This is a genomic window from Prochlorococcus marinus XMU1411 (genome assembly GCF_017696075.1).
Lineage (GTDB): Bacteria > Cyanobacteriota > Cyanobacteriia > PCC-6307 > Cyanobiaceae > Prochlorococcus_A > Prochlorococcus_A marinus_V.
The window spans coordinates 1-195,376 of sequence record NZ_JAAORI010000006.1; the positions used below are offsets into that span (position 1 = coordinate 1).

Here is a 195,376-nt window from a genome sequence, read left to right on the forward strand (position 1 = left end):
CCCGCTATTTTGAGATGATCAACGATTGCGTCGAAGCTTTTTTTGATTATCTGGGTCACTCTCATTAGTAATTCCCCATGCTCGCCACATGTGGAATATTCCTGAACTAATTTGAATACCGTTGTAGTTAGCACCAAGGTCAGCATTAAGCATTTCTTGACCAACGATTGCCCATACTTGCTGAGCTCCTGGTTTAACATGAGTTGGATCAGCTAACCAACCTGAGTAATTAGAAAATCTTGCTCCATGGAAAAATGCAGCACTCATCCATATAAAAATGACTGCAAGATGTCCAAAATGAGCTGAGAAGATTTTTCTTGTTGCTTCTTCAGCATCGCCTGTATGCACATCGAAATCATGTGCATCAGCATGCAAATTCCAGATCCAAGTTGTAGTTTTTGGACCTTTAGATAATTTACTTGACCAGAATCCTGGCTTATCTAATTTGGCAAAATCAATAGGTCTTGGATCGGCCTTGACAGGATCTTCCAAAACTTTTTTGTTTTTTTCTCCACTTTCTGGTGGGCTGATGGTCATCTAGCACCTCGAAAATAATTGACATTAAAGCCGATTGATCGGATCTTGAACCTATTTTTAATGATAATGTTCAAGAAAACGAATCCCTCGGAACTTTAGATATTCGTTTCAAAAATAATAAGGCAAAGATTCTTTCGTTATGCATTAACGTAACAAATGTTCTAATGATTGTTACTATATGAATATTTTGTTAAATTCTTGTCTATGACTATATTATGAGTATTTTTACTCAAAATTTATATAAATTTCTTAAATTTTTTTTTATATTTCAAAGAAAATTTTTAAAATCCAGCGACAGGATATAATTTCAAAGTTACTATCAATAGTTTCTGATTTGAAAGGTATTGCTATAGGTCTATCTAATAATTCAAAAGAAATTTTAAAAAGGCTTAAAAAAACCGAATTTGTCAACGATATATATATTGCAGGTTCTTCAAAAGATGATGGAAAGGAAAATGAAACTATTCAAGTACAAAAACCTAGAGACATCTTACTTAAAAAATGGCAGGAGGTGGATTTAATAATTTTTATAGGCTCAATTGCTGCATCAATACGCATAATAAATTCTTTTTTAACCTCTAAAGATCAAGATCCAGGTGTAATAGTTTTAGATAACAAATGTTCCAAGATAGTTCCTTTAATTGGCTTACATCAATCAAATACTCAAAATATTGCATGTCAAGTTGCTAATTTATTTGGTGGCGAAATAATAGAGACTAATAATTCTATTGATCAAAGCTTCTTAAATCTTGATGCATTTGGGAATCAATGGGGTTGGAAAAGATCTGGCAACATAAATGATTGGTCAAAACTAGTAATTAAACAAGCTAATTACAAAGAAATATTTTGCAAACAATTATCTGGTAATACTTTATGGAAAACTTCAGAATCAGCTGAGATTATTAATCAAATTTATGAAATAGAAACTGAAAAACCAGATTCAACATTTCATGTAAGCATATTCAAAAATCATGAAACTACTTGGCATCCGCCCGTATTATGGGTTGGTATTGGATGCGAGAGAAATACGAACAAAGAATTAATAGAAAATTCTCTAAATAATTTTTTGGAGTCAGGAAATTTATCACGGCAATCAATTGCTGGATTTGCAACTATTGATATTAAAAAAGATGAGAAAGGAATTTTAGAACTTGCGGAAGAAGAAAACTTACCTATAAAGTTTTTTAGTAAAGAAGATCTTTCAACAATAATTGTTCCAAATCCTTCAAGTGTTGTAGAAAAGGAAATTGGCATCCCCTCTGTAGCAGAAGCATCTTGCTTACTCGCAGCAGGAGAAGAATCAAAATTATTAGAAGAAAAAAGAATTTTTAAAAATCAATCTGGGGCAGTAACTATCGCTGTAGCAGAATCAAAAAATCAATATAATCCAACCCATGGCGAAATACATATTATTGGAAGTGGGCCTGGTGATATCTCCTTCCTAACCAGTAATGCAAAAAAAGCACTTTCAAGATGTACCGTTTGGATCGGATACAAAATGTATTTAGATTTAATTAAGTCATTAAAAAGGAGTGACCAAGTTTTAATTGAAAGTAAACTTACTGAAGAAAAAGAGAGATGTAGTAAAGCAATTAAACTAGCTGAGGAAGGAATAAAAGTGGCTTTAATTTCTTCGGGTGAATCTGGATTTTATGGCATGGCAGGTTTACTTTTAGAATTACTTCAAAAAATCAAAAAAGAATATAGACCTTACTTTGAAGTACATCCAGGTATAAGTAGTGTTCAATTAGCGGCTGCGATTAGTGGAGCACCACTTATGAATGACTTTTGTTCTGTAAGCTTAAGCGATAAATTAACTCCATGGTCTTTAATAGAAAAAAGAATTGAAGGAGCTCTTGTAGGTGACTTTGTAATAGCTTTATTTAATCCTCAATCCATTGAAAGAAATTGGCAGCTAAAAAGTGTAATTGATATATGTTTACAATTTAGGCATGGTGATACTCCAGTTTTAATAGCTAGACAAGTAGGGCGAGAAAATCAAACCAAAAATTTTTTCACTTTAAACACCATGCCTTTTAAGGAGATTGATATGTTATCAATCATTATTATTGGCAATTCTCAAACAACCTTAGTTGACGAAATATTTCTCACTCCCAGAGGATATTTACAAAATTAAGTTCAAATAATCCATAATTTTTTAAATAGAATGTTTTTCTTTGCTTTTTCTTTATAAGAATACTAATCTTTGGTAAAAGAAAAAAAAATTCGTTGGAAAAAATTGGTTTAATTTTATTCGATATAGATGGTGTAATACGCAGCGTAGAAAACAGTTATAGACTTTCATTAAAAAAAACAGTTCACAAATTTTCAGGATGGGAGCCAAGTTATATAGATATTGATAATGCAAAAAATGAAGGGATTTGGAATAATGACTGGGATTTAAGTTTAGAACTGATTAAAAGATTTATAAAAAAAGAAAAATTAAATCTTGAAATACCGCGCAGGGAAGTAATAGTAAAGTGTTTTGAAAAGTTTTACTTTGGAGGAGATCCCAGTAAAGAAAGTAAAAATTGGTTGGGTTTCATAACAAATGAGGAGTTATTAGTTGATAAAAAGTTTTTTGATTCATTAGAAATAAAAGGAATAATTTGGGGTTTTGTGAGTGGTGCAGAGTCTGCTTCTGCAAAATTTGTTTTAGAAAAAAGAATTGGATTAAAATCACCCCCATTAATATCTATGGGAGATGCTCCTGATAAGCCTAATCCTGAAGGTTTGATTAGATTATCAAAAAAGCTTATTGGGAATAAACTTGGCGCATCAAATATTCCCATTGCTTATGTTGGCGATACTATTGCAGATATTAATACGGTTATAAATGCCAGGAAGGAAATACCTTCTCAGAAATTTATAAGTATTGGAATAGCTCCTCCTCATTTACATTTAAATTCCCGATTAAAAGAACGTAATTCATACGAAAAAAATCTAGAGAAAGCAGGCGCAGACTTGATTTTAAATTCTATTAATGACCTAAAAAATATTAATCTTGAATTATTTTAAAAAATATAAATTCAAAAAATATTTATCAATTAATGAGAAGGAGGAGTTTAGAGTGAAACTATTTGAAAGCAATTAGAACTAGTTGGAGCTAAAGGGAAGTATAAAAAATAAGGAAGGAGGATTTTCTTCCCTGAATCCAACACCCTCTGCTTTTACTGCAATTTGGTCTACCTAATTTGAAAGATATAGGACGGTATAGTTCTCGCAGAATAATTTTCAAAAAGGAAGTTTGATAATATCAAAAATCAACAATAGCAGAGTCTCACTCTGCCGAGTAGATAAAATATTGCATTAAAAAAAAGGATTATCTCTTTAAAAATAGTTCCCTAATTTGATTACAATCATATCTAGGAATCTCAAATAGATTATTTTTTATAGTCTCCTTATTAATACTTCTTTGTTCTACTGAAATTGCATTATGGTAATTAACTTCTTTCAATAATCTTAAAGTATTTTGGTTATAACTTTTTCTCCCTCCATATGGATAACAAAATGAATTAATATCTTCTGAGATTAAGTCTTCAAGAAATTTCTTTGAACTAGATAATTCTTCTTTTTGGTTTTTTTTATCTAATCTTGATAATAAAGTATGTGATACTCCATGACTTCCTATCTCAAAACCCATTTCAGATATTTCTTTAATTTCATCAAATGAGAGATATAAATCCTCAGCTTTTTTTAAAATTCCTAATTTTCTTATTATTTCATTAAGTAAAACATCTCTCACTCCAATTGATCCATAAAAATTAATTAAACGTTTGAACTCTTTTATTTTTGTATTAGCATCAAATCTTGAATAAGCATTTTTATAATTTTCTTTTTCAATCTCATAATTATTATGATCTGTTATTGAAATATCTAAATGATTACATGCTTCAAAAAGCAAATCTAATGAATTTTCACCTTCTTTAGATAATATTAAATGTGCCTTATGAACATGGAGTATTTCATTATTTAAATAGGGTTGAGTAGGTATATAAAATGTACCTTTAGTAATACCTAAATTTTTTAAGATTTTTGCTGCATTTAAATGGTCTTTTAATCCATCATCAAAAGTAAGCAAAATGACTTTATTTAAATCTTCATCTTTTTTGAGAGAATTAATTGCCTCAGTTACATTTTTAAATTCATAACCTAAACTAATTAAATTTTTTATTTCTTTTGCGAAATCATCAATTTCCTTATGTTTTGAATAGGGAAAATTTAAATCAAATTTCCTTACATAATGGAACATTAATGCTTTCATAATTTCAAGTTTTAAGCCAATCTTGTTCCCTGATAGGTACATTATTGCATCTATCTTTTTGATTTAAAAGATATTGATCAAGCATACCGTTTTGAAAATTATTATACATTTTAATTACACTTTCCCTAGAAAAGTCAGATTTTTTATAAATTAGCCTTTTACTATTTTTATTAGTATTATTTTTTACAGGATCTTCTAAACCAAATTGCAAGTTTCTCTCAGCAATTTTTGAATAGGTCTTAAAAGAATGAATTAAGAATCTATTTGATAATTGATGAAATGAATCAGTAACATTAATTATTGGTCTTGTTTGATGTATGATTTCTCCAGTATCAATGCCTTCATCAAGATACATAAAAGTACTTCCTGCATATTCAGGCTCATTGTTTACAAAAGGAAAATAATTAGTACCTGCACCCCTGTAATAAGGACTTAAACCTAAATGGAGATTCAAAATCTTCCTTTTAAAGGTATTAATAATTTCGCCTTTTATTATTGACGTACCGAAAACCAAAATTTGCCTTGGATTTATTTCTTTTAGAATCTCAAGACAATCTTTACTTGAAAACCAAAACTTTGGAACAATATCTGAGATAGATTTTATTTTGTTTTGCATATTTATGTATAGTTCGAAGAAATCTTTTTCTGCAAGCGATCTTGCTTCTAAATGACCTAATTCAACAACATTATTTTTCCTTTTCTCTACCAATTCATTCAGAGGCGAACCTTCTTCATGAAAAACTTTTACTAAATCTAAGTTTATATTATTGTTTATAATCGCTGCAAATGCTTTATGTCTAAGTGAACTGGAAGTAAAAATTACTGTAGACATTAATTTTATAAATTAAGCAATAATAGCATTCAGAAGATTGTGAACATAAAAGAAGGTCTCTGATCTTTCTATTTATGGAAACATATCACTATAAATTGCTACTAGGGCGTATCATATACGATGCTCTTCAATAATACGGTGAGGGAGGAAATCGGACTGGAAATATTTGGCAACGCTAGGCAACCATAGGCAACGTTAGACAATCAAATTTATAAATTTTTATTTTTACTCACAACATTTCTCTGCAAAAGGATTACTATTACTTGAGAAAATAAAAATCTAAAAATTGTTAGCCTCACAACATAGCTCACAACATGATTTAGTAAATTATGGCATTGTGAGACAGCCATAGGCTTAAAGAATTATCAATACCCTCTGCTATTACTGATTTTTTTATTTCGTCACATCCTCAGGCAACAGATTGGGACGGAGAGGGAGGGATTCGAACCCTCGACAAAAGTTACCTCCTGTAACTCCTTAGCAGGGAGCCGCTTTCAACCACTCAGCCACCTCTCCAGTTCTTATACATTATCAATATTTTTGCAAACATTCAAAATTTTTTATTTAATCGAAATGTCTAATCAACCTGAACTCTTGGCAATCTATTTTTAAACGAACAAATAATTTCCCATGGAATAGTGTTAGATTCTCTTGCCCAGTCAACGGGAGAAATTGTTTTGTCTCCGTCAGATCCTAACAATAGCATCGTACTACCAATTTTAATATCATTTGAACCTGTTATGTCTACCATCATTTGATCCATAGTTATAGAACCAACTTGCGGATAAAGTTTACTATTGTGCATAACATTTATCTTTCCTGAGAGTTTCCTTGGGACTCCATCGGCATAACCAATACTTAATACAGCTAACTTAGTTTTTCTACTGCTAACAAATTTTCCTCCATAACTTACACTTACCCCTTTATCAATAATTCTTATAAACGCTACTTTGACCTTTAAAAATAAAGCTGGGTTAAGCGATAAATTTTTATGAATTGTCGAAATAGGACTATATCCATACATAGAAAGCCCAACTCTTACCATATGAAAATGAAAATCTTTATTTAGAAGCATGCCCGCAGAATTAGCCAAATGAATCTTAATATTGTGATTCCTATCAATATTTATTTGGTTTAATAATTCCTCAAACTTCTTTCTTTGCAATTGCGAACTACTTTTAGCTTCTGATGAGTTTTTATCATCTGCAGATGATAAATGACTGTAAATCCCCTCTATAGAAATATTTTCAAAAGATTTTATTTTTTCAAATTGCTGAACAAATTTATTATATTCAAACCCTAATCTTGACATTCCTGTATCAACTTTTAAATGTAAAGGAAATCTCAAACCAAAGTGGTTACCAATATTATTACAAATTAAACATTCTCTTAAACTACTGATAGTTGGCATAAGATCATTTTTAAAAGATATTATTAAATCCCTTTTCGTATAAAGATTACCAAGGATAAGAATTGGTTTTTTAATCCCAGAAGAACGAAGCTTAATACCTTCTTTTAAAGTTGCAACTCCTAGTTGGGAAGCCCCACCTTTGATAGCATATTCAGCAACTACTTTCGCATCATGTCCATATCCATCAGCTTTAACCACTGCCATAAATTGACAGCTTTTACTTAATTTTGATCTTAACTGTCTGACATTTGATTCCAATGCTTTTCCACTAACTTCAATCCATGCTCTTTGTTTCGGATCTATATCTTTTTCAAAAGTTGAATTTTTGTCAAAATTAAATCCCTGAATTGTTTGCTGAATTTGCATTAACTTTGCACAATTATATGCGTTTATTGAAATATACAGTTAGCATGACATGTAAATTGTATTTTGGCATGGGCCAGACTCTAGTTTTAAATGCATCTTATGAACCTTTAAACATTACTTCTTGGAAAAGAGCAGTTATTTTAATGATAAAAGGTAAAGCAGAAAGTTTAGAGGAAGATAAATCTTATTCAATACATTGCGGCAGAAAATTACCTACAGTTATAAGACTTCGTTACTACGTAAAAGTACCTTTTAGAGAAGTTTCCTTAACAAGAAAAAATATTCTTCTTAGGGATAATAATGCATGCCAATACTGTAACTATAGGGGTAGTGATTTATCAATCGATCATGTTCTCCCTAGAAGCAGAGGTGGGACTGATAACTGGGAAAATGTTACTACGGCATGTCTTAGATGTAACGTCCAAAAAGGTAATCGGACTCCAGAAGAAGCAAATATGCCTTTAAAGCGTAAACCTTACCGTCCACTAAGTAATCTTAATTTTGAGGCGACAAGACAAATTGATTCTGGCAGACATAAAGAATGGAGTAAATATGTAATAGGCGTTGCAATATAAATAAAATTTTAATCGACTTCATTATTAAAATTTTCCATCATTCTCTTTTGTTCTTGTGCTATGCATGCATCAATAACTTCATCCAATTGACCAGCAAGAATTGGTTCAAGTGAAAAATTAGAACCTAATCTATGATCAGTTGTCCTGTTATCTTTAAAGTTATAAGTTCTAATTTTTTCGCTCCTATCGCCTGTTCCAACCTGTGAAAGCCTCTGCGATCTCTCTTTTGCATTAGCTTCTTTTAATTGAATTTCATATAATTTAGCTCTTAAAATTTCCATTGCTCGTTCGCGATTTTGTAATTGCGATCTTTCTTGAGTACAAAATACTCTTATTCCAGTGGGCTTGTGGAGAAGGTCAATAGCAGTCTCTACTTTATTAACATTTTGTCCACCCGCACCTCCTGATCTTGCTGTACCAACTTCTAAATCAGTAGGGTCAATCTTAACCTCAACAGGATCAGCCTCAGGCATGACAGCTACTGTTGCTGTAGAAGTGTGTACTCTACCTTGTGATTCAGTAGCTGGAACTCTTTGAACTCTATGTACACCAGCCTCAAATTTCAGTTGACTATATACAGAATCACCCTTTACCGAGATAACTAATTCCTTAAATCCTCCCATATCCGCCTCGGAAGCACTAACAGGTTTTACAGACCATCCATTTTTTTGTCCGTATCTTTCATACATTCTCGCTAAATCACCCGCCCATATACAAGCTTCGTTACCACCGGCACCGGCTCTGATTTCTAACATTACACTTCTCTCATCTCTCGGATCTTTAGGCAATAAAGCGATTGTTGTTTTTTGAATAAGTTTATTCTTGGATTCCTCAAGATTAATTAACTCTTCATTTATTAAAGATTCCATCTCTTTATCATTTCTATTCTCTTTCAATAGATTTTTTGAATCTTCAATTTCCTTATCAGTATCAATCAACTTATTAAAATCAATCACCAAAGGTTCCAATTTTGATCTTTCTCTAGCTATTGATTCTAATTTTTTAGGATCATTAGCTACATCAGGATCTGCAAGCTGCACTTCTAAACTTTTAAAACTTTCCAAAGCAGTTTTCAACCTTGCGATTAGTGTTGAGTATTCCAATTGAAATTATGCTTAATTTTGAAAAATCTATTTATTAGAATCTTTTTCTTCTTTTTGCTCTTCAGATGTATTTGAATTAGCTGAACCCATTCCATATTTTTTCATAAACCTATCAACTCTACCTTCAGTATCAAGAATTTTCTGAGTTCCAGTAAAGAAGGGATGATTACCACTCCATACATCAACATGTAGTTCAGGCTGCGTTGAACCTGTCGTCATTACAACTTCTCCATTACAAATAACTTTTGCATCTGGATACCATTTTGGGTGGATTTCTGATTTTGGCATGATTGAAATTTCTTTAACGTTTGGAAAATTGTGGAGCTTTTCTAGCTTTTTTAAGACCATATTTTCTTCTTTCCTTTGCTCTAGGATCTCTACTTAGATGGCCTTCAGTTTTTAGAGGTTTCCTGTTGTCTGGGGATAATTCACAAAGTGCTCTTGCTGCACCTTGCTTAATAGCGTCTGCTTGACCTGTCAATCCACCACCAAAAACATTAACAAAAATATCATAAGAATTTTCTAGGCCTAACGTTTGCAAAGGGGCTTTTATTGAATTTAAGTGCAGAGGATTAAAGTTTAAGTAATCATCTCCAGAACGGCCATTAATTTTAATTTGTCCATTCCCTGGAATCAAGCGAACTCTGGCTACTGAAGTTTTTCTTCTTCCAGTCCCCCAATAAACAGCTTTGTTTTTTATTTGACTATTCATTTTAATAAATTAACTATTCAATAATACAGGATTCTGGGCAGCATGAGGATGATCAGCCCCTTTATAAACTTTTAGTTTTTTAAATTGCTGTCTTCCTAGAGAATTGTGAGGAAGCATACCCTTAACGGCTTGCTCAATAATTCTTTCTGGAATTCTTTCTTGAAGAGACTCAAATTTTTCAATTTTCATTCCTCCTGGTCTGCCAGAATGTCTTCTATATAACTTTTGTGATGCTTTTTTTCCAGTAACTTCAACTTGTTCGGCATTTATAACAATAACAAAATCCCCAGTATCTAAGTGAGGTGTAAATGTTGGTTTATTTTTTCCTCTTAAAACAGTTGCAATTTCAGTAGCAAGTCTCCCAAGTGTCTTATCTTTTGCGTCAACTAAAAACCAATTTCTTTTAATAGTTTCTAAAGACGGAGTAATTGTTTTATTCATTTACCAAACTTATACAAATAAATTTAATTCAGTTTTTAATTTTACCTTATTGGAGGAGTATTAAACAATAATTTTGGTTTTTTTTAGACAAAATAACTTGATTTAATCAAATTTAGTTAAGAAAAACCCTTAATTAAAAAAACTGGGAAAAAATCATGTTTATTAATCTTCTTAAAAACATTTACTTCATAAACAGCATTTACAAAGCACAAGCCCTTAGCTGGAGCAGATTCTTTAACATCATTTTTCCTCTTATTAACCCATCTATCTGTGAAAATTTCTGGAGATATTTTTTTTTCACCAACTAAAACTAATTGACCAACAATTAAACGGACCATTCCATAAAGAAAACCAGTAGCTTTAATGTCTATTAAAATTAAATCCTCCACTCTTTTAATATCTATATTTTTTATTTTTGTAATTGAGGTTGTCCTGTTGCTTCCAGTTTTCTGAAAAGCAAAAAAATCATGCTCTCCTACCATCTCCTTTGATGCATTTGACATAAGAACTTCATCTAACACTTTTTGATACCTATGCCATGACCAGTTATTTATGAACAAGTTCGAGAACTTACTGTTATTGATGACATATCGATAATGTCTATACATTGCTGTATAGCATGCATGCCAATTATCCTTAACTTCAACTGATTCCAAGATTCTTATTGTTGAGGGTAAAAGATTATTAAGTACATCTGAGTAACGATTGCCTGGAATAATATTATCAATATCAAAGTGAACTACTTGCCCTGATGCATGAACCCCAGCATCAGTTCTACCTGCTGCAAAAGTATTTACAGGATGGAGTGTAATTTTTGAAAGAGCTTTTTCTAGAGTTTCCTGAACTGTAATTGCATTTTTTTGTCTTTGCCATCCTGAAAATTTGGATCCATCATATTGAATTAATAAAGCTACCCTTTTCAAAAGTTTTATTTTCTAGAAAAGCCCTTTATTTATTAAATTAAACAAGCTCAATTATAGCCATTTGTGCATTGTCTCCCTTTCTAGAGACGGTTCTGACTATCCTTGTATAACCTCCCTCCCTGTCTCCATATCTTTCCTTTGCTTTTTCGAATAATGAATGAACTAATTTCTTATCATATATATATCCAATAGCTCTTCTTCTTGAAGCCAAACTACCGTCTTTAGCAAGAGAAATCATCCTTTCAGCCTCGTTTCTTAAAGCTTTTGCCCTAGCCTTTGTTGTTGTTACCCTACCTTCCCTAATTAACTGCGTAGTTAAACCTCTTAAAAGTGCTTTCCTCTGATCAGCAGGTTTACTCAATAACGGAATTCTAAGTTGGTGTCTCATAATCAAAAAAAATAGTTAAACGGAGGTTCTACTTTGTGGAATAGAAATGCCTATACGCTCAAGAGCTTCAATAACCTCATCTGCAGATTTCGAGCCAAAGTTCTTAATTTCAAGGAGGTCTTCATAGCTAAACCCCATTAAATCTGAAACTGAGTTAACTTGAGCCCTTTTTAAACAATTATACGCTCTAACGGACAAATTTAGTTCTTCAAGAGGAATTTGAGCTTCAGGGGATGGTTCAGGTTCCTCAGGGATTTCCTCAACCATTGTGACGGTGGCAAGTGGTTGAAAGAGCTCTATTAATTGGTTTGCCGCTTCAGCAATGGCATCATCTGGACTAGTTGAGCCATCTGTCACTACTTCCATTTTTAATCTCTCTCTACCAGTTCCACCCTCTGCAACAGTAGTTTCATCAATCGTAAAATTCACCCTCTTTACTGGCATAAATACAGCATCTATTTGAAGTAAATCAATAGCAGTTGTTTCTTCATTCCTACGATCTACAGGTCTATATCCAACACCTCTTTCCACATGTATTTCTAGCTCTAAGTTATGGCCCTCCTGAATAGTTGCGATAGGTTTTTCACCATCAACAATTTCAACTTGAGATGAGAATTGAATATCATTTGCCTTGACCTCCATAGGACCACTGGCAACTAACCTTCCGATTTCAAGTTCTGGATTAGAACTATTAATTGATAGTTGCTTACAATTGAGAAGAATATCTAAAACATCTTCTCTAACTCCAGGAATAGTTGCATATTCGTGGTTAATACCTGCTATTCTTACAGCTGTAACGGCACTTCCTTCAAGTCCTCCCATAAGGACTCTTCTAAGCGAATTACCCAAAGTTGTAGCTTGTCCCCTTTCTAAAGGGCCAATTAAAAAAGTTCCTGTTTGGGAGCGATCATCTGATATTTGATGGTCGATTCTGTCAATCTGGTATTGCAACACGGAAAAAAATAAGGTTAAAAGTTTTTTTGAGGGGGGGGTGGAGAATGATTAAGACTTAAACGCGTCTCCGCTTAGGTCTTCTACATCCATTATGAGGTAATGGAGTTACATCTCTTATTAGAGTTATTTCTAAACCGGCCACTTGTAAAGCTCTTATGGCCGTTTCCCTACCTGAGCCTGGCCCTCTAACTAATACTTCTATTTGTCTCATACCTTGATCGAGTGCTCTTCTTGCTGCTGCTTCAGCAGCTGTTTGAGCTGCAAATGGGGTTCCTTTTCTAGCCCCTTTAAATCCACTGGCTCCTGCAGAAGACCAAGAAATTACATGACCAGAAGTGTCAGTAATTGAGACAATCGTATTATTAAAAGTGCTTTGAATGTGTACCACACCATTCGGTACATTACGTTTGGATTTCTTTGAACCTGTTTTTTTTACTGTTGCTGCCATGATGTTTTAATAAAATACTGGTGTTGATGAATAAATTTAGTTAATTATTTTTTTCTTCCAGCAACTGTTTTTCTTGAGCCCCTTCTTGTTCGTGCATTAGTTCTAGTTCTTTGACCTCTTACTGGAAGACTCATTCTGTGTCTTCTTCCTCTCACACATCCTATATCTTGTAGACGTTTTAAGGCCATTCCCTCTTTTCTTCTCAAATCTCCCTCTAAAGTAAATTCCTCTGTAGCACCTCTAAGTTTTTGTACATCAGAATCTGAAAGATCTTTGACACGAATATCTGGATTTACTCCCGTATTAGCGAGAATTAGCTTTGATCTAGTTAGACCAATTCCATAGACGTATGTAAGTGCAATTTCAACTCGCTTTTCGCGAGGTATGTCAATTCCTGCAATTCTAGCCACGTTTTCTAAGTAAGTAAAAGTTTGAATTAGAAGGGTTGAAATTTAACCCTGACGCTGTTTATTGCGAGGTCTTTTCTTGTTAATAACATAGATTTTACCTCTTCTCCTCACGATCTGATCGTCAGGGCTAATTTTTTTGACTGAGGATCTGACCTTCATAGGGTTTTACAAATAAAACATTAATATTATATTCTACATCATCATCAAGCCATTTTTTGGTTGATATCAGAGGAAATGGTTTTTAAATCTCTATCAGCATCAATATATTCTAGCAATGAAAGATCTTTAAAATATTGAATCAATGGTTCTGTGGTTTTTTTATAAATATTAACTCTTGTCCTGATAGTCTCTTCTGTATCGTCTTTTCTCCCCCTTAAAAGCAAACGTTTAATTAGAACTTCTTCTGGAATATCTAAGAAAAAAACTACTTCTAAGGGTTGATTTATTTTAATTAAGACCTCATTCAATGAATTTGCCTGAGATAAATTTCTTGGGTAGCCATCTAGAATCCAGCCCTTATTATCCTTATCTAAATTTTGTTTTACTATCTCTAAAACAAGTTCATCACTAACAAGTTCACCTCGATTCATAATATCTTTTACCTGCCTACCAAGAATAGAATTCATTTCGATTTCTTTTCTTAATAATTCGCCTGTAGAGAGGTGTGTATAAGAATTAGTTTGACAAAGTAATTCTGCTTGAGTGCCTTTCCCTGCTCCAGGAGCTCCTAAAAATAGTATGTGTTTTTTCATTAATTATTTATTAGTCCTTCATACCTTTGAGAAATAACATAAGTTTGAATTTGCTTGGCAGTATCAATAGCCACACCCACAAGAATAAGCAATGAAGTTGCTCCTAACCCTTGAAAAGTCTGAACATTAGTAGCTCTCTCAACTGCTGCTGGGATTATTGCTACTGATCCAAGAAATAATCCCCCTAATAATGTCAATCTATTTTGTATCCCTGATAAGTAGTTTGCTGTATTAGTTCCTGGTCTAACTCCTGGAATTGCTACTCCTCCTTTCTTTAAATTTGAAGCGACATCAACTGGATTAATTGTAAGAGACGCATAAAAGTAAGAGAATCCCAAAATTAAAGAGAAGAATGTAAGAGCATATGGCCATGGATTTGAAGACCCTGGATTTAAACTACTTGCTAATTTAATTAAGACTGGATTACCTGTAACATTTGCAATAGTTATTGGTAGGAAAATTAAAGCAGAAGCAAAGATAATAGGCATAACTCCACCTGCATTTAATTTTAAAGGTAAGTAACTTTGCCTTGTAGGAAGTAATGTTGAATTTCCTATTTGCCTTTTTGCACTAACAATAGGAATACGTCTAGCTCCCTCCTGAACAAAAATTATTCCGACAATTGTCAGTAAAAATACTCCAAGTAAAACTGCTATTCCTAACACATCTCCACGATCTCCAGTTTGAGCTTTTTCAATCGTGGAACTTAGAGCTTTTGGTAAGGTCGATACAATATTCAAAAAAATTACTAGTGAAGCTCCTTGCCCAATACCTTTCTCTGTAATAATTTCACTAAACCACATTACCAACATTGAGCCAGTAACTAAAGCAATAGAGGTTTGCAAAACAAACGTAGTTTCACTTATCCCCTCAATTGCATATTGTCTAAGAATTAAAGAAAAAATAATACTCTGCAGAAACCCCCATCCTAAAGAAACATATCTCGTAATTTGAGAAATTTTTCTTCTACCTGCTTCTCCTTCATTTTTTTGTAAATCCTCAAGAACAGGCAATGAAGCTGTAAGAAGCTGAATGATAATTGAAGCATTGATAAAAGGAAGAATACCCAATGCGAATATTCCAAGGGTTGAAATCCCTCCGCCAGTAAATATATCTAAAAAACCTATTAATTGCCCCCCTTGATCTATAAAACTTTTAAATGCAACCCTATCAATACCAGGCATGGGGATATAGATACCAAGTCTTACTAAAAGAAGAAGGCCTAAAGTTGTTAAAACTCTACTCCTAAGCTCTTTATTTAAAAATAATTGAGAGAGAATTTCTGAAGCGCTAGGATTTCTACTTTTGTTTACAAACATTTTAAAGCTTAATTAAATTTAAATAAATTTATTTGTTATTTATAAGCTCGCAAGATCCACCCGCATCCTCAATTTTTTGTTTTGCAACTCTTGTGAATGCGTGAGCTTGAACTTTTAGCTTCACATTAATTTTTCCGTTACCAAGGATTTTTAAAGGAAATTTTGGCTTGAAGATCAATCCTTTCTTAACTAGTGAGTCTAAATTAACAGTATCGTTATCTTTGAAATCATTTAATTTTTCTAAATTGATTATGGAAAAATTCTTTTGATTAATTATTTCAAAGTGCTTTAATTTTGGAACTCTTCTATATAGAGGCATTTGGCCACCTTCAAAACCTGGACGAGTAGGTCTTCCAGAACGTGACTTTTGTCCTCTCATTCCAAAACCACATGATGCACCCTGACCGGCTGCAATTCCTCTACCCTTTCTTAGTTTTTTCTTTCTCGAGCCAGAGTTTGATTTAAGTGTATTTAGTGTTGAAGTCATAATTTTAAGAATAGAGCTGTTCAAGTGAGATGCCTCTCTCCCTTGAGGCAGATTTGTGTGTTCTTAATTGAGAAAGAGCTACCATAGCAGCTCTTGCATTATTCAAAGGTGTTTTACTACCCAATCTTTTTGCTAAGACATTTTTTATGCCGGCTAATTCTAAAACTGTTCTTATTGAACCACCAGCAATTACACCTGTACCTGGAGCAGCTGGTCTAATTAGTACATTAGCAGCACCATCTCGACCCTTAGATAAAGTCGGTATTGAATTATTTGGGGTCAAGGGAACCCTAACAAGATTCTTTTTACCATCTGAAACTCCCTTTCTCACAGCACCAATGACATCCCCTGCTTTACCAACTCCAACTCCAACTTGACCTTTCTCATTACCTACAACAACAATTGCTCTAAAACTCATTTTTTTTCCACCCTTAACAGTCTTAGAAACACGTCGAATTTGAACAACTCTTTCTTGCCAATCAGAATCTCTCTCAAGATTTTTTGAATCACCTCTTCTATTTCTTTTTCGATCATTACGATTATTCTTTTTTTGTTCTACGGGCATAGCTCCAGGAACGTTATCGTTCTTGGATTGAATTTCTTGTTTTGTTGGAGTGTCAGTCATAGTAAAAATTTAAGATTTAGAATTCTAGGCCAGCTTCACGAGCAGCGTCTGCAAGTGCCTTTACTCTACCGTGATATAAGTTACCTCCACGGTCAAAAATTACTTGCTTAATACCTTTTTTTATCGCTCTCTTTGCTAATAATTTTCCAACAATGGAAGAAGAATTACAATCAGCAGATAATTTCTCAGATTTTTCTCTCAATTCCTTATCAACAGTCGAAGCTGAGCAAATAGTTGTTTGAGCGCTATCATCTATGACCTGAGCATAAATATGGTTATTAGAGCGAAAAACAGATAATCTTGGACGCGTTGCATCCCCTATTAAGAATCTTCTTAATCTTCTATGTCTTTTTTGGGTTTGTAATTTCCTGGAAAGTTTGGTCATTTTTTTAATTCAAATTATTTTTTGCCAGATTTACCAGCTTTTCTGAGAATTCTCTCATCATGGTATTTAATTCCTTTTCCTTTATATGGCTCTGGAGGTCTAATTGATCTGATTTTTGCTGCTTCATTGCCAACAATTTCCTTATCAATTCCAGATACGGTAACGTTTGTATTACTGTCAACTTTGTATGTTATACCATCAGGGGGGATCATTTCTACAGGATGACTATATCCTGCACTTACAACTAGATTTTTACCTTTTACTTGTGCTCTTGATCCAACGCCAACAATTTCTAGTTTCTTTGAAAAACCTTGAGTAACCCCTTCAACCATATTTGCAATTAAGGCTCTACATAAACCATGTCTCTGCCTTGAATATATTTTGGTTGTAGTAGGACTTACGACAACAGTATTATCTTTCTTATCAAAACTAACTCCTTCAGGCATGAGACGTTTTAACTCACCCTTTGGGCCTTTCACTGTCACTGTTAATCCATCAAAATCAACTGTAACTTTCTCTGGAATAAGTACTGGTGTTTTTCCTATTCTTGACATGATTAATTCTCCTTAATAAACATAGCAGAGGACTTCGCCGCCAATGCCTTGCTTTCTAGCATCGCGATCACTCATAACGCCTTTAGAAGTTGAAATTATGGCAACTCCAAGACCTCCAAGAACTTTTGGTAAACCTCTGGTATTTTTGTATATTCTCAAACCAGGTTTACTAACTCTTTGCATAGATCGGATGGTAGGAAATTTGTTTTTACCACTATATTTGAGGCCGAGTATTATTTGTGATTTATAACCTTCACCTTCCTCATTAATATCAGAAATGAATCCTTCTTTTTGAAGCACTTTGGCGATACTTAAGGACATTTTTGAACCTGGGATTGTCGTGGTTGTATGCTTTTTTTGACTCGCATTTCTAATTCGAGTAAGCATATCTGAAATAGGATCGTGATTTGACATAGTTTTAATTTAATTCTTACTAAAAGGCATTCCTAACTCCTGCAAAAGAGCTTTACCTTCTTGATCTGATTTTGCACTAGTGACAATAGTTATATCCATACCTCTTATTGAATCTATTTTATCAAAAGAGATTTCAGGAAAAATCAATTGCTCTTTCACTCCAACGGTATAATTCCCTCTCCCATCGAAACTTTTTGGATTAACTCCTCTGAAGTCTCTTATTCTTGGTAAAGCTAGATTTATAAATCTCTCCAAAAAGGAATACATCCTGTCTCCTCTCAAAGTAACAGTACAACCAATCGGCATGCCCTCACGAATTTTAAAACCCGCGATAGCTTTTTTAGCCCTTGTTACAAGGGCCTTTTGTCCTGTAATTGTTGCCATTTCGTTTAAAGAGGCTTCCAAAGCTTTCGAATTTGAAGCTGCTTCACCAAGACCTCTGTTAACGTTGACTTTGACAACTTTAGGGACTTGATGAATATTTTTAAGACCAAGGTCCTTTAAAAGTTTTGGTCTTATTGATTCTTTGTAGCGATTTTTTAGAGTCATAATTTTTTGTTAATTCTGGTCTTTGTCAGAATTGATAAATTAGAAAAAGTTGAAATCTGGTTTCTGATGAAAAATTAATCAATTACTTCACCAGTTTTCTTCAATCTTCTTTTCTTAACCCCCTCTTTATCAATAAAGTATTCAATCTTACTTGTAAGATTTTTATCCTTTGAAAAGAACATTACATTTGATGCATGTAAAGATGCTTCTTCTGTAAGTATTCTTCCAGTTTCTCCTTCCTGAGTTGGTTTTACATGTTTAGTCCTAAGGTTAATTCCCTTTACAACTACTCTATTTTCAAGAGGAATAGTTTTTAAAACCTCACCAGTTTTTCCTTTGTCCTTGCCATTAATTACTTTTACCAAATCTCCAGTTTTGATTCTCATTTTTATTCTCTGGAAATTTTTCTTTTGCTTTAATGAATCCAACATTTAAATCACCTCCGGAGCAAGAGAAACAATCTTTGTATAATTTTTATCCCGCAGTTCTCTGGCTACAGGACCAAAGACTCTCGTACCTTTTGGATTCTTGTCTTCATTAATCAATACTGCCGCATTGTCATCAAATCTAATTGAATTACCAGTATTTCTTCTTAATGTTGCTTTAGTTCTGACGATAACAGCTTTAACAACTTCAGATTTCTTAACTCCCATGTTAGGAAGAGCATCTTTTACAGTTGCTACGATTACATCTCCGACATGCGCATACCTTCTATTAGAACCTAAAACCCTAATACATTGGAGTCTTTTTGCTCCGCTATTATCGGCAACTGTTAAATAAGTTTCTTGTTGAATCATTTTTTAACCTCCTTAGCCTGAATTGTTTTATTGAGAATTTCTTCTATTGCCCATCTTTTATGAGCACTGAGGGGTCTAGTTTCTCTAATTTTAACTCGATCACCTAAAACACATGTATTTTCTGGATCATGCGCCTTATATCGTGTAGTTCTACTTACAATTTTTTTATAAGTGGGATGTGGATATCTGTTAATAACAGCAACAACAACTGTTTTATCCATTTTGTCGCTGACAACAGTACCAATTCTTTCTTTAAGTGCCATAACTAATAATTAATCTGAAGTTGTTTTAGAAGCAGATTGACTCTTACTGAGAGTGAGTAATTGCGCAACTTGTTTCTTGATAAATTTAAATTTATGAGTTTCATTGAGCTGTCTTGTAGCTTGCTTGAATCTCAAGTCAAAAAGATCTTTTCGTAATTGGTCAATCTTTTCAGTAATTTGTTCAGAATTTAATTTTTTAAATTCCTTAAGTGACTCTGAGTTTTTCATTGTTTAACCTCCTCTTGAGATTTTTTACTATTTTCTTGGGAGGAATTTTCTAGATTTTTATCAATGGAGATAAATTTAGTTTTTACAGGAAGTTTGTATTGAGCCAAACGCATAGCTTCCTTTGCAATTTCCTCAGTGATATCTTCACCACCCATTTCAAAAAGTATTCTTCCAGGTTTTACAACTGCAACCCAAAACTCTGGATTACCTTTACCAGAACCCATTCTGGTTTCGGCAGGTCTCATGGTTACGGGTTTATCAGGAAATATTCTTATCCAGATTTGACCACCACGTTTGATATATCTGGTCATAGCTCTTCTGCTTGCTTCAATCTGACGTGCAGTTACCCAGCCACAGTCTTGAGCTTGAAGGGCAAATTGACCGAATGCAATAGTATTACCTTTTGAGGCTACACCCCTCATTCTGCCTCTATGTTGTTTACGAAATTTTGTACGTTTTGGACTAAGCATTTTTATACCTCCTATGAATTCTCATTTGAACGATCCTCAAATTGCTGAGGTCTTCTACTAGCTTTCCTCTTAGGGCTCGCACCCACAGGGATAGTTTGTTCTTCTTTAGGGAGAACTTCACCTTTGAAAACCCAAACTTTAATGCCAAGCACACCGTACGTTGTATTAGCTTCACGTGTGGCATAGTCAATTTCAGCTCTCAATGTATGTAATGGAACTCTACCTTCTCTAGTCCATTCAGTTCTAGCTATTTCAGCACCATTCAACCTTCCCCCTACTTGTATTTTAAGGCCTAGGACTCCAGCCCTTTGAGCCCTTTGTAAGGCCATCCTTATAGTTCTTCTAAAGGCAACTCTTTTTTCAAGTTGTTGCGCAATATATTCAGCTAGTAAAAAGGCATCAGCATCTACGCGTTCAACTTCTACAACGTTTATTCTAACTTGCCTTGTTCTATCCCCTATAGTTTTTTGAATGCCAGATCTTAATTCTTCAATCCCACTTCCCTGTCTTCCAACTATAACTCCTGGTCTTGCTGTTTTTAATTCAAGTTCCAGTTGGTCAGCTTTTCTAGCTATTAAAACATCGCTAATTCCTGCTGCTCCATATTTTTTTTGTATGAAAGTACGAATTTTAAAATCTTCTTGGAGAAGAATTGGATACGTTTTAGAAGTAGCAAACCACTTTGAGCGATGCTCTTGTGTAATTCCTAATCTTAGTCCAGAAGGATGTATTTTATGTCCCATTAGTTTTGTACCTCCGCATTAGTTTGAGTAGGAGCAGATTCAACAGAAATACTGATATGGCAAGTCTGTTTTTTAATTGAAAAAGCTCGACCTTGAGCTCTGGGCCTATACCTTTTCATTACTGGACCACTATTAGCCCATGCAGAGGAAATAACTAAGGTGGATGGATCCATTCCAAGGTTATGTTCTGCATTGGCCACCGCAGATCTTAGAACTTTAGTGATGGGGTCTGTAGATCTGTAAGGCATAAATTCCAACATAATCAATGCGTCTCTATAAGACCTACCCCTTATCTGATCCAAAACTCTTCTCACTTTAGAGGCTGATCCGCGAATGTAATTCCCATGAGCAATTGCTGTTTTTGTTGTTTCAGGTGTTTTTGTCATGATTTTGCTCCTTTCTTATCTCTTATATGACCTCGGTAAGTGCGTGTAGGAGCAAATTCACCAAGTTTATGTCCAATCATTTGTTCAGTAATAAATACTGGAATGTGAGTCTTACCATTATGTACAGCGATTGTGTGACCAATCATTAAAGGTAAAATCGTAGAGGATCTCGACCAAGTTTTGATAACAGACTTGTCATTATCAGTATTTTGTTTTTCTACCTTCTTGAGCAGGCTATCTGCTATAAAAGGTCCTTTTTTTAGTGAACGTCCCATGATTATGTAATAGAAATTGAAATAATAAATGAAGTAATCAAGAGTCTCTTCCTCCTCTACTCCTCTTAGAAACGCGACGGCGTCTTCGAACAACTAATTTATTACTTGGTTTGTTCTTTTTACGTGTCTTTAATCCAAGAGCTGGTCGACCCCATGGAGTAACTGGTCCTGCTCTACCAATTGGTGCTTTTCCCTCTCCTCCTCCATGTGGATGATCACATGGGTTCATTACACTACCTCTTACTTGAGGCCTTCTTCCAAGCCATCTTCTTCTTCCTGCTTTACCTAAGCTAGTATTTCTTATTTCAGAATTACCAACTTCACCAAGAGTTGCGTAGCATTCTTTTCTTACAAGTCTTACCTCGGTAGATGGGAGTTTTAAAGCAACATAATCTCCCTCTTTTGCCATAACTTGAGCACTAGATCCTGCAGATCTAACCATCTGAGCACCCCTACCTGCATATAACTCAACACAATGAACACTAGATCCTAATGGCATAACCGAAAGTGGCATTGCATTACCATCTTCAATTGGAACACTTTCTCCAGATATGACATTTTGTCCGACTTTTACTCCTGCTGGAGCGATAATATATCTTTTTTCCCCATCTTCGTAGAATAAAAGTGCCAGCCTTGCATTTCTATGAGGATCGTAGTGTATAGCTGCAACTTTAGCGTTGATGTTTCTTTTATCTCTTCTAAAGTCAACTAATCTATATTGCCTTTTGTGACCACCTCCACGATGACGACAAGTGATGACTCCACGATTATTCCTTCCTTTAACTCTATGTTTTGAAACTATTAGTGATCTTTCAGGTTTTGCACTTGTTATTTCACTAAAGTCAGTAACTACTCTCTGCCTAGTACCAGGTGTATAAGGTTTAAATTTACGGATTGCCATGATTAAAACTCCTTAAGATTCTGGAAATAGTTGGATTTTGTCTCCTTCAGCAAGACGCACAATTGCCTTCTTGACCTGAGAACGTTTACCGGAAAATTTCCCGACTCTTCTTGTTCTCCTAGGAGGATTCATAGTGTTAACTCCTATGACTTTAACACTGAATAAGGCTTCAACAGCTGCCTTTATTTGTGGTTTTGCCGCTCTATGATCTACTTCAAAAGTATATTGGTTAAGATCTAGCGCATTAGTAGCTTTCTCAGTAATAACTGGCTTTCTTATTACATCGGCTAAACGTGAATCGAATAATTTACTCATGATGCATAAACCTCCTGAATTTTATCAATCGCTGATTGCCCTATAACCAATTTATTAGCATTGAGAATATCAAATACATTTAATTGATCGGCGGCAATTAATTTTACTTTTTTAATATTATTGATGGATTTTTTTATAACATCGGACGGACTATCAAGAATAACCAAAACTTTTTCAGTTTTTTGTATACCTAATCGAGCAAGGCCATTGATGATATCACTTGTTTTAGGTTGCTTTAAAGTAGATCCAAAATCTTCAACGGCCTTCATATCAGATACTCTAGACATAAGTGCAGTTCTAAGAGCTAATCTACGTTCCTTACGATTCATATCAAGATTGTAAGAACGTGGCTTCGGTCCAAAAATAATTCCGCCACCAGGTCTTAAGGGTGTCCTTATTGATCCTTGACGGGCTCTTCCTGTACCTTTCTGTTTATATGGCTTTCTACCGCCCCCACGCACTTCAGATCTTGTCAAAGTTGATGCTGTCCCCTGTCTTTTATTTGCTAGCTGCCTAAGGACTGCTCTATGGATTAAGTCTGCCGAAGAAGTTTCTTTAGCAACTGCTAAATCAAGAGAAACTTTGCCGGATTTTTTACCATCCCACTTAAGAGTTTCAAGTGTTGTCATGATTTTTCACCTCCTTTTTTGCCTACAACATTATTTGGCTTAATGTTTATTATTGAGCCTGGCTTACCTGGGACAGAACCCTTTACCACAAGCAAATTTTTCTGATCATCAATTTTTAGAACTAACAAACCTTTTGTAGTAATCTGTTTTCCTCCATATCTTCCTGCCATTCTTTTTCCAGGATAAATTCTGCCTGGAGTTGTTCCTGCACCTGTAGATCCAGGTGCTCTATGATTTTTTGAACCATGACTCATTGGACCTCTGCTAAAACCATGTCTTTTCTGGTAACCAGCAAAACCTCTACCCATAGATTTGCCACTGATATCAACTTTTTGACCTACCTCAAAGTTTTTTACAGTTATTTGATTTCCGATTTCATAAGATGAAGTTTCTTCAACCCTATATTCTTTCAAATGCTTTAAAAGTTCTTCACCTGATTTCAACAAATGTCCCTTTTCTGGCTTACTTATATGCTTATCTTTGGACAAGCCATAACCTATTTGAACGGCAGTATAACCATCCAAAGCGGTTGTTTTTAATTGAGTGATACGGCAAGGGCCAGCCTCGATAAGAGTAACTGGGACTGAATTACCTTTTTCGTCGAAAAGTTGGGACATGCCCAATTTCTTTCCTAAAATTCCTATAGACATAAGACTAAATTAGGCTAGCTCGTAATGATTTTTAAATTAACTAAAACTTCAGTTATTAAGGTGAAGTTAATAAAAAAACAATTAAATTAAAAAGGTTGAGACTTATCTGAAAATCTAGATAGTTTCTCCTGGTTTTAAACCCACCTGTGTTTTTTAACGAAACGCTAAAAAATGTGAAATTTTATAGAGGCTCGGCTAGCTTGCGAGCTTAAAAATTCACTGAGTTACAATTGTACATCATCGAGTACCATAAAATAAAATAAAATAGAAATAAAGGGAATTTTTATGCCATTACTTCTCACAGGGAAAAAGTTTCATAACGATTTAAAAACTAACAAATGTCTTGCAATCTTTGCTCCTCTTGAAGGTGGTTATGAAACTCGTCTTTTGAGGAGAATGAGGGCCAAGGGCTTTAAAACTTTTATAACCTCAGCAAGAGGGCTTGGAGATCCAGAAGTCTTCTTGCTCAAATTGCATGGCGTTAGACCACCGCACCTAGGTCATCAAAGCGTAGGACGAAATGGAGCACTCGGGGAAGTTCAACAAGTTATCCCACAAGCTTCTGAGTTATTTAATGAAAATGATAAAAATAAATTACTTTGGTTATTAGAAGGTCAAGTACTGTCTCAATCTGAACTAGAGAGCTTAATAGAGATTTGCACTAACGATAATAAACTAACGATAGTTGTTGAAATGGGGGGTTCAACAAAACTTGAATGGAAGCCGTTAAGTAATTATATTTTAGATGAATTTGAAAGTTAAATTGTTTGATTATAACTAAGAATAAAAAACATAAATGGATTAAATTAATTTGTGGTGCCAGTAATGAAGATATTGTTGCCATAGAAGATTTATGTGCAATTTATACTGCTGCTGGTGTCGACTACATAGATGTTGCCGCAGAAGAATCTATAGTCCACGCCGCAAAAAAAGGAATCGAGTGGGCCAAAAAAGTCTTTAAAAACTCCCCTGGATTAATGATAAGCATTAGTGATGGAAATGATATCCACTTTCGTAAAGCAAAATTTGATCCATTGAAATGTCCCCCTAATTGTCCAAGACCGTGCGAAAAAGTATGCCCCACCTTTGCAATTGATAATTATGGGATAAAAAAGAGTAAATGTTATGGATGTGGAAGATGTTTGAATAGCTGTCCCCTAAATCTAATTAGTGAATATGAATATAATTTGTCAAAAGATGATTTAGGATCAATACTTCAGAAAATAAAGCCTAATGCAGTAGAAATTCATACAGAAATCAATCGCCTAGATTCTTTTGCAAAAGTTGTCAGTATCCTTAAAAGTTCTGGAATGAAATTAGACAAGATATCTATCAGTTGTGGATTAAATCAATCTTTCAAAAAATCACAAGAGCCCGAAGATCTGTTGAAAGCTCTTTGGGAAAGATATGAAATTCTTAAAAAACTTGATATTCCCCTTATTTGGCAGCTAGATGGAAGGCCAATGTCTGGAGATCTTGCTCCTTCAACAAGTAGAGATGCTGTTAATTTGTTTGAAAAAATCGGTTCAGATCTTCCACCTGGATTAATTCAATTGGCAGGAGGAACAAATGAAAAAACACATGAATTTTTGAATTCAAACAATCTCCCAGACGGAATAGCATTTGGAAGTGCTGCAAGAAAAATTATGCAGCCCCTTATTGAATTTGCTCACAAAAATAACAAAAAACTCTATGAGTATCCTGAAAGAATGGCTTTAGCGATCAAAAAAGCTAAGAAATTTCTAGAGCCATGGAAATCGAGCTCATTCAAATAATATTTTTATTTTTCAAAACTAGCGCCATGTTTATAAAAACTTTGTATTTTTTGGATAGAAAAAAATCTTTTCATGTATTAAAATAAAAATTCAATGGGCCGTCGCCAAGTGGTAAGGCATCGGGTTTTGGTCTCGACATTCCTAGGTTCGAATCCTAGCGGCCCAGTTCTAATATTCAATAGGTGTCTTCTCAAAAAATATTTCTATTTGATTTCGATGGAGTAATAGTCGATGGAATGCAGGAATATTGGCATAGTTCCTTGCTGGCCTGTGAAAGATATTTAAATTCACCCTGCATCTCTGTTGATCAAAAACTCTATACAAGAGTACCAAATTCTTTCAAAGAAATTAGGCCTTGGGTTAAATATGGATGGGAAATGATTCTAATTGTTCACGAAATTATAAAAACAGAAAATCCATTAAAAAATGATAATAAAGATGATTTCATTAATAATTATCATCAAAATTGCCAGAGGATATTAAATCAAAATTCCTGGATTGCCGAAGATTTACAAAAAATGTTGGATCAGTCGCGCAAGTACCAAATTGATAAAGATTTTAAATCATGGGTAAATTTACATAATCCTTTTTTTGAAATTATAAATTTTATGAAAGAATTAAAGAGAAGAGAAATAAAAACTGGAATCATAACAACTAAAGGTAAAATATTTGCAGAAAAACTTCTTAAACAATTAAATATTTTTCCTGAATTTATTTTTGGTTATGAATCTGGAACAAAAGTCAAAATAGCTGAGCAACTTACTCAAACTTATGAAATTTTAGGCTTTATAGAAGATAGAAAAAAAACTCTAATAGATATTAAACAAAATTCAGAAACTTCTCACATTCCATGCTTCTTAGCTGATTGGGGATATTTGAAAGAATCAGATAAGTATACTTTAGGTGATGAAATTAAATTATTAAAATTAGGTAACCTTGAGGAATTAGTTGCAATTTAAAGATAATCAGCTAGAGTACAGATGTACTATAGTTTGTATTTATGAAGTTTGGTTTAAATAAAAATTTCCAAATTTAGAATAATTACAAGAACTTTAACCGATAAATCAAACAATGAGCCTTGAAGAAAAGAAAAAAACTGAATCAAAAGAAAAAGACAAGGCATTAAGTCTTGTCTTAGGTCAAATAGAAAGAAATTTTGGACGAGGATCAATAATGAGACTTGGTGATGCCTCAAGAATGAAAGTAGAAACAATATCTACTGGAGCGCTCACCTTAGATTTAGCATTAGGAGGAGGCTATCCAAAAGGAAGAGTAGTAGAAGTTTACGGACCAGAAAGTTCAGGAAAAACTACATTAACGCTGCACGCGATTGCGGAAGTCCAAAAGAATGGAGGAGTAGCAGCATTTGTAGATGCTGAGCATGCACTCGATCCAGTTTATGCAGCCTCTTTAGGAGTTGATGTTGAAAATTTGTTAGTTTCACAACCAGATACAGGTGAAATGGCTCTGGAAATAGTTGACCAACTTATAAGATCAAGTGCAGTAGATCTTGTAGTTGTTGACTCGGTCGCAGCACTAACCCCAAGAGCTGAGATAGAAGGAGAAATGGGAGATCACGTAATTGGAAGCCAAGCAAGGCTAATGAGCCAAGCAATGAGGAAAATAACAGGAAATATTGGTAAATCTGGATGTACGGTAATATTCCTGAATCAATTACGCCTAAAAATTGGCGTTACATACGGCAATCCAGAAACAACCACAGGAGGTAATGCATTAAAATTTTATGCATCAGTGAGACTTGATATCAGAAGAATTCAAACTCTTAAAAGAGGTACTGAAGAATATGGCATAAGAGCAAAAGTGAAAGTAGCAAAAAACAAAGTTGCGCCACCATTTAGAATTGCAGAGTTTGATATTCTCTTCGGAAAAGGTATTAGTACAACAGGATGTTTATTAGATTTAGCAGAAGAGACTAATATCATAATAAGGAGAGGTGCTTGGTATAGTTATGAAGGAGAAAATATTGGACAAGGAAGAGATAATACAATTATTTGGCTTGATCAAAACTTAGAAATCAGGAATAAAGTAGAATCTATGGTTAAAGCGAAATTAACAGAAGGAACTGAAGTAAGTTCTAATTCAATGAAAGCATTAAATAGCAATCCTGCTAATACAATCGCTGTTAATGATATAAAAACAGTAGCTTAGATTTATAAAGAATCAGCTAAAGTCCACCACCCAGCAGCAGGGCCTATAAATCTCACTACAATCCATAAGATAACTAACCCTCCGATTCCAAACCAACTGGCCTTAATACTTAATTTAATTAGGTTATCTCTTTGGTTGATTGTAAAGGGAAGCCATTCAAATAATCTTGGAGACTCATCAATTTTAGTTTTAGTATTATTTTTTTTTGGAGGTAAACCAAGTGTTTTACGTCTTTTTGCTTCACCCATATTTCTTTAGTTATTTACAAAATCATAACCTAATCAAAAGGTAGCATAAAGTTAATTTTTTTTGAGGGTTGAATATTTTGCAAAAGTAATCTTCCCCAGTTTCTTTTATTTGCTCTTCCATCTAAAATTATTAACTTACCTGAATTTCTTCTTAAAGGAGAAATAGATCTTTCAAGTTTAATTCTTGCTTGAGGAAGAAAGAAGTCTCTAAACCAATCTTGAGAAAGCTTCTTTTTATGCGAGACTGTAATTGCATTAATAGGTTCTGACATATTCGGAATAGGAAGTAAAGGAATGATAATTTGTTCTGGAATTTGAATTAAATAAGAATTCATAATCCACCAGTCAAAACTAGAGCAAAGAATTTCATTTTTACCAGAGGGAATTGTCTCTAGCAATACCCTCTTCCCGTACTTAGAAGCTAATTCTGTAGCAATTTTAGTTTTTAAATCAATATCATCAGACAAAACTAAAGTTAAACCCTTTCTAAAAAGAATTAACTTTTTGCATTTATCCAAGATTGAATTGGTAAAAAGAGGATTATTTGGAAGCAACTGTTTAGAGGGTATATATAATGTAATCTTTTTCTCTTCAAAATTACTTTTAAAATTAATAACCAAGTCGATATCTAAACTGTGTTTTTTAAAGTACATTTGGAAAAAATTATCTTTTCTCAATGCTGATAAAAAAACAAATTTATTATTTAAAAAAAATTCCTTAATATGAGAAAGTTCATCTATTGGCTGCAAATACAAAGTCCAATCTAAATTTGTTTCGTTTAACTTTACCCAGCACGCCCAACCTTTAGATAATGCTTTGTTAACCCTTAAAAATTTATCAGAAAAAAAAGAATTTTCATGAAAAAAGTTTGAAAAAAAACTAATTTCTTTTTCATTTAAATTGATATAACTATTTCCTAAGACCTTTCTCATGAAGAACTTTTTCTTCAATGAATCATATACTTTTATAAATTTTTGATTTATTAATTCAAATTCATTAATATTTTTTGTCCAATCCTTTTTAAGCAAAGAAATTCTAAAATGATTTTTTAAATCCTGTTTTATATCCTCAATTCCAGAATAAACTATTCGATGATTTCTAAGATTACGAGAATTGGGATCATTAAGTAAATTTTGGATTGTTATCAAACGAATATGATGATTTGCAAAAATAAGTTGATCATTTTCCAAAATAAAATTAAAACCTAGATTTCTCAATGAATCAATCTGAAATTGGCTTATAAATTGAATTTTTTCTTTAGATAAAATAAAAGTTGAATCCTCTTCCTTTAAAAATAAAGAAATCAAAATTGGAGGTAACCAATCATAGCTAGAGAAAATTTCTGAATTAATTAGATATGTAGAATCATTTTCAATACATTTGGAAATTATTCTACCAAAAGAATATATGTGTTCCCACCTAATACTTTGATCCCTCAAAAAATTTTTCAAATATTGATGACTTAAAATTTCAAGCATTTATAATTAATTTAATTTCAAATTACATACAAAATTTATGAACCTAATATACAAAAAATTGTTATCAATATAAGAGGGTCTTGAATTAATCAATCTATGAAAATTGGAATAGTAGGATTAGGTTTAATTGGCGGTTCTTTAGGATTAAAACTCCAAAGTCTAAATCATACAATTTATGGAATAGCAAATAATGAATTTAATGAAAAAAAAGCTAAGGATAAAAAACTTGCAAATTTTGTTAGCTGTGATCTGTGCTTATTAAAAAAATGTGAGCTAATAATTTTAGCATTGCCTATCAAAGATTTGATCAGTCCGTCTCAACAATTAGTAGCATCAATACCGCAGGAAACAATACTAACTGATGTAGGCTCTGTAAAAGAACCAATTGTAAATACATGGGAAAATTTACATCCTCTATTTATTGGATCCCATCCAATGGCAGGAACAGAAAAAAAAGGAGTTGATTCAGGTTTTGAAGGTCTTTTTAAAAATGCAAAATGGATTATTACCCCAACAAAAAATAGTGATTTAAATTCAGTCAAAACTATTACCGAGCTCATCAAATCAATGGATTGTGAAATTTGCCAAGCTTCGCCAAAAGAGCATGATGAAGCAGTATCTCTAATTTCTCATTTGCCAATATTTTTAGCTTCTGCCCTCATAGAAACTGCGCAAATAAAAAATAATCAATCTTTATTAGATCTCACGCAAAAATTAGCTGCTACAGGATTTGCTGACACTTCGAGGGTTGGCGGAGGCAATGAACAATTAGGCTTAGATTTAGCTATTAATAATCAGATTAATGTTTTAAATTCCATAAATAATTTTAAAAATAAGCTAAATATACTGGAATCTCTTATTAAAGAAAAAAATTGGGATTTACTTTCTAAAAAACTTGCTGAAGCAAAAGAAAACAGACAAAATTTTATAAACTAAAATTTACTATACCTTTGGAAGCTAAAATTTGTCTTGAAACCATTAATGCAGACTGACTAACACCTGCAGTCCCCTCTCCTGGATAAATAGAATCTCCACATAACCATAAACCTTCAAAAGGTGTCCTACTTGATAATCCAAATAAACCAAAAATATCTGGATTTTGACCAAGCCCGCCTACTATTCCATTAGGTCTTTTTGTCCACTTTTCAAAGCCCAATGGAGTTGCTAATTCCCTATGTAGCCATTTTTCAGGATCAATATCAAATTGACTTTCTAATTCAAGGGATATTTTTTTCATGAAACCATTTTTCTTCTTTAAGTAAGTTTGTTTATCTAGATCAAACCAATCTTTAGTGTTAGTAAAGATACTGGCAATTAGAGTAACCTCACCTTTTGGTGCTCTTCCATCACCATCATCACTAATTGATACAAATAACGAACAAAATTCTTTCGAAACAAATTGATAATGATTGGAGAATGTTTTTTTAATATGTTCCTTTTTTAAGGCTGAATAAAAAACTACAGCTCCACTTGGATCAGGCAAATTATTAAGTCGATTTTTATAATCTTTTTTTCTTTCTAAAGGATCTTTCAAATGCTTGAGCAAAGATTGTGGAGGCGCGGTGTAAATCACATCTTTTGCTTGGTAAATAAATGATTTTTTTTTCGAATTAGCAGATACTTGCCAACACATATTTACTTCGTCAAAAGTTATAGAATTAACTTCCTGTCCAAAAATTAAATTAACTCCAGTTTTAATCAATGAACTTTCTAATGATTCACTTAATGACTGCATAGATTTTTTAAGATGCCACAGACCATGTGGCTGTTGACACATTTGAAGAACAGTAGAACCATACAATGCTGCGGTATTATAAACGTCCTCTTGAGAATAAAGTTTTAGTTGAAGATTTAAAAATTTAATCAAGCGCTCATTCTTGGATAATCCACATATCCGCAATAGATCAAAAATAGTAGATTTAAGTAAGATACCTGTGACAAGGTTTGAAGGTACTAGTGCTTTAAGAAGTTGAGAAAAATCCCAAAAATTACTTATCGGTAATACAGGATTATTATTAGCAAATATCCAATTACTTTCATGTATTAGGGTACAAAGTTTCCAAAATCTTTGACTCCCAGGAAATTGCATTTCTCGTTCAGCAATCCATTTACTTCTTTCATACCAAATAGATATAGGATTACCACCATCATTTAAATCAACAATGCAAGCGGGGTCTAAAATTGCAGCTTCTGGGGATGGAATATCTAAAAAATCAAAAATTCTAGAATGTATTCCTCCCTTCTCTAAACCAGCAACCTGAGTTGCGCCAACATCGAAAGTATAATTTTTTCTTTTAAAAGTCCCGGCACATCCTCCAGCTTGAGTATGAGATTCGATTAAAGTAACTGATAAGCCTTGTTTTGATAAAATCGCTGCAGAAGTTAGTCCTGCTATACCAGCGCCTACAACAATAACTTCAGACTTTCTCATTAAAATGCAAAAATTATCTCCTATTGAAATTAACGAAATTTGTGAAGAATTAGGTGAAACCTATCCAAAAAGTATTGAACAAGTACATGGTGGTGAAATTCATAGTGCATGGCGAATAGAATTCTCAAACAAAAAGTTATTCCTTAAAAGAAACATTAGAAACAAAAAATTTCTTGAATTTGAAAAATATTGTCTTCAACATTTAAAAAAGTATATTAATCAAGAAAACTTAATTATTCCTGAAGTTATTGCATATAAAAACATAAAAAATATAGAGATTCTTTTAATTGAATGGATAGATATGCATAACTTTGACCAAAAAAAACTTGGAAAAGGTTTAGGTGAATTACATCTAAAATCAGCTGAATCTAATCACAAAATGTTTGGTTTTCCTGTTGAGGGTTTTATCGGAACAACAAATCAGAAGAAAGGCTTGGAAGATAATTGGATAGATTGTTTTTTAAACTTAAGGATAATACCTCAATTATTAATTCTTAAACCAACGACATTAGATAAAGAAATCATAAATAAAGTTGAAGAAAAAATTAAATCAGAATTGCTTAGTCATAAACCAATAAATGCCTTAGTACATGGTGATTTGTGGTCGGGAAATGCAGGAATGGATAAAAGTGGAAAGGGGGTTATTTTTGACCCAGCATCTTGGTGGGCAGATAATGAAGTAGATATAGCTATGACAAAACTATTTGGAGGTTTTAGAAAAGAATTCTATGAAGAATACCATAGAATTTTTCCTATAAAACAAGGCTTTGAAAAAAGAATTATTATTTATAATTTTTATCACATATTGAACCATGCCAATATGTTTGGAGGAGGGTACTTAAAACAAGTTAAAGATTACGTAAAAGCGATACTCAATATGTAATCTTTTACTAGCCTAAATATGTCTTTTTAAGATTTTGCACCTTATCTAAAACAGCTTCACGATTTTCACTAGTACGAAGATTTTGCCAGCTCCATTGACCGACAACAATTACACCTAGTAGTTCAAGTAAACCAGGGAGAATTGGGAAAAAGTTTATCGTGTCAATGACAACTTTAATTATTATCTGAGCTATTACGACAACAGCAATTATGCCTGCCGCCTTGCCATACTTACCCATTTGAGTCCAATCAACATTACCTAAGGTTTCATTGACTTTTCCCATGACATCAGAGTACTTCTCTGAAAAGCTTTTGGTTTCTGAGCTTGTATCGGAGCCGGAGTCTTGGTTTGACTCTGGAGTGTTATCACTCATGAATTCAGTAAACTTAATATATGAACCAGACAGTATCGGAAAAAACGTCTGTTGACTACCTTTTTGTTGTGCAAAATTCCGAACCGAAACATTTTGTATTTTTTAGAAGCGTTGATATATAAAGTTTCTAGAGATATTTAAACTTAAAATTGATTTATAAAAACTTCACATTATCGTCTAGTTCTAACAAAAACATTAATAAATCACACTAATAAGAAATTTTTAAAAGGCTAAAATTTTTATTTTAATTATTATGTTTTCATAGTTTAGCTCTAAAAAATTAAAGGATCTATATGTCCAAAGATATCAAATTTAATTTCTTAAACTCTGATGAAGAAGAAAGATATCAAAAACATTTAACCCTTAAAGAGATAGGATATAAGGGTCAAATAGATCTTAAAAACAGCTCAGTATTATGCATTGGAGCAGGTGGTCTTGGGTCTTCAGTTTTGCTTTATCTAGCAGCAGCAGGAATTGGGAGAATTGGAATAGTTGATAACGATCAAGTTGAAAAGTCTAATCTCCAGAGGCAAATAATTCATGAAACGAATACTATTGGCAATCTTAAAATTGATTCTGCTAGGGATAGAATTAAAAAATTCAATCCTAATTGTGAGATATCAACCTTTTCAGAGAGAATTAATCCTAAAAATGCTCTGAAAATAATAAAGGAGTTTGATGTTATTTGTGATTGCTCTGATAACTTTGGCACAAGATACTTAATAAATGATTCATGCCTGATATTAAATAAACCCTTAGTCTTTGGAAGTGTACAAGGCTTTGAAGGGCAAATAAGTGTTTTCAATTTATTTAAAAATAGTCCTAATTTAAGAGACTTACTTCCAGAATCACCTTCAAAAAATGCTGTCCCTAGTTGTGCAGAATTCGGGGTTGTAGGTGTTTCAACAGGTTTAATAGGCATTCTTCAGGTTAATGAAATTATCAAAATCATTTTGAAAAAAGGTGAAATTTTAGATGGGAAGATTTTAATTTTTGATCTATTGAATATGAATATGAAAAAATTACATCTAAAAAGTGATCATTTGAATAAAAGAATAAAAAATCTGTCTCAGTTTGGGAGTTTTTATAATAGCGATGAATATTGTGAAAATAATCATGACATTAAAAGAATTAATGCTAATGACTTTAATAGTTTATACAAAGCAAAACCCAACAAAATTCTTTTAATTGATGTTAGAGAAAATGAAGAATTTTCTACTTCAGCGTTAGAGGGATCTATATCAATTCCCTTAAGTCATTTGAACCAAGAATCTGACTTAAAATTTATTCAAAAGGAAAGTTTAAGTAAAGAAGTTTTCACTATATGTAAATCAGGGAAACGTTCTGAAAAAGCGTCAAGAATCTTATCTAAATTCAAAATTCATTCAAGATCTATTGAAGGCGGCATTGAAAAGGTAAAAAAAATATTGTGCAATTAATAATTTTAAGAATATTTAGTAATCTACACCTCTTTTCAAATCAACTCCAACATTTGCATAATGTTTATGACAAACCATTTCAGAGTAGACATCAGCAAGTTCAAAGTATGAAGGCTCATTTTTACACCTCCCAGTAATGACAACTTCTGTATCTGATGGTTTTTTCAAGAGAGTTTGATGAATTGATTCCACAGGTAGCAGCTCTAAATCGACAGTTGGATTCAATTCATCTAAAATAATTGTTTTATACAAACCAGACAAAATAGCAGCTTTAGCAATTTCCCATGCTCTTTCAGCCTCGACATAATCAATTGGTTGTTGCTGACCTCTCCATACAATGGCATCTCTACCTGAACGCAAATGATCTACTAAATGGGGGTAACTCTCTCTCAAAGCTTCTATAGCAGCATCTTCGGTATAACCATTCCCACCTTTTAACCACTGTAATATTAAAACTCTATGACTTTTGTCTTGAGATATTCCTTTACCGATAGCTTGAAGTGCCTTACCAAGTGCACTTGTGGATTTACCCTTTCCTTCACCTGTATAAATCTCAATTCCACCACTAGAACTACTTTGTCTGGTTTGTGTTGATAAGTCTCTTGTCAAACGTGGTCTCATTTCTGAATGGAGTTGAGATATTCTTACCAAAGAGGAAGGAGCTGCCCTTCCAGTAATGATAATTTCTAATCCATCTGGACGATTTTGAAGAGAGTCAACTACTTCATTGATATTAAGCATTCCTAAATCAAGAACTGGGTTCAACTCATCTAATACAACTACAGAATAAAGAGAACTAGCAATTGCTCCTTTAGCAATATTCCAACCTCTCTCAGCTTCACCAACATCAAACTTTGTCACTTGGTCAGCAGTAAAGAATTCAGATCTTCCTGTCCTAACATGGTCAATTAAATGTGGAAAGCCTCTTTGCAAAGCCTCTATAGCTGAATCCTCGTCATATGGGCGCTCAGGACCTTTCAAAAATCTTAGAAGTAAAACCCTTGACTGTCTTTTTTCACATATTCCTAAACCAATTGTTCTGAGAACTACTCCCAAAGCAGCCTGACTTTTTCCCTTACCCTCTCCATCATAAATATGTAATTGTCCTTTTGATCTCTCTTGACTATCACTTGCAGTGACAATTCCAATACCTTTATTTCTACTCGAATTCGCCAATTGAACAAAATTAATAGATTTAATCTAATATATAAATAAGAATATTATTAAAGATTTAATAATAAATTCAACCTATTCATATGTTACTTGAATTTTAAAGTAATTAACATGTTCAATCAACTAGAAATTCTCTCTGATGAACAAAGTGAAAAGCTTTATACAATTAGAAGATACATAAAGAATCTTGAAAGTGTTTGTATTGCTTATTCCGGAGGAGTTGATAGTACATTAGTAGTATCATTAGCATTCGAGCAATTAGGTAGCAAAGCAATTGCAATAACTGGTATTTCTCCTGCATTAGCTAATACTCTTCGCGAAGAAGCAAGAAGTCAAGCAAAATGGATTGGGGTAAAGCATTTAGAAATTAAAACATCAGAATTAGAGCAATCAAGTTACAGCAATAATCCAAAGGATAGGTGCTTTGCATGCAAAAAAGAGCTCCACAAACATACAAACTACCTTTCTAAAAAACTTAATTACAAGATTGTTTTAGATGGAGTCAATCTTGATGATCTTAAAGATTACAGGCCCGGTATAAAAGCCTCAAAAGAAGCAGGAGTTATCTCTCCCCTTGCAAAATTTAAATTCTCTAAGCAAGACATTAGGGATATATCAAGAGCATTAGGTTTTCCTTGGTGGGATAAACCTGCTCAGCCTTGTTTATCATCAAGATTTCCTTATGGCCATGAAATAACTAGTGAGAGGCTAAAAATGGTAGAGAAAGCAGAAGAATACCTCAAAGAAGGTGGTTTGTCGGAGGTTAGAGTTCGATGCCAAGGCTCAACTGCAAGAATAGAAATTCCCCAAGATGAATTAAAGCATTTTTTTAACAAATATAATTTTAGTGAGTTGGTTCAATATTTTTCTAATTTAGGATTTAATTGCACAAGCTTAGATCTTGAAGGACTAATAAGCGGAAAATTAAATAGATAAATATTGTATTAAACAGCCGTTCTGATCTGATGAGGAACAGCTGAAGGTGGATTTCGCTCAATAACACGCAAAGAATGTTCTTTAGCCATCAAAGATTCAATTAAATATTGACTAGCTAGTTCAGGCATCATATTTTGACCACATGTAAAAATATCGATTGCACAATAATTAGATTCAGGCCAAGTATGTATGGAAATATGAGATTCTGCCAGTAATGCAATTGCCGTAACCCCCTGAGGCTCAAATTTATTACTTATCAAATTCAGAACTGTTGCATTTGCCAATTTTGAAGCTCTGTTTAAAATGCAGCGTAAAAAGGATTCGTCATTTAATTTTTCGCAATCGCATTTATAAAGTTCCAATAAAAGGTGCTTACTTTGATGAATCAATTTTTGATCATCACTAAACGAACTTAAATTTTGACTTTTTTTGTAGATTTCCATTTAAGAACATTATGTGAATTTAAGATTAGCTAAAAATCATTATTATTTGAATTATAAATGAATGATTTGTGACGAGCCTAATAAAGACTGATTAAATTTATCTAAATGCGTCGCACTTATAAAACATTGACTATCTTTGCCAACAGAATTCAATAACAAATTTTGCCTGGTTAAATCTAATTCCGCCAAGACATCATCCAATATTAATATTGGAGGGACATTTAATGTTTTAGTTAATAAATCTAATTCAGCCATCTTTAAAGCCAAGATGAAAGTTCTTTGCTGACCTGATGAACCATATTTTCTAACTGAAACATTATTAATTAGAAACTCAACATCATCACGATGAGGGCCAAAATTACATTTTCCAGTCAATGCTTCTAGTGAACGCTGATTTAATAGTTGTTCTGCTATTTTTTTACTAATAACTTCTTCTTCTTCTTCTTCTGGACTTATATTTTGTATCCCCGAAAGATAGTTTATGCTTATTTGCTCTTTAGATTTACTTAAATGATTATGCCAATATTCAACATAAGGTTTTATTTTTAATAAAGCTCTTCTTCTTCGCCTAAAAATTCTTGTACTTATTATTGACATTTGAATATCAAAGCTTTCAATAATCGCTGAGGATTGGGTTTTTGAGAAGCTTTCGGAACGCCAAAAATGACTTCTTTGCTTTAAAAGCCTGTTAAATCTACTTAATAGGTCTAAATATACTGGTTCAAGCTGAGATACAACTTTATCAATCCATATTCTTCGATAACTTGGTTCACTTCTAACAATATCTATATCATGAGAACAAAAACATACACTCCGAATATAATTCTTTATTTCACTCTGTTTTTTTAAGATTGATTCATTGATGTATATTCTTTTAGGGCCTTTTCTGAACAAATTTAACTTTAAATCGTCTTGAAAATTTATCTGTCCTATTACTACAGCCATATCACTATCATTCTCTATTAAGTCTTTATCGCTTAATGCTCTATTAGATTTTAATTGACTTAAAAATTCAACCGATTCAAGTAAATTTGATTTGCCAATACCGTTACAGCCAAGAACAATTGATCTTTGCTCTTTTAAATCAATTTCAAAACTTTTATGGTTCCGAAAATTTTTAATTTTTAATTTATTTAAAAAAATTTTTTTTGTGCATTCATTAATTAAATTAGCTAAGTTTAAAATATTTAGATTTTCTTTAAAGAAATTGAAAAATTAAAGGGCATGTAGCTCAGTTGGATAGAGCATCAGATTCCGGTTCTGAGAGTCGGGGGTTCGAATCCCTCCATGCTCGTAATATAATTTTATAGTTTATATCCCATTACTCTTATTCCATTTGGATCTAAGATAAATCCATTTTCCTCTAAACTTAAAAACGAAGAGACTGGAGCCTGTACAGAAATACTGCATCCAGGCATTTCTCTATTTATTTTCTCAAGAGTTAATCGAAGCAATATTGAATAATAAAGTTGTTGATTATCACCTGGCAATGCACTTAAATTCCACAAGTTAGCATTCAATCCCCTGTCGGAAGTAACCCTCACAAAGCCATATAATTTATTTTTTAATTCACTCTGTATGGTAAAAAAGAAATTACTTTCCTGAATAGCTTCAGAAAGAGGTTTTATTGGAAATGTATCACAACCACAATTCGCTAAGAGTTTATTAACTTCTTTAGCTAATGGTATTTGCGACGAGTTAACAAAATAACCTTCTGGAAGAACAAGTTTTTTATTAGAAAAATATTGCAATTATCAACCTGTATTTCTCATGCCAGCTGCAATCCCATTAATAGTTAAAAGTGCCCCCCTCAATAGTTCACTTCTACTGTAAGCTCTTCTAGATTCGTCTTTATCAATAAGAAATTCGCTTACAGGGGGTTGTCTTGTTTGGTCTCTTAGTCTTCTTAAAAGTGAAACCTGCAAAAACCCCAATGGAATGATTGTCTTATTTCTCAAGCTTACTGATGATTTCAAGTCCCTATCAGATTCGAGGAGCTTATTTTTACCAGTAATTTCAAGTATTAAAGATTTTGTAAGATTATATTCTTTTGAAATTACCTCAAAAATATCATCAAAAGAATCTTTATTTTCCTTACTGCCAAGAGTATCAACATAATATCTAGCAACTTCCAAATCCACCTTAGATAACGTCATTTCTACCTTAGATATAAGCATCCTGAAAAATGGCCATCTTTGATGTAAGACTCTTAATAATTCAATTTGTTGTGGGTCAGAATTTAATTCAGATGATAATGCAGTGCCTACTCCAAACCAACTTGGCAAAAGAAACCTACTTTGCGTCCAACCGAATACCCACGGAATAGCTCTTAAACTTGACAAATCTTTTGCACCTTTTTTTCTTCTCGCGGGTCTGCTAGATATCTGTAATTTACTTATTTCTTCTATTGGCGTAACTTCTTGAAAAAAATTTAACAAATTTGGATTCTCATGAACTAATTTTCTGTAGTGAGACCTTGATGTTTCTGCCAACCTAGACATTAGTTGATTCCATTCTGGAGTAGCATCAAGTCTATTGTTTACCAAACTATTTTGAATAACAGCTGTAGTTACAGTTTCTAAATTATATAGAGCTAATTCAGGAAGACTATATTTTGAAGCTAAAACTTCCCCTTGTTCAGTAATTTTTATTCGCCCTTTTAAAGTTCCACTTGGTTGAGCTAATATTGCCTGATAGGCGGGCCCTCCCCCTCTACCTACAGAACCACCTCTTCCATGAAAAAGTCTTAGCAATATATTATTTCTACTCGCAAGATTTTGGAGAGCTATTTGGGCTCTATGAATTTCCCAATTACTAGACACAAAGCCTGAATCCTTGTTGCTATCAGAATATCCAAGCATTAATTCTTGAAGAGGTTTAAAAGATTCTCCAACTTTTGGCAATAATGATCTATAAAAATCTAATTTAAACAATTTTTCCATTACTTCTGGTGCTCTTTTGAGGTCCTCAACTGTTTCGAAAAGAGGAACGACTAATAATTTTGACTTTTGTGAATTTTGATCAAGGAGTCCCGTTTCTTTTGCCAGTAATAGAACTTCAAGCAAATCTGATGCACTATGGCTCATTGAAATCACATAAGAATGACAAATACGACTTCCAAATTCTTGCTGAAGTCTCTTCACCATTTTAAAAACTGAAAAAGTTTCTTCTGTAGTTTTTGTCCAATTAACATCAGAGGGAATTAAAGGTCTTTTGGTATTTAATTCGTCAATAAGCCATATAATTTTCTCTTCCTCAGACATTTGGTCATATAGCACAGATAAATCAAGATAATTTGTAAGCTCTTGTATAGCTTCACTGTGCCTTGTACTTTCTTGACGAATATCTAAACTTGCTAAAGAAAATCCAAAAATATGAACCTGAGTAAGCAAGTTATTTACTGACTCACAAGTTAAATCTGTACTAATCAGACTATTTTTAATAAGTTCGAGATCATAAGTAAATTCGTTCACTGATTTGTAATATAAGCTTTCAACTTTGTCTATATTTTGAGTATCAATCTCTCCCTTTAAGTCAAATTTCCATCCGTTATCAGCTAATAAATTATTCCTTTCCTGCGTTAACCTTAATTTTTCTAAGATATAACTTAATTTTAATCTATAAGGTTCTGATCTATATCTTGTAGCCCTTGCTTCATAAATTTCTGGGAACTTAACCCTATCTGTTTCTAATGACTCTAATAGTGAAGAACTTACTTGACTCCATTGCATTGAGACACTTAATTGGTCTCTAAGATTTGATATTGCAATAATATATCTTTCCAACATCAACTGCCGTTGGAAGCATGCGGTTCTCCAAGTTATCTCAGGTGTAACCGATGGATTTCCATCCCTATCAGAGCCCACCCAAGAACCAAAGTTACAAAAAGATTCAGAGGGCATCTGCACATCTGGATAGTTCTCGGAAAGTGCTTCAGCGATTCTGCCTCTCAATTGAGGCATTGCATTAAATAAAACTTGCTGAAAATAATGCAAAGCATAATCAACTTCATCTAAAACTGAAGGTTTAAATTGATGTAATTCATCTGTTCTCCACCAAAGCCTTACCTCTTCTTTTAATTGAGTTTTGATGGAATTTTTTTCATCTTTTGTAAAAAATTGCTCTACCTGTATTTTTTTTAACAAATTTGCGACTCTAGTTTGCTTATGTCTAATCGTATGTCTTACTATCTCCGTCGGGTGTGCAGTAAAAACTAAACGAATATCCATTTCCTGCAATAACTCCTCTAATTTTCCTGGGGGTACGTTTAATTTCCTCAGCCTATAAAATAATTCCCTAAAAGTTACTGGAGCATTTTGCCTAGCCAATGCTGGAGCGAAAGGATCAAGATTATCAGGGGATTTTTTTACATCCTTATTAGTAAAGCTCTGAATATATCTATCTTCCTCAACTCTTTGTTCAAGAATATTAACTAGTTGAAAATACAATGAAAAAGCTCTTGCGGCTGCAATGGATTCTGCCAAATCCATAGAATTTACTATATCGACTATTTCATTTTTATAAGTTTTTGTACTTTCACCATCAATTTGTTTTGAATAACTTAACTCTTTAAGCTGTATCAATCTCTCAGCCTGATCTTCTGGGCATTCTTCTCTAAGTACAGATTCCCATAGTTCCTCTATTAAAAGACGATTTTTATCACGTGGATCATTATTACTTACCAAATCCACATTATTATTTTTAATCTGTTGAAAAGATTTCATATTATCATTATGTCACAATTGCAAATGATCAGATCAAATATTTATTTTAATCATCAAACACTTTCTTCTTCTTCCTTCATCATATCATCGATAGATATATTAATTATCTGCTCAATAGAAAGTCCTTTTTGATATTGATTTATCCATTTCATAGATTGATTACCTTCTTCAAGTACTTTATAGACAGGTTTCAAAAGATGTTGCATATTAAATTTTTCTGCCGTGGGTGATAAATCTGATAATAAATTTTCAATCCATTCTCTACAAATAACTTTTTTACCATCTTGCCAGTGAATCAACTCTGAATTCAAACTCTCTTTAGCAGCAATCATTTCATTTTGATCACATATTTCTATTAATTCATCAATAGAAAAAATACTCGAAGTCATGGGATCTAAAGTTTGTAAATTCTCAAAAAGATTTAAAATCCTTAGTTCCAGCATTGCCGTTATCCCTAACAGCAAATTTATATCTTGAACGAAATCACAAATTCTTAATTCCAACCGATCAAGAATTAAAGGCCTTTGAGGACCATTTGGTCGAATTGAAGACCAAAAATGCCTAATATTTTGCATATTTTTATTGGCTATATTTTGCTTGATCCAATCTATATAGCACTTATGATTAACAAAAAAAGGAACTTTGCTTGGTGTTTTAGGAAACTGAATCCATCTCTGAGAGTGATTTCCAGTAATTTTATTATTTAAAAAAGGTGAGCTAGCGCTTATTGATAGATACAAAGCAGCCTCTGATCTTATCAACCTTATAGCAGCAAAAAGTCTATCTAAGTCATCTATGCCTATATTTATATGTACACTAGATGTTGCAACAGAGATTCCGTAATTATCTTGTATAAATTGATGATAAGTATTATTAATATCAGATCTTTGAAATTCAATATCGTGTTTAAAACAAAGAGTTGATGAAGGAATGATTGTTAACCCTCTATTGTTTAACCATTGCCTTAAATTTTTTCTTGGCGTTATTAATTTCTCGTATAAAAACTTATAATCTTTTTCTGGTGTTGTAATGTATTCAACATTTCTTTTATCAGGCTCTTTAACAAAATCAGGAAATTTTTCTTCAACATCAGTTGAAACTCCAATATGGGAATTCGAAGAACCTGTAAAAAGTTCCACTTCAAAACCCTTATAAAGATTATTTTTAATCATTTATTTACCCAAACAAGCTAATGCTTTAAGTATTCCCTTTGCTTTATTTAATGTTTCTTGATATTCATTTACTGGAGAAGAATCAGCAACTATTCCAGCACCTGCTTGCACTGAAACATCATATTTTCCATCTTTTAAGGGTTTAACTATCATTGTTCTTATTGTAATTGCCGTATTTAATGCACCATTTATATCAATTGATCCGTATACTCCAGCATAAGGTCCTCTAGCATCTTTTTCAAAGTGTTTAATCAATTGCATGGCCCTTATTTTTGGTGCACCGGTTACTGTCCCAGCAGGAAAACATGCCTTAAGCAAGTCCCATACGTCAGTATTGTTTTTTAAGATCCCCTCAACTTCACTAACAATATGCATAACATGTGAATATTTCTCAATAACCATTAAATCTTTGACCTCCACAGTACCAATTTCGCAAACTCTTCCAAGATCGTTCCTACCAAGATCTATTAGCATTACATGCTCAGCTATTTCTTTTGGATCTTTTAATAAATCCTTTTCTAGTTCCAGATCTTGTTGACTATCAATACCTCTTGGTCTTGTCCCAGCAATTGGTCTTAAGCTTGCAACAATCTGATTATTTTTATTTTTTTCAGCTTTAACCATAACTTCAGGACTTGAACCTATCAGATACCATGAGCCAAAATCAAAAAATGACATATATGGAGATGGATTTACCATTCTTAAACTCCTATATAAATTAAAAGGATCGTTATTAACTTGAGTATTAAATCTCTGACTTATAACTATTTGAAAGATATCTCCTTTTCTTATATATTCTTTTGCAGAAAGAACTGCATCCTCAAAATCTTTTTTATTCCAATTACTTTTAAGATCTAAATTCAAATTCTCATTTTCATTCCAATCTAAAAACTCATCTTTTTTTAAAGGAACTTTCATTAAATTTCTAGTTTTCTGAATTTTAGAAATTGAATTTAGATAAACATCTTCAATACAAGACTCTTTTACAGAAGTTATATCTGCATAAACTACTGCTGTGATACATCTTTTGATTTGATCAAAAACAACTAATTGATCAAAAAACATCCAAGAACCATAAGGTATATTGCTGTCTTGTATTTCATTTATTGGAACACTTGGTTCTATTTGATTAATTAATTCATAACCCCAAGAACCATATAATTGTCCAATTGATGGCAAGTCATCAATCATGAATGATTGATATTGGTTTGTCCAAGTTCTTAAAATATTAAAAGGATCTCCTTTATATCTTTTTGTTTTTCCATCATTCCAAGTTTTAACTATTTCTTCTCCATAACAAATTGCTTCCCAAAGAGGTTTAGTAGCCACAATACTCCATCTGCCCAAATTTTCCCCGCCTTCAACAGACTCAAGGAAAACACCATGAGAATCGCGTTCTGATAGTTTCAAATAAGTAGATAATGGAGTCTCTAAATCTGCTGGCCAAGTTTGAGTAATAGGTATAAAATTTTTACCTTCTTTGTAGGCCTTTAAAAAACTATCTTTCTTTGAGCTGATCATATTAATAATGTCAACCCAAATTATAATTATATTCTAGTTTTATATCAACTTTTAGAAATTTAATCAAAAGTATTTTTAGTTGTGAATTTCAACCCTGCTGGATTAGGATTTTCACCAATTCTCCTGGGGTTATGGCCAACTTTTTCTCTACCCTCATTAACCTTCTCAGGGAAAACTCCATCTTTTGGATGTAAGAATTCAGTATCACCACCTGGGAAAATTCTATAGATTTTAAAATCTTCAATTCTTGGTTTGAAGGCTCTTAATTGTGTCCCTAATGCAAGGCATTGTTCTTTTCTTGCAAAATACATTAGATTATCACCTTCATGCATAATAGCCGCCCCACCAGTGGGCAATTCAAAGGCTTGTTCCTTGGAACTTTTCCATACAATTGCATATTTTTCTTCGGTTTCTGCTGAGTTTAATAAACCCCCAGTACTTCCTATATGCTTTGGAAATTGACCAACTAAAGTTTCAGTCATCCTTGATTTTGAGTTATTTCTTATAAGAAATTAGCATTCATATTTTGCAAAATTATAAATTTACAAGAAATTTTCTACATTATTTAATATATGGAAAAATTATTTCTCATTTTATTTTGAATCTGAAATCGGAAAAAAAACTGTTAAACCTGTATCACGCCTTTGTGTGACATGCCCTCCTAAGCTAGCCAACAACTTTTGAGTAGCATTTTGACTAAGTTGTAAACTACCCGTTTGAGGGTTCCAATTTAAAACAGGACCAATATCAGAACCGTTATCTTTTTTTAGAATTTCTTTTTGATTACTTCCTAATTTTTGCACTTTTAATTGAAGTTTAAGTTTTTGACCAGCTGGCCTTAATTCTAAAATTAATGTACTACCTTCTTTTAATCCTCTAGTATTTTTATTAATTAATCCAGTTAACATTAATTCCAATTTTTCAGAATCACTCAAAATTTGCGGAAGTTGATTGGGGATGTCAATCTTTAAAGAAATCCCACGTCGATTTAATTGTTTCTTCCATAAAGGAGCAAGCTTTTTAAAAATTTCGGCTAAATTAATTTTTGCCAAGTTATTTAACGAAGGAACTTCATTACTCACTAATTCTGCTGCATTAAAGATTAAACCAAACCTATCAATTTGTTCATTACATTCATTATCTATTTGAATCAAACGATTTTTCATTGATTCGTCCATCTTATATTTTTTTAAAGTAGAGCTTATAAGAGTTCTTATTGTTGCCAAAGGCGTTCTTACTTCATGAGATATTGCACGTAATAATTTTGCTTCAGTTATTTGCACATTTTTTTCATCGTTTTTTGAAGAATTCTGTATATTATGATTTGGAGAAATATTTGCTAATTTTGCCGATAATGTTGGCCAAAATAATTTTTCAAATTGATTATTAATATTAAGGTTACCTAAATTATTGATTGCATTACGAAATTTTACTCCTTCCTCATAATTTTCTTGGTTTAATTTTGCATGCATTAATTCAATTGAAAGTTTAAGGCTTTCTTCATCACACTTCATTAATAGAATTTTTTTATCTTTTTCTCCTGCAATTGATAATATGCATTGAAAATTTGGGGTGATTATCATCAAAAAAGGTTCATAACCATCTTCTTGACTAAGATTTAAGACTTTATAATTACTAACTAAATCGAAATCTTTTTTTATCTTATCTGAATTATTGACTGGTAAAAAACCTGCATTCTCATTCTGAAAATATGGAAAACCCTCAGGAGACCAAAGCCATCCATAAAATTGATTTAAAAATTTTTTATCATTAAAAGCAGGCAAAGGTGAGGCAACCCAAATTCCCCCATGTTTATAATTCTGAGATAGGAAATCTTTTTGAATAACTTCTAAAGAAGCCCACCACATTCTTCTGGATGAATCATCATCCACATGTATAGTTTGAACTCCTTTAATCAAAAGTTCTTGAATTTTTTTTATAGTAATTTGTGATTTCATCAATTTCTTAATGATCTAGAGCGTTTCAAAATAGATAAAACAAATCCAATAGATATAAAATTAGTCACTAATGACGTTCGTCCATAGCTCATAAAAGGCAGGGGAATCCCAGTCACTGGTCCTAATCCGATAGTCATAAATAAGTTAATAATTATTTGAAATAAAAAAGTTGAGGCTATTCCAATAACAATTAGGGATTCAAAATTAGTCCTAGCAATTGTTGCAGTATTAATAAGTTTTTTAATCAAAAAAAAGAACAAAAATAAAACTATTATGCACCCCACAAAACCCAATTCTTCGCCTAAAGCACTGAATATAAAATCAGTATGTTGTTCCGGTATAAATTGCAAATTAGTCAGCTTACCTTGTAGCAAACCAGTCCCAAATAATCCTCCAGAACCAATTGCAATTTTACTCTGTATCAAATGATATCCGCCACCTAATGGATCTCTACTTGGATCTAAAAATAAAACTAATCTATCTTTTTGATAATCTTTTAAGCCATATTCCCACAAAATTGGTGTAAATTTTGCCACTAATAAATGAAACGAAATAGCGAGAGCAGAAAAAATAATTTTCTTTTTTGAAGATCTATAAGCAAGATATCCTATAACTGGAATCCAGAAAATAAGAAGAGTTGGTAAGGTTAGATATAGTATTGATGTGATAATACAAAACACTAATAGCAAAATCCACTCTATGGGCATTTGAGACCAATAGAGCATTACACCTGTCAAAACAATTAAAACTAAAGAGGTACCTAAGTCCGGTTGAAAGAAAATTAATAACCAAGGAATAACTACTACTAGTAAGGGCAATACTAAATCTTTTATTGTTAGAATTATTTTTTTGTCGAGTACTAAAGCAAGAGTTAATACAGTACTAAGTTTAGCTACCTCTGAAGGCTGAAAAGAAAAGATGCCCAAGTTTAGCCATCTTTGAGCTCCAGAAACTGAAATCCCAAAAAAATAAATAAGTAATAAGGATATTAAAGTACAAAAATAAAATGGAACCAAATACTTTCTAATTCTCTCTAACGGTATATAAGAAATAAAAAATGCTAAGAAATAACCTAAACAACCAGTTAATATATGACCTAAATAGTTAGATACTAAAAAATCACCCTGAATACTTTTTATCAAAAAACCCGAAATAATAACTAAAAACAGGGGAATAATAAGTAGCGGAGAAAATAAAAAACCTCTATTAAAGTTATCTTTTTTTTGTAAAAAAACTCTGTTATTTAACAAAGAAATTCTCTTAAACATCAATTAAGCATTAACAAATTGATTCTTAATTAATTTAGCTAAATTACCAAATACGACAGAACTTTCTTTATTGGGCTGGCTTATTGAGATTGGTACACCTTTGTTACTATCATCAACAAGAGGGATTTCAATAGGAATTTGAGCTAATAATGGTAAGTCATTTTCGTTAGCTAATGTTTTTCCACCACCTTTACCAAAAATTTCATATTTTTTATCTGGCATATCTGGCGGAATAAATACTGACATATTTTCTACAATTCCCAGTAGAGGTACTCCGAGTTGTTTAAACATAGCTAATCCCCTCCTTGCATCTTGCAAAGAAACTTGTTGAGGGGTAGTGACAACTATAGCTCCAGAGATAGGAACAGATTGAGAAAGGGATATTTGAGCGTCTCCTGTTCCTGGAGGTAAATCAATAACCAAAAAATCAAGATTATTCCATTCAACTTGGTACAAAAATTGTCTGATAATACTATTAAGCATTGGCCCCCTCCATATAACTGGCTGACCTTCTTCTATAAGGAAACCCATTGATACCAATGAAATTCCATATTTATTTATCGGTATTAACCTTTGATCACTGCCACTTCCTTCTGTAACCTTTGGATTCTGTTCGGCGACTCCCATCATTGAGGGAGTATTAGGTCCATATATATCCGCATCCAGCAAACCAGTTTTCAAGCCTAATTTAGCTAGAGAACAAGCGAGATTAACTGCAATTGTACTTTTTCCAACTCCACCTTTACCACTGCTAACAGCTATGATATGTCGAATTCCATCAATCTTCTGCAACTCAGGAGCATTACTCTGATTTTGAGATTCTGTTTTGGGAGGATTATTATCTATCTCTATTTGGACATCATCAATATCTTCAAAATCCAGTAGTACCCCTCTAACCTCTTGTACAATTCTATCCCTCTGAGAATTTGCAAATGATGGTAATGATAATGTTACGATTACTCTCGGTATAGTTACTCTTACATTTTTAATCCAAGCTAATTCAATTACATTTTTCTGTGATCCAGCATCTAGAACTTTTTGTAAAGCAAAATTCGCATCTTCTATTGTGGTCATTAAATTTTTAAATATTTTGACAAGGTAGTCGACTGTTTAAAAGATTAAGAACTATGTCGAACTATCAAATAATAGGCAATAAGGTCCCCCTAAGAGAAATTATAAAGAGAAACTTATAATTAACCCAAAAATTTTTTTTCTTCAAGATTTACTAAATACATGTTGAAAGAACCTCCTAAAAACTCGAGAGAAAAAACTAAAAATCTCTTATTAACTCTGCAAGACAAAATTTGTTCGGGACTTGAAAATGTAGATGGCAAAGGGAAATTTACAGAGGAATCCTGGCTAAGAGACGAAGGTGGCGGTGGAAGATCAAGAGTATTGAAAAATGGTTCTATTTTTGAGCAGGCAGGCGTTAATTTCTCGGAAGTACAGGGAAAAGAATTACCTCAATCTATAATCTCTCAGAGGCCCGAAGCAAAAGGTCATGAATGGTTTGCTACGGGAACCTCTATGGTTTTACATCCTAGGAATCCCTATATTCCTACAGTTCATCTGAATTATAGATATTTCGAAGCTGGTCCTGTTTGGTGGTTTGGGGGAGGTGCAGACTTAACCCCTTTTTATCCTTATCTTTCTGATGTAAGGAATTTTCATAACGAGCATAAAAAAGCTTGTGAGAAAGTTAATCAAGATTTACATAAAGTTTTCAAACCATGGTGTGATGAATATTTTTTCTTGAAGCATAGAAATGAATCTAGAGGCATAGGAGGCATTTTTTATGATTATCAAGATGGTTCAGGCAATATTTATAGAGGAAATAATCAAAATGGAGAGGCATCAAAAGCTTCACAAAATATTGGCAGATCTGATTTAAATTGGGATAATTTATTTTCTTTAGCGGAAAACTGTGGGCAGGCATTCCTCCCTTCATATTTACCCATTATTGAAAAAAGAGCTTCTCAAACATTTGCATCGAAGGAAAGAGAATTCCAACTATATCGAAGAGGTAGATATGTCGAATTCAATTTAGTTTGGGATAGAGGTACGATTTTTGGACTACAAACAAATGGCAGAACTGAATCTATATTAATGTCCTTACCGCCTTTAGCTAGATGGGAATATGGATATAAAGCTAAAAAAGATTCTCGAGAGGAATTGCTCACATCAATTTTTACAAAACCCCAAGATTGGTTAAATGATAAAGAGTTAGAGAAATTCTGTATGGAGAATAATATTTTTGATTAAATTTATCGAATAAAATTTTAAGGTATCTTAAATAGGTGTTTTAAATAAAGAACCGTCACTTTTTAATTGAAGTTTTTCTCCAAGTTCATTTTCTAAAGAGATTAATTCATCCCTATGCGCTCTTAGTCTCATGAAAGTTGAATCATTTTCATTTTTGTTCATCAACCTTAATTCAAATTTCTCCTCTCTTGCTGATTTTTTAAAATAAACAATTCCAGACAAAGGGCCACCAATTAATCCCAAAAGAATAGGCCACCAACCTAATTCAGGATATATTTGAATAATTACTAATCCCAAAGCACAAGAACCAAAACCGCCAAGAAAACCTAAAAAAATTGCTAAAAATTTACTAGAAACAACTTGACCCTTGAATATTAAAATTCTTTGTTCAAAATCTCCTCCTGTTTGCTTCCATCCCCGCAAATTAAGCCATTCACATAAACCATTTAAAACCTTAACTGGCTGCTGAGAAGATGAAATCTCAACGATGGTAGTTCTATCTTTACTGGAAGCCCTAAGAAAAAAAAATAATCCTATGGCCAAGAGAATTGTTAGCAATAATGTTGAATTTAAGGAATAGGACATCAAAAAAATTTTTTCTACTAACTCTAGAATAAAAATTAAAGTTACATCATATTATAATTTTTTAAAATTATTCTGTAAAATATCCCTATTAGATAAAAATTCTTAATTAAATCAAATCTTAAGTAATATTCTAAATCTTAAATTACTTTAAGTACTTATTAACAATGACTATTGAAAATAAAAATATTGATCTTCTTTATAGCGATTTAACTAAGGATTTATACAATCTTTATAAAAAATCATCCTACCTAGCTATTGATACCGAAGCAATGGGGTTAATTCATGGAAGAGATAGACTTTGTTTAGTACAAATCTGTAATGAAATGGGTAAAACATCCTGTATAAAAATAGAACTTAATACCTCTTCTTCACCTCATTTAAAATCACTTCTTGAAGATGACAAAATTACTAAAATATTTCACTATGCAAGATTTGATGTAGCAGCTCTAAAATGCAATCTTGAAATTAGTACAAAAAATATTTTTTGTACTAAGATTGCTAGTAAATTGGCAAGAACTTATACAAATAAACACGGTTTAAAAGATTTAATAAATGAATTACTAGGCATAGAACTGGACAAAAGCTCTCAAAGTAGTGATTGGGGTAGCAACGAAGATTTAACAAAAAATCAATTAGATTATGCAGCAAATGATGTTAGATATTTAATTGAAGCGATGCATAAATTAAAAGTTATCTTAGAAAGAGAAAATAGATATGAATTAGCTCAAAAATGTTTCGAAACAGTTTCTGTACATGCTGATTTAGATATACTAAAATTTTCAAATATATTTGAACATTAAGAATCAATCTTCAGTTAAAAAATTATCTTCACCATCAAGAGTTTCCATAAGCTTATCAAGTATTCTTGAAGAACTTAATTTATCTCCATCATTTTTTTCACAAATTTTTAAGACATTTTGCGCAACTTTTATTTTTTCTTGAATAGTTTTCGAGCCTTCTTTTGCAATTTGAATTTCTACTTTCTTCTTCGCAGAAGATAAGCTTATACTCATAAGTTTTGCAATCTCTGCACAAATTTTTAGATATTGCCGATCATTTATTGGATACATAAAAAAATTAAAAATTAATAAACTAGTGCCATTTACTAAGATAACAAATAAAGATTTATAGCATCTACGATTTTCTTACTTGCTCCGGATTTACCCATTCTTTTTTTTCCAATTTTTACTTGTTCTAACCTATCAACTTTTCCTTTCAAAAGTAAACTTAAACGTTTTAAAAGAATTTTTTTGTTCTTGCAAACTAAAACACTACCTCCTAATAATCTTGATTGCCTTTTAGCAAATGATTTTGTAAATTGTGGTCCAGGTCCCGGTAGAGAAAGAGATGGAATTCCAAGGCCAGCAATTTGCTCTGTAGCAGTTCCTGCATTAGATAAGCCAACTTCTGCCAAACTGGCCCATGAATTGAATTTACCTTTTCCAATCACTACATATTGATCTTTCTTTTTCCATACTGAATCTTCATCAATTAGAAATTTAACTTTACTCTGTTTTATAAAACCATATTTATTTAAATAACTTTGAATTTGAATCACATTCGCATTAATGCTCAAAGGCAAAAGTATTACCAAATCCTTTGACAAATCAAAATCTTGCAAACAATTAAGAAAATTATCAAGATTTTTAAGAGCTTCAGGGTATCTACTTCCAACTAACAAAATAATCCTTTTAAAAGAAATAATATTTGATATCTTCTCGTTTGTTGCCTTAACAAAATCCATCATTGGATTACCTAAGTATTTTGCATCAATATTTTTTCTATTCAAATTATTAGCTGTAATTTTATCTCTCATAATTAAATTTTTACATCTTGGAGATTGCATTAAAAACATTTCCCATGGATCCCATTCTGAACCTTTCAACTTATGATAAAAATCGCTGAAATCCCAACCTGGTCCACTATTCCAAGTATGGTCACTTTTAGGAGTTCCAATAAAACTAAATTCGCATTCTGAACTCCAAGCGTAAAGTAATGGCAAGAAATCGCCTACTGCGATAATTTTGCAGTTATGTTTTGACTTCTGTTTTACAAGTAGAAAATTTCTTAAATTATCGATTAAAAATCCTGCAAAGAAATCAAGCACAAATCCCTTCAGACTTTGATTACTAAAACCTCCACTAGGCAGCTCTTTTAAATATCCTATTTTACGAAAATTCTTTGATTTTATGGAATTAAATACATCTCCATTTCCTACTAATGGCAAAACTTCAATATTTTTATTTTTTATTTTTTTTAGTAATCTTTTTATTATTTCCGATGCGATTACATCTTCTCCATGACCATTGCATATAAATAATAGAGAATGAGACACCTTACTGTTAAGATCATAAAAAGACTCAATCGAATCTTTTCCGGCGGCATGGCCAAGTGGTAAGGCAGAGGATTGCAAATCCTTTATCCCCAGTTCGAATCTGGGTGCCGCCTTATTGAATTTTTTTACGCATTTTATAATGAAGTTTTCGAAGAACTTCAATTTGAAATAAAGGGTATAAAGTTTCAATTACTTATTGAGATATAGAAAAATAATCTTTTCTTTATTATTGATAAATAATACCCCATATACATTAATAAATAAAATTAAATGGATTTATTAATTATTTCCATCGAATTATTTATATGTAAATTTGAATTATTTTAATAATCATTATCTGCTACACACATTCCTAAACATCTAACACCATTTGATGCAGTCCTTTTGCAATGATTACATAAAATGGGATCTTTCTCTGAAGTAAGGTTAATTTTTGAATTATTTTGATCTTTAAAACTTATTAACTCTTGTGTTGAATCAAATAGAGTCATTTTTAGAATCTTCACCTGGATCGATACTAACAACTAGTGAAGCATTAGTGTTGGAAGAGGGTATATCCATAATTTTCACAGTTTCTTTAGGCTCATCAATAATTTGATTTTCTTCAGTACTCTTACTCTCATCAACTGCACAAGCTTCAAGAGCCTCTCGAAGAAGCGAATCAAAAGTTGCTCCAGGCAATCTATGTCTAGCAACCTCAAGAAAAGTTCTCGGTAACGATTCAGATGCAGCATCTCGTAAAGCTGGGTTATTTTTTCTATGTTCTTGTTCTTCTTCTATTGATTTAATAAACCTCAGTGTGACATCTCTTTTGGTAGAAGCTTTTATCAGCGTATCGTTTTCAGGGTTACTAACATTAGGTTCATTTTCAAGATCACTAAGTCTTTTTTCCAAACTATTTAAAACTTCATTAGCTTCTTTACTAATATGCGCTAATTGACCATCAGATAAATTAGGTAGATCAGCTACAAAAACTTTCCCATGATCCCTTAATGTCAAGAAAGTTGGTCTTGGGCCTTGAGCCTGTCTACCAAATGATTCAGAATTATTACCTATCGGTCTTTTTGGAGGTGTAGGGCCAGCTGAACTACGTCTACGTGTAATTCTTTGATTATTTGCAAAGGGCATTGAATAAAAGGTTAAATCTTAATACTTAAACTTCCGATATAATTCGGCGGTAATTTTATTATATTACACCTAACTTTTTCATTTGGGTATAAAAAATAATTTTTTAAAACTCATTTTAAAAAGATAAAAAAATTTAAGTTAAAATTTCTGGCAAAAATTTACTAATTGTTGAATTATTTTTTCGAACTACCTTTCCAATTACCCAACTATCTATGTCATGATCTTCACAGATACTGAATATCGCTTCCTTAAATTGTTTATCAATAATTAAACAAAATCCCACTCCAAGATTGAAAGTATTCCAAAAATCTTTTTCAGGAATGGATCCTTCCTCTTTAAGGAATTTAAATAAAATAGGGATTTCCCAAGAACTGGTATTGATATATGGAATAAAATCAGAAGGGATACATCTTGGTAAATTTTCTGGAATTCCTCCTCCAGTAATATGAGACATTGCTTTAATTTCTATATTTTCAGATAAAATTTGATTAATTACATTATTGTAAATTTTTGTAGGTTTCAATAACTCATCATAAAAATTTAAGTGAGAAACTTTTTCAAATGCTTTATCTATTTGATTATTGTTTTGAATAATTTTTCTTACTAAACTAAAGCCATTACTATGAACTCCATTACTTTTTAAAGCAATTATTAAATCATTTTCAGATACTTTTTTACCATTAATAAGCTTATCCTCATCAACTATTCCAACACAAAATCCTGCAAGATCATACTTATTTTTTGAATAAAATCCAGGCATTTCGGCAGTTTCTCCGCCGAGTAATGAACAGTTGTTTTCTCCGCAGCCATGTGAAATTCCCTGAACAACCCTCAATAATTGTTTCTTATCAAGTTTACCAGTAGCAATATAATCCAGAAAAAATAAAGGTTTTGCCCCACTTGTAATGATATCGTTCATGCACATAGCAACTAAATCAATACCAACCTCAAAGTGAAAGTTTTTACTTTGGGCTAATTCTAATTTTGTTCCAACACCATCAGTGCCTGAAACAAGAACTGGTTTTTTAAAACTATCGATAGGTATTCTAAATAAACCTCCGAAGCCACCAATACCTTCAATCACATTAGATGTATGAGTTCCTTCAACTGCCTGTTTAATTTCGGAAACAAATTCTCGCCCAGCTTCTATGTCAACACCTGATGTTTTGTAATCCATGAAATAATAATGATAGACTTTCCCTATATAGATATTCCTCCTAAGATTGCTTTTGTCCAGTAATTATTTATCAAATAGATTTATTTTTTAAAAACAAAGTGAAGAAAATAATCATAAGGAAAACTGAAGAAATAGAAAATTGGAGGAAAAATATAAATAGTGAAATTAACTTCATTCCAACAATGGGTAACCTTCACAATGGACATATAAAACTAATATCAACAGCAAAAAATGACAATTCAAATGTTAATTTAATAAGTATTTTTATTAATCCACTTCAATTTGATAACAAGTTAGATTTAGAAAATTACCCTAAAACAATTGATAATGATATAAAAATCTCCTTTTCAAATGGAGCAGATGCCATCTTCATCCCAAGTAATGAAGATATATATCCACCGAATAATAAAAATATTAAATTCCTTAAAGCTCCAATAGAATTATCTTCTGCATTATGTGGATCAAATCGAATTGGACATTTTGATGGCGTTTGTACAGTAGTTTTTAGATTACTTAATCTCATCAAGCCAAAAAATCTTTACTTAGGAGAAAAAGATTGGCAACAACTTTTAATTTTAAAAAATCTTGTCCTAAGAAAGAAATTAAATGTTGCTATTAAATCTGTTCCTACACAAAGAGATTTTGATGGAATTCCTTTAAGTTCACGTAATGTGCATTTATCAAAAAACGAAAGAAAATTGATTAGGTTTTTTTCAAGTGAGTTATTAGAAGCAAAAAAAAATTTTCAACAAGAAAAAAAGATCAATTTAAACGAAATAATAAAAAAACTATCAGCAAAAAAAATTTCAATTGAATATTTAGAACATTTACACCCTCATACACTCGAAAAAGCAAGACTTGAGGATAATATTTCGTTACTGGCCGGTGCGATAAGATGTGGAGAGACAAGATTAATTGATCACGTTTTTCTAATGAAAAGAAGGCCGATTATTGCAATTGATGGTCCTGCAGGGTCAGGTAAAAGTACTGTAACAAAGTTAATAGCACAGAAACTTAAACTTTTATATTTAGATACTGGAGCAATGTATAGGGCATTGAGTTGGCTTATGCTAAAAGAAAGAATTGATTATAAAAAAGAAAATAAATTACAAAATATTCTTAAAGATATATCTATTGTTTTCAAGTCGAATACAAATTCACATCAGGATGTTTATGTTAACAACTACTGTGTTACTGAAGAAATAAGGTCACAAAAGATAAGTTCCATTGTTTCAAAAATCTCCTCAATAAAAGAAGTAAGAAAATTCTTAGTAGAAGAACAAAGAAAAATTGGAGAATCAGGCGGACTTGTAGCTGAGGGAAGAGATATAGGAACTACTGTTTTTCCTCATGCAGAACTTAAAATATTTTTAACTGCAAGCATCGATGAAAGAGCAAAAAGAAGAAAATCTGATAAAAATAGTAAAGACTCGCAAGAAATAGACATTCATACATTAAAAGAACTTATAAAGAAAAGAGATTTTGAAGATTCTAATAGAGAAATTTCACCTCTAATAAAAGCGAATGACGCAATAGAAATTATTACGGATGGATATTCAATTAATGAGGTAGTGGATAAAATTATTGATCTTTATTATGACAAGATTCCTAAAGAGACTGAAATTAAATAAATTCAAGAAATACTTTCCAAAAAACCTTTTACAGAGTCTTCTAAAATATCAAGGACATAATCGAAGCCCTCATCACCTCCAAAATATGGGTCAGGAACTTCTTGCTCATTAAAAACTGATCTAAAATCTTGTATTTTTTTAATTGATGCTAAACCAGTTGAAGCTGTTCTATTTTTAAGATCTTGAATATTTCTAAAATTTGAGTTGTCCATCGCAAGAATATAGTTAAATTCGTCAAAATCTTTGCTAGTAATTTGACGAGCCCTACTTAAGATATTTATATCTCTTGTTTCCGCTGCAATTCTCATCCTAGAGTCAGCTTTTTTCCCAATATGCCAACTCCCAGTTCCAGCAGAATCTACAATAAAGCCATCTGTTAATCCTTTCTTTTCTAGTAGACTTATAAAAATAGCCTCTGCTGCAGGGGACCTACAAATATTTCCCAAACATACAAAAAGAACAGAAATTTTTTTCATATGATTTGAATTTCAATAGAATTATAAGACTTTTAAGTAGTAAATAAAACTTCTTTAATTAAAGATTCAGTAAATTCTTTACCAAACAAACTCGACAACATTGGTCTTGCTGGATCGTTATCTCTTCTATAATTCAAATAATTATTTTGACCGTTTATTAATTCTTTTTGCAGTTCAATATTGACTTCTTTGCTTTCAAAAAGAATTTCCAAATACAAATCAAGATATTCCTTAAATGAGGTATAAAGCTGATTAGTAATTAAAAAATCACTTTTTTCTTCTTTTGGTAATTTTGACCATATTACTCCTGGAGAAAAAAATCTAGCTACATCCGCAGACATTTTTTCAGCTAATGGGAGTGATGAATGACAATTATTTTTGAGTTTTATAAGTTTTTCTAATAACTCATTATTGTATTGATTTTGTATTTTTAATGAAGGCTGAAAATCTAATACTAGTAAATGACTATTTGGTAGAGAAACAAAATCCACTCCAAAAAATGGGACGTTATAAATAGTATTAGGAATAATTAAAAAATTTAAAACAGAATAATTTGGACTATTTATACAAACTGCCCTTGCGAATTGAATTCTTTTGTTATGCGTTACACCCCAAGTAGATAGATTCACATTTTTTTTTGATTTTTTTGAACCATAATTTGAATCTTTATAAGAATATTCCGAGGGTATTGTTTTTTCTAAACAGTTATATTTACGTAAATTATTTGTTAAATATTTTAAAAAATTATGCCATCTCCAATCTGGCCTGTAAAAAATAGTATCTTGTATCAACATTCAATGAATAATCTCATTGTTTAATGTAAACAGAAATTTATTGATAAATTTTTTTGTCCATTTTTCTCCAAAAAAAGATTTAAACAATTTATCTGCTGGGTCTTTTTCAAAACTGTACTTATCATATTTAATTTGATTAATCTTTATTTCTTCTGCATTTAAAAATTGATTAACAGGATTCGATTTATAGATGTTCAAATAATTATTTACAAATAAATGGAATATATTATTTAAATCTCTATCAAGATTTAATTTATTTCCCCTACATATAATCACCCATGGGGAAAAATACTTTTTTGAATCATATATATTCTTCATTTTATTATTATCAAATGCAGAATATTTTTTCTTAATACTACCTAAACTTGAACAATATTTTTCAAGATATCTGCTTTCTTGAATTAAAGGTTGATAATCAAGTATTGCTAATAACTTTTGAGAAGTTCCAAACCATAAAATATCAGCTCCTAAAATAGGCAATTCACTATCAAAATTAGGATATGCGACCGTATTAAACACTTGCAGTTTTTTGCCACCATCTAATCTTGTTATTCGCCACTTTCTATATTCGGGAGATGAAAAAAGCCAATTTTTAATAATATATTGTGAGTCTTCATTGTGATGTTCTTTGAATTCACTAGATATTCGTACTTCATGTCCATTTAATTCATCAATATTGGTTTTAAGGAAATCAACTAATGAATCAAACATAAATATTAGGTCTCGGTACTTCCTTTCCTAACTTTTTTTGTAATGTAATTGAATACAATCTTGCCTAAAACAGCAATCAAGTTACCTTCAAGCTCCTTAAACATTTTCATATTGTAAGTAAAAGCTTGATTAGCTTCATCAATAATTTGATCAGCCATCGTTTGATTTATTGGAAGTTGATTCAAAGTAAGGGAATATTCTTCCTTAAATTTCTTTTCATCAGCAATTAACTCAAACTCATAAAAATTTAAACCATCATTTCCCTGCAAATTTAATGCTTTTTTAGCGATCCTTTTTAAGATTTGCCCCCCAGATAAATCTCCTATATAGCGAGTATAGTGGTGACCAACTAAGAGCTCTGGTGAATTTTTAGCGACCTCTCGGATTCTTTCAACATATTCTTTTGCTGAGTGAGAAATATTAATTTCATTCTTCCAGTTTTCACCAAAATAAAATTTAAGATCATTTACAAGAGTTTCTTTCCTGAATAATGATTTAAAACCTATAGGTTTTATTACGGGATGTTCCTCATTGACCAGTCTTTCAATTTCTTCTTCCATAGCTTCATAAACAAAATATAAATCACTAATTAATTTTCTATAAGATTTTTTTTCAACAACTCCTTTTAAAAAACAAGCTACAAAGCCAGTATTTTCTGCCATAGTATGGGATTTTTTTGTCCCTTCTCTTAATTGTCCTGCAAGAGCAACTGCCATATATTTTGAATTATTTTTGTAAGTTTATTTAATCTACAAGGAAAATACATAAAACAGCTAATTTTTGTTACCAGCGGATGTTGTAGAGAATAGCTTATAAAGTTCTTTACAAACCAAAAAAAGGTTATCTTTTTGTTCCTTTTGCGGTAAATGAGTACCAGTCATTTCCCAATCACCGATGGTAGCCACTCTCCATCTCTCGGAGGGAACAATCATACCTCGCATTATTATTCCTAACAATTTCGGAACTCTGCGATTATTATCATTTTCAATTCTTAATTGTAGGAGTATTGCTCTACATTCAATAAGGGGACTCCAACCAGGGAAATGGAAAGCAAAATCAATAGTATCTTGCATGGATTCATTATTTGAATTGTCCCAGGGACTAAAGTTTACGCTTGCATCTGGAAAATATTTCCGAAACAAAGCTGCAGTGGAAGCAATTTTATTAGCTATTTCAACATTACTTACATTTGAACTCGCATTCATAAGTAGCTGAGTATTTTTTTGAAAATGACATAATTTCCTTTAACTTGCTTATTAACTACTTTTTCTTTTAATAAAGATGTTGAAATGCTGATCAATAAACTATTCTCTATTCACATTTGAATAATAAATTTCTAGGTTTTAAAGAAAATAACTCATCGCAAATTACAATACGAGGAACTTCAATGAGTTATCTTTTATTAATTCTATGCTATGCCAAAATTTGAAAAATTAAGTTTACCTAATGAAGGAGAGATAATAACTTTTAATCAAGGCAAACCTAATGTTCCTAATAATCCAATTGTCCCATTTATTAGGGGTGATGGTACTGGAGTTGATATTTGGCCTGCAACTCAAATCGTTCTTGATTCAGCTATTAAAAAAAGCTATGGAGATGAAAGAAAAATTAATTGGTTTAAAGTCTATGCAGGCGATGAAGCTTGTGAACTTTATGGAACATATAACTACCTCCCTCAAGATACTATTGAAGCAATCAAACACTTTGGTGTAGCCATTAAAGGTCCTTTAACGACTCCCATCGGTGGAGGCATTAGATCTCTTAATGTTGCATTAAGGCAAATATTTGATTTATACAGCTGTGTTAGACCATGCAAATATTATTCAGGAACTCCAAGCCCTCACAAAAATCCCCAAAATTTAGACGTTATTGTTTATAGAGAAAATACTGAAGATATCTATATGGGAATTGAATGGGAAGCGGAGGATAATAATTGTCTTGAATTAATTAATCACTTAAATAACGTTGTCATACCAAAAAGTAAAAATTTAAAAAATAGATCTATACCTAATGGATCAGGTATTGGAATAAAACCAGTGAGTAAATCTGGTAGCCAAAGGCATATTAGAAAAGCTATTGAACATGCCAAAAGATTATCAGGAGATAAAAGGCATGTGACTCTTGTACATAAAGGGAATATTATGAAGTATACAGAAGGTGCATTTAGAGATTGGGGATATGAATTAGCAGTAAATGAATTTAGAGATGATTGCATTACAGAAAGAGAAAGCTGGATTTTAGATAATATTCAGAAAAATCCAGAAATTACAATTGAAAATAATGCTCGAAAAATTGAACCAGGTTTTGACAAGCTTACAAATAACAAAAAAGCATTCATTTGCGAAGAAATTAAAGAAGTTATTGCATCAATATCAAATTCTCATGGAAATGGAAAATGGAAAAAACTTATTCTTGTTGATGATCGGATAGCTGATAGTATATTTCAACAAATTCAAACTAGACCTCAAGAATATTCAATTCTTGCAACCTTAAATCTCAATGGAGACTATGTTTCTGATGCAGCTGCAGCAATTGTTGGTGGTCTAGGTATGGCTCCTGGCGCAAATATTGGAGATAATGCAGCAATTTTCGAAGCTACGCACGGTACTGCGCCAAAACATGCAGGCTTAAATAAGATTAATCCAGGCTCAGTAATTCTTAGTGGTGTAATGATGCTTGAATATTTTGGTTGGGATGAGGCAGCTAACTTAATTACTAATGGTTTAAGTAAGGCAATAGAGCAAAAAAAAGTCACTTATGATCTAGCACGCTTAATGGTACCAAAAGTAGAACCCTTATCCTGCAGCAGTTTTGCTGAAGAAATTATCTCAAATTTCTAATTTTAAAAATTATTTTTATTTTCAAAAACTTTCCAAATATTAACCAGTGAATCTTTAGTGCCAATGTTTCCAGGATGAGTAACAATTGGAAGTTTTGCGCCATTTTTTAGATTGTAAGTCACCACTGAAATGCCAGTTAAAATCTGTCCTTCAAGATAAACATAATCTGCATTAAGCCCTTTACTAAGAATCAAATTTGTTGTTATTCCACCTTTTGAAATCAAATATCCTATTTCATACTTCAAATCTGCGACTAATTCAGCAATAAAACAAGCAAGTAAATTATAAAAATTAAATAGTTCAGAAGCATCTAAAGACATAAATTTTCTTGAAGTAAACAAAACAGGAGTTTTTCCTTTCTCAAAAGAAAATCTAATTTCTTTCAACAATTTATTTTTAAAAAAATTCCTTCGCTTCTGATTATTATCTGATGAATTAATTTTAAAGAATTCAAAAACATCTAATTCAATTGGATTGCAATTACTTATCTCTAATAAATTATTCAATTGTATTGTTGAAAGTTCTACATAAGATCCAACAATTATCAGTCCTGGAAGAAAACTCTTTTCTTTCTTTCTTGTTCTTAAATTAGAGAAAAATATTTCACTCTGTGAGACACTTTTTTTTTCAGAAATTGAACTTATAAAACTTGCTGCAGTTCGAAAAAGGAATTTTTTTTGTTTAATTAATTTTTTAATTACTAAAGAAAATTTTTTTAGTTGAGAATAATTTTCTACATCTACAACTACATGTTTATTATTCTTCAAGTTCTTTAGTGTGTTAAAAACAATATTATTTTCTTTATCATTTAGCATTTCGATATCTGACAATAAGAGATTTTGAATATCTTCAAAATTTATTTGCGATTTACTCTGCTGAAATAAAAGACTCTTGACATTACTTGTCTCATATCCAAAAATTTTATCTGTTGCAAAAATTGTTTCACTAATAGGAGTTTTATCAACAAAATGAGATCCATTAATTGTTAATCTTTTACCCTCAATGAAAGCTGGAATATGAAAAGTAGCATCGAAAGGACCTAAGCAACTATTTAGAGCAATTGGCTCTAAAAAGTTATGTCCTCGAAGAGTAGAGTCTCCTCTACTTATAAAAATAATTTCTTCTTCATAGGCTTGAGAAGTAATTACAGTCTTAAGATTTTTGCAAATTTCCTCTATTGTTAATTTCGCATCATTTTCTGATAGTGACCTTGTGTTAGCCAAAATAAAAAATAAATTAGATTTAGATTCAAAACCTTTGACTAAAGTTGAGCAGTCCCACTTAAGCAGTAATAAGCAATCGTGAACAGTTTGAGAGCCTGTGGGATCATCATCTATAACGACAAATTTCATAAGTATTGCAAAATTACTTAAGTGATTTTATTTGTATTGAAGCATTTAACCTTTTACTATCATTTGAAGGAATCATAATGTTTCTGAATCCATCAACAAAAGAATTACGGGGACTAGTCCAAGGTTCGAGACATATCATTCTTCTTGGAGGATCACTCCAAATAACGCCTAAATCAAAAGGATATGGATGATTTAAAGTTACCTCTCTTTTAAAAATCTTATCTCTAAAAGAGCTTCTACCGGAAGTATACATAAGAAGATCAACTCCTAAATTAATTTTGTTTAATTCATCCAAAGTATTACTTATAGTATTTCTTTCTTGATCCTGACAATTAAGTGGATTATCAACAAACTCTAAATTTTTGAAATCTGAAACATTAAAATAAGGATGCAAACCAAAATTTATAGGCATAGCAAAATCTGTTTTGTTCTGGATTGTAATTTCAAATTCTAAAAAGTTAATTTTTAAAATAACTTCTATTTTTAGTTCGAAATCAAAAGGATAATATTTTTTGGTTTGTTTAGATGCATTTAAGAATAAGCATAAAAATTTTTCATTTTCATGGAAGGAGTATTGCCATTGCAAATCCCTAGCGAAACCATGTTGTGGTAATTGCAAATAACCATTTCCAAATACTGAACTAGAGGTATTAAGATTCCCACAAATTGGAAACAAGATTGGAATACCTCCTCTAATACTTTTTGTCTTGTCCATAAATCTTGTTTCATCGAAATAAAGGATTTCATTACCATCCGAAACCCAATTTGTAATAACGCCTCCTCTTTCAGGACAAAATTTAATGTAATTATTTTTATCTAATTGAAAGACAAAAATTCCTTGATCCTTATTAGATAATTCAAGCTTCACGATTATTACTTAAAGAGAATCAACCCAATCCAAAATATGCTGATTAACTAATTCAGGTATCTCATCATGAGGGCAATGTCCTGCATCAAGAATAATTTCTTTTGTATTCTTTGGTGTAAATTTTTTATATAGATTTCTTTTTTTTGGAGTGTTCATCCATGGATCTTTCCCTCCCCAAAGAAGTAATAATGGTGCATTTAGTTTTGCGAATAGCTTATCCAACGGCAATCCCTGAGGACCTGACGGGTTAAATACACTTCTAAAAACATTAAAAGCTCCGAAATCTAATGAAGGCTTCCTTATTGACTCAACTAAAAAATCATCAACATTTTTTTTATCAACATAAACTTGATTCAAAGTTTTTTTAATATTTTTTGGATTTCTCATATTTTCAAAAATCAAACGTTGAAGAATAATATTTTTCAAAAATATGCCGGCAACTGTTTCAATTGAAGTTTGCAACATATTCTTTTTGATAGTTTTTTCTTCACTAAAATATCCTGCAGCATTCAGTAATATCACTCCTGCATTTAGATCATTTAATTCTGCACCAGCTGCTAATGCTGCATAACCACCTAATGAATTTCCAACAACAACTGTGGGTTTTTTTATTTTCTCTTGTACATAAGCAACAACCTGATCCTTCCATAAAGATCCTGAGTATTCAACATCTTGGGGCTTAGGACTTTTTCCAAAACCGAGAAGATCCATCGCATGAACTTCATATTTGCTACTCAAAATAGGGATATTGAATCTCCAGTGATCCGTAGATGCCCCAAAACCATGAATTAATAAAATTGCACATTCTTTTGATGTTTGCTCAGGCTTAGCAGAAATAGTATGTATTGGGTAATTTAAAAAATTCCAGTCATAATTTACATCGCTATCTATCAGAGCTGATTTTTCCATTTAATGAAAATACTATATTAGTTAATACTAATAAAATTATTTCCTAAAGAAGACCTACAGGATCAGCTGCAACATCATCTGAAATTTTATTGCCATCATTTGGTGGCTTATCTTTTAGAACAATTCTCAAGAGAACAGGTGCAAGAAATGTAGTTCCTATAACCATTAATAAAATAGCTGCTTCAAGAGAAGGAGTTAACAACTTAGCGCTTGTTCCTAGCCCAAGGAAAATCAAACCAACCTCTCCTCTAGGCATCATGCCCAAACCTACAACTAATCTATTAGTAGGTTTATCACTCGAAAATACCCATCCTGCAGCAATTTTTCCAATAATTGCTACAACTAATAAAAATCCTGCAACTACAAGAGCTGACCTACTTGTTGGATCAAGTGGATTGATAACTGATAAATCCATTCCAGCTCCTACTAATACGAAGAAAATAGTTGCGAATAAGGATACTAAAGGTAAAACGGATTGTTGGATTGCGTGATTATTTTTAGAACTACTAAGAATTAGTCCTGCTGCAAAAGCACCTAAAGCTGCTTCCAATCCAATAGCTGTTGCGACAAAACAACACAGCACAAGTATCACAAAAGAAGCTACCACTACGGCTCCAGGAGCCTTTAATCTATCTAATAACCAATCAAACCCTGGGGCTGCTGTTCTACTTAATGCGATAGCAGCAATAACAAATACTACAGCTGCAGCAACTAATTTAACAATAGGAGCAATTTCTAAAGTACCTCCTGCAGCAAGAGCCACAACAACAGCCAAAATTACAATTCCCAAAATATCGTCTAGTACTGCTGCACCAATAACAATCTGTCCCTCTCTGGTTTTTAAATATCCCAACTCACCAAAAACACTAGCAGTAATTCCTATACTTGTTGCTGTCATAGATGCTCCAGCAAAAACTGCTGGAATTAGATCTACCTGGAAAATAAACATTAATCCGAGAGTTCCAAAGGCAAAAGGTAAAATTACACCAGCCATAGCAACTGTAAAAGCTTGAGCTCCTACAGCTACTAATTCCTCTAACTCACTTTCTAATCCTGTTAAAAATAAAAGAGCATATAAGCCGAGAGTTGCTACTGCTTGGAGGGATGGAAAACTTTCGAAATAAACTTCAGGTACTGCTTCTGGGGGGATTGACGCCAACGAGCTAATAACATTTACAAGTCCTTCATTTAGTTCGGTTCCTGCCGAGGGCGGTATCAACAAATGGAATCCTGATGCCCCTATTACAACCCCTGCGAGCAGCTCACCAACTATCGTTGGTAAACTTAGCCTTACTAATACTTCTGCTAATGCTCTTGCAGCTAAAAATATCAGGAGAAACCTTATAACTCCTATCAAAGTTTCAGCAACTTCTAAATCATGTGCACTTAATTCAGCAAGTAAAGAATACATATGAAATGAGAGAAAAAATAAACTATCTAATTGGAAGATAGTTTATAGAGGGCCCACTTTAAGAAATATGTAAGAAAAAAGCAAAAATACTCAACAAGTGTGGATCTGAAGTTACAACAAAGAAATTTTCAAAAAAATGGCTATTGTCTGATATATGGCTAATCCAATGAATTCCAACGAACCCTTCGATCTACGCTTGCCTACACCTGGCTGCTATTTAGATCCTGAGAAAGCTGGCATGGATTCAGATGCTGTTTTTCAAGGAATGACAGCTCATCTTTTCTACACTCTTGGAAAGTTAGCAACTTCTGCAAGTCCTCACGATTTGTATATGGCCTTGAGTTACGCAGTTAAAGATAGGCTAATGACAAGGTATTTAGCCAGCCAAGAATTAATAAGAAAAAAACCACAAAAAACTGTAGCTTACTTATCAGCAGAATTCTTAATAGGACCTCAATTAAGTAATAACCTTCTTAATCTAGGCATAACTCAAGAGGCAGAAGATGCTTTAAAAAGATTTGGTATTGAATCTTTATCAACAATCCTTGAAGTAGAGGAGGAGCCTGGATTAGGTAATGGTGGTCTTGGCCGACTTGCGGCATGTTATATGGAATCATTAGCATCTCTACAAGTACCAGCAGTTGGTTATGGTATTCGCTACGAATTTGGCATATTTAATCAATTAATTAGAGATGGATGGCAAGTTGAAGTTACTGACAAATGGCTAAAAGGTGGATGGCCTTGGGAACTCCCACAACCTGATGAATCATGTTTTGTTGGTTTTGGAGGAAGAACTGAAAGTTATAGAGACGACAAAGGAAATTACAGATCAAGATGGATACCTTCTGAACATGCAATAGGTGTTCCCCATGATGTTCCAGTCTTAGGATACAGAGTAAATACATGTGACAGATTAAGATTATGGAGAGCTGATGCAACAGAAAGTTTTGATTTTTATGCTTTCAATATTGGTGATTACTATGGAGCAGTAGAAGAAAAAGTTGCATCTGAAACTCTTTCAAAAGTTCTGTATCCAAATGATGGAACTGACGAAGGCAGAAGATTAAGACTCAAACAACAACACTTTTTTGTAAGTTGTTCTCTTCAGGATATGCTTAGAAGCCTTGAAAAAAGATCAATACCAATAACAGAATTCCCTGAGCATTGGACAGTCCAATTAAACGATACTCATCCTGCTATTGCAGTTGCAGAATTAATGAGACTTCTAATTGACCAATATCAAATAGGTTGGGATAAAGCCTGGAATATAACAACTTCCTCAGTTGCTTATACCAACCACACATTACTACCAGAAGCTTTAGAAAAATGGGATTTAAGTTTATTTAATGATCTTCTTCCTCGTCATCTAGAAATTATTTATGAAATTAATTGGAGATTCCTACAACAATTAAGACTACGTTATCCAGGTGATGACAAAATCCTTCAAAAACTCTCAATAATTGATGAAGAAGGCTCAAAATCAGTTCGTATGGCTCACTTAGCTACAATCGGGGCGCATCATATAAATGGTGTCGCAGCTCTTCACTCAGATCTAATTAAAAGACAACTTCTTCCAGAATTCGCAGCTCTATGGCCTGAAAAATTTACAAATGTAACTAACGGGGTTACTCCAAGAAGATGGGTTGCACTATCTAATCCATCTTTATCTAACCTTCTTGAAGAAGAAGTTGGTCCTAATTGGATAACAAATATGGAACTTCTTAAGAAGTTAGAAGAAAAAAAAGATGACAACAATTTTTTACAAAAATTTGAGGAAACCAAATTAAATGGCAAAAGAAAATTAGCTAGTTTTATCCATTCGAAAACTGGAATACTCGTAGACCCATCAAGTTTATTTGATGTTCAGGTAAAAAGAATTCATCAATATAAAAGACAACATTTAAACGCACTACAAATTATTGCTCAATATCTAAGAATCAAAAATGGTAAAAATAAGTATGAAGTCCCAAGAACAATAATATTTGGAGGTAAAGCTGCGCCAGGTTACTTTATGGCAAAGCTAATGATTCGATTCATTAATGGTATTGCTGACGTAGTTAATTCTGATCCAGATATGGATGGTTTATTAAGGGTTGTATTTCTACCAGATTACAACGTAAAACTTGGTGAAATAGTTTATCCCGCAACGGATCTTTCAGAACAAATTTCAACTGCTGGTAAAGAAGCCTCTGGAACTGGAAATATGAAGTTTGCTATGAATGGAGCTTTAACTATTGGAACCTTAGATGGAGCTAATGTGGAATTAAGAGATCTTGTAAAAAAAGAGAATTTCTTTCTTTTTGGTAAAACTGAAAGCGAAATTATGGATTTAAAAAATAATAATTACTCCCCAAAAACTTTTATTGATCAATGCCCAGAGCTTAAAGAGGTAATACGCCTAATCGAAATTGGGCACTTTAGTAATGGGGATAAAGAATTATTTAAACCTTTACTAAATAGCTTAACTGGATATGACCCATTTTTTGTTATGGCTGACTTTGAAGACTACTTAAATAAACAGGATGAAGTCAGTAACTGCTGGAATAATAAAAAATCCTGGAACAAAATGGCATTATTAAATACTGCTAGGTCAGGATATTTTTCTTCAGATAGATCTATTAGAGAATACTGCAAATCTATTTGGAAGGTATTTCCAATGCCTGTAGAAATTACTTGTGATGTCGAAGAATTAACTAATTAATATTTTTCTTATCTGGTGAATCTGGGGTTTGATGAAATAATCTATTCAAAATTAATCGATCAATATTTAATGGATCTGGAGCTAATTCATTAGCAATTTCCTTAAATTTTGATTCAATATTGTTTGAAATTTTTGTATCCAATATTCTTTCCATTAATGCTTCAATTGAATATAAATAGGCATTAACACTTTCAAGTTCATCTAAAGCTTCAGTAATTTCTATATCAGAAATATGTTTTTGTTCGGGACTGATATCTTTATTTGATTCTCTTTGAGATAATTCACTCTGCAACTCATGAGTAACTTTGATACAAAGTGTTCTGAACGATTGAATAGATGCCCAATTCAATTCTTGTTGCTGCTTAAAAGTAGGAAATTCCCTAATAAGTCGATCATGCTCCTTATAAAATCTCTGACAGTCAGAGCATTGACATGGTTCTTCAGGCAAAAGAAAATATAATTCTTCTTATATCATCTCACTATTTAGGCAAAATTGTCGGACCATCCAATAATTCGTCATTTTCATCAAGTGAATCCGGACTATCTGGCAAAGGTATCTCAATACTAGTAACCAAATTAATAACATCTCTTAGTCTCATAGAATCAGCAAACCATCCCATTGCTTGCTCAGCATCTCCTCTTTTTTCAGCATCATTTGCTTGGTCTTCGTGAGCTTCCGCCAATAAAGCAAGCCAACACAGGCATCTTGCTTGAACTATAGAAAGATCTAAATCATTAGGTTGGGATTTAGAAATGCGTTCATGCTCTTGTTGAATTAAGAGCTTTAAACGCATATCATGCAACTTAGCCATAAAAGATTTATTACTATTTATACGCTAGCTAGAGAGTAGCAAATTTGCACACATACTACATATAGTTTTTTATTTTTACGGGACTGGCGGGATTCGAACCCACGACCTACGGTTTAGGAAACCGTTGCTCTATCCTGCTGAGCTACAGCCCCAATAGATGATTTTTGGAGTATTAAGCATTATGCTAAATGAAAGCAGGAGAGGCAATCGCAAAAAAGTTTTATTTTGTTTCCAAAATAAAACTTTTTTGAGGAAAGTCCGGGCTCCCATATGGTCAAGCTTGCTGGGTAATTCCCAGTGCGGGTAACCGTGAGGATAGTGCCACAGAAACATACCGCCTAATACTTCATGTATGGCAAGGGTGCAAGGGTGCGGTAAGAGCGCACCAGCAACATTGAGAAGTGTTGGCTAGGTAAACCCCGGCTGGGAGCAAGGCTTAGTAGATTTATGACCATTAGACAATCTACTATTAAGCGCCGCTTGAGACTGTGAAGTAATTCCAGTCCTAGATAGATGATTGCCCATCTAAATTAAGATGAACAGAACCCGGCTTATGACCTGCTTTCTAATTCTTTTGATTATTCTAATCAGATGACAAATATACTTAACACAAAGAGAATTAATCAAATAACTACTTTTTTAAAGTCTTTAAATATTAAATCAAAAAGATTTTCTGAAATAATTAGAACACAAAATATTTCAATGATTCAAAATTTTAATAAAGCATTTATCCATTCCTCAGAGGACAAAATAATAAATTACGAAAAACTGGAATTTTTCGGAGATGCTGTACTTAGATTAGCTGCTTCTAATTTTATTGAAAAAAAATATCCTCAAATGAGTGTAGGAGAAAGATCAGAGCTAAGAGCACAAATTGTAAGTGATCAATGGTTAACTAAATTAGGGGGAGAAATTGGTATAGAGAAATTAATAATTAAAGGACCTAAAGCTCTTGGTGATGAAAATTCAAAAAATACTATAATTGGTGAAGCTACAGAAGCTTTAATCGGTGCTGTTTACAAGTGCTTTGATTCAATTCAGGAAGTAAATCTATGGTTAGATGATATTTGGGAGGAAGATTCAGAAATATTTTTAAAAGCTCCATATAAATTCAAATCTAAGACAGTATTGCAAGAATGGTGTCAAAGTAAAGGTTTTGATTTGCCAGTTTATGAAATAATTGAAGTCTCAAAGAAAAATGGGGATCCCAAGAGATTTTCTTGCGATATATTTATCGAAGGATTAAAAAAATCATCTGCATATGGCAAATCTCATAAACAAGCAGAAACAAATGCAGCTAGAGTTTTGATAGAAAAATTTATTACTATGGGTAAAATTTAATATTTATGCAATTTCTAAATTCTTTAGCTGAAAAGTTATGAGTTTATCCCAATTGCCCCCTTCAAAAAGAACAGCTGCTCTTTTATTTGTAACTCTCTGTACAAATCCTTTATATCCTCTATATATAGAGTTAGTGTCTTTTACAACAACAAAAGAACCTGGAAGTATGGGTTTAATAGATAAATTCATAAAATACTCTTACTAATACAATATATGATAAATAAGAATGAATGGTTGATTGTTGGACTAATAACATCCTGTCATGGAATTAATGGACAGGTAAGAGTTAAATCTCTAAGTGATTTTGAAGAAAGATTTTTAAAGCCAGGAATGAGATGGTTACAAAAAGAGAATGAACCTCCCTCTAAAATTGAACTTTTATCTGGTTTCAAACAGCCGGGTAAAGAAATTTTTATAGTTAAGCTCCAAGGAATAAATACAAGAAGTCATGCAGAGCAATTTAAAAATTTTAAAATTCTCGTAAAAACTGATAAGCTACCAAAATTAAAAAAGGAAGAATTCCACTTGTTGGAACTTATAAATCTGGAGGTTAAGACTTTAGAAAATGATGAACTAAAACTAATTGGAAAAGTTATTAATTTAGAAAATGAGAAAAATAATTTGCTTATTATTGAACTATTTAACAATCAAAAAAAAGTTCTTATACCTTTTGTCAAAGAAATAGTTCCATTAGTAGATATAAAAAATAATTTTTTAATCATCAATCCTCCTAATGGACTTTTAGAGCTATAAATTTAAAAAAATAAAAATTTGTAAAAAACTAATCATTCCACAGTTACACTTTTAGCTAAATTTCTTGGTTGATCCACGTCAAGGCCTCTATGAGCTGCAATATGGTAACTCAATAATTGTAAAGGGACTATATTAACCAGAGGTGAAATCCATTCATTTGAGGTGGGTACTTTCATTAAATAATCAAAGATTTCTGTTCCATTACATTCAGGAGCAATCCCAATCAAATATGAATCTCTAGCTTTTGCTTCTTGAGCATTGCTTATAACTTTATCAAAAACCTCACCAGGGGAGGCAATTGAAATTACAGGTACTTTTTTATCTAATAAAGCTATTGGACCATGTTTCATTTCACCAGCAGGATATCCAGCTGCATGTATGTAACTAATTTCTTTAAGTTTTAACGCGCCTTCGAGAGCAATTGGATAATTTATTCCTCTTCCTAAAAAAATAACATCTTTAATATTAAAAAAGTCATGTGCAAGTTTTTCTGAAGATTTATTATGTTTCTCTAAGAGATCTTCCAGTAATGGTGGAAGTTCTTTAAGTTCATTTATTAATTTACCTATTTCAGCAGGACTTTGATTTCCTTTAATTTGAGCAAATTTTATGGCTAATCCATAAAAAGAAAGTAATTGAGCAAAAAAAGTTTTTGTTGCTGCAACTCCAACTTCTATTCCTGCACAGATATCAATTATATTTGAAACCTGCCTTCCTATGGAACTCTCTTTTCTATTTGTTATTGCAATAAGATTGGGTTGAAATTTTTTATCTTCAATTGAAGAACGTCTTTTAATTTCCATATCGATAGCCGCAATTGTATCAGCAGTTTCACCAGATTGAGTGACTCCGATAGTTAATGTATTTGGCAATAGTGGAGGTGGTGAATATCGAAATTCGCTTGCATAGAAGACATTTGTAGGAATACCTGAAAACTGTTCTAATAAAAAGCTGCCCACCATTGCAGCATGTTTACTTGTGCCACAAGCAATAATTTCAATTCTTTCAATTGATTCAAAAAACTCTGTATCAAAAGGATAGTTGATTTGATATTGGTCATTATCTAAGTTTTTAATTAAATAATTATCCAACCAGTTTTGTGCTGTTTCAGGCTGATCATATATCTCTTTTAGCATATAGTGTTTGAAATTCATCTTATCCATTATTTGCTCTGAGACTTTTAAAGAAACTGGATTTCGGTATTGTCTCTCGTTGTTTGAATCATATATTTCAATTCCAAGCGGAGTTAATAAAGCTATTTCTTCATCCTCCATAGGCAGAATAATATTAGTAAAGTTTGCAATAGCTGGAGTATCACTAGCACAAATAAATTCTCCTTCACCCAAACCAATAATCAAGGGCGCTTGTCTTCTTGCAACTACCAAAGAGGTTGGAGCACCAGCCCATAAAACTGCCAAAGCATAAGATCCCTCTAAATCAGATATTACATTTCTCACAGCTATTAATAATGTTGAACCATTATTCTCAAGATTAAGTTTACTTAATGTATTTAACTCTCTTTGAATGAGATGGGGAATTACCTCGGTATCAGTATCAGAATTAAAAATAATACCCTCTTCCTCTAATTTATTTTTTAAATCTTGGAAATTTTCGATGATGCCATTTTGAACAACTGCTATGGTTCCTGAGCTATCGGTATGAGGATGTGCATTTTTAACCTCAGGCTTTCCATGAGTTGCCCATCGAGTATGACCAATACCTACAGTTCCAGGAATATTATGATCATTAAGATTACTTTTCAAATTTTTCAGTTTTCCTTCTGCTTTATTACAAGAAATACAATTTGTTTCAGAATTTATAATTGCAATACCCGCAGAATCATAACCTCTATATTCAAGTTTTTCTAAACCATTCATTAATAATGGTAAAGCCTTTTTATATCCAGTTACAGCTACTATTCCACACATACGAATTTTTTTTTCAATTATATTGAAATAAAATGCGTATTTATTAAAACATGGACTCTCTTAAAACTGCACTATAAAAAATTAATATGCTAAGCCCATACTCCTAGAAGTTTCATCTCCTAAATAAACACGAATACTTAAGAAGTCTGTTGGACATGCCGTTTCACATCTTTTGCAACCTACACAATCTTCTGTTCTAGGAGATGAAGCTATTTGGCCAGCTTTACAGCCATCCCAGGGAACCATCTCTAAAACATCAAGTGGGCAAGCCCTTACACATTGGGTACATCCAATGCAAGTGTCATAAATTTTAACTGCGTGTGACATGTAAAAATTGTCTTTTGAACCTCGTTTTATAATACTATTGTCTTACAAAGAAATTAAAAAAATTAAGATATGCTTCACTCTTGTTAACTCTAGGGCATAAAATCATATAGATAATTAGTAATTTTTCATAAATTATGTCACAAGAAATCCTCGAAAAAGTTTGTTCTATTGTTTCAGAACAATTAAGCGTTGAATCAGGAGAAGTGAAATCAGATTCAAATTTCCAAAATGATTTAGGTGCCGATTCTCTAGATACCGTTGAACTCGTAATGGCTTTAGAAGAAGCATTTGATATTGAAATTCCTGATGAAGCAGCTGAAGGAATAGCAACTGTTGGCGATGCAGTAAAATTCATCGAAGAAAAAAAAGGTTAATAAAGAATGCCAAATTTCCATCGAGTAGTTATTACTGGTATCGGAGCAGTAACTCCAATTGGTAATAACATTGATGAATATTTAGTCGGTCTTCAAACAGGAACTAATGGTGTTTCAGGTATTACTCTCTTTGATCCTGAACAACATCCTTGCAAATTTGCTGCAGAAGTAAAAAATCTTCAATCTGAAAACTTTATTGAAGCTAAAGAATCCAAAAGATGGGATCGTTTTTCCCAGTTTGGAGTTATTGCTGCAAAGCAAGCCTTTAATGATTCTGGACTTGAAATTACCGAAGCTAATGCATCAAGAATTGGAGTGATTATTGGTTCTGGTGTTGGAGGCTTACTGACTATGGAAAGTCAAGCTCAAACATTGAGTCATAAAGGTCCCAAAAGAGTAAGTCCATTTACAGTCCCAATGATGATTCCAAACATGGCAACTGGATTGGCTGCCATAGCTTTGGGTGCAAAAGGACCAAGTTCCGCAGTTTCAACCGCTTGCGCTGCTGGTTCAAATGCAATTGGTGATTCTTTTAGATTACTCCAACTTGGAAAGGCAGATGCAATGGTCTGTGGAGGAGCAGAAGCAAGTATTACGCCACTTGGAGTAGCTGGTTTTGCTAGCGCCAAAGCTCTTTCTTTCAGAAATGAAAGCCCTCTAACTGCAAGCAGACCTTTCGATGCGGAAAGAGATGGATTTGTTATTGGAGAGGGATCTGGAATTCTTGTTTTAGAAACTTTAGAAAATGCACAAAAAAGAAATGCGAGAATTTATGCAGAAATAATTGGATATGGAACAACATGTGATGCGCATCATATTACTGCTCCATCTCCTGGCGGGGTTGGAGGGGCCAAAGCTATCAATTTAGCAATTGAAGACGCTTCTCTTAGCCTCGAAAAAGTTGATTACATAAATGCTCATGGAACAAGTACATCAGCTAATGATAAAAATGAAACTTCTGCAATTAAATCTATTTTTAAAGACAGATCTTACCTCATTCCTGTAAGCTCTACTAAGTCGATGACTGGTCATCTCCTGGGAGGCTCAGGAGGTATAGAAGCTGTAGCTTGTATACTTTCTTTGACACATAATTTTATCCCTCCTACAATTAACTACGTCAATCCAGATCCTGAATGTGATCTTGATTATGTACCAAATAATGCAAGAGAAGCTCAAGTAGGAGTTGCTCTTTCTAATTCTTTCGGCTTTGGTGGTCACAATGTTTGCCTTGCTTTCAGCAAAATGAATTAAAGATTACCAATTCTGTATTTCCAACTTAACTTATTTTAAAACAATGGTCGCTGCATCTATTTCATTAGAATCACTTTGTGTAAATAGTATAAGAATGCTTGCTGTAGATGCAGTAAATAAATCTAATAGTGGACATCCTGGATTGCCAATGGGGTGTGCTCCTATGGGTTATGCATTATGGCAAAACATACTTAATCACAATCCCAATAACCCAAAATGGTTCAATAGAGACCGTTTCGTATTATCAGCTGGTCATGGCTGCATGCTGTTATATTCTTTGCTTCATTTAACAGGATACAAATCAGTATCTATAGAAGATATTAAAGAATTTAGACAATGGGGATCAAAAACTCCTGGACATCCAGAAACATTTGAAACTGAAGGTGTTGAAGTTACAGCTGGGCCTCTCGGAGCAGGAATTTCGAATGCAGTTGGTCTAGCAATAGCTGAAACTCACTTAGCAGCCAAATTTAATAAGCCTGATTGCAATATCGTTGATCACTATACTTACGTAATAATGGGTGACGGCTGTAATCAAGAAGGTATCGCATCAGAGGCCTGCTCGTTAGCTGGTCATCTTAAGCTTGGAAAATTAATTGCACTCTATGACGATAATCAAATTACAATTGATGGGCGAACCGACGTTTCTTTCACCGAAGATGTTTTAAAAAGATACGAAGCTTATGGATGGCATATACAACATGTTGAAGATGGGAATCATGATGTTAAAGGAATAACTGAAGCTATCGAAAAAGCAAAATTAATTACAGACAAACCTTCAATTATAAAAATTTCAACAACCATCGGTTATGGTTCACCCAACAAATCAGATACTGCTGGAATTCATGGAGCAGCTGTTGGAGAAGAAGAAGCCGCATTAACTAGAGAGTTTCTAAATTGGGAATATCCTCCATTTGAAATACCAAATGAAGTATATGCGCACTTTAGAAAATCAATAAATAAAGGCGAAAGCTTAGAGAAAGAATGGAATTCTAAATTTGAAGAATATCAAAAAAAATACCCATCTGAAGGAGCCGAATTAAAGAGAATGTTAAATGGCCAATTACCAGAAAATTGGGACTCAGATCTCCCCTCTTATACACCCGACGATAAAGGGTTAGCCACAAGAAAGCATTCACAAATATGCTTAGGTTCTTTAGGGCCTAACCTACCTGAATTAATTGGTGGATCTGCAGATTTAACTCACTCTAACTACACAGATATCAAAGGAGAAACTGGATCATTCCAGCCTCATAGTCCTGAAAAAAGATATCTACATTTTGGTGTACGAGAGCATGCTATGGCAGCTGTTCTTAATGGTATTGCTTATCACAATAGTGGTCTTATTCCTTATGGTGGAACCTTCCTTGTTTTCGCCGATTATATGAGAGGTTCAATGAGGCTTTCAGCACTCAGCGAATTAGGCGTAATCTATGTATTAACCCATGATTCAATTGGTGTAGGAGAAGACGGTCCAACACATCAACCTATTGAAACTATCCCTTCTCTTCGAGCCATGCCTAATATGCTAGTTTTCAGACCAGGAGATGGAAATGAGACAAGTGGAGCTTATAAACTTGCTATTCAAAATCGAAAAAGACCTTCAGCCCTTTGTTTAAGTAGACAAGGTATGCCAAATCAAGAAAATACTTCGATAGACAAAGTAGCTTTAGGAGGATATATAGTTTCCGATTGCGAAGGAACACCAGATCTAATATTTATTGGTACTGGAAGCGAACTAAATCTTTGCATTGAAGCAAGTAAGGAAATTTCAAGCTTAGGTAAAAAAATTAGAGTTGTTTCTATGCCTTGTGTGGAACTTTTCGAAGAGCAAGAAGAATCTTACAAAGAAAGTGTTTTACCTAGTAGTGTGAAAAAGAGAGTCGTAGTAGAAGCTGCCCATTCATTTGGTTGGCATAAATATACAGGTTTTGATGGGATTTGTATTACTATGGATAGGTTTGGTGCATCAGCACCAGGGGGAGAATGTATGAAAAATTTTGGATTTACAGTTGAAAACGTAGTTAATAAAACTAAGGAAATTTTATAATTATTAATTGATAACTACACTGAAGTATTACATTCTTCAAGTTTATCTTTTAACTGATCAAGAGATTCATCAGAAATCTTTGAATTCATTGGACAATGTTTAGGACCACACATTGAACAAAACTCGGCCTTTTTAAAGATTTCTTCAGGTAGTGTCTCATCATGGTACTGCTTTGCCCTTTCTGGATCTAATGAAAGTGCGAATTGTTTATTCCAATCAAAGTTATACCTTGCATGACTAAGTTCATCATCTCTATCACGAGCGCCAGCTCTATGTCTTGCTATATCAGCAGCATGAGCAGCTATCTTATAGGCAATTAATCCTTCTCTTACATCTTCGGCATTTGGTAGACCTAGATGTTCTTTTGGGGTTACATAACATAACATAGAAGTTCCATACCAACCTGCCATCGCAGCTCCAATAGCACTTGATATATGGTCATAACCAGGTGATATATCTGTAACTAATGGACCTAATACATAAAAGGGGGCTTCTGAACATTCTTCCATTTGCTTTCTCACATTAAACTCAATTTGATCCATGGGTACATGACCAGGACCCTCAACCATTACTTGAACATTATGTTCCCATGCTCTTCGAGTAAGTTCGCCTAAGGTTTTCAATTCAGCTAACTGAGCATCATCAGAGGCATCATGCAAGCATCCTGGCCTTAGTGAATCTCCAAGAGAAAAAGTACAATCATATTTTTTAAAAATCTCACAAATATCATCAAACCTTGTGTAAAGAGGATTTTGCTTAAAATGATGTAACATCCATTGGGCTAGAATACCCCCTCCCCTACTAACAATTCCAGTAATTCTTCCCTTGACTTTCGGCAAATGCTCTATTAATAGCCCAGCATGAATAGTTTGATAGTCTACGCCTTGCTGACAATGTTTTTCAATAATATGAAGAAAATCGTCTTCAGTTAGTCTATCTATTGAACCATGTACACTTTCTAAAGCTTGATAAACAGGAACTGTTCCAATGGGAACAGGAGACTCGTGAATAATTGCTTGCCGCACTTCATCTAAATTTACTCCTCCTGTAGAAAGATCCATAACAGTGTCTGCTCCATATTTAACTGCTAGTTTGAGTTTTTCTACTTCTTCATTGATATCACTTGCATTAGGGGAAGCACCAATATTCGCATTAACTTTGCATCTAGAAGCAATACCTATAGACATTGGCTCAAGATTCAAATGATTAATATTAGCTGGAATAATTAATCTTCCTCTTGCCACTTCTTCCATTATTAAAGAAGAAGGAAGATTCTCTTTTTTAGCAACAAAATCCATTTCTTCAGTGATATAGCCGTTCCTTGCAAAGTTCATCTGAGTTACATTGTCTTTCCCAAGACGAGGCTTAATCCAAGAACTTCTCATAATTCATCAATTTTAAAGTTTTTATTACTAAAGTTTGATCAAATTTCCACTTCCCTGCCTCAGAATTTATGATTCAGGTTCAAAGGGTATGATCTCAGCTAAGTCTAATTTCCTAGCACCCCTAGTATTTATTTTATTAATAGCTCTTTTCTCAAAAATAGTCATCAAATGTTGCTTAAAAAAAATAAAAATTTTATTTAAATTTTTGATAAGACTTTATCTTTTTTAAAATATTTTTTCTAGCCAATCTTCTTCCTAAATCTTTCTCCAAGAGAATTGAAATCCCCATTAAGCCAATAGGTAAATAAAAAATCTTCTTATTATTCTCCCTTAAAATTAGACCAATAAAAGATATAAGAATCATAAAGGGAGCCACAAAAGACAAAATAAATCTTGTATTTATTTTCATTTATCAACTTTATTTAGTATTTCATTATTTAATTTTACTATGGATTCTGTTATTACTTTAATTCCAACAGCAATAGCTCTTTCATCTGGATCAAATTTAGAACTATGTAATGGAGCACATCCATTTGAACTAGAAACACCAAGCCTAAACATAGCCCCAGGGACTTCATTCAAGAACTCAGCAAAATCTTCAGCACCTAATGATGGTTTTTGTAATTCAATAACATTTTCTTGACCCAGAACCTTAATCCCTGAATCTCTGAGGACTTTATTAATTTCATAATTATTATTTACTGGTGGAGTAATTTCCCTAAATATTACTTTTACATCAGCTCCGCAACTATTAGCTAAAGATGAAATATTTTCATCGAGCCAATTACCAATATTCTTAAATAATTTAAGATTAGTGCATCTAACAGTACCAATTAAATTAACCTTTTCTGCAAGAACATTGAATGCATTGCCACCGTTTATTTTACCAAAAGTTATCACTACAGGATCTAAAGGATCTAATTTCCGTGTTATTAATTCTTGAATTCCAGAGATAACTTTGGAGGCGACCCAAATAGCATCAATCCCTTCATGAGGTCGAGCACCATGTCCTGATTTCCCTTTAATCTCTACCTTGAGTTCTCCAGCAGCCGCAGTTAAACTTCCTTCTTTAATCCCAATAGTCCCTACAGATAAATCGGGGTATACATGAACTCCTAAAATATGAGATAAACCATTAGTTGCGCCATCCTTAATCATCCATTTAGCTCCACTAGCAATTTCTTCAGCAGGCTGAAAAATTATCCTAGTTCCATAATTTAGTTTTAAATCCTTAACAACTTTTGCTACACCCAATCCAATCGATATATGCATATCGTGACCACATGCATGCATCACTCCATCAACTTTTGAAGAATAACTTAATTTGGTTTCCTCGAATATTGGTAAAGCATCCATATCCACCCTTAATCCAATAATTCCTTTGTCCAAGGGACCAAAATCAGCTATTACTCCAGTCTTGCCAATAGATTCTCTAACATTCCAACCAATATTCTTTAAATAACCACTTATCAAAATAGCTGTTTGGTTTTCAAATCCACTTAATTCTGGATGCGCATGAATATGTCTTCTTAAATTGATTAATTCATCATTAAACGAGTCAATTATTTTAAAAAGCTGATCTCTACTCATTAGTTACTTTAAATCAATGAAGTGCATTAAATCAATAATTGGTTGTGGAGGCCATCTTCTTATTTTTTTTAACCATTCCTCATCACTATATCTAGGATCTAATTCAGTTACTGCTATCCAGTTACTCTCCGCGTTACCAGCTTCACCCCTAGACCAATTCAAAGCTGTTAAAGCTGCCCTAGCATCTGCAAAAGTTGGATAACGCCTAATTAAATTTTTTAATTCTTTTTCAGACTCATCAATATGTCCCAACTGCAAATCTGCTAACGCCATACTTGACCTTGCCATAGCAAATCCAGGATTATATAAAGCAGCTTTTGAAAATAAATCTCTTGCTTTTGCCCAATGTGATGTAGACCCTTCAACATTGGCCAAATTATATAGCGCAGAGGAATTTTTACTATCTTGGGAAATAACATATGTATAATCTTTTTTCGCTTGCGACCATAGACCTAATGCTTCCTCGGCAATACCTCTATTAATGTAAGGATCTATCTCGCTAGGATTCAAATTTATCGCCTTATTTTGATCATCTATCGATCCCTCGATATCTCCAGTGATAAGCCTTACATTACCTCTATTACTAAAACCTGCAGCATCGTCAGGATAAGAATCGAGATAAAGATTCCATTCTTGTAAGGCGAGATTAAATTCACCTTTTGAACTTAAATCTAATGCATTTTGAAACAAATCCTCTCTCAAAGATAATGAATAACATGGTGCAATATAAAAAATATTGACAAAGAAAAAAATTAATAAAAAACAAACCTTAACTTTTTTAAAAGTTATCATTTTTTGAATCAATGTACTTTTTTCCTAAAGCAGTAATCAGTCTTCCACGAGGAGTTCTCTTAAGAAAACCCATTTGAATGAGATATGGCTCAACTACAAATTCTAACACTGAAGAATCATCTCCCAATGCGGCAGCTATTGAATCTAAGCCAGTTGGAATATGATTGTTTTGACTTAGAAAAGATAAATATTGTCTATCTAAAGAATCCAATCCTTTCTCATCTATTTGGTAAGAATTTAAAGCTTTTTTTAATAAATTTACTGAGATAATATTAGTTTCTTGAATAACTTGAGCATAATCTCTAACTCTCCTTAATAATCTTAAAGCAATTCTTGGAGTTCCTCGAGATATCTTTGCTAAATCATATGATGCTTCGTCATCTAAACAAATGTTTATTAATCGAGAGAAATTAGCAATTATTTGTTGTAACTCATCGTATGTATAAAATTCAATTTTTTGAGATATACCAAATCTATCTCTTAGAGGGGGACTAATTGAGGCTAGTTTAGTTGTCGCGCCAACCAGAGTAAACCTTGGAAGATTAATTGTTCTACAACGTGCTCCTCTATTAGCTCCCATAGTCAAATCTAACCTGAAATCCTCCATGGCAGAATATAACAATTCTTCAGTTAACTTATTTAAGCGATGTATCTCATCAATAAATAAAACTTCACCTTCTTTTAATCCAAGCAGTAAGCCTACAATATCTCTAGGCCTTTCAATTGCTGGTGCAGTAGCTATCCTACATTTTGTATTCATTTCATGGGCTATCAAAAAAGCTAGGGTAGTCTTACCTAAACCAGGCTGTCCATATAAAAGAGTATGTTCCAAAGGCTCTTTTCTATAAATTGCAGCATCTATAGCTATTCTTAAAGAAGACTTAAGATGTTCTTGGCCAATAAATTCTTTTAGATTAAGAGGACGAGCTAAATTAAGATTATTATTTCTTTTTTCTTCTGGAATAATTTTTGAATCAACTAACCTAAGCTCTTTTTTTCTAAGAGAAAATTCATTATCGCCAATATTGGAAGAAATTATTGCCATAATGAAAGGTTAATTGCAATTGTTCTTTGTAGAAAGATTTTTTACAACTAAAATGGCAAAAAATTCAACCAAAGTTAAAAAAAATACCAAAAAAGAAAATAATTTTAAACGTCTTGCAGAAAATAGATATGCAAAATTTCAATATGCAATATCTGAAACAATCGAAGCTGGAATTGAACTTTTAGGAACTGAGGTAAAGTCTATTAGGAACGGAAAAGCTAATTTAAGAGATGGGTACTGTTCATTTAGGGATGGCGAGATTTTATTATTAAATGTTCACATTTCACCACACAAAAATGTTGGGTCTTTTTTTAATCATGATCCATTAAGAAACAGAAAGTTGCTACTACACAAAAAAGAAATAATAAAACTAAAAGCCAATACTGAAAAAAAAGGAATGACTATTATTCCATTATCTCTCTATTTAAAAGGACCGTGGATAAAACTAACTATTGGAATTGGTAAAGGGAAAAAATTACATGACAAACGCCAAGATGAAAAACAAAAAAGTATGAAAAAAGAAATTAATTCTGCACTAAAAAGGTAAATATATTATCCAGATTTATTGAAATTATGAATTTAAACTTACTGAACTTGGAGGAGGGGAAGGATCTGGATCGGCAATTAACATATGCTGTAAAACAGTTTCAGGCCTCTCACTATCTCTCCAGCGAATTTTGTAAGCAGGCATTTTTGTACCCCTGCTCGTAGTCTGCTCTACTGGTTCAATAACCCATCCTCTTCTTGATCGGCCTTGAGGATTTCTTTTCACTACTGCATCCGCGTGTTTGAAACGGAAACCAACACGTTCACCACTCATTTAAAAAATTCGTATTGGATTAATTTATTTATTTTACTTCATTCAAGGGTAATTTTTCATTTTTATTAGAAGTTATTTCTGGTTTTAACAATGGGAAAGGTATTACATCTCGAATTGATGGACTATTAGTAATTAGCATAATAAGTCTATCAATGCCTATACCTAATCCTCCTGTAGGAGGCATACCAATCTCTAAAGCATTCAAAAAATCTTCATCTATACAATGAGCCTCAAAATCTCCTTTATCTCTAAGAGATTGCTGTAATTGCATTCTTTCTCTTTGATCTACTGGATCTATTAACTCACTAAAAGCATTTGCCAGCTCTCTTCCAACAATAAATAGCTCGAATCTCTGAACCATTTCTTTATTATCAAGATGAGGTCTAGCTAGAGGGGAAATTTCAATAGGATAATCAATAACAAAAGTAGGTTCTATAAGTTCTGATTCTACTTTTTGTTCGAAAACCTCATTTAAAAGTCTGCCAATAGTATTTACTTTATTAGAAATTTGAACATTAATACTGCTGACAACTTCCTTTGCTGCTTGAAAATCTCCCCTGAAAGCATCAAAATCTATCCCTGTATATTTCTTCACTATATCTTTCATGGATATTCTTAACCAAGGTTTAGAAAAATCAATTTTCTTATTTTGATAATTAATAACTAAAGATCCACATGCATCGAATACAACATCTTTAATAAGTTCTTCTGTTAAATCCATCATATCAACATAGTTGGAAAAAGCTTGATAAATTTCAACTGAGGTAAATTCTGGATTATGCTTTGTACTTATTCCTTCATTACGGAAAATTCTTCCTAATTCATAAACTTTCTCAAATCCTCCAACAACCATTCTTTTTAAATGCAATTCTGTAGCTATTCTTAGATACAAAGGAATATCTAATGTATTGTGATGAGTAATAAATGGTCTTGCTTCAGCACCACCAGCTTCTGATTGCAGCATAGGAGTTTCTATTTCTAAAAAATTTCTATTATCTAACCATTTTCTTATAAAACTTATAGATTTTGCTCTTATTTTAAATACATTTTTTGAGTAAGGATTCACTATTAGATCTAAGTAACGTTGTCTATATCTTTTTTCAATATCAGTTAATCCATGCCATTTATCCGGTAAAGGCTGTAATGATTTGGATAACATTTCCCATTTTTCTACTTTAATTGAAAGCTCGCCTTTATTAGTTTTTTTAATAGTTCCATAAACGCCTATCCAATCACCGATATCAACTATTTCCTTAATATCTTCAAAAGAAAGTAATTTTTGATTTTCTAAATTAAGATTAATAATGCTTTTATCTAAATAAAGCTGAATCTGTCCTTCTTGATCACTTATCGTAAAAAAAGCAATTTTACCCATTACTCTTTTTGCCATTACTCTACCAGCAATAGAAACACTGAATTCTTCTTCTTGACCATTTTCTAAATAATCAAATTTTTGTATGAGAAATTTTATATTATGAGAAACTTTAAAACTCTCTGCATAAGATGCAAATCCTTTATTAACTAATGCATTAGCTTTTTGTAAGCGAGATTCTCTTATTTCAGACAAAATTTATTTTAATATGTTTGTTTTATTTAATCAAAGTATCAGACTAAGGCTCAACTTGCCAAAGATGTTGCTGTTTCGCCAACTCTCTGAGATGCATAACCAATCCCTCGAACAGTTAATATTAATTCTGGATTTCTAGGATCTGGTTCCAATTTACCTCTTAGTCTAGCTACATAGACATCCACAACTCTTAAATCTGCGGCTCTACGAGGAGGATACCCCCAAAGCTGTTCTAAAATTTCGGCTCGTGGAACAACTTTACCTGGCTCGTCGAATAATAATTCTAGAAGGCTAAATTCAGTATAAGTTAAGCTAATTCTATCCCCTGCTCTAGAAACTTGTCTGCGATTAGTATCAACAACTAAACTTCCAAATTTCATGACACCTTTGCCAGATGGAACTTCTTTCGTTTCAGCAACTGCTACAGTGGGGCCCATTCTTCTCAAAATAGTAGCTATTCTAGCTTCGAGCTCTTTTGGGCTAAATGGTTTTGACAAATAATCATCAGCACCTAGATCTAAACCAGCAACTCTCTCTGAAATTGCCTCTAGAGCGGTTAAGAATATAATTGGTACTACCGATTCAGCTCTAATTCTTCTGCAAACTGCGAATCCATCCATTTTTGGAAGCATTACATCAAGAACTATCAAGTCTGGAGAATCTCTATGAAATGACTCAAGAGCTTCTTCGCCGTTAGTGGCTGAATAAACTTGATATCCTGCTAGTTGAAGTCTCGTAACTAATACCTTCAAAACTGCTGGTTCATCATCAACAACTAAAATACTTGCTTTTGACATAGTAAAAATAGATTTCCAGATATTTCAAAGCAAAGATTTATTGCATTGAATATTTATTCTAACAATTAAAAATATAACATTAAGAACCCTCAAAGAGATATTCCGCACATTTACAAAAATCTTAAATAATTTAAGAATATAAATTTTTTCGCACACTTTTTATTGATTTACAAAAATTTATTACTACACATTTCTCCTAGAAAACTTAAACATTCTTAAAAGTTGGGAGCAAATAAAAGGAGCAAATAAACCTGTAAGAAAAACTTCAGCCAATATGTTTTGAATACTGGGTATAAACAGTAAAAAAGTATAATTTGAAAAATTTTTAAACAATATCTGAAAGAAATAAAGAGTCCCACATAAAAGACTTCCAAAAGAACAAATTAATCCATATCTAAAATGACCCACTAAATTATAACCATGTGTTTTAATTCTCCCAAACAAAAAGCCGCACAAAATTAAACCTGGTATTTGAGTGAAATTATTATCTAAAGTTAAAGAATCTAAAATTAGACCTAAAAATAACCCAAATATCAGTCCATTAATTGATCCATTAATCATTGACCAAGGCAATAACCAAAATAAGGGCCAATATGGCTGAATACCTAAAAAACCAAGCCAACTAGGATGCCATAAGAAGATTATTGGTACAAAAATAAAAAAAAACATAGGCAAATTTTTTGCAAAAAATTTATTCATTCAATTTTTACTTTTAATATTTGCACCCAATCAATTAGTTGAGGTTTTGCTAAAAGTAATATTTTTGCCTTTTTTTTTCCTTTAAATGGCTCTTCTATAGATTTGACAACACCAATAGGAATATTTGGAGGTAATAAAGTACTTGAGGGAGAGGATGATACAAAATCTCCTACTTTTATATTTGCATCTTTTGAATAGAGTATTAAATTAGGATAATCATCTCCTGAACCGATAAGTAATCCATTAAGTTGAATTCTATCCACCCATACCCCTACTGTACTTTCTGGAGAAGTTAATAATGTTACCGAAGAAGTCAATAAAGAAGTATTATTTACTCTTCCTAGTAATCCACCCGGCCCCAAAACAATACTACCAATTTTAACACCATCTTTTGAACCTTTATTTAATATCAATTGTCTCCACCAACTACCTGTTTTTCTAGAAATAACTGCAGCAGAAATAGCATCATTATTAGATGATCCTTGAAGATATAACATTTCCCTCAATCTCATATTATCTTTTTTAAGCAAGTTAAATTTTATTAAATTTTCATTGTTTATGCTCTCAAGAATGACCTCTTTTTGAAATTGGCCAGGCCAAAAAGGCTTCGAAATAAAATAATAAAAATCTTTATAAAGATAACCTTTAGATATTCTTACGAAAATCAAAAAAAGAAAAATTCCAAACAATATCCAATTTTTCTTTTTATGCCACCAACGACTAGCTGAAATTCGTCGGAGTTTTAACATATTATTAATCTCTAATCGCGTTCCTTATAAAGTCTGGAGTATCAACAACTCTTTTGAGCTTTTTAAAATCATCTAAAACCTCTCCACATCCATTAACAACGCACAAGAGTGGGTTTTCAGCTATGTGTGTAAAAATTCCCGTTTCATCACTAACCAAATCATTAATGCCTCTTACTAAAGCTCCACCACCAGCTAGCATAATGCCCCTATCCACAATATCTGCAGCAAGTTCAGGTGGGGTTCTCTCTAAAGTTCTTTTCACAGCTTCAACTATTTTGCTAAGTGGATCAGCCATAGCTTCTCTTATTTCTCCTGATGTCAAAGTTATTGACCTTGGAAGACCAGATAAAAGATGTAAGCCTCTTACCTCCAAAGAAGTTTTATCAAATTCATCATCTGGAAATGCAGATCCAATTTTGATCTTAATATCTTCAGCAGTTCTCTCTCCAACAACTAAATTATGAACTTTCTTAAGATATGAAGCAATTGATTCATTGATTTCATCGCCAGCTATTCGAACCGATTCACTTAATACAGTCCCACCCAAACTCAATACTGCTACCTCAGTGGTGCCACCGCCAATATCAACGATCATAGTTCCAACTGGCTCAGTTACTGGTAATGATGCGCCTATTGCCGCCGCAACAGGTTCATCAATTAAGTGAACTTCTCTAGCTCCTGCTAATCCAGCTTCTCTTACAGCTCTTCGCTCAACACTGGTAACTCCACTTGGAATACCAATAACTATTCTTGGAGCTATTATTCCCTTACCTTCGTTACATTTTTGAATAAATGTTTTTATCATTTGCTCAGCGGCGTCAAAATCTGCGATAACTCCATCTCTTAGTGGTCTTACAGCTCTTATATTCCCGGGTGTTCTGCCAAGCATTAACTTTGCTTCTTTACCAACTGCCAATGGAACTCCTTCTTCTAAATCCATTGCTACTACTGAGGGCTCTTGTAAAACAACTCCCTTACCTGATACGTGTATAAGAGTATTGGCTGTTCCCAAATCTATGCCAATGTCTCTAGAAAATTTAAATCTGTTAAAAATCACAATAAGAATTCTTTTTATAAATAATATATCTATTTTTTATAAAGCTCTCACAATTCGCCTGTTTAGTTATGATTAGCACGCAAAACTTAAGCAGAATCTGGAAATATGAGTAGTATTAAAAAAAAAAATTATGGAAATTAACACTATTAACCTAGTTGGTAGAGCTGGTAGAGAACCAGATGTAAGATATTTTGAATCAGGCAGTATCGTAGCCAATTTCACTCTTGCTGTGAACAGAAGAAGCAGAGATGAAGAGCCAGACTGGTTCAATTTAGAAATATGGGGCAAGCAAGCCCAAATAGCAGCAGATTACGTAAGAAAAGGGTCCTTAATTGGAATAACAGGAAGCTTTAAAATTGATAGTTGGAAAGATAAAAATACTGGGGAAGATAGATACAAACCGGTTGTTAGAGTAGATAGATTAAACTTGCTAAGCTCGAAAAAAGAGTCTGAAAATAATCAATATTCTAACAGCAGTAACTCTAGTGAAATCCCTTTCTAGTCTCTATATTTTTTAATAAATCTAATAAGAAGTTTTATAAAAAAATATAAGAAAATTAAAATTAAAATTGGCTTTACAACATATTTGATTTGATCTAAGTAAATTTCAATTATTGGATAATTTTCACCAAATAAATAACCTGCATAAGTGAGAAGCGCTACCCATATCAAGCTACCAAATGAAGTCCAAATCAAAAATTTTCTTAATGGCATAAGTTCTATGCCAGCGGGAACTGAAATCAAAGTTCTTATACCTGGTACTAATCTGCCCCAAAAAACTAAAGAAACTCCGTATTTATCAAACCACCTTTTACTTTTAATTAAATCATTAGAAGAAATACCCAAATATTTTCCTTGTTTATCTAGAAAATTTGAAAGTCTTTTTTCATTTACTAATCTTCCTAGATAATACCAAGGCAATGATCCAAAAATAGTTCCAAGTAATCCCCAAAAAACTAAAATATAAAAATTTAATTTTTGTTGATAGACGAAAAACCCTCCCAAAGGCATAATAATTTCCGAAGGTATTGGAGGTATTATATTTTCTAAAAACATAGCCAAACAAATAGTGAGGTATGCAATTATTGAATTCTTTTCTACAGCCAAACTAATGTAGTCGGGGATTGAAGTAAGAAAATTTAAAAAAATAAGGCTCAAACTTAATATCTATAAAGATCTGGTTTATAAGGTCCTTCAATAGAAACATTAATATAATCAGCTTGTTCTTTGGTTAATTTTGTTAATTTTGCACCAATTTTATCGAGATGTAATCTAGCTACCATTTCATCTAAATGTTTTGGTAAAACATAAACCTCCTTAGAATAGTTTTCTGACTTATTGAAAAGTTCAATTTGAGCTAGGACTTGATTAGTAAAAGAATTACTCATAACAAAACTTGGATGTCCAGTGGCACAACCCAAGTTAACTAGTCTACCTTCAGCTAAAAGGATTATTTTATTGCCACTCGGTAAAGTTATGTGATCAACCTGCGGCTTAATATTTTCCCATGGATAATCTTTCAATGATGCCACATCAATTTCATTATCGAAATGGCCAATATTACAAACGATGGCCTCATTCTTCATCTTGACAAGATTTTCGTTTGTTATTACCTGATAGTTCCCAGTTGCCGTAACAAATATGTCTATATCCTGCACAACATCGTCTAATGTAACAACGCTGAAACCTTCCATGGCAGCTTGAAGAGCACAAATTGGATCAACTTCAGCAACTTTTACAATTGCACCAAGTCCTCTTAGAGACTGGGCTGATCCTTTACCTACATCTCCAAAACCGATTACTAAAGCAACCTTCCCAGCAATCATCACATCAGTGGCACGCTTGATGCTGTCAACTAGAGATTCTCGGCAGCCATATAAATTATCGAATTTGCTCTTAGTTACTGAATCATTAACGTTAATTGCAGGGAAAGGTAGAGCATTTTGCTTTTGCAGTTGATAAAGTCTTGCGACTCCCGTTGTAGTTTCTTCAGTGACACCAATAATATTGCTCTTAATTCTAGAATAAAAGTTACTATCATTTTCCAACTTAGATTTTATAGATTTGAATAAAGCAATTTCTTCTTCGTTACCGGGATTATCTAAAACAGATAAATCTTTTTCTGCTTTACTGCCAAGTATCAATAAGCCAGTTGCATCTCCCCCATCATCAAGAATCATATTCGGTGAGTCGGATCCCCAATCAAGAATGTAATGTGTATATTGCCAATATTCATCAAGTGTCTCACCTTTTTTTGCATATACAGAAATTCCTTGATCTGCGATAGCTGCGGCAGCATGATCTTGAGTTGAAAAAATATTGCATGAAGCCCATTTCACTTCTGCGCCAAGATCAACAAGAGTTTCTATTAATACTGCAGTCTGAATAGTCATATGAAGACTTCCAGCTATTTTTGCACCTTTTAGTGGCTTTTCAGATTGATATTTATCTCTAAGCGCCATTAATCCTGGCATTTCAGTTTCGGCAATTTTAATTTCTTTACGACCAAAATCTGATAAAGAGATATCAGAAATTACGTAATTAGGTGTAGAGGTTTTAACTGAATTTGCGATTACCATATCGTGTAAATACTTTTTCTATTAAACTATAAATGATTTTTGTGTAATTTTGTGTTTGTTGAGAATTTAAAAGAGACTTTAAATTTAGGAAAAAAACTGTCACACAAATTAAATCCTCAATCAATTGTTTTATTACAGGGTCCAATTGGAGCTGGGAAAACTTCATTTGTTCAAGGGATTGCTAAAGGCTTGTCAATCTCTGAGGAAATTACAAGCCCTACATTTGCTTTATCGCATCACTATAACTCTGGAAAAATTCCACTAATTCACCTTGATTTATACAGGTTAGAAAATGTTTCTTCAGCAAAAGAAGTTTTTTTTTCAGAAGAAGAAGAGGCCATACAAAGACGAGCTATTTTAGTTATTGAATGGCCAGAATTAATAGAACCAGTTATTGATAATTTCTGGAAAATAAAAATTAGTTACGCAAATAAATATGGAAGAAACTACGAAATAAGAGATCCCAGAAATTTGTTAACCTTCTCATAATCGGGCTGTGGCTCGATAGCACCTTCACCAAGACAAGTTAATAATCCACAAACACCTGCAAACTTAATGCAATCTTCTGTCTCTAGTTTATTTGAAGGGTAGCCAGAAGAAATTAATTTTGAAATTAAGCCAGCTAGAAAAGCATCTCCTGCCCCAGTTGTATCAACAATTTTTTGTGAAGTAGGGGTTTCGGTAATTCCCTGCAATCCACTGATATACCAAGAAACGGGATGTTCCCCATCAGTTATTATTACATCTGGTCTATTAGACAATTGTTGAGAAATTAGTAAGGGATTTTCATCCTCAAAAAATAAAGTTGCTTCTTCCTTAGCAAGTTTTAAAACATTAGCATGATTTAAAAATTTCTTGATTAAATTAACTCTAGCCGCTTTACTAATTTCTGATGAAAAACTTGAATGATCCCAAAAGACCTCTCTCCAATTCAAATCAATAACTACTTTGACTTCCAATTTTTTAGCCTGTTCAATAAGAAAAAAAATAGTCTCTGCTGATATTGGTGATGATAACAAGATCGTTCCTGTAACCAAATATTTTGTTTCTAGAAAAGATTTCTGCAAATTTAAAATTTCTTTTTCGATTAATTTCTTACTAAGAACTTCGTCTGCAAAGAATGAATGAGAACTTTCCTCAAAGCCTGAAAAAAAACGATCTCCAAATTGATCTCTATCTACATTAACCAAGCGAGTAGATGAATCATCATATAATTGCAAGAAATCTAAATTAACTTCCAATTCATTAAATTGCCTAATAAATTTTTTTCCATAATCATCACTCCCCAAACTTCCTATAAATGTTGAATCTATTTTTAATTTTCTTAATGCACAAGCAACATTAGCTGGAGCACCTCCCAAAAAATCTGTAAATCCTTGATTTGATTTATTTCTGATTCTGTCTATTAAAGCCTCTCCAATGCATATGACCTTTTTCCTTTTCATAAAATGAACTATTTTACTTAACTAAGAATAATTTATTAAAAACGAATAATTTTTTTTTGAATTAAAGTTTAATTAAAAACATATTCATCGTGTCTTTAAATAAATCTGAAACTTGGAAGTGGAAAAATTGGGAAATTTCATGGTCTTTATCAAAAGAATCTACTTCTGAAAAAAATATTAAAATTTTATTAGTTCATGGATTTGGAGCATCAAAAAACCACTGGAGACATAATCAAGATTTTCTTGGTAAATTTTCTAACTGCTACGCAATTGACTTATTAGGATTTGGAGAAAGCAGTCAGCCTAGTGCTTTATTAAATTACGAAGCTGATAAAGAAAACTCAATTAAATATTCATTTGACTTATGGGGTAGTCAGATATCAGCATTTTGTGAAGAGGTAATAAAATCTCCTATTTACTTAGTTGGAAACTCAATTGGTGGTGTTATTGCATTGAAAGCTGCTGAAATTCTCAAAGATAAATGTAAGGGAGTGATTTTGATTGATTGCGCACAAAGAACTATGGATGATAAACGTTTAAAAAAAAGTGATATATTAATGAATCTACTTAGACCCGTTCTTAAAACGATAGTAAGACAAAGAATAATTAGTAACACACTTTTTACGAGAGCTGCCAATCCAAAAGTTATTAAGAAAATACTTGAACAAGCTTACCCGTCCAAAAAAAATATCGATGAAGAGTTAATTGAAATATTATATCAACCCTCACAAAGACAAAACTCCAAAGAAGCATTTCGTGGCTTTATTAACTTATTTGATGACTATCTCGCTACAGATCTTTTTGATAAAATTGAACCTCCCATCCAATTGATTTGGGGAGAAAAAGATCCTTGGGAATCCTTAGGTGAAGCTAAAGAGTGGAAGAAAAAATTCACGAATATAAAGCGGTTAGATATTATCGAAGGTGCTGGACATTGTCCGCACGATGAAGAACCTGAAAAAACAAATCAGTTAATTCTTGAATTTATTCAAGAAACAAAATAGGCTTCTACGTTATCACTAAGTCTTCTCAAACCTCTGAGTCCATCTCTTTCTAGATTTCTAACTCGGTCCCTACTTATTCCAAGTACCCTACCTATACCTGTAAGAGACATTGGTTCATCACCATCCATCCCATATCTCATTCTTAAAACTCTACATTGGAGATCTGGTAATTGATGCAAAAGAGAATGAAGATCTCCTCTCATACAATCCATCTCTATCTGTTCGTCTGGCAAGTCCTCACCACCTGCTAGTAAATCTAATAAGACAGTATCTTCACCATCTCCAACTTTTGTTTCAAGACTAACTGGCTGCCCTGCCTTGCACATCAAATCTTTTACATCATCTTCAGGAAGCTCTACATATTTAGCAAGTTCACTAACTGTAGGAGTCCTAGACATTTCTTGACTCAACTCTCTTTGACCTTTTTTTAATTTATTTAACATCTCGGTTATGTGAATTGGTAACCTTATTGCCCTGCTTTTTTCCGCTATTGCTCTAGTAATACCTTGTCTAATCCACCAGTATGCATATGTAGAAAACTTATAACCTCTTGCGGGATCAAATTTTTCTACACCCCTTACTAATCCTATAGTTCCTTCTTGTATTAAATCTAATAATTCCATGTTTCTTTTTGTATATTTTTTTGCAACACTAACCACTAATCTTAAATTAGCTGCGACCATCCGTTCTTTAGCCCTCTGACCAGCTCTCAATCTTTTTTTGATTACGGAAGTAGATAAATTTAATTTATTTGATAATTCCTCTATAGTTGGTTTATCTCCTGTTAATTCAATAATTTCTAATTCTGCTCTTTCGACTTGCATATATTCTTGCACCTGTCTTCCAAGCGTAATTTCCTGCTCATGAGAAAGAAGTGGAACTCTGCCGATATCCCTTAAATAGGATCTGACAAGGTCGACATCATTAGAGGCTTTTAAACTTGATATTGTCGCTAGTTTATTCTCACTTAATGTTTCAGAAGACATGAAAGTTGAATGTTGTTTTGTAAACAATACCATTAAGAATTGTAAAGTTAAACAAAAAAATCCACAAATTTACAAAAATGAGTACAACTACCTAGTCAATTTTAGTTTAAGAAGAACTTAACAGCCATTTTGCTGTACTTAGATAAATAAATACACCTGCAATATCAGTGACAGTTGTTATAAAAGGAGAGGACATTAAAGCTGGGTCTAATCTCATTTTATGAAACAACAAAGGGAGGATAGCTCCAGTAGTTGCAGCTAAAGTCGTTATAGAAATTAAACTTATCCCTACCGCAGAGGCTATTAAATAGCCTTCTCCTTGCCACCAAGCGAAAGGAAATACCACAAGCATCATCAAAATACCCAAAAGAGCTCCAGTTACGGCCTCTTTAAAAACTGCTTTTATAGCTCCAAGAGACTTTAATTTTTGAGTACTTAAACCTCTTATAACGACAGTTGAACTTTGAGCCCCAACATTTCCACCAGTGCCTATGAGCAAAGGAATAAATGCAGCAAGCAAAACTATTTCTCTTAAAATTTGATCATTCATCGCTATAACTTTTGTAGTCAAACCATTGGCTAAAACTAAAATTAATAACCATAATATTCTTCTTCGAGCCATCGTAAACAAACTACTTTGAAAATAATCATCTTCATCTCCAGATTGAACTGCTCCCGCTGCATAAATATCTCTTGTTGCTTCTTGCTCTATGACATCAATTAAATCATCGACAGTTACTATCCCAACAAGTCTTTTTTCTTTGTCAACAACTGGAAGCGCTAAGAAATCATATCTTTGTATTGCTCTTGCTACCTCTTCTTGATTCGTATTCGTAGAAATATTTACCACATCTTTTGTCATAACATCTCCAATTGGCTTAGATGGATCAGCAGTTACAAGATCTCTTAAAGAGAGAATACCAGTCAAATGTCTTTCTTTATCCGTAACATATAGGCTGTAAATCGTCTCTGTAAAAGGAGCTCTCTTTCGGACTAAAGAAAGAGCCTCAGCTGCCGTTTGCATCTCTTTAAGGTCTATAAATTCAGTTGTCATTAATCTTCCAGCAGTTTCAGGCTCATAACCTAGTAATTCAGCTGTTACTTTCCTTTCCCCAGGGCTTAGAGCAGACAAAAATTTTCTTACAACTTTTGCAGGTAATTCATCAAATAGTTGAACCCTATCATCAGGAGACATTTTCTCTACTATTTCCAAAACTTCTCCCGAACGAAGTCTGTCTAATAAAGTTTGCTGAACTATTGGATCTAAATATTCATAAACTTCAATTGCCTCATTTTTCTTTAACAATCGAAATGCCAATGCCTGCAATATTAATGGAAGGCTGCCAATTGCATCTGCAATATCAACTGGTTGGGAAGGCTCTAAAAGTAATTTTGCCTCATCATAATTTCCAGCGACGAGTAATTCTTCAAGTTGAATAGTAATATTTTCTCTAGTACTTAGATCTGAAGATAATGATGCAATCTTTTCAAGATTATTTTCATTCATAAATATAATCCCTTGTCAAAGTAACAAAACCATTATATGAAATCTAATTAATTTTTCTACTTATCCAATAGCCGAAACACATTGTTAGTAAGTTTATAATAATAATCAAATTAAAAAATATTATAAATTTGATCAAACCTCCTTGAATAAAAACTTGATACAAAAAAAATATAAATCCGCTAAAGGACGTAAAACACGAAAAAAAACCACTTAACAAAATTTTTTCTTTCGCGTAACTTAATCTTTTTGCAATAACAAATCCAAAAAGTAATGATCCAATTATTGAAACAATAAAATTATTATTAATAAAAATCCTGAAAAAACTGGCTAAAAAACAAGCTAAAAGAATATAGATATAACTTTTTTTTTTCATGTTATAATTTGCACCAAATAATAACCTAAATAAAAGCAAAAAAAGGAAACTATTATTACCTCAAAATAGTGAAAAAATAAACGAAATAATTTCCTCTTCTTTAATAAAATAAATAGTTGATATATAAAAGAAGAAAATGTGCTAAAACATCCTAAAAAACCAGTATAAAATAAAAATAATATCTTATTATTTACAAAATTAAATGCTACTAAAATTCCCAAAAAAAAGGATGATAGAAAATTGACTATGGAAGTATTTTGAATATCAAATCCTATATTAATTTTTAAATGTTTTTGTATAAATATCCTTGTTATTAATCCAAAAGTACTCCCAAATAAAATAATAATAATTGAGGTAAAATCCAAGATTTACATTTTTATCCAGCCTTTTAAAATCTTATTAGGATCGTCTAAAAATTTATTAGATGCTAACTCCACCCTTACCCAAATTTCACTTTCATTGACTTTCCAATTTCGTAAAATTGATAAGGTTGTTCCCATTTCAAGAACTGTTAGTTCTTTAGCATTAAGTTCAGGAAAAGAATAAAGAGAAGTGTTTGATGACAAGATAATTTCTTTGGCAGTTTTAGGAAAATCATTTTGATTTAAGCTTTTTTGAATCCCACCAGCAGGTAATGTAATTGGAGCAATTAATGCAAAAATAATTAAGCAACAATTCTTAAGCAGATTATTAATCATATATCTAAAGTAGCCAGATCTAAGTTACCGCTATGAGTTTCAATAAATTCTCTTCTTGGTGCAACTTTATCTCCCATTAAAATATTAAATATTCTGTCAGCTTCGAGTGCATCCTCAATTTCAACCCTTTTCATCATTCTAGTTTGAGGATTCATAGTTGTATCCCACAATTGTTTTGGCATCATTTCACCTAATCCCTTAAATCTTTGAATATTATAATTTGCGTTTTCTCCAAAACTTGTAATTGTATCCTTTAATTGATTCTCGTTATAACAGTATTTATGATTTTTACCTCTTTCAACTTTATAGAGAGGAGGACACGCAATATATATGAAACCTTTCTCAACAAGTTCCCTTTGATATCTATAAAAAAATGTCAATAATAAAGTTCTTATATGAGCACCGTCAACATCAGCATCCGTCATAATTACTACCCTGTGATATCTCAAAGAACTAATATCAAATTCCTCTCCCTTGATTCCTAATCCTAGAGCAGTTATTAATGACTGAATTTCAGTATTTTTATATATTTTAGTATCATCAGTTTTTTCAATATTAAGAATTTTACCTCTTAGAGGCAAAATAGCTTGAAATTTTCTATCTCTGCCTTGTTTAGCAGACCCTCCCGCAGAATCTCCCTCAACAATATAAATTTCTGATTCTGAGGGATCTCTAGAACTACAATCTGCTAATTTACCAGGCAAAGTTGAACTTTCTAGGACACTTTTTCTTCTAACTAATTCTCTAGCCCTTCTTGCAGCTTCTGCTGCATTAAATGATTGGATTGCTTTTTCAAGAATTAAATCTAAAATCCCAGGATTAAATTCCATATACTTTGTGAGAGCTTCCCCAATAAGAGAATCAACAATTCCTCTTACTTCAGTATTCCCTAATTTAGTTTTTGTTTGTCCCTCAAATTCGGGATCTGGAACTTTAACTGATAAAACTACGGTCAATCCCTCTCTGATATTTTCTCCGGCTAAATTTTTTTCAATATCTTTTCTTTTACCTCTTTTTTTAGCGAGATTATTGAATGTTCTTGTCAAAACTGTCTTTAATCCCTCAATATGAGTACCTCCATCAATAGTTCTAATATTATTTGCAAAACCTAAAATATTATCTGAATATACATCTGAACACCATTGCAAAGCTGCTTCTACGTATACGTTTTCTTTTTGTGAGTCAACATAAATTATCTCAGGATGTATAGAATCCTTTTCTGCATTCATGTATTGAACATATTCTTTAATGCCACCTTCATATAAATAAATTTCTTCTTTGAAAGAACCATCTGATAATTGATTTCTCTCATCTCTAAAAACAATTTTTACACCACCATTAAGATAAGCTAATTCTCTTAACCTAGATGAAAGAAGAGCATATTCAAATTCTATTCCTCCAGAAAAAATCGTTTTATCGGGTTTAAAACAAATAGTGGTGCCCTTTCTAGAAGGCTTAATAGTTTGCTTTTTATTTTGCAATTCACCCTTCGAAACACCTTTTTCAAATCTTTGATTAAACTCACTGCCATCTCTATAAACAGTAACATTAACCCATTCACTTAAAGCGTTAACTACAGATATACCTACTCCATGCAAGCCACCTGAAACTTTATAACCTCCACTTCCGAATTTACCACCTGCGTGAAGGACAGTCAGTACAGTTTCTAGAGCACTTTTCCCAGTTCTTGGGTGAATATCTGTTGGAATACCCCGTCCATTATCAGAGATCAAAGCAGATCCATCTGCTCGAAGAACTATTTCTATATGATCGCAATGTCCTGCAAGGGCTTCATCTACTGAGTTATCAACGACCTCATATACCAAATGATGCAAACCTCTGGGACCTGTAGAACCAATGTACATTCCAGGACGTTTACGAACAGGCTCTAACCCTTCTAAAACCTGAATCTGTTCTGCACCATAATCATTAGAGATTTTATTAGATCTTTTGTCCTCGCTCATTTAATATAAAAAAAATATTAAAACTTTTAAAATGTTATTTTTAAAAGGTCTTTCATTAAACTTACCACTGCAATAAGAGAAAGGCTCGAAGTCTATGGAAAATTTAATTTCTTTCATTATATAGCGAATAGATTTTTCTTCAGAAATTAATATGTCTTCTTATCAACCTCATGTAATAGTTTTAATTGGGCCCACTGCAAGTGGTAAAACTGAATTAGCTATTCAAATTGCAGAATATTTTAAAACTCGAATTCACAATATAGATTCAAGACAAATCTATAAGTCTATGGATATAGGAACAGCCAAACCATCTGAAAATCAGCAAAAAAAAATAAAGCATTACTTAATAGATATTGAAGAACCGATTAACCCAATTAATGTTAAAAAATTTCAAGAAATTGCTCAAAAATCAATCAACAGAGAAATTAAACAAAAAAATTTACCCTTTCTTGTTGGAGGAAGTGGTTTGTATATGAATTCAATCACAAAAGGTTTTTTTGTACCCAATGTCCCTCCTCAAAATCATTTGAGAAGTCAATTAGAAGAACTTGGTCAAAAAAAATGTTGGGAAATTTTAAAGAATTGCGATCCAATATCAACAAAAAAAATCAATTTTGCTGATCACATTAGAACAATAAGAGCTTTAGAAGTCTTTTATGTAACTGGTAAACCCTTATCAAAGCAAAAAGTTCAAAAACCTCCAAACTGGAAAATACTAGAACTTGGATTAGACAGAGAAAATTTAAAAGAAAGAATTTTAGAAAGAACAAAAAATATGTTTTCTTCAGGAATTCTTGAAGAGACGAAATACCTTATTGATAGATATGGGGCTGATTTATCAATCCTAGAGACTATTGGTTACCGTGAAGCTAAAGAGGTCTTAAATAACCGTATAACAATTAATAAAGCGATTGAGCTCACTACCACAAAAACTATCCAATTTGCTAAAAGACAAAAAACATGGTTTCGTAATAAAAATAATCCTCATTGGCTTAATAACAAAAACCTGCTAAAAGATGCAATAATTAAAATAGAGTCTTTTTTAGGCTAATTTTTAAAATAATAGATTTGTTCATCATCCAAGCAATTTATCAAACAAACTGAATGCCACCACGCCCACGCTTTGACCGCCGCGCTCCAGTAAGAGAGCTCCCAAATATTAATGAGAGAATAAAATATCCCCAGTTGAGAGTCGTTGATTCAGATGGGAAACAATTAGGGGTCATTGATAGGTTGAAAGCATTAGAAATAGCCTCTCAAAGGGAATTAGATTTAGTTTTGGTAAGCGAAAAAGCAAATCCTCCCGTTTGCAGAATCATGGACTATGGAAAATATAAATTTGAACAAGAAAAGAAAGCAAAAGAAGCAAGAAAAAAATCTCATCAAACAGAAGTTAAAGAAGTAAAGATGAGGTATAAAATTGACAAACATGATTATGATGTACGAATAGGTCAAGCTACTAAATTTCTAAAAGCTGGAGATAAAGTAAAATGCACTGTAATTTTTAGAGGTAGAGAAATTCAGCATTCAAATTTAGCTGAAACTCTCCTTCTAAAAATGGCTAATGATTTAGAAGAGCAATCAGAAGTACAACAAAAGCCAAAAAGAGAAGGGAGAAACATGATTATGTTTTTAAGCCCTAGAAAAACTCCTTTGATTAAAAAAGAAGTAGAGTGATTAATAATTACGTAAAAACTATGACAAATGTTAAAGTGTCACTACGGTTAAAAATTAATTAGTCAGGATTTTTCTAAAGTGAGATTCCATATTCAACAAGAAAGTGATATCCCAGCATCAACACAACTATATAATCAAATTTGCTTTGCAATAGCAGCACGACATTATCCTCCAGGTCACAGACTTCCCAGCACAAGGCAACTTGCAATGCAAACTGGACTCCATCGAAACACTATAAGCAAAGTTTATCGACAACTTGAAATAGATGGAGTTGTTGAAGCTATAGCTGGATCAGGTATCTATGTGCGAGATAATCTTACTAAAAAGGACTTTAAAAAATCAGTTTACTCAAAAGATAAAATCAGTAAAATACCGGATCAAGAAGCAAAAAAGGCTATTGATCAATTTATAAATCTTGGTTGTACCCTACAAGAAACAAGAGAAATATTAACCAATGAAATTGATTGGCGAATTAAATGTGGCACAAGAATTATAGTTAGCACTCCTAGAGAAGATATAGGAGCCTCTATGCTTATAGCAGAAGACCTCTCCCCAAAAGTTAATGTTCCAGTAGAAGTTGTCCCTATGGAGGAATTAGAAAAAGTTTTGAGTAATTCAAATAATGGTACTATTGTAACTAGCAGATATTTTTTACAACCTCTAGAAAAAGTCGCCAAACAACATGGGGTTCGTGCTATCGCAGTTGACTTGAGCGACTTTCAAAAAGAATTAAAAATTCTCAAAGAACTTAATGCTGGCAGTTGTGTAGGTATTGTTAGCATTAGTCCTGGTTTATTGAGGGCAGCAGAAGTTATCATTCATAGCATGCGTGGCAGTGAATTAATGCTTATGACGGCAATCTCAGATAATAAAAGCAGATTACTTTCACTTTTAAAAGCTTCAAATCACGTAGTATGTGATGGGCCTAGTTTGTCAGTTGTAGAAAATACATTATTAAAAAATCGGTCGCAAATTATGAGATTACCTAAAATAGTTTGCTCTAAGAATTATCTAAGTCTCGAAACAATAAGTCAACTAAAAAAAGAAATTGGAGTTATTAATTAGACCAAAATGCTAAAAACTTTTAGATCAGATATAGAAATAATCAAAGAGAGAGATCCTGCTGCTAGAGGAATATTAGAAATTTTTCTTTGCTATCCTGGCTTTCAATCAATAGTTATTCATAGATTTACTCATAAATTATGGCATTTAAAAATTCCTTTAGTTCCTCGCTTATTAAGTCATTTAAATAGGCTCGTTACCGGCATTGAGATCCATCCTGGGGCGAAAATTGGTAAAAGGGTTTTCATAGATCATGGCATGGGAGTCGTAATTGGTGAAACTGCTGAGATAGGCAATAATTGTCTACTTTATCAAGGAGTGACATTAGGAGGGACTGGTAAAAGTCATGGGAAAAGACACCCAACCTTAATGGAGAATGTTGTGGTTGGAGCTGGTGCAAAAGTTCTTGGCTCCATCACAGTAGGATCTAATACCCGTATTGGGGCTGGTTCGGTGGTAGTTCGTAATGTAGAGGGGAATAGTACTGTGGTTGGAGTTCCTGGCAGAGTAGTACATCAAAGTGGTGTCAAAATAAATCCATTAGCTCACTCTGCCCTACCGGATGCAGAAGCTAATGTAATAAAAAATTTAATGGATAGAATAGATCTGCTTGAAAATGAAATTCTCAAATTACAAAAAACTATACAATGCCTAGCTAACTCAGAATTAATTGATACTTCTAAACTTGGTAACGCACAAAATCTTAAAGACAAAGAAATTATAGAATTTCTTGGAGACGATTAAATCTTGATTTACTTTTTGTCACCCGTTTCAGTTTTAGGTTGAAACATAAACATTGAATAAATTACATTTCGTCTCATATTAGTCATCATTTCAAGAAACATATCATATCCTTCATTTTTATATTCAATTAAAGGATCTTTTTGTCCATAACCTCTCAAGCCAACTGATTCTCTTAAAGAATCCATAGATTGAAGATGTTCTCGCCATAAATTATCAATTTGCTGTAATATAAAAAATCTTTCAGCTTCTCTCATCAAACCAGGACGTATCTTGTCTATTTGTGATTCCTTTAAATCATAGGCTATTCGCATTTGCTCTTGAAGATAGTTTTTTAATTCTTCTATTGACAACAAGCTAACATGATCAGCTTTAAGATCATCTAATAAATAGATAAATTCTTTGACTTTAGAAATTAATTGTTCAATATTCCATTCTTCTGGAGGAAGATCAGGATTAATATAAGCCTCTACAATTTCACTCATTGTTCTCTCTCCATATCCTATTACCTGCTTCTTTAAATCAATTCCTCGCAAGACTCTTATCCTTTCACTATAAACTGCTTTTCTTTGATTATTCATTACCTCATCATATTCAAAAACTTGTTTTCTAATATCGTAATAATAAGTCTCAACTTTCTTTTGAGCACTTTCAAGAGACCTAGTAAGCATTCCTGACTCAATAGGCATATCTTCATCAACCCTAAATGCATTCATTAAATTTGCAACCCTATCGCCTCCAAAAATCCTTAATAGATTATCTTCTAAAGATAAAAAGAATCTGGTACTTCCAAGATCACCTTGTCTTCCTGCTCTACCTCTAAGTTGATTATCCACTCTTCTTGATTCATGTCTTTCAGTACCTATTACATGTAAACCACCAGCTTCTCTTACTTTTTCCTCTTCATTAATCAAAACTTTTTCATATTCTTTTTTAACATCTGATAAAGATTCTCTCAACAGCTTTATCAAATTGTCCTCTGTTGGAGCCTTTTCTGCAGCTGTAGCTATCTTGTCATCTAGTTCCAAGATAGAAAGTTGTCTATCTCCCCAATTTTCAACAAGTTTTTTAGATAAAAAAGACAGTTTCTTTTCAATTTCTTCATCTAGTTTGCAAGGAAAAAGACTTTTTGAAATGTCTGGAATATTTTTTTTCAAATTTGAAACCTTCTTTGAAGAAAAGCCACTCTTAGCTTTTGAACTTCTTTGCTTAGGGATCGGTGGCTTATGCTCATTATCTGGCTTAACTAATAAAGGTACTAAGATCTCTTTTAGTTTCAGTCTTGCCATATAGTCACTATTACCACCGAGAATTATATCTGTTCCTCTCCCAGCCATATTAGTAGCAATAGTAACAGCTCCTGCTCTACCAGCCTGAGCAATAATTTCCGCCTCACGTTCTACATTTTCAGGCTTGGCATTTAACAAATTATGTGGAATATTTTCTTCGGATAAAAGGGAGCTCAATAACTCACTCTTTTCCACACTTGTTGTACCAACTAAAACAGGTCTGCTCTCTCTGTGAATTTTTGCGGTTTCTTTCGCAACAGCTTTCCATTTTCCTATCTCTGTTTTAAATACTTGATCTGACCAGTCTTGTCTTTTCCTTGTTTGATTTGTCGGTATAACTGTTGATTCCAATTTATAAGTTTTTTCAAATTCAACCTCTTCAGTTTTTGCAGTTCCTGTCATACCAGCTAAACCAGGATATAAGAGGAAAAAATTCTGATAAGTAATTGATGCTAATGTTTGAGTTTCAGGCTGAATTTTAAGATTCTCTTTTGCTTCTATTGCCTGATGTTGTCCGTCGCTCCAGCGCCTTCCTGGCATCACCCTACCTGTAAATTCATCTACTATTACAGCTTCATCATTTTTAATAATGTAATTAACATCTCTAGTAAATAATTCTTTAGCTTTTAAAGCATTAGTTATATAGTGCGCCCAAGGATCTTGAGGATTATATAAATCACTCACTTCTAAATAATCTTCACATTTCGCGAAACCCTGATCTGTTAATATGCAACTTCTCTGCTTTTCATCAACTTCATAATCCCCTTCTGGATCTATCCCATCTTTACTTAATTCTTTTGCTTTGACTAATGCCAAAGCTAATTCCGAAGCTTTTTGATATTTTTCTTGTGGCCTTTCAACTTGTCCAGAAATGATAAGAGGTGTTCTAGCTTCATCAATTAATATTGAATCAACCTCGTCAATCACACAGTAATTGAATTTTCTTTGCACTACCTCATTAAAATCTGTAGACATATTATCTCTTAGATAATCAAATCCTAATTCGGAATTAGTGGCATATGTTATGTCGCAGTCGTAATTTTTCTTTCTCTCAACTGGGCTCATATCTTGCTGAATCAAACCAACGGATAAACCTAAAAAACGATGAACTTGTCCCATCCACTCAGCATCTCTTCTAGCTAAATAATCATTTACGGTAACAACATGAACTCCTTTCCCAGTTAAAGCATTTAAGTAACAAGGTAATGTTGCAACAAGAGTTTTTCCTTCTCCAGTCTTCATTTCAGCAATTTGACATTCATGTAAAACCATCCCACCTATTAACTGAACATCAAAATGTCTCATATCAAGAACACGTTTACTTGCTTCTCTGACAATTGCAAAAGCTTTAGGCAGATATTCTTCTAAGAGTTGCTTTTGTTTTTTGTAATTCAGTTCAGAGGAAATCTTTGATTTTAAATTATGAGTTTCTTCCCTTAGTTCATTATCAGTTAATTTTGAAATTTCATCCTCTAGAAAGTTTATTTCTTCAACTATTGGTTGATAGCGCTTTAACTTTCGTGTATTCGGATCTCCCAACAAAAGTTTTAGCATAAGTAAAAGTCCTTAAAAATTTCATCCTATTACAAACATTATAAATTAGTGCGTTACAACTGAATGAAGAATAATTATATCTCTTTAATTTAAAGAAATGATCGACTAAGGTGTTTAGATTGCAATTTAAAAAAATAATCTAATCATCATCAATCTTCTAAACCTTTTTTTAACAAATGAATGAAATATCTATAATAAAACATTCCAAAGGAGCTATTGGATTAAGGTTTTTTGGTTTAGGCCCCAAACTAAAGCCAAGCAATGGGCTCAATAAGCTACAAAAACTCTTAGATAGAAATACTTTTTGGGCAAAAAGTAGAACAATTAATGATCTGAAAAAATGTCTTTCCAATAGTGACGTTGTAATAAGTCTTTGGATTGGAGAAGAAATAGTAGGTTTTGGTAGAGCTTTAACAGATGGAGTTTACAGAGGTGTTCTTTGGGATGTAGTTATAGATCAAAATTATCAAGGCAAAGGTTTAGGAACAATTATTATAAAAAATCTATTATCTTCAAAAGAAATTAAAAATACAAAAAAATTATATTTAATGACAACTAATAAAAAATTATTTTACTCTCAATTTTCTTTCAAAGAAGTTACTTCTCAAAACTTGTTAATTCGAGAAATATAGACCACTGCTTTTTCAAAGAGATTACAATCTAGCAAAATTAATTTGTCAAAAATCAACTAACAAACCTACCATAAAGCCATCTTATAAAGGAACCTAAAATTGGAACTGGTCCAAAAGTTGGTCCACAAAAATCAAAATAATCTCTATGCTCTTTAATTAATCCATTGTCAGAAAATATTAAACGTGTAGTACCTGGATAAATAAATTCTTTACCCATTATTTTTAAACCCATTGTCCATTCGATGAATCCATAATTATTATTAATTGAAATCGCATGTGTCTCTAGACAAACATCATCACATCTTTTGACTAACTTTTCTTGTGCTGCAATGTAGCAATCTAATCCTTGTGTTTCTTGTGTAGGATCAATGAAAATAACGTTATCGTTATAAAATTCTGCCCATTTTTTTCTAGTGGGAGGGTTAATGCCATAAGGTTTAGTAAATAATTTTTTTAAATCTTCAGTAGAAATGATTTTAGACACTTTTAAATTTTTTTTGTATTTTAAAGTAAAAAGAAAAAAAATGGATATAGAGACTTATAAGCCTAACTATTAAACAGCAAAAAGGCTAAAGATATTAAATACATATATTTAAAAAAAATGGTATTGCTATGTCCAATTTATAGTTTTCAAAGTTATAAATTTCTTATTCTGCTCTTAGTAAGATAATAATTTTTGTTATCTTTGGTTTTTATGGATTAGACCCTCTTAAAATTCATAAAATTTAAATTAAAAGTAATCTTTCAATGCTAATTAGGAAATAATGAAAATTATTTGGGTAAATCACGCCTCTTTTATATTCGAACACTCTAATATTAGACTAATTTGCGATCCATGGTTAAGTGGAACAGCTTTTAATGAAGGTTGGCATTTATTAGCAGAAACGAAATTTAAATTTAAAGATTTTTCTCAAATTACTCATATATGGATTTCACATGAACATCCCGATCATTTTTCTCCAGCAACATTTAAAAAAATACCCAAAAATTTGATAGAAAACATAACAGTTTTATATCAATATACTGAAGATAAAAAAGTTTTAAACTTTATCAAAAAATTAGGATTTAAAACTATTGAAATAATCCCAAAGATACCTCTAAAAATTGCTAATGATTTTTATTTAATTAGTGATAAATTTGGAGCAGAAGATTCATGGTTAAAAATAGTAACCAAGGATTATAGTTTATTGAATATGAACGATTGTCCTATAAGAAAAAAAGATGATCTTAATAATTTAAAGCGCAATATTGGTAACGTAGATCTTCTCCTAACTCAATTTAGCTATGCAAATTGGTGTGGTAATAAATCCCAAAAAACTTTAAGGAAAAAAGAAGCTTCAGTTTATTTAAATCAAATGCTCAATCAAATTGAATTTCTTAAGCCGAGTACAGTTATTCCATTTGCTAGTTATATATATTTTTGCCACGAAGAGAATTTTTATCATAATGACTGCATAAATAAAATATCACTCGTTTACAAAACAATTAAAAACAAAACTAATGCAGATTGCAATGTTCTATATCCAGGAGATACTTGGGAAATTGGAGAATTATATAATTCCGCAAAATCTATTAAAAATTATGATAAAGACTATGATTCTCTGACAAAAAGAATACTCAAAAAATCAAAAAAAATTCCTATTAATGTTTTAATAAATTCAGCTAATAAATACAAAAATGATTTAAAAAAAAGAAATTGGATTTTCCCTTTAAAAATATTAAAGCTTTTTGGTTACTTGAGAGCAACAAAGATTTATTTAACTGATCATAAGCAAACACTATTATTTTCTTTTTCTTCAGGTATATCGTTCGATAATTTTCCGATTAGCGATTCAGATATACAATTAAGTTCTGAAAGCCTTTTATATTGTTTAAATTATCTTTGGGGAGTAGGGACACTAGCAATAAATGCTAGATTTGTGACTTCAAATAATGGATCTTTACGTTATTTTTATAGAAATTTTGCCTTAAGTGCAGAAAACAACGCAGGTAGGTATTTCCCAAAAGGCTATATCGCCAAATTAATTAACAAAATACTAAATAAGTTAAAATATTAATGTCAGTTTTAAAAAGCGGATGAAGAGATTCGAACTCTCGACATTCTCCTTGGCAAGGAGATGCTCTACCACTGAGCTACATCCGCAAACTCTTTTATCTTATCCTAAATAAGGAATCATTGATATAAATAATTAATTTTTTTTCAACTAATTTAAATTTTTCATTAAAGATCCCATCTCAATTGCTTGTAAAGCATAATTCCAACCAAGATTATTCTTAATCCCTGCTCTCTCTAAAGCCTGCTGCATAGTATCAGTAGTTAAAACTCCGAAAATAATTGGAATATCATTCTCATATGAAACTTGTGAAATGCCTTTACTTGCTTCAGATATAACTACATCATAGTGGGAAGTTTCACCACGGATCACAGCCCCAAGGGCAATTACAACGTCATAACTCTTTTTTTTCATTAGAGTTTTAGCTGCAATTGGCAATTCATATGAACCAGGAACCCATACTATATCAACTTGTTTGCTTAATTCAGAAGTATCTAAACCGTGTCTTTTTAAACAATCCAGGCAAGCGGATAAAATTTTATTTGTAATTAAATCATTAAATCTTGCTATTACAATCCCTACATTTAAAGTAGATGCATTAGTAAAAGACCCTTCAAAAATAGCCATTCAATTTTGCTTTAATACATTAATAGCCTCTCACGAAAAGGTATTAAGTTCAAACTAATGAAGAAACAATTCCTGTAATAAAAACCAAAACAACCCAAACAGCTGCAATGGAATAAATTTTCCTCCTGCTTTCTCGCTGTCCCTCCTCGGTAGAAGGTTGAGTTACATATAAAACTGGTACTCCTACCACCGCAATTAAAGAAGCGAACAATAGAGCATTAACAAAGAAAAAGTTAACAGCCTGCATAATTTAGTCTTAAGTTTCAAATTATTATAAATACTATAATCTCATGAAAATGATAATTTTTAGAGAAAATTTACATACTTTTAGCTACTTTAGATGCAAAAAAAATTTTTCTACCTAATATCTATTTAGGAAATAAAAACTATGCCAGAAGATTCGATAATACAAAAGAATTTATTTGCGATTGATAATGAAAATAATGAGCAAGAAGAAATAACAAAAATTCCAGAAGATTTATCTTGGGAAGATTTAAAAAAAGAATCTAAAAAAAGACCTAGACAAAGAAAAAATTCAACTAATTTAATAAATAAATTCAAGACTGATTTAATTTCAAATAACAAAAATGTTTGCATCAATGAAGAATCTTATAGTTATAAAACAGTTTCAAAACTGAAATTAACTCCTGTAATGAAGCATTATGTAACTCTAAAAGAGGAAAATAAAGATAGGTTATTACTTTATAGATTAGGAGATTTTTTTGAATGTTTTTTTGAGGATGCTGTATTAATATCTAACCTTTTAGAAATAACACTTACAAGTAAAGATGCTGGCAAAGAGATTGGAAAAATCCCTATGGCAGGGGTTCCCTATCATGCAATGGAGAGATACTGTGCTGATTTAATTAAAAAAAATTATTCTGTGGTTATATGCGACCAATTAGAAAAAAGTTCTGGCAATTATGGGACTCCAATTAAAAGAGGCATAACAAGAATAATTACTCCTGGAACTGTAATTGAAGAAGGGATGTTGATAGCAAAGAAAAATAATTGGATTACTGCTATCTACTTATCAGAAGAAAACTCAGACGAATCTTATGAATGGGGAATATCAAAGGCTGATGTAAGCACAGGAGAATTAATAACTTTAGAAGGACAATCTCTGTCAAAACTATTTGATGAAATTATTAAATTAGATTCTTCAGAAATCATTGTAGGAAGTAATGAAGTAAGAAATTTATTAATTAAGGGAAATAGTCAAATAACATATACTATTTCTCAAGAGACTAATTTTGGCATTAATGAAGCAAATTATCTAATAAAAAAATATTTCCAAATTGCAAACCTAGAAGGAATAGGACTTAAAAATTTTAACAATGCAACTAGATCTCTTGGAGGTTTATTAAAGTATTTAGAAAAAATTAATCCTTCAAATTTAGATAAAGATTCTTCTGTAAAAATCTCATTAGACTTTCCACAAATTCAATTTGGTCACAACAAATTAATTATTGATTATCAAACTCAAAAAAACTTAGAAATCAAAAATACACAACGAGAAAACAATTATGTAGGTTCGCTACTATGGAGCATTGATAGAACTTATACTTGCATGGGTTCAAGGTGTTTAAGAAGGTGGATAGATTCACCACTATTAAACGTTAATGAAATTTATAAAAGACAAAATATAATTAAAAACTTTATTGAATCTAGACAAGTACGTATAGATACCCAAAATTTACTTAGAGCAATGGGGGATTTAGAAAGACTTGCAGGAAGAGCTTGTGCAGGACATGCAAGTCCTAGAGACTTAATTGCAATAGCGGAAGGTTTAAAAAAATTACCTAGACTTAAATCTATAATTGAATTATTTAAATATGATCTCCCAGATTGGACTGATCAATTAAAAAATATTGATGCAGGACTTTTAGAATTAGCTGACACTGTAAGTTTTAAACTAATAGAAAATCCTCCTCTCAATATAAGTGAAGGAGGCATGATCCACGATGGTGTTGACAACATATTAGATGGTTTACGTAATTTAATGGATGATTACTCTAAGTGGCTAAATAAAGAGGAATTAAAAGAAAGAAAAATTAGCAAAATTTCAAACCTAAAAATTCAATTTCACAAAAATTTTGGTTACTACATATCTATAAATAAATCAAAAGTTAATTTAGCTCCACAACATTGGATCAAAAGGCAAACACTTACTAATGAAGAAAGGTATATCACTTCAGAAATTAAAAATAAAGAAAATAAGATTTTCCAAATAAAAAGTAGAGCTTCATCAAGAGAATATGAAATTTTCTGCGAATTAAGAAATATAGTTGCTGAAAAAACAAAACAAATAAGATCAATTGCAAAATCTATAGCATCTCTTGATGCATTGCTTGGTTTATCAATTACTTCAGTAGAAAATAATTTTATAAAACCTTCATTAATACCAATAAATGATGCAATGACAAAAAATAGTACAAAAATTATCGCAGGAAGAAATCCAATAGTAGAGCAATTGTTAAATGATAAAAAGTTTATAGCAAACGATATCTCTTTTGATGATAATCAAAAATTGATTATATTAACTGGTCCCAATGCAAGCGGAAAAAGTTGCTTTATAAGACAACTTGGTTTAATACAAATTCTCGCACAAATTGGTAGCTTTGTTCCTGCTAATAATGCTGAAATCAAGATTGCAGATAGGATTTTTACAAGAATTGGGGCGGTTGATGATCAATCATCTGGACAATCAACATTTATGGTAGAAATGTCTGAAACTGCATCAATTCTAAATCAGGCAACTTCTAGCTCACTAGTTTTACTTGATGAGATAGGTAGAGGGACATCTACTTTTGATGGACTTTCAATAGCTTGGTCAGTAAGTGAATATCTTGCAAAAAAAATTCAATGTAATACTATTTTTGCTACGCACTATCATGAGCTGAATTATTTAAAAAATTCAAATAAGAATATACAAAATTTTCAAGTTTTAGTAGAACAAAATAACGATCAGCTAATTTTTAGTCACAGAATTGTAAAAGGAGGCTCAAACAAAAGTTACGGTATAGAGGCAGCTAAATTAGCAGGAGTTCCAAAAGAAGTTATAGAAAAAGCAAAATCGGTTTTAAATTCTTTAGAAGAAAATAATAAATTAAATTATGATATTCAGTAGATTTTTGACTTTTTATAAGATACATACTTTTTAAATAGTTTCCCTCAACAAGGCGTTAACTGCAGCAGCTGCCATGGCAGCGCCTCCTCTAGTTGAATTCAAAACTATTCTAGGAAGATCAGTAGAAATGAGTTTGTTTTTGCTTTTCTCTACTCCAATAAATCCGACGGGCATTCCAATAATTAAACTAGGTAAATCTTTTGCATTCTCTAAAATATCAATTAAATAAGTTAAAGCTGTGGGCGAACTGCCAATAACTACAATAGGTGATTTGCTTCCAGAATTTATAGCAGATAACTCCTTCCAACCTTCACTTAAGCCATATGCAGTTTTAGTTAACTCAATATGCTTATTTTCTCCAAACCACATTCTCGCTGTAAATACTTTATTCCTAGTGGTATTCTCTGCCATAGATTTTATAGCTGCTGCTGCCATATCTGTATCAGTTAAAATTGGAGCACCATTTTTAAGTGCCTGAAGGCCTTTTTCGCAAGCACCTTCACTAAAATTAATAAGATTTTGGATAGAAAAATCCCCTGAAGTATGTACTAATCTCTCTAAAACTTTTTTTTCCAAATAATTTAGATTATTTGCTCCTAAATGAGATCTTATAAATTTAATGCTTTCCAAAAAAATTGGATGATCTATTACCATTGAATTTTATTTGTGTTAGAAGTAATCATAGTTAATATATATTTTTTATTGAGCGATTATGCCAATACAAATATTATGGGGTAATGATCTAAATGCTCAAAATAAATTTATTCAAAAATTAATAGATAACGAAGTATCCAAAGAATGGAAGGAAATAAACGTAACTAATTTAAATGGAGATGATGATGAGCAAGTCAATAAAGCTTTTGATGAAGTTCTTACACCTCCTTTTGGAGATGGATACAGAATAGTTATATTGAAAAATAATCCAATTTTTACCGAAAAAAATGAGTATCTAAGAATTAAATTTGAAAAAATTCATGACAATATACCGCAAAATACTTATTTGATTTTGCAAAATACAAAAAAACCAGACTCACGCCTAAAGAGTACTAAATTTTTACAAAAACTTATCAAAAATAATTTGGCCAAAGAAAAATCATTTTCTTTACCAGAAATCTGGGACTATGAAGGACAAAAAAGATTCTTAGAAGATGCAGCAAATTCAATGGATATCAAAATTGATAATAATGCAGCTGAATTAATTATTGATTCAGTTGGAAATGATAGCTTTAAATTAATAAATGAGTTAGCGAAAGCAAAAACATACCTTTCTGCAATATCAAGTGATTTGAATTCACAACTTTTTCTAACAAGTATTGATGCAAAAAAAATATTTTGCGATCATCAATCCAATATTTTCAAAATCATTGATCTTCTCTTACAAAAAAATATTAATGAAAGCCTAATTGAAATAAATTATTCCTTACAGAAAGGAGAACCTGCTTTAAGATTAAATGCAGGTTTAATCAGTCAAATAAGGATTCATACAATTATAAAATTAGCAGTCAATGCAGGAAACGATAATGCAGACAAGATTTGTACTCTTGCAGGTATTTCAAATCCAAAAAGAATTTTTTTTATTCGAAAAAAAGTAAAGAACATATCACAAGATTATTTAATGGATTTATTGAGTAACTTATTAGATATTGAATCATTGCTAAAACAAGGTAATAATCCTATAAATGTTTTTACAGATAGTTTAATTAATTTAAGTTAACCAAATTATAAGTTTAAGAATTTACATTATGATTTAAACATGGCATTACTTGTAAAAAAATTTGGCGGCACCTCTGTAGGTGATATTAAAAAAATTAAAAATATTGCAAGTAGTATTTGTCAAAGTAAAGAAGCAGGAAATGAAATTGTCGTGGTTGTCTCTGCAATGGGTCAAACCACGGATAATTTAAATTATTTAGCGGAATCAATAAGTAAAAATCCTAATCGAAGAGAATTGGATATGCTTCTCTCAACTGGAGAACAAGTAACCATAGCTCTTCTCTCAATGGCATTAAACGAATACGGAATACCTGCAATTTCAATGACAGGTAGCCAAGTTGGAATTATTACTGAATCAATTCATGGGAAAGCAAGAATTCTGGATATAAAAACAGAAAGAATCCAAAATTATATAAATCAGGGTTTTGTAGTTGTAGTGGCTGGATTTCAAGGAACAACATTAAGCCATACGGGTTCAATGGAAATTACAACTTTGGGTAGAGGTGGTTCAGATACTTCAGCAGTAGCTTTATCAACAGCTTTAGGAGCTGAGACTTGCGAAATTTATACAGACGTACCAGGAGTTCTTACTACTGATCCAAGAATTGTTGCTAATGCAAAACTCTTAGATGAGATTAGCTGTGAGGAAATGCTTGAACTTGCAAGTGTCGGTGCTTCAGTTCTGCATCCACGAGCAGTAGAAATCGCTCGTAATTATGGAATTAAATTATGTGTCAAATCAAGCCAAAGTGACTCAAGTGGGACTCTCCTAGAAAGTCAAATCCAACCTCTCCCGCTAAAAAGAGGAAGCTTAGAATTAACAAAAACAGTAAATAGTCTTGAAGTATTAGAAAACCAAGCAGTATTCAGTCTCTCAAATATTCCTGATAGACCTGGGATTGCTGCACAAATATTTGAAAAACTTTCAGAAGCAAGTATTAATGTAGATTTAATTATACAAGCTACAAATGATGGAAATAATAACGATATAACATTTACTGTTAGTGAATTAGAAGTTAAAAAGACTACAGAACAATGTGAACTTATAACTAGTCAATTAGGAGGACAATATAATCTAAAAACAAACATGACTAAATTAAGTATTCAAGGAGCGGGCATTATGGGTAGACCTAGTGTTTCAGCTGATTTATTTGATACTTTATCTCAAGCGAATATAAATGTCAGGTTAATAGCTACTAGTGAAATTAAAGTCAGCTGCGTAATTGAAATTAATAATATTCCAAAAGCTATTAGATTTGTTGCTGAGAAATTTAAATTATCTGATACACAAATATTTGTTAATCCAATCAACGAAAAACAAGATCAACCTGAAGTAAGAGGAATTGCATTAGATAAAAATCAAGTTCAAGTAAGTTTTCGAAAACTGCCTGATCGTCCAGGTGTAGCAGCATCGATATGCTTAGCATTAGCTGAAAATAATTTAATTTTCGATACGATCGTGCAGTCTGAAAGAATTTCCTCTTTAAAAACTAAGGATATTAGTCTTACAATGAATAAACAAGATAGAGAAAAAGCTAACTTAGTTTTTGAGGCTTTAACAAAAAAATTACCCGGATCATACATTGCAGATGGCCCTGCTATAGCCAAAGTAAGTACTGTTGGAGCAGGAATGGCATTTAAGGTTGGAACAGCTGGAAAAATATTTAGAGCATTGGCTGATCAAAATATCAATATTGAAATGATCGCTACTAGTGAAATCAGAACTTCATGTATTGTCTTAGAAAAAGATTGTGACAAAGCAGTAAATGCAATTCATAATCATTTCGAATTAGAAAAATAAGTTCTTTTTAATTATTTCTTGCCAATTTTTGTCTTAATTTTTTGATTCTATCCCGCAAATTTGCTGCTTCTTCAAAATTTAAATCTTTTGCAGCATCTTTCATTTTAATTTCTAACTTTTCTATTAAGTCAGGCAATTCTTCTAGCAAACATTGGTTATCACTGGAATTTAGAATTGAGTCAGTTTTGTTATTGACAATATTTATTAAATCTTTAGATAAACCACCAGCATCTAATTTTCTGGAAAGTTCTAGAAAAGATAATATTGAATTTTCGATTTTTTTGCCTGCAGGTTTTGGAGTAATACCATTGACTTGGTTATATTTTTCTTGAATAGTTCTTCTTCTTTCAGTTTCAGATATTGCTTTTTTCATTGAATCTGTGAAGTTATCTGCATATAGCAAGGCAACACCTTCAACATGTCTTGCAGCTCTTCCTATTGTTTGAATTAATGACCTTTCTGCTCTCAGAAAACCTTCTTTATCAGCATCTAAAATGGCAACTAAGGATACTTCAGGAAGATCAAGTCCCTCTCTTAATAAATTAACTCCTACCAAAACATCATATTCGCCCATTCTAAGGTCTTGAATAATTTCAATTCTTTCAATTGAATGAATTTCGGAATGCAAATATCTAACTCTTACTTTATTTTCAGATAAAAAATCAGTTAGATCTTCAGCCATTCTCTTAGTAAGCGTTGTCACTAGCACTCTTTGATTTTTTTCAGCTCTAATTCTTATTTCAGATAAAAGATCTTCTATTTGGCCCTCACTAGGTCTTACATCAATTACAGGGTCTAATACCCCAGTTGGTCTTATAACTTGCTCAATAAATTCACCATCACATTGATCTAATTCCCATTGACCGGGAGTTGCACTTATAAATAATGTCTGTTTTGATTTTTCCCAAAACTCTTCACATTTTAAAGGTCTATTATCTGCAGCACTTGGCAGTCTAAAACCATGATCTATTAAAACTTTTTTTCTAGATTGATCACCGTTGTACATCGCATGAAGTTGAGGACATGTTACATGACTCTCATCGACTACTAACAACCAATCATCAGGAAAGTAATCTATTAAGCATTCTGGAGGTGAACCTTCCTCCCTACCTGATAAATGACGAGCATAATTCTCAACCCCATTACAATAGCCAACCTCTTTAAGCATTTCTAAATCATATTTTGTGCGTTGTTCTAAACGTTGAGCCTCTAATAATTTTCCTTCGTATGTAAATTTATCGAGTTGAGTTTTTAATTCACTTTTAATTGCACTGATTGCACTCTCAAGTCTTTCTTTTGGAGTAACAAAATGCTTCGCAGGGTAAACACTTACTTGTTCTAAACTTTCAAGTATTTCTCCAGTAGTAGGGTCAACATATCGAATAGCCTCGACTTCATCACCAAATAATTCGATTCTTATTAATCTATCTTCATAGGCTGGACCAATTTCTAAAACATCGCCTTTAATTCTGAATCTACCTCTAGTAATTTCAATATCATTTCTAGTATATTGATTTTCAACAAGAGATCTTAAAGAAGAACGTAGATTGATAGATTTTCCAACTTGAAATTTAACTGCAGCTTTTAAATATTCACTTGGTATACCCAGACCATAAATGCAACTTATAGATGCTACTACAATTACATCTTTTCTCTCAAACAAGGAGCGTGTTGCAGAATGCCTGAGCATATCTATCTCTTCATTAATTGAAGCAGTTTTTGCTATGTAAGTATCACTTACAGGGACATAGGCTTCAGGTTGATAATAATCGTAGTAAGAAATGAAATACTCTACAGCATTTTTTGGGAAAAATTCCCTTAATTCATTACATAGTTGTGCTGCTAACGTTTTGTTATGGGCTAATACAAGTGCTGGTCTTCCTGTTTGTTGAATTACATTCGCAATGGTAAATGTTTTACCAGTTCCAGTAGCTCCTAAAAGAGTCTGAAACTCTTTACCATTATTAACGCCTTTAACTAATTTTTTAATAGCCTCAGGTTGATCTCCATTTGGTTCGTAAGGAGCTTGAAGCTTATAGTTGTTCATCAAGCTAATAGCTAAAGGATATTGCTATACTAGGAAATTTTTTCTCCGATTATTGAATTCTTCAAAGATTCTTTTAGGCCTCTTATAACAGCAATCATTGATATTAAATCATCTAATTTATTAACTACAGATCCAACGCCAACAGCTGAGGCTCCAGAGGATATTGCTAATGGACAAGTCACTTGGCTTAATCCAGAGGCACTCATGATTGGTATATTCAGGAATTGTTTCTTAAATTCTTGATGAATAGCATAGGTAGCTGCAAGAGTTGGTACTGATTTTTCAAAAAAGCCTTGAATTCCTGGAGAGTAAGGAGTAGAACTGGTGCCACCTTCTGTTTGAATAATATCAACACCTTCTTCTACTAGCTTCACAGCAAGATCAACTTGTTTATCAATAGGCATAGTATGAGGAACAGTTACTGATAAAGGAACATTAGGCAATAAATCTCTCGTCTCTTTTGTAATGTTTAAAACTTTTTTATCTGAAAAATTAATCCCTTTTTCATAAAAAGTATCGTAATTTCCAATCTCAATTAATGATGCTCCTGCTTTTACAGAATCTTGAAAAGATCGAGGCACAACTGAACTAACACAAACGGGTAGTGTTGAATTCTTAAGTGCTAAATCAACAAGTTCAGGTTTACAAGCAATATCGACAAGATCTGCACCTCCCAATGAAGCAGCCTCAACAATTCTTTTCACCGATTGAGCATCGAAATTATTTAATCCTGAAATAACTTTGAGTAAGGATTTGCTTCTTAACTCTTCTTTGATTTTTTGTGGCAAAAGATTAATCAGACTCATTTACTTGATGAATTTATTACCCGATTGTGACATTGTTTTAGTAAAACGGTGCATTTTTTAAAAAATATTATCTGAGCAACACAAAATGTCTGATAAAAAATTAACTCAGAAAAATTGGTCATCGTGGCATCATAAGCTTCATAAAGAGATTCTTAGCAAAAACATATTAATTCCCAAAGGATCGAATATTTTAATAAGTGTTTCAGGGGGACAAGACTCGATGGTCTTATTGACCCTAATTAATGACCTAAAAAAAATTCATAATTGGTCTATTAGTGTTTGGCATGGTGATCATCAGTGGCACGAAAAATCCTCAGTCTATGCTCGTGAATTAAAAAGTTATTGCGAAGATAAAAATATTTCATTCTATTTTGATCAAGCAAATAAAGAAAATATTTCTTCAGAAGAAAAAGCACGAGAATGGAGATATAAAAATTTATGTGAACGGGCCAAAACTTTATTAAATAAGAACCAGCAAAAACATAATATTTATTTGTTAACTGGTCACACGAGTAGTGATAATGCAGAAACATTTATCCTTAATTTATCTCGAGGGAGTAATTTTGCAGGTCTGAGTAATATTGAGAGCAAAAGAGTACTTGAAAAGCAAATTTTTTTAATAAGACCAATATTAATTTTCAGTAGAGAAGATACAAAACAAATTTGTAATGATATGAAAATCCCATTCTGGGAAGATCCTACAAATACAGATCTTAAATTAAAAAGAAATTTAGTTAGAAAAAAAATTATTCCTGCTTTAGAGGTTATTTATCCAGGTTGTTCTGAAAGGATAAATAATTTTTCCCAAAAAATGAGCAACTACAATAATGAACGTAATGATCTTAGTGAACTAGCATACCTTTATTGTAAAGATGTAAAAGGTATCAATAGAAATCTCTTAAATAATATGTGTATTGAAGCGAGGTGCACAATCTTAAATAAATTTTTAAAAGAAATATCTGCAAAGCAATATAGTTCTAAAAATCTAGCAAAATTAGCAGCTTCAATTTATGAAAAAAATAAAGGTGAAATTAACTTGCAAGAGTTTTTAAAAATTGTTTGGAATAAAAACTATATAAATTTTGAAAAAGTTAAGATGTGACAGCAGATCTTCTTCTTCTTGTTCTACCTTCAAATGAATCTTCTGTAGGAGTCTCAGCTGATGGATTCTGTGAAACTTTTGGAGTTTTTTGGTTATTTTGTGGGTTATTTGATCTATTTGGATGATTATTTTGTGATTTCTTATGGAAATTATTATTATTTTTATTTCTATTAGAAAAATTTTGCTCTTCGGTAATCTTTGGAATATAAGCACGAGTTCCACTTGGAGCAGGTTGAACTAAACACAAAATAAGTGGCTCAACTTGTAATTCTCTTCTCATTCTTCTCGATAAACCATTTTCAATTTCTCTTTGTACACCAATCCAATCTACTTCAAAATTATTAGGCCCAGTTTGTCTGGATAATTGTTTCCATCTATTTTCTAAAACCCAGCTTATTTCTCGTTCTGTCCACATAGACATTTTTCTTGGCTCTGCAGTAGTAACAACTCCTCTTAAATTAACTCTGGGAGGAGCAACCATCTTCCCATCTGTACTAATAGGAGCTAAAACAGTTACTACACCATCCCCGGCTAATTGTTGTCTTTCCTTTAATACTCGAGCATCTACTATCCCATTTCGTGAGTTATCAAGGAGTTCAACACCAGCTTTTACAGGATCACCTTTTTGAATAGAATTAGGTGTTAACTCAACTACATCTCCATTTTCAATAATTAAAATATTGTCCTTTGGAACCCCCATAGTTTGTGCACTCTTCCCATGACAAACAAGCATTCTATGTTCTCCATGAACAGGGACAAAAAATTTAGGTTTTGCAAGTGCCAACATTAACTTTTGATCTTCTTGAAAACCATGACCAGAAACATGAATATTCTCACCCTTTCCATAAACAACCTTTGCTCCGAGTTTCATTAATCTATCTATTGTATTAACAACAGAAATAGTATTACCAGGAATTGGACTGGCTGAAAATATTACAGTATCAGTAGTCTTAAGACGAACATGCTGATGTTCACCACGAGATATTCTGCTTAACGCTGCTAGGGGTTCACCTTGACTTCCAGTCATTAATAATAAGGTCTCTCTATCTGGCAAATCTCTAATTTGCTTGATAGGAACAAACAAATCATCTGGGCATTTCATGTAACCAATATCTCTCGCCTTAGCAATAACATTTATCATCGATCTACCTAACAAACCGACCTTTCTTCCATGTTTCATGGCCAACTCTAGGATCATTGTCACTCTATGAACAGAACTAGCAAAAGTGGTAAGGATAACTCGTTCTTTTGCCTCCGCAATATGTTTTTCTAAAGAGGGATAGATAGTCTTCTCAGAAGGACAAAAACCTGGAACTTCAGCATTAGTCGAATCACTGAACATGCATAAAACGCCCTTCTCTCCGTAATGCACCATCCTTTCAATATCAAATTGCTCTCCATCTACTGGCATATGATCAAACTTAAAATCTCCCGTGAAAATAATTGTGCCAACAGGTGTTGTAACTGCTAAAGAAAAACTATCACAAATAGAATGGGTATTTCGAATAAATTCAACAGAAAAATGTTGTCCCACTTTTACAACATCTCTTGGATTTACTGTCTGTATAGTTGTTCTATCAGATACCCCTGCTTCATCCATTTTCCCTCTAAGCATTGACATTGCTAATCTTGGGCCATAAATAATCGGAATATTAAAATGCTTTAGATGATGAGAAATACCCCCAATATGATCTTCATGACCATGAGTGACAATCATTCCTTTTATTCTTCTTTGATTTTCTTTTAAAAAAGTTGTATCTGGCATAACAACGTTAACGCCATGCATACCATCAGATGGGAAAGCTAGGCCAGCATCAACAAGCATCAATTCATCACCATATTCAAAAACACAAGTGTTTTTTCCTATTTCATGAAGTCCTCCAAGAGGTATTACTCGCAGAGCTGGCGTATTACTTTTAGATCTAGATGAATCATGAGTAGATCTATTTACATTTGAATTTGTACTTGATTGCATAATTTTGAAATTTATGAAGGCCTGCTTGTAATCAAATAAGGTTTATTTAAATTTAATTATCAAGTTAAATATAATCCCTATTGTAGGGATTTCAGGATAAAAGATAGTTGCTTTTTCATGTCATTGGTTAATGGTGACAAAGGACTTCTAGGTTTACCTACATCCCATCCCGATAGTTCCAAAGCAGCCTTAATTGGGATTGGATTAGTTGTCATAAAGAGTGCTTTAAAAAGAGGCTGAAGTTTTTCATGAATAGCAAGAGCATTAGAAATCTCTCCACTTTGAAAGGAATGAATCATCTCTTTCAATTGCAATCCAACTAAATGACTTGCAACACTTACTACTCCTACAGCACCTACAGATAACATTGGAAGCAACAATGAATCGTCGCCACTATATACAGAGAGTTTGGAGCCACAAATAGCTCTTAGTTCTGTTACTTCTTCTATTCTACCGCTTGCAGCTTTAATACTGAGAATATTTGAAAAATCCATAAGTTTCTTCACAGTATCAGGTAATAAATTGCATCCTGTCCTTCCAGGAATGTTGTAGAGCATAAGAGGCAAATCCTTCGCAGATTTAGCAATAGAACTAAAATGTTTATAAAGGCCTTCTTGAGGCGGCTTATTGTAATAAGGAACAACGACCAAAGCACCATCGGCACCAGAGTCGTAGGCTTTTTTTGTAGCCTCCACAGCCTCACTTGTACAATTACTACCAGTGCCAACTATTACTTTACAGCTTGCATCCAAAGATCCTTTTACCGCAATAAATAAATCATGCTGTTCCGCCCATGAAAGAGTAGGAGATTCTCCAGTAGTACCGCACAACACAATTCCATCGGAACCGTTCTCAAAAAGATAATTTGAAAGTTTTATAGCTAGTTCATAATCTACATCTCCATTTTTAGTAAATGGAGTAACCATTGCAGTCAATATTCTTCCAAATAGTGGATTATTACACTCAGTTTTCTCTGCAATCATTTTTTTGGAATTAATAACTCAGCTATTTGAACAGCATTAAGAGCTGCTCCTTTTCTTATTTGATCTCCACATAGCCATAATTCTAATCCATTAGGCTGACTTATATCAGTTCTTAGCCTGCCAACAGCAACATTATCCCTTCCCATAACGTCATTTGGCATGGGAAATCTATTATTTTTGTAATCCTCAATAATTTCAATTCCAGGAGATTTATTTAATTCTTCAAGAGCATCTTTAGGCTCAACTACTCTAGCAAATTCAATATTGAGCGATTCAGAATGTGCTCTAAGTACTGGGACTCGAACACATGTAGCAGAGAGCTTTAAATCAGCAATATTTAATATTTTCCTGGTCTCATTAACCATTTTCATCTCTTCTTCGCAATAATTATTTGCAAGCATGGGTGAATTATGTAAAAACAAATTAAAAGCTAGTGAGTATGGCAAAACTTTACTTTTTTGAGGATTACCCTGAAGATAGTGTTCAGTTAAAAGTTTTAGTTCCTCCATCGCCAATTGCCCTGCACCACTTACAGATTGATATGTTGAGACAACAACTCTTTTAATAGCCGAAAGTTTATTTAACGGAGCTAAAACTAATGTCAACAAAATGGTAGTGCAGTTTGGATTAGCTATTACCCCATCATGTTTAAGTACATCACTAGCATTAACTTCAGGAACTATAAGAGGTACATTCTGATCTAACCTAAATGCACTTGAATTATCTATCAATAAAGCGTTTTGTTCCATAATGGTAGAAAACCATTTTTTTGAAATACTTCCACCAGCTGAAGCTAAAACTAAATCAAGATTCAAAAATTCTTCCTTAGTTGTCTTTTTTGTAACTAATTCTTCATCTTTCCAAATAATTTTTTTTCCTTCTGAACGCTCTGATGAAAGCAATACCAATTCTGATATTGGGAAATCCCGTTCTTCGAGAATTTTAAGTATTTCAGATCCCACAGCACCTGAAGATCCTAAAACAGCAACTTTTAATGGCCTATCAGGCAAAAACGGAGATTGTCTCACACTTTCAAATGATTTTTATAAATAGATTGACTATTTTTTTTTACTTTATCAAAAAAATAACTTTCAAGGAAATCACATAATGTGAAATAATTAAGATTCGGCTTTTAGTAATAATCACAAAAAATGGCTAAAGAAGCATTAATAGTCAAAACAACTCCTCTACCTCAAAGTAGAATTTCATTTGAATTAGAAATACCATCTGAGACATGCAAAACGTGCGTAAATGAGACAATCAGTAATATCAGTCGTTCGGCTAAAATTCCTGGATTTAGACTTGGCAAAATTCCTAAACAAGTCTTAATCCAAAGAATTGGCATCACACAATTACATGCTTCTGCTCTAGAGAAAATTATTGATAAATCATGGCAAGAAGCATTAAAAATTAAATCTATAGAACCACTAAGTGAGCCAGAATTGGTAGATGGATTTGAAACTTTACTCGCAAAGTTTAGTCCTGAAAAAACACTAAAGGTTACTCTTCAAACTGATGTTGCCCCCGAATTAAAACTAAAAAAATCCAAAGGACTTAGTGTTGAAATCTCAAAAACAAAGTTTGATCCTAAGTCAGTAGATGAAGCGCTAGAGAAATCTAGAAATCAGTTTGCAAATATTATTCCAGTAACTAATAGAGCAGCAAAATTAGGAGATATTGCTGTAGTTAGTTTCAAAGGAAAATATAAAGATTCTGGCAAAGAGATTGATGGTGGGACAAGTGAATCAATGGATCTTGAGTTAGAAAAGAACAAAATGATTCCCGGTTTCGTTGAGGGAATCGTAAAGATGAAAATTGGTGATAGTAAAACACTTAACCTTAAATTTCCTGAAGATTATTCTCATGAGGATTCAAGAGGCAAAGAGGCGATCTTTGAAGTCAATCTTAAGGATCTTAAAGAAAAAGAATTACCTGAACTTAATGACGATTTTGCAAAACAGTCTGGTAACAAAGAATCATTAAAAGAGCTAAAGAAAGATATTGAAAAGCAACTTAAAGACAATTTTGAAAAAACTCAAAAAGATATCAAAATTGAAGCTTTATTAGATGCCTTAACAAACGAATTGGTTACTGAAATTCCAAAATCTATGATTGATATAGAAGTGAGAAACAATATTGAACAAACTGCTCAAAGATTTGCTCAACAAGGTCTTGATGTTAAATCTACTTTTACTCCGGAATTAGTGAAGTCATTAGCTGAGTCCACAAGGCCTCAGGCTGAAAAAAATGTGCAAAGAAATTTAGCTCTTAAAGCATTAGCAGAAAAAGAAAACATAAAAGTTGAGAAAGATGAAATTGATTTAAAAATGAAAGATTATGAAGATGAAATCTCTAAATCTTCAAAACAAATAGATATTAAAAAATTGATAGAAGTAATAAGTAACGATTTACTCAAAGAAAAATTAATAATTTGGCTTGAAGAAAATTCCACAGTAAAAGAGAAAAGTACAAAAACTTCTAAAGCTATCAAAACCACAAAAACTGCGACAAAAGCTACAAAAGCATCAAAAGCGACAAAAACTCAAAATAAAAAAGAAAAAAAATAATTTATGAAATTTCCTACTAATTAAACAAAAACCCCTTAAATTATCTATAAGACGAAAATTATTTTGTGAACTCAGAAAAAAAACATTTAATCCAAAGCTCAATAAGTTCTTACGAAAGTATTAATAAAACTGGTGCCGCTGTGCCTACCGTTATAGAACAATCTGGCAGAGGAGAAAGAGCTTTTGATATTTATTCAAGACTATTAAGGGAGAGAATAATTTTTTTAGGTACTGGAATTAATGATCAAGTATCTGACTCTCTCGTTGCACAATTATTATTTCTTGAAGCTGAAGATCCTGAAAAAGACATACAAATATATATCAATTCTCCAGGAGGCTCAGTAACTGCAGGAATGGCTATATACGATACAATGCAACAAATATCCCCTGATGTAGTAACAATATGCTTTGGGGTAGCTGCAAGTATGGGGGCATTTCTACTTTCTGGAGGAGCACAGGGAAAAAGATTAGCTTTGCCTAATTCTAGAATAATGATTCATCAGCCTCTTGGAGGTGCTCAGGGTCAAGCAGTAGAAATTGAAATTCAAGCTAAAGAAATACTTTTTCTAAAAAAAACATTAAACTCGCTTTTAGCAGAACATACTGGACAACCTTTAGAAAAAATTAATGAAGATACAGAAAGAGATTACTTCTTATCTCCTTCAGAAGCAGTCGAATATGGATTAATCGATAAAGTTATCAAAAAGTGACAAGGGGCATTGAATTTTTAAGAATATGATGACGAATCGATATTTATGAGCAATGCTAGTGAATAGGGAATATTCAACACCTTTCACATTAAAACTTGATAATCGATGGCTAAATTCGACGCCCATCTTAAATGTTCATTTTGCGGGAAATCACAAGACCAAGTCAGAAAGCTTATAGCTGGTCCTGGTGTCTATATCTGTGATGAGTGCATAGACCTTTGTAATGAAATTCTTGATGAAGAACTACTTGATAATCAAACGAACACAAACAACTCTCCGTACGTAAAAAAGAAATTACCAACTGAAAATCCAAAAAAATCTATTCCTTTAGAATTAACCTCAATCCCTAAGCCATTAGAAATAAAAAGTTTTTTAGATAATCAAGTTGTTGGACAAGAATCTGCAAAAAAAATATTATCAGTAGCCGTATACAACCACTACAAAAGATTAGCTTGGAAAGTTAAAGAGGAAAGTAAAAATAGTAATTCAACAGATTCACAAGCAACGAAATTACAAAAATCAAATATTTTACTCATCGGCCCTACTGGAAGTGGAAAAACACTATTAGCTCAAACTTTAGCTGAGTTTCTTGATGTTCCTTTTGCAGTAGCAGATGCAACGACTTTGACAGAAGCTGGATATGTTGGGGAAGATGTTGAAAACATACTTTTAAGACTTTTACAAAAATCTGAAATGAATGTAGAACTAGCTCAAAAAGGAATTATTTACATAGATGAAATAGATAAAATTGCAAGAAAAAGCGAGAATCCTTCAATTACTAGAGATGTCTCTGGTGAAGGAGTACAGCAAGCATTATTAAAAATGCTTGAAGGAACAATAGCTAATGTTCCACCTCAGGGCGGCAGAAAACATCCTTATCATGACTGTATACAAATTGACACGAGTCAAATTTTATTTATCTGCGGAGGAGCCTTTATAGGTTTAGAGGATATCGTTCAAAAGCGTATGGGCAAACACTCCATAGGATTTACCACTAATTCAGATCAAAACAAAGTTAATACCAAAAAAATAGAAGATTCAAGAGATGCTCTAAAAAATTTAGAGCTAGATGATTTAGTTAAATATGGACTGATTCCAGAATTTATTGGAAGAATCCCAGTTTGCGCTGTATTAGATCGTCTGACAAAAGAAACTTTAGAATCTATTCTGACTCAACCAAGAGATGCCCTAGTAAAGCAATTCAAAACTTTATTAAGTATGGATAATGTTGAATTAAAATTTGAGCCAGATTCTGTTGAGGCAATAGCTGATGAAGCATTTAAAAGAAAAACAGGTGCAAGGGCATTAAGATCAATAATTGAGGAACTAATGCTTGACATAATGTATACACTCCCTTCAGAACAAAATGTAAAAGAATTCACAATTACCAAAAATATGGTGGATAAATTATTCTCATCTAAAATTGTTAAACTACCTTCAGGATCAAAAAGAATCATTAAAGAGTCTGCCTAAACATTAGAGTTTAATAGTTGTAACTAAATCCTTAACTATTCTAATTTATGAAGAATAAATGCCAAATATACATAAGCCTTTTCATCAAAAATATAGACCAAACAACTTAGACGAACTGGTTGGGCAAAAATTTATATCCATTACACTCAAACAAGCACTATTAACAAAAAAAATTGCTCCTGCATATCTTTTTAATGGCCCAAGAGGCACTGGAAAAACATCAAGTGCAAGAATATTTGCAAAATCTCTAAATTGCCAGTCATTCGAGCAACCTACGACAACTCCTTGTTGTAAATGTGACTTATGTAGACAAATTACAGATGGGGCCGCTTTAGATATTATCGAGATTGATGCAGCATCAAATACAGGAGTAGAAAATATAAGAGAAATTATAGAAAGAGCGAGATTTGCACCTACTCAAGCGAGATGGAAAGTATACGTTATTGATGAATGTCATATGCTTTCAACGGCAGCTTCAAATGCTTTACTAAAAACTATTGAAGAACCGCCCTCAAGAGTTGTATTTATCCTTGCGACCACAAATCCTGAGAGAGTATTAAATACAATAAAAAGTAGATGCCAAAAGTTTGATTTTAGAAGAATAAGCCCTAGTGATATTTTTCAACATTTATCAGAAATCGCGGAAAAAGAATCTATTGAATACGAAGTTCAGGCGTTAAAAATGATTGCAAAAAGATCTAATGGAGGTATGAGAGATGCACAAAGCCTCCTTGAACAATTGAATCTTTTACCAGAAGGGATAACAATTAATAATATCCAGAACCTCCTAGGAGAAGTATCAGAAAGTGAATTAACAAATCTGATCAAATCATTGGCTGAGAATAATCCAGAGTCATTAATTATCACATGCAACAAATTATATGATGCCGGAAACGAACCTCTTCAAATAATTATCGGACTATTTAATATAACAAGAGATCTACTATTACACACTACAAATAATAAATATTCAGATCTTTACTATACATCTGATGAATTTCGAGATGAATTGAATAAACTCTCAAAAACAATAAATAAATCTACAATAATTAATTGGCATAATAATCTGAGAAATATTGAATATCAAATCAAAACAAGTGATAACCCAAGGCTTTGGTTTGAAATACATTTAACTGGCCTTCTAGGTAACCAAGAGATAAATAGTTTTGAAAATAAGCAAGAAAGTAAAAATAATATGCATGAGGTAAAGCATGAAAGTAGAAAAAACATTGCAAGTTTTAATAAAGAAAATATTTCTAATGCAATTCAAAAACCAAGTATCAAAAAAGAGATAACTCGAGAGGAATTGATCGAAAAAAAAGACGGAAAATTAGAAAAATTTGAAGTTCTTGAAAAAGAAAGTATTGAAGATATTTCTGAAAATAATCAAAATTATCCTGAATCAAATAATTTAAAAGATAAATGGGAATTAATTCTTTCTAAAGTAGAGTTACCATCAACCAGAATGTTACTTTCGCAACAAGCCGAACTTGAAAGTATTGATTCGGAAAAAATCACAATTGCATTATCTCCGAACTGGGAAAATATGATAAAAAGCAGAAAAGTGATAATTGAAAATACTGTAAAAAAGATATTTGGAAATGGAATAATACTTAATTTTTCAACCAAACAATTAAATAAAAGTAACCAAACAAAGACTCCAGAAATAATCAAAAATGAAGTAAAGAATTTGAAAACAAGAAACAAAATAGAAACAAAAACTAATTCTTCAACAAAAATATCTAACGAGGAAACTTATGATGATAGTTCAAAAAACTTAGCAAATTTCTTTAATGGAGAAATTATAGACCTTGATGAATAAATTAAACTCCAGTATGAAGAGTTTTTCTCCAGAGTATCTTTTTGGGAAAAATAGACATCTTTATTGTTACCCAAGGGATGACTAAAAACCAATGTGATAAATAAAAAACTGATACAAATACCATCAAAAAATTTCTTTTTTTCAATACAGGGACTTCGCTTTTACAAGAAGAACCGTACCAAAAAGCAATTCCAGATAACGTAAAAGCTGTTAATGAAATAGGCCAGTAAATTGGTGAATCTAATAAAGCAATACTGAAAACTAAATCAAAAATAGAAATGATTGGTAGTGCATATTGCAAGATAAAAAAGTAAGTTAAATCAAATTTCTGCAAATAATCAATTTTATTAGTGAATAATTGATCTCCATAATCAAAGAATCTTTGCAAACCCCCCTCTGCCCATCTTTGTCTTTGCGCTAATAAAGCATTTAAATTCTCAACTGCCTCCTCCATGACTGGAGGATCCCATAAGATTCCAATTCTAGATTTTGATAATAATAATCTTAAACTCAAATCAAGATCATCTGTAACTGTATCTTCATTAAAAGAACCACATGCCAATAATGTTTCTTTCTTAATTAATTGGCCATTTCCCCTTAATTCAGAAACTCCAGCAACTGATAATCTTCCATATTGAAAGATTGCATCCATAGCCATCTCCATTGACTGACAAGAAGTTAAAAAATTCTTACTTTCATTAGTTACTGATTTTCTTAGTTGAACTGCAGACCAATCACCCTCTTTTACAAAACTAAATAACCTTATCAAAGAATCTTGTTTTAATTCAGCATCAGCATCCAAAACTAATAACCATTCCCCATAAGTAAATTTCAAGGCATAATTCAAAGCTCCTGACTTTCCTCCTCCTGCATTTGGAGAACGAGTTACGACTTTTAACTGGTCATATTGTCTAGATAATCGATCTAAAATTAAAGGCGTCTTATCAGAACTGCCATCATCGATTATGTAAATATTTAATTTATTTGTTGGATAATCTAAACTAAATAATCTTTCAACTAGTCTTGCTATAACATTCTCCTCATCTCTTGCTGCGACTAAAATATCAAGCACAGGTAACTCTTTATTGCTAAGTCTTCTGCTTACAGTATTTAAAAGGTAGTTCCTTTTAAAATTTCTAGAAATAACTATTAATCCATAGAGAACAATCACAAAGGAAAGCGTCAATATAAGGTAAAAGAAACTTGCGATATTGTAAGCATGAGGAATAAAAGCTACTAAAAAACAAGCACCAAGAAATATAAACGACTTTAATCTTCGATTTTTATAAAAACCCTTACTCATAAAAGTAAATTTTTAATTACTTAACTTTCATTGAGACAATATCTCAATTTTTTTTAGTTTTGCATCTCGATAGTAATGATTCAATATTTGTTCATAAGAGAAACCTAATTTAGCCATTTCAATTGCTCCTGACTGAGATAAACCTACACCATGACCGAAGCCTCCTCCTCTCAAAAGCCATAAATCATCATTTAATTTATTAATAGTAAACAAATTACTAGGTATAAAATTTAATACCCGTCGAATATCATCTTTAACAAGAACAATAGATTTATTACTTTTGTCCGTTTGTATTTCTAATTTTGTCACTCTGCCACTAGACCCACGTTCAATAGAATTTAAATTCAAAACATCTTCATTAATATTTATAAGTTTGTTTTTAATTAACTTTTCTTTAATTTCAAGACTAGAAATTTTCTTATTCCATCGAAACAGAGAATGATTACTCCCATAAAACTGTTCTTTATCAAAATCTAAAAAATTATTTAAATCAGATTCATTTGTAATTGGAAGTTTAAAATTTTTATTTAATGTTTTAGAACCATCAATGATTGAATTGAAATAAGAATAATCTTGAATTTGCCAAGATTCTCCTGCAGTAGCTGATATACCTCCATTAGAACCATGGTAAAAAGCATTTATTGGTTTATTTCCATAAGTTAGGATTAAATGTGAAGTTGCTTCTATAGCTTGTTGTACTTTTTTGTTTGTAATCTTAGGAGGCTTATAAACTTGACATTGAGTGGTTATACATAAATGATATTTATCCATATTAAATCTATCAGAATTAAAAATTCCCCAAGTTCTTGCTATGACTGCTTGTGCCTTGAGTGCCTCTAAAGGAGAATTAGGTCCAATTTCGTATGGCAAAACACCTGCCAAATAGTCGTCAAATTCAATTTTTTGAACTAATGTCCAAGTTCCATATAAATCTTTTAATAAATAAAAATTTTTACCAAAATTGACACCATTTATTTCTATTTCCTCTTGAGCATAAATATATATAGGTCCCTCTAGTTTTATAACACTATATTCACTTCTAAGAACAGGAGTAATTTGAAAATTTTTTATTTTTCTGAAAATCTTATTTTTCAATTCAAACTCTGGAAGATCAGCTTCAAATGGAATCCATACTTCCCAATTTTTAGGGTAAGCAACAGTCGTCTCAAATCCTTTATCTTTAAGTTTCTCTGCTTGTTTTTTTGCTGATTCATAGCTAGCAAAAGGACCAAAAACAATTCTTTCGATTGTTTTTGGATTTTTGATGGGTATATCCACCCAGCTGATATTAATCTGTTTTGATTTATGTTTAATACCGTTGGACGATATCAGGTTTAAAAAACCTTTATCAGTGATAAAGTTGATATTCTTTTTTTTTGAAAAACTGTCATTCTCCCCACCTAGATATTGCTTTAAACCAATTAAAAATTTTCCTTTTTTAATTTCATTATTGAGTTCATCCTTTAGCAATTCTTCTGCTACTAAAGAAGAATTATATTTAGTATTAATAGTTAAAAGAAAAATAAAACCTAAAAATAAGTTTAAAAAGGCAAATTTAGCTTTCATAAGTTAGAAATTTCCTTTTCAATTAAAAACTTTAATTTGCACCAATGCATATAAAGGTTTAGATTATCCTAATTAAACACATTTGACTTAAATGTCTAAACTAAAAACTCGTAAATCAGCTGCCAAAAGATTTAAAGCTACTGCGACGGGTAAATTTATGAGAAGAAGAGCTTTCCATAATCATTTACTTGATCATAAAAGCTCCAAATTAAAAAGACATCTATCAACAAAAGCCGTAGTTGATGAAAGAGATGCTGATAATGTAAGATTGATGATTCCATACGCATAAATTTTTAACCCATTTTCAATAAATATTCATGGCACGCGTAAAAAGAGGCAACATAGCCAGAAAAAGAAGAAACAAAATCTTAAATCTTGCAAAAGGTTTCAGAGGAGGTAACAAAAATCTTTTCAGAACCGCAAATCAAAGAGTGATGAAGGCTCTTTGTAATGCTTACAGAGATAGAAGAAGAAGAAAAAGAGATTTTAGAAGACTTTGGATTTCTAGAATTAATGCATCGGCTAGGTTAAATGGCACCAACTATAGCAAGTTGATAAATGGCATGAAAAAATCAGAAATTATCATTAACAGGAAAATGCTTGCACAATTAGCTTTAAACGACCCTAAGTGTTTTGAACAAATTATTTCTTCCATTAGTAATTAGAAAAAAATAATATAATTTTAAAAGTAATTATCAATAATGGAAATATCTTCCTTTCAATCCTATTTAATAATTCTTTTTGTTGTATTAATAATAATTTCTATTTTTGTTTTCAGACAATTTCTAAAAACAAGAAGTGAAGAATTAAATTTAGTAAAATTCGAGCAAAAAGGTTTAGATTCTCTTACTCAAGCTACAGAACTATATGAATTTGGGTCTATTCAGATAAAAAAAAGATTATACACTGAAGCAACTAAAACTTTATTAAAAGCAATTGAAAATTATGAAAATGAACCTGATGAAGCCAAAGCGATAATAAATAATGCTTTGGGTTTTTCTTATGCTGCTCAAAATGAATTTAAAAAAGCAATTAAATATTATAATTTTGCAATAAAATCACTCCCAGAATATCCTATAGCTCTTAATAACCTCGCATCGGCACAACAGCGTTTACTTGAATACGATTTGGCATATGCTACTTATCAAAAGGTTTTGGTTATAGATCCAAAAAATAAAACAGCAATTAAAAAAAGTAAGGAGTTAGAAAAAAGAAATAATTACAAACCTTATAAAGGTATTAAAGATAAGGGATTTTAAATATGAAAGATGATTCATCTTTACTAATTGGAGGAAAACAATTTTCCAGTAGATTAATGGTCGGTACTGGTAAATACAAATCTTCGCAAGATATGGTCGAGAGTTTGTCTAATTCAGAAACAGAAATCATAACCGTCGCTGTTCGAAGAATTAAAAATAATGAGACTGGAGAAAATTTGCTAGAAAAAATTAACTGGAAAAAATACTGGATGCTTCCTAATACAGCTGGTTGTGTTAATGCCGATGAGGCAGTCAGAATAGCAATTTTAGGAAGAGAGCTTGCAAAATTGTCTGGTCAAGAAGAAAACAATTTTGTGAAGTTAGAAGTAATTCCTGACAAAAAGTATTTACTACCAGATCCAATAGAAACCCTAAAAGCTGCTGAAGTCCTTACAAAAAAAGGTTTCGCTGTACTTCCATATATTAATGCTGATCCTATTCTTGCAAAAAGATTAGAAGAAATAGGATGTGCAACTGTAATGCCTTTAGGCTCGCCTATTGGCTCCGGCCAAGGTTTATTAAATTTATCAAACATAGCGATAATTATTGAGAATGCAAAAGTGCCAGTAATAATTGACGCAGGAATTGGGGTACCTAGTGAAGCTTCTCAAGCGATGGAACTTGGCGCTGATGGTGTATTAATAAATAGTGCAATAGCACAATCTGAGAATCCTCCTCTAATGGCTAAAGCTATAAATTATGGTGTGAAAGCTGGTAGGCAAGCTTTTCTTGCAGGAAGAATTAAAAAACAGGATATTGCAGTAGCAAGTTCACCGGAAAAAAACATATCTATCTAATGCTCCTAGTTGAGCAAATTTTAAAAAAGAAAGTAAAAATTCAGGATTTAGTTTTATTTATCGTATTAAGAAAGAAGATTTGAAACTATTTACGATGTTTTTTCGCAAATTGGAAGCACACTGTAGTAATTTAATAAATATATTATGAATCTATTAATTCTGGAGTTCTGAGTGAAAGTTATTGTTCTAGGTGGAGATGGTTTTTGCGGTTGGCCTTGTGCGGTGAATTTAGCAGAGCAAAATCATGATGTAATTATTGTCGACAATTTAAGTCGTAGAAAAATAGATATTGATCTTGAAGTAGAATCTTTAACTCCTATTTCTTCAATAACTGAAAGACTATCTGCATGGGAAGAGATTGGTGGTAAGCCTATGAAATTTCTTAACATGGATATCTCTAAACAATACCAAAAATTATTAAATTTACTTATTGAAGAAAAACCTGATTCAGTTATCCATTTTGCTGAACAAAGAGCAGCTCCTTACTCTATGAAATCAAGTTTTACCAAACGATATACAGTAGATAATAACGTTAATGGTACACATAACCTTCTTGCTGCAATCGTAGAAAGTAATTTAGATATTCATGTAGTTCATTTGGGAACAATGGGAGTTTACGGTTATGGATCCCATAGAGGTGCAACAATTCCAGAAGGATATCTAAAAGTTGAAGTTCCACAACCAGATGGAAGTCGTTTTGAAGAAGAAATATTACACCCTGCAAGCCCAGGTAGCGTTTACCATATGACAAAAACTTTAGATCAATTATTATTTCTCTACTACAACAAAAATGATCTTGTGAGAATCACTGATCTACATCAAGGCATTGTTTGGGGAACAAATACAGAAGCGACTTTAAAAGACCCTAGATTGACAAATAGATTTGACTATGATGGAGATTATGGAACTGTTCTAAATAGATTTCTAATGCAAGCTGCCATTGGATATCCATTAAGTGTTCATGGGACAGGAGGGCAAACTAGAGCATTTATACATATAAAAGACTCTGTAAAGTGTGTACAACTTGCTCTTGAAAATCCTCCAAAACCTGGTGAGAGAGTCAAAATCTTTAATCAAATGACTGAAAGTCATCAAGTTGGAGAACTGGCTAAGAAAGTTGCTTCTCTAACAGGAGCCGATATCAATTATTTACCAAATCCAAGAAATGAAGCAGTAGAAAATGATCTAATTGTTGATAATAAATGCTTTATAGAATTAGGTTTAAACCCAACGACTCTTGATAATGGCTTATTAGAAGAAGTTGTTGAAGTTGCTAAAAAATACTCCAATAGATGTGATCTTAAGCGCATACCTTGTGTTTCTTCTTGGACTAAAAAACAAGCTGAGGCCATAAAGACTAATTAAAATTTCTGAAATAATTATCTTAAGAAAGTGAAAATTGCATTGTTTACTGAAACTTTTTTACCTAAAGTTGACGGCATAGTCACAAGGCTGACTAAAACGATTGAATTTTTAATAAAGAATGGTGACGAAGTTATAATTTTTTGTCCAGAAGGCTGTCCAGAATCATATATGGGAGCAACTGTTGTTGGAGTTGCCGCAATGCCATTACCTTTATACCCAGAGTTGAAGCTTGGTTTACCAGGTCCTGCAGTATCAGATAAGTTAGAAAAATTTAACCCAGATTTGATACATGTTGTTAATCCAGCTGTACTTGGCTTAGGTGGTATATGGCTGGCGAAAACTAATAATATTCCTCTAATTGCCAGCTACCATACTCATCTTCCAAAATATCTAGAACATTACGGTATGGGCATGTTAGAGCCACTTTTGTGGGAATTACTTAAAGCAGCTCATAATCAAGCCTTGTTAAATTTATGTACGTCCACGGCTATGGTCAATGAGTTAAAAGAGAAAGGTATTCAAAGGACTGCTCTATGGCAAAGAGGAGTAGATACTTACAGTTTCAGACCAGAATTGAGAAGTGAGAAAATGAGAGAAAAACTATTTGGAAAATATCAAGACGCTAATTATTTATTAATTTATGTAGGAAGATTATCAGCAGAAAAACAAATTGAAAGGATTAAACCAGTCTTAAAAAGTATCCCTAATGCTTGCCTAGCACTTGTGGGTGACGGACCGTATAGAAACCAGCTTGAAAAAATCTTCGAAAATACAAAGACTAATTTCATAGGATATTTATCTGGCGATGAACTTGCTAGCGCCTATGCCTCTGGGGATATATTCTTATTTCCATCTAGTACAGAAACACTTGGGTTAGTTTTACTAGAAGCAATGGCAGCAGGATGTCCAGTTATCGGAGCCAACAAGGGGGGGATTCCAGATATTATTAGCGATGGGATTAATGGTTGTTTATATGATCCTGATGAAAAAGATAATGGGGAACAGAGTTTGATTGCAGCGACAAAAAAAATTCTAGATAATGAAGATAAAAGAGAAATTATGAGGAAAGAGGCACGAAACGAAGCAGAAAAATGGGATTGGAATCAAGCAACGCTTCAACTGCAAAATTATTATGCAGATACTCTAAAAAAAATAGATTAAACTTAATCTTAATTATGCTACATGTGGAGGCGTAGGACTGTTATAAGAACTTAAAGGAAGAATTAGAGTAGCGATATTTTGATTCTTTTCAGGCCTTTTTTTCTTTGAAAATTTTTTACCAAAGGGCACTCTTATTACATTGGTTCCCTCAATGGAACAAATGTTTGAGTGATCTCCTGAAAAATTATTGACAAAATTTGGTAAGTCGACATTTTTAACTGGCAGGTGCTTAACATTACCAGATTTAAAATCTTTGGTCATAGCTTCAAATACCCCAAAAAATTTGATGCTCGAATATTGTAATAAAAAAATTTAAAAAAATTCTATAAGAAAATATTAAATTTTTATTCTCACTGATAATAACTAAGGAAATATAAGGACGCTAGTCCTTTAAGCACATTTTTTTTCTTCGAAAGTCTCTCCTTGATTTACATTGCAAGTACAAATTAAATTGCGATCGCCATATGCATTATTGATCCTAGAAACTGAAGACCAAAACTTAATAGATGTTGGAGTTTTATAAGGAAAAGAAGCTTTTTCTTTTGAATAAGGATAATGCCAATTATCAGCAATTAACTCTTTCAGTGTGTGGGGAGCGTTACTTATTACATTATTATTCTTTAATTCACTATTTTTTTCTATTTCGCTGATTTCTTCTCCAATCAATAGCATAGCCTCGCAAAATCTATCCAATTCAACCAAACTTTCACTTTCAGTAGGCTCTATCATTATGGTCTCTGGAACAGGCCAACTTATAGTTGGGGCATGAAAACTATAATCTATTAATCGTTTAGCTAAATCATTTACACTCAAACCAGTTTTGGATTTTAAATCTCTAAAATCTAAAATACATTCATGTGCGACAAAATTATTTTTTCCTTTATAAAGAATCTTGAATTTATGTTTTAAAGAATACGCAATATAATTTGCAGATAAAATTGCATGAGCAGTTGCTTTCCTTAAACCACTAAGACCAACCATTTTTATATACATCCAACTTATTGGAAGAATACTTGCACTCCCATGCTTAGCAGAAGATACGTAATTAGAACAATTAGATAAATTATTATCCATTAAAGAATGAGTAGGAAGAAATGGGCTTAAAGTTTCTGATGCAGCAACTGGACCTACTCCTGGACCACCACCTCCATGTGGAATGCAGAATGTTTTATGTAAATTCAAATGACAAACATCAACACCATAATCCCCCGGTTTACATAATCCAACCTGAGCGTTCAAATTTGCTCCATCTAAATAGACAAATCCTCCTACAGAGTGAATTAAATCACATATCTTTCTGATTTGTAATTCAAAAACTCCATGAGTAGAGGGATAAGTCAACATAAGAGCCCCTATTTGGTTATCAAATTTCTTGACCTTGATCGACAAATCTTGAAAATCAATATTTCCTTCGTCATCACATTCAACACTTAACACATCAAAACCTGCCATAACTGCACTAGCAGGATTTGTTCCATGAGCACTTTTAGGAATTAAACATTTTTTTCTTAATAGTTCACCTTTTGATTCAAAATACGAATTTATTGCCAATAAACCTGCAAACTCTCCTTGAGAGCCTGCATTTGGTTGAAAAGAAACTGATTTCAAACCAACAATATCACTTATCCATTTTTCTAGGTCAGATATGATTTTTGAATAGCCTTTAGTTTGATCTGGTGGGGAAAAAGGATGAATTGAAGATAAATTAGCCCAAGAGACTGGATTTAATTCTGCTACAGAATTTAACTTCATGGTACAGCTTCCCAATGGCATCATCCCATCTACCAAAGAAAAATCTTTTTCTGCAAGTCGGAATATATATCTCATTAATTCAGTTTCACTTTGGTAATTTGTGAATATATCTTGCTGCATCCATGCACTGGATCTCAAGGCTAAACTTTCAAGATGAAATACTTTATCAAATTTTATATGCTCTAAATCTTCTTCTTTTTCTATAAGGTTTGCTATGAAAGTCAAAATATCTTTGATTTCTTTTTCATTACTAAGTTCATCTAAAGAGATCCCAAAGCCAGTTGACTTTTCAATAGTTGATCCCAACGGCAAAATTCTTAAGTTATAGCCATTTTTTAAAGCTTCATTATGGATCTTCTGGGAGTGCTCAGAATAAACATCAACACTATCAAATCTAATCCCATCAGGGATGTCAAAACCTAAAGCAGCTAAACTTGATTCTAAATTTATTCTCAACTCCACTAATCTCTTAGCAATTTGGGTTAATCCAGAGGGTCCATGATAAATAGCATAAAAAGAAGAAATTATGGCTAGCAAAGATTGAGCAGTACAAATATTACTAGTGGCCTTTTCCCTTCTAATATGTTGCTCTCTTGTTTGCAATGCTAGTCTTAGAGACTTTTCTCCATTTTTAGATAGAGTTTGCCCAACAATTCTTCCTGGTATCAGCCTTTTATATTTTTCGCTACAAGCAAAATATGCTGCATGGGGGCCACCAAAACCCATTGGAACACCAAATCTTTGCATACTACCCACTGCTACATCAACACCAAATTCAGAAATTGGTTTAATCAAAACTTGTGCTAGTGGATCAATACATGCCGTAACAATAATTTCTGATCTATGTGCTTGGGATATTAAGAATGTGGGGTCATATAATTCCCCATTTTTACCAGGTAATTGCAACAACATTCCAAAAACATCATTATGGTGAGGAAGGTTTCTTTGAGTAAAGCGTTTTAAGGATATTCCCAAAGGTTTTGCTCTGGTTTGCAGAACATTAAAAGTATGATCAAAAACATTTGATTCCACTAAGTACACTTTTGAAGATTTATTTTTTCTTGCGGAAAAACTCATCGCCATAGCTTCTGCAGCAGCAGTACCCTCATCTAACAAAGATGCATTGGCGACAGGGAATCCTGTTAGTTCACAAACAATAGTCTGAAAATTAAATAGAGCTTCTAATCTTCCTTGTGCAATTTCTGCTTGATATGGAGTATAAGACGTGTACCACCTTGGATTTTCAAGAACATGTCTTTGGATTACTTTAGGCATGTGATTGTCATAATAACCAAGGCCTATTAGTGATCTCATTTTAGTATTTGTATTCGCAATCTCTTCTAATTCATTTAAAGCCTCAATTTCTGAACAACCTTGAGGTAATATTTCTGAAGATTTATCTTTAAGCTGAATATCTTCAGGAATAACTTGATTTATAAATTGATCAATATTATTAAAACCAAGCTTTTTCAGCATAATTGTTTCATCATTATCTCCCAACCCAAGATGCCTATCTATAAACAAATCAGACCCAAATTTAGATGTCATATTAAAATATTTTTCTTTAAAATAGCTCTTTTTAAAAAGTTTGCCTTATTTTGGTACAACCTTTGATTGATATTCCTCAGAAGTCATCAAATCAGCAATTAATGGTTTTGAATCTGGTTTCAAAATGACTAACCAACCGTCTCCAATCGGATCATTCTGTAAAAGCTCAGGGTTCTCAATAACACTCTCATTTACAGATACTATTTCCCCTGAAAAAGGCAGATAGACTTCCTCAACGGCCTTAACTGATTCTATTGTTCCAAAAGTCTCGCCTTTCTCTAAAGTCGCTCCTTGATCAGCTAATTCAACAAAAACAATATCTCCTAATTGATCTATAGCGAATTCACTAACTCCAATTTTTAATAATCCATTTTCTTCGAAAACATATTCATGAGTATCAGCATATTTGAGGTTGTCTGGAAACTTGTAAGACATGATTAAGTAGATAAAGGAAGTAGAGAATCCTTTGAAATTAATTTTTCCTCTAATAATTCTGATAATAATCGAATTAATGCAATTTTGATGTGAGCTATGTGAGAACCACCTTGAACAAAAATATTGTAAGGATCTCTTAGAGGAGCATCAGCAGAAAATTCACTTGTACTACCTTCAATAAATGTACCTCCTGCCATTAATAATTTTGAATCATATCCATCCATTGATGATGGAACAACATTCAGAAAAGAATCTACTGGTGAAGAATTTTGAAAAGATTGACATACTTTTTGTACCAAATCAGGATTATTCAATCTTACTGCCTGAATAAGATCAGATCTATAAGTTGCTGGCTCTGGTAAAACCTTAAATCCCAAATTTTTAAAGACTGCTGCAACCATATCAGCACCTTTTAGTGATTCATGAACAATTTGTGGTGCTAAAAACAAACCCTGCAAAATTAATCTTCCTAGTCCAAAATTTATTCCTGCAGAAGAACCAATACCTGGTGAAGTTAATCTTGAACATGCCATCTCAACCAACTCTGCATCTCCTGCAACGTACCCACCAGTAGGAACGATTGTTCCTCCCAAATTTTTAATCAATGATCCAGCAATTATATTTGCCCCTTTAGAAATTGGTTCACTATCTTCAACAAGCTCCCCATAACAGTTATCAACAAAACATATACAGCTAGGATCAAGAGAATGAATTAAACTACAAATTTTCTCTATCTGATGATTCGTCAGAGACTTTCTCCAACTATATCCACAACTTTTTTGTATGAATACTAATTTACATGAATTTTCTTTAAAAGAATGAACAATTTTTTCTTCAAAAGAATCAAAATTCTCGCATATATTTATTTGCTTATATGCAATCTCAAAATCTTTAAGTGACCCTTTATTTCCTCCCCTTATTCCTATGACTTCTTCTAAAGTGTCATATGGTTGTCCTGTAAGAGATAACATTACATCTCCAGGTCTAAGAATTCCAAATAAGACAGAACTTATTGCATGTGTTCCACTTACAAATTGCATCCTCACAGCTGCCTTTTCAGCAAGAAACAATCTTGCAAAAACCGCATCAATTTTTTCTCTAGATATATCATCATGACCACTACCTGAAGATTGATTGAAATGACTAGACGAAACTTTTTCTTCCTTAAAAATTGTCAAAATATTTTCTAATTTCTGGGAAACCTGAATGGACCTTTCTTGGAAAACTTTACTTAAACTATCTTCGACAGAAAGAACAGCTTTTTCAGCCAGTTTTAAGTTATTATTTAACATCATTTATATTGAAAATTCATGTTATTTTTCAGAAGCTAAATTTCTTAATTCTGTGAGGAAAGCATTAGGTCCCCTACCCTGAAAATAAGAAAGTTTTTTTGAAGCCTCATATAAATCAAGAAGTTCTCCATCTAATTCTTCTGCCGTATAATCTCTTATTCCTGCTATTACCTCAGCAAAACGTTCTCTACGGGTAGATTTATTGACAGCATAGGCTTCCATTACCTTAATTTTACATGATCTCCAAGCCTTATTCTGGCAAAAATGCACTGAAAGAGCATCACTTAAAGCAGAAGCTTCTTCATCTTCTATATACCAGTCAAAAGATGATGGTAAAGATTTTAATCCTGAAAATATCTCGAATAACTCCCCGGCGGACAATGGATTACCAGAATCATTTTTCAAGGGTAATGCAGACTCTTCCAAAGATTTCCATAACTCTGGGTGTTCAGTTTCAAAACGATCCCTGATTTTTTCAATACCTTGATCAAGAATCGTATTAACTTGAGCTAAAGCGAGAAAAACTTCAGGACCTGGCGAGGATAACTTCCCATTCCTAAGATTAGAAATTTGCGAATTATGAACTTTTCCTAAATCAAGAACTTCAGAAAGTAATGGCAAAACTCTGTGAGACCATCCATTTCTTTCATGCCAAAGGTGTATCAAATGAGCCATAGCCCTTCGACCTCTAGATAATTTATCGCGATATCCGAGACTCACAGATAATTAAACTTATCAATAGTATAGTATGATAATATTACATATCGGTAATTTTGAAAATAGTATTTCAATATCATGAATTCAGTAATTTTCCAAGAAACAGCAAAATTAAAAAAACCTGTTCCAGCTGAAAAAGTTATAGAACTCTCAGAAAAATTACTGGAACCTTCCAGTCATTCAAAAAGATATCCTCCAAGACTACATAAAACGTGGGGGACAATAGTTTTTATGGTTGCAATTCATATTCTTTCTCTTATAGCTATACAACCAAAATTTTGGAGTCTCCCTGCAGTCACTTCATTATTATTTTTTTACTGGGTTACGGCTTGTTTAGGAGTCACTCTTGGATATCACAGATTGTTATCACACAGATCGTTCATTGTTCCAAGATGGTTAGAAAGATTTTTTGCTACCTGTGGAGCTATAAGTTGCCAACATGGACCAATAGATTGGGTAGGTTTGCATAGGCATCACCACTCTTTTTCAGATACTGAAGTAGATCATCACAATAGTAAAAAGGGGTTTTGGTGGAGTCATATGGGTTGGATGTTTAAAGACGTTGAAGCACTAAAAGCTGTTCCAAAACTAAGTGCAGATTTAATCAAGGATCCATACTATAGATTTCTAAATAAATATTTTTTATTCTTACAAATTCCTATTGGACTTTCTTTGTACGCAATAGGTCAAAAATTAGGAGTTGGAGGTTGGGCTCTAGTCCTTTGGGGAATTCCATTGAGACTTGTGGTTGTTTATCACGTAACTTGGCTAGTCAACTCCGCGACGCATTGTTGGGGTAAAGCACCATTTGAAAGTGGCGATTCATCGAAAAACAATGCATGGGTTGCTGCATTAACATTTGGAGAAGGTTGGCATAATAACCATCATGCATTTCCCAATTCGGCAAAACAAGGATTATTTAGAGGTCAGATAGACATAACATGGGAACATATTAAGATTCTTGCGAAATTTGGTCTTGCAAAAAAAGTAAAGTTACCCTCTAGGTCTTATTATTAACTATATTGTTCAATATTTTCATGGCTAAAAGAATACAAGTCGCATTAACTGAATCAATCGCATCACTAGGTAATGAAGGAGATCTAGTTGAAGTAGCACCTGGATATGCAAGAAATTTTCTATTACCTTACGGTAAGGCAATGAATGTAACACCAGCAGTCCTTAAACAAATTGAAAGGAAGAAAGAAAAAGAAAAAATCGCTGCTGATAAATTAAAGCAAGAAGCTTTAGATTTCCAAACTGCATTATCTACAATAGGTAGGTTCACTATAAAAAAACAGGTTGGAGAAGATGGTGTCCTTTTTGGAACGGTTACCAACGGGGATGTTGCCGAAGCGATAGAAGCGGCAACTAAAAAAGAAATTGATAGAAGAAACATTACTGTTCCTGATATTCATAATTTAGGTTCCTTTACTGCAAAAATAAAATTACATCCAGAGGTAAATGCAGAAATAAATATTGAAGTAACAAGTTAATCAATTTGTTGCATTATTTTGAAAAGTAGCCAGAGTATATATCTAAGCAATTAAAGATATGGTTTCAGTACCTTTTCCAAATAATGGGCAAAATAAAAATTTTAAAAAAGATTTTAATAGTGAAAATGCTGGATTAGTCCCTCCTCAAAATGTTCAAGCAGAGGAAGCTGTTCTTGGTGGCATACTTCTTGATCCAGACGCAATTGGAAGAATTGCAGACTTAATTAAACCTGAAGCTTTTTATATAAATGCCCATCAAGAGATTTATAGAACAGCATTAATGTTGCATACCCAAGGTAAACCAACTGATTTAACATCAATGAGTGCTTGGTTAGCAGATAATGGATCACTAGAAAAAATTGGAGGGAACAACAAACTAGTAGAACTAGTTGAAAATGTTTCCTCTACAGCTTCCATAGAACAAGTTGCTAATTTAATTAACGACAAATTCATGAGAAGGCAACTTATCAGATCTGGAAATGAGGTAGTTCAACTAGGTTTTGATCAAACTCAAGATACTAATGAAGTTCTAGATAAAGCCGAGCAAAAAATATTTGAAATCAGTCAAGAAAAACCTTCAAAAGGTCTAACTCAAGCAGCTGAAATCCTTACAAGTACTTTCAATGAAATAGAGTCAAGATCATTAGGTACTTCAGTAGCTGGAATTCCTGTAAATTTCTACGATCTTGATGCGATGACTCAAGGTTTTCAAAGAAGTGATTTAATAATCGTAGCTGGAAGACCTTCCATGGGGAAAACTTCAATAGTTCTCAATCTGGCTAAAAATGTTGCACAATCCCAAGATTTACCTGTGTGTGTATTTAGCCTTGAAATGAGTAAAGAACAGTTGACATATAGATTACTTTCTATGGAAGTTGGAATCGAAAGTGGCAGGCTAAGAACAGGAAGATTACAGCAAGATGAATGGCCATTACTTGGAGAAGGTATCAATTCACTAGGTCAACTACCAATATTTATTGATGACAAGCCTAACTTAAGTGTTTTAGAGATGAGATCTCTGTGCAGAAGATTAATAGCTGAACAAAAAAAAGAACTTGGATTAATTGTGATTGATTACCTTCAGTTGATGGAAGGATCAACCCCTGATAATAGAGTGCAAGAACTTTCACGAATAACAAGAGGTCTCAAAAGCATGGCCAGAGAATTAAAAGTACCAGTCGTAGCTTTATCTCAGCTTAGTAGAGGAGTAGAGTCTAGAACGAATAAAAGACCAATGTTAAGCGATCTGAGAGAATCAGGATCTATTGAACAAGATGCAGATTTAGTATTAATGATTTATAGAGATGAATACTATAATCCAGAGACTGAAGATAGAGGGATTACAGAAATCATTGTCACTAAACATAGAAATGGACCCGTAGGAACTGTTAAATTATTATTTGAACCTCAATTTACGAGATTTAGGAATTTAGCTAATTAAATCGATCCTAAAATGCAAGATCATCACTCAACAAATGAATCTTTTGACATCATCGTTATTGGAGGAGGACATGCAGGATGCGAAGCAGCTATAACAACAGCAAAATTAGGATTTTCTACAGCCTTATTTACAATCAATTTAGATAGGATTGCCTGGCAACCTTGCAACCCTGCAGTTGGCGGGCCAGCAAAAAGTCAGTTAGTGCATGAAGTTGATGCATTAGGCGGAATCATTGGAAAATTAGCTGATAAAACAGCTATTCAAAAAAGAATATTAAATGCTAGTAGAGGACCAGCTGTATGGGCATTAAGAGCCCAAACAGACAAAAGAGAATACTCAAAAAAGATGATCGAAATCCTTCAAAATACAGATAATTTATCTTTAAAAGAAGCAATGATTACTGAACTGGATATTGCAAAAACTGAAGAAATTGGATTGAACTCCAAAAAAATCATAAAAAAAAGAATAAAAGGTGTAAAAACATTCTTTGGTAGTTATTATTCAGCTAAATCAGTTATTATTACAGCTGGTACTTTTTTAGAAGGAAGAATATGGATAGGAAATAAATCAATGTCAGCAGGTAGATCGGGTGAACAAGCAGCACAAGGTCTTACTCAAAACTTGCACGAAATTGGTATCAAAACAGAACGGTTAAAAACGGGAACTCCAGCAAGAGTTGATAAAAAGAGTATCATTTTTGATGAATTAGATATTCAACCCAGTACTGCAGCGGATAAATATTTTTCTTTTGATCCAGATATCAAAAATAATATGCCTCAAGTTAGTTGTCATATCACAAGAACAACTTCTAAAACACATCAACTCATTCGAGACAATTTACATTTAACTCCCATTTACGGCGGTTTTATTGATAGTAAAGGGCCAAGATATTGTCCATCAATTGAAGATAAAATAGTTAAATTTGCTGATAAAGAATCACATCAAATTTTCTTAGAACCAGAAGGAATTAATACCCCTGAAATATATGTACAAGGATTTTCTACAGGTTTACCCGAAAATATTCAATTAGAACTTTTAAGAACCTTACCTGGATTAAGTAAATGTAAAATGTTGCGACCAGCATATGCTGTCGAGTATGACTACATACCAGCAACACAGCTCCAAACATCACTTGAAACGAAAGAAATTGAATATTTATTTAGCGCTGGACAAATTAATGGAACTACTGGTTATGAAGAAGCAGCAGCACAAGGATTAGTTGCCGGAGTCAATGCGACAAGAAAACTAAACAAAAAAGATCCAATAATTTTCACTAGAGAAAGCAGCTATATAGGAACAATGATTAATGATTTAATTACCAAAGATCTCAAAGAGCCATACAGAGTTCTCACTAGTAGGAGTGAATATAGGCTAACTCTTAGAGGAGATAATGCAGATAGGAGATTAACCCCATTAGGTTATCAAATAGGGCTTATTGATGAGAAAAGATGGTCGGCCTATCAAGAAAAGATGAAACTCCTTGAAGAAGAGAAATTAAGATTAAATAACACCCGTTTAAAAAATACCGATGAAACATCAAAAAAAATAGAATTAGACACGGGATCAAAAATCAAAGGTTCAACGACTTTGAAAGAACTCTTAAAAAGACCAAACTTTCATTATTCAGATCTAATTAAATATAATTTAACTGAAAAAAATCTAGATTCTTCAATACAAGAAGGTGTTGAAATAGATATTAAATACGAGGGTTACCTTAAAAGACAAAAAAACAACATTGAACAAATAAATCGTCAAAGCTGTAAATCTCTACCTCAAGAAATTAATTATGAAAAGATAGATACATTATCTTTAGAAGCTAGAGAAAATTTGAATAAGATAAAGCCAAAAAATTTTGGTGATGCTTCAAAAATTCCTGGAGTAAGCAAAGCTGATTTAACTGCATTACTTGTTTGGCTAAAAATAAGAGAAATAAAGAATGAAAATGCAAATGTTTTTGCTGAAAAAAAGTTATCATCTTAAAAGCATTCCGTCAGAGCACTGAATAATAAACTTTTTAACTCACCAAAAATTTTATGGGAAGAAAAAGCCTCTACTTTTTTAGTGAAAAATTCATTACCGAAGATTTCAGGTCCATGGAAATTAATGCTGCTTGGGGATGGAAGTCCAACTAGACATTTACAGCTTTTAACTAGTCAAGAGACGAAAATTAAATTAATTTCAATGGAAGTAGATTCTCTATTCATTCAAGAAGGTCCGAAAGAATTAAATCAGTTAGATGGCCCTTTAATAAGAAGACAAGTATGGATTAAAAACAATAATAAATACCTAGCTTGGGCTGAAAGTTGGTGGAATGCAGAACAAGTGAATGAAAATTTAAAAGCCAAAGAAGAACCAATTTGGAAGAATTTGACACAAGATAGATCTGAATTGTTTAGAGAAGTTGATAGAATTTCACTTGTAAATTCAAATTGGTTAGAAGATCAATTTTGTTTTAAAGGCCCATTCTGGTCAAGAAATTATAGATTTTTTCGAGACAAAAAGCCCCTAACAATTATTAGAGAAGTCTTTAATCCACATCTAGAAAGTTTATTGGGTTATTCAGGAATTAAAGAATTTAAGAAACTATACTCTTCTTCTTCTTGATCTGGGGAGATTTCTTGATTTCGATTGACCTTGTTGGTTTGATTGATCTCTTGATGTAGTATTCTCGTTTCCTGAAGCTCTTTGCCATCTTTCAACTTTAAAATCCATTTCATCTGGCCAATCTTCATCTTTAGTCTCTTTCACATAAGGTAATTTTTTTGGCTCAGTTTTCTGTAAGCTTTTTGGTTGCCTTAAAGATATTGCTTCTAAAGGTCTTTTTGAGTGCGCTTTGGCGGATTCATAAGGATTTGATTCTCTAGTAAAATTCTTAAAATCGTTGTTATCATCGTAAAAATTTTCATCACGCCAATCATCATTATCTTCATCAAAAAATAAATCCACTTTTTCGGATACCCATCTTCCTACTTTTTTAACACTCTTACTTGTTATTCCTTGAAAATCTGAATTCCTTCTTTTCCCTGGCCTAGCACCAGATACTCCATCAACGAATTGTCTTCCTGTTTCAAAAATTTTATCAACCTGTTTATCAACAATATTTCTATCAAAACTATTTCTAAGATTTCTAATTCTGTTTGAATCCATAAATTATTATGCTTTTTAAAATATAAATTACATTAAAAAAATAAATAATTCCAAATATAGAAACAAAAACACATCTTATATTTTTAATCAAACAAAATTAAACAGTTTTTGTTCCATGATCCATTAAAGAAATTTACACAACATTTTTTACAGGCAATATTCTTGATCCTTTTCCTATAGAAAAATTTCTCACCACAATTTTGACAAGTTCCTATATATTTTAATTCTCTCCTTTCAATAGGAAATGAGTGTCTTACAGAAATTATAAAACTCTTCTCTTTCTCATTTATTTCATTCATCTTTGCTAAGAAATTTGGGCCATGTATCTCATTTTTTTTTAATATCCTATCTACCCATGCATGAATCATTTCATGACATAAAGTACTATTTATTTCATTTTTAGATAATTTACTCAAAATAGGTTTCGATAAGATAATCTCAGAATCTACGAGACCATTAATTCGTTTTCTTTTATAAAAACCAGCAGTAGTTTTTAATCTATTATCACTCCATCTAACTTTTACTAAAGGTTGATTATTAACCGTTAAAGAATTTTCAAAATATTTGCTATTAAATCTATGAAATAAGGGTAAAAGAGGAATTACGGGCATTATGGATTAAAATTAGTATTATTTTGACAAAAAAAGCCATCAAAAACGATTTCTTTTCTTAAAGTAATAAAAAACTCAAATTAACATGGATGCAACACTAGTTAAAGATATCGGAATTAAAGCATTATTAGTTGGCGGAGCAGTACTAGTTTCTTTTTGGACTTTTAATGCAGTCAAATTAGTTATAAGCGCCAGAGGAATTAATCCATTAGTAAGAAAGTTTTTTGATCAAATAGCTGCTGGCAGAATTGATGCAGCTTATGGTTTGACTACAAAGACTTATAAAACTCATGTTAAACGCCAGGACTTTCTTAAATTTTTAGCTAGTTTAAACCTCAATAAATATAGAAATTTAAAATCAGGTAGGCCTAGAGTCCAAGAAGACCAAATTATAATAACTTTGAATTTAAAATCAGAAGATAAACAAGATGAGCTCCCATTAGATTTTACTTTTGCAAAAACTGACAATGATTGGAAAATAGACAGAATAGCTAAAGTGAATTAATAATTTCTTGTGAGGCAAAAAGAATTGTTTAAAGAGGAAATAATACATCAATTAGAATTACACCCAAGCAGATTAGAAAAAGAAAAGATCATCTCAGAAGCAATGGAACAAGGTCTAGATGATTTTTTTGAAGGCATCCGTATGGCACTTGATCCATTGGTAACTTTTGGTGTAAAAATTGTTCCTGAGAAAGAGACTGAAAAAAGTCAAAATTTTTTATGGGAAGATTTTAGAAAATTAGCCAATAAGCTTATTCAAAGGGAACTTACTGGTCACGCTGCACGCGATGCAATTCTTACGGCTATGGAATCTGCAAAAAAAGAGGAGTGGAATGGATTTTATAGACGAGTTTTAATTAAAGATCTTAGATGTGGTGTATCTGAAAAAACAATCAACAAGATAGCAAAAAAATTTCCCAAATATGCTATTCCTATTTTTTCTTGTCCATTAGCTCATGACAGTGCAAATCATGAAAAAAAAATGATAGGAAAAAAGCAAATTGAAATCAAATTAGATGGTGTACGCGTCTTAACTATTATTAGACAAAATAAAGTAGAAATGTTTTCTCGTAATGGTAAACAATTCCATAATTTTGGTCATATTATCTCAGAAATAGAAAACGTTTTAAAAAAAGACCCAGCACCTTATGACTTAGTTCTCGATGGTGAAGTAATGAGTGCCAACTTTCAAGATTTAATGAAACAGGTACATAGAAAAGATGGCAAACAAACCAAAGACGCAGTTCTGCATCTATTTGACTTATGCCCCCTTGAAAACTTTCAAAAAGGGAAATGGAACACTAGTCAAACGAAAAGAAGTTTATTAGTAAAAGAATGGGTAACAAAACATCCTTTGCTTCTAAAACATATACAAACACTTGAATGGGAAAATGTAGATCTCGACACTATTGAGGGACAGAAAAGATTTGTAGAGCTGAATAAATCTGCCGTGGAAGGTGGATATGAAGGAGTAATGATTAAAGATCCTGATGCTATGTATGAATGTAAAAGAACACACAGTTGGTTAAAAGCAAAACCTTTTATTGAAGTCACTTTAAAGGTAGTATCGGTTGAGGAAGGCACAGGTCGCAATAAAGGTAGACTAGGAGCTATCCTAGTAGAAGGTGAAGATGATGGGCATGAGTACAGTCTTAGTTGTGGAAGTGGATTTAGTGATATCCAACGTCAAGAATATTGGTCAAAACGGAGTCAACTTATTGGTCAACTTGTAGAAATCAGAGCTGATGCTAAAACAAAATCCAAGGATGCGGTAGCTTTTAGTCTTAGATTTCCTAGATTCAAATGCTTTAGAGGATTTAAAGCTGGAGAAAAAGTTTAAATTTAAAAAAATAATATTCAACAAAGTAGTCAAAGAAAAAAGTGGTTTTTAAATAAAAAAATAAAAATCTTGGCTATAAAATATAAGAATAATTATCAGGACTTTTTGAGAGACTAATGACGAAGAAAACAGTTTTCAAATTCATAAAAACACCTTGTGGACAGACAAAATATATCGAATTAGAAGCCAACAAAACCTTACTAGGTAAATTTAGACTGTTGTGGTTTATCTTAATTGCATCAATTAGAGATTGGAATATTAAAGAGTAAATTCTTAGGATTTTTCAAAATATTCTCTGGAGTATTTAGCTGAGAAATATACAACTAAAAAAGTTGAAATAATTCCAATGCTAGTAACATATAAATTATTTGGTGATTGCACATTTTTTAACTCCTGAATACTTTTTGCCAAACTACCTATTGAGCAATAAAGAAAAGTTCCTGGAATTATTCCAAGAAGACCAAGAGCAAAATCTCTAAATTTAACATTATTCAAACCGTAAAAATAATTAAGAATACTGAAGGGAAATATCGGCGATAATCTCGCTAAAAAAATTAATTTAAGTCCGCCTTTTTCTACTACTTTTTCCATGACACTTAATTTTGGATAACGGCTAAAAAGATTTTTTAGATTTTTTGAAAAAAAACTTTTTGATACAAAAAAAGCAACTGATGCTCCTATGGAAGCGGAAATGAAAACGATAATTGATCCTAAATATGAGCCATATAAAAAACCTGATAATAAAGATAACCAAGAAGCTGGAAGTATTAATAAAACAATTAAAATATAAATACAAACAAACGAAAAGATCCCAATTCCAGTATTAAAAAAAAAAGACAAATTATAAATATTTTCAAGAAATATATTCATTCTCAATTCAAAAGTTCGAGTTTTTTAGTAATTCTTTCCTTTTGTACCGAACCCTCATTTAATTTAAATCTGCATTCATCAACAATATCTTTTGGAGCCTTATCAACGAAATTTTTATTAGATAATCTCTTATTTAAATTTTCTAATTCAATAGTCACCTTTTTTAAATCCTTGGTTAACCTTTCCTTTAATGCATCTATATTTACAAAATCCTGAAAAGGTATGTAAACCTCTAAATCACTAATTATCCCAGAAAAAGATTTAGCAAACTCTTTTTTATCAACAGCATTAGTTTTAAAAATAAATACTTCAGAAGATTTAGTTAAGGTTTGAATATCATCAACTAAAGTTTTTAAAAAATCAATCAATTCATCATTGTCTGAAATTAAATATACAGGACCTTTTTCTGATGGCTTAAGACCTAATTCAGCTTTCAAATTTCTAATCAGCCTAATAATTTCAAAGAGTTGCTGAAAGGAATTATCAAGCTTATTATCAACAAATTTATTTTCGTGAATTGGCCATTTTTGAAGAGATAATAATGCATTATCTGGTTTTAGTTGCAGCACATGCCAAAGTTCCTCAGTAATGTGCGGCATAAAAGGATGAATCATTACCAAAATATCATTCAGCACTTTTATTAAAACTTTTTCAGATATTTGTCTATTTTTAGTCTCTTTATTATTAAACCTTTGTTTAGCAAATTCTACATACCAATCACAAAAATCATTCCACGTAAATTCATAAAGGATTTTCGCAGATTCTCCCAATTTATATTCTTTCAACAAAGCAGCAACTTTTATATTTACCTGATTCAATTTCGATAAAATCCACTTATCACATAACTCTAAAGAAGTTTCATCGCTCTCATTAAGCAAATAATTATTATTAGAAGTTTTATTAATTAATACAAATTTAGTCGCATTCCATAATTTATTCGCAAAATTTCTTGAAGCTTCAACAGTTGAAGATGTATCTTTTTTTCTATCAAAATCAAGCCGAATATCTTGTCCAGCGCCTGCAACTTCTCGAATTAAAGCAAATCGTAGAGCATCAGAACCATATTTATCAATTAATAGTATTGGATCAATACCATTACCTGAACTTTTACTCATTTTTTTATTGTTTTCATCTCGAACTAGACCATGAATATAAACATCCTTAAAAGGAATATTATTCGTAAAAGTATTCCCCATCATTGTCATTCTCGCCACCCAGAAGAAAATAATATCGAAACCAGTAACAAGAACACTATTTGGATACCATTTTTTAAAATCCGGATCATTTGTATTTGGCCAACCAAGGGTTGAGAAAGGCCATAAACCACTTGAAAACCATGTATCCAAGACATCTTTATCACGAACCAATTTAATATTTAATCCAAATTTTTTATTAGCTTCGATTAAGGCATCCTCTTCATTTCTCGCAACAACATATGGAGTATTTTGTTCTATTGAGTCTTGAGATTCATCTAAAACATACCATGCTGGTATTTGGTGCCCCCACCACAATTGCCGACTGATACACCAATCATTAATATTCTCTAACCAATCCTTATAAACTTTCTCCCAGCGTGAAGGAATAAAAGATGGTTTTTTAGAATCAATTTCATTAAGACATCCTTGTGATATATCATCCATTTTCAAAAACCATTGTGTTGACAATAAAGGTTCAATTGGCACCTTACCTCTATCAGAAAAAGGAACAGTATGTTTATAATCCTCTATTTTTGTCAAAAGTCCTAAGTTATCCAATTCTTTGATAATTTTCTTTCTAGCCTCATATCTATCTAAATTTTGAAAAATACCTGCATTAATATTTAAAGTTCCATCTTTATTCATTACATTAATCTGTTTTAAATTATGCCTTTTTCCTATTGCAAAATCATTTTGATCATGGGCTGGAGTAACCTTCACACAACCTGTACCAAAATCTTTATCAACATGTGAATCAGCGATAACAGGTATTTCTCTATCAACGAAAGGAACTTTTACTTTGACACCAATAAATTCTTTATATCTATCATCATCAGGATTAACTGCCACAGCAGTATCACCCAAAAGAGTTTCTGGTCTTGTTGTTGCAACTTCTAAGTACTTATCTAAATATTCACCACTGTCAGAAATTAAAGGGTATTTAAAATGCCATAAATGACCATTTACTTCTTGCATTTCAACTTCAAGATCACTTACGGCAGATTGAGATTCAGGGCACCAATTAACCAAATATTCGCCTCTATAAATTAAATTCTCTTTATAGAGAATATTAAAAGCCTCAATAACTGCTTCATTTAATTTTTGATCAAGAGTAAATCTTTCTCTAGTCCAGTCAACTGAATATCCTATCCTTTTTAATTGAGAAACTATTCTTCCACCACTTTGTTCTTTCCAGTTCCATGCTCTTTTAAGAAATTCATCTCTTCCAATATCCTCGCTTGTTTTGCCTTCACTTTTTAATTGTTTTTCGAGAATAGTTTGAACAGCTATTGAAGCATGATCAGTTCCCGGTAAACACAAAACATTCTTACCTAAAAGTCTTTGAAAACGTATTACAACATCTATCAAAGCCGTATTAAATGCATGCCCCATATGCAAAGATCCAGTTACATTTGGTGGCGGAATAACAATACAAAAAGGCTCCCCATCATCCTCAGGGTTAGGACTAAACGCCTTTAGACTTTCCCATTTTTCTTGCCACTTTTTCTCTACTTCAAAAGGTGAATAATTCTCGAAAGATAATTGATCATTCATCTCTGTCATGTGCAAATTTTATTTCAATAAACTTTTTGTTTATTTTATCTTGAGAGCAGCCAATTAATGAAAATAATATTAGTTTGCAAAAAAAGACAAATCCATTCTACAAAAGTTTGAAGCCAGAACCACAGGAACAACGTTTTGCATTTTTTGGTGTTGAAATAAGAAATCCACCACCGCTCAAATCACCGTAATAATCTAATTTTAAATCTTTCAGTAAATTAAACTTTTTTACATCAGCGTATAAAGTTACTCCTTCAGTTCTTGAAATAGGGGATCCATTACATGTACCTGACTTTAATTTAATATGCATCCATCCTTCGGAACAATTTTTATCCTCTACCAAATCAATCGACATTTCTCCTGGGGAACCTCCAAAAGAAGCTTGCCTAGATAGTTCTGAAGCAGCACTTTGACTGATTGAAAGATTGACGATCTCAGTCATTAGAAAAATAATAAATGGGCGATCCAGGGTTCGAACCAGGGACATCCTGCTTGTAAGGCAGGCGCTCTACCGCTGAGCTAATCGCCCTTATAATAGATCATTCTAATAGATGAAGTTGAAAATTTTATACTAAGTATTTAAATATTTCATGATTGAGGCAAAATTTAATTAATAAAATATATCCTATGTCCTCAAACAATAGATATAAATTGGAAAACAATTCCGATTTAGAGACTATAAATAGTTTTAAAATCTTAATATCTAATATCAAGGCATTAAAAGATAAAACTTGGGGCTGCCCATGGCAGAAAATACAGTCTCATGTATCGTTGATCCCATTTTTGTATGAAGAAAGTAATGAGTTTATAGATGCAATATATGAAAAAAATGCAGATAACATATGTGAGGAGTTAGGAGATCTTTTATTACAAGTAATGCTTCATGCTGAAATCGGTTACGAAGAAAAAGAATTTGCACTAAATGATGTTATAAAAAATCTAAACAAGAAAATTATTAATAGACATCCATATATTTTTAACAAAAAAGAAAAAGTATCTTTACAAAAATCACAACAGATTTGGGTAAATATAAAAAATTTAGAAAAAAAAGCACCTCATATGAAATCTTCTATTAGTAGTAATTTAAATTTGAAAATTAAAAATTTACCGCCAACAGTTGGAACAAATAAAATCACAAATGTTGTTAAAGAACATGGTTTCAAGTGGGAAAGTACTGATGATATTTTTAAAAAGTTAGAAGAAGAGATTAATGAATTAAAGGAAGCAATTAAAAGTAAAAATGATTCAGAGATAAAAAATGAATTTGGGGATATTTACTTTACTCTTCTTAATCTCGCAAACTTTTTAAAGATCAATCCTGAATCAGCTCTTCAAAAAACTAATATAAAATTTTTAGACAGATTTTCAATCGTCGAAGAGCATGCAGGAGATAATATGAAAAAACAAACTCCCAAAGACTTTCAAAGGCTTTGGCAAATAGCCAAGCAAAAAATTGCAGGAAAAATTCCTAAAAGCAAATGACAAATATTACAACATGGATCGATGAATATCATAAAGGCTCAAGATTCGGCCTAAGTGGGAAAATTCTAATTAAAAAAACCTCAAAATTTCAAGAAATTATTGTTATTGAAAATGAATATTATGGTAAAGCTTTAATGTTAGATGGTTGCTGGATGACTTCATTAAAAGACGAGAAATATTATCATGAGTGTCTTGTGCATCCTGCATTAAGTAGCATTGACGGAAAATCTAATGTATTAATTATTGGTGGTGGTGACGGTGGTACTGTAAGAGAATGCGTTAAATATTCTCAAATATCAAAAATTGATCTAGTAGAAATTGATGAAGAGGTAATCAAAATATCTAAAAAATTTCTAAAAGAAATTGGAGGCGAAGCATGGAATGACAAAAGATTAGCAATACATGTTGATGATGGTGTTAAATGGGTAAAAAAAACAAGAGATAATTTTTACGACGTTATATTTATAGATAGTTCAGATCCCTCAGAATTTTCAAATTTATTATTTTCAGATTCTTTTTATAAAGAATGTAAAAGAATACTTACACCAAGTGGGGTATTAGCAACGCAAAGCGAATCTCCTGAATCCTTCAAAAATATTCACATAAATATTTTGAAAACCCTAAAAAATATATTTAAAGTTTCTGAAACTATGTATTCATTTGTGCCTATATATCCAAGCGGGATTTGGAGTTGGACGTTTGCTTCTTCAGAAGATCTAAATTTATCAACGCAAAATTATAATGAAGTCCTAAAAATAGAAAAAGGATGTGAAATTTGGAATTTAAATTTTCAAAATGCAGCATTTAAAATGATGCCAAATAAAATTGTAAAAGAACTAGATTTATAAGATGACAAAAAATTTATTTGATAACGAAAATGCAATTTATATGGGAGCAAAAAGAAGTCCTGAGAATTGCTCAATTGGTATATTTGGAGTTAATTATGACGGGACATGTTCGTTTAAACCAGGAGCAAGATTTGGTCCAGAAGCAATAAGACAGGTCAGTTCTTGTTTAGAAACATATTGTCCAAAAATAAAAAAAGACTTAGAGGATATTATGTATGTTGATTTTGGATCAATACTAATTGATAAAAATGACTCAAAGTCTGTTATTGAATCAGTTAAATCAGCAACAAATTATTTAATTAGTAAACGCCTTAGTCCTATTATGCTTGGAGGCGAACACTCTATTACAAGAGGTGCTATTGAAGCATTGGTAAAAAAATATCCAGATTTGATATTGGTTCAACTTGATGCTCATGCAGATTTAAGAGAATCATATATAGGGAATAAACATAGTCATGCTTGTACTATGAAAAGATGCTTAGAAGTGCTACCTGAAAAAAAAATTTTGCAAGTAGGAATTAGAAGTGGAACTAAAGAAGAATTTGAAATTATGGATAACAACAACCAATTAGTAAACTTTTGTCCAGGCGGAAATGCACATGAGTTAAAACAAGCTCTTCTACCATACGCTAAGTCTCCAATCTATTTAACAATAGATTTAGATTGGTTTGATCCCAGTTTATTAGCAGGTACGGGCACTCCAGAACCTGGAGGATTTTTTTGGAATGATTTTGAAGAAATACTGAAAACTTTAAAAGACCTTAGAATTGTGGCTTCAGATATTGTGGAATTATCTCCAGAAATTGATAAAAGCGGAGTAAGTAGCATAGTTGCAGCCAAAATACTTAGAAGCTTAATTTTGTCATTAGAAAATATGCAATAACAAATTTCTAAACTACAGTGTAAAAATACTAAATACAAACTAAATATTTCATGGATTTGCTAAAAAGTCCTCTTTATTCAAAATATGTTGAATCCAATGCAAAATTAGTGGATTTTGCAGGTTGGGAAATGCCCATATCATTTTCAGGATTAATTAAAGAGCATGAATCAGTTAGATCTTCAGCAGGATTATTTGATATTTCTCACATGGGTGTGATTTCTATCAAGGGAATCAATCCAAAGGATTATATTCAAAAACTTTTTCCTACTAATTTGTACTCCTTTTCTGAAGGTCAGGGACTTTATACAGTAATGCTGAATGATAAAGGCGGAATAATAGATGACTTAATAATTTATGACCTTGGTATACAAGACAATGACATATCAGAATTATTGTTAATAGTTAATGCAAGTAGATATGAAGAAGATGTTCAGTGGATAAAAAATAGTTTAAATATTTCTGAGATTTCGATAACAAACTTCAAAAAAGACAAAGTACTTTTAGCACTACAGGGAAAAAACTCATTCGATTTATTTGAAAAATGGATTGAATCTTCGATCTCACATATCCCTAACTTTGGATGCGAATATAAAATTTTTGAACATATTTCGCCTAAAGAAAAAATTTTCTTTTCGAAGACAGGCTATACGGGGGAAAATGGTCTAGAAATACTTTTATCTAAAAAAGCTGCAATTAATTTATGGGATTTCTCAATTTCCAAAAATGTTCCCCCTTGTGGTTTAGGAGCTAGAGATACTCTTAGACTTGAAGCAGGCATGCATCTTTATGGTCAAGACATAAATGAAAAAACTTCTCCATATGAAGCAGGGTTAGGCTGGCTAGTACATCTAGAGAATAATCACGAATTCTTTGGAAGAAGATTTCTTGAAGAACAGTCAAGATTAGGTATTCAAAAAAAGTTAGTTGGTCTCTCTATAGAAGGTAAAGCAATAGGAAGAAAAGGTTGCGCAGTTCTTAAAGGTGAAGAAAATATCGGTACTATTACAAGCGGCAGCTGGTCTCCAACTAAACAACAAGCTATAGCTTTTGCATACATCAATACTTCGCATGCCTTAATAAATAATGATGTTCAAATATTAATAAGAGGCAAAAAATTCAAAGGGATAATAACAAAGAGAGCATTTTATAAAAAAAATTATTAACTAAATTTACCCTTAAAGAATTATTATAAGTTATTGATAAATAAATCAAACTTAGATGAGAAACAAAATTTGCAAAGAACTCAATAATACAGATATTGGTAAATTAGTTAATTTGTGCGGATGGGTAGATAGAAGAAGAGATCATGGTGGTGTAATATTTATTGATTTAAGAGACCATAGTGGATTTCTACAAATAACAATTAACCCCGATGATGGTGCAGATCTATTTAAACAGGCAGAAACTCTAAGAAATGAAACAGTAATAATGGTTAGCGGAATTATTAATGAAAGGCCCAAAGATTCCATAAATACAAATTTAAGTACTGGAGAGCTAGAGCTTAAGGTTAAAGATTTACAAGTTCTCAACCAAATTAAAAACAACTTACCTTTTCCAGTGTCTATTCATGATTATGAAAATACAAAAGAGGAACTCAGATTAAAATATAGATACCTTGATTTAAGAAGGGGAAAATTACTAGAAAATTTAAAAACAAGACATAAGATTATTAAAGTTGCTAGAGAATTTCTTGATAATTTTGGATTTACAGAAGTAGAGACCCCATTACTTACAAAGTCAACTCCTGAAGGCGCTCGCGATTTTCTTGTTCCTGCACGTCTTTCAAATGGAGAATTTTTTGCTTTACCTCAATCCCCACAACTATTTAAACAACTTCTAATGGTTGGAGGCTTAGATAAGTATTATCAAATCGCAAAATGTTTCCGTGATGAAGACTTAAGAGCAGATAGACAGCCAGAGTTTACTCAATTAGATATTGAGATGAGCTTTATTAGTGAAGAAGAAATAATTTCTTTTAATGAAAGTCTCATAAAAAAAATATGGAAAGAAGTGTTAAATATTAATTTTAATAATGCTTTTCCAAGAATGTCATGGCAGGAAGCAATGGATAATTACGGAACTGATAGACCAGATACTAGATATCAAATGTTATTAAAAGATTTAGGAGGAGTATTAGGTGATATTGGATTTAATATTTTCACCAAGGCAATTAAGTCTGGAGGTTATATAAAATCCATAACAGTCAAAGGAGGTAATTCAAGTATTAGCAATGTAAGAATTAAACCAGGAGGTGACATCTTCCAAGTAGCTCAAGATGCAGGAGCTGGTGGTTTGGCCTTTATAAGGGTCAAAGGAGATGAGCTTGAGACTATTGGGGCAATTAAAAATAATTTAAGTGAAGATCATATTACTGATATTTTAAAAATCACAGAAGCAAAAGATGGAGACTTAATCCTCTTAGGAGCTGGAGATAAACAAATTGTCAATCAGTCATTAGATAGGGTAAGACAATATATCGCAAAAGACCTAAATCTTGTTGATAAAAGTAAATGGAATTTCTTATGGGTAACTGACTTCCCGATGTTTGAGAGAAATGAAGATGAGAATAGATATGAAGCTTTACATCATCCTTTTTGTTCTCCAAAAAATATAAAATCTAAAGATTCTGAAACCTTGAAAAAAGAAATTGAGAGCTCTACAGCAAATGCTTATGACTTAGTTCTCAATGGATTGGAGTTAGGTGGTGGTTCTTTACGTATTCATGAAGCCAACTTACAAAGAGAGGTTCTGAAAACGGTTGGACTTACTGATAAAGAGATTGATGAAAAATTTGGATTTTTAATAGAAGCCTTAGAAATGGGTGCTCCTCCTCATGGTGGAATAGCGTTTGGATTGGATCGTATTACCATGCTGATCATTGGTGCAGATTCAATAAGAGAAACCATTGCTTTTCCAAAAAATCAACAAGCAAAATGTCTTCTCACAAATGCACCTTCAAATGTCTCTGAATTACAATTAAAAGAATTAGATATTGAAATAACAATTGATGAATAAGAATATATATGGATGTTCTAAAACTTTTTTGTTTAAATAAAATATAAGGAGGCTGTGCTTAATTAAAAATATTTAATGTCAAAATTTGTCTTTGTCACCGGAGGAGTAGTTTCTAGCATTGGTAAAGGAATTGTAGCTGCAAGCCTAGGAAGATTATTAAAGTCTAGAGGATATAGTGTTTCAATATTAAAACTAGATCCATATCTAAATGTTGATCCAGGAACAATGAGCCCTTTCCAACATGGAGAAGTATTTGTAACCGAAGATGGGGCTGAAACCGATCTAGATTTAGGTCACTATGAAAGATTTACTGATACTGCAATGACTAGGTTAAATAGTGTGACTACGGGATCTATCTATCAAGCAGTTATCAATAAAGAAAGAAGAGGTAGTTATGATGGTGGAACTGTGCAAGTAATACCTCACATAACGGGAGAAATAAGAGAAAGAATTCATAGAGTAGCCGCCAACAGTAATGCAGATATTATAATTACTGAAATTGGTGGAACAGTTGGTGATATTGAATCTCTACCTTTTTTAGAGGCAATAAGAGAATTCAAAAATGATGTCAATAGTAACGATGTTGCATACATACACGTAACATTACTTCCTTACATCAAAACCTCTGGCGAAATAAAAACTAAACCAACACAACATTCAGTCAAAGAATTAAGATCAATTGGAATTCAGCCAGATTTACTTGTATGCCGAAGTGATAAATCGATCAATGAAGCTCTTAAAAAGAAGCTTAGTGGTTTTTGCGGTGTCAATATCAACTCTGTAATTGAAGCTTTAGACGCAGACAGTATTTATTCTGTACCTCTTTCGTTAAAAAAAGAAGGTTTATGCAAAGAAACCCTGAAATATTTAGACCTTGAAGATAAAAAATGTGATTTGAAAAATTGGGAGCAACTTATACACAACCTAAGAAATCCTGGAGCTCCAATCAAGGTTGCTTTAGTAGGTAAGTACATTGAACTTGGAGATGCATATTTATCCGTTGTTGAAGCTTTAAGACATGCATGCATTGAACAAAAGGCTTTATTAGATTTACATTGGGTAAGTGCTGAAATGATAGAAAAAAATTCAGCAGAAACTTACTTAAATAAAGTTGATGCAATTGTGGTACCTGGGGGATTTGGCAATAGAGGAGTCAATGGAAAAATTTCGGCTATAAAATTCGCAAGAGAAAATAAAATTCCCTTTTTAGGTTTGTGCCTTGGTATGCAATGTGCAGTTATAGAATGGGCTAGGAATGTAGCTAATCTCCCAGATGCATCTAGTTCAGAACTAGACCCAAACACTCCCAATCCAGTGATACATTTATTACCAGAACAGCAAGATGTAGTTGATTTAGGTGGGACAATGAGACTTGGAGTTTATCCATGTAGATTGACAAAAAATACAACTGGAAAAAACTTATATGATGAGGATGTTATTTATGAGAGACATCGACATAGATACGAATTTAATAATTACTACAAACAAAGTTTTTTAGATTCTGGATACAAAATTAGTGGTACATCACCAGATGGCAGATTAGTTGAGTTAATTGAGTTAGAAAATCACCCATACTTCTTAGCATGTCAATATCATCCCGAGTTTTTATCACGACCTGGCAAACCTCATCCTTTGTTTAAAGGTTTAATAAAAGCCTCTCAAGATAATTTAAATCAATCAAATTAATATTCTTTATTTTTTTGAATGAAAATGACAAATTTTTTACCCTTAGTCGAACAATTTCATTCATTACAAGGTGAAGGTTATCACGCTGGAAAAAGTGCTTTTTTTGTACGATTAGCAGGATGTAAAGTTGGATGTTCGTGGTGCGATACCAAAAATTCATGGGACGAGAAAAAATACCCTTCTATATCAATTGAAAAAATAATAGATCGCATAAAAATTGCCAGAAAAAAAGGAGCATCTTTTTGCGTTATTACAGGTGGAGAACCTTTACAACATAACTTGGATAATTTTTGCAAAGCCATAAAAAAAATGACCATGGAAGAAGAACAAAAGCCAATGAAGATTCATATTGAGACAAGTGGAGTTAATTCGATATCAGGAAGCTATGACTGGATTACTTTATCTCCTAAAAGACACTCACCTCCAAAAAATTATTTTTTAAAAAAATGTAATGAAATCAAAATAATCATTAATGAAATAGAAGATATTGAATTTGCTATTCAAATAAAAAAAGAAACTTTAAAACAATATCAACTCTCTAAAAGCGAAGATGGCTTAAAAAAAGAAGATAAAATTTTTTATTTACAGCCAGCATGGAACAATGCGAATGGTTTTTCTCTTGCCATTGATTTCGTAAAAAATAACCCAGATTGGAAATTGAGCCTTCAAACTCACAAATACTTAAAAATTAATTGAAATCATATGAATCTTAAAAATAAATCGATAGTAGTTTTATTATCTGGAGGTTTAGATTCTTCTACAGTTACTGGTATCGCAAAAAAATCCGAAGCTAAAATTTTTGGCCTCTCATTTGACTATGGTCAACGTCATAAAAAAGAATTAAATTCTGCATCAATAATTGCAAAACACTTTGATATCGAAGAATTTAAAATCATTAAGCTTGACTTATCTTTATGGGGAGGCTCGTCATTAACTGATACTCAAAAAAGTATTCCGATAGAAGGAGTACAAAATAATAAAATTCCTAATACTTATGTCCCTGGGAGAAATACTATATTTATTTCCGTTGCACTAAGTTATGCCGAAGCAATAGATGCTGATTTTATAGGATTAGGAGTTAATGCACTAGATTATTCTGGTTATCCAGATTGCAGACCTGACTACATTAAAAAATTTCAAGAATTAGCAGATTTAGCCAATAAAAGAGGAAGAGAAAATAATCCAATAAAACTTTGGACACCACTATTAGATTTAAATAAAGAGGAAATTATTAAATTAGCTTTTAATAGTCATGTCCCTTTAGATAAAACATGGAGTTGTTATTCGGGCAACTCAAAACCATGCGGTAAGTGTGATAGCTGCAGAATTAGAAATGCCGCTTATGAAAAATGGCTAAATAACAATAATAAAAAATGAAAATAAAAAAAATAATTCTAGAGAAATGGATGGATCCAGCACTGATTACCCATCATCTAACAAAAAAATTCGGAAATAAAGGATTAGCTTGGCTAGACAGTGATGGCAAAGAAAATGGGGAATGGTCAATAATAGGAATTAAACCTAAAAAAATAATACAATCAAGAGATATCAATAACTTAGACAGAACTAATAATCCATTTAACAATTTAAAAAATATTGAAAAAGGATTTTGGATCGGATGGTTAAGTTATGAAGCTGGAGTTTACATAGAACCCAAAAACCCATGGCGAAAATCTAATATGGCAACTTTATGGATAGCATCATATGATCCAATCATTAAATGTAATCTAATAAAAAAAGAAATAATTATCGAAGGCACAAACTCATCTGAACTGATGAATTATAAAAACATAATCAACAATATAAAAAATATTGAAGAAGAAAATATTGTTAAAACAAATTTGACTTTTGATTTTTCAAAAATAAATTTGGACGAAATGGCTGAAAAATTTCAGAAAAATATTTTAAAATTGAAAAAATTTATTTCCTTAGGAGATATATTTCAAGCAAACCTAACAACTAAATGCGAAATTGAATCTTCCAAAAACTATAATCCTCTAGATATATATTTAAAAATAAGAAGGAAATTAAGAGCTCCCTTTGGAGGAATAATAATAAATAACGATAATTATAAAGAGGCTGTATTATCTACTTCACCAGAAAGATTTATAAAAATAGATAATAAAAATTTTGTAGAATCACGACCTATTAAAGGAACTAGATCCAGAGATAAAGATTTAACTCAAGACGCACTTAATGCTATCGATTTAATAACTAACGAAAAAGATAGAGCCGAAAATATTATGATTGTTGACCTAATAAGAAATGATTTAAGTAAAGTTTGCGAAACAGGAAGTATTATGGTGCCAGAAATATTAAAACTTGAAAGTTTCTTAAAAGTTCATCATCTAACTTCAGTAATAAGAGGCAAATTAAAAAAAGACAAGAACTGGATTGATTTACTAAAAGCTTGTTGGCCTGGTGGGTCTATAACTGGAGCACCTAAATTAAGATCATGCCAGAGACTTTTTGAATTAGAAGAATGTGAACGCGGACCATACTGTGGCTCATTTTTGAAGCTTGACTGGAATGGAGAGTTTGACAGCAATATACTAATAAGATCATTTTTAATTAAAGACAAAAAAATCAATATATATGCTGGTTGCGGAATAGTGATTGACTCAAACCCTGAAGAGGAAACTGATGAACTAAAGTGGAAACTTTTACCTTTGATTGATTCACTAAAATGACTGAAACATTAGGCTGGCACAAGGATCAATGGTTGGATATTGATAGAATATTTATTGCTGCTAATAATAGAGGATTAAAATTTGCTGATGGTATATTTGAAACAATTTTGATTAAAAAAAACAAACCTATCCTTTTTGATGAACATCTGAAACGATTAGAAAAAAGTAGCAAGATTTTAAATATTAATCTCAAAATAAATAAATTAACTTTGAGACAACTTATTGATGATGGAATTAAAAAGTTATCGCTTAAAAATGATCAATTTGCGTCAGTCAGAATAAACTATAGTCGAGGAGCTAATGAAGGTCGAAAACTAACAATTGATAGCACTTCAGAGACAAAAGATTTGGATAATTTATGGCTTGAGTTCTATAGAATAAAACCAAATTTTAATCCGATAAGCGTTTGCATTAGTCAAAGGGAAAAAATAAATGAATTCAGTCTTATAAGTAAATGCAAAACATTTTCATATAATCAGGCAATACAAGTTTTGACAGAAGCTAATGAAAAATCATTTGATGATTCTATCCTTTTGAATACATCAGGAGAACTTTGTTGTGGAAGTACATTTAATCTTCTAATTAAAAGAAATAATCAATGGATAACTCCTAGAAAAGAGAGCGGCTGTTTAGAAGGGATTATGGTTTCTAAAGCTTTAAAATTGAAAATTGTAAAAGAAGAATTAATTCCTCCAGAATTTCAAAATAATGACATAATAGTTGCAATAAATAGCTTATCTTGCAGACAAATTAATCAAGTTAATGATTTAATACTTAAACCTAAATTCGATCCAATTTACTTTTGGGATTTATTATATAGTTGAACTTTATTAATATCTGGTAAATAGACATCAGATACTTTAGTTATATTGTTATTAACCTTAAATTCAACAATTTTTCCAATAATGATAATTGATGGAGCTAAAAATTCTTTATCTTTGATTTTACCTGGAAGATTCTCTAATTTCTCTATCAAACATTTTTGATTTTTTAAAGTAGCTTCTTGAATAACAGCGCATTTAGTACTCCTATCTAAACCACCTAGAATTAATTCTTCCACAATAAATTCAATATTTTTTATACCCATAAAAATTACTAAGCTATCTGATGATTTAGCTAAATCTCTCCAATTCACTGTCTTTTTTTCCTTATCTACACGCTCATGTCCAGTGACAAAAGTTACGGAACTCGCAGCATCTCTATGGGTTAGTGGAATACCAAAATATGTGGGGGCAGCTATCCCAGAAGTAATACCAGGAACGATTTCAACTGAAATTCCATTTTTTTCTAAAATCGATACCTCTTCACCACCTCTAGAAAAAACGAATGGATCTCCCCCTTTAAGCCTTACAACATTTTTGCCTTCTTTTGCTAATTTCAAAATAAGATCATTAGTTTCTGCCTGAGGTACAGAACACTTCCCAGCTCTTTTTCCTACATGGAAAATTTCTGTATTTTTTCCTGCCTCTTTTGTTATTTCATCCGGGATTAAAGCATCATGAACTAATGCATCACAATTTTTTATTAGGCGCAAAGCTTTAAGAGTCAAAAGCTCAGGGTCACCTGGACCTGCTCCAACTAAATAAACAATGCCAGGCACAATATTCTCCATTAACAAGTATGGTAGTAAAAGTTAATCGCAATGAAGGTAAATATTGTGAAAGAAAGTTTATTAAAACCAAATAAAAAATTTACTCTCCTTAGTGCATTTATCACCCTTCTAAATGATCGTTTAAGTGAAAGTATACTGTTACCCATATTACCCTCTTTTGTTTTACTTTTTGACTCTAAAGCAAGTACATATGGTTTATTGTCATGCACTTACCAACTTGCACAATTTACAGCTTCTCCTTTTATAGGACTTATGAGTGATAGATATGGAAGAAGACCTGTCACTCTTTTTTGTATTACAGGCTCAATAATTGGAATATCCATATTATCTTTTACTGTTCTTTTTAATTGGTCAAATTCAATAGCCACTATCCCATTATTCTTATTATTCTTAGCAAGACTAATTGACGGCTTAAGTGGAGGAACTGCAGCCACTGCAACAACTATTCTTGCAGATGTTTCAAGTCCTGAAAAAAGAGCAAAAACATTTGGTCTTATTGGTGTAGCTTTTGGTTTAAGTTTTTTCTTAGGTAATATTTTCGTTGTAATATTTGCAAAAAATACAAATAATAACTTTATTATCCCAGTTTTAATAGCATCAATTATTCCAATAATAAATTTTCTTCTAGTTTTCTTTTACTTGCCAGAAACAAAACCTAAGAGTGACACTAATAAACCAAAAACTATTGTTAAAAACCCTTTGAAAGAACTTTTTACAGTTTTCAAAGAAGAAAAAATTAAAAAGTTATCATTAGCTTTTTTTATTTACTTTATTGCTTTTACTGGATTGACAAATATCCTTATATTTTTCCTTCAAGAATCTTTAAACTGGACGACCAAAGCATCAAGTGGAACTCTTGTTGTAGTAGGAATCATTGCAATTATCGTTCAGGGAGGTCTAATTGGGCCTTTGGTAAAGCAATTTGGCGAAATGAGATTAACACTTATCGGATCAGGCTTCATTCTTGTGGCATGTTCTCTTTTAATAACTGCTCCAAAAGAAAATGCGACAATTAATATTTATTCAGCTGTTTCATTTTTAGCCGTTGGGGCAGGGTTAATTACGCCTACCTTAAGAGCACTAATATCAAAGAAATTAGACGTTGATAAACAAGGATCAATTTTAAGTAATCTTCAAGGTCTACAGAGTCTTGGAGGAGTTTTAGGAATTGCAATGGCAGGAAGGGTTTATGATAGTTTTGGTCCTAAATCACCTTTTATAGCTGGTTCCATTATCTTACTTTTCATGATATACCTTATTGCAGAGGGTAAAAGTAAGAATTCTTTTAACAATCAAAAATAAAAAGTTTTTTAATGAAAAGCCAGGCTGATGTTTTTATTAATAGAGAATTAAGTTGGATTGAATTCAATAAAAGAGTACTACTTACTGGTATGGAAAAGGATTATAAAATCCTGGATAAAGTAAAATTTTGTTCAATTTTTAGTAATAATCTAGATGAATTTTTTATGGTAAGGGTAGCTTCATTAAAAGCTCAAGTTGAAGCAGGTATTACAAAAAAAAGTATTGATGGACTTACCCCTAAAGAGCAATTAACAAAAATAAATAAAGAAGTAAAGAATTTAAGTAACCTACAAGAAAACTATATAAATAATGAATTAAATAATGAACTAAAAGAAAAAGGTATTTTTTTAAAAAAATATAAGGAACTAAGTGAAAATCAAAGAAATTGGTGTAATAACTATTTTACTTCATCTATTTTCCCTTTATTAACCCCATTAGTTGTTGATCCAGCACATCCATTTCCTTTTATAAGTAATTTAAGTCTTAATTTGGCAGCTCTTATAAGGGATGGAGAAGATTCTAAAAATCAGTTTGTAAGAGTAAAAATACCAACAAAAAATATAAATAGATTTATACAAATTCCCAATGAAATCATTCAACATGTTGATGAGAGTACATATTGTTTCATAAGTGTTGAAGATTTAATTGGGAATAATATAAATACTTTATTTAATGGAATGGAATGTATAAATTACTCTTTTTTTAGAGTTACAAGGGATGCAGATTTAGAATTAAAAGAACTTGAAGCTGATGATCTTCTTTTAGCAGTTGAACAAAGTTTGCAAAAAAGAAGATTAGGTGGAGACGTAGTTAGATTAGAAGTTGAATCAGATATGCCAGAAAATATTCTGAAATTACTCATTGAAAGTATCTCAATACAAAAAGAGTATATTTATTTTTGCAAAAGTTTTTTAGGCCTTGATGATTTAAATCAGCTTACAAAAATTAATAGGGATGATTTAAAAGAAAATCTACTTATTGGGAAAACTCATCCGAAATTAAAAAATTTAGATTTACCTACCAATAAAAACCTCAATTCTATTTTTAATATACTTAGAAAAGAAAATATTCTGCTTCATCATCCCTACGACTTATTTAAAACTTCAGTTGAAGAGTTTATAAACAAAGCAGCTGATGATCCACTTGTAATGGCTATAAAAATTACTTTATATCGAGTTTCCAAGGATTCGCCTATCATTGCAGCTTTAATGAGAGCTGCAGAAAATGGTAAAGAAGTAATGACTCTTGTTGAACTAAAAGCAAGATTTGATGAAGATAATAATATTCAATGGGCAAAACAACTGGAACAAGCTGGAATTCATGTTGTATATGGAATCATTGGATTTAAAACACATACAAAAATAGCTTTAATAGTAAGAAAAGAAAAAGGACGATTAAGGAATTATTTCCATATTGGAACGGGAAATTATAACTCTAATACTTCAAAGTTTTATACAGATTTAGGATTACTTTCAACTGATCCAGATATTGCATCAGATTTACTTGAGTTATTTAACTACTTATCAGGTTTTTCTAAACAAAAAAGTTATCAAAAATTATTAGTTTCTCCCTCATCGATGAGAGAAAAGTTTATATTTCTGATAAAGAGAGAAATTAAAAATGCAAAAGAAGGCAAAAAAGCCGAAATAATTGCAAAAATGAATTCTTTAGTAGACCCAGAAATAATTAAACTTCTTTATTTAGCTTCAGACTCAGGTGTAAAAATTAGCCTTGTTGTAAGAGGTATTTGTTGCTTGTATCCCCAAAGAAAAAATTTAAGTGACAATATAAAAGTCAAAAGCATTATTGGCCATTTTCTTGAACACTCAAGAATTTTTTGGTTTTGTAATAACGGTGATAATGAAGTTTTTATTGGGAGTGCAGATTGGATGAGAAGAAATCTTGATAGAAGGATAGAAGCTGTTACTCCAATAGAGGATAATGAATTGAAATCTAAAATATACTCGCTTTTGCAAACCTACATTAAAGATGATTACTTTTCTTGGATAATGGGAGAAGATGGTTCTTATTCGAAATATGCATTAGATTCATCCGATAATCGTTCTCAAATTGACCTCATAGATAAATAAAATTAATATTGATTTTTACAACATTTTTAAAAAATACTTAATATTTTAAATTTTTTTTAATTTTTATAAAATTCAATTATTGCAATGGATTTTAAGAAATAAGCATTAAAAAAACAATTTTTGTCTTTAAAATTTCAACGTAAAAGTAGTTTTTATTTCAATTTCAGTGCTAGCTTTCTAAAAAATCCATTATTTAGGAGGCCAGGGTGATGGGGATCCCTCTGGAATCTGCGAAAAGCTCTTCAAATAACAAATTTGATGAGCCAAGATTACCAAACACTGCGGGCAAATCTCGCAAATCGAAATCCAGTCTTACTGCAAAACAAAGCCAAAAAAAATCTGGCAGACTCGCTTCAGATTCTATTGGCTATTACTTAAGTAGCATTGGTAGAGTACCTCTTCTGACTCCAGCAGAGGAAATAGAGTTAGCTCATCATGTTCAAAACATGAAAAAGTTGCTAAAAATTCCTGAAACTGATAGAACTCAACGAAATCTTTATCAAATTAAGATTGGCAAAAGAGCCAGAGATAGAATGATGGCAGCTAATCTAAGGCTTGTTGTCTCTGTTGCAAAAAAATACCAAAACCAAGGGCTTGAATTATTAGATCTTGTCCAGGAAGGAGCTATTGGCCTTGAAAGAGCTGTAGATAAATTTGATCCTGCTATGGGATATAAATTCTCTACTTATGCTTACTGGTGGATAAGGCAAGGAATGACAAGGGCTATTGATAACAGCGCAAGAACAATACGTTTGCCTATACACATAAGTGAAAAATTATCCAAAATGAGGCGAGTATCTCGTGAGTTATCACACAAATTTGGAAGACAACCCACCAGATTAGAAATGGCAACAGAGATGGGAATTGATCAAAAAGATTTAGAAGATTTAATTTCTCAAAGTGCACCTTGCGCTTCTCTCGATGCCCATGCAAGAGGTGAAGAAGACCGAAGCACTTTAGGAGAGCTTATCCCTGATCCAAATTGTGAAGAACCTATGGAAGGTATGGATAGAACTATACAAAAAGAACATTTAGGTACTTGGCTTTCTCAATTAAATGAGAGAGAACAAAAAATCATGAAGCTAAGATTTGGCTTAGATGGTGAAGAACCATTGACACTTGCAGAAATAGGAAGACAAATTAATGTTTCTCGAGAAAGAGTAAGGCAACTAGAAGCTAAAGCAATATTGAAGCTTAGAGTAATGACAACTCATCAAAAAGCAGCTTAATCAAATTGATAAAATTTGCAGTAATTTTTTTATATTTATTTTTAATTTTTTCAGTATCAGTAGTTTTTAAAAAATTTAATGACGATAGCAAAGAAATTGTCAGAAAAATAATACACATTGGAATAGGGCCTTTAATACCAATTGCACAATTTTTAAAAATTGATCAAAATTCTGCTCTAATTTTTACAGGAATTGTTTCAATAATAGTTTTAATCAATTACACCTATAAATTATTCCCAACAATTGAAGATGTTGAAAGAAAAAGTTATGGAACAATCTTTTATTGTCTAAGTTTATTTATTTTAATTTGGCTTTTCTGGGATAAGGATCCATATGCTTTAATTGCTGGATTTTTTGTTATGACTTTTGGGGATGGATTAGCTGGCTTAATAGGCAAAAGCTTTAATTCAAAAAATTGGATTATTTTTAAACAAAAAAAATCATTGTTTGGCACTTTGACAATGTTTTTAACAAGCTTGATAGTAGTTTGCTCAATAGGATATGCCCAGCAAAAAAATGTTAATTTAAATTATTTTGCGATAGCTTTTTTGGCTACTTTTCTCGAACAGTTTAGTGTTTTAGGAATAGATAACTTCATTGTTCCAATTTCTTCAGCATTATGTTTTAATTTTTTACTTAATTAACTGATTTATACAAAATAGCTAGTAGTTCTTTTGTTGTTTCTATATCGATACATGCATCTGTAATACTTCTTCCAAACTCAAGATCGTCTTTTTTTAAAAGTTTTTGATTACCTTCCTTCAAATGACTTTCAAGCATAACTCCTAAAATATTTTTTTCTCCATTACTTATTTGTGAAGCTATATTTTTTAGTACTTCAGACTGTATTCGGAAATCTTTGTTGGAATTTCCATGACTACAATCAATCATCACTTTATGTGGAAGATTACATTGCTTTAATTCAGCTGAAATTCTTTGAACATGTTGACTTTCGAAATTTGGACCTTTTGAGCCTCCTCTTAAAACTATATGTCCATCTGGATTTCCTGTAGTATTAACAATAGAAGCCATTCCATTTTCATTTACACCTAGGAAATGATGGGATTTTGAAGCTGACTGCATTGCATTTATTGCAGTAGTAAAAGAACCATCTGTTCCATTTTTAAAACCAATAGGCATAGATAATCCTGATGCCATTTCCCTATGAGTTTGACTTTCAGTAGTCCTCGCACCTATAGCTGTCCAACTTATTAAATCAGCAATGTATTGAGGAACAATTGGATCTAGTAATTCTGTAGCAGAAGGTATGCCACGAGTTGCTAGATATGAAAGCAAACTTCTTGCCCTTCTTAAACCAGTATTAATATCATAAGAATCATCTAGATGAGGATCGTTTATTAATCCCTTCCAGCCAATAGTTGTTCTTGGCTTCTCAAAATATACTCTCATTATTATTTCTAATTTATCTTTATAAATTTCTCGGAAGTTTTGAATATATTTTGAATATTCCTTCGCCGCCTCTAGATCATGAATTGAACATGGACCAACAATGACTAAAAGCTTTTGATCATTATGATGCAAAATATTTTGTATCGATCTTCTTGTTTTAGATACTGTATTGGCAGAGGCGTGATCTAAAGGTATATCATTATGTAATCTGCTTGGAGGTATTAATGGACGTGTTTCAACAACGTGTAAATCTGATGTCTTTTCTAAAGCTGAATTATTTGATGATGTCTCCATTGATTAATTAAGAAGTTTGAATATTTAAAAAAGCATTTATGAATACTCTCCTTTTCAATATTAAAAATAACAATAGATTAGGCATTAAACCTTACTAATGAAGAATTTGGAAACATTGCTAAAAGATTACGCTGATCACGTAGCTAAAAGAGCAGCCAAAGGTATACCTCCTTTACCTCTAAATGCTGAGCAAACAAATTGTATTACAAAATTATTGGAACAAGATAGTTCTTATGATTCTTCTTATTTAGTTGATTTACTAATAAATAGAGTACCACCAGGAGTTGATGAAGCTGCTTACGTAAAAGCAAGCTGGCTTACAGCTATTGTTAATTCTGAAAAATCTTGCAAATCAATTAATCCCGAAAAAGCAATTGAAATACTAGGAACAATGATAGGCGGATATAATGTAAATTCTCTGGTTGCAATACTAAAAGGAAAAAATAGTTTACTTGCTAAAAAAGCGGCAGAAGTTTTAAAAAATATTATTCTTGTTTATGACTCAGCTAATGAAATCTATGAATTATCTCAAAATAATTTTTATGCAAAAGAGGTTGTAAATAGTTGGGCAGATGCAGAATGGTTCAAAAATAAAAAAGTTCTGGAGAAAGAGATTACTTGTTTAGTGTTTAAAGTTGACGGTGAAACAAATACAGACGACTTATCTCCAGCTGTACATGCAACAACACGCCCTGACATTCCTATGCACGCATTGGCTATGTTGGAATTTAAAAAACCAGATGGACTAAAGATTCTTGATAATTTAAAAAAACGAAATTTACCAATAGCTTATGTTGGAGATGTTGTTGGAACAGGTAGTTCTAGAAAATCTGCTATTAATTCACTAATTTGGCATATAGGAGAAGATATTGCTTTTGTTCCAAACAAAAAAACAGGTGGAATAATAATTGGTAGCAAAATAGCCCCAATTTTCTTTAATACTGCACAAGATTCAGGAGCTTTACCAATAGAAGCTGACGTATCTCAAATGAAAACAGGAGATGTTATTAAAATATATCCTTATGAAGGCATTATTAAAAAAATTGAAAAAGATTCAAATACTGAAGAATTAATAAGCAAATTCGACTTGTATCCATCAACTCTTACTGATGAGATTCAAGCTGGCGGAAGAATTAATCTTATGATTGGAAGATCTCTTACAGACAAAATTAGAAATAAATTAGAATATGAACCTAGTGAAATATTTACCAGACCACAAAATCCAACCGAAAGTAATGCTGGCTTTACTCAAGCTCAAAAAATAGTAGGCAAAGCATGCGGTTTAGATGGAGTAAGGCCAGGAACGACCTGTGAGCCAATTATGACCACAGTTGGTAGTCAAGATACTACTGGACCAATGACTAGAGATGAACTAAAAGAACTAGCTTGTTTAGGATTTACTGCAGATTTAGTGATGCAAAGTTTTTGTCATACAGCTGCTTATCCTAAACCAGTAGATCTAGTTACCCATAAAGAATTACCTGATTTTATATCTCAAAGAGGTGGAGTAGCTCTTAAGCCTGGAGACGGCATAATTCATAGCTGGCTTAATAGAATGCTTCTACCAGATACTGTTGGCACAGGTGGAGATAGTCATACTAGATTTCCTCTTGGCATTTCATTCCCTGGAGGCTCGGGCATTGTTGCCTTTGCCGCTGCAATAGGATCAATGCCATTGAATATGCCAGAATCTGTGCTGGTTAAATTTAAGGGAGAATTATTACCAGGAATCACTCTTAGAGATTTAGTAAATGCAATCCCTCTCTTCGCAATTAAAAAAGGACTCTTAACTGTTGAGAAAGCAAATAAGAAAAATATATTCAACGGGAAAATAATGGAAATTGAGGGATTACCAAACCTAAAACTTGAACAAGCTTTTGAGCTTACTGATGCTACTGCAGAACGCTCATGCGCTGGTAGTACCATACTTTTATCCCAAGAAACTGTACAGGAATACTTAAGAAGCAATATTTGCCTCCTAGAAAAAATGATTGAGAGCAATTATGAAGATTCAAAATCAATTTCAAGAAGAATAAATGATATGAAAAATTGGTTAAAAAAACCATCATTGATTCAACCAGATTCAAACGCTCAGTATGAAGAAATCATTGAAATTGATTTAGCAAAAGTAACACAACCTATAGTTGCTTGCCCAAACGATCCAGATAATGTAAAAGAAATCACTGATGTTGCAAATACAAATATTGACGAAGTTTTTATAGGTTCTTGCATGACGAATATTGGCCATTACAGGGCAGCTGCGAAGGTTCTTGAAGGTGTACAAAATTTAAAAGCTAAATTATGGATTTGTCCACCAACAAAAATGGATGAAGAGACTCTAAAAGCTGAAGGTTACTATAAAATTTTCGAAGATTGTGGTGCAAGGTTAGAGTTACCAGGCTGTTCTTTATGTATGGGGAATCAAGCCAGAGTAGATGAAGGTGCCGTAGTATTTTCTACAAGTACAAGAAATTTTGACAATAGACTTGGCAAGAATGCACAAGTCTTTTTAGGAAGCGCTGAATTAGCAGCAGTTTGCGCACTGCTTGGCAAAATACCTGAAGTTGAAGAATATCAGGATATTACTAAAAATAAAATTAATCCATATTCAAATGAACTTTATCGCTATCTTCAATTTGATGAAATACACGATTTCAGCTTGACAAAGTAATCATGGACAATGCCAAATTTTATAAAAGATAATATTCAAAAAACAAGTAATAATTCTTCTCGTAGCATCAAAAAATTATTAAAACAAAGATCTCTAGTCGTTGCATTTTCGCTCTTATTAACAGGTTTAGGAGCCTCAATTACAAGCATATCTTTTAAAACTGGAATCTATTTTATTAATAATTGGAGATTAGCATTATTAGACCAATTCCCATCTATTACGGTCTTACCTATTTTTGGAGCTCTAGGAGGAGCTATTGCAGGATATTTGATCAAAAATATAGCACCTGCTGCAAAAGGTTCCGGAGTGAGTCAAATCATGGGTTTTTTAAGACATAAAAAAGTTCCAATGAATTTAAAAGTAGGATTAGTAAAGCTGGTATCAGGAATTATTGCTATTGGCAGTGGATTCCCTTTGGGTCCAGAAGGTCCATCCGTTCAAATGGGAGGATCAGTAGCTTGGCAAATGGCCAAGTGGCTCAAAGCTCCTACAGCTTTTAGAAGAGTCATAGTAGCGGCAGGGGGTGGTGCTGGAATAGCTGCAGTATTTAGCGCTCCATTAGGAGGTTTTGTCTATGCAATAGAAGAGTTATTAAACTCTGCAAGACCAGTAATTTTGCTATTAGTAGTAATTACAACTTTCATTGCAGATTCATCTGCTGATATTATTCAAGCCTTAGGTTTAGATCCTAAAGCAGGAGGCTTTGATTTTAATCTCGGATTTTTGATTCAAAAAGAATATGACCCATCAGTTTTTTTCTTACCTGTAGATTTTATTTACTTAGTTCTACTAGGAATAATTATTGGAATATTTGCAGAATTGTACAGCAGATATGTTTTGTTTATGCAAAATCTTGGGAAAAGGTGGTATAAAAATAAATTTGTTTTAAAAATGAGTATCTGTGGACTTATTTTAGGAAGCATCTACTCTTGTTTACCCAGTACATTTCATAATTTAGATGAATTACAGAAAATAATAGCTGAACAAAATACAAGTATTGGAATTGCTTTATTAGCAGTTTTAGTATTATTTATCACGACAGGTTTAGCTGCAGCATCTGGAGCTCCTGGGGGATTGTTCTATCCAATGCTTACTTTAGGAGGGTCAATCGGACTAATAATGGGGAGCTGGGTGGAAATTGCGACAGGACATGCACCAAGTACATACATTTTTGCGGGAATGGGAGCTTTCGTAGCAGGATGCTCTCGAACACCAATTACAGCGATGTTTTTAGCTTTCGCTTTAACAAAAAATTTATTAATAATGAAACCTGTATTAATCAGCTGCATTGCCAGTTTCTTGATAGCAAGAGCTTTTAATGAAGAATCAATTTATGAAAGACAAATACAAATAGAATTAGAAGACTAAAAAACTATCTTCAATCAAAAACAGCAGTTTTGCTGTCATAAACAAATACTTGATGATTTAGGTGTAATCTAACCGCTCTTGCTAGAGCTATTCTTTCAATATCTCTTCCTTTTCTAATCAAATCGTCAACTTCATCTCTATGACTTACATTAACTGTACATTGCTCTATTATCGGGCCTTCATCAAGATCTTCAGTAACATAATGAGCAGTAGCACCGATTAATTTAACACCTCTCTTCCAAGCTCGATGATATGGGTGGCCGCCCTTAAATGCGGGCAAGAAAGAATGATGAATATTTATTATTGAAGAAAACTTTTTTAAAAAAGAGTCACTCAAAATTTGCATATATTTGGCTAATACAACAAGATCAATTTCATATTCTTTTAGTAAATTTAAAAATTGATCTTCAACAATAGATTTATCAGTTTTAAAGGTATCAATATGAATAAATTTTGCATTAAAATCATTTGCAATATTTTTAAGATCAGAATGATTTGAAATTATTAACGGGACTTTCATTTTGAGTTCTCCATTTCTTACTCGCCAAAGTAAATCAATCAAACAATGATTTTGTTTACTCACGAAAATAGCAACATTTGGAATTTCATCAGAATAATTTACGTTAAATTTTCCATTTACTTCATCTGCAATTTTTTCAAATTCTTTATAAATTTCATCTCTATTAATAAATTCATTGTTACTATTCCATTCAATTCGACTAAGAAATAAACCCGCATCTTGATCTGTATGATGATCAGAATGTTTTATGTTGCCACCGTAATTTGAAATCCAACTTGTAAGTAAACTTACAAGGCCAGGACGATCAGGACAAACAATTTTGAATATAATTGAAGGATGTTCCAAAAAATCTTTAACTATTAAGTCAAATAAGCAAGTATATCTAATATATCAATGAAAAGCTTAAAAGAAAATTTTCAAAAAACAGACATAGTTATTATTGGATCAGGGATTATTGGAAAGTTTAACGCCTTAGAATTATCAGAATTAGGTTCCAAGGTAACGATAATAGATCCAGCTCAACACCAAAATAGTAGCAATGCAGCTTTAGGCTTACTAATGGGTAATATGTATCAAAAAAGAAGAGGTAGAAGCTGGGATCTCAGGAAACAAAGCATTGAATTATGGCCACAATGGATTACATTCCTACAAAAATTTAATTGTGAATTAAATATCGAAAAACCATTAATTCAACTAACTACTGATGAAGAAAAGTTTAAAAAATTAAAGAAATTTGTTTGTGAAAATAATGATCAAAACTTGCGAATTTTGGAAAGAGACTCAATATTTATTAAGAATATTAATAAAGCCTTCCAAACAAAAAATATAAAAGGAATGATCTCTTTCGAAGATGGAAGAATAAATCCTTTTTCTTTACTTCAAACATTAGATAAATATCTAAAACATAAAAAAGTAAATTATTTGCGAGAAGAAATAATAAAAATAAGAAGATCAAAAAATCAATGGATTTCTACAACAAAGAATAATGAAAACATCAAATCTGACTTGGTTATTTTGTGTAATTCACTAAAAGCGATTGATTTAATAGATAGCCTATCTCACAACATCAAATTAAAACCTGTTTTAGGTCAAGCTATGGAAATTGAGATAAATGATGCAGAAGTTGATTTATTATCGCTGCCGAAACAATTCAATATAAATGGTAAAAATATAATTCCAAAATCAAAAAATAAGCTAATTATTGGATCAACTGACGAATATAGTACTAAACCAGAAGAAAGTACATTCGGAAAACTCACAAATTTTCTCGATAAAAGACCAAATTGGCTGATGAAAGGAAAAATTTCTAAAAAATGGTACGGAATAAGATCAAGACCAGATGGTGAACCTTCACCAATAATGAAAAATCTTGAAAATGGACTAATTATATGTACAGGTTTTTATAAAAATGGAATTTTGCTGGCTCCGGCTTGTTCTAAATGGGTTGCAAATGAAATTAAAAATTACCTTTACTAATCTTTTGTTTCAGTAAAGTCTGCATCAATTACATCATCTCCACCTTTTTCATTTGATTCAGTCTGATCAGAATTGCTCGCTGAACCAGGAGTTGGAGGCTGATTACCTTGTTGCTGATAAACAGATGAACCAACCGCATAAAGTTCTTGTTGAAGCTCTTCAAGGAGTTTTTTCATTGAATCATAGTCCTCTTTAGAAGTTGCCTCTTTTAGAGCATTACTTTTTTCTTCAACCTTAGACTTTGCAGCAGCATCAATTTTATCTCCCAATTCACCAAGTTGTTTTTCTGTCTGATAGACAAGTGTTTCAGCTTGATTCTTTAAATCAATTTTTTCTCTTTTTTCTTTATCTGCTGATGCATTTGATTCAGCATCTTTAACCATTTTTTCAACCTCATTATCAGATAAAGTAGAAGCACCAGTGATAGAGATACTTTGTTCTTTACCACTTCCTTTATCTTTTGCTGTAACGCTAAGTATGCCGTTTGCATCGATATCAAATGTCACTTCAATTTGAGGAACACCTCTTGGTGCTGATGGAATACCATCTAATCTAAAAGTTCCTAAACTTTTATTATCAGATGCCATTTCTCTTTCACCCTGTAATACATGTATTTCTACATTGGTTTGTCCGTCTACAGCAGTTGAATATGTCTCAGATTTCTTTGTAGGGACTGTAGTATTTCTATTTATCATTTTTGTCATAACCCCACCTAAAGTTTCTACCCCTAAAGAAAGTGGGGTAACGTCGAGCAACAATATATCTTTCACTTCTCCTGCTAAAACTCCTCCTTGAATAGCTGCTCCAACAGCAACTACTTCATCCGGATTCACAGTTTGATTTGGTTCTTTACCTATTATTTTTTTAACTAAATCTAAAACTGCGGGTATCCTGGATGAACCTCCAACCATCACAACTTCATCAATTTCACTAGTAGAAATTTTTGCATCACTTATAGCCCTTTCAACTGGGGTTTTGCACCTGTCAATTAAAGAAGCTGCTAATTCCTCAAATTTTGCTCTAGTTAGGTTCAAATCCAAATGTTTTGGACCTTCAGGAGTGGCCGTGATAAATGGCAAATTTATTTCACTTTGCGTGGCATTTGAAAGCTCAATTTTTGCTTTTTCTGCTGCCTCAGTAAGCCTTTGTAGAGCCTGCTTATCTTGTCTAAGGTCAATTCCTTCGTTTGATTTAAAAGTACTTGCTAAGTGATCCACGATACACTTATCAAAATCATCACCACCTAAATGTGTATCCCCAGATGTAGATAGAACTTCAGTTACTCCATCACCAGCTTCAATAACTGAAACGTCAAATGTTCCTCCCCCTAAATCAAATACGAGAATTTTTTCATTTTCTTTATCCAAACCATAAGCTAGTGCTGCAGCAGTTGGCTCATTAACAATTCTGAGAACTTCTAAACCGGCAATCTTTCCTGCATCTTTGGTAGCCTGTCTTTGAGAGTCATTAAAGTAAGCTGGAACAGTAATTACAGCCTGTGTAACTTTTTCACCAAGATATTTACCTGCATCATCTGCTAATTTTCTTAAAACTTGAGAACTTACCTCTTCAGGAGAAAACTGCTTATCCAATATAGGACATTTTAATTTGACACTAGAGCCAGATTTTTCAACAGAATAACTAACTTCTTTAGATTCTTCATTTACTTCATCAACTCTTCTACCAACAAAACGCTTTGCAGAATAAAAAGTGTTTTCAGGATTCATAACAGCTTGTCTTTTGGCAATTTGTCCAACGAGCTGATCTTGATTTTTTGTATATGCAACAACTGATGGAGTAGTTCTGAAACCCTCAGCATTTGCTATTACAGTAGGTTTACCACCTTCCATTACAGCGACACAACTATTAGTTGTTCCTAAATCGATGCCTACAACCTTCCCCATGGGTAAATTCTTATATTTGATATTCTCCATAATCGGTCATCGGCGTCATTATTGTTACTCAAGAACGGGGTGTGGTTCCCGAACAGATCTTTATTTTTTAGGGTAAAAATTCAAAACATGATTTCAAGTAAGACATCTTTTATTGCATTAATTGGCAATCCAGTAAGCCATTCCTTGTCACCGATTATGCAAAATGCTGCCCTTCAATATTTAGGCTTAGATTTAATTTATATTGCTATACCTTGCAAAAATGAAGATCTAGAATTGGTGTTGAATTCTCTAAAAAAAATTAATTGCAAAGGTTTAAATATCACAATTCCCCATAAAGAAAAAGTATTTAACCTTTGTAGTGAAATTTCCCCTATTGCAAGCAAACTGAAAGCAATTAATACTCTAAAATTAAATTCTGAAAATGAATGGAGCGCAACTAACACAGATGTAGACGGATTTATTTATCCGTTAAAAACATTTAACTTAAGAAAAAAACAATCGATTGTTCTTGGCTCTGGTGGTGCAGCACGATCTGTTATTCAAGGATTAATAAATTTAAACCTTTCAAGAATTTCAGTAATATCACGGAACAAATCATCACTAGATGAATTAATAAAAAATTTCGAAAATCAAATTGAACTTCAAGGTTTGTTAAATGATGATAATCAAGTTCAAAATTTAATTGAAGAAGCAGATTTAATTGTAAATACAACACCAGTAGGAATGAAAAGAGCCAAACATGAAATAAATTTGTTGCCATATGGAAATTCTTTTTGGGGATCCCTTAATTCAAAAACAATTGTTTATGATTTGATCTACAACCCTGCCCCAACTCATTTATTAAAATTTAGCGCCAATAAAGGATGCACGACTATCGATGGTTTGCAAATGCTTGTTGCTCAGGGGTTGAAATCATTATCATTTTGGACAAATGGCTTAGAAGTACCTTTTCATATTATGAATGACGCACTCAAGAATTATCTTTAAAATAAATGATGTTGATTTTCAAGGAACTGCACATCATGATGTATCGTTAAAGATGAACAGACGCTCATCACATCAATTTATGAGCCAAAGACCTTGTCTGAAACTATGAACGATCAACAATCTTATTACGAAACCATGTACATCCTCCGCCCAGATATTGCGGAAGATGCAGTAACTAACCACATCGATAAATACAATAAGCTTTTAAAAGAATTTGGCGGTACCATCCTTGATAGTCAAATGAGGGGTAAAAGAAGATTAGCTTACCAAATAGCAAAACATAGAGAAGGTATTTACGTCCAACTAAGTCATCAAGGTGATGGACAACATATTTTTAAAATTGAAAAAGCTATGAGACTTAGTGAAGATGTTATTAGATATATGACCGTTAAACAAGAAGGGCCTTTACCGACTCCAAGACCTTCTACTAAAAGTTCACCTCAAACAGATGATAAAGAAAATCCAGAAACTAAAGATGAATCTAAGGAAAATCAATCAGTAGTAAGCGGAAATACTTCAAATGCTGGAAAAGATAATGCTAAAACCAAAGAAAACTCAGAGTCATAAATATTAATCTTTTGCTTTTGAATTTAACTCAGCCCAAATTTTATTAGACATACCCCACATATAAATAAAACCTTCCGCTAAGGAATGATTAAAGTCATCATCTTTGCTATAAGTTGCCAAATCTTCCCTGTAAAGTGAATTATTTTCCGACATTCTACCAATTACTATTGCATTCCCCTTATGAAGTCTAATCTTTACTCTTCCATTAACTGAAGTTTGAGTCGATGAAATAAATGCATCTAAACTATCTTTAAGAGGTCCAAACCAAAAACCTTGATAGACTAATTGACCCCATTTTTTTTCTACTATTCCTTTAAATTCGATAACATCTGGGTTTAAAGTAATGCTCTCTAATTCTTTGTGAGCTTTGATTAAAAGTAAGAGGCCAGGTGTTTCGTAAATCTCTCTACTTTTAATTCCTACTACTCGATCTTCAATCATATCTATTCTTCCAAAACCATGCGCACCTGAAAGATCATTTGCTTTTTGAATTATCTCTACTGGAGTTAAAAATTCATCATTAATTCCAACTGGAAAACCGTTTTTAAAGACAATTTCTATGTCTTGAGGGGAATCAGGTGAATTATGAATAGATGATGTCATAGCAAATATATCTTCAGGTGCTTCTTGCATTGGGTCTTCTAAAATCCCCGCTTCAATACTCCTGCCAAGTAAATTTACATCTATTGAATATGGTGATTTTTTTGATACTGGTGCAGGGATACCAAATTTTTCTCCATAAACTATTGCCTCTTCCCTACTCATATTCCACTCCCTTGCAGGAGTGATTATTTCTAAATCAGGGCCTAAGGCATTAATTGCTAAATCAAATCGAACTTGATCATTACCTTTACCAGTGCATCCATGAGCTACTGCATCAGCATTAATTTCTCGAGCAAGATTTACTAGATTTTCAGCAATTAAAGGCCTTGCAAGAGCTGTAGATAAAGGATATTTATCTAAATATAAAGCGTTTGCTCTAATAGCTGGAAAAGCGTATCTCTCAATAAAACTATTAACTAAATTACCAACAACTGATTGAGACGCACCAGCATTTAAAGCTTTTTGCCTAATAAATTCTAAATCCTCGCCTTGTCCAAGATCTGCTACAAAAGTAACGACTTCTGAAATTCCATATTCATTCTTTAAATATGGAATACAAACGCTAGTATCTACCCCGCCAGAATAAGCTAGTACAACTTTTTTTACCTGCGGCATCTAAATTTGCTCCATAAATTTAAATTTTAACGTAATTAAGAATTTAAATACTTTTTAAAAACTAATATCATTGTAACTAAAAGAGCTGGACCAAAAACTAGTAAAAAGAGAAGAAAGTTATTAATTATTAAAACATTAGGATTCAAATACCCAATAAGTTTAAATAATCCAGACAGCAACAATGAAATTATCCAGATAAAAAAGTATTTTAAATTTGCTTTATCAAACAAAGTTTTTCGTGTGCATCATTATGTATTATCTTATATATAGAACTTAACCTTTAATGGACTCAAATAAACTAAAACTTAGATTAGACGATATTTCTGAAGTCAATCCTGCTTTAACTTGCTACCACAGAGATGACCCAGCTCCGGTTTTACCATTAAGAGATGAACCTGATCTGCTATCTTGGCTTGAAAATACAGGAAGACTTGTTGCAGAAAATGAAGGAGATTCACAAGAAATTAGTACTATAGAAGAAGAAGAACTTTCAGCATTAATGGGAGAAAAGGAAGATTATAAGACTGAAGAAGACTCTTCAGAAGATGATTGGGAAGATTAATAAGTTTAACTACAAATCGTTATCAATATTAAATACTTTTGTTTTAGTAGTAACCTCCTATTTTTTTAATAGTTTTATTCTTTTTGGAGTTTTCACGTTATTTTTTTTTATTTCTTTATTAACAACAAAGAATGGTCTAAAAATAATCAGAAAATTAAATTTACTTCAGAACATTAGAACTGAAGGTCCTGCTAATCACTATAAAAAAAGTGATACCCCAACAATGGGAGGGATTTTTATGATAGTCCCTTTTTTAATTTTTCTTTTGATAATAACTATAAGTTTAGAATCTCTAAAATTATTTCTTTTATTACTAACTATTTTTGGCTTTTTTATTATAGGGTTTTTAGATGATTATTTAAGTATTAAGAACAAAGAAAATACAGGGTTAAAAACAAAAGAAAAATTTGCTTTACAAAGTATCATCTCAATAATTTTTATATTGTTAGCCTATGAAAAAAATTTAATAAGTCCGTTAATAACAGTATCTGACTCTTGGGGAATAAATATGAATATTTTCATATTGCCAATTTCTTTTTTAGTACTAGTTGGCATAAGTAATTCAGTAAATTTAACTGATGGCCTTGATGGATTAGCAGCAGGATGCAGTGGTATTGTCTTTTATGGATTAGGAACAGAAATATTGATGAAAGAACAGCAAGAACTTTTTGTTTTTAGTATCCTATGTTATTCAATGTCCGGCATATGCTTAGGATTTCTTAAGTACAATAGTTATCCTGCAAAAATATTTATGGGTGACACAGGATCTCTAAGTATTGGTGCAATTCTGGGTTCTATAGCATTATTAACCGATAGCGTTTTTACCCTATCTATTTTCTCAGGAATATTTATTGTTGAATCATTATCGGTAATGATTCAAGTAGGTTTTTTTAAAATTACAAAAAAATTATTTCACAGAGGTAAACGCATATTTTTAATGGCTCCACTGCATCACCATTTTGAACTACAAGGAGTTAAGGAACAAAAAATAGTTGAAAATTTTTGGAAGATCAACATTTTACTTATAATTTTAGGTATAGTTTTAAAAATCAATCTTTAAAAAATTTATTATGAGTTTTTTTACATGGAAAGATAATGGATTAACAAGTGACTGCTCAAGTCTTGATGCAATGGCATCAAGATTTGAAGAAACTGCTAACTTAATGAAAAAACTATCCAAAAAAGGGTTCAAACTAAAGAAAACTCATAACAATCAGCTAATTCTTCACCCTGATCCTAAAGTATTTGATCAATGGGGTTTTATTAGTGAAGAACTTCCTTTTAAACAACTATGTTTAATATCAGATGAAGAATAACTATTTAATCTTGAAAACTCTTCTGTAAGTATTGATAAATAATTGCGTACATGAGTGTTCCAACTAAAATGCCTATTAACACCCTCAATTCCATTTCTGCTCCATAATTTCCACTGATTATTATCAGAAATTCCTTTTTCAAGAATAACTTTCAACTCATTAATATCAGTAACATCTACTAGAAGTCCGTTTTCACATTTTGAGTGAATTTCTTTTGGTCCTCCATCATTTGTTGATACTATTGGTAATCCACATGAAGAAGCTTCAAGAAGGGTTAAACCAAAAGGCTCTGTTAAAGCTGGATTTACAAATACACCTCCTCTGCTAGCAGCCCACCTATATAAGGCAGGAATCTGACTTGGAAGATGCTTTTTTGGATAAGCTACCTTTCCATACAAATTATATTTATCAATCGTTTCAAAAATACTATTGAAAACATCTTTTTGTTGAGGGTCAAGTTTTGAAGTACTATCTCGACAACCCAAAATCAAAATTAAATTACTTTTTCTTTTTAATTTTTCAGATCTTCCATATGCCTCAATCAAAGAAGGTATATTTTTTCTGCGTACGGCTCTAGAAATATTTAATAATGGAGGTTTAGTAGAGTCCTTTAGAAAAGGTTGCATCATATTATCAATTTCAGCTGTCTCTGTTGTTGAGTGAATATGGTGAAACTTATTATGATCAACACCAGGAGGGATTACTTTAGCTTTGTGAGGTGAAAAAGAAGAATATTGGGAATATTGATAAACTGATTCTTGTTTAGTACTTGTAACAACAATATCTGCTGACTTTAACGCTTTTTCTTCTGCCTCAATTCTTTTACTTATTGCATAAAGCTTTTCTATTTGATTAGTTTTTAAACCTGTATCAAGCAATTTTCTTTTTTTCTCTCGTCCTAAAGAATGGCCAGTAAAAATAAGTGGAACATTTAAGGATTGACTTAGTTTAACTCCTACATATCCAGCATCTGCATAATGTGCATGAATAAAATTAGGCTTTTTATTTTTTTGATAATAAGAGATGAGGCTTTGAGTTAGTTGATCTAAATAAGGCCAAAGCAATTCCTTTCTTAAATATTTATTAGGTCCAAATTTGAATCTTAAAATTCTAACTCCAGGTTCTACAAATTCTTCTTCTTGAGAATATTCATCATCTACTTTAGGATCGTTAATTAAACGAGAAACTAAATCTACTTGATCAACTTCAGAAGTATTAGCTAAACTTTTAACTAACTCTAAAACATATTGTGTTTGCCCACCCGTATCTGGATCTCTACCTAATTCAAGATTTTTAGAACGTATAAGGCCATGTAAATGTAAATGTAAAAATTTAAACTTCATAAAGTTAATACTCCGATCAACGGCCTTTAATACAAATAAGCTGAATTTCGAAAGGAAATATTAAGAAAGGATTATGATTTTAAATTTTTTTATCCAAAAGTTATGCAAAAGGCAGCCCTAGACTATAGTTAAACCCTTTTAAGACGACTATCGTTTCTCATAAATAATTAAAAATACAAAGAAATACAACAAAGATTTTTTATTTGAGAACTTTTTTAAGATATTTTGCTGTATGACTTGTGGGATGTTTAGCTACATCTTCAGGAATACCTTCTGCAATAATTTCGCCGCCTTTATCTCCTCCATCAGGTCCTAAATCAATAATCCAATCAGAACATCTAATAACATCTAAATTATGTTCGATAACAATTACAGAATTCCCTTTATCTACCAAACGTTGTATCACATCCATTAATTTATGGACATCATAAAAACTTAGACCTGTAGTTGGTTCATCAATCAAATATAGAGTTTTTCCAGTAGCCCTTTTAGATAATTCTGTGGCTAACTTAACTCTTTGAGCCTCTCCTCCAGATAATGTAGGAGCAGGTTGGCCTAATTTAACATATCCTAAGCCGACATCTACTAATGTAGATAATCTATCAGAAGCTTGAGGTATAGCAGAAAAATTTTCTGCAGCTTGTTCAACAGTCATCTCTAGAACGTCAGATATATTAAAACCTTTATATTTAACTTGAAGAGTTTCCCTATTAAAGCGAGCTCCTTTGCAAACTTCACATTGAACATACACATCAGGTAAAAAATTCATTTCGATAACGTTAACTCCCTGGCCTTTACACGCTTCACATCTTCCTCCTTTCACATTAAAACTAAACTGGCCAGCCTGATATCCTCTCGCTTTAGCTTCAACTGTGGCAGTAAATATCTGCCTTATAGGATCAAAAGCACCAGTGTAAGTAGCAGGGTTTGATCTTGGTGTCCTTCCAATTGGAGATTGATCAATAACGATAACCTTATCAATTGCTTTTATACCCTTTAACTCCTCTACCCCTTGAGGAAAAGGAACTTTTAATCCTAAAGAATGACACAAAGCAGGGTGTAGTAATTCATTTATCAAGGTACTTTTCCCACTACCGCTAACACCAGTTACAGAAACTAATCTTCCTAAAGGAAATTCTACAGATATATTTTTTAAATTATTTTTAGAACATTTATTTAAAAGTAAACTTTTTTTTACAGATGATCTACGTTCTTTTGGAGTAGGAATCGATTTCCTACCACTGAGATAAGCCCCAGTTAAAGACCTCTCTGATTGCAGAACATCTTGATATGACCCCTTAGCAATAATTTCCCCACCATAAACACCTGCCCCTGGGCCAATATCTACTAAATAATCTGCGGATTTCATTGTATCTTCATCATGTTCAACTACTACTAAAGTATTGCCAAGGTCTCTTAAGCTTTTTAATGTTTCTAATAACCTATCATTGTCTCTCTGATGTAAACCAATACTTGGCTCATCTAAAACATATAAAACACCAGTAAGCCCTGCGCCTATTTGAGTAGCTAATCTAATACGCTGAGCCTCTCCGCCAGACAAAGTCATAGCTGGTCTATCTAAAGTTAAATAATCTAAACCAACATTAATTAAAAACTTTAAACGTAAGCGAATTTCTTTTAAAACCAATTCACATATCTGCTTTTGTTTTTCTGATAAAGATATATTATCCTTTTTAGTCTTACCTAATCCCATGATACGCTCTATGTGAGTTAGGGTTTCAGCAACACTTATAGAGGTTAAGTCAGTGATATTGTATGGACCAAGTTTAACGGCCAAAGCCTCAGGTCTTAATCTTTTGCCAGAACAGGTTTTACATGGGACTAATTCTAGATACTTTTCTAATTTTTGTTTAGCTAATTCTCCATTAGCTTCATTAAATTGTCTTTCTAGTATTGGTAAAATTCCCTCAAATGGTCTTTCAAAACCACTAGAAGTTTTAAATCGACTATCAGCTTGAATTAATATTGGTTTATCTGATCCCAATAGTAGAACTTTTCTTTGCAAATCACTTAAATCTTTCCAAGGGGTTTTTAATTCAAAACCATAAGCTTGTCCTACAGAATAAAGCAAAGAGAAGTAATAAGTATTATCTTTTTCACTCCAAGGAGCTATTGCAGCATAAACAGGTAATGTTTTATCTGGTATAACCCTATCCGCAGTAAATTTTTTTAAATAACCAATACCATGACAATCTGGACAGGCCCCATATGGGCTATTAAAAGAAAATAATCTAGGAGAAAGTTCCTCAACAATTGATCCATGTACAGGACATGCATAATTTTCTGAATAAAGTTTTTCTCGTTCCAAATTAGGAGGTAAGTTTTCTCCTTTTTTTGGAACAACTTCTACTATTGCTAAACCATCTCCTCTTTTGAGACAAGTTTGTAGAGAATCATTTAATCTTTCTTGTATTCCTTCTCTTGCAATTAATCTGTCAACTACTACCTCAATATTATGAGTTCGATTTTTATCTAATTCAATACTATCAACAAGTTCTCTGACTTCTCCGTTGATTCTTACCCGAGCGAAGCCCTCAGCAGCTAATCCACTTATTAATTTTGTATGTGTTCCTTTCTTTCCTCTAACAACAGGAGCCAATAATTGGTACCTTGTTCCCTCTGGTAATAGAAGAATTTGATCAACCATCTCATCAATTGTTTGAGGCGCAATTGGAATACCACAGTGATGACAATGTGGCTCGCCAGCACGACCAAACAACAATCTTAGGTAATCTTGTATCTCTGTAACTGTTCCTACTGTTGATCGAGGATTATGACTTGTAGACTTTTGATCAATTGAAATAGCAGGTGATAAGCCCTCAATATTATCAACATCTGGTTTGTCTACTTGACCCAGAAATTGCCTCGCGTATGCCGACAGACTCTCAACATATCTTCTTTGACCTTCAGCGAAAATCGTATCAAAAGCTAAAGAACTTTTACCGCTTCCACTCACACCTGTAAAAACTATAAATTTATTTCTAGGCAGAGATAAGTCGATATTTTTTAAATTGTGCTGACGAGCCCCTCTAATATTAATTTCGTTATCACCTTTAAAACTATTACTGATTTTATTAACCATGTTTAAATCTAGCTTTGATTTAAAAAGGTTATTATAGTCGAAATTTTTCTGTTTTATGCAGCTGCTTGTTCAAGAAGTCTAGAAGCATATTCGTTTAATTCGGAAGAACCTCCACCTATAAGACTTACTAATTCATGCTTTCTTTGTTTTTTTGAAGTTAGTTTTGATATTGAAGTATAAGTTATTCCATCAATCACGTTTTTATTAACTTTAAAATGAGCTAATCCTGCAGCAGCTAGGGTAGGCTGATGTGTGATACATAAAACCTGTTGATCTTTAGAAATTTTTTTTATTAGCTCAACCAAGGAAAATAAAGATTTACCACTTAAACCATTATCAATTTCGTCAAAAAAGAAAGTATTTGGTTTTTTAGAAATACTAGATTTAATAGCTAATAAAAATCTTGACATTTCTCCTCCAGAAATAACATTTGATAATTCCGCAAGCTTCTGATCAGGATTAGCTGAAAACAAAAAATTTATATTGTCAATTCCATCACCAGAAGGCTTACATTCGGTAAATTGAATTGAAAAATTTGCATTTTCTAATCCTAGATTTCTTAAAATAAAGATTACTGAATCTTGTAACTCTTTAGCTATTTTTTTTCTTTCTTTAGATTGAGTAATAAATAAACAATTTAAATTACTTTCTAGGTTCTTGATTTGATTTTCTATATTACGAATCTCATCATCTTGATCGTTTTTTAGAAAATATCTCCTCAATTGATTTCGCTTATCAATTAATTGAGGTAAATCCAAGGAAAAAGTTCTTTCTAAGTTTTTTAAAAAAAATAATCTTTTTTGTATTTCTGAAAGATTAAATTCATTATTATCTGTTTCTTGTATGTATAAATTAAGAGCATTAATAAGATCTTCAACACAAGTTTGGATAAATAATAACTTTTCTCTAAATATTTGAATTTGTAAATCAAAATTCGCTGATCTATTTAAATTTTTTAATGATTGATTTATCAAAAATGAAACTGATGGTTCATCATGACTAAATTTATTTAAATTATCCAACGATGATTGAATTGAATTATTTATTTCAAGATTATTTACAAGTTTATTTTCTAGTAGCTCTAATTCTATAATCTCCTCGCTGGAATCTAAGTTAGCTTCCTCTAAACTCTTCAACATTTGTTTAACTACTAAGTTATTTTCTTCTTGTTTCCTAAAAGATTCTATTTTTTCATTCAGTAATCCTTTTAAAAGCTGACTTTCTCCCCATATTTTTTTAATCTTTATACTAGTATCTCTCAATTCTTGCGAACATAAATCATCTATTATTGATCTTTTTTTATCTTGAGTATCAAATATAAACGTATCTGATTGACCTGCAAAATCTATCAATAATCGTCCAAGTTCTTCTAATAATCTTTTATTAATTGCTAAATTGTTAAGGCTATATTTAGATAAAACTTTCTTATTTTTTCTATAAGATTTTCTCTTAATATTTAGTACTGAAGAACTAGTTTTAAAACCATTACTGATTAACCAGTTATTAATTTGAAAAGAAGAAGAAAATTTTGCCTCGATAACACAATGATCTTTCCCTTTACGTATTAAGTGCTTTAAAGGTATATTAGTTCCACCAAATAACACATCTAAGGAGTCTAAAATCAGTGATTTTCCTGAACCAGAATCTCCAGTAATGATGTTTAAACCTTTTTCGAAATTAATTTCTATAATTTCAATTAAGGCAATATTTTCTATCTTTAATTGTATGAGCATGATAAATCTTCCATATAAAAAAATTAACTTCTTTTTAAAAAAAAATAAAGGTTTTAAATATATAAAGTTATGAAAGAAGACTTTACTGATTTTATTGAGGTATCTGGTCTGTTGGATTATGATCCAGATACAATATCGAAAATTTACAAGAAAAATCCAAAAAGACTTTTCAAAAGACTTTGGCAAACACTCATACCCATTTTTGCCTATTTATTTTCTGTTGGCTGGGATAAATTAACTGGTAGATTGAAAAATCAAGACAAAGCAAGATGTAGAGCAAAAGAATTAACAAACTTATTAGTAGAACTTGGGCCAGCATTTGTTAAAGCAGGTCAAGCTTTATCAACAAGGCCAGATATCATTCCAGTGATTCTTCTCGAACAATTATCTGAATTACAAGATCAATTACCAGGATTTAACGGAGATAAAGCAATGGAATTGATAGAAGAGGACTTAGGATCCAAAATCGATGAAATTTTTTTAGAAATTGATAAGGAGCCAATTTCTGCTGCATCTCTAGGACAAGTGCATAAAGCTATACTAAAAAACAAAGAAATTGTTGCTGTCAAAGTCCAACGACCAGGTTTAAGAGAACAAATTACTTTAGATCTTTACATAGTCAGAAATATTGCTTATTGGCTAAAAAACAATATTGGACTGATAAGAAGCGATCTCGTCGCATTAATTGATGAATTAGGTAAAAGAGTTTTTGAAGAAATGGATTACTTGAACGAAGCTGATAATGCAGAAAAATTTAGAAATATGCATAAACATAACCCAATGATTGCTGTACCAAAAATTTATAAAGAGATAACATCAAGAAGAGTTTTAACGATGGAATGGATCGATGGTACAAAATTAACCAATCTAGAAGATGTGAAAAAATTAGGCATTAATCCTGACAAGATGATCGATATTGGAGTGCAATGCAGTTTAGAACAACTTTTAGAACATGGTTTTTTCCACGCTGATCCACATCCAGGTAATTTATTAGCCTTGAAAGACGGTAGATTATGTTACCTAGATTTTGGAATGATGAGCGAAGTCTCTAGAGACTCTAGATCTGGTCTAATACAAGCTGTCGTACATTTAGTGAATAAAAATTTTGATAAATTATCTAAAGATTTTGTTAAGTTAGGATTTTTATCAGAAGAAGTTAATCTAGAACCAATAGTCCCAGCATTTCAAGATGTTTTTATTAATGTTGTTGAACAAGGGGTTTCAAAAATGGATTTCAAAAGTGTTACTGATGATATGTCTGGTGTTATGTATAAATTTCCATTCAAATTACCTCCATATTATGCACTTATAATTAGGTCGCTATTGACACTAGAAGGAATTGCTTTAAGTGTTGATCCAAACTTTAAGATTCTAGGTGCAGCTTATCCATATTTTGCAAGAAGATTGATGGAAGATCCTGATCCACAATTAAGAGAAAGCTTAAAAGAAATGCTTTTTGATAATAAAAAATTTAAGTGGGACCGCTTAGAGGATCTATTATCTAATGCAGCAAAACAGACGAACCTTGATTTGGAAAAACTTTTAGATGAAGTCATAAACCTTCTATTTTCTCCGAAAGGAGGATTTCTTAGAGATGAAATAATTGAGGGATTAACAAATCAAATAGATTTACTAAGTCTCAAAATATTAAAAAATTTAAATAACTACCTTCCAATCTCAATTAAATTAAATACGACTGATGAAACCAATAATTTAAATGACCTTATAATGTATGTAGAGCCATTGAGAAACTTTCTAGAAATTGTACAAAAAGTTCCTGGTTATTCAATTGATATTTTTCTCAAAAGGTTACCTCGACTAATAAGTGAACCTTATACAAAAGAAATGGGCATAAAAATTGCAAGGAAAGTAACAGAAAAAGGCGTGGTTAGACTTGTAAAAATTGCAGCTGGCTCAAATATCTGAAATGAAATTTAGTAAATTTTTAATAGTAAAAATATTTTTTATTCTTATTAGTTCTCAATTTCTTTTCAATGTTTCAGAAGCTAAAGCGGCTGAAGAAATTAAAATTGTATACAATATATTTTCCCGAACTATTAAAGTAAATTCATTAAAAACATTTGCTGAAGACGGTAATTCAACGAAAAATTTGAAAAGAATTTTAAAAGCAACTGGGTCTCCTGATAAAGAAATCAGATCAGTATTAAATAAAGAGTTTGAGATCCCAATTACAGTTGCAAGCAAATTAGTATATTCAGAAATAGGGAATGTTTTTTTAACAAGACTTTCATCAATCATTCATCCAACCAGAGCAGATGATGCAAGAACAGGTATGTTAGCTCTTAGATCAAGCGTAATAAAAGGTATTGACTTAGGAAAAGGAAAAATAAATCTGATAAGGTTTTTTGAAGGGTATCCAACTAAAACTGTAATTTTAGATGTCAACGCTTTGAGCAAAGTTATGAATAAAGTAGAATCTATTACAGAATTATTAGAATTTTTCACAAATTCTCCTCTAGAAAAAATTAAAACAAATTAAAACAGTCATTATGTTATTAAATAAAATCAAAAATAAATTACGTATTAACTACACAAAAAAAAGATGGCCAGGCTTAATTGAAGCATATAAACAATATCTTCCAGTCACAAAGAAAACACCCATAATTTCTTTAAACGAGGGTAATACTCCATTAATTCTCAGTGAATCAATAAGCAAATTAATTGGAAATAAAACAAGAGTTTTTTTAAAATATGATGGTCTTAATCCCACAGGATCTTTTAAAGACCGTGGTATGACTATGGCAATTAGCAAAGCAAAAGAAGAAGGACGTGAAGCCGTCATTTGTGCAAGTACTGGAAACACTTCTGCCGCTGCTGCTGCATATGCTTCTAGAGGAGGATTAAAACCTTATGTTTTAATACCAGAAGGATATGTTGCACAAGGAAAACTTGCGCAAGCTTTAATGTACGGAGCCGAGATAATATCTATTAATGGAAATTTTGATAAAGCTCTTGAAATTGTAAGAGATTTATCATCAGAACATCCTGTAGAACTTGTTAATTCTGTTAATCCATATCGAATACAAGGGCAAAAAACAGCAGCTTTTGAAATAGTTGATGACTTAGGTTTTGCACCTGATTGGCTTTGTATTCCTATGGGCAATGCTGGAAATATAACTGCTTATTGGATGGGATTTAAAGAATATTCAAAAATAAAAAGAAATTTAAAACTACCTACAATGATGGGTTTTCAATCAGAAGGTTCTGCTCCGTTAGTTCAAAATATAATAGTTAAAAATCCTGAAACAATTGCTACAGCAATAAGAATTGGTAATCCTGTAAATAGAGAAAAAGCAAAAATAGTAAAAAAAGAAAGTAAAGGAGACTTTCAGTCAGTTACAGATAATGAAATAATAAATGCTTATAAAATTCTGGCCAAAGAAGGTGTTTTTTGTGAACCTGCAAGCGCAGCATCAGTTGCTGGGCTAATTAAAAATAAAAATAGAATTCAGAAAGAGTCGACTATTGTCTGTGTTCTCACTGGAAATGGCTTAAAAGACCCCGATTGCGCTATTAAAAATAATGATGCTGTTTTTAGAAAAAATATTGAACCTTCCTTACAAAATATTACCAAAATTTTAGGATATTAAAATCCAAAAAAATTAGTGTCTGTGGAAATCTATCAAAAATAAAGTTAATTTGTTGAAAAAGATAGTAAAAATAATTGATTTTGTTTAATAGTTTTTTTTTAATTTGAAAAAAATAAATTTATTCAACAAATAAAAACTTTTTCCCACTTATTTTAATCCTTTAAAAGTAAGTAA

At 32.2% G+C, this 195,376-nt stretch carries 195 protein-coding genes, 7 tRNA genes, 1 other RNA gene and 1 pseudogene; 82 read left to right on the forward strand and 122 right to left on the reverse strand.

Going from position 1 to position 195,376, the window contains the following annotated elements:
- Positions 1–57: 57 nt before the first annotated feature.
- A pseudogene (psaA, locus tag HA145_RS08525) lies at positions 58–537 on the reverse strand (photosystem I core protein PsaA); the annotation flags it as partial.
- Between the two features lie 334 nt (positions 538–871).
- On the opposite strand from psaA, the gene cobJ reads away from it, so the two are divergent.
- A complete protein-coding gene (cobJ, locus tag HA145_RS08530; RefSeq protein WP_209128735.1) occupies positions 872–2,674 on the forward strand; it encodes a precorrin-3B C(17)-methyltransferase in 1,803 nt (600 codons plus the stop codon).
- A gap of 92 nt (positions 2,675–2,766) precedes the next feature.
- Positions 2,767–3,555, forward strand: coding sequence for a TIGR01548 family HAD-type hydrolase (locus HA145_RS08535; RefSeq protein WP_209128736.1), 789 nt, complete (start codon positions 2,767–2,769; stop codon positions 3,553–3,555).
- Positions 3,556–3,859: 304 nt separating this feature from the next.
- Here HA145_RS08535 and HA145_RS08540 read toward each other — a convergent pair whose 3' ends face one another.
- From HA145_RS08540 to alr, 4 genes are all read right to left on the reverse strand, one after another.
- The gene (locus HA145_RS08540; RefSeq protein ID WP_209128737.1) at positions 3,860–4,801 is read right to left on the reverse strand and encodes a polysaccharide deacetylase family protein; all 942 of its coding nucleotides are present in this window, start codon (positions 4,799–4,801) and stop codon (positions 3,860–3,862) included.
- Between the two features lie 4 nt (positions 4,802–4,805).
- Complete coding sequence (locus HA145_RS08545) at positions 4,806–5,633, reverse strand: formyltransferase family protein (RefSeq protein WP_209128738.1); 828 nt, start codon at positions 5,631–5,633, stop codon at positions 4,806–4,808.
- 427 nt (positions 5,634–6,060) lie between these two features.
- Positions 6,061–6,149 (reverse strand) — tRNA-Ser (locus HA145_RS08550).
- Between the two features lie 61 nt (positions 6,150–6,210).
- Positions 6,211–7,410: an alanine racemase gene (gene alr, locus HA145_RS08555; protein ID WP_209128739.1), complete on the reverse strand. Its 1,200-nt coding sequence runs from the start codon at positions 7,408–7,410 to the stop codon at positions 6,211–6,213.
- Between the two features lie 17 nt (positions 7,411–7,427).
- Here alr and HA145_RS08560 point away from each other — a divergent pair, with 17 nt between their 5' ends.
- Positions 7,428–7,985, forward strand: coding sequence for an HNH endonuclease (locus HA145_RS08560; RefSeq protein WP_209128740.1), 558 nt, complete (start codon positions 7,428–7,430; stop codon positions 7,983–7,985).
- 8 nt (positions 7,986–7,993) lie between these two features.
- Here the strand turns inward: HA145_RS08560 and prfA are convergent, their stop codons facing one another.
- From prfA to rplC, 30 genes are all read right to left on the reverse strand, one after another.
- Positions 7,994–9,088, reverse strand: a complete 1,095-nt coding sequence (gene prfA, locus HA145_RS08565; RefSeq protein WP_209128741.1) for a peptide chain release factor 1 — start codon at positions 9,086–9,088, stop codon at positions 7,994–7,996.
- Between the two features lie 27 nt (positions 9,089–9,115).
- Positions 9,116–9,376, reverse strand: a complete 261-nt coding sequence (gene rpmE / locus HA145_RS08570) for a 50S ribosomal protein L31 (protein ID WP_209128742.1) — start codon at positions 9,374–9,376, stop codon at positions 9,116–9,118.
- A 13-nt stretch (positions 9,377–9,389) separates the two neighbouring features.
- Positions 9,390–9,800 (reverse strand): 30S ribosomal protein S9, encoded by a 411-nt coding sequence (gene rpsI / locus HA145_RS08575; protein WP_209128743.1) that lies wholly within the window; start codon positions 9,798–9,800, stop codon positions 9,390–9,392.
- Positions 9,801–9,809: 9 nt separating this feature from the next.
- Positions 9,810–10,241: a 50S ribosomal protein L13 gene (gene rplM, locus HA145_RS08580; protein ID WP_209128744.1), complete on the reverse strand. Its 432-nt coding sequence runs from the start codon at positions 10,239–10,241 to the stop codon at positions 9,810–9,812.
- 116 nt (positions 10,242–10,357) lie between these two features.
- A complete protein-coding gene (gene truA, locus HA145_RS08585) occupies positions 10,358–11,164 on the reverse strand; it encodes a tRNA pseudouridine(38-40) synthase TruA (protein WP_209128745.1) in 807 nt (268 codons plus the stop codon).
- Positions 11,165–11,201: 37 nt separating this feature from the next.
- A complete protein-coding gene (gene rplQ / locus HA145_RS08590) occupies positions 11,202–11,552 on the reverse strand; it encodes a 50S ribosomal protein L17 (protein ID WP_012008432.1) in 351 nt (116 codons plus the stop codon).
- Positions 11,553–11,567: 15 nt separating this feature from the next.
- Positions 11,568–12,506 carry a DNA-directed RNA polymerase subunit alpha gene (locus HA145_RS08595; RefSeq protein WP_209128746.1) on the reverse strand — a complete coding sequence of 313 codons (939 nt, stop codon included), beginning with the start codon at positions 12,504–12,506 and terminating at the stop codon, positions 11,568–11,570.
- Between the two features lie 55 nt (positions 12,507–12,561).
- A complete protein-coding gene (rpsK, locus tag HA145_RS08600) occupies positions 12,562–12,954 on the reverse strand; it encodes a 30S ribosomal protein S11 (protein ID WP_011377171.1) in 393 nt (130 codons plus the stop codon).
- Positions 12,955–12,998: 44 nt separating this feature from the next.
- Positions 12,999–13,364, reverse strand: a complete 366-nt coding sequence (rpsM, locus tag HA145_RS08605) for a 30S ribosomal protein S13 (protein WP_025915143.1) — start codon at positions 13,362–13,364, stop codon at positions 12,999–13,001.
- A 42-nt stretch (positions 13,365–13,406) separates the two neighbouring features.
- The gene (gene rpmJ, locus HA145_RS08610) at positions 13,407–13,523 is read right to left on the reverse strand and encodes a 50S ribosomal protein L36 (RefSeq protein ID WP_011377173.1); all 117 of its coding nucleotides are present in this window, start codon (positions 13,521–13,523) and stop codon (positions 13,407–13,409) included.
- A 44-nt stretch (positions 13,524–13,567) separates the two neighbouring features.
- Positions 13,568–14,116 (reverse strand): adenylate kinase, encoded by a 549-nt coding sequence (locus HA145_RS08615; RefSeq protein WP_209128747.1) that lies wholly within the window; start codon positions 14,114–14,116, stop codon positions 13,568–13,570.
- Positions 14,116–15,435, reverse strand: a complete 1,320-nt coding sequence (secY, locus tag HA145_RS08620) for a preprotein translocase subunit SecY (RefSeq protein WP_209128748.1) — start codon at positions 15,433–15,435, stop codon at positions 14,116–14,118. The genes HA145_RS08615 and secY overlap by 1 nt, the downstream gene beginning before the upstream one ends.
- Before the next feature lie 28 nt (positions 15,436–15,463).
- Positions 15,464–15,922 (reverse strand): 50S ribosomal protein L15, encoded by a 459-nt coding sequence (rplO, locus tag HA145_RS08625; protein ID WP_209128749.1) that lies wholly within the window; start codon positions 15,920–15,922, stop codon positions 15,464–15,466.
- A gap of 4 nt (positions 15,923–15,926) precedes the next feature.
- Positions 15,927–16,547 carry a 30S ribosomal protein S5 gene (rpsE, locus tag HA145_RS08630; protein ID WP_052044759.1) on the reverse strand — a complete coding sequence of 207 codons (621 nt, stop codon included), beginning with the start codon at positions 16,545–16,547 and terminating at the stop codon, positions 15,927–15,929.
- 16 nt (positions 16,548–16,563) lie between these two features.
- A complete protein-coding gene (gene rplR, locus HA145_RS08635; protein ID WP_025923888.1) occupies positions 16,564–16,932 on the reverse strand; it encodes a 50S ribosomal protein L18 in 369 nt (122 codons plus the stop codon).
- Between the two features lie 14 nt (positions 16,933–16,946).
- A complete protein-coding gene (rplF, locus tag HA145_RS08640) occupies positions 16,947–17,486 on the reverse strand; it encodes a 50S ribosomal protein L6 (protein ID WP_209128750.1) in 540 nt (179 codons plus the stop codon).
- 12 nt (positions 17,487–17,498) lie between these two features.
- The gene (gene rpsH, locus HA145_RS08645; protein ID WP_011819159.1) at positions 17,499–17,900 is read right to left on the reverse strand and encodes a 30S ribosomal protein S8; all 402 of its coding nucleotides are present in this window, start codon (positions 17,898–17,900) and stop codon (positions 17,499–17,501) included.
- 9 nt (positions 17,901–17,909) lie between these two features.
- Positions 17,910–18,449, reverse strand: a complete 540-nt coding sequence (rplE, locus tag HA145_RS08650; protein WP_011819160.1) for a 50S ribosomal protein L5 — start codon at positions 18,447–18,449, stop codon at positions 17,910–17,912.
- A 74-nt stretch (positions 18,450–18,523) separates the two neighbouring features.
- Positions 18,524–18,880, reverse strand: a complete 357-nt coding sequence (gene rplX / locus HA145_RS08655; protein WP_011819161.1) for a 50S ribosomal protein L24 — start codon at positions 18,878–18,880, stop codon at positions 18,524–18,526.
- Positions 18,881–19,246: a 50S ribosomal protein L14 gene (gene rplN / locus HA145_RS08660; RefSeq protein WP_002807235.1), complete on the reverse strand. Its 366-nt coding sequence runs from the start codon at positions 19,244–19,246 to the stop codon at positions 18,881–18,883. It abuts the gene before it with no gap.
- Entirely contained in the window at positions 19,243–19,509 is a 267-nt protein-coding gene (gene rpsQ, locus HA145_RS08665; protein WP_209128751.1) for a 30S ribosomal protein S17, read from the reverse strand. Before rpsQ ends, rplN begins: the two co-directional genes overlap by 4 nt.
- Before the next feature lie 9 nt (positions 19,510–19,518).
- Positions 19,519–19,737 carry a 50S ribosomal protein L29 gene (gene rpmC / locus HA145_RS08670; RefSeq protein WP_209128752.1) on the reverse strand — a complete coding sequence of 73 codons (219 nt, stop codon included), beginning with the start codon at positions 19,735–19,737 and terminating at the stop codon, positions 19,519–19,521.
- Positions 19,734–20,207: a 50S ribosomal protein L16 gene (gene rplP / locus HA145_RS08675; protein WP_209128753.1), complete on the reverse strand. Its 474-nt coding sequence runs from the start codon at positions 20,205–20,207 to the stop codon at positions 19,734–19,736. The genes rpmC and rplP overlap by 4 nt, the downstream gene beginning before the upstream one ends.
- 11 nt (positions 20,208–20,218) lie before the next feature.
- Positions 20,219–20,950 carry a 30S ribosomal protein S3 gene (gene rpsC / locus HA145_RS08680; protein ID WP_011819165.1) on the reverse strand — a complete coding sequence of 244 codons (732 nt, stop codon included), beginning with the start codon at positions 20,948–20,950 and terminating at the stop codon, positions 20,219–20,221.
- On the reverse strand, positions 20,950–21,336 hold the full coding sequence (gene rplV, locus HA145_RS08685; protein WP_209128754.1) for a 50S ribosomal protein L22: 387 nt from the start codon (positions 21,334–21,336) through the stop codon (positions 20,950–20,952). The genes rpsC and rplV overlap by 1 nt, the downstream gene beginning before the upstream one ends.
- Positions 21,333–21,611, reverse strand: coding sequence for a 30S ribosomal protein S19 (gene rpsS, locus HA145_RS08690; RefSeq protein ID WP_011819167.1), 279 nt, complete (start codon positions 21,609–21,611; stop codon positions 21,333–21,335). The genes rplV and rpsS overlap by 4 nt, the downstream gene beginning before the upstream one ends.
- 37 nt (positions 21,612–21,648) lie before the next feature.
- The gene (gene rplB, locus HA145_RS08695; RefSeq protein ID WP_209128755.1) at positions 21,649–22,512 is read right to left on the reverse strand and encodes a 50S ribosomal protein L2; all 864 of its coding nucleotides are present in this window, start codon (positions 22,510–22,512) and stop codon (positions 21,649–21,651) included.
- Between the two features lie 12 nt (positions 22,513–22,524).
- Entirely contained in the window at positions 22,525–22,827 is a 303-nt protein-coding gene (locus HA145_RS08700) for a 50S ribosomal protein L23 (RefSeq protein WP_011819168.1), read from the reverse strand.
- Complete coding sequence (gene rplD / locus HA145_RS08705) at positions 22,824–23,456, reverse strand: 50S ribosomal protein L4 (protein ID WP_209128756.1); 633 nt, start codon at positions 23,454–23,456, stop codon at positions 22,824–22,826. The genes HA145_RS08700 and rplD overlap by 4 nt, the downstream gene beginning before the upstream one ends.
- A complete protein-coding gene (gene rplC / locus HA145_RS08710) occupies positions 23,453–24,106 on the reverse strand; it encodes a 50S ribosomal protein L3 (RefSeq protein ID WP_209128757.1) in 654 nt (217 codons plus the stop codon). Before rplC ends, rplD begins: the two co-directional genes overlap by 4 nt.
- Positions 24,107–24,391: 285 nt before the next feature.
- Between rplC and ndhN the strand changes: the two genes are divergently transcribed.
- From ndhN to recA, 5 genes are all read left to right on the forward strand, one after another.
- Positions 24,392–24,868 (forward strand): NAD(P)H-quinone oxidoreductase subunit N, encoded by a 477-nt coding sequence (gene ndhN, locus HA145_RS08715; RefSeq protein ID WP_209128758.1) that lies wholly within the window; start codon positions 24,392–24,394, stop codon positions 24,866–24,868.
- 5 nt (positions 24,869–24,873) lie between these two features.
- On the forward strand, positions 24,874–25,881 hold the full coding sequence (locus HA145_RS08720; RefSeq protein ID WP_209128759.1) for an LdpA C-terminal domain-containing domain: 1,008 nt from the start codon (positions 24,874–24,876) through the stop codon (positions 25,879–25,881).
- Between the two features lie 94 nt (positions 25,882–25,975).
- A tRNA-Gln gene (locus HA145_RS08725) sits at positions 25,976–26,047 on the forward strand.
- Positions 26,048–26,063: 16 nt separating this feature from the next.
- Positions 26,064–26,840, forward strand: a complete 777-nt coding sequence (locus tag HA145_RS08730; RefSeq protein ID WP_209128760.1) for an HAD family hydrolase — start codon at positions 26,064–26,066, stop codon at positions 26,838–26,840.
- Positions 26,841–26,952: 112 nt separating this feature from the next.
- The gene (recA, locus tag HA145_RS08735; RefSeq protein WP_209128761.1) at positions 26,953–28,050 is read left to right on the forward strand and encodes a recombinase RecA; all 1,098 of its coding nucleotides are present in this window, start codon (positions 26,953–26,955) and stop codon (positions 28,048–28,050) included.
- 2 nt (positions 28,051–28,052) lie between these two features.
- Here recA and HA145_RS08740 read toward each other — a convergent pair whose 3' ends face one another.
- Both HA145_RS08740 and HA145_RS08745 read right to left on the reverse strand, forming a co-directional pair.
- Positions 28,053–28,298 (reverse strand): DUF2839 domain-containing protein, encoded by a 246-nt coding sequence (locus HA145_RS08740; protein ID WP_025895071.1) that lies wholly within the window; start codon positions 28,296–28,298, stop codon positions 28,053–28,055.
- A 29-nt stretch (positions 28,299–28,327) separates the two neighbouring features.
- A complete protein-coding gene (locus HA145_RS08745) occupies positions 28,328–29,776 on the reverse strand; it encodes a DNA helicase (RefSeq protein ID WP_209128762.1) in 1,449 nt (482 codons plus the stop codon).
- 96 nt (positions 29,777–29,872) lie between these two features.
- Between HA145_RS08745 and HA145_RS08750 the strand changes: the two genes are divergently transcribed.
- Positions 29,873–30,712, forward strand: a complete 840-nt coding sequence (locus HA145_RS08750) for a prephenate/arogenate dehydrogenase (protein ID WP_209128763.1) — start codon at positions 29,873–29,875, stop codon at positions 30,710–30,712.
- Here the strand turns inward: HA145_RS08750 and crtD are convergent.
- Complete coding sequence (gene crtD, locus HA145_RS08755) at positions 30,702–32,207, reverse strand: C-3',4' desaturase CrtD (protein ID WP_209128764.1); 1,506 nt, start codon at positions 32,205–32,207, stop codon at positions 30,702–30,704. The genes HA145_RS08750 and crtD overlap by 11 nt on opposite strands.
- Before the next feature lie 4 nt (positions 32,208–32,211).
- Between crtD and HA145_RS08760 the strand changes: the two genes are divergently transcribed.
- Complete coding sequence (locus HA145_RS08760) at positions 32,212–33,090, forward strand: fructosamine kinase family protein (RefSeq protein ID WP_209128765.1); 879 nt, start codon at positions 32,212–32,214, stop codon at positions 33,088–33,090.
- 7 nt (positions 33,091–33,097) lie between these two features.
- On the opposite strand, the gene HA145_RS08765 is transcribed toward HA145_RS08760, so the two are convergent.
- Complete coding sequence (locus HA145_RS08765; protein ID WP_011819180.1) at positions 33,098–33,463, reverse strand: CAAD domain-containing protein; 366 nt, start codon at positions 33,461–33,463, stop codon at positions 33,098–33,100.
- Positions 33,464–33,756: 293 nt separating this feature from the next.
- Here HA145_RS08765 and moeB point away from each other — a divergent pair, with 293 nt between their 5' ends.
- Positions 33,757–34,902 carry a molybdopterin-synthase adenylyltransferase MoeB gene (gene moeB, locus HA145_RS08770; protein ID WP_209128766.1) on the forward strand — a complete coding sequence of 382 codons (1,146 nt, stop codon included), beginning with the start codon at positions 33,757–33,759 and terminating at the stop codon, positions 34,900–34,902.
- 15 nt (positions 34,903–34,917) lie between these two features.
- On the opposite strand, the gene HA145_RS08775 is transcribed toward moeB, so the two are convergent.
- Positions 34,918–36,078 (reverse strand): cob(I)yrinic acid a,c-diamide adenosyltransferase, encoded by a 1,161-nt coding sequence (locus HA145_RS08775; protein WP_209128767.1) that lies wholly within the window; start codon positions 36,076–36,078, stop codon positions 34,918–34,920.
- Positions 36,079–36,186: 108 nt separating this feature from the next.
- Between HA145_RS08775 and larE the strand changes: the two genes are divergently transcribed.
- Complete coding sequence (larE, locus tag HA145_RS08780; RefSeq protein WP_209128768.1) at positions 36,187–37,011, forward strand: ATP-dependent sacrificial sulfur transferase LarE; 825 nt, start codon at positions 36,187–36,189, stop codon at positions 37,009–37,011.
- An 8-nt stretch (positions 37,012–37,019) separates the two neighbouring features.
- Here larE and speD read toward each other — a convergent pair whose 3' ends face one another.
- Together speD and recF are read right to left on the reverse strand one after the other, a co-directional pair.
- Positions 37,020–37,454, reverse strand: a complete 435-nt coding sequence (gene speD / locus HA145_RS08785) for an adenosylmethionine decarboxylase (protein WP_209128769.1) — start codon at positions 37,452–37,454, stop codon at positions 37,020–37,022.
- A gap of 51 nt (positions 37,455–37,505) precedes the next feature.
- Positions 37,506–38,639, reverse strand: a complete 1,134-nt coding sequence (recF, locus tag HA145_RS08790; RefSeq protein WP_308789016.1) for a DNA replication/repair protein RecF — start codon at positions 38,637–38,639, stop codon at positions 37,506–37,508.
- Positions 38,640–38,674: 35 nt separating this feature from the next.
- On the opposite strand from recF, the gene HA145_RS08795 reads away from it, so the two are divergent.
- Positions 38,675–38,748, forward strand: a tRNA-Arg gene (locus HA145_RS08795).
- 10 nt (positions 38,749–38,758) lie between these two features.
- Here HA145_RS08795 and HA145_RS08800 read toward each other — a convergent pair.
- The 8 genes from HA145_RS08800 to HA145_RS08835 all read right to left on the reverse strand — a co-directional run bounded on the left by HA145_RS08800 (position 38,759) and on the right by HA145_RS08835 (position 49,171).
- On the reverse strand, positions 38,759–39,205 hold the full coding sequence (locus HA145_RS08800; RefSeq protein WP_209128770.1) for an N-acetyltransferase: 447 nt from the start codon (positions 39,203–39,205) through the stop codon (positions 38,759–38,761).
- A 3-nt stretch (positions 39,206–39,208) separates the two neighbouring features.
- The gene (gene ppc, locus HA145_RS08805; protein WP_209128771.1) at positions 39,209–42,178 is read right to left on the reverse strand and encodes a phosphoenolpyruvate carboxylase; all 2,970 of its coding nucleotides are present in this window, start codon (positions 42,176–42,178) and stop codon (positions 39,209–39,211) included.
- A gap of 53 nt (positions 42,179–42,231) precedes the next feature.
- On the reverse strand, positions 42,232–43,350 hold the full coding sequence (gene gshA / locus HA145_RS08810) for a glutamate--cysteine ligase (protein ID WP_209128772.1): 1,119 nt from the start codon (positions 43,348–43,350) through the stop codon (positions 42,232–42,234).
- Positions 43,351–44,871, reverse strand: a complete 1,521-nt coding sequence (locus HA145_RS08815; protein WP_209128773.1) for an anthranilate synthase component I family protein — start codon at positions 44,869–44,871, stop codon at positions 43,351–43,353. It abuts the gene before it with no gap.
- A gap of 59 nt (positions 44,872–44,930) precedes the next feature.
- Positions 44,931–45,353 (reverse strand): photosystem I reaction center subunit II PsaD, encoded by a 423-nt coding sequence (locus tag HA145_RS08820; protein WP_042851104.1) that lies wholly within the window; start codon positions 45,351–45,353, stop codon positions 44,931–44,933.
- Between the two features lie 111 nt (positions 45,354–45,464).
- On the reverse strand, positions 45,465–46,829 hold the full coding sequence (locus HA145_RS08825) for a sensor histidine kinase (protein ID WP_209128774.1): 1,365 nt from the start codon (positions 46,827–46,829) through the stop codon (positions 45,465–45,467).
- Entirely contained in the window at positions 46,829–48,097 is a 1,269-nt protein-coding gene (gene rodA, locus HA145_RS08830; protein ID WP_209128775.1) for a rod shape-determining protein RodA, read from the reverse strand. Before rodA ends, HA145_RS08825 begins: the two co-directional genes overlap by 1 nt.
- Before the next feature lie 3 nt (positions 48,098–48,100).
- Positions 48,101–49,171 (reverse strand): Mrp/NBP35 family ATP-binding protein, encoded by a 1,071-nt coding sequence (locus tag HA145_RS08835; protein WP_209128776.1) that lies wholly within the window; start codon positions 49,169–49,171, stop codon positions 48,101–48,103.
- A gap of 159 nt (positions 49,172–49,330) precedes the next feature.
- Between HA145_RS08835 and hemF the strand changes: the two genes are divergently transcribed.
- Positions 49,331–50,359 (forward strand): oxygen-dependent coproporphyrinogen oxidase, encoded by a 1,029-nt coding sequence (gene hemF, locus HA145_RS08840; RefSeq protein ID WP_209128777.1) that lies wholly within the window; start codon positions 49,331–49,333, stop codon positions 50,357–50,359.
- Positions 50,360–50,386: 27 nt separating this feature from the next.
- On the opposite strand, the gene HA145_RS08845 is transcribed toward hemF, so the two are convergent.
- Positions 50,387–50,944: a cofactor assembly of complex C subunit B gene (locus tag HA145_RS08845; protein ID WP_209128778.1), complete on the reverse strand. Its 558-nt coding sequence runs from the start codon at positions 50,942–50,944 to the stop codon at positions 50,387–50,389.
- Between the two features lie 164 nt (positions 50,945–51,108).
- Here HA145_RS08845 and HA145_RS08850 point away from each other — a divergent pair, with 164 nt between their 5' ends.
- Positions 51,109–51,744, forward strand: a complete 636-nt coding sequence (locus tag HA145_RS08850) for a ribonuclease D (protein WP_209128779.1) — start codon at positions 51,109–51,111, stop codon at positions 51,742–51,744.
- A gap of 3 nt (positions 51,745–51,747) precedes the next feature.
- Here HA145_RS08850 and HA145_RS08855 read toward each other — a convergent pair whose 3' ends face one another.
- Both HA145_RS08855 and HA145_RS08860 read right to left on the reverse strand, forming a co-directional pair.
- Entirely contained in the window at positions 51,748–52,014 is a 267-nt protein-coding gene (locus HA145_RS08855; RefSeq protein WP_025915186.1) for a hypothetical protein, read from the reverse strand.
- A 35-nt stretch (positions 52,015–52,049) separates the two neighbouring features.
- The gene (locus HA145_RS08860; RefSeq protein ID WP_308789014.1) at positions 52,050–53,279 is read right to left on the reverse strand and encodes a lipid-A-disaccharide synthase-related protein; all 1,230 of its coding nucleotides are present in this window, start codon (positions 53,277–53,279) and stop codon (positions 52,050–52,052) included.
- 42 nt (positions 53,280–53,321) lie between these two features.
- Here HA145_RS08860 and HA145_RS08865 point away from each other — a divergent pair.
- Positions 53,322–53,392: transfer RNA gene (locus tag HA145_RS08865), tRNA-Cys, on the forward strand.
- 210 nt (positions 53,393–53,602) lie between these two features.
- On the opposite strand, the gene HA145_RS08870 is transcribed toward HA145_RS08865, so the two are convergent.
- The 3 genes from HA145_RS08870 to purM all read right to left on the reverse strand — a co-directional run bounded on the left by HA145_RS08870 (position 53,603) and on the right by purM (position 55,584).
- On the reverse strand, positions 53,603–53,770 hold the full coding sequence (locus tag HA145_RS08870; RefSeq protein ID WP_179850891.1) for a hypothetical protein: 168 nt from the start codon (positions 53,768–53,770) through the stop codon (positions 53,603–53,605).
- A complete protein-coding gene (locus HA145_RS08875) occupies positions 53,757–54,407 on the reverse strand; it encodes a histidine phosphotransferase (protein ID WP_209128780.1) in 651 nt (216 codons plus the stop codon). The genes HA145_RS08870 and HA145_RS08875 overlap by 14 nt, the downstream gene beginning before the upstream one ends.
- Before the next feature lie 133 nt (positions 54,408–54,540).
- Positions 54,541–55,584: a phosphoribosylformylglycinamidine cyclo-ligase gene (gene purM, locus HA145_RS08880; RefSeq protein WP_209128781.1), complete on the reverse strand. Its 1,044-nt coding sequence runs from the start codon at positions 55,582–55,584 to the stop codon at positions 54,541–54,543.
- 98 nt (positions 55,585–55,682) lie between these two features.
- Here purM and HA145_RS08885 point away from each other — a divergent pair, with 98 nt between their 5' ends.
- Entirely contained in the window at positions 55,683–57,215 is a 1,533-nt protein-coding gene (locus tag HA145_RS08885; RefSeq protein ID WP_209128782.1) for a bifunctional pantoate--beta-alanine ligase/(d)CMP kinase, read from the forward strand.
- Positions 57,216–57,217: 2 nt separating this feature from the next.
- Here the strand turns inward: HA145_RS08885 and HA145_RS08890 are convergent, their stop codons facing one another.
- Genes HA145_RS08890 through HA145_RS08910 form a run of 5 tightly spaced genes read right to left on the reverse strand, consistent with a single transcriptional unit; the run spans position 57,218 to position 60,401 of the window.
- Positions 57,218–57,691, reverse strand: coding sequence for a low molecular weight protein-tyrosine-phosphatase (locus tag HA145_RS08890; protein WP_209128783.1), 474 nt, complete (start codon positions 57,689–57,691; stop codon positions 57,218–57,220).
- Positions 57,692–57,723: 32 nt separating this feature from the next.
- On the reverse strand, positions 57,724–58,485 hold the full coding sequence (locus tag HA145_RS08895; protein WP_209128784.1) for a phycoerythrobilin:ferredoxin oxidoreductase: 762 nt from the start codon (positions 58,483–58,485) through the stop codon (positions 57,724–57,726).
- Positions 58,486–59,196 (reverse strand): 15,16-dihydrobiliverdin:ferredoxin oxidoreductase, encoded by a 711-nt coding sequence (locus tag HA145_RS08900; RefSeq protein WP_209128785.1) that lies wholly within the window; start codon positions 59,194–59,196, stop codon positions 58,486–58,488.
- Positions 59,197–59,201: 5 nt separating this feature from the next.
- The gene (locus tag HA145_RS08905; protein WP_209128786.1) at positions 59,202–59,912 is read right to left on the reverse strand and encodes a heme oxygenase (biliverdin-producing); all 711 of its coding nucleotides are present in this window, start codon (positions 59,910–59,912) and stop codon (positions 59,202–59,204) included.
- Between the two features lie 57 nt (positions 59,913–59,969).
- Entirely contained in the window at positions 59,970–60,401 is a 432-nt protein-coding gene (locus tag HA145_RS08910) for a hypothetical protein (protein ID WP_209128787.1), read from the reverse strand.
- 210 nt (positions 60,402–60,611) lie between these two features.
- Between HA145_RS08910 and HA145_RS08915 the strand changes: the two genes are divergently transcribed.
- Positions 60,612–62,036 (forward strand): NADP-dependent isocitrate dehydrogenase, encoded by a 1,425-nt coding sequence (locus HA145_RS08915; protein WP_209128788.1) that lies wholly within the window; start codon positions 60,612–60,614, stop codon positions 62,034–62,036.
- A gap of 2 nt (positions 62,037–62,038) precedes the next feature.
- Here HA145_RS08915 and HA145_RS08920 read toward each other — a convergent pair whose 3' ends face one another.
- From HA145_RS08920 to HA145_RS08935, 4 genes are read right to left on the reverse strand one after another with little or no spacing between them, the layout of a single operon-like run.
- Positions 62,039–63,388, reverse strand: coding sequence for a four-carbon acid sugar kinase family protein (locus HA145_RS08920; RefSeq protein WP_209128789.1), 1,350 nt, complete (start codon positions 63,386–63,388; stop codon positions 62,039–62,041).
- Between the two features lie 13 nt (positions 63,389–63,401).
- Positions 63,402–64,256: a galactose mutarotase gene (locus HA145_RS08925; protein ID WP_209128790.1), complete on the reverse strand. Its 855-nt coding sequence runs from the start codon at positions 64,254–64,256 to the stop codon at positions 63,402–63,404.
- A gap of 9 nt (positions 64,257–64,265) precedes the next feature.
- On the reverse strand, positions 64,266–65,165 hold the full coding sequence (locus HA145_RS08930) for an alpha/beta fold hydrolase (RefSeq protein ID WP_209128791.1): 900 nt from the start codon (positions 65,163–65,165) through the stop codon (positions 64,266–64,268).
- 43 nt (positions 65,166–65,208) lie between these two features.
- On the reverse strand, positions 65,209–66,576 hold the full coding sequence (locus HA145_RS08935) for a cation:proton antiporter (RefSeq protein WP_209128792.1): 1,368 nt from the start codon (positions 66,574–66,576) through the stop codon (positions 65,209–65,211).
- A 154-nt stretch (positions 66,577–66,730) separates the two neighbouring features.
- On the opposite strand from HA145_RS08935, the gene HA145_RS08940 reads away from it, so the two are divergent.
- Positions 66,731–69,277 carry a glycogen/starch/alpha-glucan phosphorylase gene (locus HA145_RS08940; protein WP_209128793.1) on the forward strand — a complete coding sequence of 849 codons (2,547 nt, stop codon included), beginning with the start codon at positions 66,731–66,733 and terminating at the stop codon, positions 69,275–69,277.
- Here HA145_RS08940 and HA145_RS08945 read toward each other — a convergent pair.
- The 3 genes from HA145_RS08945 to HA145_RS08955 form a co-directional block, all read right to left on the reverse strand.
- Positions 69,270–69,725 (reverse strand): hypothetical protein, encoded by a 456-nt coding sequence (locus HA145_RS08945; RefSeq protein WP_209128794.1) that lies wholly within the window; start codon positions 69,723–69,725, stop codon positions 69,270–69,272. The genes HA145_RS08940 and HA145_RS08945 overlap by 8 nt on opposite strands.
- 31 nt (positions 69,726–69,756) lie before the next feature.
- Positions 69,757–70,089, reverse strand: coding sequence for a hypothetical protein (locus HA145_RS08950; RefSeq protein ID WP_011377237.1), 333 nt, complete (start codon positions 70,087–70,089; stop codon positions 69,757–69,759).
- Between the two features lie 78 nt (positions 70,090–70,167).
- Positions 70,168–70,241 (reverse strand) — tRNA-Arg (locus HA145_RS08955).
- A gap of 38 nt (positions 70,242–70,279) precedes the next feature.
- On the opposite strand from HA145_RS08955, the gene rnpB reads away from it, so the two are divergent.
- An RNA gene (gene rnpB / locus HA145_RS08960) (RNase P RNA component class A) lies at positions 70,280–70,659 on the forward strand.
- A gap of 21 nt (positions 70,660–70,680) precedes the next feature.
- Complete coding sequence (locus HA145_RS08965; protein ID WP_209128795.1) at positions 70,681–71,430, forward strand: ribonuclease III family protein; 750 nt, start codon at positions 70,681–70,683, stop codon at positions 71,428–71,430.
- A 3-nt stretch (positions 71,431–71,433) separates the two neighbouring features.
- On the opposite strand, the gene HA145_RS08970 is transcribed toward HA145_RS08965, so the two are convergent.
- Positions 71,434–71,619: an NAD(P)H dehydrogenase subunit NdhS gene (locus HA145_RS08970; RefSeq protein WP_209128796.1), complete on the reverse strand. Its 186-nt coding sequence runs from the start codon at positions 71,617–71,619 to the stop codon at positions 71,434–71,436.
- 24 nt (positions 71,620–71,643) lie between these two features.
- Between HA145_RS08970 and rimM the strand changes: the two genes are divergently transcribed.
- Positions 71,644–72,183, forward strand: a complete 540-nt coding sequence (rimM, locus tag HA145_RS08975) for a ribosome maturation factor RimM (RefSeq protein ID WP_209128797.1) — start codon at positions 71,644–71,646, stop codon at positions 72,181–72,183.
- Between the two features lie 32 nt (positions 72,184–72,215).
- Here rimM and glmS read toward each other — a convergent pair whose 3' ends face one another.
- Together glmS and psaC are read right to left on the reverse strand one after the other, a co-directional pair.
- Positions 72,216–74,111, reverse strand: a complete 1,896-nt coding sequence (gene glmS, locus HA145_RS08980) for a glutamine--fructose-6-phosphate transaminase (isomerizing) (protein ID WP_209128798.1) — start codon at positions 74,109–74,111, stop codon at positions 72,216–72,218.
- Between the two features lie 81 nt (positions 74,112–74,192).
- Positions 74,193–74,438: a photosystem I iron-sulfur center protein PsaC gene (gene psaC, locus HA145_RS08985; protein ID WP_007099573.1), complete on the reverse strand. Its 246-nt coding sequence runs from the start codon at positions 74,436–74,438 to the stop codon at positions 74,193–74,195.
- Between the two features lie 134 nt (positions 74,439–74,572).
- Here psaC and acpP point away from each other — a divergent pair, with 134 nt between their 5' ends.
- From acpP to tkt, 3 genes are read left to right on the forward strand one after another with little or no spacing between them, the layout of a single operon-like run.
- Complete coding sequence (gene acpP, locus HA145_RS08990; protein WP_209128799.1) at positions 74,573–74,812, forward strand: acyl carrier protein; 240 nt, start codon at positions 74,573–74,575, stop codon at positions 74,810–74,812.
- Between the two features lie 6 nt (positions 74,813–74,818).
- Positions 74,819–76,063: a beta-ketoacyl-ACP synthase II gene (gene fabF, locus HA145_RS08995; RefSeq protein WP_209128800.1), complete on the forward strand. Its 1,245-nt coding sequence runs from the start codon at positions 74,819–74,821 to the stop codon at positions 76,061–76,063.
- 43 nt (positions 76,064–76,106) lie between these two features.
- Positions 76,107–78,113 carry a transketolase gene (gene tkt / locus HA145_RS09000; RefSeq protein WP_209128801.1) on the forward strand — a complete coding sequence of 669 codons (2,007 nt, stop codon included), beginning with the start codon at positions 76,107–76,109 and terminating at the stop codon, positions 78,111–78,113.
- A gap of 14 nt (positions 78,114–78,127) precedes the next feature.
- On the opposite strand, the gene thiC is transcribed toward tkt, so the two are convergent.
- The 5 genes from thiC to ruvB all read right to left on the reverse strand — a co-directional run bounded on the left by thiC (position 78,128) and on the right by ruvB (position 82,925).
- Complete coding sequence (gene thiC, locus HA145_RS09005; RefSeq protein WP_209128802.1) at positions 78,128–79,498, reverse strand: phosphomethylpyrimidine synthase ThiC; 1,371 nt, start codon at positions 79,496–79,498, stop codon at positions 78,128–78,130.
- Between the two features lie 193 nt (positions 79,499–79,691).
- Positions 79,692–79,907: a DUF3188 domain-containing protein gene (locus HA145_RS09010; protein WP_209128803.1), complete on the reverse strand. Its 216-nt coding sequence runs from the start codon at positions 79,905–79,907 to the stop codon at positions 79,692–79,694.
- Complete coding sequence (locus tag HA145_RS09015) at positions 79,904–81,088, reverse strand: amidohydrolase (protein WP_209128804.1); 1,185 nt, start codon at positions 81,086–81,088, stop codon at positions 79,904–79,906. The genes HA145_RS09010 and HA145_RS09015 overlap by 4 nt, the downstream gene beginning before the upstream one ends.
- Before the next feature lie 3 nt (positions 81,089–81,091).
- Positions 81,092–81,880, reverse strand: coding sequence for a tetratricopeptide repeat protein (locus tag HA145_RS09020; protein WP_209128805.1), 789 nt, complete (start codon positions 81,878–81,880; stop codon positions 81,092–81,094).
- The gene (gene ruvB / locus HA145_RS09025; protein ID WP_209128806.1) at positions 81,867–82,925 is read right to left on the reverse strand and encodes a Holliday junction branch migration DNA helicase RuvB; all 1,059 of its coding nucleotides are present in this window, start codon (positions 82,923–82,925) and stop codon (positions 81,867–81,869) included. Before ruvB ends, HA145_RS09020 begins: the two co-directional genes overlap by 14 nt.
- A gap of 52 nt (positions 82,926–82,977) precedes the next feature.
- Here ruvB and smpB point away from each other — a divergent pair, with 52 nt between their 5' ends.
- Positions 82,978–83,472 (forward strand): SsrA-binding protein SmpB, encoded by a 495-nt coding sequence (gene smpB / locus HA145_RS09030; RefSeq protein WP_209128807.1) that lies wholly within the window; start codon positions 82,978–82,980, stop codon positions 83,470–83,472.
- Positions 83,473–83,496: 24 nt separating this feature from the next.
- Here smpB and HA145_RS09035 read toward each other — a convergent pair whose 3' ends face one another.
- The 6 genes from HA145_RS09035 to HA145_RS09060 all read right to left on the reverse strand — a co-directional run bounded on the left by HA145_RS09035 (position 83,497) and on the right by HA145_RS09060 (position 88,614).
- On the reverse strand, positions 83,497–83,745 hold the full coding sequence (locus tag HA145_RS09035; protein WP_209128808.1) for a hypothetical protein: 249 nt from the start codon (positions 83,743–83,745) through the stop codon (positions 83,497–83,499).
- A gap of 28 nt (positions 83,746–83,773) precedes the next feature.
- Positions 83,774–85,312 (reverse strand): lysine--tRNA ligase, encoded by a 1,539-nt coding sequence (gene lysS / locus HA145_RS09040; protein WP_209128809.1) that lies wholly within the window; start codon positions 85,310–85,312, stop codon positions 83,774–83,776.
- 50 nt (positions 85,313–85,362) lie between these two features.
- Positions 85,363–86,109: a response regulator transcription factor RpaB gene (gene rpaB / locus HA145_RS09045; RefSeq protein ID WP_209128810.1), complete on the reverse strand. Its 747-nt coding sequence runs from the start codon at positions 86,107–86,109 to the stop codon at positions 85,363–85,365.
- A 183-nt stretch (positions 86,110–86,292) separates the two neighbouring features.
- Positions 86,293–86,808 carry a hypothetical protein gene (locus HA145_RS09050; protein WP_209128811.1) on the reverse strand — a complete coding sequence of 172 codons (516 nt, stop codon included), beginning with the start codon at positions 86,806–86,808 and terminating at the stop codon, positions 86,293–86,295.
- On the reverse strand, positions 86,805–87,557 hold the full coding sequence (gene mreC, locus HA145_RS09055) for a rod shape-determining protein MreC (protein WP_209128812.1): 753 nt from the start codon (positions 87,555–87,557) through the stop codon (positions 86,805–86,807). The genes HA145_RS09050 and mreC overlap by 4 nt, the downstream gene beginning before the upstream one ends.
- Before the next feature lie 4 nt (positions 87,558–87,561).
- A complete protein-coding gene (locus HA145_RS09060; protein WP_308789015.1) occupies positions 87,562–88,614 on the reverse strand; it encodes a rod shape-determining protein in 1,053 nt (350 codons plus the stop codon).
- A 130-nt stretch (positions 88,615–88,744) separates the two neighbouring features.
- On the opposite strand from HA145_RS09060, the gene HA145_RS09065 reads away from it, so the two are divergent.
- On the forward strand, positions 88,745–89,116 hold the full coding sequence (locus HA145_RS09065) for a single-stranded DNA-binding protein (protein ID WP_209128813.1): 372 nt from the start codon (positions 88,745–88,747) through the stop codon (positions 89,114–89,116).
- Here HA145_RS09065 and HA145_RS09070 read toward each other — a convergent pair.
- Together HA145_RS09070 and ahcY are read right to left on the reverse strand one after the other, a co-directional pair.
- The gene (locus tag HA145_RS09070) at positions 89,113–89,772 is read right to left on the reverse strand and encodes a DedA family protein (protein ID WP_209128814.1); all 660 of its coding nucleotides are present in this window, start codon (positions 89,770–89,772) and stop codon (positions 89,113–89,115) included. The genes HA145_RS09065 and HA145_RS09070 overlap by 4 nt on opposite strands.
- Before the next feature lie 2 nt (positions 89,773–89,774).
- On the reverse strand, positions 89,775–91,193 hold the full coding sequence (gene ahcY, locus HA145_RS09075; RefSeq protein ID WP_209128815.1) for an adenosylhomocysteinase: 1,419 nt from the start codon (positions 91,191–91,193) through the stop codon (positions 89,775–89,777).
- A 51-nt stretch (positions 91,194–91,244) separates the two neighbouring features.
- On the opposite strand from ahcY, the gene tsaE reads away from it, so the two are divergent.
- Positions 91,245–91,682: a tRNA (adenosine(37)-N6)-threonylcarbamoyltransferase complex ATPase subunit type 1 TsaE gene (tsaE, locus tag HA145_RS09080; RefSeq protein ID WP_209128816.1), complete on the forward strand. Its 438-nt coding sequence runs from the start codon at positions 91,245–91,247 to the stop codon at positions 91,680–91,682.
- On the opposite strand, the gene HA145_RS09085 is transcribed toward tsaE, so the two are convergent.
- On the reverse strand, positions 91,640–92,638 hold the full coding sequence (locus tag HA145_RS09085) for a carbohydrate kinase family protein (RefSeq protein WP_209128817.1): 999 nt from the start codon (positions 92,636–92,638) through the stop codon (positions 91,640–91,642). The genes tsaE and HA145_RS09085 overlap by 43 nt on opposite strands.
- Before the next feature lie 89 nt (positions 92,639–92,727).
- On the opposite strand from HA145_RS09085, the gene HA145_RS09090 reads away from it, so the two are divergent.
- Entirely contained in the window at positions 92,728–93,642 is a 915-nt protein-coding gene (locus tag HA145_RS09090; protein ID WP_209128818.1) for an alpha/beta fold hydrolase, read from the forward strand.
- Here the strand turns inward: HA145_RS09090 and HA145_RS09095 are convergent.
- The 5 genes from HA145_RS09095 to gyrB all read right to left on the reverse strand — a co-directional run bounded on the left by HA145_RS09095 (position 93,627) and on the right by gyrB (position 99,170).
- Positions 93,627–94,628: an RpoD/SigA family RNA polymerase sigma factor gene (locus HA145_RS09095; protein WP_209128819.1), complete on the reverse strand. Its 1,002-nt coding sequence runs from the start codon at positions 94,626–94,628 to the stop codon at positions 93,627–93,629. The genes HA145_RS09090 and HA145_RS09095 overlap by 16 nt on opposite strands.
- Before the next feature lie 106 nt (positions 94,629–94,734).
- Entirely contained in the window at positions 94,735–96,135 is a 1,401-nt protein-coding gene (gene mgtE / locus HA145_RS09100; RefSeq protein ID WP_209128820.1) for a magnesium transporter, read from the reverse strand.
- A 369-nt stretch (positions 96,136–96,504) separates the two neighbouring features.
- Complete coding sequence (locus HA145_RS09105; RefSeq protein ID WP_209128821.1) at positions 96,505–96,873, reverse strand: fluoride efflux transporter FluC; 369 nt, start codon at positions 96,871–96,873, stop codon at positions 96,505–96,507.
- A 3-nt stretch (positions 96,874–96,876) separates the two neighbouring features.
- Entirely contained in the window at positions 96,877–97,206 is a 330-nt protein-coding gene (locus tag HA145_RS09110; RefSeq protein ID WP_209128822.1) for a hypothetical protein, read from the reverse strand.
- Complete coding sequence (gyrB, locus tag HA145_RS09115; protein ID WP_209128823.1) at positions 97,203–99,170, reverse strand: DNA topoisomerase (ATP-hydrolyzing) subunit B; 1,968 nt, start codon at positions 99,168–99,170, stop codon at positions 97,203–97,205. The genes HA145_RS09110 and gyrB overlap by 4 nt, the downstream gene beginning before the upstream one ends.
- Before the next feature lie 151 nt (positions 99,171–99,321).
- Between gyrB and miaA the strand changes: the two genes are divergently transcribed.
- The 4 genes from miaA to cysE all read left to right on the forward strand — a co-directional run bounded on the left by miaA (position 99,322) and on the right by cysE (position 102,653).
- On the forward strand, positions 99,322–100,221 hold the full coding sequence (miaA, locus tag HA145_RS09120; RefSeq protein ID WP_209128824.1) for a tRNA (adenosine(37)-N6)-dimethylallyltransferase MiaA: 900 nt from the start codon (positions 99,322–99,324) through the stop codon (positions 100,219–100,221).
- Positions 100,222–100,274: 53 nt separating this feature from the next.
- The gene (gene infC / locus HA145_RS09125) at positions 100,275–100,847 is read left to right on the forward strand and encodes a translation initiation factor IF-3 (protein ID WP_209128825.1); all 573 of its coding nucleotides are present in this window, start codon (positions 100,275–100,277) and stop codon (positions 100,845–100,847) included.
- A gap of 78 nt (positions 100,848–100,925) precedes the next feature.
- On the forward strand, positions 100,926–101,912 hold the full coding sequence (locus tag HA145_RS09130; RefSeq protein WP_209128826.1) for a GntR family transcriptional regulator: 987 nt from the start codon (positions 100,926–100,928) through the stop codon (positions 101,910–101,912).
- Positions 101,913–101,918: 6 nt separating this feature from the next.
- Positions 101,919–102,653, forward strand: coding sequence for a serine O-acetyltransferase (gene cysE, locus HA145_RS09135; protein ID WP_209128827.1), 735 nt, complete (start codon positions 101,919–101,921; stop codon positions 102,651–102,653).
- 8 nt (positions 102,654–102,661) lie between these two features.
- Here cysE and secA read toward each other — a convergent pair whose 3' ends face one another.
- Positions 102,662–105,493, reverse strand: a complete 2,832-nt coding sequence (gene secA, locus HA145_RS09140) for a preprotein translocase subunit SecA (RefSeq protein WP_209128828.1) — start codon at positions 105,491–105,493, stop codon at positions 102,662–102,664.
- A gap of 176 nt (positions 105,494–105,669) precedes the next feature.
- On the opposite strand from secA, the gene HA145_RS09145 reads away from it, so the two are divergent.
- The gene (locus tag HA145_RS09145; protein WP_209128829.1) at positions 105,670–106,125 is read left to right on the forward strand and encodes a GNAT family N-acetyltransferase; all 456 of its coding nucleotides are present in this window, start codon (positions 105,670–105,672) and stop codon (positions 106,123–106,125) included.
- A 52-nt stretch (positions 106,126–106,177) separates the two neighbouring features.
- Here the strand turns inward: HA145_RS09145 and HA145_RS09150 are convergent, their stop codons facing one another.
- Positions 106,178–106,609: a nuclear transport factor 2 family protein gene (locus tag HA145_RS09150; RefSeq protein ID WP_209128830.1), complete on the reverse strand. Its 432-nt coding sequence runs from the start codon at positions 106,607–106,609 to the stop codon at positions 106,178–106,180.
- A gap of 280 nt (positions 106,610–106,889) precedes the next feature.
- Between HA145_RS09150 and HA145_RS09155 the strand changes: the two genes are divergently transcribed.
- Positions 106,890–108,182 carry an MBL fold metallo-hydrolase gene (locus HA145_RS09155; RefSeq protein WP_209128831.1) on the forward strand — a complete coding sequence of 431 codons (1,293 nt, stop codon included), beginning with the start codon at positions 106,890–106,892 and terminating at the stop codon, positions 108,180–108,182.
- Positions 108,183–108,196: 14 nt separating this feature from the next.
- Here the strand turns inward: HA145_RS09155 and HA145_RS09160 are convergent.
- The 3 genes from HA145_RS09160 to psbZ form a co-directional block, all read right to left on the reverse strand.
- Positions 108,197–108,268: transfer RNA gene (locus HA145_RS09160), tRNA-Gly, on the reverse strand.
- A gap of 61 nt (positions 108,269–108,329) precedes the next feature.
- Positions 108,330–108,806 (reverse strand): 6,7-dimethyl-8-ribityllumazine synthase, encoded by a 477-nt coding sequence (gene ribH, locus HA145_RS09165; RefSeq protein WP_209128832.1) that lies wholly within the window; start codon positions 108,804–108,806, stop codon positions 108,330–108,332.
- A gap of 49 nt (positions 108,807–108,855) precedes the next feature.
- Positions 108,856–109,053, reverse strand: a complete 198-nt coding sequence (gene psbZ / locus HA145_RS09170; protein WP_209128833.1) for a photosystem II reaction center protein PsbZ — start codon at positions 109,051–109,053, stop codon at positions 108,856–108,858.
- 141 nt (positions 109,054–109,194) lie between these two features.
- Between psbZ and mutS the strand changes: the two genes are divergently transcribed.
- On the forward strand, positions 109,195–111,936 hold the full coding sequence (gene mutS / locus HA145_RS09175; protein WP_209128834.1) for a DNA mismatch repair protein MutS: 2,742 nt from the start codon (positions 109,195–109,197) through the stop codon (positions 111,934–111,936).
- A gap of 30 nt (positions 111,937–111,966) precedes the next feature.
- Here mutS and HA145_RS09180 read toward each other — a convergent pair whose 3' ends face one another.
- A complete protein-coding gene (locus tag HA145_RS09180) occupies positions 111,967–112,590 on the reverse strand; it encodes a precorrin-8X methylmutase (RefSeq protein WP_209128835.1) in 624 nt (207 codons plus the stop codon).
- 58 nt (positions 112,591–112,648) lie between these two features.
- Between HA145_RS09180 and holA the strand changes: the two genes are divergently transcribed.
- Positions 112,649–113,650, forward strand: coding sequence for a DNA polymerase III subunit delta (holA, locus tag HA145_RS09185; RefSeq protein WP_209128836.1), 1,002 nt, complete (start codon positions 112,649–112,651; stop codon positions 113,648–113,650).
- A gap of 39 nt (positions 113,651–113,689) precedes the next feature.
- Positions 113,690–115,450 carry an aspartate kinase gene (locus tag HA145_RS09190; RefSeq protein WP_209128837.1) on the forward strand — a complete coding sequence of 587 codons (1,761 nt, stop codon included), beginning with the start codon at positions 113,690–113,692 and terminating at the stop codon, positions 115,448–115,450.
- Between the two features lie 7 nt (positions 115,451–115,457).
- Here the strand turns inward: HA145_RS09190 and uvrB are convergent, their stop codons facing one another.
- Positions 115,458–117,497 carry an excinuclease ABC subunit UvrB gene (gene uvrB, locus HA145_RS09195; RefSeq protein ID WP_209128838.1) on the reverse strand — a complete coding sequence of 680 codons (2,040 nt, stop codon included), beginning with the start codon at positions 117,495–117,497 and terminating at the stop codon, positions 115,458–115,460.
- A 29-nt stretch (positions 117,498–117,526) separates the two neighbouring features.
- Positions 117,527–118,303: a DUF561 domain-containing protein gene (locus HA145_RS09200; protein WP_209128839.1), complete on the reverse strand. Its 777-nt coding sequence runs from the start codon at positions 118,301–118,303 to the stop codon at positions 117,527–117,529.
- An 85-nt stretch (positions 118,304–118,388) separates the two neighbouring features.
- Between HA145_RS09200 and tilS the strand changes: the two genes are divergently transcribed.
- A complete protein-coding gene (gene tilS / locus HA145_RS09205; RefSeq protein WP_209128840.1) occupies positions 118,389–119,405 on the forward strand; it encodes a tRNA lysidine(34) synthetase TilS in 1,017 nt (338 codons plus the stop codon).
- On the opposite strand, the gene HA145_RS09210 is transcribed toward tilS, so the two are convergent.
- The 3 genes from HA145_RS09210 to HA145_RS09220 form a co-directional block, all read right to left on the reverse strand.
- On the reverse strand, positions 119,395–121,380 hold the full coding sequence (locus HA145_RS09210; protein WP_209128841.1) for a ribonuclease J: 1,986 nt from the start codon (positions 121,378–121,380) through the stop codon (positions 119,395–119,397). The two genes, tilS and HA145_RS09210, sit on opposite strands and share 11 nt — an antisense overlap.
- A gap of 77 nt (positions 121,381–121,457) precedes the next feature.
- Positions 121,458–122,363 carry a 4-hydroxy-tetrahydrodipicolinate synthase gene (gene dapA, locus HA145_RS09215; protein ID WP_209128842.1) on the reverse strand — a complete coding sequence of 302 codons (906 nt, stop codon included), beginning with the start codon at positions 122,361–122,363 and terminating at the stop codon, positions 121,458–121,460.
- Positions 122,360–123,391, reverse strand: a complete 1,032-nt coding sequence (locus HA145_RS09220) for an aspartate-semialdehyde dehydrogenase (RefSeq protein WP_209128843.1) — start codon at positions 123,389–123,391, stop codon at positions 122,360–122,362. The genes dapA and HA145_RS09220 overlap by 4 nt, the downstream gene beginning before the upstream one ends.
- A 123-nt stretch (positions 123,392–123,514) precedes the next feature.
- Here HA145_RS09220 and tig point away from each other — a divergent pair, with 123 nt between their 5' ends.
- From tig to HA145_RS09240, 4 genes are all read left to right on the forward strand, one after another.
- On the forward strand, positions 123,515–124,930 hold the full coding sequence (gene tig / locus HA145_RS09225; RefSeq protein WP_209128844.1) for a trigger factor: 1,416 nt from the start codon (positions 123,515–123,517) through the stop codon (positions 124,928–124,930).
- A gap of 89 nt (positions 124,931–125,019) precedes the next feature.
- Entirely contained in the window at positions 125,020–125,640 is a 621-nt protein-coding gene (clpP, locus tag HA145_RS09230; protein ID WP_308789017.1) for an ATP-dependent Clp endopeptidase proteolytic subunit ClpP, read from the forward strand.
- Positions 125,641–125,745: 105 nt separating this feature from the next.
- Positions 125,746–127,113 carry an ATP-dependent protease ATP-binding subunit ClpX gene (gene clpX, locus HA145_RS09235; protein WP_209128845.1) on the forward strand — a complete coding sequence of 456 codons (1,368 nt, stop codon included), beginning with the start codon at positions 125,746–125,748 and terminating at the stop codon, positions 127,111–127,113.
- 58 nt (positions 127,114–127,171) lie between these two features.
- Positions 127,172–128,935, forward strand: coding sequence for a DNA polymerase III subunit gamma/tau (locus tag HA145_RS09240; protein WP_209128846.1), 1,764 nt, complete (start codon positions 127,172–127,174; stop codon positions 128,933–128,935).
- 1 nt (position 128,936) lies between these two features.
- Here the strand turns inward: HA145_RS09240 and HA145_RS09245 are convergent, their stop codons facing one another.
- Together HA145_RS09245 and HA145_RS09250 are read right to left on the reverse strand one after the other, a co-directional pair.
- Positions 128,937–130,238: a glycosyltransferase family 2 protein gene (locus HA145_RS09245; RefSeq protein WP_209128847.1), complete on the reverse strand. Its 1,302-nt coding sequence runs from the start codon at positions 130,236–130,238 to the stop codon at positions 128,937–128,939.
- Positions 130,239–130,265: 27 nt separating this feature from the next.
- On the reverse strand, positions 130,266–131,804 hold the full coding sequence (locus HA145_RS09250) for a SpoIID/LytB domain-containing protein (RefSeq protein ID WP_209128848.1): 1,539 nt from the start codon (positions 131,802–131,804) through the stop codon (positions 130,266–130,268).
- Between the two features lie 91 nt (positions 131,805–131,895).
- Between HA145_RS09250 and rpmI the strand changes: the two genes are divergently transcribed.
- From rpmI to HA145_RS09280, 6 genes are all read left to right on the forward strand, one after another.
- On the forward strand, positions 131,896–132,093 hold the full coding sequence (gene rpmI / locus HA145_RS09255; protein ID WP_011819271.1) for a 50S ribosomal protein L35: 198 nt from the start codon (positions 131,896–131,898) through the stop codon (positions 132,091–132,093).
- 28 nt (positions 132,094–132,121) lie between these two features.
- Positions 132,122–132,469: a 50S ribosomal protein L20 gene (rplT, locus tag HA145_RS09260; RefSeq protein ID WP_209128849.1), complete on the forward strand. Its 348-nt coding sequence runs from the start codon at positions 132,122–132,124 to the stop codon at positions 132,467–132,469.
- 36 nt (positions 132,470–132,505) lie between these two features.
- Positions 132,506–133,063: a hypothetical protein gene (locus tag HA145_RS09265; protein WP_209128850.1), complete on the forward strand. Its 558-nt coding sequence runs from the start codon at positions 132,506–132,508 to the stop codon at positions 133,061–133,063.
- A 2-nt stretch (positions 133,064–133,065) separates the two neighbouring features.
- Positions 133,066–133,860 carry a thiazole synthase gene (locus HA145_RS09270; protein ID WP_209128851.1) on the forward strand — a complete coding sequence of 265 codons (795 nt, stop codon included), beginning with the start codon at positions 133,066–133,068 and terminating at the stop codon, positions 133,858–133,860.
- A 171-nt stretch (positions 133,861–134,031) separates the two neighbouring features.
- Positions 134,032–135,225 (forward strand): NAD-dependent epimerase/dehydratase family protein, encoded by a 1,194-nt coding sequence (locus HA145_RS09275; RefSeq protein WP_209128852.1) that lies wholly within the window; start codon positions 134,032–134,034, stop codon positions 135,223–135,225.
- Between the two features lie 27 nt (positions 135,226–135,252).
- Positions 135,253–136,386, forward strand: a complete 1,134-nt coding sequence (locus tag HA145_RS09280; RefSeq protein ID WP_209128853.1) for a glycosyltransferase family 4 protein — start codon at positions 135,253–135,255, stop codon at positions 136,384–136,386.
- Positions 136,387–136,398: 12 nt separating this feature from the next.
- On the opposite strand, the gene HA145_RS09285 is transcribed toward HA145_RS09280, so the two are convergent.
- The 5 genes from HA145_RS09285 to HA145_RS09305 form a co-directional block, all read right to left on the reverse strand.
- Complete coding sequence (locus HA145_RS09285; RefSeq protein ID WP_209128854.1) at positions 136,399–136,647, reverse strand: hypothetical protein; 249 nt, start codon at positions 136,645–136,647, stop codon at positions 136,399–136,401.
- A 129-nt stretch (positions 136,648–136,776) separates the two neighbouring features.
- Positions 136,777–139,686, reverse strand: coding sequence for an aminomethyl-transferring glycine dehydrogenase (gene gcvP, locus HA145_RS09290; protein WP_209128855.1), 2,910 nt, complete (start codon positions 139,684–139,686; stop codon positions 136,777–136,779).
- Positions 139,687–139,731: 45 nt separating this feature from the next.
- On the reverse strand, positions 139,732–140,121 hold the full coding sequence (gene gcvH, locus HA145_RS09295; RefSeq protein ID WP_209128856.1) for a glycine cleavage system protein GcvH: 390 nt from the start codon (positions 140,119–140,121) through the stop codon (positions 139,732–139,734).
- 2 nt (positions 140,122–140,123) lie between these two features.
- Positions 140,124–141,416, reverse strand: coding sequence for an aminotransferase class I/II-fold pyridoxal phosphate-dependent enzyme (locus tag HA145_RS09300; RefSeq protein WP_209128857.1), 1,293 nt, complete (start codon positions 141,414–141,416; stop codon positions 140,124–140,126).
- Positions 141,417–141,434: 18 nt separating this feature from the next.
- Positions 141,435–142,133 carry a hypothetical protein gene (locus HA145_RS09305; RefSeq protein ID WP_209128858.1) on the reverse strand — a complete coding sequence of 233 codons (699 nt, stop codon included), beginning with the start codon at positions 142,131–142,133 and terminating at the stop codon, positions 141,435–141,437.
- A gap of 75 nt (positions 142,134–142,208) precedes the next feature.
- On the opposite strand from HA145_RS09305, the gene HA145_RS09310 reads away from it, so the two are divergent.
- The 5 genes from HA145_RS09310 to HA145_RS09330 are packed head-to-tail and all read left to right on the forward strand — an operon-like array spanning position 142,209 to position 147,668.
- Positions 142,209–143,147, forward strand: coding sequence for an acyl-CoA desaturase (locus HA145_RS09310; protein WP_209128859.1), 939 nt, complete (start codon positions 142,209–142,211; stop codon positions 143,145–143,147).
- A 20-nt stretch (positions 143,148–143,167) separates the two neighbouring features.
- A complete protein-coding gene (gene rplI / locus HA145_RS09315) occupies positions 143,168–143,623 on the forward strand; it encodes a 50S ribosomal protein L9 (RefSeq protein ID WP_209128860.1) in 456 nt (151 codons plus the stop codon).
- Between the two features lie 58 nt (positions 143,624–143,681).
- On the forward strand, positions 143,682–145,064 hold the full coding sequence (gene dnaB, locus HA145_RS09320; RefSeq protein WP_209107105.1) for a replicative DNA helicase: 1,383 nt from the start codon (positions 143,682–143,684) through the stop codon (positions 145,062–145,064).
- Between the two features lie 12 nt (positions 145,065–145,076).
- The gene (gene mnmG, locus HA145_RS09325; RefSeq protein ID WP_209128861.1) at positions 145,077–147,044 is read left to right on the forward strand and encodes a tRNA uridine-5-carboxymethylaminomethyl(34) synthesis enzyme MnmG; all 1,968 of its coding nucleotides are present in this window, start codon (positions 145,077–145,079) and stop codon (positions 147,042–147,044) included.
- Between the two features lie 48 nt (positions 147,045–147,092).
- Positions 147,093–147,668, forward strand: coding sequence for a chorismate lyase (locus HA145_RS09330; protein ID WP_209128900.1), 576 nt, complete (start codon positions 147,093–147,095; stop codon positions 147,666–147,668).
- Here the strand turns inward: HA145_RS09330 and HA145_RS09335 are convergent.
- Entirely contained in the window at positions 147,648–148,211 is a 564-nt protein-coding gene (locus HA145_RS09335) for an RNA helicase (RefSeq protein WP_209128862.1), read from the reverse strand. The two genes, HA145_RS09330 and HA145_RS09335, sit on opposite strands and share 21 nt — an antisense overlap.
- An 83-nt stretch (positions 148,212–148,294) precedes the next feature.
- A complete protein-coding gene (locus HA145_RS09340; protein ID WP_209128863.1) occupies positions 148,295–148,822 on the reverse strand; it encodes a SprT family zinc-dependent metalloprotease in 528 nt (175 codons plus the stop codon).
- A gap of 85 nt (positions 148,823–148,907) precedes the next feature.
- On the opposite strand from HA145_RS09340, the gene HA145_RS09345 reads away from it, so the two are divergent.
- The 3 genes from HA145_RS09345 (at position 148,908) to HA145_RS09355 (ending at position 150,934) form a co-directional block, all read left to right on the forward strand.
- The gene (locus HA145_RS09345; RefSeq protein WP_011819289.1) at positions 148,908–149,327 is read left to right on the forward strand and encodes a hypothetical protein; all 420 of its coding nucleotides are present in this window, start codon (positions 148,908–148,910) and stop codon (positions 149,325–149,327) included.
- Between the two features lie 24 nt (positions 149,328–149,351).
- Entirely contained in the window at positions 149,352–150,665 is a 1,314-nt protein-coding gene (locus tag HA145_RS09350) for an RNA ligase family protein (protein ID WP_209128864.1), read from the forward strand.
- Between the two features lie 116 nt (positions 150,666–150,781).
- Complete coding sequence (locus HA145_RS09355; RefSeq protein ID WP_209128865.1) at positions 150,782–150,934, forward strand: hypothetical protein; 153 nt, start codon at positions 150,782–150,784, stop codon at positions 150,932–150,934.
- 4 nt (positions 150,935–150,938) lie between these two features.
- Here the strand turns inward: HA145_RS09355 and HA145_RS09360 are convergent, their stop codons facing one another.
- The 4 genes from HA145_RS09360 to HA145_RS09375 form a co-directional block, all read right to left on the reverse strand.
- Positions 150,939–151,535 carry a TVP38/TMEM64 family protein gene (locus HA145_RS09360; RefSeq protein ID WP_209128866.1) on the reverse strand — a complete coding sequence of 199 codons (597 nt, stop codon included), beginning with the start codon at positions 151,533–151,535 and terminating at the stop codon, positions 150,939–150,941.
- A gap of 2 nt (positions 151,536–151,537) precedes the next feature.
- Positions 151,538–154,294: a valine--tRNA ligase gene (locus HA145_RS09365; RefSeq protein ID WP_209128867.1), complete on the reverse strand. Its 2,757-nt coding sequence runs from the start codon at positions 154,292–154,294 to the stop codon at positions 151,538–151,540.
- Between the two features lie 97 nt (positions 154,295–154,391).
- Positions 154,392–154,778: an AIR synthase gene (locus HA145_RS09370; RefSeq protein WP_209128868.1), complete on the reverse strand. Its 387-nt coding sequence runs from the start codon at positions 154,776–154,778 to the stop codon at positions 154,392–154,394.
- Positions 154,749–154,820: transfer RNA gene (locus tag HA145_RS09375), tRNA-Val, on the reverse strand. The genes HA145_RS09370 and HA145_RS09375 overlap by 30 nt, the downstream gene beginning before the upstream one ends.
- Before the next feature lie 98 nt (positions 154,821–154,918).
- On the opposite strand from HA145_RS09375, the gene mazG reads away from it, so the two are divergent.
- The 10 genes from mazG (at position 154,919) to HA145_RS09425 (ending at position 165,719) form a co-directional block, all read left to right on the forward strand.
- Positions 154,919–155,773, forward strand: coding sequence for a nucleoside triphosphate pyrophosphohydrolase (gene mazG / locus HA145_RS09380; protein WP_209128869.1), 855 nt, complete (start codon positions 154,919–154,921; stop codon positions 155,771–155,773).
- The gene (gene speE, locus HA145_RS09385; protein WP_209128870.1) at positions 155,770–156,621 is read left to right on the forward strand and encodes a polyamine aminopropyltransferase; all 852 of its coding nucleotides are present in this window, start codon (positions 155,770–155,772) and stop codon (positions 156,619–156,621) included. Before mazG ends, speE begins: the two co-directional genes overlap by 4 nt.
- 1 nt (position 156,622) lies before the next feature.
- Entirely contained in the window at positions 156,623–157,504 is an 882-nt protein-coding gene (gene speB / locus HA145_RS09390; protein WP_209128871.1) for an agmatinase, read from the forward strand.
- Positions 157,505–157,554: 50 nt separating this feature from the next.
- Positions 157,555–158,667: a glycine cleavage system aminomethyltransferase GcvT gene (gene gcvT / locus HA145_RS09395; RefSeq protein ID WP_209128872.1), complete on the forward strand. Its 1,113-nt coding sequence runs from the start codon at positions 157,555–157,557 to the stop codon at positions 158,665–158,667.
- Positions 158,668–158,722: 55 nt separating this feature from the next.
- Positions 158,723–160,519, forward strand: a complete 1,797-nt coding sequence (gene aspS, locus HA145_RS09400) for an aspartate--tRNA ligase (RefSeq protein WP_209128873.1) — start codon at positions 158,723–158,725, stop codon at positions 160,517–160,519.
- 75 nt (positions 160,520–160,594) lie between these two features.
- Positions 160,595–162,205: a CTP synthase gene (locus HA145_RS09405; protein ID WP_209128874.1), complete on the forward strand. Its 1,611-nt coding sequence runs from the start codon at positions 160,595–160,597 to the stop codon at positions 162,203–162,205.
- Between the two features lie 24 nt (positions 162,206–162,229).
- Complete coding sequence (locus HA145_RS09410; RefSeq protein WP_209128875.1) at positions 162,230–162,901, forward strand: 7-carboxy-7-deazaguanine synthase QueE; 672 nt, start codon at positions 162,230–162,232, stop codon at positions 162,899–162,901.
- Between the two features lie 6 nt (positions 162,902–162,907).
- Complete coding sequence (queC, locus tag HA145_RS09415; RefSeq protein WP_209128876.1) at positions 162,908–163,582, forward strand: 7-cyano-7-deazaguanine synthase QueC; 675 nt, start codon at positions 162,908–162,910, stop codon at positions 163,580–163,582.
- Positions 163,579–164,895, forward strand: a complete 1,317-nt coding sequence (locus tag HA145_RS09420) for an anthranilate synthase component I family protein (protein WP_209128877.1) — start codon at positions 163,579–163,581, stop codon at positions 164,893–164,895. The genes queC and HA145_RS09420 overlap by 4 nt, the downstream gene beginning before the upstream one ends.
- The gene (locus tag HA145_RS09425) at positions 164,892–165,719 is read left to right on the forward strand and encodes an aminotransferase class IV (RefSeq protein WP_209128878.1); all 828 of its coding nucleotides are present in this window, start codon (positions 164,892–164,894) and stop codon (positions 165,717–165,719) included. Before HA145_RS09420 ends, HA145_RS09425 begins: the two co-directional genes overlap by 4 nt.
- On the opposite strand, the gene cobA is transcribed toward HA145_RS09425, so the two are convergent.
- Entirely contained in the window at positions 165,692–166,495 is an 804-nt protein-coding gene (gene cobA / locus HA145_RS09430; protein WP_209128901.1) for a uroporphyrinogen-III C-methyltransferase, read from the reverse strand. The two genes, HA145_RS09425 and cobA, sit on opposite strands and share 28 nt — an antisense overlap.
- Positions 166,496–166,552: 57 nt before the next feature.
- Here cobA and HA145_RS09435 point away from each other — a divergent pair, with 57 nt between their 5' ends.
- The 4 genes from HA145_RS09435 (at position 166,553) to HA145_RS09450 (ending at position 171,772) form a co-directional block, all read left to right on the forward strand.
- Positions 166,553–167,809 carry an MFS transporter gene (locus HA145_RS09435; RefSeq protein WP_209128879.1) on the forward strand — a complete coding sequence of 419 codons (1,257 nt, stop codon included), beginning with the start codon at positions 166,553–166,555 and terminating at the stop codon, positions 167,807–167,809.
- A gap of 11 nt (positions 167,810–167,820) precedes the next feature.
- Positions 167,821–169,899: a polyphosphate kinase 1 gene (gene ppk1 / locus HA145_RS09440; protein ID WP_209128880.1), complete on the forward strand. Its 2,079-nt coding sequence runs from the start codon at positions 167,821–167,823 to the stop codon at positions 169,897–169,899.
- Between the two features lie 209 nt (positions 169,900–170,108).
- The gene (locus HA145_RS09445; RefSeq protein WP_209128881.1) at positions 170,109–171,128 is read left to right on the forward strand and encodes an RpoD/SigA family RNA polymerase sigma factor; all 1,020 of its coding nucleotides are present in this window, start codon (positions 170,109–170,111) and stop codon (positions 171,126–171,128) included.
- A gap of 5 nt (positions 171,129–171,133) precedes the next feature.
- Positions 171,134–171,772, forward strand: a complete 639-nt coding sequence (locus tag HA145_RS09450) for a diacylglycerol/polyprenol kinase family protein (protein ID WP_209128882.1) — start codon at positions 171,134–171,136, stop codon at positions 171,770–171,772.
- On the opposite strand, the gene HA145_RS09455 is transcribed toward HA145_RS09450, so the two are convergent.
- Positions 171,765–172,832, reverse strand: a complete 1,068-nt coding sequence (locus HA145_RS09455) for a 3-deoxy-7-phosphoheptulonate synthase (protein WP_209128883.1) — start codon at positions 172,830–172,832, stop codon at positions 171,765–171,767. The genes HA145_RS09450 and HA145_RS09455 overlap by 8 nt on opposite strands.
- 97 nt (positions 172,833–172,929) lie before the next feature.
- On the opposite strand from HA145_RS09455, the gene acnB reads away from it, so the two are divergent.
- Both acnB and HA145_RS09465 read left to right on the forward strand, forming a co-directional pair.
- Positions 172,930–175,503, forward strand: a complete 2,574-nt coding sequence (gene acnB, locus HA145_RS09460) for a bifunctional aconitate hydratase 2/2-methylisocitrate dehydratase (RefSeq protein ID WP_209128884.1) — start codon at positions 172,930–172,932, stop codon at positions 175,501–175,503.
- A 9-nt stretch (positions 175,504–175,512) separates the two neighbouring features.
- Complete coding sequence (locus HA145_RS09465) at positions 175,513–176,871, forward strand: ClC family H(+)/Cl(-) exchange transporter (protein ID WP_209128885.1); 1,359 nt, start codon at positions 175,513–175,515, stop codon at positions 176,869–176,871.
- A 10-nt stretch (positions 176,872–176,881) separates the two neighbouring features.
- Here the strand turns inward: HA145_RS09465 and purU are convergent, their stop codons facing one another.
- Positions 176,882–177,736, reverse strand: coding sequence for a formyltetrahydrofolate deformylase (gene purU / locus HA145_RS09470; RefSeq protein ID WP_209128886.1), 855 nt, complete (start codon positions 177,734–177,736; stop codon positions 176,882–176,884).
- A 48-nt stretch (positions 177,737–177,784) separates the two neighbouring features.
- Here purU and HA145_RS09475 point away from each other — a divergent pair, with 48 nt between their 5' ends.
- Positions 177,785–178,867, forward strand: a complete 1,083-nt coding sequence (locus HA145_RS09475) for an FAD-dependent oxidoreductase (RefSeq protein ID WP_209128887.1) — start codon at positions 177,785–177,787, stop codon at positions 178,865–178,867.
- On the opposite strand, the gene dnaK is transcribed toward HA145_RS09475, so the two are convergent.
- Positions 178,864–180,771, reverse strand: coding sequence for a molecular chaperone DnaK (dnaK, locus tag HA145_RS09480; protein WP_209128902.1), 1,908 nt, complete (start codon positions 180,769–180,771; stop codon positions 178,864–178,866). The two genes, HA145_RS09475 and dnaK, sit on opposite strands and share 4 nt — an antisense overlap.
- Before the next feature lie 117 nt (positions 180,772–180,888).
- On the opposite strand from dnaK, the gene HA145_RS09485 reads away from it, so the two are divergent.
- Together HA145_RS09485 and rpsF are read left to right on the forward strand one after the other, a co-directional pair.
- Positions 180,889–181,749, forward strand: a complete 861-nt coding sequence (locus tag HA145_RS09485; RefSeq protein ID WP_209128888.1) for a shikimate dehydrogenase — start codon at positions 180,889–180,891, stop codon at positions 181,747–181,749.
- A 105-nt stretch (positions 181,750–181,854) separates the two neighbouring features.
- The gene (gene rpsF, locus HA145_RS09490) at positions 181,855–182,316 is read left to right on the forward strand and encodes a 30S ribosomal protein S6 (protein ID WP_209128903.1); all 462 of its coding nucleotides are present in this window, start codon (positions 181,855–181,857) and stop codon (positions 182,314–182,316) included.
- A 3-nt stretch (positions 182,317–182,319) separates the two neighbouring features.
- On the opposite strand, the gene HA145_RS09495 is transcribed toward rpsF, so the two are convergent.
- Positions 182,320–183,534: an argininosuccinate synthase gene (locus tag HA145_RS09495; RefSeq protein WP_209128889.1), complete on the reverse strand. Its 1,215-nt coding sequence runs from the start codon at positions 183,532–183,534 to the stop codon at positions 182,320–182,322.
- A 283-nt stretch (positions 183,535–183,817) separates the two neighbouring features.
- On the opposite strand from HA145_RS09495, the gene HA145_RS09500 reads away from it, so the two are divergent.
- Genes HA145_RS09500 through HA145_RS09510 form a run of 3 tightly spaced genes read left to right on the forward strand, consistent with a single transcriptional unit; the run spans position 183,818 to position 185,412 of the window.
- Positions 183,818–184,096: a DUF3134 family protein gene (locus HA145_RS09500; protein ID WP_209128890.1), complete on the forward strand. Its 279-nt coding sequence runs from the start codon at positions 183,818–183,820 to the stop codon at positions 184,094–184,096.
- Positions 184,080–185,156 carry a phospho-N-acetylmuramoyl-pentapeptide-transferase gene (gene mraY / locus HA145_RS09505; protein ID WP_209128891.1) on the forward strand — a complete coding sequence of 359 codons (1,077 nt, stop codon included), beginning with the start codon at positions 184,080–184,082 and terminating at the stop codon, positions 185,154–185,156. Before HA145_RS09500 ends, mraY begins: the two co-directional genes overlap by 17 nt.
- Positions 185,157–185,166: 10 nt before the next feature.
- Positions 185,167–185,412 (forward strand): hypothetical protein, encoded by a 246-nt coding sequence (locus HA145_RS09510; protein WP_025966012.1) that lies wholly within the window; start codon positions 185,167–185,169, stop codon positions 185,410–185,412.
- Here the strand turns inward: HA145_RS09510 and HA145_RS09515 are convergent.
- The 3 genes from HA145_RS09515 to HA145_RS09525 form a co-directional block, all read right to left on the reverse strand.
- On the reverse strand, positions 185,346–186,755 hold the full coding sequence (locus tag HA145_RS09515) for a glycosyltransferase (protein WP_209128892.1): 1,410 nt from the start codon (positions 186,753–186,755) through the stop codon (positions 185,346–185,348). The genes HA145_RS09510 and HA145_RS09515 overlap by 67 nt on opposite strands.
- Before the next feature lie 199 nt (positions 186,756–186,954).
- A complete protein-coding gene (gene uvrA, locus HA145_RS09520) occupies positions 186,955–189,858 on the reverse strand; it encodes an excinuclease ABC subunit UvrA (RefSeq protein ID WP_209128893.1) in 2,904 nt (967 codons plus the stop codon).
- A 53-nt stretch (positions 189,859–189,911) separates the two neighbouring features.
- On the reverse strand, positions 189,912–191,591 hold the full coding sequence (locus HA145_RS09525; protein ID WP_209128894.1) for an AAA family ATPase: 1,680 nt from the start codon (positions 191,589–191,591) through the stop codon (positions 189,912–189,914).
- A gap of 69 nt (positions 191,592–191,660) precedes the next feature.
- Between HA145_RS09525 and HA145_RS09530 the strand changes: the two genes are divergently transcribed.
- Genes HA145_RS09530 through thrC form a run of 3 tightly spaced genes read left to right on the forward strand, consistent with a single transcriptional unit; the run spans position 191,661 to position 195,202 of the window.
- The gene (locus tag HA145_RS09530; RefSeq protein WP_209128895.1) at positions 191,661–193,517 is read left to right on the forward strand and encodes an ABC1 kinase family protein; all 1,857 of its coding nucleotides are present in this window, start codon (positions 191,661–191,663) and stop codon (positions 193,515–193,517) included.
- Between the two features lies 1 nt (position 193,518).
- A complete protein-coding gene (locus HA145_RS09535; protein WP_209128904.1) occupies positions 193,519–194,091 on the forward strand; it encodes an alpha/beta hydrolase in 573 nt (190 codons plus the stop codon).
- 7 nt (positions 194,092–194,098) lie between these two features.
- Positions 194,099–195,202: a threonine synthase gene (thrC, locus tag HA145_RS09540; protein WP_209128905.1), complete on the forward strand. Its 1,104-nt coding sequence runs from the start codon at positions 194,099–194,101 to the stop codon at positions 195,200–195,202.
- Positions 195,203–195,376: the final 174 nt, after the last annotated feature.

Bases quoted from the DNA above. Each gene is read 5' to 3' on its own strand.
- HA145_RS08540 (WP_209128737.1), bottom strand. From the start codon at position 4,801: ATGAAAGCATTAATGTTCCATTATGTAAGGAAATTTGATTTAAATTTT.
- HA145_RS08545 (WP_209128738.1), bottom strand. From the start codon at position 5,633: ATGTCTACAGTAATTTTTACTTCCAGTTCACTTAGACATAAAGCATTT.
- alr (WP_209128739.1), bottom strand. From the start codon at position 7,410: ATGCAAATTCAGCAAACAATTCAGGGATTTAATTTTGACAAAAATTCA.
- HA145_RS08560 (WP_209128740.1), top strand. From the start codon at position 7,428: ATGCGTTTATTGAAATATACAGTTAGCATGACATGTAAATTGTATTTT.
- rpmE (WP_209128742.1), bottom strand. From the start codon at position 9,376: ATGCCAAAATCAGAAATCCACCCAAAATGGTATCCAGATGCAAAAGTT.
- rpsI (WP_209128743.1), bottom strand. From the start codon at position 9,800: ATGAATAGTCAAATAAAAAACAAAGCTGTTTATTGGGGGACTGGAAGA.
- rplM (WP_209128744.1), bottom strand. From the start codon at position 10,241: ATGAATAAAACAATTACTCCGTCTTTAGAAACTATTAAAAGAAATTGG.
- rplQ (WP_012008432.1), bottom strand. From the start codon at position 11,552: ATGAGACACCAACTTAGAATTCCGTTATTGAGTAAACCTGCTGATCAG.
- rpsK (WP_011377171.1), bottom strand. From the start codon at position 12,954: ATGGCAGCAACAGTAAAAAAAACAGGTTCAAAGAAATCCAAACGTAAT.
- rpmJ (WP_011377173.1), bottom strand. From the start codon at position 13,523: ATGAAGGTCAGATCCTCAGTCAAAAAAATTAGCCCTGACGATCAGATC.
- HA145_RS08615 (WP_209128747.1), bottom strand. From the start codon at position 14,116: ATGAAAAAACACATACTATTTTTAGGAGCTCCTGGAGCAGGGAAAGGC.
- secY (WP_209128748.1), bottom strand. From the start codon at position 15,435: ATGTTTGTAAACAAAAGTAGAAATCCTAGCGCTTCAGAAATTCTCTCT.
- rplO (WP_209128749.1), bottom strand. From the start codon at position 15,922: ATGACTTCAACACTAAATACACTTAAATCAAACTCTGGCTCGAGAAAG.
- rpsE (WP_052044759.1), bottom strand. From the start codon at position 16,547: ATGACTGACACTCCAACAAAACAAGAAATTCAATCCAAGAACGATAAC.
- rplR (WP_025923888.1), bottom strand. From the start codon at position 16,932: ATGACCAAACTTTCCAGGAAATTACAAACCCAAAAAAGACATAGAAGA.
- rplF (WP_209128750.1), bottom strand. From the start codon at position 17,486: ATGTCAAGAATAGGAAAAACACCAGTACTTATTCCAGAGAAAGTTACA.
- rpsH (WP_011819159.1), bottom strand. From the start codon at position 17,900: ATGTCAAATCACGATCCTATTTCAGATATGCTTACTCGAATTAGAAAT.
- rplE (WP_011819160.1), bottom strand. From the start codon at position 18,449: ATGACTCTAAAAAATCGCTACAAAGAATCAATAAGACCAAAACTTTTA.
- rplX (WP_011819161.1), bottom strand. From the start codon at position 18,880: ATGTTGGATTCATTAAAGCAAAAGAAAAATTTCCAGAGAATAAAAATG.
- rplN (WP_002807235.1), bottom strand. From the start codon at position 19,246: ATGATTCAACAAGAAACTTATTTAACAGTTGCCGATAATAGCGGAGCA.
- rpsQ (WP_209128751.1), bottom strand. From the start codon at position 19,509: ATGGCACTTAAAGAAAGAATTGGTACTGTTGTCAGCGACAAAATGGAT.
- rpmC (WP_209128752.1), bottom strand. From the start codon at position 19,737: ATGAAAAACTCAGAGTCACTTAAGGAATTTAAAAAATTAAATTCTGAA.
- rplP (WP_209128753.1), bottom strand. From the start codon at position 20,207: ATGCTTAGTCCAAAACGTACAAAATTTCGTAAACAACATAGAGGCAGA.
- rpsC (WP_011819165.1), bottom strand. From the start codon at position 20,950: ATGGGACATAAAATACATCCTTCTGGACTAAGATTAGGAATTACACAA.
- rplV (WP_209128754.1), bottom strand. From the start codon at position 21,336: ATGACAAAAACACCTGAAACAACAAAAACAGCAATTGCTCATGGGAAT.
- rpsS (WP_011819167.1), bottom strand. From the start codon at position 21,611: ATGGGACGTTCACTAAAAAAAGGACCTTTTATAGCAGATAGCCTGCTC.
- rplB (WP_209128755.1), bottom strand. From the start codon at position 22,512: ATGGCAATCCGTAAATTTAAACCTTATACACCTGGTACTAGGCAGAGA.
- HA145_RS08700 (WP_011819168.1), bottom strand. From the start codon at position 22,827: ATGAGTAAATTATTCGATTCACGTTTAGCCGATGTAATAAGAAAGCCA.
- rplD (WP_209128756.1), bottom strand. From the start codon at position 23,456: ATGACAACACTTGAAACTCTTAAGTGGGATGGTAAAAAATCCGGCAAA.
- rplC (WP_209128757.1), bottom strand. From the start codon at position 24,106: ATGTCTATAGGAATTTTAGGAAAGAAATTGGGCATGTCCCAACTTTTC.
- ndhN (WP_209128758.1), top strand. From the start codon at position 24,392: ATGCCATTACTTCTCACAGGGAAAAAGTTTCATAACGATTTAAAAACT.
- recA (WP_209128761.1), top strand. From the start codon at position 26,953: ATGAGCCTTGAAGAAAAGAAAAAAACTGAATCAAAAGAAAAAGACAAG.
- HA145_RS08740 (WP_025895071.1), bottom strand. From the start codon at position 28,298: ATGGGTGAAGCAAAAAGACGTAAAACACTTGGTTTACCTCCAAAAAAA.
- HA145_RS08745 (WP_209128762.1), bottom strand. From the start codon at position 29,776: ATGCTTGAAATTTTAAGTCATCAATATTTGAAAAATTTTTTGAGGGAT.
- HA145_RS08750 (WP_209128763.1), top strand. From the start codon at position 29,873: ATGAAAATTGGAATAGTAGGATTAGGTTTAATTGGCGGTTCTTTAGGA.
- crtD (WP_209128764.1), bottom strand. From the start codon at position 32,207: ATGAGAAAGTCTGAAGTTATTGTTGTAGGCGCTGGTATAGCAGGACTA.
- HA145_RS08760 (WP_209128765.1), top strand. From the start codon at position 32,212: ATGCAAAAATTATCTCCTATTGAAATTAACGAAATTTGTGAAGAATTA.
- HA145_RS08765 (WP_011819180.1), bottom strand. From the start codon at position 33,463: ATGAGTGATAACACTCCAGAGTCAAACCAAGACTCCGGCTCCGATACA.
- moeB (WP_209128766.1), top strand. From the start codon at position 33,757: ATGTCCAAAGATATCAAATTTAATTTCTTAAACTCTGATGAAGAAGAA.
- larE (WP_209128768.1), top strand. From the start codon at position 36,187: ATGTTCAATCAACTAGAAATTCTCTCTGATGAACAAAGTGAAAAGCTT.
- speD (WP_209128769.1), bottom strand. From the start codon at position 37,454: ATGGAAATCTACAAAAAAAGTCAAAATTTAAGTTCGTTTAGTGATGAT.
- ppc (WP_209128771.1), bottom strand. From the start codon at position 42,178: ATGAAATCTTTTCAACAGATTAAAAATAATAATGTGGATTTGGTAAGT.
- gshA (WP_209128772.1), bottom strand. From the start codon at position 43,350: ATGATTAAAAATAATCTTTATAAGGGTTTTGAAGTGGAACTTTTTACA.
- HA145_RS08815 (WP_209128773.1), bottom strand. From the start codon at position 44,871: ATGATCAGCTCAAAGAAAGATAGTTTTTTAAAGGCCTACAAAGAAGGT.
- HA145_RS08820 (WP_042851104.1), bottom strand. From the start codon at position 45,353: ATGACTGAAACTTTAGTTGGTCAATTTCCAAAGCATATAGGAAGTACT.
- HA145_RS08825 (WP_209128774.1), bottom strand. From the start codon at position 46,829: ATGAAATCACAAATTACTATAAAAAAAATTCAAGAACTTTTGATTAAA.
- rodA (WP_209128775.1), bottom strand. From the start codon at position 48,097: ATGTTTAAGAGAATTTCTTTGTTAAATAACAGAGTTTTTTTACAAAAA.
- HA145_RS08835 (WP_209128776.1), bottom strand. From the start codon at position 49,171: ATGACCACAATAGAAGATGCGAATTTTGCTTTACAAAAAGTTCTAGAT.
- hemF (WP_209128777.1), top strand. From the start codon at position 49,331: ATGTTGAAAGAACCTCCTAAAAACTCGAGAGAAAAAACTAAAAATCTC.
- HA145_RS08845 (WP_209128778.1), bottom strand. From the start codon at position 50,944: ATGTCCTATTCCTTAAATTCAACATTATTGCTAACAATTCTCTTGGCC.
- HA145_RS08850 (WP_209128779.1), top strand. From the start codon at position 51,109: ATGACTATTGAAAATAAAAATATTGATCTTCTTTATAGCGATTTAACT.
- HA145_RS08855 (WP_025915186.1), bottom strand. From the start codon at position 52,014: ATGTATCCAATAAATGATCGGCAATATCTAAAAATTTGTGCAGAGATT.
- HA145_RS08870 (WP_179850891.1), bottom strand. From the start codon at position 53,770: ATGACTCTATTTGATTCAACACAAGAGTTAATAAGTTTTAAAGATCAA.
- HA145_RS08875 (WP_209128780.1), bottom strand. From the start codon at position 54,407: ATGCCCTTTGCAAATAATCAAAGAATTACACGTAGACGTAGTTCAGCT.
- purM (WP_209128781.1), bottom strand. From the start codon at position 55,584: ATGGATTACAAAACATCAGGTGTTGACATAGAAGCTGGGCGAGAATTT.
- HA145_RS08890 (WP_209128783.1), bottom strand. From the start codon at position 57,691: ATGAAAAAAATTTCTGTTCTTTTTGTATGTTTGGGAAATATTTGTAGG.
- HA145_RS08895 (WP_209128784.1), bottom strand. From the start codon at position 58,485: ATGTTGATACAAGATACTATTTTTTACAGGCCAGATTGGAGATGGCAT.
- HA145_RS08900 (WP_209128785.1), bottom strand. From the start codon at position 59,196: ATGTTTGATTCATTAGTTGATTTCCTTAAAACCAATATTGATGAATTA.
- HA145_RS08905 (WP_209128786.1), bottom strand. From the start codon at position 59,912: ATGGCAGTTGCTCTTGCAGGACAATTAAGAGAAGGGACAAAAAAATCC.
- HA145_RS08910 (WP_209128787.1), bottom strand. From the start codon at position 60,401: ATGAATGCGAGTTCAAATGTAAGTAATGTTGAAATAGCTAATAAAATT.
- HA145_RS08915 (WP_209128788.1), top strand. From the start codon at position 60,612: ATGCCAAAATTTGAAAAATTAAGTTTACCTAATGAAGGAGAGATAATA.
- HA145_RS08920 (WP_209128789.1), bottom strand. From the start codon at position 63,388: ATGAAATTTGTCGTTATAGATGATGATCCCACAGGCTCTCAAACTGTT.
- HA145_RS08930 (WP_209128791.1), bottom strand. From the start codon at position 65,165: ATGGAAAAATCAGCTCTGATAGATAGCGATGTAAATTATGACTGGAAT.
- HA145_RS08935 (WP_209128792.1), bottom strand. From the start codon at position 66,576: ATGTATTCTTTACTTGCTGAATTAAGTGCACATGATTTAGAAGTTGCT.
- HA145_RS08940 (WP_209128793.1), top strand. From the start codon at position 66,731: ATGGCTAATCCAATGAATTCCAACGAACCCTTCGATCTACGCTTGCCT.
- HA145_RS08950 (WP_011377237.1), bottom strand. From the start codon at position 70,089: ATGGCTAAGTTGCATGATATGCGTTTAAAGCTCTTAATTCAACAAGAG.
- HA145_RS08965 (WP_209128795.1), top strand. From the start codon at position 70,681: ATGACAAATATACTTAACACAAAGAGAATTAATCAAATAACTACTTTT.
- HA145_RS08970 (WP_209128796.1), bottom strand. From the start codon at position 71,619: ATGAATTTATCTATTAAACCCATACTTCCAGGTTCTTTTGTTGTTGTA.
- rimM (WP_209128797.1), top strand. From the start codon at position 71,644: ATGATAAATAAGAATGAATGGTTGATTGTTGGACTAATAACATCCTGT.
- glmS (WP_209128798.1), bottom strand. From the start codon at position 74,111: ATGTGTGGAATAGTAGCTGTAACTGGATATAAAAAGGCTTTACCATTA.
- psaC (WP_007099573.1), bottom strand. From the start codon at position 74,438: ATGTCACACGCAGTTAAAATTTATGACACTTGCATTGGATGTACCCAA.
- acpP (WP_209128799.1), top strand. From the start codon at position 74,573: ATGTCACAAGAAATCCTCGAAAAAGTTTGTTCTATTGTTTCAGAACAA.
- fabF (WP_209128800.1), top strand. From the start codon at position 74,819: ATGCCAAATTTCCATCGAGTAGTTATTACTGGTATCGGAGCAGTAACT.
- tkt (WP_209128801.1), top strand. From the start codon at position 76,107: ATGGTCGCTGCATCTATTTCATTAGAATCACTTTGTGTAAATAGTATA.
- thiC (WP_209128802.1), bottom strand. From the start codon at position 79,498: ATGAGAAGTTCTTGGATTAAGCCTCGTCTTGGGAAAGACAATGTAACT.
- HA145_RS09010 (WP_209128803.1), bottom strand. From the start codon at position 79,907: ATGAAAATAAATACAAGATTTATTTTGTCTTTTGTGGCTCCCTTTATG.
- HA145_RS09015 (WP_209128804.1), bottom strand. From the start codon at position 81,088: ATGAGTAGAGATCAGCTTTTTAAAATAATTGACTCGTTTAATGATGAA.
- HA145_RS09020 (WP_209128805.1), bottom strand. From the start codon at position 81,880: ATGATAACTTTTAAAAAAGTTAAGGTTTGTTTTTTATTAATTTTTTTC.
- ruvB (WP_209128806.1), bottom strand. From the start codon at position 82,925: ATGGCAATAATTTCTTCCAATATTGGCGATAATGAATTTTCTCTTAGA.
- smpB (WP_209128807.1), top strand. From the start codon at position 82,978: ATGGCAAAAAATTCAACCAAAGTTAAAAAAAATACCAAAAAAGAAAAT.
- HA145_RS09035 (WP_209128808.1), bottom strand. From the start codon at position 83,745: ATGAGTGGTGAACGTGTTGGTTTCCGTTTCAAACACGCGGATGCAGTA.
- rpaB (WP_209128810.1), bottom strand. From the start codon at position 86,109: ATGTCAAAAGCAAGTATTTTAGTTGTTGATGATGAACCAGCAGTTTTG.
- HA145_RS09050 (WP_209128811.1), bottom strand. From the start codon at position 86,808: ATGAATAAATTTTTTGCAAAAAATTTGCCTATGTTTTTTTTTATTTTT.
- mreC (WP_209128812.1), bottom strand. From the start codon at position 87,557: ATGTTAAAACTCCGACGAATTTCAGCTAGTCGTTGGTGGCATAAAAAG.
- HA145_RS09065 (WP_209128813.1), top strand. From the start codon at position 88,745: ATGGAAATTAACACTATTAACCTAGTTGGTAGAGCTGGTAGAGAACCA.
- ahcY (WP_209128815.1), bottom strand. From the start codon at position 91,193: ATGGTAATCGCAAATTCAGTTAAAACCTCTACACCTAATTACGTAATT.
- HA145_RS09085 (WP_209128817.1), bottom strand. From the start codon at position 92,638: ATGAAAAGGAAAAAGGTCATATGCATTGGAGAGGCTTTAATAGACAGA.
- HA145_RS09095 (WP_209128819.1), bottom strand. From the start codon at position 94,628: ATGTCTTCTGAAACATTAAGTGAGAATAAACTAGCGACAATATCAAGT.
- mgtE (WP_209128820.1), bottom strand. From the start codon at position 96,135: ATGAATGAAAATAATCTTGAAAAGATTGCATCATTATCTTCAGATCTA.
- HA145_RS09110 (WP_209128822.1), bottom strand. From the start codon at position 97,206: ATGATTAATAATCTGCTTAAGAATTGTTGCTTAATTATTTTTGCATTA.
- gyrB (WP_209128823.1), bottom strand. From the start codon at position 99,170: ATGAGCGAGGACAAAAGATCTAATAAAATCTCTAATGATTATGGTGCA.
- miaA (WP_209128824.1), top strand. From the start codon at position 99,322: ATGTCTTCTTATCAACCTCATGTAATAGTTTTAATTGGGCCCACTGCA.
- infC (WP_209128825.1), top strand. From the start codon at position 100,275: ATGCCACCACGCCCACGCTTTGACCGCCGCGCTCCAGTAAGAGAGCTC.
- cysE (WP_209128827.1), top strand. From the start codon at position 101,919: ATGCTAAAAACTTTTAGATCAGATATAGAAATAATCAAAGAGAGAGAT.
- secA (WP_209128828.1), bottom strand. From the start codon at position 105,493: ATGCTAAAACTTTTGTTGGGAGATCCGAATACACGAAAGTTAAAGCGC.
- HA145_RS09145 (WP_209128829.1), top strand. From the start codon at position 105,670: ATGAATGAAATATCTATAATAAAACATTCCAAAGGAGCTATTGGATTA.
- HA145_RS09155 (WP_209128831.1), top strand. From the start codon at position 106,890: ATGAAAATTATTTGGGTAAATCACGCCTCTTTTATATTCGAACACTCT.
- ribH (WP_209128832.1), bottom strand. From the start codon at position 108,806: ATGGCTATTTTTGAAGGGTCTTTTACTAATGCATCTACTTTAAATGTA.
- psbZ (WP_209128833.1), bottom strand. From the start codon at position 109,053: ATGCAGGCTGTTAACTTTTTCTTTGTTAATGCTCTATTGTTCGCTTCT.
- mutS (WP_209128834.1), top strand. From the start codon at position 109,195: ATGCCAGAAGATTCGATAATACAAAAGAATTTATTTGCGATTGATAAT.
- HA145_RS09180 (WP_209128835.1), bottom strand. From the start codon at position 112,590: ATGGTAATAGATCATCCAATTTTTTTGGAAAGCATTAAATTTATAAGA.
- holA (WP_209128836.1), top strand. From the start codon at position 112,649: ATGCCAATACAAATATTATGGGGTAATGATCTAAATGCTCAAAATAAA.
- HA145_RS09190 (WP_209128837.1), top strand. From the start codon at position 113,690: ATGGCATTACTTGTAAAAAAATTTGGCGGCACCTCTGTAGGTGATATT.
- uvrB (WP_209128838.1), bottom strand. From the start codon at position 117,497: ATGAACAACTATAAGCTTCAAGCTCCTTACGAACCAAATGGAGATCAA.
- HA145_RS09200 (WP_209128839.1), bottom strand. From the start codon at position 118,303: ATGAGTCTGATTAATCTTTTGCCACAAAAAATCAAAGAAGAGTTAAGA.
- tilS (WP_209128840.1), top strand. From the start codon at position 118,389: ATGTCTGATAAAAAATTAACTCAGAAAAATTGGTCATCGTGGCATCAT.
- HA145_RS09210 (WP_209128841.1), bottom strand. From the start codon at position 121,380: ATGCAATCAAGTACAAATTCAAATGTAAATAGATCTACTCATGATTCA.
- dapA (WP_209128842.1), bottom strand. From the start codon at position 122,363: ATGATTGCAGAGAAAACTGAGTGTAATAATCCACTATTTGGAAGAATA.
- tig (WP_209128844.1), top strand. From the start codon at position 123,515: ATGGCTAAAGAAGCATTAATAGTCAAAACAACTCCTCTACCTCAAAGT.
- clpX (WP_209128845.1), top strand. From the start codon at position 125,746: ATGGCTAAATTCGACGCCCATCTTAAATGTTCATTTTGCGGGAAATCA.
- HA145_RS09240 (WP_209128846.1), top strand. From the start codon at position 127,172: ATGCCAAATATACATAAGCCTTTTCATCAAAAATATAGACCAAACAAC.
- HA145_RS09245 (WP_209128847.1), bottom strand. From the start codon at position 130,238: ATGAGTAAGGGTTTTTATAAAAATCGAAGATTAAAGTCGTTTATATTT.
- HA145_RS09250 (WP_209128848.1), bottom strand. From the start codon at position 131,804: ATGAAAGCTAAATTTGCCTTTTTAAACTTATTTTTAGGTTTTATTTTT.
- rpmI (WP_011819271.1), top strand. From the start codon at position 131,896: ATGTCTAAACTAAAAACTCGTAAATCAGCTGCCAAAAGATTTAAAGCT.
- rplT (WP_209128849.1), top strand. From the start codon at position 132,122: ATGGCACGCGTAAAAAGAGGCAACATAGCCAGAAAAAGAAGAAACAAA.
- HA145_RS09265 (WP_209128850.1), top strand. From the start codon at position 132,506: ATGGAAATATCTTCCTTTCAATCCTATTTAATAATTCTTTTTGTTGTA.
- HA145_RS09270 (WP_209128851.1), top strand. From the start codon at position 133,066: ATGAAAGATGATTCATCTTTACTAATTGGAGGAAAACAATTTTCCAGT.
- HA145_RS09285 (WP_209128854.1), bottom strand. From the start codon at position 136,647: ATGACCAAAGATTTTAAATCTGGTAATGTTAAGCACCTGCCAGTTAAA.
- gcvP (WP_209128855.1), bottom strand. From the start codon at position 139,686: ATGACATCTAAATTTGGGTCTGATTTGTTTATAGATAGGCATCTTGGG.
- gcvH (WP_209128856.1), bottom strand. From the start codon at position 140,121: ATGTCTTACAAGTTTCCAGACAACCTCAAATATGCTGATACTCATGAA.
- HA145_RS09300 (WP_209128857.1), bottom strand. From the start codon at position 141,416: ATGATGTTAAATAATAACTTAAAACTGGCTGAAAAAGCTGTTCTTTCT.
- HA145_RS09310 (WP_209128859.1), top strand. From the start codon at position 142,209: ATGAATTCAGTAATTTTCCAAGAAACAGCAAAATTAAAAAAACCTGTT.
- rplI (WP_209128860.1), top strand. From the start codon at position 143,168: ATGGCTAAAAGAATACAAGTCGCATTAACTGAATCAATCGCATCACTA.
- dnaB (WP_209107105.1), top strand. From the start codon at position 143,682: ATGGTTTCAGTACCTTTTCCAAATAATGGGCAAAATAAAAATTTTAAA.
- mnmG (WP_209128861.1), top strand. From the start codon at position 145,077: ATGCAAGATCATCACTCAACAAATGAATCTTTTGACATCATCGTTATT.
- HA145_RS09335 (WP_209128862.1), bottom strand. From the start codon at position 148,211: ATGGATTCAAACAGAATTAGAAATCTTAGAAATAGTTTTGATAGAAAT.
- HA145_RS09340 (WP_209128863.1), bottom strand. From the start codon at position 148,822: ATGCCCGTAATTCCTCTTTTACCCTTATTTCATAGATTTAATAGCAAA.
- HA145_RS09345 (WP_011819289.1), top strand. From the start codon at position 148,908: ATGGATGCAACACTAGTTAAAGATATCGGAATTAAAGCATTATTAGTT.
- HA145_RS09355 (WP_209128865.1), top strand. From the start codon at position 150,782: ATGACGAAGAAAACAGTTTTCAAATTCATAAAAACACCTTGTGGACAG.
- HA145_RS09360 (WP_209128866.1), bottom strand. From the start codon at position 151,535: ATGAATATATTTCTTGAAAATATTTATAATTTGTCTTTTTTTTTTAAT.
- HA145_RS09365 (WP_209128867.1), bottom strand. From the start codon at position 154,294: ATGACAGAGATGAATGATCAATTATCTTTCGAGAATTATTCACCTTTT.
- HA145_RS09370 (WP_209128868.1), bottom strand. From the start codon at position 154,778: ATGTCCCTGGTTCGAACCCTGGATCGCCCATTTATTATTTTTCTAATG.
- mazG (WP_209128869.1), top strand. From the start codon at position 154,919: ATGTCCTCAAACAATAGATATAAATTGGAAAACAATTCCGATTTAGAG.
- speE (WP_209128870.1), top strand. From the start codon at position 155,770: ATGACAAATATTACAACATGGATCGATGAATATCATAAAGGCTCAAGA.
- speB (WP_209128871.1), top strand. From the start codon at position 156,623: ATGACAAAAAATTTATTTGATAACGAAAATGCAATTTATATGGGAGCA.
- gcvT (WP_209128872.1), top strand. From the start codon at position 157,555: ATGGATTTGCTAAAAAGTCCTCTTTATTCAAAATATGTTGAATCCAAT.
- aspS (WP_209128873.1), top strand. From the start codon at position 158,723: ATGAGAAACAAAATTTGCAAAGAACTCAATAATACAGATATTGGTAAA.
- HA145_RS09405 (WP_209128874.1), top strand. From the start codon at position 160,595: ATGTCAAAATTTGTCTTTGTCACCGGAGGAGTAGTTTCTAGCATTGGT.
- HA145_RS09410 (WP_209128875.1), top strand. From the start codon at position 162,230: ATGACAAATTTTTTACCCTTAGTCGAACAATTTCATTCATTACAAGGT.
- queC (WP_209128876.1), top strand. From the start codon at position 162,908: ATGAATCTTAAAAATAAATCGATAGTAGTTTTATTATCTGGAGGTTTA.
- HA145_RS09420 (WP_209128877.1), top strand. From the start codon at position 163,579: ATGAAAATAAAAAAAATAATTCTAGAGAAATGGATGGATCCAGCACTG.
- HA145_RS09425 (WP_209128878.1), top strand. From the start codon at position 164,892: ATGACTGAAACATTAGGCTGGCACAAGGATCAATGGTTGGATATTGAT.
- ppk1 (WP_209128880.1), top strand. From the start codon at position 167,821: ATGAAAAGCCAGGCTGATGTTTTTATTAATAGAGAATTAAGTTGGATT.
- HA145_RS09445 (WP_209128881.1), top strand. From the start codon at position 170,109: ATGGGGATCCCTCTGGAATCTGCGAAAAGCTCTTCAAATAACAAATTT.
- HA145_RS09455 (WP_209128883.1), bottom strand. From the start codon at position 172,832: ATGGAGACATCATCAAATAATTCAGCTTTAGAAAAGACATCAGATTTA.
- acnB (WP_209128884.1), top strand. From the start codon at position 172,930: ATGAAGAATTTGGAAACATTGCTAAAAGATTACGCTGATCACGTAGCT.
- HA145_RS09465 (WP_209128885.1), top strand. From the start codon at position 175,513: ATGCCAAATTTTATAAAAGATAATATTCAAAAAACAAGTAATAATTCT.
- HA145_RS09475 (WP_209128887.1), top strand. From the start codon at position 177,785: ATGAAAAGCTTAAAAGAAAATTTTCAAAAAACAGACATAGTTATTATT.
- dnaK (WP_209128902.1), bottom strand. From the start codon at position 180,771: ATGGGGAAGGTTGTAGGCATCGATTTAGGAACAACTAATAGTTGTGTC.
- HA145_RS09485 (WP_209128888.1), top strand. From the start codon at position 180,889: ATGATTTCAAGTAAGACATCTTTTATTGCATTAATTGGCAATCCAGTA.
- rpsF (WP_209128903.1), top strand. From the start codon at position 181,855: ATGAACGATCAACAATCTTATTACGAAACCATGTACATCCTCCGCCCA.
- HA145_RS09495 (WP_209128889.1), bottom strand. From the start codon at position 183,534: ATGCCGCAGGTAAAAAAAGTTGTACTAGCTTATTCTGGCGGGGTAGAT.
- HA145_RS09500 (WP_209128890.1), top strand. From the start codon at position 183,818: ATGGACTCAAATAAACTAAAACTTAGATTAGACGATATTTCTGAAGTC.
- mraY (WP_209128891.1), top strand. From the start codon at position 184,080: ATGATTGGGAAGATTAATAAGTTTAACTACAAATCGTTATCAATATTA.
- HA145_RS09510 (WP_025966012.1), top strand. From the start codon at position 185,167: ATGAGTTTTTTTACATGGAAAGATAATGGATTAACAAGTGACTGCTCA.
- HA145_RS09515 (WP_209128892.1), bottom strand. From the start codon at position 186,755: ATGAAGTTTAAATTTTTACATTTACATTTACATGGCCTTATACGTTCT.
- uvrA (WP_209128893.1), bottom strand. From the start codon at position 189,858: ATGGTTAATAAAATCAGTAATAGTTTTAAAGGTGATAACGAAATTAAT.
- HA145_RS09525 (WP_209128894.1), bottom strand. From the start codon at position 191,591: ATGCTCATACAATTAAAGATAGAAAATATTGCCTTAATTGAAATTATA.
- HA145_RS09530 (WP_209128895.1), top strand. From the start codon at position 191,661: ATGAAAGAAGACTTTACTGATTTTATTGAGGTATCTGGTCTGTTGGAT.
- HA145_RS09535 (WP_209128904.1), top strand. From the start codon at position 193,519: ATGAAATTTAGTAAATTTTTAATAGTAAAAATATTTTTTATTCTTATT.